Origin of the sequence: Konateibacter massiliensis (assembly GCF_900184995.1) — a bacterium.
GTDB classification, from domain to species: domain Bacteria; phylum Bacillota; class Clostridia; order Lachnospirales; family Lachnospiraceae; genus Lachnotalea; species Lachnotalea massiliensis.
In genome coordinates this window covers 1-230,686 of sequence record NZ_LT860097.1, presented here as the reverse complement: position 1 = coordinate 230,686, position 230,686 = coordinate 1, and the positions used below count along the sequence as shown (strand labels likewise).

At 41.3% G+C, this 230,686-nt stretch carries 206 protein-coding genes, 3 tRNA genes, 1 rRNA gene, 1 riboswitch and 1 other annotated feature (1 of these 212 cut by a window edge); of the genes, 36 read left to right on the top strand and 174 right to left on the bottom strand.

Translation table 11 applies throughout. The features are described 5' to 3' along the window. On the bottom strand, window positions 1-1,641 hold the 5' end (the start) of the coding sequence (locus CTY48_RS01070) for a DUF5717 family protein (protein ID WP_143452676.1). 1,914 nt of this gene lie to the left of the window's left edge; 1,641 of the gene's 3,555 nt are visible here — the first part of the coding sequence; the start codon lies at window positions 1,639-1,641; its stop codon lies off the left edge, out of view. A 139-nt stretch (window positions 1,642-1,780) separates the two neighbouring features. On the opposite strand from CTY48_RS01070, the gene CTY48_RS01065 reads away from it, so the two are divergent. Next, window positions 1,781-2,884 (top strand): pyridoxal phosphate-dependent aminotransferase, encoded by a 1,104-nt coding sequence (locus CTY48_RS01065; protein WP_099466667.1) that lies wholly within the window; start codon window positions 1,781-1,783, stop codon window positions 2,882-2,884. A 118-nt stretch (window positions 2,885-3,002) separates the two neighbouring features. Here CTY48_RS01065 and CTY48_RS01060 read toward each other — a convergent pair whose 3' ends face one another. From CTY48_RS01060 to CTY48_RS01030, 7 genes are all read right to left on the bottom strand, one after another. Further along, entirely contained in the window at window positions 3,003-4,313 is a 1,311-nt protein-coding gene (locus CTY48_RS01060) for an ABC transporter substrate-binding protein (RefSeq protein WP_180272604.1), read from the bottom strand. A gap of 24 nt (window positions 4,314-4,337) precedes the next feature. Further along, window positions 4,338-5,909 carry a response regulator gene (locus tag CTY48_RS01055; protein ID WP_236354661.1) on the bottom strand — a complete coding sequence of 524 codons (1,572 nt, stop codon included), beginning with the start codon at window positions 5,907-5,909 and terminating at the stop codon, window positions 4,338-4,340. Continuing rightward, window positions 5,887-7,647, bottom strand: a complete 1,761-nt coding sequence (locus tag CTY48_RS01050; RefSeq protein ID WP_099466665.1) for a cache domain-containing sensor histidine kinase — start codon at window positions 7,645-7,647, stop codon at window positions 5,887-5,889. The genes CTY48_RS01055 and CTY48_RS01050 overlap by 23 nt, the downstream gene beginning before the upstream one ends. Window positions 7,648-7,714: 67 nt before the next feature. After that, window positions 7,715-8,554: a carbohydrate ABC transporter permease gene (locus tag CTY48_RS01045; RefSeq protein ID WP_099466664.1), complete on the bottom strand. Its 840-nt coding sequence runs from the start codon at window positions 8,552-8,554 to the stop codon at window positions 7,715-7,717. After that, complete coding sequence (locus CTY48_RS01040) at window positions 8,551-9,474, bottom strand: carbohydrate ABC transporter permease (RefSeq protein WP_099466663.1); 924 nt, start codon at window positions 9,472-9,474, stop codon at window positions 8,551-8,553. Before CTY48_RS01040 ends, CTY48_RS01045 begins: the two co-directional genes overlap by 4 nt. A gap of 71 nt (window positions 9,475-9,545) precedes the next feature. Then, a complete protein-coding gene (locus CTY48_RS01035; protein WP_099466662.1) occupies window positions 9,546-10,880 on the bottom strand; it encodes an ABC transporter substrate-binding protein in 1,335 nt (444 codons plus the stop codon). Window positions 10,881-11,149: 269 nt separating this feature from the next. Continuing rightward, complete coding sequence (locus tag CTY48_RS01030) at window positions 11,150-11,401, bottom strand: hypothetical protein (RefSeq protein ID WP_099466661.1); 252 nt, start codon at window positions 11,399-11,401, stop codon at window positions 11,150-11,152. 477 nt (window positions 11,402-11,878) lie between these two features. Between CTY48_RS01030 and CTY48_RS01025 the strand changes: the two genes are divergently transcribed. Next, window positions 11,879-13,126, top strand: coding sequence for a multidrug effflux MFS transporter (locus CTY48_RS01025; RefSeq protein ID WP_099466660.1), 1,248 nt, complete (start codon window positions 11,879-11,881; stop codon window positions 13,124-13,126). A 13-nt stretch (window positions 13,127-13,139) separates the two neighbouring features. Here the strand turns inward: CTY48_RS01025 and pgmB are convergent, their stop codons facing one another. The 7 genes from pgmB to CTY48_RS00990 form a co-directional block, all read right to left on the bottom strand. Next, on the bottom strand, window positions 13,140-13,784 hold the full coding sequence (gene pgmB / locus CTY48_RS01020; protein WP_099466659.1) for a beta-phosphoglucomutase: 645 nt from the start codon (window positions 13,782-13,784) through the stop codon (window positions 13,140-13,142). Further along, complete coding sequence (locus tag CTY48_RS01015) at window positions 13,774-16,584, bottom strand: alpha-L-rhamnosidase (protein ID WP_099466658.1); 2,811 nt, start codon at window positions 16,582-16,584, stop codon at window positions 13,774-13,776. The genes pgmB and CTY48_RS01015 overlap by 11 nt, the downstream gene beginning before the upstream one ends. 27 nt (window positions 16,585-16,611) lie before the next feature. After that, the gene (locus CTY48_RS01010) at window positions 16,612-18,300 is read right to left on the bottom strand and encodes a glycoside hydrolase family 3 protein (protein WP_099466657.1); all 1,689 of its coding nucleotides are present in this window, start codon (window positions 18,298-18,300) and stop codon (window positions 16,612-16,614) included. Beyond that, window positions 18,297-19,313: an ABC transporter permease gene (locus CTY48_RS01005; RefSeq protein WP_099466656.1), complete on the bottom strand. Its 1,017-nt coding sequence runs from the start codon at window positions 19,311-19,313 to the stop codon at window positions 18,297-18,299. The genes CTY48_RS01010 and CTY48_RS01005 overlap by 4 nt, the downstream gene beginning before the upstream one ends. Window positions 19,314-19,334: 21 nt before the next feature. Further along, window positions 19,335-20,297 (bottom strand): ABC transporter permease, encoded by a 963-nt coding sequence (locus CTY48_RS01000; RefSeq protein WP_099466655.1) that lies wholly within the window; start codon window positions 20,295-20,297, stop codon window positions 19,335-19,337. Between the two features lie 16 nt (window positions 20,298-20,313). Then, window positions 20,314-21,825: a sugar ABC transporter ATP-binding protein gene (locus CTY48_RS00995; protein WP_099466654.1), complete on the bottom strand. Its 1,512-nt coding sequence runs from the start codon at window positions 21,823-21,825 to the stop codon at window positions 20,314-20,316. Window positions 21,826-21,905: 80 nt separating this feature from the next. Then, window positions 21,906-23,111 carry a hypothetical protein gene (locus CTY48_RS00990; protein WP_099466653.1) on the bottom strand — a complete coding sequence of 402 codons (1,206 nt, stop codon included), beginning with the start codon at window positions 23,109-23,111 and terminating at the stop codon, window positions 21,906-21,908. Window positions 23,112-23,301: 190 nt separating this feature from the next. On the opposite strand from CTY48_RS00990, the gene CTY48_RS00985 reads away from it, so the two are divergent. Next, window positions 23,302-24,447, top strand: a complete 1,146-nt coding sequence (locus CTY48_RS00985; RefSeq protein ID WP_099466652.1) for an AraC family transcriptional regulator — start codon at window positions 23,302-23,304, stop codon at window positions 24,445-24,447. Here the strand turns inward: CTY48_RS00985 and CTY48_RS00980 are convergent. The 5 genes from CTY48_RS00980 to CTY48_RS00960 are packed head-to-tail and all read right to left on the bottom strand — an operon-like array spanning window position 24,444 to window position 32,986. Next, window positions 24,444-25,394: a nucleoside hydrolase gene (locus CTY48_RS00980; RefSeq protein WP_099466651.1), complete on the bottom strand. Its 951-nt coding sequence runs from the start codon at window positions 25,392-25,394 to the stop codon at window positions 24,444-24,446. The genes CTY48_RS00985 and CTY48_RS00980 overlap by 4 nt on opposite strands. Window positions 25,395-25,431: 37 nt before the next feature. Next, complete coding sequence (locus CTY48_RS00975; RefSeq protein WP_099466650.1) at window positions 25,432-27,087, bottom strand: glycoside hydrolase family 43 protein; 1,656 nt, start codon at window positions 27,085-27,087, stop codon at window positions 25,432-25,434. 2 nt (window positions 27,088-27,089) lie between these two features. Then, window positions 27,090-29,522: a glycoside hydrolase family 2 TIM barrel-domain containing protein gene (locus CTY48_RS00970; RefSeq protein WP_099466649.1), complete on the bottom strand. Its 2,433-nt coding sequence runs from the start codon at window positions 29,520-29,522 to the stop codon at window positions 27,090-27,092. Between the two features lies 1 nt (window position 29,523). Further along, on the bottom strand, window positions 29,524-30,411 hold the full coding sequence (locus tag CTY48_RS00965) for a glycoside hydrolase family 43 protein (protein ID WP_099466648.1): 888 nt from the start codon (window positions 30,409-30,411) through the stop codon (window positions 29,524-29,526). A gap of 25 nt (window positions 30,412-30,436) precedes the next feature. After that, window positions 30,437-32,986, bottom strand: coding sequence for an alpha-L-rhamnosidase (locus CTY48_RS00960; protein WP_099466647.1), 2,550 nt, complete (start codon window positions 32,984-32,986; stop codon window positions 30,437-30,439). A 285-nt stretch (window positions 32,987-33,271) separates the two neighbouring features. On the opposite strand from CTY48_RS00960, the gene CTY48_RS00955 reads away from it, so the two are divergent. Both CTY48_RS00955 and CTY48_RS00950 read left to right on the top strand, forming a co-directional pair. Continuing rightward, complete coding sequence (locus CTY48_RS00955) at window positions 33,272-33,949, top strand: helix-turn-helix transcriptional regulator (protein ID WP_099466646.1); 678 nt, start codon at window positions 33,272-33,274, stop codon at window positions 33,947-33,949. A gap of 124 nt (window positions 33,950-34,073) precedes the next feature. Further along, window positions 34,074-34,547, top strand: coding sequence for a pyridoxamine 5-phosphate oxidase (locus tag CTY48_RS00950; RefSeq protein ID WP_099466645.1), 474 nt, complete (start codon window positions 34,074-34,076; stop codon window positions 34,545-34,547). 111 nt (window positions 34,548-34,658) lie between these two features. On the opposite strand, the gene CTY48_RS20070 is transcribed toward CTY48_RS00950, so the two are convergent. Beyond that, window positions 34,659-34,784 carry an Ig-like domain-containing protein gene (locus tag CTY48_RS20070; protein ID WP_408609829.1) on the bottom strand — a complete coding sequence of 42 codons (126 nt, stop codon included), beginning with the start codon at window positions 34,782-34,784 and terminating at the stop codon, window positions 34,659-34,661. Beyond that, on the bottom strand, window positions 34,753-35,076 hold the full coding sequence (locus CTY48_RS00945; protein WP_143452674.1) for an Ig-like domain-containing protein: 324 nt from the start codon (window positions 35,074-35,076) through the stop codon (window positions 34,753-34,755). Before CTY48_RS00945 ends, CTY48_RS20070 begins: the two co-directional genes overlap by 32 nt. Window positions 35,077-35,602: 526 nt before the next feature. On the opposite strand from CTY48_RS00945, the gene CTY48_RS00940 reads away from it, so the two are divergent. The 5 genes from CTY48_RS00940 to CTY48_RS00920 all read left to right on the top strand — a co-directional run bounded on the left by CTY48_RS00940 (window position 35,603) and on the right by CTY48_RS00920 (window position 38,459). Further along, window positions 35,603-36,424 carry a helix-turn-helix domain-containing protein gene (locus CTY48_RS00940; RefSeq protein WP_099466643.1) on the top strand — a complete coding sequence of 274 codons (822 nt, stop codon included), beginning with the start codon at window positions 35,603-35,605 and terminating at the stop codon, window positions 36,422-36,424. A gap of 3 nt (window positions 36,425-36,427) precedes the next feature. Then, a complete protein-coding gene (locus CTY48_RS00935) occupies window positions 36,428-36,898 on the top strand; it encodes a VOC family protein (RefSeq protein ID WP_099466642.1) in 471 nt (156 codons plus the stop codon). Window positions 36,899-36,963: 65 nt separating this feature from the next. Further along, a complete protein-coding gene (locus CTY48_RS00930) occupies window positions 36,964-37,170 on the top strand; it encodes a hypothetical protein (RefSeq protein WP_099466641.1) in 207 nt (68 codons plus the stop codon). A gap of 55 nt (window positions 37,171-37,225) precedes the next feature. Continuing rightward, window positions 37,226-37,948: a DUF5131 family protein gene (locus tag CTY48_RS00925; RefSeq protein ID WP_099466640.1), complete on the top strand. Its 723-nt coding sequence runs from the start codon at window positions 37,226-37,228 to the stop codon at window positions 37,946-37,948. Window positions 37,949-38,210: 262 nt separating this feature from the next. Beyond that, window positions 38,211-38,459, top strand: a complete 249-nt coding sequence (locus CTY48_RS00920; protein WP_331463133.1) for a hypothetical protein — start codon at window positions 38,211-38,213, stop codon at window positions 38,457-38,459. 63 nt (window positions 38,460-38,522) lie between these two features. On the opposite strand, the gene CTY48_RS00915 is transcribed toward CTY48_RS00920, so the two are convergent. The 9 genes from CTY48_RS00915 to CTY48_RS00875 form a co-directional block, all read right to left on the bottom strand. Continuing rightward, window positions 38,523-39,479, bottom strand: a complete 957-nt coding sequence (locus CTY48_RS00915) for an alpha/beta hydrolase (protein WP_099466639.1) — start codon at window positions 39,477-39,479, stop codon at window positions 38,523-38,525. Window positions 39,480-39,507: 28 nt separating this feature from the next. Then, on the bottom strand, window positions 39,508-40,404 hold the full coding sequence (locus CTY48_RS00910) for a LysR family transcriptional regulator (RefSeq protein WP_099466638.1): 897 nt from the start codon (window positions 40,402-40,404) through the stop codon (window positions 39,508-39,510). A 64-nt stretch (window positions 40,405-40,468) separates the two neighbouring features. Continuing rightward, window positions 40,469-41,704, bottom strand: a complete 1,236-nt coding sequence (locus CTY48_RS00905; protein ID WP_099466637.1) for an L-lactate MFS transporter — start codon at window positions 41,702-41,704, stop codon at window positions 40,469-40,471. An 81-nt stretch (window positions 41,705-41,785) separates the two neighbouring features. Further along, entirely contained in the window at window positions 41,786-42,247 is a 462-nt protein-coding gene (locus CTY48_RS00900; RefSeq protein ID WP_099466636.1) for a hypothetical protein, read from the bottom strand. Between the two features lie 34 nt (window positions 42,248-42,281). Next, on the bottom strand, window positions 42,282-43,223 hold the full coding sequence (locus tag CTY48_RS00895; protein WP_099466635.1) for a flavodoxin family protein: 942 nt from the start codon (window positions 43,221-43,223) through the stop codon (window positions 42,282-42,284). Window positions 43,224-43,439: 216 nt separating this feature from the next. Then, window positions 43,440-44,552 carry a butyrate kinase gene (gene buk, locus CTY48_RS00890; protein WP_099466634.1) on the bottom strand — a complete coding sequence of 371 codons (1,113 nt, stop codon included), beginning with the start codon at window positions 44,550-44,552 and terminating at the stop codon, window positions 43,440-43,442. A gap of 1 nt (window position 44,553) precedes the next feature. Further along, on the bottom strand, window positions 44,554-45,564 hold the full coding sequence (locus tag CTY48_RS00885; RefSeq protein ID WP_099466633.1) for a phosphate acyltransferase: 1,011 nt from the start codon (window positions 45,562-45,564) through the stop codon (window positions 44,554-44,556). Between the two features lie 8 nt (window positions 45,565-45,572). Then, a complete protein-coding gene (locus tag CTY48_RS00880; RefSeq protein ID WP_099466632.1) occupies window positions 45,573-47,333 on the bottom strand; it encodes a CocE/NonD family hydrolase in 1,761 nt (586 codons plus the stop codon). 15 nt (window positions 47,334-47,348) lie between these two features. Continuing rightward, window positions 47,349-47,600 carry an acyl carrier protein gene (locus CTY48_RS00875; RefSeq protein WP_099466631.1) on the bottom strand — a complete coding sequence of 84 codons (252 nt, stop codon included), beginning with the start codon at window positions 47,598-47,600 and terminating at the stop codon, window positions 47,349-47,351. Window positions 47,601-47,817: 217 nt separating this feature from the next. On the opposite strand from CTY48_RS00875, the gene CTY48_RS00870 reads away from it, so the two are divergent. After that, window positions 47,818-49,347 (top strand): PucR family transcriptional regulator, encoded by a 1,530-nt coding sequence (locus CTY48_RS00870; RefSeq protein WP_180272603.1) that lies wholly within the window; start codon window positions 47,818-47,820, stop codon window positions 49,345-49,347. Between the two features lie 9 nt (window positions 49,348-49,356). Here CTY48_RS00870 and CTY48_RS00865 read toward each other — a convergent pair whose 3' ends face one another. From CTY48_RS00865 to CTY48_RS00825, 9 genes are all read right to left on the bottom strand, one after another. Further along, the gene (locus CTY48_RS00865; protein ID WP_099466629.1) at window positions 49,357-50,538 is read right to left on the bottom strand and encodes an electron transfer flavoprotein subunit alpha/FixB family protein; all 1,182 of its coding nucleotides are present in this window, start codon (window positions 50,536-50,538) and stop codon (window positions 49,357-49,359) included. A 16-nt stretch (window positions 50,539-50,554) separates the two neighbouring features. Then, window positions 50,555-51,340 carry an electron transfer flavoprotein subunit beta gene (etfB, locus tag CTY48_RS00860; RefSeq protein ID WP_099466628.1) on the bottom strand — a complete coding sequence of 262 codons (786 nt, stop codon included), beginning with the start codon at window positions 51,338-51,340 and terminating at the stop codon, window positions 50,555-50,557. Window positions 51,341-51,368: 28 nt separating this feature from the next. Beyond that, window positions 51,369-52,508, bottom strand: coding sequence for an acyl-CoA dehydrogenase family protein (locus CTY48_RS00855; protein ID WP_099466627.1), 1,140 nt, complete (start codon window positions 52,506-52,508; stop codon window positions 51,369-51,371). A gap of 12 nt (window positions 52,509-52,520) precedes the next feature. Next, complete coding sequence (locus CTY48_RS00850; RefSeq protein ID WP_099466626.1) at window positions 52,521-54,107, bottom strand: class I adenylate-forming enzyme family protein; 1,587 nt, start codon at window positions 54,105-54,107, stop codon at window positions 52,521-52,523. A 26-nt stretch (window positions 54,108-54,133) separates the two neighbouring features. After that, window positions 54,134-54,907, bottom strand: a complete 774-nt coding sequence (locus CTY48_RS00845) for an acyl-CoA dehydratase activase (RefSeq protein WP_099466625.1) — start codon at window positions 54,905-54,907, stop codon at window positions 54,134-54,136. Window positions 54,908-54,922: 15 nt separating this feature from the next. Beyond that, a complete protein-coding gene (locus CTY48_RS00840; protein WP_099466624.1) occupies window positions 54,923-56,161 on the bottom strand; it encodes a CaiB/BaiF CoA transferase family protein in 1,239 nt (412 codons plus the stop codon). Between the two features lie 22 nt (window positions 56,162-56,183). After that, window positions 56,184-57,305: a 2-hydroxyacyl-CoA dehydratase subunit D gene (locus CTY48_RS00835; RefSeq protein WP_099466623.1), complete on the bottom strand. Its 1,122-nt coding sequence runs from the start codon at window positions 57,303-57,305 to the stop codon at window positions 56,184-56,186. After that, the gene (locus tag CTY48_RS00830) at window positions 57,302-58,540 is read right to left on the bottom strand and encodes a 2-hydroxyacyl-CoA dehydratase subunit D (RefSeq protein WP_099466622.1); all 1,239 of its coding nucleotides are present in this window, start codon (window positions 58,538-58,540) and stop codon (window positions 57,302-57,304) included. Before CTY48_RS00830 ends, CTY48_RS00835 begins: the two co-directional genes overlap by 4 nt. 141 nt (window positions 58,541-58,681) lie before the next feature. Beyond that, a complete protein-coding gene (locus CTY48_RS00825; protein WP_099466621.1) occupies window positions 58,682-59,359 on the bottom strand; it encodes a GntR family transcriptional regulator in 678 nt (225 codons plus the stop codon). 275 nt (window positions 59,360-59,634) lie between these two features. On the opposite strand from CTY48_RS00825, the gene CTY48_RS00820 reads away from it, so the two are divergent. Then, the gene (locus tag CTY48_RS00820; protein WP_099466620.1) at window positions 59,635-60,984 is read left to right on the top strand and encodes a 4Fe-4S dicluster domain-containing protein; all 1,350 of its coding nucleotides are present in this window, start codon (window positions 59,635-59,637) and stop codon (window positions 60,982-60,984) included. 14 nt (window positions 60,985-60,998) lie between these two features. Further along, window positions 60,999-61,538, top strand: coding sequence for a BMC domain-containing protein (locus CTY48_RS00815; RefSeq protein ID WP_099466619.1), 540 nt, complete (start codon window positions 60,999-61,001; stop codon window positions 61,536-61,538). A 147-nt stretch (window positions 61,539-61,685) separates the two neighbouring features. Here CTY48_RS00815 and CTY48_RS00810 read toward each other — a convergent pair whose 3' ends face one another. From CTY48_RS00810 to CTY48_RS00610, 43 genes are all read right to left on the bottom strand, one after another. Beyond that, window positions 61,686-62,441, bottom strand: coding sequence for an amino acid ABC transporter ATP-binding protein (locus tag CTY48_RS00810; protein ID WP_099466618.1), 756 nt, complete (start codon window positions 62,439-62,441; stop codon window positions 61,686-61,688). Further along, window positions 62,434-63,144 carry an amino acid ABC transporter permease gene (locus CTY48_RS00805; protein WP_099466617.1) on the bottom strand — a complete coding sequence of 237 codons (711 nt, stop codon included), beginning with the start codon at window positions 63,142-63,144 and terminating at the stop codon, window positions 62,434-62,436. The genes CTY48_RS00810 and CTY48_RS00805 overlap by 8 nt, the downstream gene beginning before the upstream one ends. Further along, window positions 63,134-63,844, bottom strand: coding sequence for an amino acid ABC transporter permease (locus tag CTY48_RS00800; protein WP_099466616.1), 711 nt, complete (start codon window positions 63,842-63,844; stop codon window positions 63,134-63,136). Before CTY48_RS00800 ends, CTY48_RS00805 begins: the two co-directional genes overlap by 11 nt. 5 nt (window positions 63,845-63,849) lie before the next feature. Then, on the bottom strand, window positions 63,850-64,674 hold the full coding sequence (locus tag CTY48_RS00795; protein WP_099466615.1) for a transporter substrate-binding domain-containing protein: 825 nt from the start codon (window positions 64,672-64,674) through the stop codon (window positions 63,850-63,852). A gap of 36 nt (window positions 64,675-64,710) precedes the next feature. After that, window positions 64,711-65,463: an ABC transporter ATP-binding protein gene (locus tag CTY48_RS00790; RefSeq protein WP_099466614.1), complete on the bottom strand. Its 753-nt coding sequence runs from the start codon at window positions 65,461-65,463 to the stop codon at window positions 64,711-64,713. Between the two features lie 3 nt (window positions 65,464-65,466). Next, entirely contained in the window at window positions 65,467-66,234 is a 768-nt protein-coding gene (locus tag CTY48_RS00785; protein ID WP_099466613.1) for an ABC transporter permease subunit, read from the bottom strand. A 13-nt stretch (window positions 66,235-66,247) separates the two neighbouring features. Beyond that, window positions 66,248-67,360: an ABC transporter substrate-binding protein gene (locus CTY48_RS00780; protein ID WP_099466612.1), complete on the bottom strand. Its 1,113-nt coding sequence runs from the start codon at window positions 67,358-67,360 to the stop codon at window positions 66,248-66,250. A 21-nt stretch (window positions 67,361-67,381) separates the two neighbouring features. Further along, entirely contained in the window at window positions 67,382-68,479 is a 1,098-nt protein-coding gene (gene hisC, locus CTY48_RS00775; protein WP_099466611.1) for a histidinol-phosphate transaminase, read from the bottom strand. After that, window positions 68,448-69,578: an iron-containing alcohol dehydrogenase family protein gene (locus CTY48_RS00770; RefSeq protein ID WP_099466610.1), complete on the bottom strand. Its 1,131-nt coding sequence runs from the start codon at window positions 69,576-69,578 to the stop codon at window positions 68,448-68,450. The genes hisC and CTY48_RS00770 overlap by 32 nt, the downstream gene beginning before the upstream one ends. A 13-nt stretch (window positions 69,579-69,591) precedes the next feature. Further along, window positions 69,592-70,023, bottom strand: coding sequence for a NifB/NifX family molybdenum-iron cluster-binding protein (locus CTY48_RS00765; RefSeq protein ID WP_099466609.1), 432 nt, complete (start codon window positions 70,021-70,023; stop codon window positions 69,592-69,594). Between the two features lie 41 nt (window positions 70,024-70,064). Beyond that, window positions 70,065-71,363, bottom strand: coding sequence for a nitrogenase component 1 (locus tag CTY48_RS00760; RefSeq protein WP_099466608.1), 1,299 nt, complete (start codon window positions 71,361-71,363; stop codon window positions 70,065-70,067). After that, the gene (locus CTY48_RS00755; protein ID WP_099466607.1) at window positions 71,363-72,826 is read right to left on the bottom strand and encodes a nitrogenase component 1; all 1,464 of its coding nucleotides are present in this window, start codon (window positions 72,824-72,826) and stop codon (window positions 71,363-71,365) included. The genes CTY48_RS00760 and CTY48_RS00755 overlap by 1 nt, the downstream gene beginning before the upstream one ends. A gap of 15 nt (window positions 72,827-72,841) precedes the next feature. After that, window positions 72,842-73,681, bottom strand: a complete 840-nt coding sequence (gene nifH, locus CTY48_RS00750) for a nitrogenase iron protein (protein WP_334293742.1) — start codon at window positions 73,679-73,681, stop codon at window positions 72,842-72,844. Window positions 73,682-73,769: 88 nt separating this feature from the next. After that, window positions 73,770-74,123, bottom strand: a complete 354-nt coding sequence (locus CTY48_RS00745; RefSeq protein ID WP_099466605.1) for a NifB/NifX family molybdenum-iron cluster-binding protein — start codon at window positions 74,121-74,123, stop codon at window positions 73,770-73,772. A gap of 20 nt (window positions 74,124-74,143) precedes the next feature. Then, window positions 74,144-75,016, bottom strand: a complete 873-nt coding sequence (locus CTY48_RS00740; RefSeq protein WP_099466604.1) for a radical SAM protein — start codon at window positions 75,014-75,016, stop codon at window positions 74,144-74,146. 84 nt (window positions 75,017-75,100) lie between these two features. Beyond that, entirely contained in the window at window positions 75,101-75,265 is a 165-nt protein-coding gene (locus CTY48_RS19790; RefSeq protein WP_236354660.1) for a YezD family protein, read from the bottom strand. A 389-nt stretch (window positions 75,266-75,654) separates the two neighbouring features. After that, complete coding sequence (locus CTY48_RS00730) at window positions 75,655-76,275, bottom strand: nitroreductase family protein (RefSeq protein WP_099466603.1); 621 nt, start codon at window positions 76,273-76,275, stop codon at window positions 75,655-75,657. Between the two features lie 141 nt (window positions 76,276-76,416). Continuing rightward, window positions 76,417-77,844 (bottom strand): 6-phospho-beta-glucosidase, encoded by a 1,428-nt coding sequence (locus tag CTY48_RS00725; protein ID WP_408609830.1) that lies wholly within the window; start codon window positions 77,842-77,844, stop codon window positions 76,417-76,419. Between the two features lie 27 nt (window positions 77,845-77,871). Further along, window positions 77,872-79,800 (bottom strand): beta-glucoside-specific PTS transporter subunit IIABC, encoded by a 1,929-nt coding sequence (locus CTY48_RS00720; RefSeq protein ID WP_099466601.1) that lies wholly within the window; start codon window positions 79,798-79,800, stop codon window positions 77,872-77,874. 138 nt (window positions 79,801-79,938) lie between these two features. Continuing rightward, on the bottom strand, window positions 79,939-80,790 hold the full coding sequence (locus CTY48_RS00715; protein WP_099466600.1) for a PRD domain-containing protein: 852 nt from the start codon (window positions 80,788-80,790) through the stop codon (window positions 79,939-79,941). A gap of 251 nt (window positions 80,791-81,041) precedes the next feature. Then, window positions 81,042-81,323 (bottom strand): YciI family protein, encoded by a 282-nt coding sequence (locus CTY48_RS00710; protein WP_099466599.1) that lies wholly within the window; start codon window positions 81,321-81,323, stop codon window positions 81,042-81,044. Between the two features lie 18 nt (window positions 81,324-81,341). Continuing rightward, complete coding sequence (locus CTY48_RS19940; protein ID WP_268876701.1) at window positions 81,342-81,470, bottom strand: hypothetical protein; 129 nt, start codon at window positions 81,468-81,470, stop codon at window positions 81,342-81,344. A gap of 68 nt (window positions 81,471-81,538) precedes the next feature. Next, window positions 81,539-82,051, bottom strand: a complete 513-nt coding sequence (locus CTY48_RS00705) for a hypothetical protein (protein WP_099466598.1) — start codon at window positions 82,049-82,051, stop codon at window positions 81,539-81,541. Window positions 82,052-82,152: 101 nt separating this feature from the next. Continuing rightward, window positions 82,153-82,839, bottom strand: a complete 687-nt coding sequence (locus CTY48_RS00700) for a class I SAM-dependent methyltransferase (RefSeq protein WP_099466597.1) — start codon at window positions 82,837-82,839, stop codon at window positions 82,153-82,155. 14 nt (window positions 82,840-82,853) lie between these two features. Then, on the bottom strand, window positions 82,854-83,702 hold the full coding sequence (locus tag CTY48_RS00695) for an NAD-dependent epimerase/dehydratase family protein (protein WP_099466596.1): 849 nt from the start codon (window positions 83,700-83,702) through the stop codon (window positions 82,854-82,856). Between the two features lie 40 nt (window positions 83,703-83,742). Then, window positions 83,743-84,660 (bottom strand): aldo/keto reductase, encoded by a 918-nt coding sequence (locus CTY48_RS00690; RefSeq protein ID WP_099466595.1) that lies wholly within the window; start codon window positions 84,658-84,660, stop codon window positions 83,743-83,745. Window positions 84,661-84,848: 188 nt separating this feature from the next. Then, complete coding sequence (locus tag CTY48_RS00685; protein ID WP_099466594.1) at window positions 84,849-85,352, bottom strand: GNAT family N-acetyltransferase; 504 nt, start codon at window positions 85,350-85,352, stop codon at window positions 84,849-84,851. A 44-nt stretch (window positions 85,353-85,396) separates the two neighbouring features. Then, a complete protein-coding gene (locus tag CTY48_RS00680; RefSeq protein WP_268876702.1) occupies window positions 85,397-85,717 on the bottom strand; it encodes an HAD-IIIA family hydrolase in 321 nt (106 codons plus the stop codon). Between the two features lie 65 nt (window positions 85,718-85,782). Continuing rightward, on the bottom strand, window positions 85,783-86,304 hold the full coding sequence (dcd, locus tag CTY48_RS00675) for a dCTP deaminase (RefSeq protein WP_099466592.1): 522 nt from the start codon (window positions 86,302-86,304) through the stop codon (window positions 85,783-85,785). Window positions 86,305-86,376: 72 nt separating this feature from the next. Further along, window positions 86,377-87,057 (bottom strand): HD domain-containing protein, encoded by a 681-nt coding sequence (locus CTY48_RS00670; protein WP_099466591.1) that lies wholly within the window; start codon window positions 87,055-87,057, stop codon window positions 86,377-86,379. Window positions 87,058-87,234: 177 nt separating this feature from the next. After that, entirely contained in the window at window positions 87,235-88,032 is a 798-nt protein-coding gene (locus CTY48_RS00665) for a class I SAM-dependent methyltransferase (protein WP_099466590.1), read from the bottom strand. A 231-nt stretch (window positions 88,033-88,263) separates the two neighbouring features. Then, window positions 88,264-88,398, bottom strand: coding sequence for a hypothetical protein (locus tag CTY48_RS19935; protein ID WP_268876700.1), 135 nt, complete (start codon window positions 88,396-88,398; stop codon window positions 88,264-88,266). 146 nt (window positions 88,399-88,544) lie between these two features. Then, window positions 88,545-89,249: an MBL fold metallo-hydrolase gene (locus CTY48_RS00660; RefSeq protein ID WP_099466589.1), complete on the bottom strand. Its 705-nt coding sequence runs from the start codon at window positions 89,247-89,249 to the stop codon at window positions 88,545-88,547. Window positions 89,250-89,518: 269 nt separating this feature from the next. After that, complete coding sequence (metA, locus tag CTY48_RS00655) at window positions 89,519-90,451, bottom strand: homoserine O-acetyltransferase MetA (RefSeq protein WP_099466588.1); 933 nt, start codon at window positions 90,449-90,451, stop codon at window positions 89,519-89,521. Window positions 90,452-90,701: 250 nt separating this feature from the next. After that, complete coding sequence (gene ligA, locus CTY48_RS00650) at window positions 90,702-92,657, bottom strand: NAD-dependent DNA ligase LigA (protein ID WP_099466587.1); 1,956 nt, start codon at window positions 92,655-92,657, stop codon at window positions 90,702-90,704. After that, window positions 92,605-93,426: a 23S rRNA pseudouridine(2604) synthase RluF gene (rluF, locus tag CTY48_RS00645; RefSeq protein ID WP_099466586.1), complete on the bottom strand. Its 822-nt coding sequence runs from the start codon at window positions 93,424-93,426 to the stop codon at window positions 92,605-92,607. Before rluF ends, ligA begins: the two co-directional genes overlap by 53 nt. Before the next feature lie 162 nt (window positions 93,427-93,588). Next, on the bottom strand, window positions 93,589-94,020 hold the full coding sequence (locus CTY48_RS00640; protein ID WP_099466585.1) for a hypothetical protein: 432 nt from the start codon (window positions 94,018-94,020) through the stop codon (window positions 93,589-93,591). Between the two features lie 195 nt (window positions 94,021-94,215). Then, window positions 94,216-95,409 (bottom strand): SH3 domain-containing protein, encoded by a 1,194-nt coding sequence (locus CTY48_RS00635; RefSeq protein ID WP_180272602.1) that lies wholly within the window; start codon window positions 95,407-95,409, stop codon window positions 94,216-94,218. A gap of 202 nt (window positions 95,410-95,611) precedes the next feature. After that, window positions 95,612-95,684: transfer RNA gene (locus CTY48_RS00630), tRNA-Arg, on the bottom strand. A gap of 102 nt (window positions 95,685-95,786) precedes the next feature. Beyond that, window positions 95,787-96,692: a DUF5688 family protein gene (locus CTY48_RS00625; RefSeq protein WP_099466583.1), complete on the bottom strand. Its 906-nt coding sequence runs from the start codon at window positions 96,690-96,692 to the stop codon at window positions 95,787-95,789. Window positions 96,693-97,077: 385 nt separating this feature from the next. Next, on the bottom strand, window positions 97,078-97,635 hold the full coding sequence (gene efp / locus CTY48_RS00620) for an elongation factor P (RefSeq protein ID WP_099466582.1): 558 nt from the start codon (window positions 97,633-97,635) through the stop codon (window positions 97,078-97,080). Window positions 97,636-97,759: 124 nt separating this feature from the next. Then, entirely contained in the window at window positions 97,760-98,266 is a 507-nt protein-coding gene (locus CTY48_RS00615; RefSeq protein ID WP_099466581.1) for a YqeG family HAD IIIA-type phosphatase, read from the bottom strand. Continuing rightward, complete coding sequence (locus tag CTY48_RS00610; protein WP_099466580.1) at window positions 98,259-99,173, bottom strand: DMT family transporter; 915 nt, start codon at window positions 99,171-99,173, stop codon at window positions 98,259-98,261. The genes CTY48_RS00615 and CTY48_RS00610 overlap by 8 nt, the downstream gene beginning before the upstream one ends. A gap of 154 nt (window positions 99,174-99,327) precedes the next feature. On the opposite strand from CTY48_RS00610, the gene aroE reads away from it, so the two are divergent. Further along, window positions 99,328-100,200 carry a shikimate dehydrogenase gene (gene aroE, locus CTY48_RS00605; RefSeq protein WP_180272601.1) on the top strand — a complete coding sequence of 291 codons (873 nt, stop codon included), beginning with the start codon at window positions 99,328-99,330 and terminating at the stop codon, window positions 100,198-100,200. A gap of 112 nt (window positions 100,201-100,312) precedes the next feature. Here aroE and CTY48_RS00600 read toward each other — a convergent pair whose 3' ends face one another. The 14 genes from CTY48_RS00600 to nrdR all read right to left on the bottom strand — a co-directional run bounded on the left by CTY48_RS00600 (window position 100,313) and on the right by nrdR (window position 115,852). Next, window positions 100,313-101,323 (bottom strand): TRAP transporter substrate-binding protein, encoded by a 1,011-nt coding sequence (locus tag CTY48_RS00600; RefSeq protein WP_099466731.1) that lies wholly within the window; start codon window positions 101,321-101,323, stop codon window positions 100,313-100,315. Window positions 101,324-101,417: 94 nt separating this feature from the next. Then, a complete protein-coding gene (locus CTY48_RS00595) occupies window positions 101,418-102,497 on the bottom strand; it encodes an ABC transporter substrate-binding protein (RefSeq protein ID WP_099466579.1) in 1,080 nt (359 codons plus the stop codon). A gap of 31 nt (window positions 102,498-102,528) precedes the next feature. Then, window positions 102,529-103,548 carry an ABC transporter permease gene (locus tag CTY48_RS00590; protein WP_099466578.1) on the bottom strand — a complete coding sequence of 340 codons (1,020 nt, stop codon included), beginning with the start codon at window positions 103,546-103,548 and terminating at the stop codon, window positions 102,529-102,531. Between the two features lie 19 nt (window positions 103,549-103,567). Continuing rightward, window positions 103,568-105,097 (bottom strand): sugar ABC transporter ATP-binding protein, encoded by a 1,530-nt coding sequence (locus tag CTY48_RS00585; RefSeq protein WP_099466577.1) that lies wholly within the window; start codon window positions 105,095-105,097, stop codon window positions 103,568-103,570. Window positions 105,098-105,410: 313 nt separating this feature from the next. Next, the gene (gene tnpA / locus CTY48_RS00580; protein WP_099466475.1) at window positions 105,411-105,884 is read right to left on the bottom strand and encodes an IS200/IS605 family transposase; all 474 of its coding nucleotides are present in this window, start codon (window positions 105,882-105,884) and stop codon (window positions 105,411-105,413) included. Between the two features lie 181 nt (window positions 105,885-106,065). Then, window positions 106,066-106,899, bottom strand: a complete 834-nt coding sequence (locus CTY48_RS00575) for a response regulator transcription factor (RefSeq protein ID WP_099466576.1) — start codon at window positions 106,897-106,899, stop codon at window positions 106,066-106,068. Beyond that, a complete protein-coding gene (locus tag CTY48_RS00570; protein WP_236354666.1) occupies window positions 106,899-108,347 on the bottom strand; it encodes a sensor histidine kinase in 1,449 nt (482 codons plus the stop codon). Before CTY48_RS00570 ends, CTY48_RS00575 begins: the two co-directional genes overlap by 1 nt. 68 nt (window positions 108,348-108,415) lie before the next feature. Then, window positions 108,416-109,540, bottom strand: coding sequence for a carboxynorspermidine decarboxylase (gene nspC / locus CTY48_RS00565; RefSeq protein WP_099466574.1), 1,125 nt, complete (start codon window positions 109,538-109,540; stop codon window positions 108,416-108,418). Window positions 109,541-109,553: 13 nt separating this feature from the next. Continuing rightward, window positions 109,554-110,756 (bottom strand): saccharopine dehydrogenase family protein, encoded by a 1,203-nt coding sequence (locus tag CTY48_RS00560; RefSeq protein WP_099466573.1) that lies wholly within the window; start codon window positions 110,754-110,756, stop codon window positions 109,554-109,556. Window positions 110,757-110,886: 130 nt separating this feature from the next. Further along, a complete protein-coding gene (gene speB, locus CTY48_RS00555; protein WP_099466572.1) occupies window positions 110,887-111,735 on the bottom strand; it encodes an agmatinase in 849 nt (282 codons plus the stop codon). Then, window positions 111,725-112,576, bottom strand: coding sequence for a polyamine aminopropyltransferase (speE, locus tag CTY48_RS00550; RefSeq protein WP_099466571.1), 852 nt, complete (start codon window positions 112,574-112,576; stop codon window positions 111,725-111,727). Before speE ends, speB begins: the two co-directional genes overlap by 11 nt. Window positions 112,577-112,587: 11 nt before the next feature. After that, complete coding sequence (locus CTY48_RS00545) at window positions 112,588-114,033, bottom strand: aminotransferase class I/II-fold pyridoxal phosphate-dependent enzyme (protein ID WP_099466570.1); 1,446 nt, start codon at window positions 114,031-114,033, stop codon at window positions 112,588-112,590. Window positions 114,034-114,630: 597 nt separating this feature from the next. Beyond that, complete coding sequence (truA, locus tag CTY48_RS00540) at window positions 114,631-115,383, bottom strand: tRNA pseudouridine(38-40) synthase TruA (RefSeq protein ID WP_099466569.1); 753 nt, start codon at window positions 115,381-115,383, stop codon at window positions 114,631-114,633. Between the two features lie 16 nt (window positions 115,384-115,399). After that, window positions 115,400-115,852: a transcriptional regulator NrdR gene (gene nrdR / locus CTY48_RS00535; RefSeq protein WP_099466568.1), complete on the bottom strand. Its 453-nt coding sequence runs from the start codon at window positions 115,850-115,852 to the stop codon at window positions 115,400-115,402. A 192-nt stretch (window positions 115,853-116,044) separates the two neighbouring features. Here nrdR and CTY48_RS00530 point away from each other — a divergent pair, with 192 nt between their 5' ends. The 4 genes from CTY48_RS00530 (at window position 116,045) to CTY48_RS00515 (ending at window position 118,297) form a co-directional block, all read left to right on the top strand. Further along, window positions 116,045-116,416 carry a GntR family transcriptional regulator gene (locus tag CTY48_RS00530; protein ID WP_099466567.1) on the top strand — a complete coding sequence of 124 codons (372 nt, stop codon included), beginning with the start codon at window positions 116,045-116,047 and terminating at the stop codon, window positions 116,414-116,416. Continuing rightward, window positions 116,413-117,111, top strand: a complete 699-nt coding sequence (locus CTY48_RS00525; protein WP_099466566.1) for an ABC transporter ATP-binding protein — start codon at window positions 116,413-116,415, stop codon at window positions 117,109-117,111. Before CTY48_RS00530 ends, CTY48_RS00525 begins: the two co-directional genes overlap by 4 nt. Next, window positions 117,105-117,905, top strand: coding sequence for a hypothetical protein (locus tag CTY48_RS00520; protein WP_099466565.1), 801 nt, complete (start codon window positions 117,105-117,107; stop codon window positions 117,903-117,905). The genes CTY48_RS00525 and CTY48_RS00520 overlap by 7 nt, the downstream gene beginning before the upstream one ends. Before the next feature lie 134 nt (window positions 117,906-118,039). Further along, window positions 118,040-118,297, top strand: coding sequence for a heavy-metal-associated domain-containing protein (locus CTY48_RS00515; protein ID WP_099466564.1), 258 nt, complete (start codon window positions 118,040-118,042; stop codon window positions 118,295-118,297). A gap of 90 nt (window positions 118,298-118,387) precedes the next feature. Here the strand turns inward: CTY48_RS00515 and purH are convergent, their stop codons facing one another. Further along, window positions 118,388-119,944, bottom strand: coding sequence for a bifunctional phosphoribosylaminoimidazolecarboxamide formyltransferase/IMP cyclohydrolase (purH, locus tag CTY48_RS00510; protein WP_099466563.1), 1,557 nt, complete (start codon window positions 119,942-119,944; stop codon window positions 118,388-118,390). Between the two features lie 135 nt (window positions 119,945-120,079). Then, window positions 120,080-120,158: riboswitch (ZMP/ZTP riboswitch) on the bottom strand. 235 nt (window positions 120,159-120,393) lie between these two features. On the opposite strand from purH, the gene truA (CTY48_RS00505) reads away from it, so the two are divergent. Both truA (CTY48_RS00505) and CTY48_RS00500 read left to right on the top strand, forming a co-directional pair. Next, window positions 120,394-121,134, top strand: a complete 741-nt coding sequence (truA, locus tag CTY48_RS00505) for a tRNA pseudouridine(38-40) synthase TruA (protein WP_099466562.1) — start codon at window positions 120,394-120,396, stop codon at window positions 121,132-121,134. A gap of 162 nt (window positions 121,135-121,296) precedes the next feature. Next, window positions 121,297-121,884 carry a hypothetical protein gene (locus CTY48_RS00500; RefSeq protein ID WP_099466561.1) on the top strand — a complete coding sequence of 196 codons (588 nt, stop codon included), beginning with the start codon at window positions 121,297-121,299 and terminating at the stop codon, window positions 121,882-121,884. 185 nt (window positions 121,885-122,069) lie between these two features. Here CTY48_RS00500 and CTY48_RS00495 read toward each other — a convergent pair whose 3' ends face one another. The 4 genes from CTY48_RS00495 to CTY48_RS00480 form a co-directional block, all read right to left on the bottom strand. Continuing rightward, window positions 122,070-122,783, bottom strand: coding sequence for a peptidoglycan recognition protein family protein (locus CTY48_RS00495; RefSeq protein WP_236354657.1), 714 nt, complete (start codon window positions 122,781-122,783; stop codon window positions 122,070-122,072). 16 nt (window positions 122,784-122,799) lie between these two features. After that, entirely contained in the window at window positions 122,800-123,444 is a 645-nt protein-coding gene (locus CTY48_RS00490) for a peptidoglycan recognition protein family protein (protein WP_099466560.1), read from the bottom strand. A gap of 290 nt (window positions 123,445-123,734) precedes the next feature. Further along, window positions 123,735-125,189: an IMP dehydrogenase gene (guaB, locus tag CTY48_RS00485; protein WP_099466559.1), complete on the bottom strand. Its 1,455-nt coding sequence runs from the start codon at window positions 125,187-125,189 to the stop codon at window positions 123,735-123,737. A gap of 140 nt (window positions 125,190-125,329) precedes the next feature. Next, on the bottom strand, window positions 125,330-125,821 hold the full coding sequence (locus CTY48_RS00480) for a DUF6106 family protein (RefSeq protein ID WP_099466558.1): 492 nt from the start codon (window positions 125,819-125,821) through the stop codon (window positions 125,330-125,332). 174 nt (window positions 125,822-125,995) lie between these two features. On the opposite strand from CTY48_RS00480, the gene CTY48_RS00475 reads away from it, so the two are divergent. Next, window positions 125,996-126,670, top strand: coding sequence for a hypothetical protein (locus CTY48_RS00475; protein ID WP_099466557.1), 675 nt, complete (start codon window positions 125,996-125,998; stop codon window positions 126,668-126,670). A gap of 31 nt (window positions 126,671-126,701) precedes the next feature. Here CTY48_RS00475 and CTY48_RS00470 read toward each other — a convergent pair whose 3' ends face one another. The 10 genes from CTY48_RS00470 to CTY48_RS00425 form a co-directional block, all read right to left on the bottom strand. Then, the gene (locus CTY48_RS00470) at window positions 126,702-127,478 is read right to left on the bottom strand and encodes an ABC transporter permease (protein WP_099466556.1); all 777 of its coding nucleotides are present in this window, start codon (window positions 127,476-127,478) and stop codon (window positions 126,702-126,704) included. A gap of 12 nt (window positions 127,479-127,490) precedes the next feature. Continuing rightward, a complete protein-coding gene (locus CTY48_RS00465) occupies window positions 127,491-128,294 on the bottom strand; it encodes an ABC transporter permease (RefSeq protein ID WP_099466555.1) in 804 nt (267 codons plus the stop codon). 11 nt (window positions 128,295-128,305) lie between these two features. Continuing rightward, a complete protein-coding gene (locus CTY48_RS00460; RefSeq protein WP_099466554.1) occupies window positions 128,306-129,106 on the bottom strand; it encodes an ABC transporter ATP-binding protein in 801 nt (266 codons plus the stop codon). A 186-nt stretch (window positions 129,107-129,292) separates the two neighbouring features. Next, window positions 129,293-129,502, bottom strand: coding sequence for a hypothetical protein (locus tag CTY48_RS00455; RefSeq protein WP_099466553.1), 210 nt, complete (start codon window positions 129,500-129,502; stop codon window positions 129,293-129,295). A gap of 115 nt (window positions 129,503-129,617) precedes the next feature. Next, on the bottom strand, window positions 129,618-131,240 hold the full coding sequence (gene groL / locus CTY48_RS00450; RefSeq protein ID WP_099466552.1) for a chaperonin GroEL: 1,623 nt from the start codon (window positions 131,238-131,240) through the stop codon (window positions 129,618-129,620). A gap of 37 nt (window positions 131,241-131,277) precedes the next feature. Beyond that, window positions 131,278-131,562 carry a co-chaperone GroES gene (locus CTY48_RS00445; RefSeq protein WP_099466551.1) on the bottom strand — a complete coding sequence of 95 codons (285 nt, stop codon included), beginning with the start codon at window positions 131,560-131,562 and terminating at the stop codon, window positions 131,278-131,280. Between the two features lie 342 nt (window positions 131,563-131,904). After that, complete coding sequence (locus tag CTY48_RS00440) at window positions 131,905-132,801, bottom strand: DNA-3-methyladenine glycosylase family protein (protein WP_099466550.1); 897 nt, start codon at window positions 132,799-132,801, stop codon at window positions 131,905-131,907. Window positions 132,802-132,865: 64 nt separating this feature from the next. Then, window positions 132,866-133,861 (bottom strand): DUF4349 domain-containing protein, encoded by a 996-nt coding sequence (locus tag CTY48_RS00435; protein WP_180272600.1) that lies wholly within the window; start codon window positions 133,859-133,861, stop codon window positions 132,866-132,868. A gap of 16 nt (window positions 133,862-133,877) precedes the next feature. Next, entirely contained in the window at window positions 133,878-134,612 is a 735-nt protein-coding gene (locus tag CTY48_RS00430; RefSeq protein WP_099466548.1) for a hypothetical protein, read from the bottom strand. Between the two features lies 1 nt (window position 134,613). Continuing rightward, entirely contained in the window at window positions 134,614-135,150 is a 537-nt protein-coding gene (locus tag CTY48_RS00425) for an RNA polymerase sigma factor (protein ID WP_180272599.1), read from the bottom strand. Window positions 135,151-135,378: 228 nt separating this feature from the next. Beyond that, window positions 135,379-135,650, top strand: a binding site (T-box leader). Between the two features lie 95 nt (window positions 135,651-135,745). Between CTY48_RS00425 and CTY48_RS00420 the strand changes: the two genes are divergently transcribed. Together CTY48_RS00420 and CTY48_RS00415 are read left to right on the top strand one after the other, a co-directional pair. Next, a complete protein-coding gene (locus CTY48_RS00420; RefSeq protein ID WP_099466546.1) occupies window positions 135,746-137,734 on the top strand; it encodes a 2-isopropylmalate synthase in 1,989 nt (662 codons plus the stop codon). A gap of 11 nt (window positions 137,735-137,745) precedes the next feature. After that, window positions 137,746-138,039 (top strand): putative quinol monooxygenase, encoded by a 294-nt coding sequence (locus CTY48_RS00415; RefSeq protein ID WP_099466545.1) that lies wholly within the window; start codon window positions 137,746-137,748, stop codon window positions 138,037-138,039. Window positions 138,040-138,110: 71 nt separating this feature from the next. Here the strand turns inward: CTY48_RS00415 and CTY48_RS00410 are convergent, their stop codons facing one another. From CTY48_RS00410 to CTY48_RS00380, 7 genes are all read right to left on the bottom strand, one after another. Further along, entirely contained in the window at window positions 138,111-138,542 is a 432-nt protein-coding gene (locus CTY48_RS00410) for a DUF3021 domain-containing protein (protein ID WP_099466544.1), read from the bottom strand. Window positions 138,543-138,568: 26 nt separating this feature from the next. Continuing rightward, window positions 138,569-139,012, bottom strand: coding sequence for a LytTR family DNA-binding domain-containing protein (locus tag CTY48_RS00405; RefSeq protein WP_099466543.1), 444 nt, complete (start codon window positions 139,010-139,012; stop codon window positions 138,569-138,571). Between the two features lie 22 nt (window positions 139,013-139,034). Continuing rightward, entirely contained in the window at window positions 139,035-139,949 is a 915-nt protein-coding gene (locus CTY48_RS00400; protein WP_099466542.1) for an ABC transporter permease, read from the bottom strand. Between the two features lie 12 nt (window positions 139,950-139,961). After that, window positions 139,962-140,888 (bottom strand): ABC transporter ATP-binding protein, encoded by a 927-nt coding sequence (locus CTY48_RS00395; protein WP_099466541.1) that lies wholly within the window; start codon window positions 140,886-140,888, stop codon window positions 139,962-139,964. A 213-nt stretch (window positions 140,889-141,101) separates the two neighbouring features. Further along, a complete protein-coding gene (locus CTY48_RS00390; RefSeq protein ID WP_099466540.1) occupies window positions 141,102-142,586 on the bottom strand; it encodes a glutamate synthase subunit beta in 1,485 nt (494 codons plus the stop codon). A gap of 12 nt (window positions 142,587-142,598) precedes the next feature. Beyond that, complete coding sequence (gene gltB, locus CTY48_RS00385) at window positions 142,599-147,155, bottom strand: glutamate synthase large subunit (RefSeq protein WP_099466539.1); 4,557 nt, start codon at window positions 147,153-147,155, stop codon at window positions 142,599-142,601. A 412-nt stretch (window positions 147,156-147,567) separates the two neighbouring features. After that, window positions 147,568-148,467 carry a CPBP family intramembrane glutamic endopeptidase gene (locus CTY48_RS00380; RefSeq protein WP_099466538.1) on the bottom strand — a complete coding sequence of 300 codons (900 nt, stop codon included), beginning with the start codon at window positions 148,465-148,467 and terminating at the stop codon, window positions 147,568-147,570. A 183-nt stretch (window positions 148,468-148,650) separates the two neighbouring features. On the opposite strand from CTY48_RS00380, the gene CTY48_RS00375 reads away from it, so the two are divergent. Then, a complete protein-coding gene (locus CTY48_RS00375) occupies window positions 148,651-149,955 on the top strand; it encodes an O-acetylhomoserine aminocarboxypropyltransferase/cysteine synthase family protein (protein WP_099466537.1) in 1,305 nt (434 codons plus the stop codon). A 220-nt stretch (window positions 149,956-150,175) separates the two neighbouring features. Beyond that, entirely contained in the window at window positions 150,176-151,084 is a 909-nt protein-coding gene (locus CTY48_RS00370; protein ID WP_099466536.1) for a deoxyribonuclease IV, read from the top strand. 220 nt (window positions 151,085-151,304) lie between these two features. Here the strand turns inward: CTY48_RS00370 and CTY48_RS00365 are convergent, their stop codons facing one another. From CTY48_RS00365 to thyA, 9 genes are all read right to left on the bottom strand, one after another. After that, window positions 151,305-152,768, bottom strand: coding sequence for an RNA-binding domain-containing protein (locus tag CTY48_RS00365; RefSeq protein WP_099466535.1), 1,464 nt, complete (start codon window positions 152,766-152,768; stop codon window positions 151,305-151,307). Window positions 152,769-152,810: 42 nt separating this feature from the next. Next, complete coding sequence (locus CTY48_RS00360; protein ID WP_099466534.1) at window positions 152,811-155,585, bottom strand: TrlF family AAA-like ATPase; 2,775 nt, start codon at window positions 155,583-155,585, stop codon at window positions 152,811-152,813. A gap of 309 nt (window positions 155,586-155,894) precedes the next feature. After that, on the bottom strand, window positions 155,895-159,095 hold the full coding sequence (carB, locus tag CTY48_RS00355; RefSeq protein WP_099466533.1) for a carbamoyl-phosphate synthase large subunit: 3,201 nt from the start codon (window positions 159,093-159,095) through the stop codon (window positions 155,895-155,897). Beyond that, on the bottom strand, window positions 159,088-160,167 hold the full coding sequence (locus CTY48_RS00350; RefSeq protein WP_099466532.1) for a carbamoyl phosphate synthase small subunit: 1,080 nt from the start codon (window positions 160,165-160,167) through the stop codon (window positions 159,088-159,090). Before CTY48_RS00350 ends, carB begins: the two co-directional genes overlap by 8 nt. A 312-nt stretch (window positions 160,168-160,479) precedes the next feature. Beyond that, a complete protein-coding gene (locus tag CTY48_RS00345; RefSeq protein WP_328587783.1) occupies window positions 160,480-161,745 on the bottom strand; it encodes a peptidoglycan-binding protein in 1,266 nt (421 codons plus the stop codon). 34 nt (window positions 161,746-161,779) lie between these two features. Beyond that, window positions 161,780-161,974: a hypothetical protein gene (locus CTY48_RS00340; protein ID WP_099466531.1), complete on the bottom strand. Its 195-nt coding sequence runs from the start codon at window positions 161,972-161,974 to the stop codon at window positions 161,780-161,782. 202 nt (window positions 161,975-162,176) lie between these two features. Then, on the bottom strand, window positions 162,177-163,247 hold the full coding sequence (locus CTY48_RS00335; RefSeq protein ID WP_099466530.1) for a branched-chain amino acid aminotransferase: 1,071 nt from the start codon (window positions 163,245-163,247) through the stop codon (window positions 162,177-162,179). A gap of 92 nt (window positions 163,248-163,339) precedes the next feature. Beyond that, the gene (locus CTY48_RS00330; protein WP_099466529.1) at window positions 163,340-163,834 is read right to left on the bottom strand and encodes a dihydrofolate reductase; all 495 of its coding nucleotides are present in this window, start codon (window positions 163,832-163,834) and stop codon (window positions 163,340-163,342) included. A gap of 18 nt (window positions 163,835-163,852) precedes the next feature. Then, window positions 163,853-164,701, bottom strand: coding sequence for a thymidylate synthase (gene thyA, locus CTY48_RS00325; protein WP_099466728.1), 849 nt, complete (start codon window positions 164,699-164,701; stop codon window positions 163,853-163,855). 221 nt (window positions 164,702-164,922) lie between these two features. On the opposite strand from thyA, the gene CTY48_RS00320 reads away from it, so the two are divergent. Continuing rightward, a complete protein-coding gene (locus tag CTY48_RS00320) occupies window positions 164,923-165,675 on the top strand; it encodes an Ig-like domain-containing protein (protein WP_099466528.1) in 753 nt (250 codons plus the stop codon). A gap of 42 nt (window positions 165,676-165,717) precedes the next feature. Here the strand turns inward: CTY48_RS00320 and CTY48_RS00315 are convergent, their stop codons facing one another. Then, window positions 165,718-166,593 (bottom strand): ROK family protein, encoded by an 876-nt coding sequence (locus CTY48_RS00315; protein ID WP_099466527.1) that lies wholly within the window; start codon window positions 166,591-166,593, stop codon window positions 165,718-165,720. Between the two features lie 173 nt (window positions 166,594-166,766). Here CTY48_RS00315 and CTY48_RS00310 point away from each other — a divergent pair. Together CTY48_RS00310 and CTY48_RS00305 are read left to right on the top strand one after the other, a co-directional pair. Then, window positions 166,767-166,839, top strand: a tRNA-Gly gene (locus CTY48_RS00310). Between the two features lie 153 nt (window positions 166,840-166,992). Continuing rightward, window positions 166,993-167,763, top strand: coding sequence for a prolipoprotein diacylglyceryl transferase (locus CTY48_RS00305; protein ID WP_099466526.1), 771 nt, complete (start codon window positions 166,993-166,995; stop codon window positions 167,761-167,763). 37 nt (window positions 167,764-167,800) lie between these two features. Here CTY48_RS00305 and CTY48_RS00300 read toward each other — a convergent pair whose 3' ends face one another. The 26 genes from CTY48_RS00300 to argC all read right to left on the bottom strand — a co-directional run bounded on the left by CTY48_RS00300 (window position 167,801) and on the right by argC (window position 201,284). Further along, complete coding sequence (locus tag CTY48_RS00300) at window positions 167,801-168,400, bottom strand: GNAT family N-acetyltransferase (RefSeq protein WP_099466525.1); 600 nt, start codon at window positions 168,398-168,400, stop codon at window positions 167,801-167,803. A 35-nt stretch (window positions 168,401-168,435) separates the two neighbouring features. After that, a complete protein-coding gene (locus tag CTY48_RS00295) occupies window positions 168,436-168,930 on the bottom strand; it encodes a EutP/PduV family microcompartment system protein (RefSeq protein ID WP_099466524.1) in 495 nt (164 codons plus the stop codon). A gap of 15 nt (window positions 168,931-168,945) precedes the next feature. Beyond that, on the bottom strand, window positions 168,946-169,332 hold the full coding sequence (locus tag CTY48_RS00290) for a BMC domain-containing protein (protein WP_099466523.1): 387 nt from the start codon (window positions 169,330-169,332) through the stop codon (window positions 168,946-168,948). A gap of 115 nt (window positions 169,333-169,447) precedes the next feature. Beyond that, window positions 169,448-173,149 carry a helicase-exonuclease AddAB subunit AddA gene (addA, locus tag CTY48_RS00285; RefSeq protein WP_099466522.1) on the bottom strand — a complete coding sequence of 1,234 codons (3,702 nt, stop codon included), beginning with the start codon at window positions 173,147-173,149 and terminating at the stop codon, window positions 169,448-169,450. After that, on the bottom strand, window positions 173,146-176,556 hold the full coding sequence (gene addB / locus CTY48_RS00280; RefSeq protein ID WP_099466521.1) for a helicase-exonuclease AddAB subunit AddB: 3,411 nt from the start codon (window positions 176,554-176,556) through the stop codon (window positions 173,146-173,148). Before addB ends, addA begins: the two co-directional genes overlap by 4 nt. Window positions 176,557-176,572: 16 nt before the next feature. Further along, window positions 176,573-176,869 (bottom strand): DUF3784 domain-containing protein, encoded by a 297-nt coding sequence (locus CTY48_RS00275; RefSeq protein ID WP_099466520.1) that lies wholly within the window; start codon window positions 176,867-176,869, stop codon window positions 176,573-176,575. Between the two features lie 117 nt (window positions 176,870-176,986). Further along, the gene (locus CTY48_RS00270; protein WP_099466519.1) at window positions 176,987-178,795 is read right to left on the bottom strand and encodes a beta strand repeat-containing protein; all 1,809 of its coding nucleotides are present in this window, start codon (window positions 178,793-178,795) and stop codon (window positions 176,987-176,989) included. A 223-nt stretch (window positions 178,796-179,018) separates the two neighbouring features. Then, complete coding sequence (gatB, locus tag CTY48_RS00265; protein ID WP_099466518.1) at window positions 179,019-180,449, bottom strand: Asp-tRNA(Asn)/Glu-tRNA(Gln) amidotransferase subunit GatB; 1,431 nt, start codon at window positions 180,447-180,449, stop codon at window positions 179,019-179,021. A gap of 1 nt (window position 180,450) precedes the next feature. After that, on the bottom strand, window positions 180,451-181,923 hold the full coding sequence (gene gatA / locus CTY48_RS00260) for an Asp-tRNA(Asn)/Glu-tRNA(Gln) amidotransferase subunit GatA (protein ID WP_099466517.1): 1,473 nt from the start codon (window positions 181,921-181,923) through the stop codon (window positions 180,451-180,453). A gap of 11 nt (window positions 181,924-181,934) precedes the next feature. Next, window positions 181,935-182,228, bottom strand: coding sequence for an Asp-tRNA(Asn)/Glu-tRNA(Gln) amidotransferase subunit GatC (gene gatC / locus CTY48_RS00255; RefSeq protein ID WP_099466516.1), 294 nt, complete (start codon window positions 182,226-182,228; stop codon window positions 181,935-181,937). A gap of 361 nt (window positions 182,229-182,589) precedes the next feature. Continuing rightward, the gene (gene tnpA, locus CTY48_RS00250) at window positions 182,590-183,063 is read right to left on the bottom strand and encodes an IS200/IS605 family transposase (protein ID WP_099466475.1); all 474 of its coding nucleotides are present in this window, start codon (window positions 183,061-183,063) and stop codon (window positions 182,590-182,592) included. 706 nt (window positions 183,064-183,769) lie between these two features. Next, complete coding sequence (gene recJ / locus CTY48_RS00245) at window positions 183,770-185,530, bottom strand: single-stranded-DNA-specific exonuclease RecJ (RefSeq protein ID WP_099466727.1); 1,761 nt, start codon at window positions 185,528-185,530, stop codon at window positions 183,770-183,772. Between the two features lie 282 nt (window positions 185,531-185,812). Next, entirely contained in the window at window positions 185,813-186,697 is an 885-nt protein-coding gene (locus CTY48_RS00240; protein ID WP_099466515.1) for an aldose 1-epimerase family protein, read from the bottom strand. A 74-nt stretch (window positions 186,698-186,771) separates the two neighbouring features. After that, window positions 186,772-188,949: a DNA internalization-related competence protein ComEC/Rec2 gene (locus CTY48_RS00235; protein ID WP_099466514.1), complete on the bottom strand. Its 2,178-nt coding sequence runs from the start codon at window positions 188,947-188,949 to the stop codon at window positions 186,772-186,774. Then, on the bottom strand, window positions 188,942-189,895 hold the full coding sequence (locus CTY48_RS00230; protein ID WP_180272597.1) for a GerMN domain-containing protein: 954 nt from the start codon (window positions 189,893-189,895) through the stop codon (window positions 188,942-188,944). The genes CTY48_RS00235 and CTY48_RS00230 overlap by 8 nt, the downstream gene beginning before the upstream one ends. 33 nt (window positions 189,896-189,928) lie before the next feature. Next, window positions 189,929-191,308, bottom strand: coding sequence for a sensor histidine kinase (locus CTY48_RS00225; protein WP_099466512.1), 1,380 nt, complete (start codon window positions 191,306-191,308; stop codon window positions 189,929-189,931). A gap of 139 nt (window positions 191,309-191,447) precedes the next feature. Then, entirely contained in the window at window positions 191,448-192,137 is a 690-nt protein-coding gene (locus CTY48_RS00220) for a response regulator transcription factor (protein ID WP_099466511.1), read from the bottom strand. Window positions 192,138-192,147: 10 nt separating this feature from the next. Then, window positions 192,148-192,753, bottom strand: a complete 606-nt coding sequence (locus CTY48_RS00215; protein ID WP_099466510.1) for a helix-hairpin-helix domain-containing protein — start codon at window positions 192,751-192,753, stop codon at window positions 192,148-192,150. A 103-nt stretch (window positions 192,754-192,856) separates the two neighbouring features. Next, complete coding sequence (locus CTY48_RS00210; RefSeq protein ID WP_099466509.1) at window positions 192,857-193,288, bottom strand: DMT family transporter; 432 nt, start codon at window positions 193,286-193,288, stop codon at window positions 192,857-192,859. 104 nt (window positions 193,289-193,392) lie between these two features. Beyond that, window positions 193,393-194,988, bottom strand: coding sequence for an extracellular solute-binding protein (locus tag CTY48_RS00205; RefSeq protein ID WP_180272596.1), 1,596 nt, complete (start codon window positions 194,986-194,988; stop codon window positions 193,393-193,395). A gap of 113 nt (window positions 194,989-195,101) precedes the next feature. After that, a complete protein-coding gene (locus CTY48_RS00200; RefSeq protein ID WP_099466507.1) occupies window positions 195,102-196,442 on the bottom strand; it encodes a metallophosphoesterase in 1,341 nt (446 codons plus the stop codon). Window positions 196,443-196,465: 23 nt separating this feature from the next. After that, entirely contained in the window at window positions 196,466-197,647 is a 1,182-nt protein-coding gene (locus CTY48_RS00195) for an aspartate aminotransferase family protein (protein ID WP_099466506.1), read from the bottom strand. Then, complete coding sequence (argB, locus tag CTY48_RS00190) at window positions 197,634-198,530, bottom strand: acetylglutamate kinase (RefSeq protein WP_099466505.1); 897 nt, start codon at window positions 198,528-198,530, stop codon at window positions 197,634-197,636. Before argB ends, CTY48_RS00195 begins: the two co-directional genes overlap by 14 nt. A gap of 19 nt (window positions 198,531-198,549) precedes the next feature. Then, the gene (gene argJ, locus CTY48_RS00185; RefSeq protein WP_099466504.1) at window positions 198,550-199,773 is read right to left on the bottom strand and encodes a bifunctional glutamate N-acetyltransferase/amino-acid acetyltransferase ArgJ; all 1,224 of its coding nucleotides are present in this window, start codon (window positions 199,771-199,773) and stop codon (window positions 198,550-198,552) included. Window positions 199,774-199,788: 15 nt separating this feature from the next. Next, the gene (locus CTY48_RS00180; RefSeq protein ID WP_099466503.1) at window positions 199,789-200,229 is read right to left on the bottom strand and encodes a GNAT family N-acetyltransferase; all 441 of its coding nucleotides are present in this window, start codon (window positions 200,227-200,229) and stop codon (window positions 199,789-199,791) included. Window positions 200,230-200,243: 14 nt separating this feature from the next. Further along, window positions 200,244-201,284 carry an N-acetyl-gamma-glutamyl-phosphate reductase gene (argC, locus tag CTY48_RS00175; RefSeq protein ID WP_099466502.1) on the bottom strand — a complete coding sequence of 347 codons (1,041 nt, stop codon included), beginning with the start codon at window positions 201,282-201,284 and terminating at the stop codon, window positions 200,244-200,246. Between the two features lie 413 nt (window positions 201,285-201,697). On the opposite strand from argC, the gene CTY48_RS00170 reads away from it, so the two are divergent. After that, entirely contained in the window at window positions 201,698-202,918 is a 1,221-nt protein-coding gene (locus CTY48_RS00170; protein ID WP_099466501.1) for an argininosuccinate synthase, read from the top strand. 71 nt (window positions 202,919-202,989) lie between these two features. On the opposite strand, the gene CTY48_RS00165 is transcribed toward CTY48_RS00170, so the two are convergent. The 4 genes from CTY48_RS00165 to CTY48_RS00150 all read right to left on the bottom strand — a co-directional run bounded on the left by CTY48_RS00165 (window position 202,990) and on the right by CTY48_RS00150 (window position 206,949). Beyond that, window positions 202,990-203,970 (bottom strand): DHH family phosphoesterase, encoded by a 981-nt coding sequence (locus CTY48_RS00165; RefSeq protein WP_099466500.1) that lies wholly within the window; start codon window positions 203,968-203,970, stop codon window positions 202,990-202,992. 4 nt (window positions 203,971-203,974) lie between these two features. Further along, entirely contained in the window at window positions 203,975-204,220 is a 246-nt protein-coding gene (locus tag CTY48_RS00160) for a hypothetical protein (protein ID WP_099466499.1), read from the bottom strand. Between the two features lie 244 nt (window positions 204,221-204,464). Continuing rightward, window positions 204,465-205,304, bottom strand: coding sequence for a DegV family protein (locus CTY48_RS00155; protein ID WP_099466498.1), 840 nt, complete (start codon window positions 205,302-205,304; stop codon window positions 204,465-204,467). Between the two features lie 337 nt (window positions 205,305-205,641). Next, window positions 205,642-206,949, bottom strand: a complete 1,308-nt coding sequence (locus CTY48_RS00150) for a M18 family aminopeptidase (protein ID WP_099466497.1) — start codon at window positions 206,947-206,949, stop codon at window positions 205,642-205,644. Between the two features lie 130 nt (window positions 206,950-207,079). Between CTY48_RS00150 and CTY48_RS00145 the strand changes: the two genes are divergently transcribed. Further along, a complete protein-coding gene (locus tag CTY48_RS00145; protein WP_099466496.1) occupies window positions 207,080-207,583 on the top strand; it encodes a DUF5721 family protein in 504 nt (167 codons plus the stop codon). A 205-nt stretch (window positions 207,584-207,788) separates the two neighbouring features. Continuing rightward, complete coding sequence (gene htpG / locus CTY48_RS00140; RefSeq protein ID WP_099466495.1) at window positions 207,789-209,849, top strand: molecular chaperone HtpG; 2,061 nt, start codon at window positions 207,789-207,791, stop codon at window positions 209,847-209,849. Between the two features lie 77 nt (window positions 209,850-209,926). Here the strand turns inward: htpG and CTY48_RS00135 are convergent, their stop codons facing one another. The 5 genes from CTY48_RS00135 to CTY48_RS00115 all read right to left on the bottom strand — a co-directional run bounded on the left by CTY48_RS00135 (window position 209,927) and on the right by CTY48_RS00115 (window position 215,769). Next, complete coding sequence (locus CTY48_RS00135; protein ID WP_180272595.1) at window positions 209,927-211,966, bottom strand: methyl-accepting chemotaxis protein; 2,040 nt, start codon at window positions 211,964-211,966, stop codon at window positions 209,927-209,929. Between the two features lie 245 nt (window positions 211,967-212,211). Next, window positions 212,212-212,598, bottom strand: coding sequence for a response regulator (locus CTY48_RS00130; protein WP_099466493.1), 387 nt, complete (start codon window positions 212,596-212,598; stop codon window positions 212,212-212,214). Between the two features lie 55 nt (window positions 212,599-212,653). Continuing rightward, entirely contained in the window at window positions 212,654-213,721 is a 1,068-nt protein-coding gene (locus CTY48_RS00125; protein ID WP_099466492.1) for a peptidylprolyl isomerase, read from the bottom strand. A gap of 11 nt (window positions 213,722-213,732) precedes the next feature. Beyond that, window positions 213,733-215,133 carry an NAD(P)/FAD-dependent oxidoreductase gene (locus CTY48_RS00120; protein WP_099466491.1) on the bottom strand — a complete coding sequence of 467 codons (1,401 nt, stop codon included), beginning with the start codon at window positions 215,131-215,133 and terminating at the stop codon, window positions 213,733-213,735. A gap of 213 nt (window positions 215,134-215,346) precedes the next feature. Further along, the gene (locus CTY48_RS00115) at window positions 215,347-215,769 is read right to left on the bottom strand and encodes an EamA family transporter (protein WP_099466490.1); all 423 of its coding nucleotides are present in this window, start codon (window positions 215,767-215,769) and stop codon (window positions 215,347-215,349) included. A 199-nt stretch (window positions 215,770-215,968) separates the two neighbouring features. Between CTY48_RS00115 and udk the strand changes: the two genes are divergently transcribed. After that, window positions 215,969-216,586, top strand: a complete 618-nt coding sequence (gene udk, locus CTY48_RS00110) for a uridine kinase (protein WP_099466489.1) — start codon at window positions 215,969-215,971, stop codon at window positions 216,584-216,586. A gap of 123 nt (window positions 216,587-216,709) precedes the next feature. On the opposite strand, the gene CTY48_RS00105 is transcribed toward udk, so the two are convergent. From CTY48_RS00105 to CTY48_RS00075, 7 genes are all read right to left on the bottom strand, one after another. Further along, window positions 216,710-217,375, bottom strand: a complete 666-nt coding sequence (locus tag CTY48_RS00105) for an HD domain-containing protein (protein WP_099466488.1) — start codon at window positions 217,373-217,375, stop codon at window positions 216,710-216,712. Window positions 217,376-217,689: 314 nt separating this feature from the next. After that, window positions 217,690-218,388 (bottom strand): YjjG family noncanonical pyrimidine nucleotidase, encoded by a 699-nt coding sequence (locus CTY48_RS00100; RefSeq protein ID WP_236354655.1) that lies wholly within the window; start codon window positions 218,386-218,388, stop codon window positions 217,690-217,692. Between the two features lie 15 nt (window positions 218,389-218,403). After that, window positions 218,404-219,252 (bottom strand): Mrp/NBP35 family ATP-binding protein, encoded by an 849-nt coding sequence (locus CTY48_RS00095; protein WP_099466487.1) that lies wholly within the window; start codon window positions 219,250-219,252, stop codon window positions 218,404-218,406. Between the two features lie 269 nt (window positions 219,253-219,521). Further along, entirely contained in the window at window positions 219,522-220,496 is a 975-nt protein-coding gene (locus CTY48_RS00090) for a L,D-transpeptidase family protein (RefSeq protein ID WP_180272594.1), read from the bottom strand. Between the two features lie 107 nt (window positions 220,497-220,603). After that, window positions 220,604-221,836: a cell wall hydrolase gene (locus CTY48_RS00085; protein ID WP_099466485.1), complete on the bottom strand. Its 1,233-nt coding sequence runs from the start codon at window positions 221,834-221,836 to the stop codon at window positions 220,604-220,606. Window positions 221,837-221,995: 159 nt separating this feature from the next. Beyond that, window positions 221,996-223,372 carry an RsmF rRNA methyltransferase first C-terminal domain-containing protein gene (locus tag CTY48_RS00080; protein WP_099466484.1) on the bottom strand — a complete coding sequence of 459 codons (1,377 nt, stop codon included), beginning with the start codon at window positions 223,370-223,372 and terminating at the stop codon, window positions 221,996-221,998. A 30-nt stretch (window positions 223,373-223,402) separates the two neighbouring features. Continuing rightward, a complete protein-coding gene (locus tag CTY48_RS00075) occupies window positions 223,403-224,728 on the bottom strand; it encodes an MATE family efflux transporter (protein WP_099466483.1) in 1,326 nt (441 codons plus the stop codon). 371 nt (window positions 224,729-225,099) lie between these two features. Here CTY48_RS00075 and CTY48_RS00070 point away from each other — a divergent pair, with 371 nt between their 5' ends. The 4 genes from CTY48_RS00070 to CTY48_RS00055 all read left to right on the top strand — a co-directional run bounded on the left by CTY48_RS00070 (window position 225,100) and on the right by CTY48_RS00055 (window position 228,381). Next, entirely contained in the window at window positions 225,100-226,635 is a 1,536-nt protein-coding gene (locus tag CTY48_RS00070) for a DUF6056 family protein (protein WP_099466482.1), read from the top strand. A 140-nt stretch (window positions 226,636-226,775) separates the two neighbouring features. Next, window positions 226,776-226,961 carry a hypothetical protein gene (locus tag CTY48_RS00065; RefSeq protein WP_099466481.1) on the top strand — a complete coding sequence of 62 codons (186 nt, stop codon included), beginning with the start codon at window positions 226,776-226,778 and terminating at the stop codon, window positions 226,959-226,961. A gap of 16 nt (window positions 226,962-226,977) precedes the next feature. Beyond that, the gene (locus tag CTY48_RS00060) at window positions 226,978-227,220 is read left to right on the top strand and encodes a spore coat protein (RefSeq protein WP_099466725.1); all 243 of its coding nucleotides are present in this window, start codon (window positions 226,978-226,980) and stop codon (window positions 227,218-227,220) included. Between the two features lie 195 nt (window positions 227,221-227,415). Further along, entirely contained in the window at window positions 227,416-228,381 is a 966-nt protein-coding gene (locus CTY48_RS00055; protein ID WP_099466480.1) for a helix-turn-helix transcriptional regulator, read from the top strand. A 141-nt stretch (window positions 228,382-228,522) separates the two neighbouring features. On the opposite strand, the gene CTY48_RS00050 is transcribed toward CTY48_RS00055, so the two are convergent. The 3 genes from CTY48_RS00050 to CTY48_RS00040 form a co-directional block, all read right to left on the bottom strand. After that, entirely contained in the window at window positions 228,523-229,704 is a 1,182-nt protein-coding gene (locus CTY48_RS00050) for an iron-containing alcohol dehydrogenase (protein ID WP_099466479.1), read from the bottom strand. 480 nt (window positions 229,705-230,184) lie between these two features. Continuing rightward, window positions 230,185-230,255, bottom strand: a tRNA-Trp gene (locus tag CTY48_RS00045). Between the two features lie 187 nt (window positions 230,256-230,442). Continuing rightward, window positions 230,443-230,686, bottom strand: a 23S ribosomal RNA gene (locus CTY48_RS00040); the annotation flags it as partial.

Here is a 230,686-nt window from a genome sequence, read left to right as displayed (position 1 = left end):
ATCCGTTCGGTTGCCCTGTATCAAAAGTCTGCAAATCGCGCTCAATATCGTCTTGTCGTGATACTGCCCATATCCGTAAATCAATATGTGAAGAAGAAGGGGATTGAACTCCTTTACTTTAGCCGCGAGCTCAACCGTCTGTAAGGTAACCTCTTTCGAAAGCACCTTGTTTTTCACTGCCCAGAAAAGTACCTGAAGCTCAAATTTCCCGAGCTTTTGCAAAGGAAAGACATCCGCCTTTATAATCCGATATGCCTCAACATACATAATCGGACTACCGCCGCGATGGTTATACTGTTCTTCCATCATTGCAAGCTTACGCGCTGAATCTCCCAACAATGCGCTGTCCAGATAAAGCAGTACCCACAATATCCGCCAATCCTTCTGCTTATGATATATTCCTCTTATCTCATCTGTAACCTTTTTGGTGTATTTTATATCCTTCGTCCAGTAGGTCGTCAGATAGAGATAATACGCATAAAGCCTGCTGTCCTCTCTGAACTCTTTTTTATTCTTCTCAAAGTCCTTCACCAGCTCATGAGCTTCATGGCTCTTTTTCTGCAACGTAAAGAGATGTGCACGAAGCAGGATATATTCCTTATTGTCCGGCTCTAGTGCAAGCAAGGTATTGACATATCCCATACACTCCTTAACCCATGGATTGGTATTCGTTCTCCTGCAACGATAGGAAATATAGAGCTTACACAGCTCAAATATGCTTTCTTTCCTCTCCTTGCTATTCTGGCGTCTGCGGCTTTCCTCTTCCTTCTCCTCTGAAAAAACAGTAATCTCATAGACACTTTCTTTATTGATATTGCTTATTTTAATTCTTCCGCAATTTTTGCCGGCATGAAGCTTATCCTTTCGGATAATGTACTCCAAAGAATAATTATTTCCGATAAAGTTCTCTGTCTTGATTGAACCTTTTGCCAATTCAATAAAGTCACAGTCTGTCGTGACCTTGCTGTCAATATAGCCCCATGTATTTTTTGTGAGCAATATTGCTTCCTTTTCATCAGTCTTTAAACCATATACGCTCTTATTTGTCTCATTCATCTGAAGAGAAATCGGACTTTTCTTATGAATGCCGATTAAGAACTCCTCCATACACTGCTCCGTGACCTGTTCTCCCGAGGTAAGTGCCTGATATAAGTTCTCGTATCTCTTATCGTTATTAATAAATACCGACGTAAACTCCGGCATTTTAAATACCTCAAACGCCTCCTGCCAGTTAGTCGCCGCCAGATTGGTAAAATGAAATAAGTTGCTGATTCGCCCCATCGAGGAGGTAATCTCCTGCTGATTGATATTCACAACGAAAGGTAGTCTAAATTCACCCCCGTTACTTATAATATAAAATCTTCCTTTTACCGTTTTTCCCTCGCAAAGTCCCTTTGCATGAAATCGAAACAAAATTTTTGCTTCCGTCCCTATAAACTGCGAATTCATACATTTCATACGGTCCGTAGAGGTATATATCATGCCCTTCATTTTACCAGTATTTAGGCTCTTTAAGGAAAAGTGCCCTTCAAAACACTCATCCTTGTTGATATTAATCTCAATCAACGGCGTAGACAGCTCTATTTCCGGTATATTTAGTTTAAAATTTCCTCGTCCCAGTTCCTCTACTCTTTCACGCAAATTACTCACCCACTTTTTAGTCCCTCTTTATTGTTTATTGATTTTTGCAGCAAAATAGATATAATATTCATTATAACACTATAACTATACTTCGTGCAATATCCGACTTATTTTACGGTTTCGTCAGAAAGGAGTTTTTATGATACGACATTCCGACCATTTTCACGGCAGCGATTTAGAGGCAATTGAGGCTGCCTACGGAATAAAAAAAGAAAACATTACAAGCTTTAGCGCAAATGTAAATCCGCTCGGTGTTTCTCCTCTATTGAGAAAGACTTTATCCGATAAGATTGATGCCATCACGTCTTACCCAGACAGGGAATACACCTCCCTTCGAAAATGCATCGCCGCTTATGCAGGCTGCGACTATTCACAGATTATTGTAGGAAATGGCTCGACTGAGCTGATATCCCTATTTATTCAGATAAAGCATCCTCAAAAGGCGCTTATCCTCGGACCTACCTACTCGGAATATGAGCGTGAGATTTCACTCGGAGGCGGAACCTCCCTCTATTATCCGTTAAAAGAAGAGGAAGGCTTCAAAATCAATGTGGGCGACTTTTTAACCCATCTTCATGAAGGAATTGACCTGCTCGTAATTTGTAATCCGAACAATCCAACCTCTACCTCTGTCACAAACGAACAGATGAGGTTGATTCTAGATCACTGTAAGCAGCATGATATCTTTGTGATGATTGATGAGACCTATGTAGAATTTGCCGATAATATGGAGGAAATCGAATGTGTTCCTCTCACCCTTTATTACAATAACCTGATTATTTTAAGGGGAATATCCAAGTTTTTTGCGGCACCGGGTCTTAGACTAGGCTATGCCATAAGCGGCAATATGGATTTAATAAAAGAAATTAATAAAAGAAAAAACCCGTGGACAATCAACAGTCTTGCTGAGGTTGCCGGAAGCATTATGTTTACGGATACAGAATACATTGAGCAGACCAAGCAGTTAATTTCTTCCGAGAGAGAAAGAATTTATACTCTTCTCAGCAAAAGAGAGGGCCTACATGCCTATCAGCCTACGGCTAATTTTATGCTGGTTAAGATTTTGAGAAAAAATTTGACCTCACACGACTTATTTGATGCTGCTATCCGCAAAAATCTGATGATACGCGACTGTTCTACCTTTCCGTTTTTGAGCAATAAGTTCTTCCGCTTTTGTTTTATGGAACCGGAGAAAAATGATGAATTGATTGCTTGTATATTGGCGTGTTTAGAGCAGGATTAAGAAAAAAAGAATGTGCCTTAGCACATTCTCGGGCTGAGCACGCTTGGCTCAGCCTACATTTTCCCCGCGTGGGTGCGCATATCACCAACGGTCACACGCACAATTTAGTTGCAAAATCTCAATCACTCGTGAGTTTATCTAAAACCTGATTCATCTGATTAATAAATTCTTCTGACGTATATTGTGGAATTAGCAATAGCTGTGACTGTTCTTCTATTGCTTTCTTAAAATCGGCATTGGACAGTCCCCATGTAAAGCGAGTATAACTGGCCTCCTTCGTCTCTTCCAGCAATCGTTTCGTCATATTATTAAAGGGGTTAATGGGATTATCACTAATATCCAGCGTCACAAAAGGGTTGGATTGATATATATATTTCGCTTCGCAGTATTTTTCTGCCAGAAAGGCAGCCACTTCCACTGCGAGTTCGCTGTTTGGAGAATTCGGATTTACTGCATAACCTCCGATTGTTCCGCCGCCCACCCATACATCTTTTGTACTTTCATAGGACTCCAAATCATATGACGGATAATACATCCAGTCTACATCCTCCCCCATTGCCTTATATGCAGATTCCATCTCCCATTGTCCGTTTATCATCATCGCTGCCTTTCCCGAATAAAACAGTTCGGATGCCTGATCATATGTAATGCTTGTAACATTATCGCTAAATAAGCCTGCATGCGCCATTTGAGATACAATCTCAGCCGCTTGTGCATACCCGTCACTAAGCATTCTTTCATTCCCCTTGTCCAATTTATCTATGCCTTCTCTTTCAAATCTCGTAGCAATGATATCATAAAAGGCAGTAGTAACCCACTTTTCCTTTCCAAAAAGTGCCATCGGAATAATACCGTTTTCTTTAAAAACTTTTATTACGGTTAAAAGCTCTTCGTATGTTTTTGGCACTTCGAGATTGTACTCTTCAAAAAGGGCTTTGTTATAATACCATACCACTACTTCATTTCCGGCATAAGGAAATGCATAAATATTGCCATCTGTATCATATAGGATAGATTCTGCGTTTTCTGATACTTTATCAAGAAAGCCTGTACTTTTAGCCGCATCATTTAATATCATAATATTTCCTGACGTCTTGAAGGAGTGAATTTGTTGTCTGCCGGCCTGATAAATATCAGGCAAGTTTCCTGTCACGGCATAAGTTTGAAGCTTATCTCCGTCATCTTGAGCCTGTATATCCAGTTCTAATTTTATATTCGGGTAAGCTTCTTTTAATTTTTCAACCGCGTAATCATATGGGAATTTTGTTTCATCATCCGCATATTGAGCGTAAATCCTTAATGTGACTTCTTCATTTTCTGCTATCTCTGGTTCTTTGATTACTGTTTTGTCTCTATTTCGCAAAAATAGTACCGCAACCACAGCTAATATTATTAATGCTGCAATAACATATCTTCTTCCCTTCCCCATAATCTTTGCTTCCTCCATCAACTGCTACTTACTAACCGTTTTCGGTGATATTCCGTAATACTTTTTAAAACATTTACTGAAATAACTCACATCATGATAACCGACTTTTTCGGCAATTTCAAACAATTTATAGTCCGTCTCTCTGATTAGCTTTTGAGCTTTTTCCATTCTGAATTTGGTGATATACTCACTTAACGTCATATTCATTTCACTTTTAAACATTTTTCGTAAATACGTTTGATTTACTAATAAGCTTTTTGAAATATCTGCAATTCCCATTTCCGGATTTGTATAATTTTCTTCAATATAATTTTTTGCACGATTTGCAACTTCATAGGTCTTGGATAATTTATTTTTTGCTTCGTATCGAATCACCCTATTGTAACAATTCATTACAAATTCTTTTTTCCGTTGATTGCCGATACCGCTTCTTAACAGTTCGTAATACGTGTAGTCTTTTCCGAATATATCCATCACCTCACGTCCGTTTTTAACAATATTAGATAACAATATACTGAATAAACTTATGCATGTCAGGGTATACACCTCATCGTCATGAAAACTTTCTACCCGGACTAATTCATCCTCCAAAATTTGGGTTAATGCTGCCTCGTCATTGATATCTAAATATCGATTAATATTGTCTACCACGTCCCAAGAATAAAACTCATGATTTTCTTGCAAATCCAGCCTCTTATAATCCAAAATTTTTCCTGCTGTCTGCCCGCTGTTCATACCGATTGCTCGAATGGTCTGGTAATAACCTTTTTGTATTTCCATAATTCCATCGCAATAGTCACTGACACCTATCGTGATATTCAGCCCCAAATAGTCTTTTACCATTTTAATTAAATCCTGAAACTCATATTCTTTGAATTTTTTCATCGTCTGCTGGGAATCAAAATTTAATATAGAAACAATATTGTTCTCAAAATCCGAAAAAGTCATATAAGTTCCATCAATATCTATCATTTCACCCAACATATTTACAATAATTTTTTCCCAGTTTAGCTTTGTTTCGTACTCTGCTATGTTTTGATATAAATCTATTTTGATTGTATACACCAAAAAGCAGTTAGAAATGAATTCAATTTTCCTCTTCTTTAACTGATGTAATGCTGCTGATTCTTCCATGTTTCCTTTTGAATATATAAGTCTTCGAAGAACCTCTTCCTTCTTAACAAATTCATCCTCCTGCTGAATCGTTTTTAATTCCAGTGCCCTATTTATATTATCCTGCAGCTTCAACAGGCTAAGCAGCAGCTCTTCCTTTTCAAAGGGTTTTACTATATAATCGCAAACACCGATTTTCACTGCCTTTCTGGCATATTCAAACTCATTGTTACCGGTAATTAAAATTACGGAGGTTTCCGGATAATTGGCAACTATAATCTCTGATAATTCCAGCCCGTTTGTATAAGGCATCGTTATATCCGTCAGCACAATGTCTGGATAATAGGTTGTAAAAAGCTCCAAGGCTTCTCTTCCGTCGTGAGCCTCACAGCATATCTCAAATCCATAAGCTTCCCAGTCAATACAGCCGCGCAAATATTCCAGAAAAATAGGCATATCATCAACAATCATTATTTTTATCATACATATCACCACTTGGAATGGTAACCTTAATCTGGGTACCTACCTGATACTCACTTGTTACCTCAATTCCAAATCCTTCTCCATAAAATAGTTTAAGACGATGGTCAACGCTGTACACACCGAAATGACCTTGCGGCTTGTCCTTTAACTCAAGCATTTTCTGCAATGTTTCCTCTTTCATTCCAATTCCGTTATCCTTCACGATTATTTCAACAACCGTTCCAAGATTTTGACTTATAATCGAAATATTTCCCCACTCTTCTTTGTATTTCAATCCATGATATATGGCATTTTCTATAAGAGGCTGCAATGTCATTTTAGGAATTTCCACTGTACCTGTCCCTTTCCCCACACTTATATCATAGGTAAATTTATCCTCATAACGCATTAATTGAAGTTCTAAATAATCCTGTACAATTCTTATTTCCTTCTCCAAAGGAACAATTTCCTCACTGTTTGATAAAGAATTTTTATAATAATCAGCCAGTTTTTTCGTTACCCTTTGGGCTGTTTTATTTTTATTCATCTGAAGCAGCATAATAATAATCTCTAACGTATTATATAAAAAATGTGGTTTTACCTGTTCTTGAATCAGTGCTAATTCATATTCTCTTTTTTTCTTCGCCTCTTCATCCACTCTTTGTAATAACGCGACTATTTCTCCCGTCATATAATTAAATATAGTCCCCAGCTTACCGATTTCATCTCCTGTCTTGAATTCAAAGCGAACCTGCATATTCCCGTTGGCTATTTCTTCTGCACCCTTTTTCAGAATGACCAATGGTCTTGTAATGAATTCCGTAAGGAAAAAAATAAATACAACAAGAAGAATGGCAATGATACTGCCAATCCACAAAAAGGTATATACAATATCTAAAAATTCAACATTAAACTCATCCAGATTTGTAATTCCGATGACTCTCATTTCATATTCATCACATTTTAGTGAGGTATACAAATAATTATTTCCCTGCATTTTGAAGGTCTGGCTATTTGAGTTATCTAAAAGCTTTTCACTTAAAATCAGGTTATACAGCTTCTTGTCATCTGCCTCCATTTCTTTGGTATGAACCAGGTAATCATTTGCATCTGCAAGATAATAATAACTTACTTTATTGTCAAAATATTTCTCTATCTCATCTGACATTATATTAATGAATAGATAACCTAATGTTTCTCCCGATTCCTTCTCGATAATTTTCTTTCCGAATGTAATTACATCGGAATTTTCTAATTCGTCATATAAAAATCCTTTTTCAATACTAAAAAGAATGGTTTTACCCGTCGTTTCTTTTACCTGCTCATAATAGGGGGACGCCTGAATCTCCTGTGCCGTTACAGTCATATAGGGATCTGTCGTATAAACACTCCCATTCACATTCATATACACAATGGATTCCATTTCTGTAAAAATAATGCCTGCGCTATTCAGCTCTCCTAAAATTCTTCCATCCCTTGTAACCTCAATTAATTCTTCATCCATAACAGAATTAATATTTAACGCAAGATAATTGGAACAGGTTTCGGCATTTGAAAAAACTTTTTCAATACGGTCAGACATAACAGAACTGTTTTCTTCCATATTTTGTCTGCTTCTCTCTGTGATTGCCTTGTTATACATCTGGGTCATAATAATCGCAAATAATAAAAGAGGGATAAGTGCTACCACAAGAGAAATAAAAGCAATTTTATATTTTAATGAAACATTATAAATTTGTTTTTTTAATCTTTGTAACATTTATCCCACCACCTCTATTATCTTTTTATCATTATAATAGAAACCTTCTATAAAGTACACGTTTTCTTTAGCCTTTTACTGCTCCGCCGATTGTCATTGCCTTTTCAACCTTATCACTGAATATAATATAGATCAGGATAGCCGGTAAGCTGGCAATTACCATTGTTGCTCCCATTCCGCCCCAGTCAGTCGTAAACTGTCCCTGGAAAAATAAGACGCCGAGAGGCAGAGTTTTTAATGCTGCATTACTTCCTACCAATACATTCGCCAGAATAAATTCATTCCATGCGGCAAGGAACACATAAATTGCTAAGGTTGCTGTTGCCGGTCTCACTAAAGGAGCTATAATTTTGAAAAAGGTCTGATAAATATTCGCCCCGTCTATGCAGGCTGCCTCTTCTAATTCTAAAGGTATCCCTTTTAGGAAGCCATGATATACCATCGTTGAAAACGCAAGATTAATTGCCACATAAGGCAAAATAAGCGACCATCTTGTATCCGATAATTGTAAGCCCTGCACGATTTTAACAAGTGGAATTAAAATAGCCTGCACCGGAATAAACATCCCTGTAGAAACTAAAATAGCCAGTGCTCCCCTTCCCTTAAATTCCATTCTGCACGTTGCATAGGAGAACAGCAGTGCGCATAGTAATGTGATGATAACGGTTCCTGTCGCCACCAAAATACTGTTAAAGAAGTATGTAGGTACATCATATTTGTTCCATGCATTCACATAATTTTCCCAACGAAATGTTGTCGGAATGCCATATGGATTTGTTACAAAAATTTCCTGATTATTTTTAAAAGAATAAAATATCATCCATACTAACGGATACAAAGAGAATACTGCATATGCCCATAAGAAAATAGAAAAAATGATTCTTCCTGCTTTTGACTTTGTTTTCATGCTGTTTTCTCCTTTCTTATTCTGAATTTTCTAGTTTTTACTACATCTGCTTCCGATTTTTTAAACAATGCATTGATTACTACAATTGCCATAAGGCACTCTAACACCAAAATACTGGCAGATGCCAAACCGTAACCATATTCTTTACTTCTAAATGCAGCGCTGTACATCATATATGCCAAAGTATAGGTTGAAGTTCCGGGTCCGCCTTTTGTCATAATAAACATTTCTGTAAACGCCTTTATTCCGCCTGTTATTGCAATAACCAGGCAGCTCTTATAAGTTTCTGCTAAAAGAGGAATTGTTATTTTTCGATGTGCAACGACTGTAGTTGCTCCGTCAATTTGTGCTGCCTCGTAATAATCGGTAGAAATTGATTTAATGCCTGCACAAATCAATGCAAATTGATAGCCCATCCACTGCCACGCATTCACAAATGCGATTACATATATGGATTTGTATCGATCACTTAGCCAATTCTGCCTAAAATCAATACCCATACTTTTTAAAATTTGATTGAACAGTCCGCTTTCTGTATTAAAGATTGACAGCCATAGCTGGCACACTACCGTTACCGATAAAACAACCGGAATAAAGTAGGCAACTCTGAAAAACTTTCTTGCCTTAATCTTGGTATTGGATACCGCCAGCGCAAATATAGTTGCAAGTATCATTTGATATACGGTAACTATAACTGCAAAAATAATCATATTCTTATTTGATGTATAAAAAAGATTATCTGTAAATAATCTCATATAATTTGCTAATCCGGTAAAAACTGCCCCGCTTATACCATTCCATTTTGTAAAGCTATAAATAAATACTTGAATAATCGGAATAAATACAAAAGTCACAAAAATGATTAATGCCGGCAATGTAAAACATGCAATTGCCAATTTATTACTCCTAAATTTTTTCATTGACTCTTCCTTTCTACTATTACAAATATAAGGGGCATTCCTTCCTCAAAAGAAATGCCCGCTTTCTTTAGCTAATCATTCATTCGTTTGATTACAGAGTCCATTTCTTCTACAAATTCATCTGCTGTATATTGGGTAGATAATAAAAACTTTGTCTGATCCATAATACCTGTATTAAAGATTGAATTTGTTAATCCCCATGTAAATTTAGTCGTTGATGTTATCGTCGGAATAACATCTGATAATTCCTGCATCATTGGTGTCAATTCCGTTTCAGCCGTTACACCTGTGTCTACCGCAACAAGTGGATTCGAGCGATAAAGAACTTTTGCTTCACAATACTTTTCTGAAATAAAAGCTGCTACTTCGGCTGCCAATTCAGCATTTTCGGAATCCGGATTTACCGCATAGCCGCTCGTAGAACCACCGCCTGCAAATACTGTTTTACCGGCTTCATAGGACGCTTCATCCGGTGCCGGGTAATACATCCAACCCACATCTTCACCAAGTGCCTTTGTAGCATCTTCAATGTACCACTGTCCGTTTAAGAACATTGCCGCTCCTCTTTCTAAGAACAACGCGGAAGCCTGGTCATAGTTTGTATTTGATACATCCGCTGAGAACATGCCGGCATTTACTAGCTGGCTCATCGTGTTTGCTGCATCTACATATGCCTGATCTGTAATCTGAGCTTTTCCTTCATCTAAATCTTTAATTCCGCCTGCCGTATATCTGGTCGCAATTGCATCATACATTGCAGTTGTAACCCAGCCTTCCTGGCCAAACATAGACATAGGGGTAATACCGCTGCTGTTAAAAACCTCAATGCATTTTAATAATTCTTCATAAGTCTTTGGTACTTCTAAACCACAAGCTTTAAATATTGCCTTATTATAATACCATAATACATATTCCTGACCTGCATAAGGGAAAGCGTAGATATTTCCATCATCCGCGTATAATAATTCTTTACAGCTATCATATACTTTATCTTCGAAGCCCGTTTCTTTTGCTACATCATTTAAAATCATAACCTGATTTGTCTCTCTTAATGAGTTAATAATTTCTGTTCCTGCCTGAAAGATATCCGGCAGATTATTGGAAGCTGCCAAGGTAGAAAGTGTCATACCATCATCTTGTGATTGCACAATTAATTCTAATTCAACATTTGGATATTCTTTTGCCAATTGCTCTACTGCATAATCATATGGAATTCTGGTGTCATCATCTGCATACTGTGCATAGATTGACAACTTCACTTTATCGCCCGATTCCTTTGTACTTTCAGTTTCTGCCACCCCAGCAGCCGAAGTATCCGTCGTTGTTGTTGTTTGACTGCCGCAGCCTGCCATAAGTGACGCAGCCATTGTTGCAGCTAGTAACACACTTAGTAGTCTCTTTTTCATTCTTCCATCTCCTATAATCTTAAACTTGTAAAACATTTTGTATATTTTAACGAAACGCTTTACTGTTGTTTGTTACACTTTCGATTATAGTTGTACACCCTGTATATATCTATGTAATTTCCGATGTGTTTTTTGTAATTTTCAACATATTTTCTTATGGGGGCAAGATTTTCTATCATGCTTAAGTTACAATTTCCTTTTATATAAAAAAATCCCCCTATTCCTTGTCTCAATCTGACAACAGGATAGGGGGAGATTTAAATTTGCTATTAAAACCAATGCGTAATTCCGGTAATCGCCTTTGCCTTTTGCATAATATCATCTTTGTTCATTTTCAGATAAATTTCCAATTGCTGTACTTCGTCCTCTGAAAATCCTTGCTGCTTTTCAATCTTTCCATCCGGAACAATTCCCTCCGCATAAGCATGATCGTCCTCAAAAGTCACACGCACAATTCTTTCTTTTCCTCTGGATAACACACAGGAATGTGTCATTCTCAGCTCACTTTTTCCTCTTTCCATAACAGCATTCCTCCTATTAAATCAAGGTGATAGGTTGCTTTTGTTTTTTCTGCTGTTTTTATTATACTATTCCTCTCCTCATATCGCAAATTAAATTCATTCATATTTTATTCATCATTATTCTTTTAACGTTAACAATTCATTCAATTTATCATCACGATTTCTACACATTTTATGGTTATACTAAGTTCATAGATTAAGCCAATCACTTATTTATATAGATAATCTTTTTCATATTTATTTAAGGAATTTAATTCCTTAAACTCCCTCCCCCCTAAAAGTAACCGAAAGGTTACTTTTTTTTGTAAAATAATAAGGAATTGCAATGTAATTTCTTATCAACTTGCCATTGACATTCACTTTTCTTTCTGCTATGCTAGGGAAACAATGGAGGGTACACCTCGTGTGCTGGATAAGTTGCCAACAGAAATGTTTGGTCACTTATCCTTTTTTTATTGCAAATTAGGAGGAATTAAAATGAATACCAAAAATCAACCATCAAAAAAAGGTACTATCTTATTAGCGCCTCAAAAATATTTAGGGGCAAAGGGACTTATTCTGTATATCTCCCTTATGTCAATGTTTATCCCGCTGTCCATTGACATGTATCTCCCCGCCATGCCTGCCATGACACAATATTTTAATACGACCGCTACAATGGTAAATCTGACCCTAATCGCTTTTTATTTCTTTTTTGCAGCCGGCATTATTTTATTCGGACCGCTGAGCGACAAGTACGGCAGAAAAACCATTCTTATTCTCAGTTTAAGTTTATATACTGCCGGAAGTATCGCATCTGCCTTATCCGGCTCAATTGAACAGTTAATTCTATTCCGTGTGGCTCAGTCTTTAGGAGCTGGCGGCGTTGTCGCTGTGTCAACCGCCTTGGTAAAGGACTGCTTTTCCGGGAAATTAAAGAGCAAGGTGCTCGCCGTTGTCCAGGCCATGGCTGTACTAGCACCTATGATAGCACCAATTGCGGGAGCTGCCATTCTGCGTGTCGCAGAGTGGCGAGAAACCTTTTGGGTTTTGGCTGTCATCGGCTTAATCACACTGTGCATAACGTTTCTCTTTCAAGAAACCTTGTCCGTACATGAGCGTTATAAAGGAAGTATCGGCGGTTCACTGGTAAGGCTGGTCAGTGTAGGAAGGAATGCAGGCTTTACTACTTTCCTTTTCATCGCATCCGTTCTTGCCGCCCCTTACATGGCTTATGTGACGATGTCTTCCTATATTTATCAAAATTATTTTACATTGAACGCACAAACATACAGCTATTTTTTTGCTGTCAATTCGGGGCTTGCCATTTTAGGCCCTGTCATCTACATACGCACAATCGGAAAAATGTCAGCCCGCACCTTTTCATGGCTCTGCCTTGGCGTAGCGCTGGCAAGCGGCATCGGAGTTCTTGTATTTGGTAATCTTTCTCCGGTTGCGTTCCTGCTCACCTACCTGCCGTTTACTCTTATAGAGGGTGCCGTACGTCCTTTCAGCACGAACATTTTGCTGGACCAGCAGAGTGGGGATATCGGCTCTGCCTCCTCGCTGATTAATGCCATTCACACGATACTCGGAAGTGCCGGCATGGCGCTTGGCTCCTTGGCTTGGAGCAATATGGTACATGGTTTGGGAATCATTATGATTTCCTCATCTGTCATCGCCATTGCCGTATGGGTAATCTTTTTGAAGAGTAAGCTTGTGGTAAAAGGGCTGAAAGAATCATAAAGTGTGAGCTTACTTAGACACTTTCTGCAATTTCCTTCAACTCTTCAAAGGAGGAAATCTTAAAATCTGCCTTCTCATATCCCGTGGCGTCGCCTATACCTATTGCCGTCATTCCCCCACTTTTTGCGGCATCAATTCCGGCGTAGGCGTCCTCCACCACAATGCAATTCTTTGGCTCTTTTCCCAAAAGCTCAGCCGCCTTCAAAAACACTTCCGGGTCCGGCTTACTCTTGGAAATATTATTTCCGTCGGACAGCGCGTCAAAATAGTCTTTCAAGCCGACCTTTTCCAGAATAAACCCTGCATTCTTACTAGAAGAGCCGATTGCCAGTAAAAATCCTTTGTTTCTGAGGTAATCGAGGGTCTCTCTTACCTGTGCTGTCACATCCTTCTCCGTCATCTGTTTTAACAGTTCCTTATAGATGTTGTTTTTTTCCTCCATCATCACTGCTTTTTCAGACTCCGTAAGCATCCCGTCATATCGCTCCAATATGATTTCCAAGCTTTCTGCTCTGCTTACCCCACGAAGTCTGTTATTGATAATTTCATCGAAATAAATTCCCTTGTCATCTGCCACCTTTTTCCATGCCTCGTAGTGATAGCGGTCAGTAAATACAAGAACACCGTCTAAATCAAAAATAAATGCTTTATCGTTCATCTGCATCCTCCGTTTTCTGCAATGCACACAGCTCCTCTATTGCCTTTTTAAGCTTGTCCGGCTCAAAAGGCAGGTATTCCATATGAGTAATCTGCTCTAAGGTCTTTGCGCCCATCTCCGGCTCCTTTGAAGCCGCAATACCGCCGATGGCAGGCACGTACCGAAATAGAATCCCCATCGCCTTCTCATCGTTGGAGAGGCGGGACAGAGTCGTTTTCTCGTGATACGGCTTTCTAAAATCTCTTTTTGGCATATAATCAAAATCATAGCTTCCCCCGCTCAGATGCTTCGTCTCACCGCCATACTCCGGCAGCTCCACCACTGCCTCACAGGCAAACGGAATCTCGATATGAATGCAGATATTTCCTTCTTTTTGAATACTCCAATTACACACATAGGTTCCCCATGCTGAATTGTAGCTTCCCTTCACATAAGGCAAGCGAATATCTGGTTTTGGTGCAATGACTGCCTTTTGGAAGCCTTTCTCAAGCGGGCGGATTCCAGCCAGATATGCATAGGCAAACTCCATAACTGAGCCATAAGCATAGTGATTCAAGGAGTTCATACCCGTATCACTAATTGTTCCATCCTCCGCAACAGAATTCCACCTCTCCCAAATAGTTGTAGCCCCCAGATTGACACTGTACAGCCAGCTCGGGAAGTCTTCCTTCAATAAAAAGTCATATGCCAGTTCGTATTCTCCGATTTCTCCAAGTACCGTACAAAGCAGAGGCGCCCCGACAAAGCCGCATTTAATCTGGTTGCAGTCGCTTTGAAGCCGCCTTTTAAACTGTTCCTTCAGTTCTTCCTTGTCGTGATAAATGCCAAATTTAAGCGCTATAATATACGCTGCCTGTGTGTCGATAGCAAGCCTGCCGCTTGGCGTGAAAAATTCATGAAAGATTGCCTCTTTGATTTTGCTTTCAAGCTCACCGTAATGTGCTGCATCCTCTGTCTTTTGAAGCTTTTCTGCTGTTTCTCGTACCAGCTGTACAGAGCGGTAATAGTAGACCGAAGAAATATAGGCATCATCCGTACTTCCCTTAAAGCTTGTAGGAGTCGGTCCGTCAAGTGCAAGCCAGTCGCCAAAGGTAAAGCCCGTATTGTATAAATATTGACGGCCTCTTGCAGCATCCTGTCTGTCAATGTAGTCCACCCAATCCTTCATAATCGGATAGCAGTACTCCATTTCCTCCACAGAATTGTAATACGTAAACAACGTATTCGGAAGAAGCGTTGCAATATCGCCCCACACGCTTGAGGCATCCTTTTTATGTCCGATGTTTGGCAAAAAGTTAGGTATACCACCGTCTAACAGCCTTTGTTCATCCCGAAGGTCCTTTAAAAATTTATGAAAAAACGCTCTTGTATCCATATGATAGCTTGCAGTCGGGGCAAAAACTTGCGCATCCCCCGTCCAGCCAAGCCTCTCACTTCGCTGCGGGCAATCCGTCGGCATATCTAGGAAATTTGACTTTAAGCCCCACAAAGTATTCTCATAAAGACGGTTCACCTTTTGATTTGCAGTCTCCAAATAACCTGTCCTTTGAATATCCGAATACAACGCCCAGCCTGTAAAATCCTCTTTTTTCAGCTCGCCAACCCAGCCTTCCACTCTCACATAGCGAAAACCAAAAAAGGTAAAATGAGGGCGCACCACCTCTTTTTCTCCGCCAGAAATATAGACAAACTGAGATTTTGCATCGCGATAATTTTTATTGTAAAAATTGCCCTGCTGTAAAATCTCTCCAAAACTCAAAATCACCCTTGTATTTTTAGGCAAATCAACCGTAAACTCCATAAATCCCGCAAAATTTTGTCCCATATCAAGCACAGTTTCGCCAGCCGGAGTCGTTATAATCTCCTTTACCTCCATGCTTTCCTTTGCAAGCACAGGAAGGCTCAGCCGATCCATAAGGTGATGTTTCGCCAGATTTTTCGTTCCGTCTGAACGTTCCGGCTGCCAAAGCACCTCCACAGGTTTTTCCTTATTGTCTTTATCGCTCCACAGCAGGCGGTTTTGTATCTCCCCGTCATAAATGCCGGAATCCTCAATATCTGAGCCGCAATAGCTCCATGTATCATCGGTACAAATACACTCCGTGGTGCCGTCCTTATATTCCAGATAAAGTTCCCCGATAGCTGCCATTCTGTCACCATAGTTTTCTTTTTTTAATTCCAGTCCAAAAGCAGCCATGTACCAGCCCTTTCCAAGCAAGATTTTAATATCATTATCCTCGCCTGTCAAAAGCTCTTCTTCCATCGGAAAGGTCATAACCTGAATGTTTGTCTCATAATGATTGATATAAGGTGCCAAATATTCCTCGCCAAGTTTTTTTCCATTTAAATAAGCCTCAAAAAGCCCGACGCAGGACGCATAAAGTCTTGCCCGCTTAACCGGCTTTTCCACAAAAAAGCTCTTCTTTAAAACAGGGTGAATCTCCTCCTGTTTTGGAGCTGCAATCCACTCAGCGTTCCATTCTTCACTCATCTTTCCTGTCTCAAAGAAACAAGTTTCACTGACTGCGCTGTCTCCGCCATCGCCCCATACCGATACGCGGTAGTAGTAAGTGGTGCGAGGCTTTATCCCCATTTCGATTGCCTCACCGCCCTGCTTTAAATCCTCTCCTTCTTTTTGAAACAGAATTTGTACAAAGCTATCACTGTCACTCACTTCAATTCGTGCTTTTTTCTGTTTTTTGCTCTCTGTATCTGTCACATTCCATGAGCAGACAAGATATTCATAGTGAAACCCGACCGGATTTGTTATTCCGTTTATCTGCAAGTTAGTAATCTTCATACGTTCCTCCATTTATAGGTTTTCACCCTAATATTTCAAATCGTCCCTGCCGCAAAATGCGTCAACCGGGGATTTTCCCACAAATTTGCTTCTTCCCATTATCTTTTCCACAACAGCCTCAATTACATATTCGGAATTGCAATAGCCGTTTACAAAGGTTTTAATCATCGGCGCGTCTAAGAGATGATACGGATTTCCCACACTGATGAACATAACAGGCATCTCGTTTGCCATCCAAGGCATATTATTTCCCAGTCCGAACATGGTATGCCAGTTTAAGCGGGATACTGTTTTATTGGAAGCCGTCTCGATATTTCCAATGTAGAGAATTAAATCGTATTTTTCCTTAAAAGAAGTCACACTATCATTCATCACCTCGAAGCCTTCTTTTTCGTACTTTGTCACCGCAAAGCCTTCTTTGGTAAGCCTCTCGATGAAGGATGCTGCAACACTTTCATTTGATTCGAATTCTCCCATCATCTCCAAAAGAATCCTCTTATGGCTCTTTACATTTAACGGAAGCAAACTCTGCGTATCTTTCACAAGTGTAATGCCTTGGTCTGCACATTCTCTTGCCCATTTTTCATGCTCTTTGATGCGAAGAAGGCTAAGTGCCTTTTCATCCGGTACAAGCTTCTCCTCTTTTTGCTTTTCATGCAGCTTTAGTGCTGCCTTTGTCGCCAGAATTCTCTTAATTGCCTCTTCCAGCCTGTTTTCGGAAAGAATACCTTTTTCATAGCCTTCCTTCATAAAGCGGTAGTCTTCCTCCATATTTCGGTTGAACAAAAACATGTCGCAGCCGTTCTCAATGCTGAGCGGCACCGCGCTTGCCCTATCCATTGCGGCACAAAAACCTACCATTGGCGTGGCATCCGTCACAATCAGCCCGTTAAAGCCAAGCTTTTCACGGAGCAGATGGACAAGCAGATTTTTTGACAGCGTTGCAGGTATTACCTTGGAAACCGTTTTGTTATCAAAATACTCCTCATATGCCGGCATTGCAATGTGACCTGCCATGACTGTCAAAGTGCCTGCCTCTATCATCTCTGTGTAGATTTTCCCGTAGGTTTCATCCCATTCCTTGCAGGAGAGGGAATTTACACTTGTGAGGAGATGCTGATCTCTCTCATCTACGCCATCACCCGGAAAATGCTTTACTGCCGTGGCAACCTCCGCCTCTTTTGCACCTTCTATATAGGCTTTTCCCATCTTTATGACACGCTCGACAGAGCTTCCAAACGTTCTCACATTTGTGATAGGATTTCGGTAGTTGTAATCCAAATCCACAACAGGCGCAAACGACCAGTTTACACCGACTGCCGCACCTTCCGTGCAGCTCACTTTTCCAAGCTGGTATGCTTTCTCTTCACTGTCAGTCGCCGCCACAAGCATCTCCCGTCCAAAATAGGTTCCCTCTATGGCAGAGCCAACCCCGCCGTATTCCAAGTTAGACGAGACTAATAAAGGGATTTTTGAAGCCTTCTGTAATATTCTGTGAGCCTCCTGAAGCTCTTTTCCCTCACCCTCACGGTAGAGCACCCCGCCCACATGCATCGTATCAATAAAGCCTTTTAGTTCTTCTTCGTCTTTTGTAAATACAATCGGGCAAAACAACTGTCCGATTTTTTCTTCCAGTGTCATTGTTTTATACGTATCATCAACCCACTTTATCTGATCCTTCGTCAAATAAAACGGTTTTTCATTTAATCTCATCATAATGCACTCCTTTTGTTCATTGCTGCCTCTGCCTTAGCCTTTTTCTCCTTGAACATTTTAAATTCCACAATCTTATACGCGTTAAAGGAATATGCGAAAAATACCAGTACGATGATTCCGGTAATAACCGACTGCCACGCGGACGGAACCCCAAGCTTTCCAATTCCCGCAAAGATAACAGACTGCGTCAGCGCTCCCATGATAACACCTGTGTTTCGATCAAAGTATTTCGCCAAGATATTACCGATGAACATAGGTAAAAAGGCATTTTGCATATAGGAGGCGCTTCCAAGTCCAAGCTCCGGTGTCACCGTTCCGAGCACAGATAAGTTGACCACACCTGCTGCCGCCATGCACAGCCCCCCGATTGAAAAACAGATGATTGCATTTTTCTTCTCATTTATTCCTGTATTTACGGCAATTTCCTGCCCGCTTCGAAGGGAAAATGTATCAAAGCCAAATTTTGTTTTATTTAATGCAATATATAAAATTGCAACAATTGCAATACTTAGAATATAAACATAGGGCTGCTGGCTCCAGATTAACAGCTCATTTTTTCCAATCAGCTTTACTCCGGCACCTGCTGTGATTTTAAAACCTATCGCCTCATAAATCATAGCAAGACCAAGTGTTACAACCATTGGCGGCAGTCCAAGCAGCGTATATACGGTTCCGCTGATTGCCCCGATTACAGCGCCAAAGAACAGGCTCAAAAGCAAAAGTGCCACAGGTCCCAGATTAAATTGCAGAGTGATAAGGGAGCCAAGTATCGTCGATAAAATCAATGTGCTTCCGATACTGAAATCAAAACGACCGGAAGTCAAATTGTAGGATACCGCCAGCGCGATAAAGCCGGTGTACACGGTATTTCTCAGAATAACGCGAAGATCCGTTCCGACACCGAAATTGGTGACGCCCTTTGCCCTGCAAAGTAGCCAGAATATGATATAAACGGTGAGGGGAATGATAATCACCATCATTAAATTCTTAAGAATTTTCTTTGTTTTATCCATTTCAATCTCCTTCTGCCTGTCTTAGCGCGGCAATAGCTTCGTTCTATATGTCATAGAGGTAATAAATACAACCAAGATAAAGATAATGCCTCGCACAATCTGAATCATATCGTTGGAGACATTGCAAAGGCTCAATCCGTTGTTTAAAATCGTAATCGTAGCCGCTCCAACCAGTGCTGCGCTTATTTTACTCTTTGGTCCGCCCGTAAGAGGCATACCGCCCAGTACGATTGCCACCAGCACATCATTTCCGATTGTGCCGCCTGAGGCTGCCGTTACCGTCTTTGTTTTCAAAATTGTGATAATTGCTGCCAGTGCAATGCCCACACCGCTTATCAAAAAAGAGATAATAATTGTTTTCTTCGCATCAATGCCTGACTGACCGGAAGCCAGTGGATTTCCGCCTTGCAGCTTACATGATTTTCCAATTTTTGTATAATTAAAAACAATCATAGCTATTAGAAAAAATCCAACAATAAAGACAATATTCACTATCGTTAAATCCTTCATTTTCACAATATCCCTGACAGACAATATCGTCTGGTCACCCAAAAGCACCAGTCCGATTGCCGATAAGAGGCTTCCGAAAATAATTGTGACAATAAATACCGGCAGAGTTAAGTAGGCTGCCACTACTCCTTTTAACAATGCAATAAGCATTGCCACCACAACGGTTACAACCATCATTAGGGCGAAGCTTCCGCTCTTAACACCTGCGAGTGCCCCCACGATTGCAGACAGGCAAAGACTTCCTCCTGCCGACATATCAAGTGCTCCGCACGCAAAGCAATATACCATTCCGATTGCAACCAATGCCGTCATAATAAACTGATTGGTCAAAACCTTTAAATTTACTGCACTGACACTTTTTCCGCCCGTTAAAACCGCAAAGACAAGAATGACCAGCAGCATGCCGAGAATAGGCACCGCATTTATTAACTTTTCTTTGCTTATGATGAACTGTTTACTTTTTTCACCTGTCATTGTTTTGCCTCCTATCCTAAATCATATTTTCTATGACAGATTTTTCATCTAAGCTGTCACTTCTTTGTAATTCGCCTGAAATAATTCCGTCCTTCATAATCAAAAGCCTGTCACACATTCCAATCAGCTCCGTCATTTCCTCCGAAATCATCAGAATTGATTTTCCTTCTGCCTTCATTTTCTCCATCATCTCATACATCGCCGCCTTGACACCGATGTCAACGCCTCTTGTCGGGCAGTCCAACAAGAGAATTTTGGTGTCTCTGCCAATCCATTTGCCAAATACAACCTTTTGCTTGTTACCGCCTGATAAAAACTTCACAGGCTGATCAATGTCCCTGCATTTGATGCTAAGTGCTTCCACCTGCTTTTCCACATAGGCTTCCTCTGCCCTCGGCGTTATGATACCTAATTTGGAAACTTGGTCAAAGCCGGCACCGATAATGTTATCCCGTATACTTGCGGTAAGTACCAAAGCCTCAATATCGCGGTTTTTGGACACATATCCCATCTCATGCTTCATCGCTACTCTGGCATTTTCAATTACCTCGCCAGTCGGTGCATATACGACCCTTCCGGTCACAATCGGCTCTTCTCCAAATACAGCACGTCCAAGCTCATGCATACCACAGTGAGACAATCCTCCTATTCCAAGGATTTCACCCTTATGTAATTTAAAGCTCACATTTTCGGTAAGCCCTCTTCCGGTTGTAACATTTTCCACCCGGATCACAACCTCTTCGTCATAGGAGCAGACTTTGTCTTCGCGGTAGTAATGCTCGCCTATCTCACGCCCTACCATACAAGACTTTACCTTTCCCGCTTCAAATTCGCTCTTGTCCAAGGTCGTGACAAGCTCACCGTCTCGAAGCACGGTCAGTGTATCACAGTGCTCCATCGTCTCCTCCAAGTCATGGGATATAAACAATACGGCTTTCTTTTCTGCCTTCATTTTCTTCATCAGCTTGTAAATAATCTCCCTGCCCTTTTGGGAAAGCGCCGTTGTCGTCTCGTCCACTACGAGCACCTCCGGGTTATTCCACATCACCTTTGCGATTTCTACCAGCTTTCTGTCCTGCATATTCAGCTCATCTATATACATGTCCGGTCTGCATTCGGTAAAGCCGATTGCATCCAATGCTTTTTTTGCCTCCCGGTTCATCTCCTTCATGCTGATCAAACCGTAACGCTTAAACAGCTTTTCATTTCCCAGAAAGATATTCTGAGCAACCGTGATTCCCGATATCGTTCCCATCTCCTGCACAATCATTCCAAAGCCTGCCTTTGCTCCTTCTATCATTGTAGAAGGATTATGAAGCTGCCCTTTGAAATACATCTCTCCGCTTGTCGGCGGCTGCATACCCGCCGCAATTGAGGATATGGTAGATTTCCCGGAGCCGTTTTCTCCGATCAGGCCTCTTACTTCCCCGCGGTATACTGTCAAATTAACGTGCTTGAGTGCGGCGGTGGAACCGAAATTCTTACATATATCCTTTGCCTCAAATAAAACTTCTCTGTTTTTCTCCATATTGTTTGTTCTCCATATACCTGAAATGTAGTGTAACCGGCAAGTTTGCAATTTGCCGGTTACAAGCGTTGATTTACGAATTATTTTGCTAATACATTCTCTAAACTTCCTGTTGCCAAAATCTCTTCCAACGTAGAAACGGAAGCGCTTGGATTTTGTTTTACACTTAGCTGCATTAACTGCTCTGCTGTAAAAATTCCCTCTCCTGTCAATATCGTATATAGCTTCTTGCAATCCTCTGAATTATCAATCAGCCAGAAATCTGTGCTCAACTCAAATGCTTTTCCATCCACCAGATAGGCATCATTGTTGCCGTCCACTGCATTACAAATCATCGGAATGGCAATTCCGTAAGCATTGATGTTATTTGACACAAGTAAAGAACAGGTATTATTATCAAACGCGTTCAGATAAGTGTCATTCAAGGAACCGATCGTTGCCAAAGCTACCGTATCTGTCAAACCTGCGGAAGCAATCGGCTGTGCCCAAAAGTCAATTCCGTTAAAGGAAGCAACTACCGCCTCCAAGCCCTCTGTGGAAAGTGCCGCTGCCTGATCCGCAAAGAACTGGTCTCCCGGGAAGCCGCTCACTACTGTCACCTTTACATCGGAGCCGACAGCATCCATAAAACCATTTTGTCTGTCCACAAATTGTCCTACACCAAAATCTGCACCGCCGTTGGCATACACGACATTTTTGTATCCTTTTTCAACAACCCATTCTCCCAGTGCCTTACCCTTGTCATACTCATCTCCGCCTGCCAATACATAGCCAAGGTAGTAAGGATCACTTGCAAACTCTTCATAGGAAGCCTCATCATACATTCCGTAATAATACATTCCATAGTCGATTACGCTCTGAATCTGCTGCGCTCCGGTTACACTATAGTAAGCGAAAAATCCTTGGCAGCCTGCCATTGCACAATCTTCAATAAATTTCATCTCTGAATCCGCATCCGTAATTGCCTCTGAATATTTGAATTCTACGTTATAGGTATTTGCAAGCTGTCTGAAATAAACCTGCATTGCCAAAGTTTCAGACTCGGTCGGATCATAAAGCTCCACGCCGATTAAAACCTTTTCCTCCGGATAGGTGGCAGTTGTCTCAGTGTCCGCCGTATCTGTGCCTGCTGCATCTGTAGTTGACGTATCCGTACTGCTCTCCTGGGTCGTCTCCGCTGCATCGCTTGTACTCTCCGAGCCAGTCTGCGTACTTCCACTTCCACAGCCCATCAATGTACCCACCATCGTAAGGCCAAGAAGCATAGCTAATAATTTCTTCTTCATTTTTTTATCCTCCTAGAATTTGTTTGACCTTTAGTTCTGACTTTATTTTATCTGCCTCTGCATTAAAACTCCATGTAGTATTTTCATAACAATCCGATATATTTTCAGATAGTATTCCTTGTGTAACTTGCCGGTACTTGTTATACTGGAATATAACCAAAGAAAAACAAGCACAAGTTAGGAGGTAACTATGCCGTACTATATCACATATGGAGAGTTTCAGCAGCATTTAAAGGATTATTACATGCGGACGGGCAATCGCCTTCAGTTCGTAGAGATGAGCGACTACCTATATAGAAAAGGACTTCTGCGGGAAACCTGCACACTTCCCAATTCAGAGGTTTTTTATGACGATATGACAGACGCAGAGTTCGAACATGTCATTAATTCCTTGACACTTACCCTGTATCCTAATTGGCTTGAGCCGGTTAAATCTACAGTTCCGGAAAATGACATCATTCCCTCTGCAAGAGATGTCTTTGTCATCAGGCATCCCCGTTACACAAGACCCCAGCCGCACTATCACAATTATTTTGAGATCAATTATGTAACACAGGGAAAATGCCATTTTACGTTTGAGAATACAACCAGGATTATGCAGGAGGGAGAGCTTTGCATTATTGCGCCCTCCTCCGAGCACGATATTATCCTTGATGACGATTCCACCGTGTTTACCATTATGCTTCGGAAAAGTACGTTTGAGACGACATTTTTTTCTCTGTTGTCCGGTAAGGATTTGCTTTCCTATTTTTTCCGTACCATTTTGCAGGGCGAATCTCATCCAAACTATCTACTTTTTTTCACCCGGGACAATCTGTGGCTGAAAAAGATATTGCGCAACTTGATGGGAGAATGCAGCCGTACGGATGCTTACAGCAATAACTGCTGCATCAACTGGGTCAACCTTTTCTTTTCCTCCCTGCTTCGCAATTACAGTCAGACACTTCAATTTTATAATTATCAGATGGGCGCTGACTTTTCGCTTGTATTGCAATATATCCAGCACAACTATCAGACACTCACCCTGTCTACGCTCGCAGAGCTTTTTCACTACAGCGAGCCTCATTTGAGCACGCTTATCCGGCAAAACACAGGCCACACCTACACTGACCTGATTAAAAAGCTGCGTCTGTCCGATGCTTTGGATTATTTGGCAAATACGGAACTAAAAATAGGAGAAATCGCAGAGCGAATCGGCTATCACTCCTCCGATCACTTTTCCAGAGTGTTTCGGGCAGAATATGATATGTCACCTCAGCAATACCGTAAGCTGCATATCAACGACACTAAATTTCTTCCGTTTTCTTCTTATCAGAAGGAAAGCACAACACATTAACCGAAATGATATTTCAACTTGGCAAACATATCCTCCAGAATCACTCTGCTGTCAATGCCTTGGTAAACCCGTATAACACGATTCTCCCTAAAGTAATCACCGTAGGTACCATCCAAATTAATTCTCTGGGCTTTTCTGTATTCCATGTCATGATCCTGCATTGTAACGAGCACTCCGACAGCAGGGCTGTCTCCCAAGGACCAGCCCTCTCCGGAGCGGATCATCATGGTCTTTGCACCTCTGCTCAGTTCTTTTGTAAATGGTAAGTCGTCCAAATTAAGGGCACAGCCAATCTCATTGACACGCATCAGATTTTCTACCAGATAAGAGCCAATTTTGCCATATGGCTGAACCTTGTCAAACAATTCATGGAATGATACTTCCATCATCGTGTATGCATTCAGCGGTATCTGCCACAATTCCATTTCCGAACCAAGCACTGCATTGGCTGCCTCAATATCATTTCCTGCATTAAAATCCGTAAATTGTTTTTCATACGGACCTCCGCCAATCCATACCGCTGTAATATTTGCGGCAATTTCAGGTTTCATCAGATATGCAGATGCCAGATTGGTAATTGCCGCCATATTTAGCACAAATAGCGGGCGGTCATCGTCCTTCAGCGCCTCCTCTGCAATAAATTTTGCCCCCTCAGATGTCCCTGCCGTCTTCTCATCCTTTAAGGCAGCCGTCTCACCTCTGTATACCGGAACATCATGAATATCCATCAGCTCCAGAATCCGCCCGATTTCTTCATAGCTCTTTTCCATGCTGTCTGAATATTCCTGTGTTCCAAAATGTGCCGCCACAATCCCGACAACATCAAATTTCGGTGTCAGCAGCGCATGCGCAATTGCATACTGGTCGTCACCCTCCGCATAAGCGTCTGTGTCAATGATGACTCTTATCTGCTTGTTTCTTGGTACTTGATACAGTGCTTTCTTCATCTCAATTTTCCTCCATCTAATTATGCCATTTTGACGCTTACTTCTTACCGTCATACCGAAAATATCCAAACCGTGCATAACGACTCTTTGTCGCCTCTCCTCTCTCTGCAAACATACCGATATAGGCACCCACAAAACCTCCTGCGGTTTCAGATCCAAGAAATCCACAGTCAACTTCTTCTGCTATCATCATCCTGCTTCCAGATTGATTCTTCCTATAAAAACTATACTTTGTACCCTTTCCTATCATTCCCAGCGTAAAGGCTTCCGTTTCTTCCACTGTTTCTTTCACTGCTTCTTCCCCTAATACCTCTTCCTTAAAATGCTGAACACCTTCTCCGTCAATATGAGAAATCACCTTCACACAGCGGATTACCATTTTCTGCTCTTCATCTCTTGCCACCTCAAGGCGCACCTGATTGGCATCGTTTTGCAATATGACGATTCCGGCTTTCTCTTCCTCCACAGGTGTGAAATGCAATGCGGTCTCCGCCTCAAACTGCATGTGCTGCTGCCGTCTTCCAACGAATGCCGCACACTCCTTTTCCTCAATGCCTGCTTGAATCCTTTTAAACACATCTGCTTTTGTATTGTGATATTCCCAAGGCACTAAGCTGTTTTTTATAAGTTTTAGCTTTAAAAAGCCTCCTTCGAGCTTTACAATCTCCTCATAAGGCGTTCCAAGATAATTCCACTCAGCTCCCAAGTTCTCTTTATCAAAATTGTCCAGCCGGCAATCCTCAAAAATTTGACATCCCTCTCCTGTCATTTTGTATTCTGAAAGCTTCGGCTTTGGATATTCGCCCTCCACCTTTCCTCCTGCAATGACCGGCCAGCCATCCTCCCATGTGACAGGAACAAGAAAGGTCTCTCTTCCCAAAATCTTATGGTAGCCGTCCATCAATCTGGAGCCAAGCAGAACCATATACCAGCTATTATCCTTCAACTCAACCAAATCCCCATGCCCTACATTACAGATTGGGTAATTTTTTCCCAAATGCCTATGTGTCAGAATCGGGTTGCCCTGATAGTTTTCATAAGGACCGAAGATTTCTTTGCTGCGGCTTATCGTCACGGCATGATAATGCTCTGTTCCCCCCTCTGCAATCATCAGATAATACCAGCCGTCTTTTTTATAAATATGCGGCCCCTCCGGTGAATGAGCATCTATCTGTGCGCCTGCGCCGATGATTTTTCTCTCTCCTACCAATTTGAAACTCCCTATGTCAATCCTGGAACACCAGATTCCCTGTTTTGACTCACCATTCTCCTCAAACCGAGTCGTTCCTGTATAATAGCAGCTTCCATCCTCATCAAAGAAAAGAGATGGGTCTATCCCGTCTGCCCCTTCTATGATGTGCATTTCGGACCAAGGTCCTGCCGGGTTATCAGCTGTGACGACAAAGTTGACACAGCCCATCGACATATTGGTTGTAATCACATAGTAAATACCTTGGTGATAGCGGATTGTCGGTGCGAAAATTCCGCCGGAAATCATTTTGTAGTTCAGCGGAAGCTGGCTTTTTCTATCCAGCACATGTCCAAGCTGCCTCCAATTGACGAGATCCCTGCTGTGAAAAATCGGAATCCCCGGAAAATAGCTAAAGCTGGAATTTACAATATAAAAGTCATCCTCCACTCTACAGATGGAAGGGTCCGGATAAAATCCTGATATAATGGGGTTTTTGAACATATCTACTCTCCTTTCAGTTCAAGCTCTACCGTTTCATATCCCTCTCCGCTTACTTTTATCTTAATCTTTTTTGATGCGCTCTTCTTCAAAATCGCAAGCGCCGTTCCCTGGAAGGTTTCTGTCACGTTTTCCTTATAGTGATAAGAAGGTTTCGGATTGCCACTTCCAAAGCCGGCAAGCCTTGCACCGCCCTCCACTGTAATTTCAATTTTGCTCTCACAGCTTCTGTCTAAAATTCCATTTTCATCACGGATTTCAATCGGAACATAGATAAGCTCTGCACCTGTCTCTTCCGGTAAAACCGCAATTTTTCTCTTGCCCTTTGCTGTCTCCAGTTTCATCTCTCCGATTTTTTGAGCTCCGTCATAGGAAACTGCCCTTAAAATCCCTTCCTCATAGATAAGCTCAAAAAGTGCCTGAAAACCTGCTTCTTCTCCCGCCTTTTTCCTGCCCATAGAAACATCGTTACAAAACAACTCCACCTCTGTTCCAGCAGAATAAATTTCTACTGTAACCGGCTTTCCTTCACAGCCCTCCCAGTTCCAGCTTGACACACTGTCACTGATAATCCAAGGCGTCTTGATAAGCGGCTCGCCATAGTGGTGTGGGTTTTGAACTGTAATATACGGCGCTTTTCGAAGACCGAATACGATTTCTCTGTAAAAAGAAGCAGGGCGTCTGTTTCCAATTAGGTCAAAGTCACCGCAGTAGGCGAGCTGGCAAGGGAATTTTGCCCCGAAGCCTCCTTCTCCCCACTGATAGCATGGAATACCGACTCCGGCTTCCCCGATATAGTCCCATCCTGTCCAGGTAAAATCTCCGATTAAATGGCTGTGTTTTTCCACAAGTGTCCAATTTCTTGCAATATCCGGCGGATAGGTTTCACTTCCTACAATAATGCGGTTGGGATATGTCTCTTTATCCATTTCATATCTTGCCGTCATATAGTTATATCCTGCAATATCTGTAGCCGCACATGCCTTGTCAAGCTTTTCTGCTATGGCAGGATGCACCACAATCTTATCCATATGTTTATCCATCAGTGCCATAAAATTGTTTACATTGCCTTCAATTTTTCCTTCTTTGCTAAGCTCTGAAACAACATCGGCAACAATCTCGTCAATCCGGTCGCCTGCCGCAAACACACCGTTAATCGATGCTAATGTATATCTGGTCGAGTCAATGCTCTTAATTTTTCGGCAAATTTGGTCTGCAAGCTCTGCACCGTGATTGGTCCCGATTTCCGGTATTTCATTTCCGATGGAATACAAAAGAACGCAAGGATGATTGTAATCCTTTCGCACCATGGCTTCCACATCTCTCTCCCACCATTCCTGAAAATACAAACCGTAGTCATAATCAGACTTACTGCGGTTCCACATATCAAACGTTTCATCCATCACATACATACCCAGCCTGTCGCAGGCACGAAGCATCGCCGGTGCCATCGGCTGATGAGACATGCGGATTGCGTTAAATCCTGCCTCTTTCAAAAGCCTTACTTGACGCAGCTGTGCCTCCTCGTAAGTAGCTGCTCCTAACAGTCCGCTATCATGATGAATACAAGCACCCCGAAGCTTTACAGACTTTCCGTTGACACGAAGTCCTTTTTTGGCATCTAATTGGAGCTGTCGAACTCCAAAGCTTGTGCTGCTCTCATCAATCAGCTTATTCCCCTCATAGAGCCTGCTCTGGCAGGTGTATAGAACGGGGCTCTCCTCCGACCAAAGCTTTGGAAAGTCCAGCGTTATGCGCTGTCTCATTCTCCTCTTCTCCTGCGAAAACAAGACAACCGGTATTTTGTCACAAGATACAACTGCACCGCTTTCATCGATAATCGCGGTTTCCAGCGTCAATTCCTCATTGGCATGACTTCTGTTTTTTATTTCTGTCTGCACCTGAAGCACAGCGTATTCTTCCTCAATTGCCTCCGTATGCACAAAGGTTCCTTCCGGCACGAGATAGGTCAGACCCGAGCTTAGCAGGTAGACATCACGGTAAATACCGCTTCCCGAATACCATCTGCTGTTTGTCATTGCTCCGTTTTTCACAATCACACGTATTTCATTGTCTGCTCCATATTTTAGAAATTCATTCATATGTACCCAAAAGGTCGTGTATCCAAATGGACTCTTTGCCGCTAACTCTCCGTTTATATACACAAACGCATTCATATATACACCCTCAAATTTTAAGAGCAGTGTTTTGTTCTTATCCTCTTTTTTTGCATGAATGGTTTTTACATAATGGTAGTTTGCCCCATCTCGAAATCCGGTATTTCCTTGATTTTTGCTCCCCTCATATGCCCCTCTCTCCATCATGGCATCGTGCGGCAGAGTGATTTGTTCTGCACTGTCTGGTACATTCCAAACAAGTGCAAACGCATCTTTATCCTCCCAGTATTTCCATTTATCATTAAACTTTTGTTCCAGCATTTTATTTCTCCACCTTTTCCTTTAATTCTATTTTGTTATTCTTCACTACGATGTCTTGAAACAATGGTCTTTCTTTGTACTTGTCATTTGGGAAATGAAGGGCATATTTTAAATTTCCCTCCTTATCCTCAAACATCATTCCATGTCCTCCGTTTTCCGCAAACAGAGGCTCTTCCACCTGCTTCCAAGGTCCCATAACAGAATCGCTTTCCGAATAGGCGCCTCCGACTGCATAGCCGTTTGTTCCCCAGCTTGACCATGTCATGCAAAGGCTGTCACCTAGCCGTTTCACACACGGTCCGTCTGTAAAATAGACATCTCCGTCCATTCCAAATTCCTGCTTTGCAAACGGAACAGGATTTGCCCACTTCGCCTCCACTGCCGAAAATAATGTAACCGGCTCTCCTGCTGCCTCCTGTAAATCCGGTTTGAGTGCAAGCAGGCACATATCGCCATCGGGAGTGTCCTCAAAGGAGTGAGAAAAAATCAGATACGGAATTTCACCTTCCCAATAAATGCTTCCGTCAATGCAAGACCACTCTCTTGGTGTGATACATCCGCTGTAAGGGCGAAACGGTCCTTTGGGGCTTTCTGACTTTAATATGTAGATTCCTTTCTTTCTATCCTCAGCACCAAAGGTCGTTACAAGATAAAAAGAATTTTGATAATAATAGCACTCCGGCGCCCAATAGCTTCTATCTCCGAAAAAGCCTTCTGGCCTTTTAAAAATTTCTATCGGCCCTTCCCAGTCGTTCAAATCTTCACTGACATAGCAGTCAAAACCTTCGGCAGGTCCCCAGCAGGTCGCACTTCGTGTTCCGTACATATAATATCTTTCCTCGTGCAGCAAAACAAAAGGGTCTCTTATATTAATCTGATCTGTTTTCATATTCAATCCTCCTTGTTATAATTTCCTATAATTCCTTTATGATATAAGTGCCGCAATCCACATGAAATGTACACCCTTCTGCATCCTTCTCATTAATCTGGTATTTTCCCTCTTTCAAGCTGATAACAGCCTTTGCATCAAAGGGTATCTCAAAGTGATAAACCACCTTGCCGTCTTCCTTGTAATTCCACTCACTCACATAGCGTCCGGCGGACGTATCTAAGCTTGTTCTTGCAAAGCCCAGCCGCACATCGGTATGCGGTGCAATACTCACCTGTTTATAGCCCGGTGCATCCTCGCAAGGATTGATTCCTGCCACATAGCGGTACATCCACCCCACTATGCTTCCATAGCTGTAGTGGTTTAAGCTGTTCATGCCCTCGGGATTCATGCTGCCGTCTTGCATAACAGAATTCCATCTCTCCCATATGGTGGTAGCCCCTAGGTTTACCGCATACAACCAGCCCGGATATTCCTCATTTAAAAGTAAATCGACTGCCAGCTTGTGATTTCCTGTGTCGGAAAGTGCCGGGCAGAGAAGCGGAGTTCCCACAAATCCCGTATTTAAATGCCCTTCGTTTTCCAGAATTCTCTTCTCCAGCTCCTTTCCTTCTTCCTTACTCTTTTCCCTCCATAGCCCAAACTCCAAGGTCAATGCCGCGGCTGTTTGTGTTTTACAAGTACAAATCCCGTTTTCGTCAAAATAGGTGTCTCGTATGGCACTTAAAATTTGGCTGGAAAGCTTTTCATAGTATATCGCTTCCTCTGTTTTCCCTATGATGTTTGCTGCCTTTGCCACAATCTCACTGCATTTATAGTAGTAAGCACTTGCAATAAACAAAGGATCTGTCGCACCAAACGGTCCGGGCATCTCATTGTCAAGGGCAAGCCAGTCTGCAAAATGAAAGCCGTCTTTAACCAGATGCGATCCTCCCAGCGCTTCCTCCCTCTTTTTCTGATAATCCACCCAAGCCTTCATACCCGGATAGGTTTCACAAAGAAGTGCCTTATTTCCGTAGTGGAGATAAACATTCCAAGGGATGATGACACCCGCGTCAGCCCAAGGACACGCTCCATGCTCGCCAATCATCTCTTTTTTCAGCCTTGGCACCACATTCGGCACTGAACCATCCAAAATACTCTGCTCCGCCCGCATATCCCACAGATATTTGCGATAAAAAGCTGGCATATACATATTAAAACACGCCGTATCTGAAAAGATTTGGGCATCGCCCGTCCAACCGAGCCTTTCATCCCTTTGCGGGCAATCGGTCGGCACATCCAAAAAGTTATCCTTTTGGCTCCACAAAGCATTGGTGAAAAGTTGGTTCACCTTTGGAACTCCTGTCACAATCTCTCCAATTTGGTCAAAGTCACTGCGAAGATGGTATGCCGTAAAATCTTCTTTATTGATAGGATATTGGCAATCCACCTTCATATAGCGAAAACCAAAAAAGGTAAAGTGCGGACGCACATGTGCCTTTTCTCCGTTTGATATATAAGTAAACTCTGTCTTTGCAGTTCGAAGATTGTCATGGTAAAAACAGTTATCCTGCATAATTTCAGCCGCGGTCAGCACGATTTTCTCCCCTCTCGGAAGCGAAACATCAAACTCTACCCAGCCTGTCAGATTTTGTCCGAAATCAAGTACCAGCTCTTTCTTCTTTGTCTCAATAAGGGCAATCGGCAAAAATGCCTCCTTCTTTACAACCGGTAGACTGTAGCGATCCGTCAATGCTCCGCAGCCAATCGGCTCCTTCACAATAACTGCCTCATATGTCTCCTGCTCATTTCTCGCATCATAGAGCTCACCGTCGTAAATGCTGCTGTTTATAATCGGCGACGGCTTACATTTCCAGCGTTCATCTGTACCGATAAACGTCTCTGTTTCGTCCTCATGCTGAATATAAAGTTCTTGTATCAGGTAAAAGCTGTCTCCGTATATATCCTCGTAGCCACCCTCAAAGCCAAGTCTTCCCTTAAACCAGCCGTCTCCAAGCCAAACCTCAAGCTCATTCTTTCCCTCTTTCAAATCATCTGTGACATCATATGTCTGCACCTGAAGGTGAAAATCATAGGAATGATAGCCCGGAGCCAAATATTCCTCCCCTACCTTTTTTCCGTTTAGGTAACATTCATATATGCCAAGCCCTGTCATATATATTCTTGCCTTTTCCACCTTTTTCTCAATGAAAAATTCTTTTTGAAAGCAAGGCGATATTTTTTTGTCCAAAGAGGACGCTATCCATTTTGCCCTCCACTTTTCCCCTGCCTTACCCGTCTCAAACCAGCTCTCCTCATATGCTTTGTCTCTATTTTCGGCAGTCACCTCGACGCTCCACTCATAATAGGTCCTTGGTTCAAGCCTGATATCGACTCTGTAATCTAAGCTGTTAGCATTTTTGTCCCATCCACTGTCGAATATGATTTGAGACTCTTTCTTTATCATAATGCGGGCACATTCTTGCCGTTTTGCCTCCCCTGCTTCTTCTATCTTCCATGAAAAGCTGAGCCACTCCATCTCATAACCCATCGGCTTTTCTATCTGGTTTACTCTTAATTCTGTTATTCTCATAGCTTCACCCGTTCCTTCTATAATTATAATGCTCCACTATTTGTGCTTTAAGCTTATTTTATCGGGATTTCAACCTTATTACTACGTTTTATCTTTATATGAATCCGACGTTTTATAATATTGAACGCTATAAATAATGCTTATTCTTACGCTTTGGATTGACTTGTTAGATTATTATGCTGCATGATACCGCAACTTAAAAGCGCGAATACTTGATAAATGCAACTTAAAATTGGTTGATATGCTGGAAGATAAAGGTATAATAGAGTATAAAGGGGTGATGACATGAATTTTGGGACAAATATACAATACCTAAGAATGATCCATAAAAACATGACTCAAGAAGAACTTGCTAATCAACTAGGAGTTTCCAGACAGACAATATCAAAATGGGAGCTTAATCAAGGGAATCCTGAGCTAAGTAAAATTAAGGAAATATGCACATTATTTAATTGCAATTCTGATGAATTATTATTTGGAAATATTAAAATAACAAATAAAGCTTACTCTGAGATTGAGATAGAAACTCTTGAGTCATTTGAATACATTAAATATACAGTTATTTCTACTGAGCCAGAGGACGATGCCACAAATAGAAGCGCGCAGCTAGCAAAGGAGCTGAACATTGATAATCCCAAAATAATCGGCTGGGACTTTCCATATCTTTCTCAAGAACAAATCAATGTATATCATATGCACGGTTACACATCCGCTCTGGTATTACCAAATGATGTAAAAATCAAAGATAATTCACTTGTTGTAGAGGAGAGAAAGTCTCAAAACTATGTGACGATTACAATTAAAAATCCAATGGATAATCCGTTTCATTTGATTTCAAATGCGTTTAAATCAGTTTTTCAATATATTAATGTCAATCGATATACCTATGATCATTTTGCTTTTGAAAGCCTGTTTCAAAAAGATAACACAGAATACATGAAAATATATGTTGCAATCAAATAAAAGAGGGGGGAGATTATGGAGGTTCAAAACAGAACACAAATGTAATTCATCGATTCGCTAATGACAATAGAGGTGGGGTTCGCCCAGCTCTTTGGATAAAAAAGTGGCAAAAGGAGGCCCAGAAATGAATAAATATGAAGAGGGAATGAAGATACTTAACGAAAGATTTGGCAATAGCAAAGACAATGTAATTGCCCTTGCTACAATTTCACTGGAACTTAGTGAAGGTGGCAATCCACGACCTTGCGTTCGTGATGTAGATGCATTTTATGAAGATGGAGCATTTTACATTGTTACATACGCGCAGTCTAACAAGATAAAACAAATAAGTGCCAACCCGGAAGTATCCATATCAGTCAATATGGAAGATTTTTTTAGTAGCGGAACAGGAAAAAATTTAGGATGGGTGTTGGACCCAAACAATGCTGAAATAAGAAACAAACTACGTAATGCCTTTATAGACTGGTATGATTTTGCTAACAATGAAAATGATGAGAATTGTTGTATTTTAGCTATCTATCTGACAAAAGGCACACTTAGAATTGATCATGGGGCTATGTTTTATCACTTTGATTTTGAAAATAAGACAGCAACGTGAATGCCGGTGTTTAAGTAAGTTTAAACATATAACAACTGTATAATAACACGAAAGGGCTGTTGCAAAATGACTGATTTTTAGTCATTGAGCAGCAGCCCTTCTAAGTTTTATTTAGTTTCGTACTCGAATATATATCTTACCAACTTCATTACCTTGGTCGTCTTGCACTGTAATATATGTAGTCCCTGCCGCAACAGCCGTAACTTTACCCCTGTTGTCTACCGTTAATTGCTTCATCATTTGAAGTCCATATGGCATTAACTGTGTCAGTTAAATCATCTATTGTCAGCCGCCGCGTATCCCCAACATTAAGGTCAATTGCTAATTGTGGTTCACTTTCAATTACTAAAATATTTATGGTTTCTGTATATGTTCCATCAGCATTTGTTACTGTAATAACTGCATTGCCTGGCGCAACTCCGGTTACAATTCCCTGATCGTCAACGGTTGCAATGGCGCTATCACTTGATGACCAGTTCATGTTTGATTTTGAGCTTAACTTGTTGTAAGGCTCCTTGAAAACATCCACACTTTCAACTTCAATACTGAACGAATTTCTGTCGCCCCCTTGAGAATTTCGATTTGCTCCCCGGGCTTTAGTTTTACTTTTTCCATTTTTGTTTCCTTTCTGCTTTTTAGCATAAAAAGCACCCCGAATGGCAGTCCTGCATAAGACAGTATAAGAGAACTATATTGTTTAAGGGCGACTGCCAAGTGAAATGTCTAAAACAAGCGTATCGTTCAAGTGAGCACTACGCTTGTTTTTTTACTTGCTTCGTCTTAATAATCAAAGAAAATATATCATCAAACGCTGTTAAATTTTAAACTTATATTCGACTTCGGGCCAACTTGGACCGAAGCGAAACAAGGAATGAGCGACAGCGAAATGACGCAACATCAGCCGGATTTGGGGCAGAGTGCCCGAAAAACTGCTTGTAAGGATATTTTTAAAATGTTTCAATATTGAAAACGGCAGTAGGCTAAAAAGGAAATATATGATATAATAAAAAATTATTATATTAGTGCAATTTTACTGCAAAAAGCAAGGGGACAATATGATTATCAAAAATGACAAGCAATTCAATATGTTTCCCTCACATGTAGGGCTGAGAAAATATATTCTATATTACAATATCGTGTTTCCAGAAAATGATACGTTCATGGCACAATATACGCTTATGCCTAACGCTTGCGGAACATTGTCGCTTGCCTTTGATGGAGCCGCTGTAATCGCTGAACTATGGGGAGCATCCCTAACACCTGTTTTATTAGGGATGGAACCAAATAGTTACCATGTCCTGCTGCTTATTCAGCTTTCGCCCTATGGTTTATATCAAATCACACATCAAAGCCAAGCGGAGTTTGCTGACAAACGCCTTTCACTTGAGGACATCGACAACGAGCTTTTCAATTCACTACATCAAGCCTTTATAATGTCAAAGACCACAATAGAGTTAGTCAATACTTGTGAAAAAACATTATATAGTCGCATGGAAAAAAACCTTATTTCGGACGCTTTGTTATTAGCTACTACATTAATTTCTGATAGTTATGGACAAGTACAAGTGAAAGAAGTCGCCCGACAATCCGGTTATAGCGAGCGACAGCTAAACCGTTTGTTTCTTACACAAATCGGAATGAATATTAAAAACTATGCTCGTTTAACCCGCTTTAACTACGTGTTAAAACACATTCAAACATCGCCTTGCTTTTTTGCGGCATTATCACAACAAGCTGGCTATTTCGACCAAGCCCATTTTGATAAGGATTTCAAGGCTATCAGTGGTGTTTCGCCTCAAGACTATCTGAAAACAATGTCCGATTTTTACTATGACGGCACGGAGATATACGATACAATATCCTCAAAGGAGGATTGAAAAATGAAATATCAAGGTTGTCTTTTGGCGGTTAAGGATATAGCCGCATCCAAACACTTTTATGAAAAGGTACTTCACCAAAATGCGGTCATGGATATTGGCGTACATGTGACTTTTGAGGGCTTTTCGCTGCAACAAGGATATGCTGAACTCGTTGGCTTGGCAGATGATAGTGTGAAAGAGCAGTCACACAACTTTCAAGTTTATTTTGAAGTAGAAGATTTAGACAAAGTGTATGTCGAAATGAAAAGCATATCCGGTTTGCAATGGGTACACGAAATCAAAGAATACCCGTGGGGACAGCGTGATATTCGGGTATATGACCCCGACAAGCACATTGTAGAAATTGCAGAGGATATGACCACGGTTATCAAACGCTTTTTTAATCAAGGCATGTCGGCAGAAGAAGTTGCTACACGCACAATGTTCCCTCTTGAGGTTGTAAAACAGCATGCGTTAGGCTTTGGTATGTGATACACGGCGGCTTTGGTAAATCAAAGCCGCTATTTTATTCTAAACAAGATCGGAGGAGACGGACAATGAGTAAATATGAGCCACTTTGGAAGGCGATAGGTCAACGCACGGAGAACAGCTTCGCGCTGACCTATGCCGAAATTGAACAGATTCTGAGCTTTCCCATCGATCACGCCTTTTTAACCTTCAAGAAGGAGCTGCTCGCCTACGGCTACGAGGTGGGTAAGATTTCCATGAAGGCACAGACGGTGACGTTCAAACGCTGCGTTTGACAAGCGGCTGCGTTTCTGCCATCATCGGCTTCACCCATCCAAGAGGAGGAACACTATGAACTGGGAGCCATGGACAGGCTGTTACAAAATAAGTGATGGCTGCACAAATTGTTATTTTTACGGGCCATATGCGAAACGCTATGGTCAAAACACCATACAAAAAACAGATAAATTTGATTGGCCTATAAGGAAAACTGCAAAAGGCGAATACAACATTAAAGGAAACAAAATTCTTGCGACCTGTTTTGCAACTGACTTTTTTCTTCCCGAAGCAGATGAATGGCGTAAAGAAGTTTGGTCTATCATCAAGGAAAGAACTGACATAGATTTTCTGATTTTAACAAAACGAATTGACCGTTTTCTCATATCGCTTCCATCAGATTGGGGCGCAGGATATGACAATGTGAATATTGGGTGTACTGTTGAAAATCAAAAATTAGCAGACGAAAGGCTTCCGTTATTTTTGTCCTATCCGATGAAGCGGCGTTTTATAGCTTGTGCCCCACTTTTAGAAGCCATAGATTTGACACCGTATCTTCATGGAGTAGATCATGTCACCGTTGGTGGCGAAACGGGGCGAGACGCTCGTGAATGTGACTATGATTGGGTGCTTAATATTCGTGAACAATGCGTAAAAGCAAACGTAACATTTTGGTTCAAAAATACAGGCTCATTTTTTAAGCGTGACAGTGTAGTGGGAAAAATAAATCCATTTAAGCAGACCAGTATAGCGAAAGAGCTTGATATAAATATTTTAGATGGGAAAAGATTGTTTTAATAAAACCTCGGGCCAACTGAACTTGAGGTAAATGAAAAAATACCCACTGCACGAGCGGAAAAGAAAAAAAACGTTGCTCGGTGGGTAAATAGTTATGCCATAATAGTTACATTGTCAATGAACAGCGGTTTTGAGCAAAAATCAAATCAATTTATGAGCGGGCATTCCGCTCATTTTTCACTCGACACCTTTCTGGGATTTTTACCTGTTTTATAATACTGACCTTTTTATTGAGGTACCTGATGAAGTGGAAGCCGCCCTTTTGGAAGCGGAGCGACTGGAACGGAACTTTATTCGCCGCCGCTTTTACAATAAGGCTCACGACTCTCTGGACGCAGGCGATGGAATTGAAAATGATATTTTGTTCGTCTCACTTACTCCCTGCGAACTCTACGAGCGCAAAATGACAGCCGAACAATTATGGGCTGCTATGACTTCTTTGCCGGACAAGCAGAGAAAAAGGATTTACGCCCACTACATACTTGGCATGAGCAAATTCCTTAGAATATAAAAAATACACCGTTAAATACCGGCATTCTACTCCGGTATCTAACAGTGTATTCTACATTTACCTCTAAGCCATCTCAAGACTTTCCTCAAACTCTGTCTTCTCGGGTAAGGGCAGCTCCATTCTCTTTAATAACCAAGTATCCGCCAAGCCGACCCATTTTGCGGCATCGGCGTTAATCTGTGCCTTTGAACCGGCTGATGCCTGCGTCGCGATGCTGAGTCCGTGTGCACCTTCCTCAAAAACATGTATCTCAAACGGCACCTTCTGATCGGCAAGCGCATGTGCCATACGAATAGAATGCTGTACCGGCACTAAGCTATCCGCCGCAGTTGCCCACAGAAAGGTCGGCGGGTTATGCTTCGATACATGTAATGCAGGACTTACTGCATTTAGCTGTTCCTCACTTGGGTTAGATGTTCCAAGTAAAGCAGTGTTGGAAAGCTCAAACAGCATTTTGTCCATCGCATTCATAGCTCCCTTTGTCTCCTTCATAAAGAGATAGTCGCTCAAGGTATAACCCAAAATTGCTGCCGCCGGTCTGAAAACCTCCGGCTTTTCTCCGTAAACTTCCGCGAATATAGGGGTATGCCAAAAGGTGGAATACATTGCACAATTATGTGCCCCTGCCGAAAAGCCGCAAACTGCAATCCGATCAACGTCCACAAGCCATTCCTTCGCATGCTGACGTATCGTCAAAAAGGCTTTTCCGATATCCAGCATCGGTTTTGGATGCTGACACAGCTCGTTTGGCAAAATCTCCTTCGATAAATCAGGAAAGCCAAACGCTCCCTTTGTATATGTACTGTAACGCAACACAAAGGCATGGTAACCCATGGATGCAAATCTTAATGCCACTGGCTCTCCTTCTCTGTCTGAGCAATTGATATAGGCTCCTCCCGGGCAGATTAAAACCGCCGGTCTCTTCACACCGTTTGTCATTTCCGGTGAATCGGAAACCACATAAGCCGTCAGCGTCACATCATCTCTTCCCTCGTACAATCTTATTACTTCCGTATGCATGAAAATCCTCCTTTAAATCAATATAATGTTATATCCGTTCCTTCAAAAATTCCAGCAAATCCTGAAGCTGTTCTTCCTTCTTTTCTTCCCACGCCATCACAATATAGTGCTTTCCAATCTCCTCTTTAATAGGAAAAAACTTAAGCCTGTCCCCCATATCGCTAAAAAACACACGATATCCTATCGTAACCCCTGTCCCCGAGGTGAGAGCAATTGCAAGGGACGTAATATTCGGAAAAAACTTTATTTTTGCCGGATAAAAGCCGTCCTTCTGACAGTGTGACACAATGCTGTTTTTTGCTTCATCCGAATAAGCGTTTGAAAAAATATAAAAAGTCTCATCCTTTAACTCTTTTACCTCCAGCGTTTCTCTGCCATAAAACCGATTCTTCTTTGATACAATAATGTTCAAATCCATATCCTTTAAAATACGAAAGGATATCCCCGCATTTTGAGCCGGTATCTCGGATGAAAAGGAGAAAATAATGTCAAGCTCCCGCTTTTTCAGCTTCTCTTTAAGCTGTGTAAAACCATAGGTGGCATACTCGATTTCAAATTCTTCTTGGCTGTCGGCATATTTTTCAAGCAAGGGCATAAGAGTATCAATCACGCCGCCAAACTCCAACAATCCGATACGAAGCTTCTTTTTGCTTTTCGCGTTCGCCTCATGCGCCTGCACCAGTGCATCATTAATCTGGCCGATTGCCTGTGACCACGCATTAAACATAATTTTTCCGCCTTCTGTAAGCTCCACCTGCTTTGTATTACGCTTTAGCAGCTGTACCCCCACGGACAGCTCCAGCTGGCGGATTTGCTTACTAAGTGCCGGTTGGGAGACATAGAGCTCCTTTGCAGCTTCCGTAAAATTAAGCGTCTCTGCAACCTTCAAAAAATAATGGATACTTTGCAAGTTAATTTTTAACATATTGCTTCCCTCTCCTTAATAAGCTCACTGCCCTGATACTCTTAGTATAGCCTATCTCGCTATGTTATTCCACCTTTTTGTTCATAGCCCGAAATACAAAAGTCAGCAAAAGCCCAACCGCAGAAATGCCGATTGCCGCGAGGAAAGCATTCTGATAAGCCGCGTCCCTCGTATAAATCTGCTTCATAAGCGTCGGTCCGAAAAAGCCTGCAAAGGCAAAACCAATAAACATAATTCCATAATTTACACTGTTATTTCTTGTTCCAAACTGGTCCGCTGTAAAGCCTGGAAATATTCCCATAAAAGAGCCAAAGCAAAAACCAACTGCCGAAATTCCAACATAGAATTTTGCTACATCACCGTTTCCTGTCATATACAAAGTTCCAAGTCCCGCCAGTGCGATAACAAACGCAATCGCCAACATATTGATTCTTCCAATCCTGTCAGAAATATAACCTGATGCAATACGTCCCGTCGCGTTAAACAATGCCAGTACGGAAACTGCTGTGGTCGCCGCCGTAACCGACATGCCAACCATATTCTGCCCAATCGCAGAAGCCTGTGAAGTAAACATAAGACCGCAAAATGCACCGCACGTCAAGATAACAAGCATCACATAAAACTGTTTGTCCGCAAGCATTTCCCTCCAATTTTTGTCGGCAGAGGACTTTTTTGTCTCGCTTGCCTGCTTCGGCGTCCAGCCCTCCGGCACATAGTCCGCCGGACATTTCTCAATAAAGAATGCACCTGCACAGATTACAACTAAAAAGACTACGCCGATGATTTTAAACGTCATCGTAATTCCGACATTCTGAATAAGAGCATTTGCAATAAACGGCATGATAACAGAGCTTAATCCATAGGTAGCGGTTGCAATTCCTCCGATAAGCCCTCTTTTATCAGGGAAAAACTTAACGGAATTGTTAATCGTACAGCCATATACCAGTCCCATTCCAAGCCCCATAAAAATTCCGTAGGTCAGTATCAAAAAGCCCACACTTTGAGCAAAGCCGGACAAAAGCATGCCTCCTCCAAACAGGATACCTCCTGCAAAGATAACAAACTTCGGTCCGAATCTGTCATTGATGCTGCCGCCCGAAATCATGGTAATAGGGCCGACAGAGTTTGCAATGGTAAATACAATTGCCATACTGCCCGCATTTAAACTAAGTCCCTTGATTCCGTTGATATAGTCAGCCATCGGTGAAGCAAATACGCTCCACGCGTAGAGTGAGCCGATACATAGATTAATCAGACAGCTTATCACTAAAATAAGCCATCTCTTTTGCTTTAATTTCACACTTTTTCCTCCAATTAGTCAATTTATTTACAATATAATAGAGTGTGAGCTTAACTCACACTCCATTTATAGTTGTTATCCTTATAACGCTGTGTTCACTTTTTTGTCCGCAGCCATTCCAGCCTTCATTGCAATCGGAAGGAATATCATTGATACGATAAAACACACAACATAGATCGGAATAAAGGTTCCGATAAAGGCAAACAGAAATGCCGGTACCTGTCTCACATTATAAGCGGTTAAGATAAATCCGATAATAAGTACAAATATCAGGCAAACCGGTATGTTACCCACAAAGCGTCCCGCAAAGCTTTCAGGGTTTATTTTAAACAGAGACGGAAATCCCATGCTAATCTTTTGAATCGGCAGCAGCATATTAATCATACATGCTAAAATAAAGCCAATCAAAACATTTACGACAAGATTCAAGGTGAATACCTCCTGTCCCATAAGAATCGGAGCTGTTACTGACAGTGCAAATGCCATGGGAAAATTCAAAACTAAGTTAAATACGATTATAAATCTAGGACCTGGTTTGTTCATTTTATTTCTCCTTTTCTTCCCTCAATATGTAGTTTTAGTTTGCTGCAACAGGCACCGATGACTGAATAAAGTCCTTATAAGACTTTACACGCGCCTTGTATGCTTCTGTTTTCTGGGTTTCCATAAGCTTTCCTTCATTCTCTTTGATATCGTCTCCGTGGATAAACTTGCCGGATAAGGTATCATGTGCATGCTTAATCTGCTCTTCCGGGAATTCAAAGCTTACTTTTCCATCCTTAATTACCACATCACCCTCAATACCGCATAGGCAGCAGATTGCATGAGTTGATTCCGAATCTAAATAGAAGTTTCTGCTGTGGCAGTGAGGACATACGCCGTCTTCTCCCTGGTACTCTGCCTTTTCAAAATCCTCTGCGGCTTTTGCAATGTTGATTCCGATTTGATGCGCTCTCGCCATCTTATCATCCTCCATGATGATGCCCTTTGACCATTTAAAGAAATCATTGTCTATTACCTTCCACATCGGAGTCAATGCATGCATTGCATGATCACACTGTACTCTCGTTGTCCAGTCAGATCCGCCGATTCCCATGTAGGAAATTACTTTGTCCTTCAAAATTCGAGGGTCCGGAGCTTTTCCGCCTGTAGCCTCTGCAATCTTACAGCTAATCAAATTGTTTCCTCTGTCCATTCTAGGTCCGAAGCGGTCTGTCATCGTGTGAAACATTCCTGTTCCGCCTTTTTCAAAAATCGGATCGGCAACAACGATACCATCTGCATCTAACATTTTATCAAGCAGCCAGTCAAAATCGTCCTTTATCGCACACATATTACCTCTTCCCGTCATAAGGGATTTTACGCATGCAATACAGCCCGTACAGTGCTTAATGTTAAGCTTGAACACATTAATAAACTCAATTTCTGCCCCCGCCTCCTGAGCTCCTTTTAATGCCTCCTTGCACACTGCATCGTTGTTTCCGTTTTGCGTTCCAAAAGAAATACCTAAAATCTTCATAAAACGACTTCCTCCTTATCTATTCGTTATTTTTTTAACATGTAATGATAATTTAATTATAACCGCAACGAATACATTTGTGAAATACATATAAAAACTTTCATTTATATCCATTTGGTTATAACTAAATTACAATTATTCTTTTGTTGTTGCCCCACTATTTTTATCAAAATGCATAATTATTTTTAAATATAAATAATATTTTTGTACTTTTTACTATTTCACAAAATCAAAACCACTCCAAACAGGATCTCCCGTGTAATTCTTTGGCTCTTCCTCCTTGTTTAAGACGCGAAGTGCGCCTGCTGCCAAGGCTTCCATCTCGAAATCACCGCCGTAAATCTTAACAGGGGCAATCCATGCACATCTCTTTGTAATCTGGTCTGTGAAATAACAGCTGTTACTCACTCCGCCTGTCAAAATAATGCCGTCTACCTTTCCTTCCAGTACAACTGAATAGGAGCCGATATATTTGGACAATTGGTATGCCATTCCGTCAAAAATGAGCTTTGCGTACAAGTCACCCTCATCGATTCTCTTTGTAATCTCTAAGGTGTTGTCTGTACCAAGGTGTCCCAAAAGACCTCCGGTTTTGCTCACCTTTGCTATCATTTCCTTCTCGTTAAACTCACCCGAGAAGCACATCTTGATAAGCGGAACAGCCGGAAGTTCACCGGTGCGGTTTGGCGCCATCGGTCCGTCGCCGTTTAGCACATCATTTCCGTCCACCATAAGTCCCTGCTTGTGTGCCGTAACGGAAAGTCCGCCTCCGACATGGCATACGACGAAGTTACATTCCTCGTAGCGCTTTCCAAGCTCCTTCGCATAGCGCATCGCCACTTCCTTCTGATTCAATACATGGACACGGCTTTCCCGGTAAATGCCCTTCATTCCCGTCACACGTGCCAAATCCTCAAATTCATCCACATCAGGCGGATTCACAAGAAAGGACGGCGCACCATATTCCTTGGAAAATGCATCGATAAGCTGTGCTCCCAAAATAGCGGGGTGCTTTACCGTTCTTCCCTCGCGGGAGTGCTTTAAAATCATGTCATTGACAGGGTATACGCCTCCGACCATGCTTTCCAAGCCACCGCTGTATGCAGCAAAGGCGTTCATTTCGCTCAGGGAAATTCCTGCTTTTTCAAGCTCCTCCAGAATGGTCTCCTTACGATAGGAAAGCTGGTCGCTGATTTCCGCAAAGCCTTTTAATTTTTCCGGATCGTGAGACACGTTTGCCTTAAATATCAGCTTATCATTCTCAAACACCGCAAGCTTTGTGGAGGTAGAGCCCGGACTTAATGTAAAAATCTTATAACAATCTGCCATTTTAGTTTCCTCCGTCTTCCTGTGCACGAATGATAAGCATAATGATATTTCCCATCATCTCTGACAGCGGCGCACTTCTCGAAAAATCACAAACCGGTAGCGCAAAGCCTTGCAATACAGGACCGTAGGCATCTGCTTTTCCAAAGGTCTGTATCAGCTTAACTCCGATGTTTCCCGCATGTAAGTTAGGGAAAATCAATACATTTGCAATGCCGGCTACGTCGCTCTCGCGTTTTACCTTATTGGCTGCCGTCTTTGGATTAATCGCGGAATCAAGCTGGAATTCACCGTCAATTTTAAGGTCCGGTCTTCTTATCTTTACAATTTCAATTCCTTTTCTGATCACATCGATACTCTCATGCTCTGAGCTTCCGCAAGTCGAAAAGGAAAGCATAGCAACACGCGGTTCCCAGCCCAGCAGTGTTTTTACTGTATCTGCGGATGAGATGGCGATATCTGCAAGGTCATCAGAATCTGGCTGAGCATTTACTGCGCAATCTGCGATTGCAAGCATCTGTCCTTCCGGTCCTTCAAAGCCCGGTACATTTAAAATTCCAAGACTTGAGATGGAGTTAAAGCCTTCTTTCAGTCCCACGATAGTCTGTGCCGAGATAATAACATCCGCGGTCGTATACTCTCTTCCCGCTGCCACGCCGTCTGCCTTTTTGAGCTTTAACAAGAACATGGCAAAATTCACGCTGTCCTTTGCTTTTCGCATAACTGCCTTTTCGCTGAAATCATCGAATTTCGCAATATATTCCTTCGCAAGTTTTTCTCTCGCTTCCTCACTTGTGTTGTCGTAGTAGGAAAAGCCCTCCGTACTCACCTGATGCTCCTTTGCAAACGCTTCAATCACGTCCTGATTGCCCACCATGACCGGATACCCGATTTTTCTTTTCACAACCTCCTCGGCTGCTTTTAATATCATTTCATTTCCCGTCTCGGGAAAAGCAATTTTTTGCGGTTTCTGTTTCGCCTTTTCTTCCAAGCTTTGAATTAAATTATTTTCCATACTTCCTCCTAGCGGTATACATAGCTTCCCGCAACATATCTTGGCGGTATAACCGGAACCTGAATAAAGGATTCATATTCTCCGCCTGTGTGGATAATATGCTTACCCTTGTTTTCCGCATCCCATGCAAGCGGCTCAAACCAACCCTCACGGATGTATCTTCCTGCAACCTGAATGCGAAGCTTTTGTCCTTTATGCCAGATACGGGCACTTGGAACAATTGCGATATCAACCGGCACAATTTCACCTGTCTTTAATTTCTCAACGCTTTTTCCGCTTCTCACCGGATTAAAGCTTGTGGACAATTTTTCATCCAATTCGCGGCAGGATACACGGATTTTTCCCCATGCTCCCGGATGAGGCTCATCCAAGGTATTCCAAGGAAGGAATTCACCCTTTTCATCTGCCTTCTGTATGTTGACAAACATATCCATGTCGTCATGACCGTCTGCCTCCACATAGAGACGAAGGAACATATAACCGGTCAATTCAGTATCTTCCGTAAATTCCATATCAAATACGGCTTCCTCTGTGTTTGCATCATAAGATACTTTGGACACTGTTGAAACAGGAGCATCCTGCATCGTCATTTTGGCGGCATCTAAATAGTATCTCTTATATTCGGTTCTGCTCAGAGGGAATGCATCCTCCGCTCTTCTCACCTGATAATCACAATCGTAAGCATCCATAATGTCCACTCTTACCTTTGGAGTCATTTCCCAGCCATTGTGAATTTCCTTTAAATATCTGTCGTAGAATCTTTTTAAATCTTCCAGATTTTCAGGCATATAGGTATCTGGCCACTCAAAATCTCTGTGCATACGAAGCCATTTTCTGCGTGATTTACATTTGCGGAATGCCTTTACAGACCCCATCAAATGGAAGTGTGAGAAACCTGCTGTCTGATAAACCGGAATACGAACCTTTGAAAAATCAGGGATTTTATCTTCCCAGTATCCGTTCATCAAAGGATATTTACGTGCCATCGCAACCTGATCATCCACACCGTTTGGTCCGGTTACCTGTGCCGCGATAAACTCGTTAAAGCTGAGTGCCGGAATTCCGCCCTCAAACAATGACTCTCTGTAAAGGTCTGTCGTACACTCCCAAGGTGCGATACAAGCTAAATGAGGAGGCTGCTCTGCCGCAATTCCCCACTGATGCATGGCAACGCCTGAGTTTCCAGACATACCAACCTTGCCGTTACACCACTCCTGTGTTGCAATCCACTCTACAAAATCATAGCCGTCCTCTCTGTCTTGATGGGTAAACATATGTACATTTCCCTCTGAATGTCCTGCACCTCTGACATCCACGTTTGCCACAGCGTAGCCCTGGTGGCACCAATATGCCGGATCCGGTGATTCAAATTTAGCCATTTTTGATACGGTATGAGGCGGAACACCCATAATCTGCCACTCTGACATGCCATCACCCGGACGTTTTCCGAACCAGCTCCAAGAAACGATAACCGGAATTTTTGTCGTCACATCTGCCGGACGATAAATATCACAATAGATTTTTACACCGTCACGCATCACAACCTCAGTATCCTGCTCACATATAATTCCCGGTGCCGCCTCATAGGTTCTCTGGTTAAATGCAGGGCAAAAACCCTGCCCCATTCTTGCCATCGGGTCGTCACTTGCTGATAAATCGATTTCACCCTGTTCTGCTACCGGCTTTCTTGCCACACGATAGATAGCCTCTATCTCTTCTCCTTTGAAAACTTCCTTCTGTGTGAAAAATTCACCTTTTAAGTCTGCCATTTTTCTTCCTCCCGCTTATTCGTTTTCTACTAAATCAAGTACATAGTCAACAGCTTCTCCGATTGTAGCTTTTCTTCTGAAATTCATATAAGGAATTTCCACATCAAACTCATCCTCTAAATATGTGGTAATCTGGGAATAGTGTACGGATTTTGCATTCAAATCCTCCACAAATCTCATATCCTCTGTTACTTCCTCCGGCTTCTTGCCAAAAAGAGGTGCTCCTCTCTCGATTAATTTTTCTTTAATGCTATCTCTTAATTCCATTTCAAAACCTCCTATTTAAATTAAAACACAATTATAAAATTTATTAGCTGCAAGCATTCAATCTGCTAATTTGTGAACTTTTTTAGTATATTTTACAGATTTATTGCTTTTTACATTTCTATTATATATAATTTAACTAATCGAAACAATGTACCCAAAACCAAAATTAGTGATTTTCAAACACGTATATTGTGTTACAACACAACAGGAGAATACTATGAACCTTTCAAAGCTGATCCATAAATTGAAAAACAGCTCTTTTACATGGGCTTCCAACACCAATTCCAATGAGGAAATTTATAACTGCCTGATTTTAGACGAAAACAATGTGCCAAAACCGAACTATCTCTATCTCTGTACCCCAAAAACCTTATCAAAGGATTTTGACAGCATGGGCTATAATTTCCTGTGCCTGATTTCTGCTCCCGACGAGCAGCTTTCCTACCGTTTTCACAATGCAAACCTAATCTACGTGACCGCCCCCGGCACCCTGATGGCATTGAAGGAGCAGGTGGATTTTATCATTTCCGATTACAATGTCCTTTCCGGCAATATGTACAAGCTGATGCAGGTCATTCACTCCAATTTCGGAATTCAAGCGTTGATTGACACTGCCTATGAGATACTGCAAAATCCTATTCTGCTGGTGGATTCCAGCTATAAGATTTTGGCTTCTTGTCAAAACGTAGTTTACAACCGACCTGATTTGGAGACGCAAAAAGAGCTGGGCTATATCGTTGAAAGCAATATTTTGGCGATGAAGCAGGCAAAACTGTACGAGCGGGCAAGAGAGAAACGCTATCCTTATTACAACAAGGAAAAGGATGCCAAGGAGGGCTGGATTACGGCACTCGTCTATATTTACGGCATTGAGTCCGCGCACATTGCAGTCAATGACAGCAATCGCCCCTTCACAGACAATGATTTTGAATTTGTAGATTTCCTTTGCAAACTTGTCTCGCTGGAGCTTCAAAAAAGCGATTTTTACAGAACAAACGAATCCTTGATGCACAGCTTTTTTCTCTCTGAGCTTTTGGACAACCATATGCGGGATATGCCCACCATTTTACGGCGTGCTCAGAGCCTGAACTGGAATTTGACGGAATATCTTAGAGTTTTGACCATCACAGAGCAGACAATGAACATTTTTGATAAAAAGGCACAGCTTATCGCAAACCAGCTTCATAAAATATTGCCAAACAGCCATTGGATCATTTATGAGGGGCATATCGTGTTCCTCGTATGCCTCGCAGACCCTTCTGCTGCCGCTCTTGTCAAAGAGAATACCCTTGTCGACTTTTTAAAAATCAACAAGCTGGCAGGCTCGGTAAGCCGCTGCTTTCACAGCCTGATTGATACGAGGCGTTTTTATCAGGAATCGCTTGCTGCTTACCAGTTCGGGCAGCGGTTTCATCCGGAAGATTCTCTGCATTTTTACACTGACTATCTCTGCCAGCATATCGGCGGCATCCTGGCGGAACAGTATCCGCTAAGCAGCTTCTATCATCCGGGTGTTATAAAAATGAAGGAATACGATGCTTTGCATAATACAAATCTTCTTATAACATTAAAGGAATATTTGACCTACCCTGACACCCCAGCCGTGGCTGCCCAAAATCTATTTATCCATAAAAATACCCTGTTTTACCGTATGGCTAAAATAAAAGAGCTCTTCACCTTGGATTTATCCGACGGTGAAGAGCGGTTAAAAATTCATTTAACTCTAAAATTTATGGAGCTGGAATAAAGGAGCACATCAGCTCTCCAGTTCCTCCAATATAGCCGGAATAACTTTATACAGGTCGCCCACAATACCGTAATCGGCACACTCAAAAATAGGTGCCGCCTCGTTTTTATTGATGGCGATAATATAATCGGAATCCTGCATACCGGATAAGTGCTGAATCGCGCCTGAAATGCCACAAGCAAAATAAATTCTTGGCTTTACGGTTGTTCCGGTCTGTCCTATCTGGTAGGAGTGCTCAATCCATCCTGCATCTACACAAGCTCTGGAAGCCGCAATGCTTCCTTCAAGCTTATCTGCAAGCTTTTGAAGAAGTGAAAACCCTTCTGCTCCGCCAAGTCCCATACCGCCTGCCACAATGATTTCCGCATCGGTAAGTCTCACAGCCTCTCCTGCCGTTTTCACAATTTCAAGCACCTTTGTTCTGATATCCCCTTCCTGAAACGCTACGGTAAGTTCTATCGTCTCTCCTGCACGGTTCGCATCATATACGGCTTTGTCCATAACGCCCGGTCTCACGGTGGACATCTGCGGGCGGTGGTTCGGACATACAATCGTTGCCATCAGATTTCCGCCGAATGCAGGTCTTGTCTGCTTTATCTTTTTATCTTCCGAATCTATTTCAAGCCTTGTGCAGTCTGCGGTCAGACCTGTTCCGCATTTTACCGCAAGACAAGGTCCAAGGTCACGCCCGATATGGGTTGCCCCAAGAAGAAGTATCTCCGGCTTATACTGCATGATTGCCTCATAAATCACCTTTGTATAGGCATCGGTTCGATAGTTTTTAAGCTCAATGTCGTCTGCCACATATACCGTATCTGCACCATAAGCAATCAGCTCCTTGGAAAGCTCAGAAATCTCATGTCCGCAAAGTACGGCGCACAGCTTTGTTCCAATCTCGTCGGCAAGCTTTCTTCCTTCTCCCAAAAGCTCAAGTGCCACGGGCATAATACTTCCTTCTCTTTGCTCCGCAAATACCCAGACACCCTTGTAAGCGCTTAAATCTGCTGCATTCTTCTCTTCTTCGTCCTTCTCAATCGCATGAAACGGGCAGGCTTCCACACAAGCACCGCAGCTTGTACAGGCATCACCGATTACCGCACATCTTCCTTCCATTGTAATTGCACTGAAAGGGCAGGTTTTTACACACTTGGTACAACCCTTACATTTATCTTTTATAATTCTGACTGCCATCCTTCTACCCTTCTTTCTATAAAATGTGCTTTTCTTTTAATTTTGTCACAAGTGTTTTTGCCATTTCCTTCGTATCTCCGGCAAGCATTTCGCCCTTTCCCTTCGGTTCCGGCGTAAAGGAGCGGAAAACCTGCGTAGGGGAGGCATTTAATCCGCAATCTGCCGGATCAAGCTCCACGTCCTCGTGGTTCCATACCGTTATGTTCTTCTCAAAGGCTTCCATTATCTGATAAATACTCATATAGCGCGGCTTATTCAGCTCTTTCACCGCAGTCAGCAGACACGGTGTCTGTACCTCAATCACCTCATAGCCATCCTCAAGCTGTCTTTGTACCTTTACCTTACCATTTTCAAGCTGAATATCCTGCACATAGGTGACAACAGGCAAGTCAAGTCTTTGCGCTACCTGCGGTCCCACCTGAGCGGTGTCACCGTCAATCGCCTGACGTCCTGCCAGTATGAGATCGATGTTTCCTACTTTTTTAATCCCTGCCGCAATCGTCGTGGAGGTTGCACATGTATCCGCACCGCCAAATGCTCTGTCGCTCAGCAGATATGCATGGTCAGCTCCCATCGAAAGACATTCGCGCAGCATTTCATCCGCCTGCGGCGGTCCCATCGTGATAACTGAAATCTGCGTGTCCGGATTTTTATTCTTGATGGAAAGCGCCGCTTCCAGCGCATTGGCATCATCCGGGTTCAATATACTTGGTACACCATCACGAATCAACGTACCTTTTACCGGATCAATTTTTACTTCTGTCGTATCCGGCACCTGTTTTACACAAACTAATATGTTCATCTCGTTATTTCCTCTCTTCCTTCTTCCCCTACTTCTTCAAAAGCTGTCCTGCAATGACCATCTGCTGTACCTGTGAGGTTCCTTCATATATGGTAAATACCCTGCAATCCCTGTACAGACGCTCAATGCGGTATTCCTTCGTGTAGCCGTAGCCGCCATGAATCTGCAAGGATTTTGCACAAATCTCATTGCACACCTCGGAGGCATAGTATTTTGCCATGGAAGCCGCCATGGAGGCATTCTGGTTTGTATCCTTTAAATATGCCGCATCATAGACAAGATGCTTTGCCGCCTTCAGCTTTGTCGCCATCTCTGCAATCATAAAGCTGATTGCCTGAAAATCTGCTATTTTTCTTCCAAACTGCTTCCTGTCCTTGGCATATTTTATCGCCTCGTCCAGTGCTGCCTGCGCCACGCCGATGGACTGTGCCGCTACTCCGATACGCCCTACATCCAAGGTTTTCATCGCATTTGTAAAGCCCTTGTTTATCTCACCGAGCATATCGCTCTTATGTACGCGGACATTTTCGAGGATAATATCACTTGTTGCACAGCCGATGAGTCCCATCTTATGCTCTGCCTTGCCGCAGGATACTCCCTCCTGCTTCATATCCACGATAAATGCAGAGATTCCTCTTGAGCCCTTGCTCATATCCGTCTTTGCATAAACCACCGCAAAATCAGCGAGAGGTGCCATTGTGATAAAAGTTTTACGTCCGTTTAACACATAGTAGTCGCCATCCTCCACCGCAGTGCTTGTCATACCGCCCGCATCGGAGCCTGCTCCCGGCTCTGTCAGCGCGAATGCCAGTATTTTTTCTCCTGTCACAACAGGTCTTAGATATTTTTCAAGCTGCTCCGGTGTGCCGGACAATTGAAGCGGTCCGCCTGATAAGGAGTTTGGTGAAGACACATAGAGACTTGCCACAGCGCTTACTCTCGCAATCTCCTCCATCACAATAACGTATGCAACCGTATCCGCCCCGGCGCCTCCAAGTTCTTTTGGTATCTTGATGCCGAAAAACCCTGCCGCCGCCATCTTATCTAAAATTTCCTTTGGAAATTCAGCCGTCTCCTCCACTTTATCCAAAATCTCCGGTGTCAGTTCTGCCTCGGCAAATTCCCTTGCCAATTTTCGTATCAGCTCATGCTGCCTTGTAAAATTCATGCTTTTTCCTCCCTAAAGGCTTAATATTGTCTTTTCTTTTTCCTTTATTGCGTGTTCCTTCATCTTCCCTATATCTAACTTCCCATTTGCCTGCAACGGAAATTCCTTGCATTCATATATGTATTTGGGCAATTTATAATCCGGCAGTCGCCGTCTTAAATAGCCTTTCAAATCCTCCAGCAAAAGCACCTGCTCTGCAACAATACAGGCGACAATCTCCTCCTGCACAATTTCAGCCGGTATCCCAAATACTTTTACGTCTTTAATCCCGCTGTATTCCGATATGACTTCCTCAATCTCCTTCGGCGATATGTTTTCTCCGCAGCGAATGATAATATCCTTTATCCGCCCTGTGATAAAAAGATTTCCATCCTCGTCCAGGTGTCCGATATCTCCCGTTTTCAGCCACCCATCCTTACTAAACGCCAAAGCAGTCTCTTCATCTTTCTTATAATAGCCATGCTGCATTACATTGTAGCCTTTAATCTGAACCTCACCGTCCACAAAAGCTGACACAACTTTGCCGCATTTATCCGTAATCCGAAGCTCCATATGCTCCATAACACGCCCGACAGAAACCGCCTTTATCTCTCTGCTGTCCTCACAGAGAGAAAATGTAATACTTGGTGACGCCTCGGTCTGCCCATAGGACTGGTGCAGGCATGGTATCTTCAAAGAACTTGTTATCCTGACATAATCCTGGCTGCGAACTCCCGAGCCTGCAATAATACCGGATTTTAAGCTGCTCAAATCATATTTTTCATAATCCGCATGCTCCAAAAGAGCCAGAAACATGGACGGAACGCCATTTATCACCGTGCATTTGTATGTTTCAATTGCTTCCAATACCTGCGTGGAGCGAAAACCGGGCAGCAGACAGACAGAAGCTCCGCTGCAAAGCCCCGCCAAAAGTCCGGTAGACAGCCCAAAACAGTGAAAGAGGGCGAGTGCCAGACAGATTTTATCAGACTTGCTCCATTTCATAATAGATGCTGCCTGTGCTGCTATATTTAGCATTTGATACTGCGTCAGAAGAACGCCCTTGGGCTGCGCCGTCGTGCCTGATGTAAAAATCATACTTAGGAAATCCGAAGATTTCACTTCGCTTTTATAAACAGCCAGTTTCTGATATTCCTGCTCCTCATATCCCTTTTCTTTCCATAAACCGCAGCTTTTTTCGCCGATTGGTATGTACTTAATATGTGCATGCTCCTTCTGGCACCGCAATTCGTCCGCCATCTCGTTAAAATCCTGCTCTTTATAGCCATCTCCATAGCACAAATACGCAATGTCGGCGTAATTTAACATCTGACAAATCTGCTCTTTTTTGTTGTTAAAGTTAATCAATACACTGACTGCCCCAATTTTTGCGAGTGCGAGATAAGTACAGACCCAGTTTAGACTGTTTGTGCCAAAAAGTCCTACGTGTGTCCCCTTTTTGATTCCCTTCTCAATAAGAGCAATGGCAATACAATCGGTCTGTTCATTTAGTTTCTTCCAGTTCAGCCTGTAAGCTCCAAATTCCAATGCCAAATCATTTGGATTTTGTCTTACATGGTCCGCCATTTTTTTATCTACGGTAATATTTTCTAACTGCATAATGAAGCTCCATTCCCTTCACTGTTCTACACCTTCTCACTTGCAAAAATCGCAGCGCCGTATGCACCCATATACTGGGCATCCTCCGAATAAAAAATCTCTGTTCCAAGCTCCCTTTCAAGCGAGCCTCTCACTCCGCCATTTTTTGCCACGCCGCCGCTCATGCATACCTGATTCTGTATCCCGATTCGTTTTGCAAGACCTGCGACACGGCTTGCAACGCTGCCGCAAATTCCTGCAATCAAATCGGATACATCCACATTTTTTGAGAGTTGAGAAATGACTTCAGATTCCGCAAACACCGTACACGTACTGGATATTTTGACTGGCTCCTTGGCCCTTAGCGCATAACTCTCCAACTCTTTGACCTCAAGCTGAAGGATATTTGCCATGACCTCCAAAAAGCGCCCCGTCCCTGCCGCACACTTATCATTCATAACAAAATTGCTAATGCTTCCCTTATCGTTCAATCGGATTACTTTGGCATCCTGCCCTCCGATATCAATAATCGTCCGGATATCCGGCATCGTCCGGTAAACACCCTTCGCATGGCAGCTTAGCTCGCTCATATTTGCATCTGCCTCTTCAAAGGAGGCTCTTCCATAGCCGGTTGACATAATATAAGCAATGTCCTCCCGCTTTAAGCCTGCCTCCTTTAATACCTTCCCATATGCCCTTGCAGGTCCGTCCGTCCCTGTTCCTGCCTGCACAAGAGCCTTGGCAACAATAATCCGCTGGCTGTCCAGCAATATGCATTTTGACGTTGTAGAGCCAATATCAATTCCTATTGTATAACTCATGACTGCCTCCTACTCCTATCCGATTCTCTTACAGCCTGTCGCTTCTCCCGCCGCAATCATCGCTGTAATCTGCTCCTTGGAATATCCAAGTTTTGCAAGCACTTCTTCCGTATTTTCACCGAGGAAGCCTCCCCTTTCATACGCCGGCAATCCGGTTTCTGCAAACATAACAGGCGTGCGCACCATTGTCCGCTCTTTTCCGTTTGGAAATGTCACCTTGGCAAGAGCGTCAGATCCCCATGCCTGCGGGTCTTCAAGCACTTGATTCCATGTCTGACACACCGCGTAAGGAAGGTCGGCTTCATTCATGATCTTTACAAGTTCATCCAGTGTATAGCTTCTAATCGCATCATCTAAAATATGATAAAATTCTTCCAAATGCTCCTGAAGATTTGTCTGCGGATAAAAACGGCTGTCCTCCGCAAGCTCATTTTTTCCCAGCGCCTTCATAAAGATTGGATAGTGAAAATCATAGCGCGGCATGGAAATTTGTATCCACTGGTTATCCTTTGTCTTATGTGCCACGTTCAATGGATTTGCAATTAATTTACGGCTGATTGGATACTGGGTTGAACTGTCGCCGTACTGATTGCACTGTAAATACAGAGAAATATCCCAAATAGCCGTGTGAAACAAGCTCACGGTAACCTGATCGCCCTGTCCGGTCTCTCTCGCACGGTAAAGCGCCGCCAAAACACCGCTTGCCAGATATATTCCTACCTGATGATCTCCAAAGCCTGCAACCGGAAGCATCGGTGCAGAATCTACGTCATACATCGTTCCCATAATACCTCCGCGCGCAAAATAGGCGGTAAAATCAAATCCCGGAAGGTCCTTATCCGGTCCTTTTTCACCATAGCCGCTCACATAGCCCATAACAAGCTTCGGATATTTCTGCTTCAAAGACTCATAATCAAGCTCTGCTCTCTTCAACGCCGGCTGACGCCAGTTTGTTATAAAAATATCACTCTCGGCGATAAGTTCCTCAAGCACTTTTCTACCTACCTCGGTCTTTGTATTCAGTGTGACACATTTCTTTCCTGTATTTTCTAAAGAAAAACTTGTATCCTCCGCATCACCGTACGGTCTTCCTTCATTTACTGCTGTATAGCGCAAAGGGTCGCCGCTTGGCGCCTCCACCTTGATTACATCAGCTCCTAAATCAGCTAAATATCTGGCGCAGCAAGGTCCTGCGATAAACGTTGCCAGCTCAATTACTTTTACACCCTCCAACGGGCGTTTTATTTCACTCATCTCTTACATCCTCCTGTCAAACTTATCCCGCCATCATTGCGGAAAATGTCTCTATCATCGTTTCTGCCTGCGCATAATCCACCATCTGTCTGTCCACCTCCACTAATAAAAGCGGAATTTCTGCCTGCTCACAGGCTTTTTTCATAAGAGGATAGTCAAACTCTTCCGGGTCACAAAACTTTGTCAGCACAAGAATAATACCCTTTACGTCATATTCCTTTGCTCTCTGAACAATTCTTGCAATCCGCTTCTTATCTGCATCGTACAGCACGGAGCAATGCCCCATCTCTCCAAATTTTTCTGCAAGCCTCAAAAGAGGTGCTTCACCCTGCTTTGTATCAATCCGGTACTGTCTGCTCTCTGCCGCTATGTCATCATCCACAATATGCATGCCATTCTTATCTAGAATTTGTAAGAAGGAGGCGCTGTCCGCAAGAATACCCGTTGTCATAATCCTTGTCTTTTCTTTTGCCGGTGTTTCCTGCTTTAAGGCTTCCACAAGCTTCTTTACAAGCGCTGTGTGCTCCTCCTTTAGCATAAAGTAAGCACTTTTAAATACTGCACTTCTGTCTGTCGCACTTACCTCGGGGTGGTCCGCGAGGGCACTTGATAACTCTCGCATTACACGGTTATGCTCGTTGTATATCGCTATCGTTTTTACGAGCTTTTCCTCGCTAAACGTATTTCCTGTAGTGCGCTCCAAATCCGCAATCACTCTTTCATAGCCCGCACATGTGTAGGCAATGCCGTAGGACTCCCTTCTGTTTTGCGGATAGGTCATCGGAATAAAAGGAATGGAAGGCACCGCGTATTTCCAGTTTTCTCCGAGCACCTTCAGACTGTCACAAAGACTTGGCACCACGATTGCACTGACTCCTTCATAGGTTCCTTTGATACCAAGCTCTACAATGCTTTGCACAATGGAACAGATGAAAGCCGGAAAATAAACCTTTGATTCCTTTAACTCTAAATCAGCTCCCCACGCTCCCATCGGAACAAGATCCATGGCATGAATGATTTCCTCCGGTGTATAAACAGGGGCTGTGAGCACAATTTTCTTTCCCTCTGCCAGATAGCGCTCTTTCTGCTTTTTGGGATTTAACGCAATCTCTTTTAATGTTGTCAATATTTCCTTTGAACTCATTTCGCTGCCCCCTTTCTCTCCTCCATAATTTCTGCAAGCCCCTGCACTCTTGTCTCAAACTGGGCTTCGGAGAAGTTTCTAGGGTCTGCCTGATCCCCGTCAAAGCTCACAACAGGAATATCACAGGCTTCTCCAATTTGGCGGCTCATCTCATACATAAAACCGCTCCACAGCTTGCAGGAACGGTTTGTATGAACCAAAAGCCCTTCCACTGCATTATCCTTGCAAAGCTTAACTCTCTTATCTCTTGCCATCTCCAAATTAATCGCATTCGGAACCTTCGCGTAGGCGCGGCACATATCATCAAAATCCTTGTAAACAAAGCCGAATGCATCTGCGTAAATGGTAGTCACCATATTAATGCCCCTGCTTTTCAATGCGGTCGAGGTGACACGAAGCCATGGCCAACAGGCAATTCCCTCAAACATAATGCGATGCTTCTCTTCCTCTCGGAAGGTAGAAACACCATTTTTATGATTTTCTTCATACTCCTTAAGTAGCGTTTCCATTGCCTCTGCAGCCTCTGCCTTTCCCCTTGCCGTAACCATAACCGCCATATGGTTCAGCAAATCAAAGCCGTTAAAGGGTGATGGCTTATACTTTGCACAAGCTGTTGCCGCAAGCCATGCGCGGCTTGTGCGTCCTGAGTATTCCATAACCTCTTTGTAACGCTCTTCCTTCCATTTCTTTCCAGTTATTTTCTCCAACTGTCTGATTGCAGCAAGAAATTGCTCTCTTATGTAAACCACTTCCGCCTCTGACACCTCGTAGTCAGGGTTAAACGGAATATCAATCATAATCATCGGGATGCTCAATTCCTTTGCCAGATTTTCATACCATTTAATCATACAGTTGCAAATATTGTTGCAACAGAGAAGAAAGTCCGGCTGAGGCATGTTCTGCTCCGGCGCATCCTTTATCTTTGCATAGGCAAGACTGATGCGGGCATAGGCACAAATATCATTTGAGTAGCCGTCGGCTTCACTCACCTCGCACATTCTCTCTCCTGCTCCTCTTGCCGCAATCGCTGCCGCCTGGTTTTCCGGATAACAGACTGCCAGCCCTAATGTCTCAGGAATCTCAACCGGAAAATTGCTGGAACACCAGCCTACCATCTCTCCGGCTTCTTTTGCTGCCTGCGCATCTGCATACGCCTTTGCCGCAATGGCATTCAGCTTATATTTTGCGGAATTCGGATCCGGCGGTGTCCGGTGTTTTTTTACTTCTTCTGCCATAATAAATACCAACCCTTCTTTTTTTCGATTTGGTCGACTTGTATACTTGTCGACAAGTCCTTGTTAAAATAATACCAAACTTTCTTCCCTTTGTAAAGAAGAACCTTTGGTATGGGTATTGGCATTTTTGTCCTTTTCCGATTAAAAGAAATAATATTTTTCTATCTCCTTGAAGCTCTCCCCGTAACGCTTGACGGTATCCAGATGTGTGTGCATGGCAGCCCTCGCCTGTACTGCATCCTTCGCCTTAATTGCGTCCACAATGCTCTCATGCTCGTTGATAAGTTGGTACATTCTATCCGCAGAACGGATTTCAAAATTTCTCCAGCGGCGAATATGAATGTATGGCTCTTCAATTAAGTTGTTGACATTTGCACGCTTTATCTCCTGTAAAATAAAGCCATGGAATTCCGTATCGAGCTGATAAAAGTCGTCACTGTAGCCGCCCTCACAGGAACATTCCTTTTGCAGTGCTATATTTGCCTCAAGTCTTTCACATAAATCCGAGACGTCCTCCAGCTGTACCACTCTTTGAAGTGCCTCCTGCTCGATGGCTTCTCTTAAATAGAGGATATCGGAAATATAATCCATGTCAATCAAACTGACAAAAGTTCCTTTTTGCGGGTAAACATCGATAAGCCTTCTCTGTTTTAATCTGGTCAAAGCCCCTCGAACCATATGTCTGGAAACATTGTATTGCTTGCAGAGCTCGTTTTCACTGATTCCTTGTCCCGGCATATATTCGAGCTTCTCTATTTTTTTGCACATATCTTCGTAAATATCTTCGCTTGTTATTTGCATGCTGCGATGTAAATCCATTTGTTTCCTCCTACGCGTAAATTCGTAAACTTTCTATATTAAATAGGTAAGAATTTTCTTTTTATTTCCTATAATAATGCTATCATATGTTTTTTAGAAAGGCAATGTTTTTTCTACTAATAAAATGTGTGAAAGTCTTGACAAATGGCTCATTTTACGATAACGTATACTTAAATAACAGAAGAAGCAACATCTTTTCTTGTAAGTTTTTCATTGTTTCATTTGGTTTTAGTTGTATTTTCAAAGAAAATAGCACAGGAGAAATGGAGATCACTATGAATTTGATTGAGATAATTAAGGATGCAGGTATTGTCGGCGCAGGTGGTGCCGGATTCCCTACACATATTAAGCTGAATACAAAGGCAGAATATTTCATTGTAAACGCCGCTGAATGTGAGCCTTTGATCGAAACAGATAAATTTTTGTGCAGAACCTTTGCGGATGAACTCGTCAAGGGTATTTTGTATGTTTCAAAGCATTTGGAGGCAAAAAAATCTGTCATTGCTTTAAAAGGAAAATATAAAGCTGAGATAGCTGCACTCAAAGATGCCATTGAAAAAAATAATGCCGACATCGAAATTTTTGAGATGAGAACCTTCTATCCGGCAGGTGATGAGCAGATTATCGTTCAGCAGGTAACCGGAAAAAGTATTCCGGAACGTGGTATCCCGATTGAGGTCGGCGCTGTTGTTGATAATGTCGGAACCGTCATCAATATTTACGAGGCTGTGGAGCGTCAGAAAAAAGTGACAAACAAATATCTCTCTGTCGTGGGTGAAGTAAAAGAACCGATTATGCTCGAGGTTCCGATTGGAACACCGATACGGGAATGTATTCAGGCAGCAAACCCTGTCATTTCTGATTATGCTATTATTCTCGGCGGTCCGATGATGGGACGTGTTGTCTCTGATAATGCTCTAATCGATGAGCAATATGTGACAAAGACAACCGGTAATATCATTGTTTTGCCAAAGGACCATTACTTAATTGAACGTACAAAGGTGACAATTGATCGAATTAAGCACCAGACAAGAAGTGCCTGTATCCAGTGCCGCATGTGTACGGACCTATGTCCAAGATTTCAGATTGGACACCGGATTAAGCCGCATCTTGTTATGAGAAATGTCTGGAGAGAAAGCACCATCACCTCCGACGAGGAATTTGAAAAATGCTACGGAGATGCAGTAAATTGCTGTGACTGCGGACTTTGTGAACTGTTTTCCTGTCCGATGAGCTTATCTCCTCGAAGAGTAAACCAGTACATGAAGGGCAAGTTCCGTGAAAAAGGTATCATGGTAGAAAAAAACATGAATCCGGTAGCAAGGTCTTCTGTTGAGGTCAGCAAGGTTCCGACCGACCGTTTAATCGCCAGATTAAATCTGGGAAAATATAACGGCCTGCATGCGCATGTCTGTCTTAGCTTAACTCCAAAAGAAGTATTTATTCCTCTTGCGCAGCATATCGGCAAACCTGCTGTTGCGACAAAGGCAGCCGGCGACAAAGTATACGAGGGTGAACTAATCGGAAGTGCCGATGAAACGGGACTATCCGCAAATATACATGCAAGCGTAAACGGTACGGTAAGCAGTGTGACACCTGCCGGCATCAGAATAAGTCTTAACTAATGGAGGAATAAAAAATGGCAAATTCAGTTGGTATGATAGAGCTATCCAGCATAGCAAAGGGTATTGAAACATGTGATTCCATGATAAAGGCGGCAGACGTTGAACTTCTTCGTTCTTCCACTATCTGTCCTGGAAAATATATGGTTATTATCGGCGGTGACACGGGAAGCGTCGATGCAGCCATGAAGGTCGGCGAGGAAACTGCCGCACAATTTCTTGTAGATAAATTATTAATTGCCAACATAAGCGACCAGCTTATGCCTGCACTCAGCGGCACCTCACAGGTTCCTACCGAAGGAGCAGTCGGGGTCATCGAATTTTATTCCGTTGCCTCCGCAATTTTAGCCGCCGATGCCGCAGCAAAAGCAGCAGCCATCAACCTGATTGAAATCCGTACCGGCTTTGCAGTCGGCGGCAAGGGATTTGTAACAATGAGCGGCGATGTCAGTGCCGTGACAGAGGCATTGAAGGCTGCCGAGTCTGTCAGTGAGTTGATGATTCACAGCGTTGTTATTCCGAGACCGATGGATAAATTGTATGAGGCGTTGATGTAGAAATATATCAACTGTGACGTCCTAAACCGTTACAAAATATATTAAAAAGAGGAGTCTGTTACTTTCCGAAAGGATTAACAACGGACTCCTCTTTCATGTTTGAAATCACTTTAAAGGAAACTGCACACAGCAGCTCCTAATACGTTTCTATATGACATAACTAGGCTCAATCGAGATAATTCTCGATAAAAATTGCTTCGTTCTCTCCTCCTTTGGTCTGGAAAAAATTTCTTCCGGTTTCCCCTCCTCTACGACATAGCCCTCATCCATAAAAATCACTTTGTCTGCCACGTCCTGTGCAAACGACATCTCATGTGTCACGACAATCATCGTGATGCCCTTTCCCGCCACTCTTTTGATAATATCAAGCGTCTCACCGACTAATTCCGGGTCAAGTGCAGATGTCGGCTCATCAAACAAAATCACCTCAGGATTCAGTACAAACGCTCTTGCAATGCCAACTCGCTGCTGCTGCCCACCTGAAAGCTGGCAAGGGTAATGGTCGTATTTATCAGACAGACCAACCCAGTCAAGTGCTTCTTTCGCCTTCTCTCTTGCGGTTTCCTTTGGAATCCTCCTTGCCGTTACAAGCCCTTCCATCACATTTTCAAGTGCCGTTTTATTGGCAAAGAGATTGTAATTTTGAAAAACAAATGCTGTTTTTCTCCTTATATCTAAAATCTGCTGCTTGGATGCCTTTTTAAAGTTTACCGAGGTATCTCCGATTGTGAGGCTGCCGCTATCCGCATTTTCAAGAAAGTTGATGCAGCGAAGAAGCGTTGTCTTTCCGGAGCCGCTCGGTCCGAGAATAACGACTACCTCACCGTCCTCCACCTTCACCGAGACATCCTTTAAGACCTGCAGCTTTCCAAACGCCTTTTTTACATTTTTCACCTCAATCATATGCATTCCCCCTAAATTTTCCTGTATGCTTTCTCAATATACCTGCCAGATTTTCAATTATAATCGTAAGTCCCCAATATAGGACTGCCGCTGCCACATAGCCTTCATAGAAGGAATAGGTTCTGGAACTTGGAATGGTCGCTCCGGCAACAAGCTCCGTAATTCCGATTGCCATTACGACCGAAGAAGCCTTTATCAAGCCAACCACATTGTTAATCAAAGTAGGAATCACAACAGGAATCATTTGCGGGATAATAATGCGCCGTATCGTTTGCACCTTGGTAAGTCCCACCGAATAGCCTGCCTCATTCTGCCCATGGTCGATTGATAAAAGAGCTCCTCTGATTGCCTCCGACATGGAACAGACTGCCATAAGCGTCAGTGCAAAAATGCCGACCCATATATTATCCACATCCGCAACACTTGACTGTATATGCAGCAGCTTTGCCAAATCATTGAATTTCAGCATAAAGAGCAGATTATATATCATAAGGGCTACTACAATGGGAACTCCTTGATAAATGGTCACCACCCCTGCTAAAAGCTTAGCAAAAACCGGCACCTTATAAGCTCTGACGAGCGCCACTGCAGTTCCCAAAATAAGCCCCATAACCAGCGGAATGAAAACCAGCTTCAAGGTATTTGGCAGATATTTTATTCCATAGATAAGGCTCTCATTGAAATGAGCGATATTAAAATTCACCCGCCACACCTCCTCTTCCATAGGAAAGCTTCTTATTCAGCCAGTAAAAGCTAAGTCTGATCAGCAGACTGATGCTGATATACACGATAACAACAAACACATAGGCTTCCAATACATGCTTTGTGGCACTCCCGATTGTCTTTGCCCTCCCCATAATATCTGTGACACCAACCAAAAATACAAGTGAGGAATTCTGAAACAGACCAACCAAATCTGAACCAAAAGGAGGCAGAGCTGTTCTTATCATCTGCGGCACAACTATCCGACGAAAAGTCTGAAATCCGGTAAGACCAACGCTTAATCCCGCTTCTGTCTGTCCATATGGAACTGCTGTAATCGCACCATAAAAAATAGCGGAGAGAAAGGCTCCCTGATTTAAAATAAATGTGATATAAGCAAATGTGACTGCACTCCACTCCCGGTTGATATTCGTCCCAAAAATCGGATCAATCCATGCCGGAATGCCATAATAAACAATCATAAGCTGTACCAGCATTGGTGTACCTCTCATAAAAGAGACGTACACCTTGGAAATCGGATACAGCACGGGAAGCTTTTTCATGTTGATTAGCACAATGCCAATTCCCAGAATAACTCCAAACAGCGTGCCAAATACTACAATGGACAGTGTTATGGATAAATACGGAGCGATTTTGGGGATGTTATCTAAAAATCTTCCCCAGTCAAACAGTCTATCCATACCGTCTACTCACTTTCCGTATAATCTCCGCCGATTACCTGTGTTGAAATTTCTGCAAGTCTGCCGTTTTCTCTAAGCTCCTTCACTGCACCGTCAACAGCTTCTTTCAGTGTCGTGTTTTCTTTGTCGAACAGAAAATAGGTAGAGGAGGACTGCACCGCCTCGCCGACTGTCTTTAAAACATCTGCTCCGTCCCCGTATCCTTTGTTTAACTTCTCTACATCTCGCTTTGTCGCGATGGTTGCGTCCCAGACACCGTTTAAAATTCCGGTTACCGTCTCCTCATCGGTCGAGTTATTTACATAGTCAATCTGAATCGGATTGTCGGCATGCTCCTGATTATAATTTTCAAGAATATAGCTTGCATTTGAGCCGGATGAGCTTTTTACCTTCAACCCTTGCAAATCATCAAGGGAGGTAATATCCGTCCTATCTCCCGCTACCACAAGATAGGTTACATAAGTAGTATATGCCTCTTCTCCAAACAGATATTTTTCATCGCGCTCCTCATTATATTCATATTGATGAGCCGCAATATCGATTTTTCCCGCATCTAACGAGATAAGTACATTGGCAAAATCGGAAGTTTGAAATTCAAACTCATACTGAGGAAGCAGTTCATCCACTACCTTTAGCACCTCATATTCATAGCCTGCCAAATTTCCGCTGTCATCCAAATAGCAGTAAGGCTCGTAGGCATTTCCGGTTCCTACAATTATCTTCTCCACATCCGCATTCGCAAGTGCCTCTTTTCTTCCACAACCTGTGAAAGTCGCCGCCAATGCTGTAATTAGTACTGCTGCTATAAGCTGTTTTCCTATTTTTTTCATAAAATTCCTTCTTTCTTATTTGTCTCCTATCACAGATTAGATTGTATAATCCTTTGCTGCCTCCTGCTGCTTCATAATATGTGATAAAATAATCTTTTCATAATAGCTGCTGTCATTTCCTGTTATTCTTGGTCTTGGAAGCTGGATTTTAATATCCAGTTTGACCTTGTTCTCCTCAATCACAATAACCCGGTCAGCCAACTTTACCGCCTCACTCACATCATGCGTGACAATAATAGCGGTAAATCCAAGCTCCTTCCAGAGATTTTCAATCAATTCCTGCATATCTAGCCTTGTGAGCGCATCCAGCGCCCCAAGAGGCTCATCGAGCAAAAGAACCTTCGGTCTGCCCGCCAATGCCCTTGCAAGAGAAACTCTCTGCCTCTGCCCTCCACTCAGCAGATGCGGATAAACATTCCTCTTTTCATATAGTCCCACACTTTCTAATGCCTGCAGCGCAATGCTCTCATCATGATTGATGGCACCAAGGCGCACATTTTGATATACCTTTTTCCATGGAAGAAGGCGCGGCTCCTGAAAAACAAAGCGGATATTGCTGTCTACCCCTGATTTTTTAACCCCATTTACACTTATCTGCCCCACAGTAGGTGTATCCAAGCCTTCAATCAACCGAAGCAGCGTGCTTTTTCCGCAGCCGCTCTTTCCTACGATTGCCACAAATTCGCCTGCCTGAATATTTAAATTCAGTTCCTCCAAAACATTTAGGCTGCCAAATTTTTTTTCAAGATTTTCTATTTGTATCTCATATCCATTCTGTTCATTTTCCATCTTTTATGCCTCCCTCCATCGGATTAATACCCGTTCCAAAAAGGTCGCAATCACATCTGAAAGCTTCCCCAATATAGCATACAAGAGGATTGCCAGAACAATTTTATCCATCTGTAGAAGCTCTCTGGCTGACATCGCCATATAGCCGATTCCTGCATCTGTCGCAATCTGCTCCGAGGCAATGAGTAAAAGCCACATCGTGCCAAGCGACAGCTTTACTCCAACTAGGATAGAGGGCAGAGCACCAGGCAAAATAATTTCCCAAAAGATTTTAAATCTGCTCAATCCGTATACTCTTCCCATCTCCAAAAGTCCCCTATCCACCGTTTTGATTCCATGATAAGTGTTGATGTAGATTGGAAAAAACACCCCAAAAGCAACGATATAAACCTTAACCTGTTCCCCGATTCCAAACCAGATAATCATAAGCGAGATTGCCGCAAGCACCGGTATTGTGCGAAGCATTTGTATTGTTGTGTTAAAGGTCAAATCAAGATTTTTATTCAAGCCAGTAAAAAAGGCGAGCACAAGACCTATGAAGCCGCCAAGCAGCAACCCTTTTCCGGCGCGAAGAGCACTGATTGAAATATATTGCCAGAGCTGCCCGCTCTTCGTCATTTCGATTGTCCTGCTGATAACCTTATCCGGTGACGGAAAGAGGGTATTGTTCTTTCCCGGAAGAGTCGTGTAATACCATACAAGCAGTATCAACATCGGCACCAGCCATGGAAGAAACCACTTCATTAATTTCTCAGTCTTTTTCCAAGCCATTTTTTCCTCCCTTCTAGTTCAGGTTTTCAAGTGCCTTTTGATATTTTTCATAGAAGGAAGTGTCATAGAAGGTAGAAACATCTGTCTTGTCATCTAATACCTTCAGCTCATAGAGCGCATCTGCAACACTTTGTTCGGAGGCAATTACATTGTCATCAATTCCGATCAGATTATAGTAGTATCCCCTGTCATTATAGGTTCTCTGTAACAAATCAAGCGACTCCTCCTCGGTATTACCGGTCGGTTCTGCCTGAATTTTTGCCCATTCCTCCAGATTATTTCCTGCCCATTCATATGCCTTTTGAACCCTTGCAAAATAATCAGCGATTGCCTCCGTTTTTGCCTCATCCTGCAATGCCGTTTCCGATATTTCAAGCGGGAAGTTTCCGGATAAAATGTTAACCGCTGTTTCAATCGTTATCGCTCCATTTGCTTTTGCCGCATTGATGGAATTGCCATAGCTTGCAAACGCAGCAATCTCTCCTCCGATTAATGCAGTCACACCGTCGGCGGTTGTAATTTCAACTGGTTCAATATCGTTCCATGAAAGCCCCTCTTTTTTAAGCATTTCATTTAAGAAATAATGAGCGGTTGTATTCTTGATATATCCAACCTTTTTTCCTTTTAAATCTGCAATCGTCTTAATACCTGAGGTCTCAAGCGCCACAACCTCCTGATTTTGCGGACTGCTGCTTCCGATTAAAACTATTTTAAAATTACCCCCTCCTGCTGACTTAGATGCCGCAATCGGAGGAATTTCACTCGTTGTTGTAAAATCAATCTGATCGGCTGCAAGTGCCTCCAGGCAAAGATTTCCTCCCTGAAATACAAAGTATTCCACCTCATATCCTTCAAAGTCATCAAGCCCTGCCGCCTGCAGCAGCGACTCATAGAGCTTCCAGCCCGTTGCCCCAAAGCGCAGATGAATTGTTTCATTTGCCTCTGTTGTAGCATCCGTGTTATTCTCTTCTTTTGTGCTGTCTACCTGCTCTGACAAAACATTATCTTCTGTCACAACCTCCGTACTTCCTGACGATGCGGTCTCTCCTTTTGCGCAGCCTGCGGCACCTACCGTAAGTACTCCTATTACCAAGCTCGCTACAACTTTTTTCCATAATTTTTTCATAATTTGATACAACTCCTCTTTTTATTTATTTTTGTTAACAATCTCCTTTAGCACCCTGATTACTCTTTTGTTTTCCTCAAATGTTCCGATGGATACTCTTATCCAGCCATCCAGGCCAAATTCTGCGGCATTACGAATCAGGATTTGGTTTTGCAGAAAAATATCTTCCACTACTTTTCCGTCTATCTTTGTCTCAATCAATATAAAGTTTCCATTTGACCTGACAAACTTTAGCTTCAAAGCATTCAGCTCCTTATAATACAGCTCCAGACTCTTTTTGTTATTGTTTAGCACAAGCTTTGCAAATGCTTCATCCTCCAAACTCGCTGCGGCTGCCTTTTGCGCCGTAAGGCTTACATTAATCGGACTTCTTATTTTGTTCAGATTTTCGATTATCGTCTCCTCTGCGATACCATAGCCAACCCGAAAGGAGGCAAGCCCATAAAGCTTTGAAAAGGTTCGAAGAAGAATTACATTTTTATGCTGTCGAATTAGAGATACGGTATCAAAATACTCCTCCTCAACAAAATCGATATAAGCCTCATCGACAGCTATCAGTATATGATCCGGAACCTGACGGATAAACGCTCTAAGCTCTTCTTCCTTCAATACCGTTCCGGTCGGATTATTCGGATTGCAAATCCAAATCAGTTTTGTCTTTGGTGTAATCGCCTTTAATACGGCATTTGTGTCAATGGCAAAGTCTTCTAGAGGAACTAAAACAGGCTTTGCATTCATCTGCAACGTCACATTTTTATACCAGCCAAAGGAAGGCTCGGGTATGATTGCCTCCTCGTCTTCTCCTAAATAAGCATGAGCCAAAAGAGCAATCAGTTCAAAAGAGCCGTTTCCAATTATCAGGTTAGATGGGTCTACCTTATGTAAGGAACCTAATTTTTCCTTCAAAAGCGTGCAATTGGTGTCCGGATAAAAGGAAAATTCCTTCTCCTCCGCTAAAATTGCGTCCAGCACCTTCACAGAGCAGCCTATCCGGTTTTCGTTTCCCGCCAATTTTATAATTTCTGTGAGGTTCAACTCTCGTTTTAATGCCTCCAAAGACTTGGCTGCCTGATACGGGGCGATTTCGTTAAGCCCTTCTCTTTCCTTCACTGTCGCCATAATTTTGCTCCCTTCGAAATCTTTTTACATACTCATCTGCCTTGTATGCCGCATTGATAATTGTCCCATCTCCCCTATTGTTCTCCAATAGGATAAGTCCCGGAAATGCATTATAAATCCGCTCTTCGATAGTTTGAAGCTTTTCCTCTGCCTTCTCTGCTATTCCGATTTCCTCCAAAGTAAATGCCACATCAAGCTCACTAAACTTCTCGATAATCGAGTAGAGCTCTTCCTCACTCTTTTTCTCCAGCACCGCCTGTACAAGCAAGCCAAAAGCAACAATTTCACCGTGCAGGGTATCTCTTGTCTCCGGTACAATGCGAGAGGAATGATAAAATGGATGTGCAAATCCTGAATATGCCTTTTCCCCCACATAGCTTCCTACATTCCCCGCCAGAAAGATAATGGTATCGATGGTTTTCACCGTATTATCATCGATGATATTTCTTCTTGCATTGTCAACGACAGCCGCTGCATGTTCTTCCAGAAAATCATATGCCAGAAGTGCTCCGTTTACAGAATTGATATAGGAAAAATCGCTTTTTAAAGCCTCGTAACCGACTGAGGTTTCATACCATTTGGCAAGTGTATCCACAATTCCCGCCTTTAAATATCTCTCCGGTGCTCCTGCAAGAATCACGGTATCGGCTACGACCACTTGCGGTGAATGCTCATTATGTCTGAAATGGTCAAAGTTTCCTTCCGCGGTATAGATGACCGAAAGAGCTGCCCATGCGGCACAGGTCGCGGCAATCGTTGGAACGGAAGCGACAGGTATCTTGGCGATATCCCCTGCTGCCTTTGAGGTGTCCAGCACTCTTCCTCCTCCGACTGCAATGATGATTTCTATTTCACTCTCTTTTGCTTCTCTCGCAATATCATAGGCGGTTTCAAGCGTCGGATAACCGCTAAACAGATACTCCTGATAAAAAATCTTCTGAATACCCAAGCTTTCTATAATTGCATCCTCAGTCACCTTCTTGGCTGTCGTGGACCAGACAATCAATGCTCTCTTTCCATATTTTTTAACAAATAAGCCAAGTGACTTGATTGCATTTGGTTCACTTACATATATTTCTGGTGTTTTTATTTGTATCATATCAAATCTCCTCTCAAACTTGGTTGGCAATTCCTCTCAGTGTCTGGTGACGGTCCACACGATTAAAATAAAAGGTAACTTTTTGCAATGCCTCCTCAATGCTTCCCTCCACATCAAAGGTTGTTATTGCTCGTTTTTCCAGTTGCTTTTGAATATGGAAGCCTACCTTTTTACAAATAACGCAGCGACAGTCTGCAATAAGAAGGACCTTCGGATTATCGGACTGTGAGCTCTTGCCGCAGCCACCCTTTTTCTCGCCACTCTCACAGCCGTTGTTACAGACTTCCTGACAGCTTTCCGCAGTGCCCTCTGCTTCTCCCCTAATTTCCAAAAGGCTATATGTTCCACTCTCCCCTACCTCATAAATCAAAAATTCCTGCGCACCTCCAAAATGCAAATTAATATTAATTTGGTCAGAGGAAGCTATTGCAATCTTATATGACATGGTTCACCTCCTTGCTTTGATATTTTCTCATTTAAACTTTCTTAGTTAAATCTCGTCCTTGCCACAGAATAGATATCCTCAATCAGCTTCAGCCCTCCGTCGTAGCCGACATAATAGCTGTTCATCACCAATCTTTCATTTACCGGCCAGGATACGTTGATAAAATGAGCGTCAGTTTCCTTTGCCACCTGCTTTTCCCAATGTCCTCCAAGGATAAGCGGATAGCCGTGATAATCGTGTTCCTTGATTTCACTGTGTATTTTGAATCCGTCTGTCTCAAAACTGATATCAGCCTCAATCCCGTAGTTTAACTCCTTGAAATATGTTTTGATGGAGTCACGAAATTCCTTTGGCGTATCATCGACAACGAACTGCTTTGCCGGATAAAGCCCTAAGTCATTTACCAGAAATTTCGTAATACCAAGCGCATATTGGGCATCGGACACCACCGTAAACTGCTTTGACATAACTCGTGTCTCCAAAAATAAATCTGCATATCGCTCAATGTAGTAATAGTAATATTCCTCTTTTTCGGATATGATTTTTTCCACCTTCTCCTTTGGCACTTTGGCATACTCCCCAACTGCTCTTAAAAATTTGCTCGTCTCAAAGGCACCGATTGGAAGCGTTGGATAATGAAGATACGGTATTCCTAATTTCTTCTCCATTTTCTTCATATTATGTAAACCTACCCATGGAGAAATCAAAAGATTAAAATCAGCCGTCGGTATTTTTTTAATGTTGTCAAGTCCTCTCTTGAAACCAAATATCGTATTCGGAGTCAAGCCAAGCTCCCTAACCAGCTTTTCAAGCTCTCTCAGATTGCCATGCCAAAATTCATCCTGATAAGGTACATCTGCCCATATATTTACGAGCCCCTTTACCCGTATATCTGATTTTTCCAGTAGATTGTCAACAATAGACTCCACCACCTGCTCATGTCCCTTGTAATTATTCCCTTTAAACCCGGCTGTGGAAGCATAGATAACCGGCTTTTTCGCATCCTTAAATCCTTCCACAACCTCCTCTGTATTATCTCCGACAATTTCCGGAATACAGCCCGTTAAAACCACATATAAATCTGCATCAATGACATTCAGCGAATGTTCAATTGTCGATTGCAGTTTCTGCACACCGCCGAACACAACGTCCTTCTCGTTGATGCTCGTACACGGATAGATATTCGGCGAAAAATATCCTGAGCTTCCCGATGAACTGGACAGCTTTTGTGCACAGCCCGGACCGGAGTGAAGAACCGGAATCGCCCTCTCAATCGCCTGAACAGTCTGCATGGCACTCATCGCACACTTATATCTTTGTTTATCTAATATTTTAGCCATTAACCAATTGCCTCCTCTAAGAAATTTCCAACCTCCTGCTTATACCACCAATCCGTATACGGGAGCTTCACACGCTTTGCCAGATTTTGCTCAAAGCTTCTGTTTCGTATCGTGTCAAGCACGGCGTGAGCAAATTCCAGTGTATGCTTATAGCCAAATATCATATATTCATCTGCCACATAAACTGCCGGTGTTCCCTGCTTAATTGCCCATACGGTGGAACCGGGATGTCTGGATAAATAAAGGTCAGGGCGATATTTATTTAAAATATTCATAACCTCATAGTTTTGCTGGTCTGCCACACTCGCCTCAAAATTAATGTCATTTTCCAAGAGATAGCTCATGGCAGGCGGTACCTCTCCATTTTCATACTTTTTGTCGTAGTGCCATGCAAGTGCCCATACCACCTCAATACCAAGCTCATTTAAAACTCTCGAAACCTCAAAGGTGTAGCCCGGTCCCATGCCCAGAACGGCTTTTAAACCTTTTAGCTCTTTTTTTACCTCTTCGATTTTTGGAATATATATTTTCCGCTGCTCTTCTATATAGTTTTCCACCTCTAACGTCTTATTTGCCACTTTTCCAATTTCTCGAAGCCACGCTTCAAATCCTGCAATTCCAAGCGGATTAATCGTTCTGATATAAGGCACATTGTACTTTTCCTCCAAACCGTTTCCAAGGTAATTTCCCAATGTTCCGCAGATACACGTCGTCGCAACGGATTCGGATAATCTCTCTAGCTCTTCAACTGTGGCATTCGCATATAGAAAAATTGGGTCAAGATCAAAGTTTTTAAAAATATCAATAATCTCTTCTCTGGCACTCTCAAAAAAGTTTTTAAAATTAATTGTATTTCGTTTCTGCTTTGGCGGTTTTACAATACCGCTTAACACTGCGTGATCGGAAATATCAAAGCCGGTCGCCCAAATACGGGATTTAAATCCCTCACAGTGCACTGCTATAACCGGTACTTCAATCTCATCCTTCACGTCATCAACCACACTGTCGATATCCTCCCCAATTATTCCCGATGCACAAGAGCTGCTCACAAATATAGCTTTTGGCTTATAACGTCTGTTTACCTCCAAAATAATATCTGCCAAGGCGTCCGCTGAGCCAAATATCGTATCATTCTCATTCATATCTGTTCCGATGTAAACGGAATTGTTGACAACGCCACGTTTTGCTGCAACCTGATTGGTTACAATATACTGGGAGCTTGCCGTCGCCGAACAGCCGGACGGTCCGTGATGAATTACAGCGATATCTCTGATGCCTCCAAGCTGCCCCAGTGCACAGCCGGATAGACAGGTGCTTGACTGTGAAAAACAGCGTCCGCAGCCCTTTAAGGTTCCGCACTTGCTCTGGCCTGCAAGGTCCTGTAAATCTCCAACATATCCGGTAATCGAACCGAGTCGGTTCTCTCTCGTTGCCAGATTAGAATTTGATAAATTAATTGCCATGTCTCTCCTCCATTTTTATATCTTATAATCGTCGCTAATATCCATCAGTCCGAATTCCATCAAGATTTCTTCCAGCCTCTCCTGCGTCATTGGCGTAGGAATTGAAAAATCGGTGTTATCAATAACTGCCTGTGCCAAACTTCGGTATTCATCTGCCTGATTGGAATCAGACTTATATTCAATTACCGTCTTACGATTAATCTCTGCATGCTGTACGATATTATCCCGCGGTACAAAGTAAAGAAGTTTGGTTCCCAGTTCCTTGGAAAATGCCCGAAGTAAATCCATCTCTCGGTCAACATTTCTACTGTTGCAGATAATACCTCCAAGTCTTACTCCACCTGACTTTGCATATCGCTTAACTCCCTTTGCTATGTTGTTTGCCGCATATAGCGCCATCATCTCGCCGCTTGCGACAATGTAAATTTCTTTTGCTTTTCCTTCTCGAATCGGCATTGCAAAGCCTCCGCAGACAACATCTCCAAGCACATCGTAGAACACATAATCCAAATCCTCTGTGTAAGCTCCAAGGTTCTCAAGCAAACCGATAGAAGTGATAATTCCTCTTCCTGCACAGCCAACTCCCGGCTCCGGGCCACCTGATTCCACGCATCTTGTTCCCTTGTACCCCTCCTTCATAATACGGTCAAGCTCAACGCCGTCACCTTCCTCACGAAGTGTATCCAAAACAGTTTTTTGTGCCAAGCCTCCAAGTAACAATCTAGTCGAATCTGCTTTGGGATCGCACCCCACAACCATAACCTTCTTGCCATGCTCTACAAGCCCTGCTGTCAAATTTTGTGTTGTTGTTGATTTTCCGATTCCTCCTTTTCCATAGATTGCTATCTGTCTAATTTCTGCCATTTTTTCATATCCTCTCTTTTTATAAATTGTCACATAAATCCTTTATTGGGATTCGGTCATCTTTTTCCTTTCGCTCCTTTTACTCCAACAGCTTGGAAACCTCTACATAGGAAAGCAGTTTTTTTATAGAATCCTCAATAAATCCCGGTATCTCGAACACTTTAATTTTTTCCTGCTCTAAGGCATATCTAGCCCCTTCCCCGATTTGACTCACCAGCACATAATTGCAATCTTTCAACAACCCTGCTGCCTCTCTTAGTTTTCCCTCGTCATGCTCCTTTCCCTGACATACCGGCGTCACCTGCCTACTTTCCAGATAGGTATATTTCCTGCCCTCGCTGTCGGCATTCACAATATAGAAAACACTTGCCCTTCCAAAGTGCTGGTTTACAACCTTTCCGTCCGTTGTAGCGATTGCTATTTTATAGCTCATGTCTGCTCCTCCTTCCTGTCTTAGCCGTGCGAAAAGGTATCAGCTTTGGCGATTCGTCTCTCGTATATCATGTCGCCGTAATCCTTTCCGCCAAGCATTCCCACCGCATCTGCCCGGCAATGCTGACAGTGACGAAAGACGTCAATGTGCTTTGATGCCTGCGTTCTTGCCGCATCAATTTCGTTACAGACAGGCGCTTTTTCCCCTGATAAATCGGACTGAGGGATTAGAGGTATCAGATTATAAATGCTTGCCCCCACCGCCTTCACAGTCCTTGCAATCTCTTCAATGTGATCGCCGTTGATATTTGGAACAAGCACGGTATTTACCTTGACTGTAATGCCGGTTTCTGCAATTTTTTGAATTCCCTTTAGCTGGTTTTCAATGAGGATTGCAGCCGCCTCCTCTCCTTTGTATGCCTTGCCGTGATATACAATTCCTCTGTTTAGCTTTGCCTCTATTTCAGGGTCGACCGCATTTACCGTGACAGTAACGGATTCTACTCCGATTTCAATAATTTCCTCGGCTCGCTCATCAAGAAGAAGACCGTTTGTGCTCATGCACTTGATGAGTTTTGGATAATGCTCCTTTACAAGGCGGAAGGTATCCAAGGCGTAATCAGTTGCCAGTGTATCACCTGGTCCTGCAATGCCTGCGACTGTAATCTCAGGACATAGGGCAAGAGCTTTGCCAAGTATCTCAATTGCTTCCGTTGGGGACAATACCTTGGAGGTTACCCCCGGTCTTTCTTCCGTGTCATTAATTTTTCTGTCGCAGAATTTACACGATATGTTACATCCCGGACTGACCGGAAGATGAATACGCCCGACATTATTTTTGTGTCCGCCAAAACATGGGTGCGATTGCTGCAAGTTTTGATATGTGTTCGGCATTTCTTTACCTTCTTTCCTAAAATACAAAAAGGACAACCAAAGTCTGATTCGCATTTCCTGCTATCAGAACCTCCAGTTGTCCAGTCAGTTCTTTAATCTTATTTTTTCAATTTTTTCAATCTGCACTATCTTTCCATCTTGGATTGCTATGGTTACAGAACCAAACTTCATATTCTTAACCATCTCATAAATTAACTTAACATACTCCTTATCTGCATCTGGAACATTTGAATTAGGTATTGGAATCACCCCTTCCTTTTCCGTTTACAAAAATTTCTTATGCTACAAAAATAGCAGGCACCGTATGGTACCTGCTATCCCACAGCACTCAGCTTTAGGCAGCGTAACACATACAAAAATAAACCGTATTTTTATCCTCGTATACAGTGTTACAGCAACAGCCTAACTTGTTTTCTGAATAACTATTCCTGTTTTTCATATGTATTACACCCCTTTCTGTTAATTCATATTATTCTAGTATGTTTTGTATGAAATGATTATAATCTCTATTTTTTTATCTGTCAATCTTTTTTTATAATTTTTTTAGTATTTTTATTCTCCTATCACTATGTACAACGCAAAAAACCTGCCCAATGGCAGGTCTTTCACACTTCACTATATGTTTAAAATTCTTAATCTTATTTGTATTTTACATACTCTTCCTGCGGCTTACGATACCCTCTTACTCTAAAGCTCATCGGGTCCATCTTGCCCATTGTAAGCATCAGAACCGGCACTTCATTTTCCGGTATTTCAAAAATTTCTTTTACCTTTTCACTGTCAAAGTAAATCATCGGGCAGGTATCCCAGCCTCGATTCTTTGCCAACAGCATAAAGAGCATTGCTGTAATGGACGCATTTCGGATTGCCTCATCATGCTGGAAAGCAGCTCCGCCGCCTTCATATAGCCCGTTAATTGCCTTGAGCATTGCCTCGTATTCCTCTTCATCAATGATTTTAAGGAACTTGGATGCCTCATAAATCTGCGCAGCATTCTTATATGCGTCTTTATCTCCTGTCACAATGATGGTTGCAGAGGAAGTCAATACTTTGTATTGGTTATAAGAAGCCTTGTAAAGCTCGTTTATTGTCTCTTCCGTCTCTCCGATATAGTAGTGAGCATGCTGAAGATTAAAGCAGGTCGGTGCCTGTGTTAAGTCCTCAAATATAGAATCAAAATCCTCTCTTGGTACTTTAATTCCTTTTAAAAATTTATTTGCTGAGCGTCTCTCTCGCACTATAGTTAAAAAATCTTCCATTCTCTTTTGTCTCCTTTCATTCGCGTCTTTTGTTTTGGTTCACGTAATCCCATTATACCATAAACATTACGCCAATAAAAGTCTCTCCAAACAGGAGCAAAGTTCTGCTTATTTTCTATATTACTTGTCTTTAGAAATTTGCTACAGTATCTCTCCATTGCTTTCGATTACTTTTTTATACCAGTAAAATGAAGCTTTTCTTATCCGTTTTAGCGATCCGTTCCCATCATTGTCCTTATCCACATAAATATATCCATACCGTTTCTTCATCTCGCCGCTGCTGGCACTGATTAAATCAATACATCCCCATGATGTATATCCAATCAGTTCCACTCCATCCTGCTCAATGGCATCTTTCATCGCTTTGATATGCTCTCTTAGATAACCAATCCGGTAATCATCATAAATCATTCCGTCTTCTTCCACCTGGTCCACCGCTCCCAGACCATTTTCCACAATAAACAATGGCTTTTGGTAACGGTCATATAAAGAATTCAAGGTTATTCGTAATCCCAGCGGATCAATCTGCCATCCCCAATCGCTGGTTTCCAAATATGGATTCTCAATGCTAGGGAACACATTTCCTACTGCCGTTGCCTGCATCTTGGGATCTCCGCTTGCCACACTGCTATTATAGTATGACAGAGAAATGAAGTCTGTGGTTCCATCCAGCAGAATCTGATCGTCTTCTGGCTCTTTCTGAAGCTGAATTCCCATTCTTTCAAACATTTTAAGTCCATAGGATGGATAGTATCCCTTAGACTGTACATCAATGAACAGATAATTTTCCCTGTCCTTTACAATGGACTCCCACACATCTGCCGGCTGACAGGAATATGGGTACATATTCCCAGCAGCAAGCATACATCCTACCTGGAATGAGGGATCTATCTCATGCGCCATCATCACTGCCTTTGCACTTGCAATCAGTTCATGATGCGCGGCCTGATACTTGGTTTGTATGATATTTTCTCCCGGCTCAAAATTCACTCCGGAAGATACATATGGCATATGGAGCACCATATTAATCTCGTTAAAAGTAATCCAATATTTGACCTTACCTTTAAAGCGTTGAAACAATACCTGGCACAGCTTCAAATAGCAGCCAATCATCTCTCTGCTCTTCCATGCACCGATAGTCTCAATCAGATGCACAGGCACATCAAAATGACAGATTGTTACCAGTGGCTCAATGCCATAACTTAGGCATTCATCAATTACATCCTCATAGAAACGAAGTCCTGCTTCATTCGGCTCTGCCTCGCTTCCACTTGGAAATATGCGGGTCCATGAGATAGAAAATCGGAATACTTTAAATCCCATCTCCGCAAATAATTTAATATCCTCTTTATAGCGATGATAGTAATCAATTGCAATTCTTGCCGGAAATACCGCATTTTCGTCTAATTTTTCCGGCTTCAGCTTACCAGAGCAAACATCGAAGCGACGCTCTCCATAAGGCACCATATCCAGATTAGATGGTCCTCTTCCATTCTCCTGCCAAGCTCCTTCACATTGATTAGCAGCAACCGCACCACCCCATAAAAAATTCTTTGGAAACATTTTTATCCTCCTCTATCCGCATCGATATTCCCACTATTTCACAACAGTAAGCAACTGCTTATCATCCTTCAGACCCGTTTCCAGAACATCCAGATAATCAGAACTATTTGTAACAATGACAGGGGTAATCAATGAATATCCTGCACCGCAAATACCATCCATATCAAATTCCAACAGCTTCTGTCCAACCGTCACCCTGTCACCTGTCTCAATAAACGGTTTGAAAAATTTACCTTCCAACTGTACGGTATCCATACCAACATGAATTAAAACCTCAACACCATCATCTGTCGTGATCCCAATTGCATGATAAGTTGGAAACAATGCAGAAATCACTCCATTGACCGGCGACACCACCTCTCCTTTGTCCGGCAAAATAGCAAGTCCTTGTCCCATGGTTCCCCGAGAGAAAGCTTCATCCTCTACTTCAGACAGCGGATACACTTTTCCTTCTAATGGCTTATAAATAATTGCCTTATTATCATTTTCCTTTGGCAAAGCAGCATTACTACTTGCTTCAACAGTTCCTTCTTCTGTCGCAGTAACAGTCTTTTCATCTTTGAAAAACATCATGGTCAAAGCAAATCCGACTACTATTGCGATAACTGCACCGACAGCACCTACAACTACACTTTCCATACTGTTATCGGCAGGGTTAATCATCGCCGGAAATTCAAAGATTCCTAATCCGCCCATCACATATTCTCTCAGGTTAAAGGCACCTAGATATCCACCCGCGATAGCACCTGCAATACAACTGATTACAAATGGTTTCTTTCTCGGTAAAGTAATACCGTAAATCGCAGGTTCTGTAATACCAAAAATACCGGAAACAACCGCCGGAGCGCACAAACTCTTAAGATTCTTGTCTCTTGTCTTAACAAACATAGCCGCTACAACTGCTGTCTGTGCAAAAGTTGCACCAAAGAATGGCATCATAACATTATCAAATCCTAAAGTTGCAATATTGTTGATATAAATCGGAATAAATCCCCAATGCAAACCGAAAATCACAAGTATCTGCCATGAACCGCCAACTAATGCACCGGCAATTAGCGGTGAAAAATTACGCACTTCCATAATTCCCTGTGCAATTGCAGTAGCTCCAAATGTTGCAACTGGACCAATCACCATGAATCCCATAATTAAAGACACTACCAATGTCATCATAGGGGTTACGAAGAAACGAACCATCTCTGGAACAAACTTATTAAACAGCTTCTCACATTTTGACGCAAAATAACAAATCAAAATAACCGGTATAACCGTGGATGTATAATCTGTTGCCAGAATCGGAATTCCAAACATCGTCATATACACATCTGTTGCAAACATGGTTCCTTTAAACACCGTATACAGAGCAGTTCCGCTTGCAGACAATGTACTTAACTGAATCGTCGGATAGCAGAGTGCCATACCAATGACCAAACCAACAAACGGCTTCATGCCAAACTTCTTTGCGGAAGTATAACCAAGCATTACCGGAAGATACATAAACATTGCATCTCCGATTGTATTCATTATCAGCGCAATTCCGTCCGTACCCGTATACAAACCAAGTGCGATAAACAGTGCATGGAAACCTTTAATCATACCTGCGGCAGTCATAATACCAAGTATCGGCTGAAAAATACCTGAGATAGTGTCTACCAGCATATTCACCGGATTTCCATTTTTCTTCTCCTGCTGCGGTTCTTCTGCTGCAGTATCACTGATACCTGCCAATTTGCATACATCCGGATATACCTCAGCCACATGACTGCCAATAACCACCTGATACTGTCCTCCGGATTTCATAACCGTAACAACTCCATCCATCTGCTTTAGGATATCATCATTTGCTTTTGTTTCATCGCGTAACTGGAAGCGAAGCCTAGTATAGCAGTGCTTCACTGAAATAATATTGTCTTTTCCTCCTAAATTCTTGACAACATCTTTTGCCAATTGTTCATATTTACCCATTATGAGTACCTCCATTTTTTCTTATTTGTAGAACAAATCTGCTGTTAACAGTTGTAATTCTATAAATAAAAAGGAGTATTGCCCAGTCATCGCGCACCTGACCAGTTACAAGCTGCCATTTTTATTCCCTTAGTTTTATTAAGACTGTCTGCTGCAGTCTCTCAGTAATTTCTCTACATAGATGGCAAGATACGCCTTCTCTTCTGTAGAAACATCTTTCTTATATTTCAACTGAATAAAGTGTACAATCTTTTCCACACAAGCCGTAGCTTTCGGATATGCCTTAGACACCGACTCAAACAGCTCCGGATCATCATGGTATACATCCCCGGAATAGATGCGTTTACACAAGAATTTTAAATGTGTTACAAATCGATAGTAGGAAAAGGAATTTTCCTGTATCTCAATTTTAAAATACTGCTCTACCAGTTGAATCACGTCTGACACAAATCGTAACGTTGTCTTCACTTCCTGTCCATCCGCATGGGCATCCATCTGATTATTCACAAATTGAAGAGCAATAAATGCCGCCTCATCCCGTATCAATGATGTCCCAATCTTTTCCTGAATTACCTGGTTGGCAAATAGTCCGATATCAAATTCATTGGGATAAATTCTCCCAATCTCCATTGTCAGTTGATTGGTAAGATTAATCCCCTCTTTGAGTCTCTTAATCATGCCGTTCACATGATCTGCTAATGTAATATGGATAATGTCGTTCAACTTCATCTTATACTTGTCCATTGCATAAGAAATGATATTTTCGGCGATCTCAATACTGATTGGGTCTACATTCTCCAGCAGTTCATTATATTTCCCCTTAACTTCTTCGTCTTTAAGGACAAATATCTTCTGTGCCTCCTCCCTCGGGAAATCCTCACCTTTTTTCCGTTTAAAACCGATACCCAGACTCATGACCACCACTTCGTTCTTGCCGTCATCGTCCAATGCCAGAACCATATTGTTGTTTAAAATTTTGTTAATCTTCATCCGCTTCAGCCCTTTCCCATTACGAATTTAATAAATTTTAAAAACAAAAAAAGCAACATCAATAACTGTATTCACATATCATACAGATTATTAATCTTGCCCAATCATCAAAAATCAGTTACAAGTCAATTTTATTTATCTATTGCACATTATATAAAAATCACATAAGGAATACAATAGCCATTATGCACAATGTTTATTCTTGAAATTTGGTAGTATTTTTGAAACTGACACTAATGAAAACTCCTCTTTTATTCTTCCAATAAGTAATTGTTTTCTTCATTGGCAGGCTCCAGTGTTCTGATTTCAAAAGATTTATATCCTGAAGCAATGAAAGGATCTGACTTTGCAATATTCGTTGCTTCCTCCAAGCTTTCAGCCAAAAAGATGACCATTCCTCCGGGATAATCTGTAAAAGGTCCGCAAAATACAAGTTTCCCTTGTTTCTTTAATTCTTTTAAGTGGCCTACATGGCTCTTTATTAGTTCCTCATTTAATGGTTTTTCATTGTTCATCAAATATACATACGTCATTGTTTCTCCTCCTCTTATTTATTGTATGGCATAATACATCCAATCGTAGATTTCTTGCTTTTTTTGATGCTGAATAGGGGTAAATACAGCAACCGCAATAAATAATACTATAGCCATTTTCAGCATAATTCTTTTTGTTTTTTCCATACTATATCTTCAAAATTCTTATCTATTCTATTTGCGCCTTCTCAACCCCAATAATTGGTTTGATATGTTCATGAGCCTTCCGGTTCATTATAGGCATACCAATCCGATTCCGGCAACCCTAACTCGCGCAAAATGCCATTTAAGTAGCCAATGTTATACATGATATGTCTTATTTGCCCAATAATCACATCCGCATATGTATATTGTGGATTATCACCACAAACAGAAACACTCAATTTTTCATCATTCAGATTATTAAACATCGACGTAGTTTTTATTTGAATTGCGTCAAGGTACTCTAGCATTTTGCCTTGTGGTATAAATAACCCTTCGTAGCTGTCTGCATATAAGTCAGTTGTATAGGTATCATCAAAAATCATTGTACGCCATTCACTATCATCATACTTCTCGCGCATCCAGAAATCAATAAAATAGACGAAATGAAAAACCTGCTGCCAAAAGGGCACTTCGTTATAAGATGCAGCCCAGATTTTTTCCGGACAAACCTTTACAAGTATACGTGCCATATGAAATGTGGAGTCAAACTGGTTTCGCAAAGCCTCTGTAATTAGTCTGTTCATCATAACCTCCTGTATTATGTAAATAATTTGTCTTCTTGCTATTTTTAATGAACCAAGCCCTAGGGTATGGGGCTTGGTTCATTACTTGTATATTTTGTTTATTATGGTCTTTTACCTCCGGAGGTATATACCGTCGTCATGAGATCTAACTTAATCAAACCTTCTACGTTATTGCGATCGAAATCCCCGTTTACTTCAGCGATGTAAGCCTTAAACCTCTCTTCACCCGGTTTCGGGTCGTGCGAATGCGACAACCGATAGGCAATCCAATTCTCGCGAGTGTAATAGACAGGATTTGAAAACTCACGTATTACGGGATGATTATCAAAAAACTTATCGGTGGACGTTTTGCTGTGGACAGGACCTTCGCTTTTCGGATCAGTGTTATAAACCGCAACGACAAATCCCTCCGGTCTAAGTACACGCAGACATTCCTTTAAGAAAGTCGCCGGTTCAAACCAATGAAGCGCCTGTGCCACGGTTATCACGTCCACGCCCGCAGTTGGCAAATTAGTATTTTCGGCAGTACCATTCAAAACACGGGCATTGTGATATGGCTCAAGCGTTTTTTCAAGCTGCAAGCGCATATCGTCGTTTGGCTCAACCGCATACAATATGTTTCCGCATCTGGCCAAAAGCTCTGAAAGCTTGCCGGTACCCGCTCCAATATCAGCAAATACGGCATCCTGCGGTGCAAGCGAGCAAATATAGTCAATTGCTTCGGCTGCATAGCTCGGGCGGGCCTGTGCATAAACTTCAGCTTTTCCGGTAAACAGATTGGTATTCATAGTCACCTCATATTTTATTTTGGTACATTATCACGCCAGTAATGTACAGGCTGCCAATTTAATACCTTTTTAGCCTTTTCATTACTAAGCAATGTATGGTAATTGTCAATCGGAATACGGATATCCTTTACCTCAGGGAATTCAGCTTTCATCAGCTCACTGCTTTTTATATCCATACTCGTATCATCCGCCGAGAGATTAAGCGCTATGGAGCCAAGACCCTCTGCTTCAATAGCTAATCTACATGCCACAGCGATATCACGCGCATCAATATAGCTCCATAAAATCGTTCGGCGCATCTTCGGTTCATGAATAAATTCCGGGAACTTCTTATAGTTTTCAGGCGTAATAACATTGCCAATACGGAAAGACACCACCTGCATACCGCATCGGCGGTTAATCATATCTGCAGTTTTTTCTGCTACGATTTTGGATAACCCATAGCAGTCTTCCGGCAACTGCGGATGCTCTTCATCCATCGGAACATATTGAGGCGCCAGATTTTGCTTGGAGAACACTATACCATAGGAAGATTCACTGGATGCAATCACTGCCTTCTTAATACCGAGACCAGCCGCAGCTTCCAGAATATTATAGGTGCTCATCACATTATTCTGAAAAGTCACCTCATTTGGATGGCTGTATGCCACCGGAATGGCTGCAAGATGCACAACAGCATCCGCTCCCTCCAATGCACCATAACATTCACCCAGCTTCATAAGATCAACCTTTAAAAATCTTGCAGAGCTTTTTTCTGGTTTCGTAATATCTACATTCAGAACATCATAACCCATTTCTACAAAATGATCTACGACATAAGGACCTAACAGTCCGTTTCCGCCGGTTATTACTACTTTCTTCATATCTATTACACTCCTTTTTCCAAATTTATTTTGACCTGTCCTACGGCAGGATATTCCCAGCTGCACGATAGATTTCGTACCACTCCTCGCGGGTCAAATAAATATCTGCTGCCTTAATGCAATCCTTTAAGCGTTCTGCATTCATAGTTCCTGTTACAGGCTGCATGTGTGCAGGATGGCGAAGAATCCAGGCCAACGCAATCGTAGTATTAGTAACTCCATATTTGGAAGCAATCTCGTCAATCTTGGCATTTAGCTCTGGAAACTTTTCATTATTCAAAAAGATGCCTTCAAAAAAACCATGTTGGAAAGGTGACCACGGCTGTATCGTAATATCGTTCAAACGACAGAAATCCAACACGCTGCCATCACGGTTGACAGCAGCTTCATCCAGCATGTTGACATGGATGCCTGCCGAAATCATAGTGGAATTAGTAATACTCAACTGCAGTTGGTTTGCCACAATCGGCTGCTTCAACGATTTTTGAAGCAACTGTATCTGCATGGGATTCTGATTCGATACACCAAAGTTACGAACCTTTCCGCTGCTATAGAGCTTATCGAATGCCTCGGCAACCTCATCCGGTTCAACCAATGCATCCGGGCGGTGCAGAAGCAGAACATCCAGATAATCCGTTTTTAGGCGTTTCAGGCTGCCATCTACCGATTCTAAAATATGTTCTTTAGAGAAGTCAAACATGCCCTTTCTAATTCCGCATTTCGATTGCAGGATAATCTTTTCACGTATTGCGTCATTCATATGAATCGCATCTGCAAATATTTCTTCACAAGTCCCACCACCATAAATATCGGCGTGATCAAAGAAAGTAGCACCATTATCCAAAGCTGTTTGTACAAAATGCTCCGCATCCGGTTTACTTAATCCGTTAATACGCATACAGCCAACTGCAATGACCGGTACCTGCAAGGTTGATTGTCCTAATTTCATAGTTTTCATAATAGTTTTTCTCCTTTTACATTGAAATTTTTTATCCCACTTATGCATTTAACAGCACTTTGCAAGGATAGCCTTATGCTCATAATAAGATTATAAACCTTAGCGTTTACTCTAGGTCAATAGTAAACTATAAAGAAACTAGAATTAATCGGTTCATCAAACATAATTTTCCTCCGGCAGTTCTCTTTCTATACATGATAATGTAGTTTTATTTGAACTTTTGACTTATCTTCCTTGTCTTCATCAATATGAATTATTTTACCGCCCATTGAAACATAAAAATTAAGAGCATCTATATTATATTTATTGACTGATATGAAAAACTCATCATTGCCATTGCTTTTAATTATATCTTTGCCTATAGTAAAAAGCGTTCGTCCTATTCCTTTTCTTTGATACTCTTTCAGTAGATAGAGTAATCCAATTTCCTGCTTAAAATTGCGAAATGGTCTGCATGGTTCACCACAACTCATGTAACCAACAATTTGTTCGTTGTCAGCAGCAACATATAAATTAATATTTGGATTATTAATTATCTCTTCAAATTTTAAAGAATTCCTCAATATGTCATAACTATTTATTTTTTCGTCTGGATAGATACCCCTATATGTAGTATTCCACACTTCCTTCTTTAGCATAGCCAGCAAATAGCGATCATCACGTTTTGCCAATCGGTATGTTATTTGCCCCATATATTCTCCTCCCTAAGTGATTAGATATCTCCTAAGTATCTTTCTTATAAATAGTCACTCAAATCTGCTAATGATTCAATTTTTATATAATCAAACAGGTCTGATTTTATATTAATCCCATATGTTCTGATTCCTACTCTATTACCAAGTTCAATATCACATAGAGAATCCCCTACTAGTAAAGATTCTTCTAAATCAATAGCTGGATATTTTAATAAAGCTTGTTCATAAAGTCCTGTCTTTGGTTTAAAGCATTTGCAATTCTCTTCTTTGGTATGAGGACAAAAGAAAATATCCTTTATCACTATTCCATTGTCTGATAAAACATTTAAAAATAGCCTTGTAAATTCATGATATCGTTCTATGCTGATAATACCTTGATTAATAATATACTGATTTTTATTATTTCACCCCATTTAAAACTCATCCCTTATTTTTCAAAATCCCGATACAATAAACTTGGTTGAATTCCCCTGTTGTTCTGGTATTTGCCGCTGTCATACAAATCATATTCCCCCATAATATTGTGATAATAAATTTGACATATCTCAACATCTGGATAGATTCTAACCGGCTGTATACAATGAATTTCTAATGTCCAGTATCCGGCAAAACCAACGTCACCAAAACCGGCAGTCACATGAATATAAAGTCCCAACCTTCCTATGGATGAGCGCCCTTCCAGCATAGGAACGAATTTAGTGGTTTTAGTAAACTCATTTGTACGTCCGAGATATAAAATATTAGGCTGTAGTAAAAGCCCCTCTTCTGGAATTACAATCTGCTTCGTTTTGTTTGGAACCTTCATATCAAGTTCCTCGGCTTCATAAATAAGTAACTCATTGGCCAAGGTAAGATTATAACTGTTAGGGTTTACTTTATTTGTGTCAAATGGTGAAATAATAATTTCTTTTCCCATATGTTTTATGATTTCTTTTCCTGATAATATCATTCAGTTTCTCCTTTCTATAATTCGATGTTTTTATTTATTTTGAAATAGACCGTTCATTTTTAGTATAGAAAATTAAAAATCCAATACCTTATCTAATTGCCCTTTCCCCAGAGAATAGGCCGACTGCACTTCTCGCAGCATATTATTATAAAAATCTACAGCCGCTTTCTGCCTCTCCATCGCTAATGCTTGTCCTCTTTTCGTATAAAATTTATCATACAGCCTTTCCAGCTTAAATTTATATTCTTGAAAAAATGATGGAGCATTATCTTTACTTCCGTCCAAAATTTCACCTTCTACATTCGTTGAATATAATGGCTCTGAAACATATCCTTTATAAAATAACGTTCTTGCGATTCCTAACGTCCCTGTAACATCTAATTTGTCTGCATCAAATAATATTTTAGCTTCCATTATTTGCGGTAAATGATGCGTCCTGTACCGATGAGATATGATACATTCTTTGACTGCCTGAGCGTCAGACGGCTCCCAGCCACACTCTAATAAATATTGATTTGCCTTATCACCTCCAACTATTGCATGGCACAGATTAGGATTTTGAAATTGTTCTTCTCTTCCAATGTCATGCAGCAAACAGGCTGTAATCAATATATCATAATTTATATTTTCTTCATATTTTGCTATGTCTAATGCAGTATATAAAACCCTATATACATGCTCCCTATCATGTGCACTGTCATTCATACATTCACACATGTAACTTTCTATTTCTTGAAATTTCTCTTTAAGCATTCTTATCCTCCATGAAGCTAAAAAAGCAGATTCTCACTAGAGAATCTGCATAAAAGTAGTCTTATAAATTTATTTCTTTATCCCCTTTCAACATCTCCCTTTTACCATTTTATTACTTTCTGTATTATAATACAAGAAAAGAAAAAAAATCAGGGGACTTGGGTATTTATAAATAGGTTAAATTTTCTTATAAGTATATACACCTAGTCTGTTATTCGTAATATACATAATAGGTGTCAGCAACTTTTTTGCACCAGGAAGCAGGTACTTTAATTCATCCGTAAAATTAATCAGTCCTTTTTGTTTCATAACGGGGCAAAGATTAACAACTTCACTACCGTCTTTCACTCCCCAGCTAAATTGTGCGTTCGTCTTTTTTATCGTGTCATGCATACCTGCCTTGTTGACCAGTCCTTTATACAGCAAGTCAAACTGTGCCTCAAAACTTTCAAAGCCATTTGTCAGTATTTCAAGAAACTCTCTGACATCACTTTCTTTCAGATACATTAGCACACCTTCTGAAAGAACCAATAATTTTTTCCCGTTTATTTCGATATCTTGTGGCCATGTAGGGTCTAAAGCTGATTTCGCAATGTTTTTTACACGGTCGTGAGCTTCAAAAAACAGCTCCCTCTGAGCTATGACTTCTGGAAAATCCAGATTATACCATTCTATTTTACCATTATCCACCCGTGAAAATCGGGTGTCGAGACCGCAGCCTACCGAAACAATAACACAGTCTGGATTTTTACTGATAAATTTTCTTACCTGCTCATCCATAATTTTTGTTCTTGCCAAAACCCCGTAATAAGACATCACACCGCTGTCAAATTTTTCAAAATCATAATCAATTTTTTTAATCATTTCAGCAGCTTTTTTATCGTTGATTACGGGAGTACTGCTCATTGCATCTTTTGCCCTGATATAAAGCGTAACCAGCAGCGTCTCCATAACCCCATTCAATTCTACAGACATATATAATCCTCCTCTTAATAAATTTAATCCCAATGGTTAGTTTTGACTAACCATATATTGCTAACTATACGCCTTACATTACATATTGTCAAGCAATCATAAAAAATCAGAGGTATTGTACTTCTTCCATTTACACAAATAATAAATGCGAATTCCTTAGAATTCGCATTTATATGATAATCATCGTTATTTTAAATATTTATCAACTAATTTTAATTAATGAGCAATCACCTACACATCATTATTCTCAATGGAGTGACGTTTTGCATTTTTATTCTTGTTTTGGTTTTCTCTTGTGATTGGTGTTTGTCCATTGCATTTTTCCATTCTTGCCTCTTTGTTATCTGGTTGACTATCTTTTGGCATGATATTCCTCCTTTTATAATTATAAGTAGGAGTTATTCTGAATTCTCTCTACTGCTTGCTTTGTAACATTTAATATGCGCAGTTTTAAGCATTCTATGTATGTAAGTTGCCTTTCCGCCCTGGAAGAAAGGTATATAAGGATTATATTACTTAGTTATTATTCTTACTAATTTTCCTCCATGATAACAATAATAATTATCTGCATTCATAGACTTAATTTTTTCTAGTGAGTTTTCAGCTAGAACTAAATCAAGTGTAAATTGCGGATTTGCAATTACTAATTCACCATCCTCTATAACTGCTGCATCACCTGTCACAATAGAATTAGTCTCTGTTAAAAATAGAGAAATATGACCTGGCATATGACCAGGAGTAGATATCACCTGACATCCTCCGGCCCATTCATAATAATCACCATCTTTAACCGTTATATCTACATTGACAGGTTTTACTTTCCTTAAGGCTTCACAGAATTCAATTCCAAATTGTTTCTGTTCTTCTGGCATAAAAGTTAACATTTCCTCCGCTTGTAACAGTCTAAGTGATTTTCTTTTGCCAGAAATATACTCACTCTCTATTTCACTTGAGACTACCTTTATATGTGGATACTTTTCTTTAATTTCATATAAAGCTCCCATATGGTCATCATCATGATGAGTAATCAATACTTTCGTCAATGAACTAGGCTCTATACCCTTTGCCTTCATTTCAGCTTCTAGTAAAGATAAAAAATCAGAATATCCACAATCAACTAAAATAATGTCATTATTATCTATTAATAAAATAGGGTTAATGTTCTTTATTTCATTTTTATATTCAAACTTAATATCTAACATTACTATTTCTTTCATTTAAATTTACTCCTTTCAATCCCAACGTTTTCATTAACAATCCTAGTGTTAAACCTAATTTTTGCTCTCGTAAATTACGAATATGATTCCCTATGTCTATATATTAATAATTCTTTGAATACGCTAATTAATCCTTTTCCCTTTACTCCGCCCTACCAAGTTTACACCATTCAAACCAAAATCCATGAAAATGTATGAAATAATATAAACAAAAACCGCCCCTCTACGAGACGGTTCTCAAACCCTTGCAAAACACAAGGAATTTCCTGCTATATCATATACTCCGGCTCACTAGCCTCCAAATCATAAGGAGTTACCTGATAAACATAATAATTCAACCAATTCGTATACAAATTATTGCAATGTGACCGCCACTGAAGCAATGGTCTTCCGGTATCGTCATCACCTGCATAATAATTTTTCGGTATCTCAATCTCCAGTCCTTTTTCCTTATCCCGCGTATATTCATTATGCAGTGTCACTCTGTCATACTCCGGATGTCCCATGACAAAGATCTGCTTGCCTTCGTTTGCCATTACGATGTATACTCCGGCTTCCTCGGATTCTGCAAGAATCGTAAGCTTCGGGTTGTTCGCAATCGCTTCCCTTGACACCGTTGTGTGTCTGGAATGAGGCGCATAGAACTCGTCATCAAAACCTCTTACCAGCGCAACCTTGCGATTAAGGACGGAATGCTTAAATAAGCCGAACATTTTCTGGTCAAGCGGTTCCTTGTTAATTCCAAAATGATAGTATAAGCCTGCCTGAGCACCCCAGCAAATATGAAAGGTTGAGGTCACGTTTGTTTTGGACCACTCCATAATCTGGGTTAATTCATTCCAATAATTTACATCCTTAAATTCCATCTGCTCAACCGGTGCACCGGTGATAATGAGTCCGTCCATTCTTCTGTGCTTAATTTCATCAAAAGTACTGTAAAACTTATTTAAATGACTTGCCGATGTATTCTTTGATACATGACTGGACACATTTAGAAAGGTCAAATCTACCTGCAAGGGTGTGTTGGAAAGTGCCCGCATAAGCTGGATTTCCGTATCCTGCTTTACCGGCATTAGATTTAAAATTCCAATCTCAATCGGACGAATGTCCTGATGCATCGCACGACCTTCGTCCATCACAAATATATTTTCTGTTTCTAGTATTCCCTTAGCGGGTAAATCGCTCTGTACCTTAATTGGCATAATATCACCGTCTCATTCTATAATTTTATGGTAACTGTTCAGAGCCAATCTCGAAAACACTACGTGTTTCCTCGATGTGGCGTATCCGCCAAATAAATTTGATAAAGAGTATGCTTAAGAATGCGAGCATTCTACGCATATCTTCATCTAATTTGCTTGGCTCTGAACCGTTACATTTTATGTTAAGTTTTACGCTGCGTTTTTCTCTTTCAACAGTATAGCACATTTTGTCGATATAGGAAATAGGAGGCTACATCATCTGCATAAAATCTTCCTCAGAAATAATAGCTACACCAAGCTCCTTTGCCTTCTTGTTCTTGGAGGACATGGAGGTCGTATCATTATTAATCAGATAATTTGTCTTGGAGGTAACGCTTCCCGTCACCTTACCGCCTTTTTCCTCAATTAGCTCCTTTAAGGCATTTCGATTTTCAAACTGCTCAAGGCTTCCTGTAATGACAAATACTTTACCCTTTAATATCTGTTCCTCCTCGTTGATTTCAATTTTCTCTAAGGTCAATTCCTCCAACAAATGAGAAAGCTTATCCAAATTATCTTGATTGTCAAAATAAGATGCAATGCTGTCTGCAATTACCCCGCCGATTCCTGCTATCTGAGACAACTCCTCACGTGAAGCATGTATAATATGTTCTATCTCATAGCCATATTCCTTGCAAATCATCTTGGCATTTGACACACCGATGTTTAATATTCCCAAGCTGTAAATAAGCCTTGGAAGAGTTGTCTCTCTTGACCTCTCTATACTTGCCATCAGGTTATCAAAGGATTTCCTTCCAAAGCCCTCCATTTCTACAATAGTCTCCTCGAACTGTGCAAGCTTAAAAATATCAGCAAACTCCTTGATAAAGCCTTTTGCAATAAACTTCTCCAGTGTTGCTTCCGATAAGCCTTCAATATTTAGGGCATCCCTGCTCACAAATAACGTAAATGCTTTTATCTTTTTAGCAAGACATTCCGGATTTTCGCAGTAAAGAGCTTCCACATCATTCATTTTGCGTATCGCCGTGTTTCCACCGCACACCGGACAGGCTGTAGGTATCGGACAGACGCCGCTTCTTGTCAGGTTTTTTGCGATTTGCGGTATAATCATGTTTGCCTTGTATACCTCGATTGTATCTCCATATCCAAGCTCAAGACTCTTTAAAATACTGATATTGTGGACGCTTGCCCTGCTCACTGACGTTCCCTCAAGCTCAACCGGCTCAAAAATGGCAACTGGATTAATCAGCCCTGTTCTGGACGGACTCCATTCGATTTCTAAAAGCGTTGTCTCCTTAATCTCATCTGCCCATTTAAACGCTATCGAATCCCTTGGAAACTTTGATGTGGCACCAAGTCTCTGTCCATAGGCGATATCATCATAGAGAACAACAAGTCCGTCCGACGGAAAATCATTGCTCTTTATTTTTTCTGAAAAATACTCAATTGCCTCCTCCAAGGTATCTTTGGTCACCATTTTGTATTCTACAACCTCAAAACCTTGTTCCCTCAGCCACTCAAATTGATTTTTTCTGGAATTTTGAAACTCAACTCCCTCCGCCCTCACAAGGGAAAACGCAAAGAAATTTACATTTCGATTCGCTGTAATTTCATTGTTTAACTGTCTTACCGAACCGCTGCAAAGGTTTCTTGGATTCTTGTACTTCGCCTCGACGTCCTCAATCTGATTGTTGATTTTTTCAAAATCAGAATAGCGGATTACCGCCTCACCACGCAAAATAAGCTCACCCTGATAGCTGATTTTCAGCGGAATATTTTTAAAAACTCTGGCATTATTCGTAATAACCTCGCCTACTTCGCCGTTTCCACGCGTAACTGCCTTTTGAAGCTCACCGTTTCTATAGGTCAAAACAATTGTAAGACCGTCAAGTTTCCACGAAATTATGGCTTCCTGCTCCCCCATCCATTCGCCAAGCTCTTCCCTTGATTTTGTTTTGTTCAGGGAGAGCATCGCCCTCTCGTGAGGTTCCTTTGGAAGTTCACTAAGTACTTCATATCCTACATTTATCGTTGGACTGTTGCCAAGTACAACACCGGTCTCCTGTTCCAGTGCCAGCAATTCATCATACAGCGCATCATATTCATAGTTGCTCATTATCTCTGACGCTTCCTGATAATAAGCCCTGCCTGCCTTATTTAAAATTTCGATTAGTTCCTTGATTCGGTTTAGTTTGTTTTCGCTCATTTTGCTCTCCATATATTGTAGTATTCGAGGAATTTTTTATAAGCCTTTGAAGTTCTTTTAATTCTCCGGGCGTGATATCTCTATATTTCCCCTGCGGTAAATTTCCCAGCTTAATATTCATGATTCTTATTCTTTCCAGCTTACATACTTTGTAGCCGAAATATTCACACATTCGTCTGATCTGCCGATTCAGCCCCTGCGTTATAATAATGCGAAAGGTTCGCTTTCCCGTTTTTTCAATTTTACATGGTCTTGTCACGGTTTCCAAGATAGGAACACCTTTTGCCATTCCACGCAAAAATTGCTCCGTGACGACCTTGTCTACCTCCACAAGGTATTCCTTTTCATGCTCGTTTCCGGAACGCATCATTTTATTAACCATATCACCTTGGTTGGTCATCAAAATCAAGCCCTGTGAATCCTTGTCGAGCCTGCCAACCGGATAAATTCGCTGCGGATAGTTAATATAATCCACGATATTATTCTTTTCCTTCTTCTGGGTGGTGCATACCACCCCGACTGGTTTATGAAAGGCAAGAAGTACCATCTTCTCCTTATGTTGCACTTCTTTCCCATCCACACAAATTTTTTGGCTGTCATCCACCTTCGTTCCCATAACTGCCTTTACGCCGTCAACGGTCACTTTACCTGCCTCTATCAGCCTGTCTGCCTCTCTCCTCGAGCAAATTCCTGCTTCACTCAAATATTTATTAATCCGAACCGGTTCTTCCGTTTTTCTCTCAAAATTCTTTTTCATCTGATCACTCATAAAGCTCCTCCAGCATTGACTGCTGCCATATTTTCTGCCGTATGTATAGTTTAACTGCCTCCTCTCCAATAGTCAAGCTTTCTGTAAAGGAATATGCAAAGCACATTTTTCGCACTCGAGCGGGTTGCGCATTGACATTAAAAAGCTATTTATAGCTTTTAACTATAAATAGCTTTTTAATTTTCGAATACTTTCCTCTTCAAATGCCAGCAGCTCATTTGCTAACTCCACACAATGCCTGGATGCGTGGTCATTCTCTCTCATGGTTGACATAATTCCTGTCATTCCCTCCGAATTTTCGCGGATTACCATATTGGCAATATGCTCTGTACTTGTATTAAAAATAGTATTCGCCTGAATTGCAGACCACATTTTAAACTTATTCAAAGGATTGTTCTCTAGCATAACCCCCGATTCAATCAGTCTGTCCGATGCCTTCGAGTTAATCTCCCGATACCGCTGAAGCTGTTCGTTCATTTCATAATTCAAATCGTTATCATAGACCTTGTTCAACAGCATGCTGATTGTATCAATTCCCTTTCTGCTGCTTTGATATGTCTCCTTCAAAAGCTGCCTGTCCGAGCTGGCAATCATAAAATTCACCTCCATATTCATTAGGTAGCACCTTGATTTCCTTTTAGTAAGGTTAGGATATGGATATTTATGAACTTTTATGTAAAATTTTATCGCAAAACATTGGAATGTTTTGACACCTTAATCCTCATAGGAATTTCCTATGATACAATTCAAAAAGGTGCTGCAAAACTGCAGCACCTTCATTATCTCTTTTTAGTTATAAGTATCCGCGAGATACTCTGATTTTACATAGCCGACAACACCGTCACTGTTGATTCTGCTCCAACCATTGTCTAATACCGCTGTTCTCGTAACTTTAGCACCTAAGTATGCCGTTCCGACTCTGGATGAACTCTCATCTGCCTCAGCTCTGATATTAACAGTTGAGGTTAAATATTTTACTTCCTGCAATGCACCGGTGTCTGTCAAATATTCCGTCAATACATATCCGGTCTGTCCATTGTATTCAATCTGGCTCCAGCCATTTGAGTAGATGGCAGTTCTCTTTGCACTGTCTCCCATATAAAGCTGTCCAATTCTTGCAGAATCCTGATTATCTGATTCTCTTATATTGATTGTCTCAGCCGCATATACGGTCTCATCTACAACTTGCATCCCGTCAGCATTTGTTTCCTCTGCTGCCGGCTCTTCCTCAACAGCTGGTTCTTCTGCCGGTTGCTCCTCCTCAGTTGTCTCTTCTTCTGCTGCTTCCTCCGTTGTACCGGAAAGCTTCTGAATAAACGCCTTTAAATCAGGATCTGCTTCCTGCGCCTCTGCAAACTTTGTCTCAATCGAATTAATTAAATCCAATACATCCTGCCCTGACGTAATATCAGAAAGATAAGTAGACTCCTCCGGTGAAAGTTCGCCATTGTAAATATAAAGGCTTCCGTCGTCATTTGTGCAGACATAAAGCGGAGTCTCTCCCGGAACTAACGTATCAATGTTAATAAATTTAATTTCGTAATATGCAAATACAATATAGGAGTTCTCTGTCGGTCCGATTTTAGTATAAACAGTAATGTTGTTATATCCCTCGATATATTCCATTTTCTGTAAAACCTGTGCCTGTTCTTCCTCACTCAGCGGATTCTGTATCTGCAGAAGTGTATCAATGTCTCCGCTTGCCATTGCCGTGAAGTACCTGTTAATCAGGTCATTGACCTCTGGATAGGCATCGGTAAGCAAGTCATTTGTGGCTGCTTCCTCTGTTTCTGCCGGCTCCTGCGCTGTTGTCTCATCCACCTTGATCACTTCCTCTGATTTTGCTTCCTCCGCTTCCTTTGAAGCATTTCCCGAGGATACTCTAACCAGAGTAAATACCATTACAATAAAAATAGCTCCTATCAATACATATTTTTTGTTTTTTATCAAAAATGTTTTAATATTCTCGAAATTAAGTTTCATATAAACCTCCTGATTTTCCGAATTACGTTTCATTATATAATGAAACAGTGAACATTTGATGTATTTTATCTTTCGATTTTTCAAACGTAAATAGTATACTCTGCAAAATTGGAATATCTTACCCGACATAATCCAATTTACAATATATTCAGATATACTAACAAATTTTAGGCTCAAATTCAACTGGAAATATCTTACGCTATGCACCCGGAGGGAATCGAACCCCCGACACATGGTACCGGAAACCATTGCTCTATCCCCTGAGCTACGAGTGCATACTAATTGGTGGTGGTTCACACCACAACTAGTATTGTACCTCATTCAGCCCAAAGAATCAATTGGAAGTTTATAGTTTCTTAATAATTTTGCAAACTTTACTATAATATCTGTATAAAATCCTGCTGTCTCGAGTACTGATATACACTGTAGGATAATATTTCCTCCGCTTCCACATGATTGTCATTTGTATCCCTCACTAATTCCCTTAATTCTTCCGGCTTTGCACCGCATCTTTGTGGGATTACAATCAGTTCATGTATACTGCTCGGCAGCAAAAATAAGTCACTCTCCATTTTATCCGAAAAATCCTTCAATACATCCGGATACAGCATACACGCTGCGCCGTTTAGCTTACTTTGGTTACTCAGCACATACATCGGAATACTTGCTTCTGATTTTTCCTCCGGGAATTCTTCTCCAAATTCTTCTCGCAAAATATCTTCTATGTGATTAATCCGAAATTCCAATATCTTCTGTGCATTCTGTTTTGCAATTGCAAGCAGCTCCGATACTTCCTTTTTCCAAAGCTCCATATGGGAGTTGTGAAGCAATATGGATGCATGATGCAGCTCATCACTGCAAACAAGATAATAAAATACAATCGCCATATCCAGAAATCTGACATGCGGTATCTGAAGTAAAAGCTGCTTATTTTTTTCATAGTGGACAAGCTTAAATACGATTCTGTCTTTTATTTTTTCAAAGCTCGAAAAAAATTCAACATCAACATCAATGCCTGCGTTATTACTCTCATAAAGCGCCATTATCTCTTCTGTAATCTGCTCTATGCTAGCTCCCCGCATATATTCTCCATAATATCCGTTTAAATAGATGGTAGGCGATACTCGTTCCTCTCCCCTTCGAATTACAATTCCATCCAAAATAACACTGTTATTTTTTGTGACAGTTCTCAACTCAACCTCAAAGCCATCCCCTAGCATAACAGCCACCTGTCCCTTAACTTCCCTTAAAAATAAATGATACTCCATACATTTCCTTTCCAAAATAGCCTTCCTATTTTTCCATTTGCTTTATTCCTTATTTACGTGTACCCTCACTTCTTGTCTCTCTTACAATTTTCTCATGTAATCCCCCCTGAACGCGCAAAAATACACTCTCTGATTATTTTGCGGCAAATTATTTATATAAACCCCAAATTTATATCTGATATGCCCTTCTGATTTGTCACAAAAAAACACCTAACAATATTAAGAATCAAACTGTAACATTTTAGATATTCAAAATTATTTAATTATTTAAAAAAGGAAGTTATGCACGAAAGTGCAAAATGAATGTGATCTTTTCACATAGAAAAATATATTTTTACTATAACAAATAGTATATAGAAACATTCTCTATTCCTATATACTATTTATTTCATTCTGATAATTACGCTCTTGAGAGATAGTCACCTGTTCTGGTATCGATTTTAATCTTATCTCCCTGGTTTACAAATAAAGGAACATATACGGTTGCACCTGTTTCAACAACAGCAGGCTTTGTTGCACCTGTAGCCGTATCACCCTTAACGCCCGGTTCTGTATCTGTAATCTCAAGCTCAACAAATAAAGGCGGCTCTACTGCGAACACACTTCCGTTGTGAGCACAAATTTTAACCATTTCATTTTCTTTTACAAATTTTAATGCATCGCCGATTTCGTCTGCATTCAATGCAATCTGCTCAAATGTCTCTACGTCCATGAAGTTATATAAATCCCCATCTGAATATAAATACTGCATATCATTTCTATCAATACGAGCCTGTGGAAATTTCTCGGTAGGTCTGAATGTCTTTTCAACAACGCCGCCACTCTTGATATTTTTTAATTTAGTTCTAACGAAAGCTGCACCTTTTCCCGGTTTTACATGCTGAAAGTCAATAATCTGGAATACATTTCCATCTACTTCAATTGTAATACCATTTCTAAAATCACCTGCTGATATCATGTCTGATATTCCTCCTTAAAATAATGCCGATGGTAATCGCTTTTATTACCACACTCTTTTATATTTTATATTAACTGATTAACTTTTTCAACTATTTTTTTGTATAAGCCCCACTATAATCCATTTAAGGCTTTTTCTTCTGTCCTTTCATGTAGAAAAACAAAACTATCTTCTCCAAATATCGCTTCAATACGATTTGAATCTCCTCTTTCGGATGGATTGGTTTTACAAGTATCGTCTTTAGACCGGCGCGGTTAGCACCGAACACATCCGTAAAAATCTGATCCCCTATAAAAATAGTATTGTCCTTGTTCGTTCCTATTGTATCCATTGCCTTGTGATAGCCACTTCTTGACGGCTTATGCGCATTATAAATATATTTTACATGAACCTCATCATTAAAGGTTCTGACTCTTTCTTCCTTATTATTAGATATCAAACAGACCCGAAATCCGATGTTTTTTAGGCAAGTAATAAGCTCTATCGCCTTATCGTCTGCCTTCGCACCGTGCGAAACCAGCGTATTGTCAATGTCAAATAAAATGCCACGATAACCTGCCTGATACAGCTCTTCATAATTAATCACATAGGAGGAATTGACATATTCACTCGGATAAAATCGTTTAAGCATTCTTCTCACTCCTTTTCTTAACCGCGAATTTCGCAAAATCAAATTTCGTCTCTGCCATAATAACCGCTGTAAAAATCAGAGCACAGCCAACCAGCATTTTTGTCGTTAAAACCTCCCCCAAGAGGGTGACCGAAAATATTACTCCGAATACAGATTCCATCGATAAGAGTACGGCTGCCGTGGACGGCTCGACATATTTCTGCCCGATATTTTGCAGCAAAAACGTTATCATTGTAGCCCCTATTCCCAAATAAAGAATTGCAATCACAGGGTCGGTATCCACAATATGGCTTGGAAAGCCTCCGTCTATAAACGGAGCCGTTATCCAGGAAAGAACTGCTGCCGTAAATATTTGCAATAAAGTCAGTATAATCGGGTCCTGACCTTTGGAATACTTACTGATATAAATCAAATGCAGTGCAAAACCAATGCCGCATAAAAAGGTCAAGACATCTCCAATATTTACCGTTAAATCGCTTGTTAATGACAAAAGCCCTATTCCTGCAATTGCCATAAAAGCCGACACAACACAGTAAATATCCGGCTTCTTCTTACTCATTGCCCAATATAAAAACGGAACAATCACGACATAAATTGTCGTGATAAAAGCATTTTTTCCTGCTGTCGTATACTGACAACCAATCGTTTGCAGCAAGTAGCTTATATAAAGTAATATACCCAGTATCAAACCGGATTTTACATTTTTCTTGTTAATTTTAAAAATCCTTTTGTGAAATACAATTCCAAGACCTGCGCTTGCCAATGTAAATCGAAATGCAAGCATATAGACCGGCGGTATAAAATCAAGAGAATCTTTTACGACGATAAATCCAAATCCCCACATTACTGCCGCTGCAATTAAGCCGATGCTCGCCAGTAGTTTTATCTTATTTTTGTTTAATTCCATTTTTCTGCCAATTTCCTTTTATTTTCCTTATTTTATTATATCCGACATCCGCCTCTGGTTCAAGTTAATTTATTGCGAATTACATTTGACATACAAATTTTTTTCCTTTATCATATAACTAGTTTTACTTAAACGTAGAAAAGGCGGGATGAAAATGATAGAACGAATTACCGGTCACACGGTTCTCACAGGTTTGCTCGGAAGCCCTGTTGCGCACAGTATTTCACCGATGATGCACAATGAGGCATTTCGACTTTTGAATCTTGATTATGCTTATTTGGCTTTTGATGTGGGAACAGATAACTTAAAAACAGCCGTAGACGGCTTCAAGGTGCTCGGCGTACGTGGCTTTAACTGCACGATGCCGGATAAAAACCTTATTTGTGAATATGTTGACAAGCTTTCCCCCGCGGCGACGCTGATTGGTGCCGTAAATACTGTTGTAAATGACAACGGAGTCTTGACAGGACACAATACGGACGGTGTGGGTTATATGCTTGCTGTAAAAGACGCAGGATATGATATTATCGGCAAAAAAATGACACTTCTTGGGGCTGGCGGTGCTGCAACTGCCATCTGTGCACAGGCTGCACTTGACGGTGTATCCGAGATTGACGTCTACAGCATTAAGGATCAATTTTTTGACCGTGCTATGCAGATGGTTGACAATATCACCAAGACGACAGGCTGCAAGGCTGCCCTATATGAGCTACCGGATGACACTTCCCTTCGGAAAAGTATTTCCGAAAGCTACATCTTAACAAACGGAACCTCCGTTGGAATGTCACCAAACGTTGACAGCAGCATCATTAACGACAGCACGATGTTTCATGAAAATTTGATTGTATCAGACGTTATCTACAATCCACAGAAGACAAAGCTCTTAAAATTAGCAGAAGCTGCCGGATTAAACACCTTCAACGGCATGTACATGCTTCTCTATCAGGGAGCGGAAGCGTTTAAAATCTGGACCGATCAGGAGATGCCGACCGATCTTATCAAGGAGAAATTCTTTACAACAAAATAAGTTGATAAAACAAAAAAATGTGCTTTGCACATTTTTTTTTTGCGCCTTCGCGGATTGTGAAGCAACTACTTACACTCCGCGAGATGCGCATTTTGGCACGAAGTGCCTTTTTCTATTTTTCAGCAGCGATAATCCTCTTTATCAATTCCCCATATTCTGGTGAAAGCTCTTCATATATCGGTATCACAGCTTCTCGAAACCGTTGTCTCTCCTGACTTGTCAAGGTTGTCACAACGGTTCCCTGCTCAACGGCTTTTTTCTTTGATGCTTCAACCTGCTCTTTCCATAGCTGTTGTTCATACACAGAGGATGCCTCGGCGCAATCTTTTATTATTTTTCTATCCTCTTCCGACAGCTTATTCCATGTAATTTGAGAAATCAACTGCAATTCTGGAATCCGATTATGTTCATCCAACAGCATATACTTTGCTACCTTATAATGCTCTGTGAATTCATAAGAAGGCCAATTGTTCTCGGCACCGTCGATTTGCCCCAGCTCCAAAGCTGAGTACACCTCAGAATAATCCATTGCCACAGGTGTCGCTCCAAGTGCTGCTACCATCTTCTCCATAAATTCCGATTTTGCCACACGGATTCGCTTTCCTTTTAACTCCTCCAAATTTGTTATTTTTTGTGTTGTATAAAAGTCTCTTGTCCCTGCATCATACCAAGACAATGCAATCAGACTGTGCTCCTCCATGCTCTCCATGAACTCCTGTCCAATATCTCCTTCCAATACATCCCACATATGATCCGAATCATTATATAAATACGGAAGCTGTAAAACATTAATTTTGGGTATAAATTCTCCCATCGTCATAATAGAGGCTCTTGCAAAATCCAGCCCTCCGTACTGAAGCTGCTCAATAATAGCCACTTCATCACCAAGTGAGCCTGCCGAGTGGACATCTATTTTTATCCGCCCGCCGGAACGCTCATATACCAAATCAGAAAAATAATGTGCTGCCTCTGTCGTCGGATACCCCTCCGCCTGATTCTCTGCATAAGTAAACACATATTCCGGTACCCCCTCGGCTTTTGCGTCTCCTCCTACATAGTCACACCCCGCCTGCATTAAAACAGCTAATGCAAGCAGCCCAATAACAAAACTGTTTTTTTTCATATCACCCATTCTGACTCCTTTTGAAAATCACTAATACGCCTTCCGGATTCCCGAAAAGCGTATTAAGCATTTTATTATTCCTGTATTTATGAATTTACGGATTAATAATACTCTGTACTTCTTTTGAATCTACATTAGTATTATCTACCAAAACTACTCCAGTATCAACCTTCTTTTCACTTACAGTTCCACCCTGTGCCAGTTTAAGTGCTGTTTCCACTCCGTCATATCCCATGAAGTACTGACGCTGTACAACAGAAGCCACATCAAAGTTTCCAGTTCTGATCATTGTTTCCATTTCAGAAGAGAAGTCAAAGCCTACCATAGAAATATCTGTTCTCTGTGCCTCTGTAAGTCCTGTTACAAATCCTACTGTAGAGCCGTTGTTTGGTCCAAATACGCCCTTTAAGTTTGGATAAGTAGTTAAGAAGTCCTGACAGAAACCAACTGCCTTGCTGATATCACCTTCATTTACTTTAATATCATCATTTAATACGGTCCAGCTTTCTGGTGCATTTGCAGCCCAATACTCATTGAAGCCGTTTACACGGTCATTGATTGTCTGGGAACCGGTAGATCCAACCTGAATAGCAACCTGTGCCTCTTCTGTCTCTGATACGCCTGATGCTTTCATTCTTCTGATTAATTCCTCTGCTGCAGTTTTTCCAGCTGCAACATTATCTGTCATCAATGCAGCACTGTAGTTCTCGCTCTTAACCAAAGTATCTACTAAAACAACCGGTGTTCCGGAATTATAAGCTTCTGTAATCGGTGCATCCAAAGATACACTGTCTAATGGTGCAATTACGATAGCATCTGCCTGAGCGGATACCGCATTTTGTAATAATGTAAGCTGACCTTCAATATCTGATTCCAAAGCAGTTCCAATTACAACTACGTTACATCCCAATTCCTTGCCTGCCTGCTCTGCTCCTGCCTGCAATACGCTCCAATACTGGTTTCCTAATACTTTAACGATTACATAAATGGTCTTTTTCTCTGCAGATGTTGTTGCTGCTGCATCTGTTGCCTCTTTATCCGCAGCCTCTGTTTCTGTGGTGCTTTGTGTTACTTCTGCTGCTGCCTCTTTTTTGCTTGATGTTGCAGAACCGCAGCCTGCAAGAGATGATACTGCTAATATCCCCGCAAATAGTAATGCTGTTACTCTTTTCATACTAAAATATCCTCCTTCATTTATGCATTATTTATGCATTTTGTTTTTTATAAAAGAATCGTTTGATGCTATCCAAATTTCCTGCCTTATTTGCTGTCTGTGATGCTACTGCAATCAATAGGATAAGACCAACGATTACCTGCTGCCAGAATGAATTGACACCGTTTAGGTTCAATCCGTTTCGGATAACACCCATCATAAGCGCTCCGATAATCGTATTCAGAATAGTTCCTTCTCCACCTAAAATGGATATACCTCCAAGAACGGATGCTGCAATCGCCTCCATCTCATATCCCACACCGGCTGTCGGCTGTGCACTTGATAATCTGGAAGCTACTAAAATACCACAGATAGCTGCTGATAAACCAGATACACAATATGCAAACATACGTGTTTTTACTGCATTGATACCGGATAATTTTGCTGCTTCCAAGTTAGAACCACAAGCATAAATCTGACGTCCGATACGGCTTTTTGCCAGTACAATTCCGATAATAATCGCATATACAAGGGTGATGATAACACTGTAAGGCAGTCCGTCTCCTCCGATACGTCCTCCTCCAAGCAGATAAAACTGTGCCTGAACCTTCTCAGAAGGTATAGTAGTTGTATATACCGGGGCACCGTTTACAATTACGTTGGCAAGCCCTCGATAGACCCATTGGGTCGCAAGCGTTGCAACAAATGGAACAACACCGAGTATTTCAATAAAAAATCCGTTCATTACACCAGTCATAATTCCCATAAACAGACATAATACAATGCATATCCATAACGGAATTCCTTTTGCCAGAAGACTTACTACTATAATACCTGACAATGCCATGGATGCACCTGCTGAAAGATCGTTTCCGCCGCAGACAAGACAAACGGTCAGACCGCAGCCGATAATGCTGTATGTAACAATTTGCTGCAAAAGGTTCTGCAGGTTTGTAGGTGCCAAAAACTTATCAAAAGATAAAATAGAAAATAGTGCAAACAGTGCAACTAAAATTCCGAAAGAATAAATTGCTCGTTTAGTAGCAACATTTAACTTATTAAATGAATTCATTATTTCTTTTTCCTTTCCGTCAGCTTCCTGCTGATAATTTAGGGGCTGCTTTTTTCTCTAATTTGTTATAGCCTGCCGCCAGATATAAGATTTCTTCCTGCGTCGTCTTTTTGGCATCCAGCTCTCCGTTGATTTTTCCTTCATGAATTACGAGAACCCTGTCGCTCATACCTAATATTTCAGGAAGCTCGGAAGAAATCATGATAATTGCCACACCCTGTTCACTTAACTGATTGAACAATTCGTATACCTCATACTTTGCTCCTACATCAATTCCTCTTGTAGGCTCGTCCACAATGAGTACCTTTACATCGTTGCACAACCATTTTGCCAAAACTACCTTTTGCTGGTTTCCACCGGATAAATTTTGGCATAGCTGGTGGATACTTGGTGTCTTTGTGCGAAGCAGCTTTACATATTTTTCTGCATTTTCTGCTCCCGCCTTATCATTGAGGAAGCCAAACTTTGAAAGCTGTGACAAATGGGCCATGTTGGTATTGTATTTGATATCCAATCCAAGTGCCAATCCGTCTCTCTTTCTATCCTCTGTCGCATAGCCAATTCCATGCTTGATTGCCTCGATTACAGAGTTTACCTTAATCGGCTTTCCTTCTAGGGTCAGCTCCATGCTATCCGCCATATCTGCTCCGAACACACATCGCATCAGCTCTGTTCGTCCGGCACCTACCAAGCCTGCTATACCAAGGATTTCACCTTTTCTTACATGAAAATGGTCAACATTTACTTTCGTTCCTCTGCGGATATTTTTACCCTCTAGCGCAATATCACCTATTTTTCTCTTATACTTCGGATATTTATCCTCCAAAGACCTGCCTACAATCATATTCACCAATTCATCCATTGAAATTTCACTTAGATGTCTTGTTCCGATGTATTGACCATCTCGGATTACGGTTACTCGCTCACAAATCTGATTCAGCTCCGCCATACGGTGTGAAATATACACCATTCCTACACCTCTTTGCTGCAAACGGCGGATAATTCCAAACAACTGCTCTATCTCACGCTCCGTCAAGGTTGCTGTAGGTTCGTCCAATACAAGTATTTTAGAGTGAAAACTGATTGCCTTTGCAATCTCTACCATCTGCTGCTTCGCAACGCTGAGAGTGCTTACCTGTGTATAAGTAGACAGCTCAATCCCCAAATCATCCAATATTTTTTGGGCTTCCTCATGCATTTTCTTGTCATCTATAAACAATCCCTTTTTGTGCGCTCTTCCGATAAAAATATTATCTGCCACACTTAAGTGACCGCACATATTCAGCTCCTGCATAATAATACTTATTCCCAGGTCATGAGCCTTGCTGACAGAGTCAATTACTACCTTTTCACCTTCTATATAGATATCTCCCTCGTCAGCTCGATGAACTCCTGACAGTATTTTCATTAGTGTAGACTTGCCTGCTCCATTCTCACCAACGAGTCCAAGCACTTCACCCTTACATACATTCATGGATACTTTATCCAAGGCTTTTACACCCGGAAAACTTTTGCTTATTCCTTCCATGCGAAATAATTCTTCCACTATCTCCCATCCTCCTTTCGTGGCTTCTTGCTTACAACTAGATTATAGGTGACATCACCAGAAAAAAATATCGGATATTTTTATTATTCAAAGGACAATTTTAATCTTTTATAAGTCAAGACCACCGGCTTAGCCGGTGGCTTGCTCTGACCCTGTAAGGGTCTATTCCCTGCTTGCGCCCGGAGGCGCCTGATGGTTTTGCCAACCGCACTTCCTTCTCAGGCAGCCCTAAAGGGCCTTTTTTATTGCCTCCTTACTCCTGCAAGCTCCTTGAGCCTTTCATTATAGCTTTATTCCCTAGCTTCCCTTTCAGGGACTACTTCTTGCTTTTTTGTACTGGCTCACCCGTGAACGGGTCTATATATTCATTCAATGTCATTTGATCCGATTCATGATCTTCTTTCAATTGATTTGCAATATATTCTTGTATCTTCTTTGTATTTTTTCCTACCGTATCTACATAATATCCTCTACACCAAAAATGGCGATTTCCATACTTATATTTTAGATTAGCATGTCTTTCAAATATCATCAGTGAACTTTTTCCTTTTAGATATCCCATTATTTCAGACACACTATATTTGGGTGGTATTCTAACTAACATGTGAATATGATCCACACAACATTCTGCTTCCATTATCTCTATTCCTTTACGCTTACATAATGTACTTAATATTTGAGCAATATCTGCTTTAATTTTTCCATATACTATCTGTCTTCTGTATTTTGGTGCAAATACCAAATGATACTTGCATTCCCATTTAGTATGGGCTAAACTATTCATATCCATTTTGGATACCTCCTATGTCTTTTTTGTGGTTGGCTAAACCCGCAATTATTATAACATAGGAGGTTTTTTGCTTGAAGCTAAAGCAAAACCGTGGGACCACCGGCATAGCCGGAGGTTTATTTTTTCTGTTTATACAAAAAAAGTGCTGCCATTTTTTCAAACGGCAGCACCATCTTTATTCCTATTCTGAAAATTCCTTTAATTTTTGTACCTGATATTCGGAAGGGCTGATTCCTATAATTCTTTTAAATACTCTGGCAAAATAGCTAGAGTCAGGATATCCCACCTTAACCCCCACTTCCTTAACACTTATATTCGGCTGCTTCAGCAGCTTTTTTGCCTCATTCATACGATACTCCGTCAAATACGTCGTAAAGTTCAGTCCGAATTGCTGTTTAAACATTTTACAGAAATAAGGCTCTGAGTAGCTGATTGCCCTTGCCGCTTCCTGCATCGAAATGTCATTCATATAATTCCCTCTGACATATTCCTCCATCATGGATACGAGCACATTAAACCGGCTTACATTCTCTTCTTCACTGGCCAATACCTCCGGTACACTATCCTTTTTTGTTCCCTCACTTTTCATAAGCTCCATGACACGTGAAGTATAATTATCATTCCACTTTCTTTCTCCATACTCCTCCGCCAGATGAAGCGCCTCTTCCACCACAAAAACCAGTTCTTTTTCTGAATAAGGCTTTAATAAATATTCCAGCGCATGTACGCTGATTGCCTTTTTGGCGTACTCAAATTTATCATATGCCGTGAGAAAAATAATGCAAAACCCCTCTTTTTCCCGCCGCATAATTTCAGCTGCTTCAATCCCCTTTATACCAGGCATTTCAATGTCCAAAATCACAATATCAATATCAGTGCTTCGAAAAATCTCCAATGCTTTTTTTCCGTTCTCTGCCTCTAAAATCTCACAGGTTTCCATAAATTTTTTCTGTAAGGTTTTTTTTAGCATCATTCTCTCAATCAATTCATCTTCTGCAATTAAAATCCGATACATTACTGTTTTCTCCTTCCCAACGTAATCTGGATACGGGTTCCCTCATTTTCCCGGCTATCTACCGAAACTTCCCCCTGCTCATAATAAGCCGAAATCCTTCGATAAATATTTCCCATTCCGATACCGACACCAGTTCCACGTTGTTTAATTGCATTTCGGATTTGCTCCAGTTTCTCGCTTGTCATACCCAGTCCGGTATCCTCAACCACAATAAAAAGCTGGTCTTCCTCCTGCCTGATACAAACCAAAATGCTGCCCCCCTCCTCCTTCATAGAAATTCCATGAATAACTGCATTCTCAACCAACGGCTGAAGTAAAAAGACCGGCAATTCAATCATTTGAGACTGTACCTGACAGTCTATTTTCCAGCTAATTCTATCGCCAAACCGCTTCTCTTGAATGTACATGTAGTCTTCCACAACCTTCAATTCCTGATTGAGAGGAGCAAAAGGAGCTGTCGTTCTCAGACTATATCTCAATAGATTACTCAAAACAATAAGCATTTCATGCGATATTGGTGCTTCCTCCATCTGCGCCATCCTTGAAATCATATTTAAGGTATTAAAAAGAAAATGAGGGTTTAACTGGCTCTTGAGCAATTGAAGCTGGGCTTCCGAAAAGCGCTGCTCCAATTCGGCTCTCTCTAAATCCTGTTCATAAAGCCTTTCCTCCACCTCACGTTTTTCCTCCAAGGTCTGGACATAATCCTGCGTTGAATGCTTCATTTTATTAAAAGCATACACAAGCTGTCCGACCTCATCCTTTCCTTCCCAGATTACATCCGGTATCGAAAAGTCGTTTTTTTCAATTCCTTTTGATGCCACAACCAAATCTGAAAGCACTGTGATCATATTTTTCGTCAGCATTCTTGTCAAATAAAAAAACAAAGCCAGTGCCATAATTGCACTGCCAAACACTACATAAGGAAGCTGCTTTAAAAAAGCCACGCGCTCCTCATAATAAATATTTCCCCCATCCAGCACCTCTTTCATCAGACGCGCGGTGTAGTCCTGCAAATACTCCTGCATTTGATACGCCTTATATACCTCTGTGATATAGCCGGTCTCATTAGAGCGCATTTCTAATACTTTATCTCTTTGTTTTTTGTATTCTCCATAACTGTTTCGAATATTCCATGTAATCGCATATCTCGCTTCCCCTATCTGGGTATAATCATAGGGGAGGCTAAGCAATGTTTTCTCCGTCCCACTGCAAGCCTCCGAAAACAGCTTTTCATTTTCCGATGTATTGTTTCGTATCAGCTTTGCAAAGCTGTCCACTTCATTCCCCAACGCCTCTTGAAATTTATAACTGGTTAAATTATCGTCCATGAGTACCCTCACATCATCAATAAATACATAGATTATCCTCGTATTTACCAGAATAACCAATGCCATGAGCACTCCGACACTTAACATAATGGAATATAATTTGTTTTTCAAAGACATCTCTTTCCAAAAAGGCATAAACATTCCTATTCTCATTCCTTCACCCCGGCTGGCCTTCTATCTCCCCGTTATGATAATCTCATCTTAAAATCCTCATAACCGAATTCTTTTACAATTTCAATCTCACCATTTCGGCTCAATGCAATCGCAGGCAGCTTCATCCCGTTAAACGTATTGTTTTTCACCATCGAATAAATTGCCATGTCACAGAGCAGCAGCCTTGAACCGATCTCCAGCGATTTTTCGAAGGAATAATCCCCTATCACATCTCCAGCCAGACAGGTAGGACCTCCAAGCCGATAGGTGTACGGCTTTTCTCCCGGCTCTCCTGCATCTACAATATTGGGACGATAAGGCATTTCCAACACGTCCGGCATATGACAGGCGGCGGAGGTATCCAAAATCGCAATCGGCATTCCGTTGTGTATCACATCAAGCACTGTCGTGACAAGATAGCCTGCATTCAACGCAACTGCCTCCCCCGGCTCCAGATAAATTTCCAAATCATATTTTTCTTTCATATGATTGATACAGCTAACAAGAGTTTGAATATCATAATCCTCTCTCGTGATATGGTGTCCGCCCCCAAAATTCAGCCATTTCATCTGATAGAGGAGATGTCCGAACTGCTCCTCCACCGCCTGAAGTGTTGTGAGTAAATCATCTGAATTTTGCTCACAAAGCGTATGAAAATGAAGTCCCGAAATTCCCTCCAGCAAATCCTCTCGAAAGTTTTCCTTCGTGACGCCCATTCTAGAAAATGGGGCGCAGGGATCATAGATTGCATGTCCCTCCTGCGTAGAGTATTCCGGATTGATGCGGATGCCGCATTCTTTTTTATATTTTGCCGCCAAGTGTCTGTATTTTTCCCATTGCCCGAAGGAGTTAAACACGATGTGGTCGCAAATGGTAAAAATTTCTTCCATCTCCTCCTCGCGGTAAGCCGCCGCATAAATATGGTTTTCCCCCTCCATATATTCATGCGCAAGCCTTGCCTCATACAGGCCGCTTGACGTCGTTCCGTTTAAATATTTGCCAATCAGAGGATAGGTCGCATACATCGAAAAACACTTCTGTGCAAGCAAAATATGACAGCCAGTTTCCTCTCTGACTCTTTTTAAAATCTCCAGATTTTGAATTAATTTTTCTTCCTCCACCACATAGCAGGGCGTTTGGATTTCCTCATAATTCATAAAATTCCTCCAACTAGTCCACTAAAACCGGATTAAAGTCTTCCTCCCAAGGAAGTCCCCATTTGTTCAATGCCTCCATAAATGGGTCCGGATCAAACTCTTCTATATTAAAGACACCCTTACCGGTCCATGTGTCATTCATAACAAGCATGGCTCCAATCATCGCCGGTACTCCGGTTGTATAGCTGATTGCCTGTGAACCTACCTCCTTGTAACATTCCTGATGATCGCAGATGTTGTACAGATAATAGGTTTTGTCTTTTCCGTCTTTTTTTCCTCTGAAAATGCAGCCGATATTTGTCTTTCCGACCGTTCGAGGTCCCAAGCTTGCAGGGTCAGGAAGCACCGCCTTTAAAAACTGCAGCGGAACAATCTGTTTTCCCTCAAACTCAATCGGCTCAATGGAGGTCATTCCAACATTTTCTAAACATTTTAGATGGGTCAGATAGCTCTGTCCAAACGTCATAAAAAAACGAATTCTCTTGATACCCGGCATGTTGATTGCAAGAGATTCCAACTCCTCATGGTGCAGCAAATACATATCCTTCACTCCAACACCCTTGAAATCATATTCTCTCTTGATTTCCATCGGCTCTGTTTCTACCCATTCTCCGTTTTCCCAGTAGCTTCCGTTTGCGGAAACCTCGCGGATATTAATTTCCGGATTGAAGTTTGTCGCGAAAGGATAACCATGGTCACCGCCGTTGCAGTCCAAAATATCAATATAATTGATTTCATCAAACTCATGCTTTAAGGCATAGGCTGAAAAAACACTGGTCACGCCCGGGTCAAAACCGCTTCCAAGAAGTGCCATGATACCTGCCTTCTCAAATCTTTCCTTGTATTCCCACTGCCATTTGTACTCAAATTTTGCCGTATCTAACGGCTCATAATTTGCCGTGTCAATATAGTGTGTCTTTGTCTCCAGACACGCATCCATTATGGTAAGGTCCTGATAAGGCAGTGCAAGATTGAGCACCACTTTCGGCTGGAACAACTTAATCAATGCCACCAGTTCCTCCACATTGTCCGCATCTACCTGTGCCGTGTGGATAATCGTCTTTGTCTTTCCTTCCAGCTCTGCCTTTAATTTATCACATTTACTTTTCGTGCGGCTCGCTATCATAATTTCCTCAAATACCTCACTATTTTGACAGCACTTGTGGATTGCCACCTGTGCAACTCCGCCGCAGCCGATAATTAACGCTCTTTTCAATTGTAATTCCTCCTTAGGATAATAATTTACTCTATTTTGTATTTTATTTTATTTTATTTTTTTATTCTATTTGTTCTTTATGCACACTTCATTTTATTTCCCGCATATCTTTCCACATACTTCTTCCCCGTTATCCAACGAGCAAAAGCAATTCTCTCAATATCTTGCAGGCAACCGCCGTAGACATCCCGCTCTGGTCATAGACCGGTGACAGTTCATTGACATCCATGCCTACAATTGAAAGCCCGCTTACCTTCTTCATCGCATCTAACAGCTCCAGAAATGTAACTCCTCCGGCTTCCGGCGTTCCTGTCCCCGGAAACACAGAAGGATCGAGCACGTCCAAGTCAATCGTAAAATAAACCGGATAGCCCTCGCATTCCTGAACTGCTTCTTCCAAGCCTTCAAAAGAAAATTTGTGGAGGTTCGTATGGGTCTTTGCCCATGTAAACTCTGCCTTTTCTCCGCTTCGAATTCCGAATTGATGAATTTTTCCGTCTCCGACGATATCCCAGACTCTTCGGATCACGCTTGCGTGGGACAGCTTTTCGCCTAAGTAGTCCTCTCGCAAATCGGTGTGCGCATCAAAATGTATCACGCGTAAATCCTTATATTTTTCGGCAACGGCTTCCACTGCTCCAAGCGTCACCAGATGTTCTCCGCCTATCATGCAGGGAATTTTATTATCCTTTAGGATTGTTGATGCCGTCTCCTTGATGTCATCCAGTGCCCGCCTTGTATTTCCGAAGGCTAACTCCAAGTCACCGCCGTCAAACACCTTGATTTCCTCCATGTCCTTATCCTGATAAGGACTGTATGTCTCCAGCCCAAAGGATTCGCTTCTCATCGTCTTGCTTGCAAATCTCGTTCCCGGACGATAGGAGGTTGTGGAGTCAAAGGGTGCTCCGAACAACACAATATCCGCCTCTGCATATTCGGCATCACAGCCGATAAATGTCTCTATATTTTTATTCCACATCTCGTAACAGCTCCTCTATATAGTTTGGCAGTGCAAACGCACCTACATGCAGCTGGGTGTTATAATATTTTGTTCCAAGCCCTCTCGCATTCCACCTCGTGCTGCTGAAATCCTTAATCGGATGATATTTCTTCGAGGCAAAGCCAAACAGCCAGTAGCCCGAATGGTAGGTCGGAATATGTGCCTGATAAACCCGGCTAATTGGAAAGCTCTCCACAATTCTCTTGTGAATCCGCTGCATCATAATCGCATCATCATTGTAGAAGGCACTCTCATGCTGGTTTACCATAATGCCGTCCTCTTTCAATGCCTTGGAGCAGTTCCCATAAAATTCTTTTGTAAACAAGCCCTCTGCCGGACCAAACGGATCGGTGGAATCGACAATAATCAAATCGTACTCGTTGTGGCAGTTGCGCACAAATTTCAGCTCATCCTGATAAATGATATCCACCCTCTTATCATCAAGGCAGCAAGCCGTAACGGGCAGATATTTTTTACAGACCTCCACGACCAGCTCGTCCTGCTCCACCATATCGATATGCTCAATCGTCTCATAACGGGCAAGCTCACGAATCACTCCGCCGTCGCCTGCTCCGATTACCAATACCTTTTTTACATTCGGGTGAACCGCCATCGGAACATGAACAATCATCTCATGATAGATAAATTCATCCTTTTCGGTCAGCATCATATTTCCGTCCATCGCCAAAAAACGTCCAAAATCCTTCGATTCGAAAATATCAATCCGCTGAATTTCACTCTGTGCGCTAAATAGTTGTCTATCTACTTTAATTGAAAAGTTTACACCCGGTGTGTGATGCTCGGTAAACCAAAATTCCATTTTTTCTCCTCCTACTTTAGTACGTTTAATCTCTCTATTGTCAAATCTTCAGGACCCGTCATAAAACAGCCCTTCTCTTTCGCATACAAAATATAGTCCAAAATATCCTTTGTAATCCGCTCTCCGGGTGCTAAAATCGGAATTCCCGGCGGATAACACATCACAAACTCACTACATACCTTTCCTATTGTTTCCTTAATCGGCATAGAATATTTTTCTCCGTAAAATGCCTGCTGCGGCGTTACCGTCACAATCGGGCTGATATATTCATGATCAAGCATTCCCGCTCTGTCCTTCTTAAATCTTCTCCTTATTTCTGCAAGCGCACTCACAAGCCTCTCAATGTCTCGCTCTCTGTCTCCAACTGAGATGTAAGCCAAAATATTTCCGATATCTCCGAATTCGATCTGGATGCCGTACTCATCGCGCAGTAAATCATACACCTCAATTCCTGCCAAGCCAATATCCAGTGTGTTAATCGAAAGCTTTGTCACATCATAGTCAAAAATAGTGTCGTTGTTCACCAGTTCCTTGCTGTATGCATAGTAATCCCCAATTTGGTTGATTTCCTCTCTCGCATAGGCTGCAAGGCTTCTCACGCGCTCAAAGATGTCTCTTCCATGGAGTGCCAGATTTTTTCTTGAAATATCAAGACTTGACATTAACAGATAGGAGCCGCTTGTCGTCTGGGTCAGGTTGATAATCTGCCTTACATAGCCCTCATTCACATTTGGTCCGAGCAGCAAAAGTGAACTTTGTGTCAGGCTTCCTCCTGACTTATGCATACTGATTGCCGCCATATCAGCACCTGCCTCCATTGCCGAGATTGGAAGATTCTCATCAAAATAAAAATGCGTTCCATGTGCTTCGTCGGCGAGCACCAGCATACCATGCTTATGTGCAAGCTCTGTTATCCCTTTCATATCTGAGCAAATCCCGTAATAGGTCGGATTGTTCACTAAAATCGCCTTTGCATCGGGATGTTCCTTAATTACCTTCTCTAATTCTTTTAGAGACATGCCAAGTGCAATTCCAAGCCTGTTGTCAACTCCGGGATTTACATAAACCGGGGTAGCTCCGCTTAAAATAAGTGCATTGATGGCACTTCTGTGCACATTTCGCGGCATAATAATTTTATCCCCTGTCTTACATGCCGCCAAAACCATGCTTTGAACTGCAGAGGTGGTTCCGCCCACCATCAAAAAGCCGTGTGCAGCGCCGAACGCATCTGCAACCAGCTCCTCCGCCTCGCGTATGACTGACATCGGGTGACACAGGTTATCTAGAGGCTTCATGGAATTTACGTCAACTGCCAGACATTTTTCTCCCAGGAAGCTCGTAAGCTCTTCATTTCCCTTTCCCCTCTTATGACCGGGAACATCAAAGGGAACAACTCTTTCCTTCTTAAAATTGTTTAGTGCCTCATAGATGGGCATACGATTTTGATTTAACTGCATACTTACCTCCATTTGTGCTATTTTTGCACATAATAATATATGGAGAGCGGCACCCGCACTCACTTTTCGTTTGCGCATTCACGCAGCCCTTGTAACGCAAAAAATTCAAGTACAAAGGCAGTCTGCTACTACTTTACACTTGAATTCATTCACTAATTTGTATTATTTATATTTGAATTTACATTCTCATTTTATTTATCCAATATTAGCATATAGAGTCTATATAGCAAGAATTTACTTTTACCACTCTTATTGATTTTTCACAAGTGTGATGTGCATCTTCATGCACACGGTTGTGTAGTCACTAACTCAATGTTTTAATTCACATATTAAATATAAAACATCAACTTATAAAATTTGAGTAAAAACTCAATCAATAAGGCAACCAAGTTGCCAGTTCGGCATTTGACCCAGCTGTCCGTATGGCCTTAATTCCCGACAAAATTCTATCAGAAATGGTCAAAAAAATTCCTGCAAAAACTTTTCTAAATGCTTTTGCTGTAAGCTGAATTATATACTATTTCCTCTCCCAAAGTCAACTGTTTTTTAGAAAAACTTTATTTTTTTCTAAACTTAAAGTTTAGTTTTGGTAAACAATTATTTCCAGTTACCATTCTCATAAAACACCTGCTTAAGTACTAAGCCGCAGGCAGGCAATATTCCTTTTGCAAACTCACGCTCTCCGGTATGCAGGGCTGCTTCTATTTCTTCCAGTTTAAGCTCACCCGTCCCAACCTTTAACAGCACTCCCGACAAAATTCTTACCATATTATACAGAAATCCGTTTCCGTAAAAAGAGAGGACGATCTCGCCTCTCTCCTCTGTCACCGTGATTTCATATATGGTTCTGCTACAGCCTTTTTCCGGATTTTTTTCGGAGGAAAAGCTCCTAAAATCATGCATTCCGGTAAAAAGCCGGGCAGCCTGTCTCATCGCCTCCATGTCCGGCTTCTTTTCGATATGGTACACATACTTTCGTCTAAATACGCTCGGTCTGTCTTCACAGCATATGTAATACTCATATTGCTTTGCCACAGCCGAAAATCTGCTGTGAAATTCTATCGGCACCTCCGACAGGCTTGTCACCTTAATGTCCGGCGGCAATCCTTCATTCAAATTTTGCAAAAAGTCGGACGGTAAAAAAGCCTTACATTTAAAATTAGCCGCCTGCCCCAGTGCATGAACACCGCTGTCTGTTCTTCCTGAGCCATGAAGCTCAATTTTCTCTCCAAGCAAATTTCCGATTGTATGTTCCAGCACTTCCTGTATGGTATTTGCAGTGTTTTTCTGTTTTTGCCAGCCGTGATAAGCACTTCCGTCATATTGAATGATTAATAAATAATTTTTCATGCCGCATTCCTTATCCTTACTGGTTCAAAAGCTTGGTCAACTCCTCCATAAAGGTGTTGACATCCTTAAACTCCCGATAAACAGACGCAAACCTCACATAGGCAACCGCCTCCAAATCCTTCAGTTTGTCCATAACAATCTCACCGATTTGATTGCTCTCTATTTCTCTTTCTTCCCTGTTAAAAATCTCATTTTCCACATCGTCAATCAACTTATTGATATCGTTTGCAGATACGGGTCTTTTATGACACGCACGCAGAACACCAGCCTCAATCTTGGAGCGGTCGTACTGCTCTCTGTTATTATCTTTCTTAATTACGATAAGCGGGATTGTCTCAACCTTTTCATAGGTTGTAAAACGCTTTCCGCACTCGTCGCATAAACGTCTTCTTCGAATTGAACTATTATCATCCGCGGGTCTCGAATCAATTACCCTCGTATTCTCATTACTACAAAATGGACACTTCATAGGTTCCTCCTAGTTGAATAGAAATCAATCAGTATTTTTCATTCATTATAAGCATTTCCAATAACGATGTCAAATGCGGGATAAAAAATATTTTTCTACTTGACATTTTTCTTTTTCACACGTATTATTGTATTAAGCATTTAGTACAATAATACAAAATGATTATTTTAAGAAAGAAACGAGGTGAGATTCTTGACATGGAATCTGAATTCTGACAGACCAATCTATTCACAGTTGGTGGATAAGATAAAAATGGATATTATTGCCGGCGTCTACAAAGCAGGCGACAAGATCCCTTCCGTGCGGGAGCTGGCGGCAGACGCTTCAGTCAACCCGAATACAATGCAGAAAGCTCTAACAGAACTGGAACGCGAAGGACTTGTCTATTCACAGCGCACCAGCGGCAGATTTATAACGGAGGATCAAGATATGATTAAAAATGTTAAAAATCAACTGGCAATTGACCAGATTACGGAATTTTTTGAAAAAATGAAGCAGTTAGGCTATAAAAAAGAAGAAACCATGCAGCTTATTGAACATGCATTAGGGGAGGAAAAGGAATGAGCAATATATTAGAGTGTCAGTCTTTAGTCAAAAAATACGGTCTAAAAACTGCCCTTTCAGATATTAATTTAACGATAGAGCCGGGGCATATCACAGGACTGCTCGGTCCGAACGGCAGCGGAAAGAGCACTTTAATCAAGCTAATCAACGGACTTTTGGTTCCTGATAAGGGCAGCATCAAAATAAACGGCCTTGTTCCGGGCGTTGAGACAAAGAAAATAGTTTCCTATCTGCCGGAGCGTACCTATCTGGACAACGCTTCCCGCGTAAGGGACCTTATTAACTTTTTTGAGGATTTTTATGATAACTTTAACAAGGAAAAGGCATACGACATGCTAAGCCACTTAAACATCAACCCAGAGGACCGCCTGCGCACTATGTCAAAGGGAACAAAGGAAAAGGTTCAGCTTATTTTAGTTATGAGCCGTGACGCAGAGCTTTACTGTCTGGATGAGCCGATTGCCGGCGTCGATCCTGCGGCAAGAGATTATATTTTAAATACGATTATATCTAATTACAATGAAAATGCATCCATCATTATATCCACTCATTTGATCTCCGACATTGAGAATATTTTGGATGATGTGGTGTTTATCAAGGACGGGGAATTAAAATTGCAATCTACCGTGGACAACATTCGTTTTGAACAAGGTAAATCAGTAGATGCACTGTTTCGGGAGGTATTCAAATGTTAGGAAAATTAATTAAATACGAATTTAAAGCTGTTTCCAAAATACTTGGTATTCTCCACATTGCGTTATTTTTGGTGACGCTTGCCGGTGTCATTGCAATCAGTTTGAGCAAAAACACACGCTTTGATTATATCACGACTTTGACACTTGCTCTGTATATTGTCATTTTAATTGCTGTTGCGGCTGCCGTAACCATCTACATCGTCGTGAGGTTTTACCGAAACCTTTTCACAGATGAAGGCTATCTGATGAATACTTTGCCGGTTAAATCCTATGAGCTTATTTGTTCCAAGCTGGTTGTCGGCTTTACATGGGTGATTATCAATGCAATTTGTACCTTGATTTCCATCTTTGTATTGGTTTGCAGTCAGATATCTTCCGTTCCTGACTTTGCGGAAGGACTGGGTTATTTTAAGGAAATCATGTTAACTGAATTCGGTCTCTCCTTACCGGGCTTGATTTTGTTTATCGTCATCGGCAGCATTATTTCTGTATTTTACATGCTTATTATGTTTTATACTTCCATTGCCATCGGGCAGACTATGCGAAATCACAAGGTACTGTTTTCCCTTGGTGCGTATGTGGCTCTTTATATTATTTCCCAGATAATATCCAGCGTTTCCATGGTACCGTTTGGCTTTATAACAATTTTACAAGCAGAAACTGACAATGCTAGCAGCATAACATCAGCCTTCGGACCTATGATGATTTTATCCTACGTGGTATCATTTGCTTTGGCGATGGTGTATTTCTTTATCACAAATCATATCATCGGCAAGAAACTTAATTTAGAGTAGGTTGTCGTATCTGATCCATCTTATCTTTTTCTTGACTGAAAAGTTACATTTTGATATGATTTAGTTAGCCTTTACTAACTCCTCTTGCATAGATGCAATCATAGCTAGCAAAGAGCCGAAAGGAGCGTTTTGAAATGTTTGAAACAAAGGTAAAGATTGATGGAATGGCATGCGGCATGTGTGAATCTCATATCAATGACGCCATCCGTAAGGCGTTTGATATTAAGAAGGTCACTTCCTCTCACAGCAAGGGAGAGTCCATCATATTATCAGAGCAAACCCTTGACGAGGCAACTCTGAAAAACGTCATTGGCGATACCGGCTATGCAGTGAAACTCGTCACCAGTAGCCCCTATGAAAAAAAGGGACTGTTTGGGTTTTTGAAGAAATAACCGTATCAAAAAAGCAACCAAGTCACCTCACTTATGGAGTGACTTGGTTGCTTTTTTAATATAATAGGAAAGGCACATTCCTTGTTCTAATTAATGCTTAAAATGTCTCATATCTGTAAATATCATAGCAATTCCATATTCATCACATTTCTTGATGGAATCTTCATCGCGAACAGAACCGCCCGGTTGTATAATCGCTGTAATTCCTGCCTGATGTGCCACCTCCACACAGTCATCAAACGGGAAAAATGCATCGGAAGCAAGTACTGCTCCTTTTGTAGCATCCTCTCCGATTAGTTCGATTGCGTGCTCCACGGACTGCTTTGCTGCCCATACGCGGTTTACCTGTCCCGGTCCGATACCGATGGACTGCTTATTCTTTGCCATTGCAATTCCGTTTGACTTAACAAACTTAACCATCTTCCATGCAAAGAGTAAATCCTCCATCTGCTCTTTGGTCGGCGCTTTCTTCGTCACTACCTGTACTTCCTTATCCTCCGGCAGTAATTTACTGTCAATTGTCTGAACAATCAATCCGCCGTTTACCTTCTTTAGGTCATACGCAGTTGCAGGCTGAGGAACAGAGATATCCGCAAGCTGAAGTACACGAACATTTTTCTTTGTCTGAAGAATTTCCAACGCTTCCTTTTCATAGGAAGGTGCCACAATCACTTCCAAGAAAATCTGCTTCATTTCCTCTGCCAATTCTTTTGTCACTTCTCTGTTGATTACGACAATTCCGCCAAAAATAGAAGTTTTATCTGCTGTATAAGCCTTTGTCCAAGCCTCCATAATATTGTCTGCTGAACCGACACCGCAAGGATTTCCATGCTTACACGCAACAACAGTAGGCTCTGTATATTCCTTCAGCAGCTCAAGTGCACCGTTTGTATCGTTAATGTTATTAAAGGAAAGCTCTTTTCCGTTTAACTGCACCGCATCTACAATAGAGCCTTTGAGTTTTCCGACTTCTCTGTAAAATGCAGCAGACTGATGAGGATTTTCCCCATATCTCATATCCTGCACCTTCTCAAAGGTCATCGTCAACGTCTCCGGCAGAGACTCGTCTTTTCTTTCTTTTTTCAGATAGTCCGCTATCATGGTGTCATAGTTAGAAGTATGCATAAACACTTTCTGCATCAAATAAAACTTGCTGTCCAGAGAAACCTGCTTGTCTTTTTTCAGTTCGGAAAGTACCATCTCATAATCTCTCGGATCTACAACCACCGCTACATCCTGATAATTCTTTGCCGCTGAGCGAAGCATAGTCGGACCGCCGATATCGATGTTTTCCACCGCTTCGTCTCTTGTCACGCCATCCTTTAATATGGTTGCCTTAAACGGGTATAAATTTACGATAACAATATCAATCGTCTCAATGTTTAAATCCTCAATCTGCTTCATATGCTCCGGCTTAGAACGCATTGCCAGCAATCCAGCGTGAACAACCGGATGAAGCGTCTTTACTCTTCCGTCCAGACATTCCGGGAAGCCTGTGAGTTCGGAGATTTCGATTGCCTTTACTCCCTCCTCCTTCAGCTTGTTGTAAGTTCCTCCGGTAGAGATGATTTCAATTCCCAGCTTGTCAAATTCCTTTGCTAATTCAACAATACCTGTTTTGTCTGATACACTGATTAATGCTCTCATGTTTTGACCTCCATTTAATTTTTATGAGACTGATATTGGATTTCCCCTCCGTGAGGTGTGCATAATAGTTTTTTATATTTCGAAAAATTCTTCTGCATTTCCCGGAATATAAAAAAGACCCTCTGAGAAACCAAATCAGGTTGCCCAGGCGGTCGGCATGTTCCGCTGTACTCCCTGTGAGTGCTCTCACTTTCCGCCAGTTATACAGCTTATATTGACATTCTACACTAGAGCCATTCTTTTTTCAAGGCTTATGGCTTTAAATTTTCTAACGCCCATTGATAAGTTTGTCTAATATATATTGTTTTTTCATCATTTCCCCTTATATTTTATCCATGAGACGTCACCATTTAGCCTTCCGTTTTACGAAAATATCGCTTGTTATCTCCTTATAATTCACATATAATAGGAAAAGCAGAAGAAACCGTGAAGAAAGGCTGGTATAAGCAATGAGAAATATCAAATTAACAATAGAATACGACGGAGGACGCTACAGCGGATGGCAGCGTCTCGGAAAGGGTGAGTCCACAAACACAGTTGAAAATAAGCTGTTGGAAATCATTGAGAAAATGACAGGAGCAAAAGGCGAGCTGTTTTGCGGTGCCCGCACGGAGGTAGGGGTACATGCCTATGCACAAATTGTCAATTTTAAAACAGAGAGTCATCTAAAGACATATGAGATAAAAAATTATTTTAACCGCTATCTCCCGATGGATATCGCAATAAAAAACGTGGAGGATATGCCGGAGCGCTTTCACAGCAGCTTAAATGCAAAAAGTAAAAAATATTTATACCGCATTTCAAACGGAGAATTCCCAAGTGTTTTTGATCGCAAATATATGTATCATTCCTTTGCAAGGCTTGATGTCAAACTGATGCAGGAGGCTTCTAAGGCATTCATTGGAAAGCATGATTTTAAAGAGTTTTCCACGGTTAAGAAAAGCAAGTCCACGGAAAAAGAAATTTACTCCATCGATATCATAAGCAAGGAGAATGAGCTTCAGATTGTCATACATGCAAACGATTTCCTTCACAACATGGCACGTATGATGGTTGCCATTATGATGGAAATCGGTGCCGGACGTATGAGAACTTCAGAAGTAAGCGCTCTTTTATCCGGAAAAGAAGCCCCGGAGGCGCTTCTTCCAGCCGATGCACAAGGATTGTTTTTGTTGGAAGTGGAATATTAATTATCTTTAGTCAGCCTCTGTCATCCAAACGACATACAATAATGAATCATTCTCTCTATTAATAAAATGTAAATTTCTTCCGATATTAACTGTATAGATTATTGGTATATTACGTTATTAAGCTTAAGGTATGACACCTTAAGCTTATTGGGAGAATGAGTTATGATTTTAGATATTGACATTCGCGTTTCGAATGACAGTGGTGTTCAAGTCCATCAATTCACAAAACATTTTGACAGTAGATTTGAGGGCACGCGAATTGAGGGTGGCAAAGGCACTATCACCAAAAGCTTTGAAGATTTTCTCTCTGAATTTCTTTCGGGCAGCGGTCGTGTTATTCGAGACAGCTTAATTACAAGGCAGGACAACTCTGCTTCCATAAGTACCCCGCAAACCGGCACGGATGCCTATGGTAATATTGAATATACTTTAAAGCTTGGTGATACACAATCCGTCAGCGGCAAAATCCCTCTGGATAAGCTGTTTCGGCTCAGTGAAATTGCAAGGCTTACAACCGATGCCAAACCGCTCTATTTACCGGAAAGCGTTGAAACAGATTGGGATAGCGCAGAATTTGCGGCTGAAAATAGGGATGATTCTTTGATATTAAAAAGGCTCCCTTTTCAAACAGTGGATTTGGCTGAGGTCGATAGAATGTTTCAGCAGTTTATTACAAATGCTGTATCAAAATATGAGGACAGCTTCTTTGTAAATGATTGCGATACCACCAGCTTTATCAAAAGTTCTTAATATAATAAGAATAAAGCTGCCACGTAGTGCGTATAAGAAAGTGTGAGCATTGCTCACACTTCGCGCCCGAGCGGGTTGCAAAGCAACAACTTCTGCTCCGCGAGGTGCGCATAAATATTTTTAATACCATAGGGAATCGGAGAACTTTCCTATGGTATTAAAAATTAGTGTGAGCGTTGCTCACACTAATTTTGTTTCCAGCTATCCATTTCCATGCTTTCCATTACATCTTTTTTTAACTGTTTCCATTTATCCTCATGCTCTACATAGTAGAGCGGGCATTTCTTGCCGGTCACATCATAGTGGCGGATAATCTGATCTTCTTTGAGATCAAATTCCTCACAAAGATATGCTGTCAGCTTTATAACACTTTCATAACTTGCATCTGTAAACTTACCGCTTTTATCCTTGTGGCACACCTCTATCGAAAGAGTGTCCGAGTTGCGGTCATTCGAGGCATAGGCAACCTCATCGGACGGAACACACTGGATGACCTCGCCCTCAATTCCAACCACAAAGTTACTGCTCACCGAGGCTTCCTTGGTCGTTGCAAGCTCGCCATAGTAATTTCTGTTTTGTGCTGCCGTCGTTCCAGGATTTCCTGTATAATGAATGACTACCGCATTCACCGCCTCCAATTTTTTCCCAGGTCTGGAATATTCATTGATTGGCACATAATCCTCCGTGATCCAATCCGGCTTTTCAATTTTTTCCTTCTCCTCATCAGGCTGACCGTTGGCGGATACTGTTTCCATCTTTACCGGCTCCTTGCTCGGAAGCATCCTGATTTCTTTTTTTAATATTCCATAATAGCTTAAGCACACTAATACGATTGTGCTGAATATTGCGACTGTCATAACCGCGCTGCTTCTTTTTCTTCTTCGACGCCTTTTTTGCATTTCATCCCCCGGTAAGTTACTTTATACCATATGTATCAATATATTCTTTTACATCATCTATAAACTGTTCCCATGCATCCTCATGCTCCACATAGTAGAGCGGACACAGTTTTCCTGTCACATCATAATGCCGTATCACATCGGACGGCTTTAAATCAAATTTACCGCACAGCCATGCCGTCAGGTGTACAAGCGATTCATAAGTCTCTTCATTAAATTTGCCTGTCTCGTCCGCGTGACAGCATTCAATCGAAATGGTATCATAATTTCTGTCGTTGGAGGCATAAGCGATTTCATTCGTAGGAATACACTGAATGATCTCTCCCTCCAGCCCTATGATAAAATGGCTGCTTGCCTTCGTCAGCTGGCTGTCCTTCAGTCCCTCAAAATAGTTTCTGTTCTGTGCCGCCGTTGTTCCCGGATTCGCAGTATAATGAATGACAATCCCATTTATTTTCCGATTCGCCTCACCGGATCTGGAATATTCATTCATTGTAAGAAGATTCACCTCAAATTCCGGCGCATCCTGCACCACCTTTGGTTTTATCACCCAGCTCACCACTGCAAGAATGCAGGAGATAACGAGCATAGCAATTGCTCCGAGCAAAAACCATCTAATCATTATTTTTCGTCTTCTGTTTTTTCCTTTATTTTTTCCCATAAGCTCTTCCCTTTTTACATTGAATATACTCCATTATATACTATCTTTCGCCATAAATATTTAATATTTTATTAATATTTTGAAAAGGTTTTAAACAGAGTAATTTTCCTATAATGATTAAGGTGTCAAAAGCACCGAAGGTGCAATTCTGACACAAGATATTGACGGGAAAGCTTGCTTGCCCGGCAGTATCCTGTGTCAGAATACGTGCGTAGCACCTTTTGACACCCTAATCCTATAACAAAAAAACCGCTGCTCTGGTTTAAAGCCAAAGTAACGGTTCGTTATTCTTATTGATCTACACTATAGTTTGGAGCTTCCTTTGTGATATGGATATCATGTGGGTGGCTTTCCTTTAAGGAAGCGGCTGATATCTTGACAAAGCTGCCCTTTTCTTTTAATTCTTCGATGCTTGGTGTTCCGCAATATCCCATTCCGGAGCGTAAACCGCCCATTAACTGGAATACGGTATCTTCTACGGTCCCCTTATAGGCAACACGTCCTTCCACACCTTCCGGTACAAGCTTCTTCGCATCACTTTGGAAATAGCGGTCCTTGCTTCCGTTCTCCATCGCTGAAATAGAGCCCATTCCGCGGTATACCTTGTATTTTCTTCCCTGATACAGCTCAAAGGTTCCCGGACTTTCATCACAGCCTGCAAAAATACTTCCAAGCATACAAATGTTGGCACCTGCTGCAATCGCCTTTGTCATATCACCGGAGTATTTGATACCGCCGTCAGCGATAATCGGAACGCCATATTCCTTTGCCGCCTCGTAGCAGTCCATAACAGCGGTAATCTGAGGTACACCGATACCTGCAACAACACGTGTTGTACAGATAGAACCCGGTCCGATACCTACCTTTACTGCATCAGCTCCTGCCTCAATCAGTGCCCTTGTCGCTGCTCCCGTCGCAACGTTTCCGGCAATCACCTGTAATTTGGGGAATTTTGCCTTTATCTCTTTTACTGCCTTGATGATATTTAAGGAATGTCCGTGAGCAGAATCCACTACGATGGCATCTACTTTAGCATTTACCAACGCCTCCACGCGTTCCAATACGTTGTTTGTGATGCCTACTGCGGCACCGCAAAGCAATCTACCCTGCTCGTCCTTTGCAGAAAGCGGATATTTAATCTGCTTTTCAATATCCTTGATTGTGATAAGACCTTTTAGGTTAAAATCCTTGTCCACAATCGGAAGCTTTTCTTTTCTTGCTGCCCCCAAAATCTTCTTTGCCTCATCCAGAGTGATTCCTTCCTGTGCGGTAATCAGCCCTTCTGAAGTCATAGATTCTTTAATTTTCTTCGTATAATCCTCTTCGAATTTTAAATCACGGTTTGTGATAATACCTACCAGTTTTTTACCTTCTGTAATCGGTACTCCGGAAATTCTGAATTTTGCCATAAGGTTGTTAGCATCCTCCAACGTGTGCTCCGGTGATAAATAAAATGGGTCTGTGATAACACCATTCTCAGAACGTTTTACCTTGTCTACTTCCTCGGCCTGCTTTTCAACGGACATATTTTTGTGAATGATTCCGATACCACCCTGTCTCGCCATTGCAATTGCCATTCTGTGCTCTGTTACGGTGTCCATTCCTGCGCTCATCATAGGAATGTTCAGTTTAACTGACTTTGTTAAGTAAGTTGATAAATCCACTTGATTAGGAATGACCTCTGAATATGCCGGCACCAAAAGGACGTCATCAAACGTAATTCCTTCACCAATAATCTTACCCATTCTTTTATCCTCTCTTTCTTATCTCATTATAATATTGTAGCTGCAAAGGATAGTTTTATCCTCTGCAGCTTCTCATTGTTCTAGTTTCTCTAGTCTAACAAAAATATTAATTTATGTCAATTACAATTTTTATCTCCTGATTAGATATTTATTTTTCTCGGATGTGCATCGCGCATCGCGCTTAAAATCTCAGAGTTTGGCTCAAATAAAACCTTATCATAGCCGCTGTTTCCGTGTAAAATCAAAGCATAAACCGTATGTCCTTCCTCCATAGAGGAAAAATCATATGTCTTGTTGCTGTTTTTAAACGAATCAAGCAGATAAGAATCAGCAGGCGCTACAATCTCTAACTTAGATAAATCAAAAGATGCTGCCTTCTTACGTCTTTCTTTTCCCATAATCTTATCAACTGCAAGCTCACCTCTTACATAGGTGTACTCAAACTCCAGGTCAAACATTTTAAACAGATAAACATCCAGCATTACCATCAGGATACCTAACACTAAGCCAAACGGAATAATCAAAGATGAGGCAAATATAATAATCGTGACACCGATTAGGGCTGCCTTTAATGCTATACTCTTTGCTGTCGTCTTTCTTTTAACCAGTTGTTCTATAAATACTTCATTCATTCTTTTATCCTCCTGAAATCACTTTACTTATTAAAATTTAAAAGAAGTCTATTCTATTATAGCCGATATCTATCTTTTTTGAAAGAAAAAAAAGATTTTTCACAAAATTTATACAACTTTATGTTAGAATAGCTTTATTGAAAATAATTGCAATTATCATAACTGGAGGCAAGCATGAATTTTAAAGAAAAATTTCAGATTGAAAAAGAAAAGTTAAGTAAGATGAAGTTCAAAGATAAGGTTGGTTATATATGGGAGTATTATAAATATTGGATTATCGGAACGATAGCCGGAATTATTTTGATATACGGCATTGTAGATGCTCAAATTGAAAATTCCAAGCCTACTTATCTGTATCTCACCCTTGTCAATACGAATTTGATGAGTTCAAATGAAACTACTCTCATGGATGATTTTGCGGCGTACGCTCAGCTTGATTTGTCCGACACAAGACTGAACATGGACACTTCCATCCAGATGGATCCCGAGGTATCCGATGAATACAGCATGAATTCCTCTGCGAAAATGTTTGCCCAATTTGCATCAAAGACTATTGACGCAACTATTATGGACAAGGATATGGTTAACTTCTTCGCTGATGTCGATGCGTTTGCCGATTTGTCAGAAGTGCTTCCTGCTGATTTTTATGAGGCACACAAGGATAACTTTATAACCGGAACAGATTCCGAAGGCAATAAGTTTATCTGTGCCATTGATATCAGTGACAGCGTTATTTTCCAGAGGACAAATGCTTATCAGGTGACACCATATTACAGCATTGTCGCCAACACGGAAAATCTGGATAACACCATCGAGTTTCTTCAATATTTGTACTCGGAAAACAAGTGAAGCTGATACTTCATTCTATAAATCCACAGGCTCATGAGCCTGTGGATTTATAATGTCTGACGCCTAATCTCCAAAGCAGATAGCAGGGCAGCAAAAAGAAACAGCCTGCTAACGGGAGCAATGCCAGATAATGTGCCTCGCTTTTCCCCGTCAGATACAAAAACGGATAATACTGAAACAGCGCAAACGGAACAATATAGGTACATACTTTCAAAACATTTTTCCCATATATATTCACCGGATATTTCCCGTATTCTCTTGCCCCGTCCGTAAAAACATTCATAAACTCAAGCCCCTCCAGCGTAAAAAAGCAAAGAGCGGCATACAAAATAAATAAAGCCGCAAAGACAATCGTTCCTCCAAAAATCATAAGAAAAACTGTCGCAATTTTTTCAAAATTCCAGTTTATTCCGCTTCTTGGAACTGCATATACAAACATAACAATAGCCTGCAACATTCTTCCGATTCGACTAAGCTCTATCTTACTGCTTATCACCTGAAAAATAAGCCCCTTCGGGCGCACCAGTATCCGGTCAAATTCGCCATTTCCTATCATCCCTGCAAATCCATCAAACCCGCGAAAGAAGCACTCTGCAAGGGAAAATGCCAAAAGCACGATGGCAAAACACATCAGACACTCACTATAAGTAAAGCCCTCCACATTGGAAAAACGCTGAAACATAAACATCATCCCCAAGAATACATTGAAGGATACGAGAAACTGTCCGATTGTAGTAAGCAGAAAGGACGTCTTATACTGCATGATACTTTTTACATGGATTCCCAAATATTTCACATATAATCTCATCTCTTCCTCCTATCAGCCGCCCTGCACGGTCAAGCCGCCAAGTGCCTTGTCCATAATTGTCTTGCCTATTGCCACCAAAACAATCAGCCAGAAAATCTGTAGCAAAACGGTCTGATATACAGCAGCACCGCTTATATCCTGACTGTAAATTCGAAACGGTGCATTTTGCATAGAGGCAAATGGCAAAAGCTCCACTATACTTCTTATCTTGTTTGGTAAAAAAGGCAATGGAATCACCGCACCTGCAAGGAATTCTGCCAGAGACTGGCTCACCATACGAATCCCCATCGGATTTACCGTATAAAATGTAATGCTGTAAATGACCATGCCAAATGCCACCACAACCAAGAAGCCGAGCAGCATGGACAAAAGAAACCACGCAAATACCTTGCTGTCTGACGGCAATACCAGTCCGTAAGGCTTTGGTAGAATAAAGGCAAGCAAAAGAATCGGCATACACCGAAGTACCGCTTTCGCCGCTCTGTTTGCCATTCCCCTCACAAACCACATCGTATAAATATCCGCTGGTCTGCACATCTCATATGCCACGTTTCCGGTCTGTATCGCGTCAAACAGCTCTTTTTCCCAAAACCATGTCATAAACAGTGCCAGAAATGCCTGTTGCATCCAGACATAAGAGCTGAGTGCAGAAAGCTCCATCGGAAAAGCTTCGGGGCTTGCCTTATAAAAGGCATGAAACAAAAGTATCTCCATCGTTCCCCACACAAACTGAGTTACAATTCCTGCCGCTGCCGCAGTCCGGTACTGAAAGCCGTTCAAAAAACGCATGCGAAAAAAAGATATGTACTTTCCCATTTCCATACCTCCTAAATCTGAAACTGCTTATAAAGCTGTGCGACAACCTCGTCGAGAGACGCTTCATTGTGATTCGATTTTTCCTTTAAGTCTGACAGGCTTCCGTCTAATAAGATTTTACCTTTTCCAATCAGGAGAATTCTTGAGGTAAGTGCCTCAATATCCTGCATATCGTGAGTCGTCAATATCACCGTTGTCTTATGTTTCTGGTTTAAATTCAATATAAATTCTCTCACCGCCAGCTTGGATACCGCATCCAAACCGATTGTCGGCTCATCCAAAAAGAGAATTTTAGGGCTATGTAGCAATGCTGCCGCAATCTCGCACCGCATTCGCTGCCCAAGCGATAATTGTCTTACGGGGGTTTTTACAATTTGATCGAGGGACAATAATGTGACCAGCTCCTCCAGATTTCTTTTGTACACTTCCTTCGGAATACTGTAGATATCCCGAAGCAGTTCAAAGGAATCCAAAACCGGCACGTCCCACCATAGCTGTGAACGTTGTCCAAATACAACACCGATATCACGGACATGGGCTTTTCTGTCCTTCCACGGAACTCTTCCGTTTATGACACATTGCCCGGAATCCGGGGTTAAAATACCGCTTAGCACCTTGATGGTGCTGCTTTTTCCGGCTCCGTTCGGACCGATATAGCCGACCATCTCTCCCTCACCAATATCAAAGGAGATATAATCCAGAGCCTTAATTTCTTCATACTCCCTGCTGTAAAGCGACTTGACCGCCTCCTTAAAGCCAGAGCTTCTTCTTGCGACCCGATAGGTCTTGCTTAATTGTTCTACCTTAATCATCTTTTTTCCCTCCTGGTAGTAATATTTTTAAGATAAAAATATCTTGCCAAGCGACAGAATACCTTCGTATTCATTTTCCTTTGAGATTGACAAAGGAACCCGTGTGGTAGGTATTTCCCTTTTTGTGAACATTACAAAAAGGATTTTAATTATACTACCGAAAGGTTCCTTTTTCAAGTACTCTTTTTATTCTTTTCCACTGCTGTTTATCTTAGTCTGATTCTCGGCAATGGGAACTTCAAAGTTGTATATCTCCTTATAAGACTCCACCTCTTCCTCCGATGCCGGATTAGAAGGAATTAAGCCGGTACAGTCTGTCGTCGATACCGCATTGATGTATTCGTCACTTAAATATTTATCGATACTGTCCTTTGGTTTTGAATTTCTGTTCTCCATAATATCTCCTTTTCTTTTTTCATAGTATTTGCGATTATAAAAAAAATATCCGTATCTTACATTTTGTGTAAAATACGGATATTTTTTATTTTAAATAGCTGATTTGCCTAAATGATTACATCATTCCCATTCCAGGTGCGCCGCCTGGCATAGCTGGCATATCTTCTTTGATTACTGCCACAACAGACTCGGTTGTCAGTAAGGTAGAAGCTACGCTTGTAGCATTTTGTAATGCACTCCTTGTAACCTTTGCAGGGTCAAGAATACCTGCTTCAACCATGTCTACATACTCATCCTTCAATGCGTCATAGCCGATACCAGCCTTCTGCTCTTTTACCTTGCTGATGATAACGGAGCCTTCCAGACCTGCATTTGCTGCAATGTGGAACAATGGAGATTCAAGTGCCTTTAAGATAACATTTACACCTGTTCTCTCGTCTCCTTCAAGTGTTTCCACTAATTTAGCAACTTCCTTTGTAGCATGGATGTAAGCAGAACCGCCGCCTGCGATGATTCCTTCCTCCACTGCTGCCTTTGTCGCTGCAAGTGCATCTTCCATACGAAGCTTCTTTTCCTTCATCTCTGTTTCAGTAGCAGCACCTACACGGATTACTGCAACACCACCGGATAACTTCGCAAGTCTCTCCTGTAATTTTTCTTTATCAAACTCAGAGGTTGTTTCCTCTATCTGTGATCTAATCTGGTTGATTCTAAAGGAAATATCCTCTTTCTTTCCTTCTCCGTCAACGATAACGGTGTTTTCTTTCTGAACCTTAACAGATTTTGCACGTCCAAGCTGCTCCATTGTGGTCTCTTTCAAATCAAGTCCCATATCATCTGTGATAACCTGACCGCCTGTTAAAATAGCGATATCCTCAAGCATAGCTTTTCTTCTGTCGCCATAACCCGGTGCCTTTACTGCAACAACCTGGAAAGTTCCTCTTAATTTGTTTACGATTAATGTTGTCAGCGCTTCACCTTCTACATCCTCTGCGATAATTAATAACTTTGAACCGGACTGAACAATCTGCTCAAGAAGCGGTAAAATATCCTGAATATTGGAAATTTTCTTGTCTGTGATTAAAATGTATGGATTATCTAAAACAGCTTCCATTTTCTCCATGTCAGTTGACATGTAAGCTGAGATATATCCTCTGTCAAACTGCATACCTTCCACTAAATCAAGCTCGGTAAGCATTGTCTTTGATTCCTCGATTGTGATAACGCCGTTGTTGGAAACCTTCTCCATTGCATCCGCTACCATGTTACCAACTTCAACATCACCTGCTGAAATTGCAGCAACCTTAGCAATGTGGTCTTTTCCGTTTACCTTCTGGCTCATTCCGGCAATTGCTTCCACTGCAACGTCAGTTGCTTTCTTCATACCTTTTCTCAAGATAATCGGATTTGCTCCTGCTGCAAGGTTTTTCATTCCCTCGTTGATCATAGCCTGCGCTAAAACAGTAGCGGTTGTTGTTCCGTCACCTGCCACATCGTTTGTCTTTGTTGCAACTTCTTTTACAAGCTGTGCGCCCATGTTCTCAAAGGAGTCTTCCAATTCAATTTCCTTTGCAATTGTAACACCGTCATTTGTGATAAGCGGAGTTCCGAATGATTTATCCAATACAACATTTCTTCCCTTTGGTCCCAATGTTACTCTAACTGTATTTGCTAACTGGTTTACACCTGACTCTAATGCTGCTCTGGCTTCTGCGCCGTATTTAATCTCTTTTGCCATGTCTTAATTCCTCCTAGAAATTTTATAGTTCCATTATTTATTCAATCACTGCTAAAATATCACTCTGTTTTACAATGATAAACTCTTCATCCTCAATTTCAACCTCTGTGCCGGAATATTTGGAGTAGATTACTTTATCTCCAACCTTTACCTGCATTTCCACTTCTTTGCCGTCTACGACTCCGCCCGGTCCTACTGCGATTACCTCTGCCTGCTGCGGTTTTTCTTTATTTTGTCCCGGTAAAACAATACCTGACTTTGTAGTCTCTTCTGCGATTAACTGTTTAATTACAACTCTGTCTCCTAATGGTGCTAATTTCATTTTAACTCCTTTCCTGACGTTTCTTTCACGCCAATTCAGCTATTTTTTATTATTTTTCATTTTATTAGCACTCGCTTTGGTCGAGTGCTAACCGATAGTCCTATATTAGTTAATTTATTACATTTATGCAACTGTTTTGACACTTTAATTTCTTATTCTTTTCTCTGTATACCTCATTTTATCTCTTGTTTTCTCTCGTTTTCTCACTTTTGAATATTTTGACGGCACTTTTATTAATCATACTCCGCAAAAAGTCAAATTATTCATGCTGGGCTGAACTGTTACCATTATTTTTCCATTCAGCCTTCCGCTTTATAACAACATCTCACAGCAGTATAAAAGCTAAATTTTTACACGGTTCTCCCTTGCATAATAAAACAAATATTGCTGGGCATAGCCCCCGTAGGAGCCGTATAACTCCAAAGCCAAGGAAATAATTTCACTTTTTTGCGCCTCTCTGTCAAAATAGATTTTTTCCATTATTCTTTGAATCCATACATCAACCGGAAAAGCATCGCACTTTGACAGGGAAAAAAGAGCGACACAGCTTGCAACCTTGCTGCCCACTCCCTTAATCTGCATCAACTCATCCAACACTTCCTTCGAGGAAGCCTTTTTAAGCCTCTCCTCAAGCTCGGCATCCTGAACAAGCTTTTCGCACGCCGCTACAATATAAGGTGCACGAAAACCCGTTTTACACAACCTAAGCTCATTTTCACTCACCTTGCAAAGCTGCTCCAATGTTGGGAAATGATGGTAGGTGTTGCCGCACACCTCACCCGCAGGGTCTCCATATTTGACAGATAGTGTGTTTACAATCTGCTTGATATGTGGAATTTGCTTGTTTTGTGAAATAATGAAAGAAATAAGCGTCTCAAAAAAATCCTGATTTAAAATCCTGATACCTGAATAAGCTGTAACTGCCTCCTTTAATACGCCATCCTTCTTTAAAATCGAATGTTCATTCTGTACCAGCCATTTTTTTATTTTTGCATAGTCGCAGTCTAAATCAAAATAAGGCTTCCACACAGTATCAAATGTTTTCTTATCGGTGTCATAAAAAATAACCTTATCCTCTGTCTGCTCAATATGTAACAGGTGCCTTCTCGCAACCACGACATAATCCTTATCTTTTAGCTTTTCATAATGAAAGCACTGTCCGCATTCCAAAATCTGTTCAATATCAAAGGAAGATGCCTCCTCCATTATGATATTATTGTCCTCCACTGTTATTTTCATCGTTTCTCCTTATTTATTTTATATGCAGCAGTTCAGCCATACGACTGAACTGCTGCATATAAATCTATTTCGGCTCTTTCTCCTCTGGCTTACTATCTGGTTCACTGTTACTGCTTCTTGCCATTTCTTTCTTCCTGTATACTTTGTATATCTTTTTGCCTCCAATAAATAAGGCAAATAGAATAACACCCCATATTATAATATAAGGAAGTGCTGCGATAAAGTCAATCAAAAAGCTTCTAAAACCTTCTTTAATCGCATAAAGATTGTCAGACAGTTTCATCTTAATTTCTCCTGCAAAGGATTTCTCATCCGCCTGTGTCTCTCTTTCCACCTCAGAAACATTGATTCTCACTGTGCTGTAATTGACCAAATTGTCATAAGTACGAATTTGGGATTCGTTTGATTCTATTTCATAGCGCACCTGCGTAAGCTGACTTTGAATTGCAATGACATCCTCCATTTTGGTTGCATTTTCCAGCAGATTTAACAATGTCTCCTGCTCAATCTTCAATGCCTTCAAATGGCTTTCGATATCCACATATTGAAGTGTCACATCTGTTGTCTGCTCACTTGTCTGTGTCACATTTCCTCTTTCCTTTATAACTGCCACAAAACCATTTAGCTTTTCTGCCGGAATTCTGGCTGTCACATAGGCATATCGATAGTTCTCATATTGATAGCTTCCACCGGTTATATCTGAGCTTTCTACATACCCGCCTAAGCTTGTAATCTGGTTTGTCAGCTCATTCATAAAGTCATCAAACGTTCTCGTCTCAACGGACATGCTGACGTCTTTGATAAGCTTCTGCCCCGAAATCTGGCTTGTATCGCTGATTACCTCTGACTGGCTCTCAATGCCTGATGCATTTTCTGACGCCGTATCCGACATATACGCTCCGCTATCCATAGCCACCGACTCTGTTGTCGTGGCAGTGTCCATGCTCATCTCCTCCGTTGCCTTTGATCCCGACTGATTTGCGCTGCCGCATGCCGCAAGCACCAGCATATTTGCCGCTATTACCAATCCAATTATTCCCTGTCTCATTTTTCTTTTCATAATCATATCCTCCTTTTTATGGTATCTCTATGTCTACTGTTACTTCTTCCTCATTTATATAGCGGTATAATCGGTATATGCCGGCTTCCTTCATATTGTAGTCCGATGCCTTTATCCGCTCCTCCACCGTATCCATTCCCAAAATCGAATATTCCTCCAAATCCTCCTTTGTATAAACGGATATCCATTTGCCCTCCTCTGCTTTTTCAACCAAGCTGATATCAGAGTAAAATCCTTCCTCTGCTTTTGAGTTTGTAAGGGAAAACGTCACTTCCCCATCCAAAACCTGACTCACACTCCATTGGGAATACAATACCTCTATGTCGGTTGCTTCAGCCTCTCCGTTTGATGTTTCAGCGTTAATAGACGCTTCTCCTGCTGCCGTATCTGCCATCGAAGATGCCATTCCTGTCTCCTCATCCGTTGCCGTTGCCATCTCCTCCGTCGTCTGTGTAGACATATCTGCCTCATAAGGCGAGCTTTTTCCCATATACATAAAATTTGTTCCTACCTGCACTCCAAGAAACAGCAAAATCACTGCCGCGGCATAATAAAATTTCTTCTTGCCGCCAAGGATAGTCTTCCACTTCTCCTTATACTGCTCTGTCCTGATTATCCCCTGCATTCTCTTTTCAAACTGCTTCGACGGAGTGTGAAGCTTTTTGATATCCTGCGCAGGCGGAACAAAAGCCAATTCTCTCTCCAGACAGTCCCTCAATGCCTCACGTAGCTTTTCATCACTGCTTTGCATCTTATATGCCCTCCTTTGCGAGTATTTCCCTTAGCTTCTTTTTTCCCCGAAACAGTCGGACATTCACAACCTTTGGCGTCACCTCAAGAATTTGTGCAATTTCCCTGTCGGAAAACTCGTGAAGATACTTATATTCAAAAACCACACGATACAGCTCATCCAATTGATAAATCGCCTCTACTAAACTCTCATGATCTTCCTTTTGTATGTAATTGTCCAATATATCTTCCCGGCTTTCACCCACAATACCCTCTTCATATTCTTCTGTCTGTCCTTTTTTCTTTCGAAGAATATCAATTGCTTTACTTTTTACAATGGTCGCAATAAAATTTTTCGTCTTCGTACTCTTGACCTCCTCCACCTTATCCAAATGTCTAGTCAGTGCTAAAAAAGCATCCTGGACTGCGTCCTCTGCCAGATATTTGTCCTGTAAAACCTCATTTGCCACATACCACATAAAATACTGATAGTTCTCGTATATCTGTACAAATTTGCACTTTTCCTCCTCGGTCTCTATCATCGAAAGATATAGGAACATTCTTTGCCCTCCACTCATTTGTTATATTAATAATAACGTAGGTTATTTTTGATTTACTACAACATTCTTGAAAAAATATTTTTTCTTCTATAATATTATTATAAACAATAATAAAACAGTTAGGAAGATTAAATTTTATCAACCAAATTGATTAATTTTAGTACTGGACCAAATTTTTTTTCTGTGATATGATTGTTTCAACGTAAGCAAACTTGATTTGTATATATTTAAAAGGTAATGAAGAGGAGTATTACTTATTGCCCCGATTGCAGAGAGCCGCTGGCTGGTGAAAAGCGGCAGAAGGAATATAAGGAACTAGCCTTGGAACCGCTATTCGAAATTACAAATATGTAAGTGTAGTGTTAGCCGCATTTCCTCCGTTAAAGGGAACAGATATAAGCCGACAGGCCGTATCGACAGAGTGCATATGCCAATGTGAATATCGCAGAAGGCTATGAATTAGAGTGGTACCGCGAAGACATAACAGCTTCGTCTCTATGATGAGTAATCAGATGAGACGAAGCTATTTTTGTATCATAGGGGGAATGTACCAAGGCCATTCTTTCGTATAAGCTAAAAAAGAGGAGGATTTAAAATGAAAAATTTTACAAAGTATGAGAAAATTTATTTTATGCCTGAAAAAACTACTTATGACTGGGTGAAAAAGGATTCAATCGAAAAAGCACCTATCTGGTGCAGCGTTGATTTGCGAGACGGAAATCAGGCATTAATTGAGCCGATGAGCTTAGAGGAAAAATTAGAATTTTTTAAACTGCTCGTAAAAATCGGTTTTAAGGAAATTGAGGTAGGCTTCCCTGCTGCTTCCGAGACAGAGTTTGAGTTCGTGAGAGCGTTAATCGACCGTAATATGATACCAAATGATGTCACAATTCAGGTTTTAACACAGGCAAGAGAACATATCATCAAGAAAACCTTTGAGGCATTAAAGGGTGCACCAAGTGCCATCGTACATGTATATAATTCTGTTTCTGTCGCACAGAGAGAACAGGTATTTAAAAAATCCAAGGCGGAGGTTAAGGAAATCGCCGTCAAAGGTGCTGAATTGTTAAAGAAACTTGCTGACGAAACCGACGGTAACTTCCAGTTTGAGTATAGCCCTGAGAGCTTCCCGGGTGCCGAGGTTGACTATGCGCTTGACGTTTGCAACGCAGTGCTTGACGTTTGGAAGCCGACCGCTGAGAAAAAAGCAATTATCAACATTCCTACTACCGTTGAAAATGCTATGCCTCATGTTTTTGCAAGTCAGGTCGAGTATATACACAAAAACCTTAACTACCGTGAAAATGTTATTTTATCCCTTCACCCGCACAACGACAGAGGCTGTGGAATCAGCGATGCCGAGTTTGGATTATTGGCTGGTGCAGACCGCTTAGAGGGTACTTTATTCGGAAACGGGGAGAGAACCGGTAACTTAGACGTTATTACCGTGGCAATGAATATGTTCTCTCACGGCGTGGACCCAGAGCTTGATTTTGGCAATCTTCCTGCAATTGCAGAGGTATACGAGAGATTGACTCGCATGCATGTCTATGAAAGACAGCCTTACTCCGGTGAGTTAGTCTTTACCGCTTTTTCCGGCTCCCATCAGGATGCGATTGCAAAAGGTATGGCATGTCACGAGGAGCAGGAGGGCAATATTTGGAATGTTCCATATCTGCCAATCGATCCGAAGGATATCGGCCGTGCTTACGATTCTGATGTCATCCGCTTCAACAGCCAGTCCGGCAAGGGCGGCGTCGGATACATTCTGAAAAATAATTACGGCATCACTATGCCGGATAAGATGAAAGAAGAGATGAGCTATCTTGCGAAGAGCGTTTCTGACAGAGAGCACAAGGAGTTAACACCGCAGTGGATTTATGATATTTTCAAAGAGGAGTATGTGGATGTTCCTTCTACCTTCGCGGTAGATGAGTGCCACTTTACACAGAAAAATGGAATTCAGACTGAGGTTACGGTTTTCCATAAAGGTAAAAAAACGATTATCAACGGCACCGGAAACGGACGTTTAGACGCGGTGAGTAACGCGTTAAAGGATTACTTTGGCTTTGAATATGACTTAGCAGACTATTCTGAGCACTCTCTGACCCGAGGCTCTTCCTCCAAAGCGATTGCTTATGTGAGTATAACAGAAAAGGATAAGACCTATTGGGGTGTCGGAATTGACGATGATATCATCAAGGCATCCATTCAGGCTTTAACCACTGCAATCAACAGACTTGGTGAGGTTACAGGAAATAACGGCTTTCAGGATGAGCGTGCCAAAGAAATGCATGAATACATCAAGGAACACTACCGTGACGTCACCTTACAGTCTATGGCTGCACACTTTCATTTAACGGAACCATACTTATCTAAGTTCATCAAAGATAAGACCGGGGAAACCTTCGGCAATTTAGTGAAGGAGTGCCGTTTAAACAAGGCATGTCACATTTTAAAAACAAGTAATATGCTTGTCGAGGATATTTCCAATATGGTCGGCTATGAGAATCCGGAACATTTTATCCGAGTATTTAAGTCGCAGATTGGATTGACACCGATTCAGTATAGGAAAAGCAAATAGGAGAAAATTAGATGATTATAGTGATTGCTAACGTACAAGTAAAAGAAGGAAACGGGGAGAAATTTGTTTCTGCCGCTCAAAACTGTATCAATGAAACACGAAAGGAAAACGGCAATATTTCCTACAACCTTCTTTCAAACACAGAGGACAAATGTAACTATACATTTGTGGAGGAATGGGAATCCAAGGAAAGCTTAGATACTCATATGAAAACAGAGCATTTCGGCTCATTTGGAGCAGCAATACAGGATTTATTAGCGCAGCCATTAGATATCGCTGTCTATGAAGGAAATAAATTAGCTTAAATAAATTTATAAGGTTAAAGAGAAGTACAGGGAAAACATCCTGATTTTACGGATTTTTCCCTGTACTTTTATTATTCTTTTTGATAATATCCCCTCAGCTTCTCATTGAGCCGCTCCGCAAGCCTCTTATCCTTCTGATAGCTTACCGTCCAAATCACCACAAAGATAACTAATATGACCGCAACAATCGCCGCCATCATATCCAGGCGATACCAGTAAAACCATTCAAAGAGCAATCCGCAGCCGATTACAACTCCGTTGATATAGAGGTAATGCAACGATACTCGTAAGAGAAACTGCCATTTTTCAGACTTTTCCCTGCCTCCGTTGTAGTAAAGTAAATTGCCTAAGCTGCACAAAAAACCTACCGCTAAAATCTGCCAGAGAATCCCCATCGACACCTCGAAATTTTTCCAGAACAGCTCTGTGTAGACTGCTGCTCCAAGCAAGGTTCCTGTTGTTGTATATGCAAATGTATTTAATATACTCTTTATCCATGACATGACAACACGTTTCCTTTCCTTTTCTTTTATAATCCAAACCGCTTCTTTAAATCTGCCACATACTGCCTTGAAATAATGACCCGCTCTTGATTTTTTAAGACAGCCTCGAATCTGCCGTTAAAAATAGAATGAATACTTTTTATTTTGGATAGATTGACAATTGTGGATTTGGATGCCCGAAAAAAATCTGTCTGTTCAAATTCCTTTTCTATCTCATACAATTTAAGCTTTGTCTCATAAACCTCATGTTCGCAGTAGAAAAACACCTTATTATCCACCGCTTCAAAATAATAAATACTGTCCGGCTCAACCATGAAGGCTTTTTGATCCTTTATTCCGGCAATCCGTTCCTTACCCATTTTTAAATTGTAGATTAGTTTTAAAAGTGATTCGTCTAAGTCCTTGCAGCGAATGAGAATCGTATCCTCCTCGTCCGGATTCCTGTCCTCTATGATGATTTTCACCTGCATTCTCCTCCCTCAGTTTATCAGCCTAGCGCTCCTTCAGCGCCCTTCTTTTCATCAAGATGCTGGATAAAATTAATGCTATTATACCACACATCAATAGAAAAATAAGTGAAAATCCGCTCGAAACCAGTTCATCCTTATATTCTACTGTAATTCCCATATAGCTTTGATAACCCTTGCTCAGCTCGCCCGGCAATCCCGAAAATGTGTTTTCCAGCGCAAACTCCGTGCATACTTTTCTCATAAGCGAAATACCGTGAAGGATCGGAAGGCATTTTAAGACTGATTGAACCGAATCCGGGAGCATTCCCATCGGAAGGTAAATTGCCCCCACAAAGCCTACCAAGGTTCCCATAATCGTCTCCAATGCCGCCCATGCACTTGTGCTATGAACAAACAAAGCCACTAAAAATAACAGACTTGTATAGGTGAAAGAATTGGCTAGGATAATGCCTGCTATTTTTACAAGCTGTACCCCCGTGAACAGAGACGAACCCATAAAAAATAAATACAGCTGTGAGATTCCAAGTGTAATAAAGCATATAAAGCTCGCTACAAGCATTGCTGCTACTACATAACCTCCCGCCATGCTGCTGCGCCTTATCGGTGCCACATAAAAGCTTGCAAGCCTGCCTTTTGCCTCGTCCTCCACCTTCGTTCCAATCATCGTCAGACTGACGGTCAACGCATTCACTACCAGAAGTCCTGCAATTGTCCACACCTGAATTAACACCTCGGCATTCTTAGCATCTAAATCTGCATCTCTCTGGCTTCCATACTGCCCCAGCAGATTTACCACCTCGTTCTTATTCATATTTCCCAAGAACAAAATCATAAGCCCTATCACAATAATCATGGACAGCAGCGAAAAAAATACTGCCGTTCGGTCTCGCAAATAGATTAATATATTTCGTTTAATTAAGCTAACTAACGTATTCATTGTAAACTCCCCCTATTCATTCTCGCAGTCTTCGAGTGTTCTGCCTGTCACATTTAAAAATACATCGTCCATGGAGCCCTGTACCACCTCAAAGCCACCTATATGGGGTCTCACCATATCAAGAACCGGAAGAGCTTCCATGGTATCAGAGAGGGAAACCCAAAAGCTCTCCTCCCGTATTCGAAATGTCACATTATTTTGTCTTAACACTTCCTCAAGCGCAACTCCCGGTTTTGCAATCAGCCTTAGCTGATCTTTTGCAAACTCTTCTTTCAGGGAAAACGGTGTACCATATTCCTTTATCTTTCCCTCATCTATAATTGCGATATGGCTGGCTTTTGCCGCCTCCTCCATATAATGGGTGGTCAAAAACACCGTCATATTTCTCTCGCTTCTAAGTTTTTCAATGATTTCCCATACACTCTTTCTGGTGGATGGGTCTAGTCCCGTAGTCGGCTCATCCAGAAACAAAATTTCCGGTGCATGCATCAATGCCCTTGCAATCTCACATCTTCGCTTCTGTCCACCGGACAGCTTTGCAAAGGGGCGCTCCAAAATACTGTCAAGTGACAAGAAGGAGCTGACCTCCCTAAGCTCTTCCTTTACTTTCCTGCTTCTCTTCTCATACAAACCACCCCGCAACAGCAGATTTTCGCGCACGGTGAGCATATCATCGAGACAATTATTCTGATATACCACTCCGATTTTCTTTCTTATCTTCTCATCCTCTTTTCCAAGGTCATAGCCGCATATTTTTGCTTTACCGCTCGTAGGCGGGTATATGGTACAGAGCATATTGATAGTCGTTGATTTTCCCGCGCCGTTCACTCCCAAAAAACCGAACAGTTCCCCCGGCTCTATTACAAGGCTGATATCATCCACCGCTTTTACGCTCTGAAAATGCTTCGTTATACCGTTTACTTCTATTATACTTCCCATTTAAAATGCCTCCCTTATTTATCCATTTTGAAGTTTCTTTGAGTATACACCGCAATCACGCATATCACAATGGCTTACACGGCAAGTTGCAAAAAGACGAGGGTAAGATACACAAAACTGCTTTGACAGTTTCTGTATCTTACCCTCGTCTGTAAGCTGACTACTCAGCCATATTTCTTCCGAATTGCTCTGTGATCTTTTTCACTTCTGATTCTACAGGTTCGTATATCCCATCAAATCACGGTCAACTTCCTGTGCAGCCTCTCTGCCTTCCCTGATTGCCCATACAACCAAGGACTGTCCTCTGTGCATATCACCTGCTGTAAATACGTTATCCACATTCGTCTTGTATTTACCAGACTCTGTACTCACATTCGTTCTCTCGTTGAGCTCCACGCCAAATGCTTTCGCCACATAGTCCTGACTTCCAAGAAATCCTGCCGCGATGAGAACAAGGTCCACATCGATTGTCTGCTCGCTGCCTTCTACCTCTGCCATCTTCATGCGGCCTGTCGCCTCATCCTTCTGCCATGCTAATTTTACCAGCTTTGCTTTGCATACATTGCCCGCTTCATCTGCTACAAATTCTTTTACCGTTGTCTCGTAAGTACGAGGGTCGTGGCCAAATACAGCGATTGCCTCCTCCTGACCGTAGTCAGTTTTGCAAACCTTCGGCCACTGCGGCCAAGGATTATCCTCGCTTCTGGAATCCGGCAGCTTCGGCATCATTTCAAGCTGAACGACACTTGCAGCACCGTGGCGGATAGAAGTTCCCACGCAATCATTTCCCGTATCACCGCCACCGATGACAAGCACCTTTTTGTCCTTTGCAGTAATGTAGCTGCCATCTGAAAGCCCGGAGTCCAAAAGGCTCTTTGTCGTTGCCTTTAAGAAGTCAACGGCGAAATAAATTCCCTTTGCCTCTCTCTGCGGCACCTTGATATCTCTTGGATTGGACGCTCCACATGCCAATATAACACGGTCAAATTCCTTTAGGATTTTGTTCGCCTTGTAACTGCCGCCTACGTCGGCATTTGTCACAAACTCGATGCCCTCTTCCTTCATAATATCTATTTTGCGGTCAATAATGTGTTTTTCAAGCTTCATATTCGGAATACCATACATCAAAAGTCCGCCGATACGGTCACTTCTCTCAAACACAGTGACATGGTGCCCTCTCTTGTTTAGCTGGTCGGCAGCCGCAAGCCCCGCAGGACCTGAGCCGATAACCGCTATTTTTTTATCCGTTCTGACTCTTGGCGGATTCGCCTTCGCATAGCCTGCATCGTAAGCATTCTCAACAATTCCGTACTCATTTTCCTTAATGGCAACCGCATCCCCATTCAAGCTGCAGGTACATGCCGCCTCACACGGAGCCGGACACACCCTTGCCGTAAATTCAGGGAAATTATTTGTCTTGGTCAAACGATTATACGCCTGTCTCAGGTTATCATTGTAAACCAAATCATTCCACTCCGGTATCAAGTTGTTGAGCGGACAGCCCGTTGTCATACCCATCAGCATTATACCTGATTGGCAGAACGGCACGCCGCATTCCATACATCTTGCACCTTGAAGCTGCTGCTTTTCCTTGGACAGAGGAATATGGAATTCATCAAAATTCTTAATTCTCGCCTTTGGCTTTATTGTTTCACTTGTCTCTCTTTTATAATCTAAAAATCCGGTTGGCTTTCCCATTTTTCTCTCCTCCTATCCTCTCGTATTTGCATAAAACGCTTCAATTTGTGCCTGTTCACTGCTAAGACCCTTTTCCTCCATCTGCACAATCGTCATAAGCATACGGTTGTAGTCATGTGGAATAATCTTCTTAAACTTCGGCAGATACTTGCCAAAATTATCTAATATCAACTTGCCCTTTTCAGAATTGGTATAGGCTACATGTTCTTTAATCATGTCTTTTAATTCAAGTACATCATATTTTGATGTGATTTCACTGATTGAAACCATCTCTTTGTTCAGCTTCATATATAAGTCACTGTCCTCATCAAGCACATAAGCGATACCGCCGCTCATGCCCGCCGCAAAGTTTTTCCCGGTCTTGCCAAGAACAACCACTCGTCCGCCTGTCATATATTCACAGCCATGGTCACCCACACCTTCCACGACAGCATTGGCACCGGAATTACGAACACAGAAACGCTCTCCCGCAACGCCGTTGATAAATGCCTTACCGCTTGTTGCACCGTACAGCGCAACGTTTCCGATGATAATGTTTTCGTCCGGTTTAAATTTCACGCCTCTTGGAGGGTATACGACCAATTTTCCGCCCGACAAGCCCTTGCCGAAATAGTCATTGCTATCTCCGGTTAGTTCCAACGTAAGTCCCTTCGGAATAAAGGCACCAAAGCTCTGTCCTCCTGCTCCGTGACATTTGATTGTGTAAGTGTCTTCCTCCAGCGTATCATGATAGAGCTTTGTGATTTCTGAACCGAAAATAGTACCAAAGGAGCGGTCTGTATTTTTTACATCAAGGTCCAGACTTCTTTTTTGCTTATTTGCCAAAGCTGGTTTTAGCTTCTTCAAAAGTACCTTTTCATCCAACGTCTTTTCCAGTTCAAAATCATATACCTGTGCTGCATCAAAGGTAACCTTTTCTCCTGCTGCACCGTACGGATTATTTAAAATTCTGGAAAGGTCAACCTTTCTTGCTCTCTCGTTTGTCACCTTGTCATTTACTTTCAGCAAATCCGTTCTTCCGACAAGCTCATCCACAGTGCGAATACCTAGCTTTGCCATATATTCTCTTAATTCCTGCGCAATAAACTGCATAAAGTGAACGACATATTCCGGTTTTCCTCTGAAACGCTTTCTAAGCTCCGGATTTTGCGTTGCAACGCCGACCGGACAGGTATCCAGATGACACACTCTCATCATCACACAGCCCATCGTTACAAGCGGTGCGGTGGCAAAACCGAATTCCTCTGCTCCAAGCAATGCTGCCACGGCAACATCACGTCCGCTCATAAGCTTTCCGTCTGTCTCCACTGTAACCTTGTTTCGCAGTCCGTTGAGCAGTAAGGTCTGATGTGCCTCCGCCAAGCCAAGCTCCCAAGGAAGTCCTGCATTGTGAATAGAGCTGGACGGTGCTGCACCCGTACCTCCGTCGTAGCCGGAAATCAGGATAACCTGCGCTCCCGCCTTTGCAACACCTGCTGCAATCGTGCCGACACCAGCCTCCGAAACAAGCTTGACAGATATTCTGGCATCTGTGTTTGCATTTTTACAATCATAAATGAGCTGCGCCAAATCCTCAATGGAATAAATATCATGGTGAGGAGGCGGTGAAATAAGCCCTACACCCGGCGTTGAATGTCTTGTCTTGGCAATCCAAGGATATACCTTTCCGGAAGGAAGATGACCACCCTCACCCGGCTTTGCTCCCTGTGCCATCTTTATCTGAATTTCTTTTGCACTGACTAAATATCTGGAGGTTACGCCAAAACGACCGGACGCCACCTGCTTAATCGCAGAGCATTTATTTAAACCGTCAGATCCGATGCTGAGACGTTCTAATCCTTCTCCACCTTCACCGCTGTTTGATTTTCCTTGCAGCTTGTTCATCGCAATTGCCAATGTCTCATGGGCTTCCTGTGAAATAGAACCGTAGGACATCGCACCTGTTTTGAATCGCTTTACAATGGATGCAACGCTTTCTACCTCTTCAATCGGAATACCTTTCTTTGGATAGTCAAAGTCGACAAGTCCTCTCAAATTAGCCGGCTCTGTCTCTTTATTGATGAGAGAGGTATATTCTTTGAACAGATTATAATCTCCTCTTCTGGTTGCCTCCTGAAGCAGATGAATCGTCTGCGGATTGTACATATGCTCTTCCCCGCCGCTTCTCATCTTATGAGTACCGATGCTGTCTAAGGTCAGGTCAACCTCCAGCCCTAGCGGATCAAACGCTTTTGAATGTCTGTCATCTAAATCCTGCTCAATATCCTCCAAGGTGATGCCGCCGATACGGCTTACCGTGTCTGTAAAATATTTTTCTACTACATCGCTGCTGATACCGATTGCCTCAAATATCTGTGAACCTTGGTAAGACTGAATTGTCGAGATACCCATCTTGGAAGCAATCTTGATAATACCGTGAAGAACCGCATTGTTATAGTCCTCGACTGCCGCATAATAGTCCTTATCAAGCATATGTGTATCAATCATCTGCTTAATTGTTTCCTGTGCAAGATATGGATTGATTGCACAAGCGCCGTATCCAAGCAAGGTTGCAAAATGATGTACCTCTCTTGGCTCACCACTCTCCAAAATCATTGCCACTGAGGTTCTCTTCTTTGTTTTAACCAAATGCTGCTGAAGTGCAGACACCGCAAGTAAAGAAGGAATTGCAACATGGTTTTCGTCAACGCCTCTATCGGAAAGAATTAAGATATTAACACCCTCACGATGTGCTCTGTCCACCTCAACAAAAAGCCGTTCAATCGCGCGCTCCAACTTCGTATTCTTGTAATAGGAGATTGGGATTACCTCAACCTTCATGCCGTCTACCTTCATGTTTTTAATCTTTAGAAGATCGGTGTTGGTCAGAATCGGGTTATTTACCTGAAGTACATGGCAGTTTGAAGCCTTTTCCTCCAGCAGGTTGCCGTCTTCTCCGACATAAACCGTCGTGGATGTTACGATTTCCTCACGGATTGCATCGATCGGCGGGTTTGTAACCTGAGCAAATAACTGCTTAAAGTAGTTAAAAAGAGGCTGGTGCTTATTGGATAAAACTGAAATAGGTGTATCAATTCCCATCGCCGCAATCGCCTCGGCGCCATCCCTTGCCATCGGCATAATAGAATTTTTAAACTCCTCATAGGTGTATCCAAACGCCTTCTGCATTCTGGAACGCTCTTCCTTTGTAAATTCCAGTACTCTCTGGTTCGGAATTTTTAAGGACTTTAATGCAATGAGATTTCGATCCAGCCATTCACCGTAAGGCTGTCTGTGAGAATACTGCTCTTTCAAATCGTCATCGTCAATAACAACACCTTTTACCGTATCAACGAGAAGCATTTTGCCCGGACGAAGTCTCTCTTTTACAACAATCTTAGTTGGATCGATATCAAGTACGCCTACCTCAGAGGAAAGCACCAAGTAATCGTCGTCTGTGATAAAATATCTGGACGGTCTCAATCCATTTCGGTCAAGCACCGCTCCCATTATGTCACCGTCTGAAAAAAGAATAGATGCCGGTCCGTCCCATGGCTCCATCATCGTCGCATAATATTGGTAGAAATCTTTTTTCGACTGTGTCATGTTCCGGTTGTTCGCCCAAGGCTCCGGAATCGTAATCATAACAGCAAGCTGCAAATCCATGCCGCTCATCACGAGAAATTCCAGCGCATTGTCAAGCATGGCAGAGTCAGACCCAGAACGGCTGATAACCGGAAGCACCTTGTGAAGCTCTCCCTTTAGGTAACCCGTCTCCATCGTCTCCTCACGCGCCGTCATCTTGTCGACATTGCCGATAATCGTATTGATTTCTCCGTTATGTACAATAAAGCGGTTTGGATGCGCTCTCTCCCAGCTTGGATTCGTGTTTGTGCTGAAACGGGAGTGAACCGTGGCAATCGCAGATTCATAATCACGATTCTGCAAATCCTCGAAAAACAATCTGAGCTGTCCTACGAGAAACATTCCCTTATAAACAATAGTACGGCTTGAAAAGGATACCACATAAGTATCATCATTGCTCTGCTCAAAAATACGGCGCACAATGTAAAGTCTTCTGTCAAAGTCAAGTCCCTGTGCCGTCTCCTTCGGTCTCTTGACAAAGCCCTGCGCAATGTACGGCATACATTCCAGTGCCTTATGTCCCAAAATATCCTTTTGGATTGGCACCTCTCTCCAGCCTAAGAATTCCAGCCCTTCCTTCTCAACGATAATCTCAAACATTTTCTTCGCCTGATTTTTCTTAAGCTCATCCTGCGGAAAGAAAAACATGCCGACACCATAGTCTCTCTCATCACCGAGATTGATACCCAAAGGCTTCACTGCCTTCGAAAAGAACTTATGGGAAATCTGTAACAGGATACCGACACCATCACCTGTCTTGCCCTCTGCATCCTTTCCTGCTCTATGCTCCAGATTTTCTACTATTTTCAATGCATTTTCAACAGTTTCATGGGTTTTGAGTCCTTTAATATTAACAACTGCTCCGATACCGCAATTGTCATGTTCAAATCTTGAGTCATACAATCCGGTATTTTGATTGCTAGGACACGCTCTTTCATTATCCATTGTCATACCTCTTCTCTTTTTCAACTAAAAACGGCTGTTTTCATTAGTGTTTCTTGTTGTTACTACTATACTATATTTTCTTTTCGTTGTAAATAATTATTTTTCTTTAATAGTCTGATAATTTGTATATTTTTATTTCAAAATACAATTATCTGTTTATTTTATGTTTTTGTAGATTTTAACTTTATTTTTATGTTCAATTTATTTTTATTTGTTTATGTTCAAAATACTTCTTAACCACTCTATTTTACTGAACATTCTATTTAAGAATCAAAAAAATCAAGGTCGAAACCCTGATTTTTATTTTTTTACTTTTATACACTTTCTTTTAAGTATTTTTGAAATTGTATTAAAATTCTTTATGTAATTTTCTCCATATATGCCAATGCATTACAAAGTAATTTCGTATAGTTTAGCCTTGCACGTCGTAAGCTTCCGCTTCTTCCACTTTTTTAATCTCCTCGGCGTGAACCCATTTGCTAATCAATATAACACTTCCGATACAAATAGCAGTCACAACCACCGTCAGCACATAAAAATAAATCACTACATTTTTTTCATAACTATTATAAATAAAATCAAATATCGGTGTCTCCGAGGATATAACAGAAGTTAAATTCGCAATCATATGTGCCAATATCGGTGCAGCTATCGTTTTATATTTATCATACACAAAAGCAAATAGCAGCCCTATTCCAAAGGCATATACCCCTTGCACGACATTTCCATGGTAAACGCCAAAGAACAGGCTGGAAATGATAAGCGCCGGCATTCTGCCATAATACCCATACAGTCTCTTAAATACCATCCCCCGAAACAAAAGTTCCTCGACAATCGGTGCCAATATCACTACCGCGGCCACCTCCAGAACAATTCCACCGCCGTAAATCACTTCTTGAAGTTGGTTAAAGCCCGGAAATATCTTGTCAAGCTGACTGATTGTCAAAAGTTGATTTCCTGTCATGCAAGCACTGATTGCCGCTATAACAACCAATCCGTAAAGCCCGGGGCTTACGCTTTTATATTCCCTCGTCTCTCTTCTCCTATCACTTCGCATCAACAGTGCCGCTATCGGAATTGTAATTGCCGCTGCAATTGCCGTGAGAAGTAAAGAGTATTGATACACGATAGAAATCAGCTCTTCCTGCAAGGCGATTGGGTCAAGTTCTTTCTGACCGCTTATCAATGGCATCATCACAGAAAATGCAGCCAGCACAGCAAAAATCACACTGATTATATTGGTAATCATGAAGTATATTCCCACCGGATATACAATCCGCCAGATTTTCATAAAAATATTATCTCGTTTCACTTATATTCCTCCATCTTTTTTATTTTTCTCCGCATCATATTCTATTATATACTATTTGTTCTCCTTTCCAAAGTTTTATTTAAAATTTCTATTGACACATGATTCGATTCTATGTATAATTCTCTCAAACACAAAAACATACTAAACAAATAGGAATAGTATAGAAAGAAAGAGGAGAGCCATATGAGTAAAAAAACAAGAGCAGACAGAAATTTAAAATTTGAAACCTTACAGTTGCACGTCGGACAGGAAAATCCAGATCCGGTTACCGATGCGAGAGCCGTTCCGATTTATCAGACGTCTTCTTATGTGTTTCACAACAGCGATCACGCAGCCGCTCGTTTCGGACTTGCCGATGCCGGAAATATCTACGGCAGATTGACCAACCCGACCCAGGATGTATTTGAGCAGCGTATTGCAGCTTTAGAGGGCGGCGTGGCAGCGCTTGCAGTTGCTTCCGGTGCCGCAGCAGTAACCTACACCATTCAGAATTTGGCACAAAACGGTGACCATATCGTAGCTGCAAAAAATATCTACGGCGGAACCTATAACCTTTTGGCACACACACTTCCTCAGTACGGAATCACAACCACCTTCACGGAGCCGAATCCTACATCACTTGAGGCGGCAATTCAGGAAAACACAAAAGCTTTATTCATTGAGACTCTTGGCAATCCGCACTCCGATGTGTCAGATATCGAAGAAATCGCAAAAGTAGCACACGCGCACAAGATTCCGTTAGTTGTAGACAGCACCTTTGCAACTCCGTATCTGGTTCGCCCCATTGAATACGGCGCAGACATTGTCGTTCATTCTGCAACCAAATTCATCGGAGGACACGGAACTACCATCGGAGGAATCATCGTAGACAGCGGAAAATTCGACTGGGAAGCAAGCGGAAAATTCGCATCTCTGACCGAACCAAACCCAAGCTACCACGGCATCAGCTTTACAAAAGCAGTTGGCCCGGCTGCATTTGTGACAAAAATTCGTGCAATCTTGTTGCGTGATACCGGTTCAACTCTTTCTCCGTTCCACGCATTCCTGTTTTTGCAGGGTCTGGAAACCTTATCCTTAAGAGTGGAACGCCATGTTTCAAATGCCTTAAAGGTAGTTGAATATCTGAACAATCACCCGCAGGTAGAAAAGGTTCACCATCCGGCCGTGACAACAGATCCAAATCAGACTGCATTGTATCAGAAATACTTCCCGAACGGCGGCGGCTCTATCTTTACCTTTGAGATTAAGGGCGATGACAGGAAAGCAAAAGATTTTATCGACAACCTTGAGATTTTCTCCCTGCTTGCCAATGTCGCAGATGTAAAATCACTCGTTATTCATCCTGCGTCTACAACACATTCTCAGTTGAATACAGAGGAGCTTGCAGAACAAGGAATTAAACCAAATACAATCCGCTTATCCATCGGTACGGAAAATATCGACGATATCATTGAAGATTTGGAAGAAGCATTTAATGCGGTAAAATAAGAAAACATATCCGAAAAAGAAATCTTGTCATCATATTCGTGGCAAGGTTTCTTTTTTTATATCATAGAAAAATTACAAACGCAAGTCAAAGTGGATATTCGTAATCCGCTACGCTACTTACTCATAACCTTATTACCCTTGCATATTTGTACTATTTTTTGTATCATTGGAGGAAGCAGTCAACACTGATTCACCGCAACAGCAAACAAAGGAGATTAACATGTTAAAAATAGGTTCACACGTCAGTATGAGCGGCAAGGAGATGTTCCTCGCCTCCGCGAAGGAAGCTGCCTCTTACGCAGCGAACACGTTTATGGTTTATACCGGTGCCCCGCAAAATACAAGACGAAAAGACATCGCAGATTTAAATATTGAGGCGGCAAGGGCATTTATGGTGGAACATGAAATCAAGGATTTCGTTGTACATTCTCCCTACATTATCAATCTTGCCAACAGCATCAACCCGGACACCTTTGAGATTGCAGTCCGTTTCTTGGGGATTGAGATGGAGCGCACAGCAGCAATGGGAAGCAATCTTCTGATTCTTCATCCCGGCTCTCATGTAGGTGCCGGTGTGGAGGTGGGTATCCGCAAAATTGCAGAAGGCTTGAATGAAGTTCTCGCAGCAAACAAAGACTGTTGCATCGCACTGGAAACAATGTCCGGCAAAGGAAATGAGATTGGACGCTCCTTCGAGGAGCTTGCTCAGATTTATGATAGTGTCGTACACAATGACAGGCTTCGCGTGTGCTTTGATACCTGCCATGTCCATGATGCAGGCTATGACATCGTTCATGATTTGGATGGCGTGCTGCATCAGTTCGACCGTCTAATCGGCAAAGACCAGATTGCAGTTTTCCATATCAATGACAGCAAAAATCCCTGCGGTGCCTCCAAGGACCGCCATGAGAACGCAGGTTTCGGCTATATTGGCTTTGACGCACTTTCCGCCGTTGTCCACCACTCGGACTATGCCAACATTCCCAAAATACTGGAAACGCCTTATATACCGCTTCCTGAGAATCCAAAGAAGTCTTTTGCACCATATAAGTATGAAATCAAGATGTTTCGTGAGAATAAATTTAATCCGAACCTGAAGGAAGAAATTTTAGTGATGGGACGATTATGAAACTTTTAGACTCTTATTTTTTATGTAATTCATTTTTAGTTAATTTTTATTTAGTAGAATTAATGATGTAGCTCAAATCGCAGAGTTGTCTGTTAAACAGAGGGCACACCTCTGTTTAACAACTTTTACAATCTCAAGTTTCATTTTTAAATCAAAATTATAAAAAATTTGGCATTTGAACTTTTAACTTCTTAAAAAGCACTTGTATATTTCATTTTTTCTATAAAAGTTTCTTCAAATATTTACGATTTCTATTCGCGCCAACTGCCTCAATCTTATCCTCATTAACGAGCATTTTTAAAAGTTCCCGTGTTCTGGCCGTTTTTAATCCTACCATATCTGCGATTTCTTCTGTATTATATTCAATATTTTTTTGCATACTTGTTAATATGGTTTGCAACCTTTCTTCTGTTATCGCTGATTTTTTATCGCTGATTTTTATCGCTGATTTTTTATCGCTGATTTTTATCGCTGATTTTTTATTCTTGCCTACCTGGACATCTGCAGAATATTCCTCATTCAACGGAACAATAATTCTAAAAACATCACCTTCAATAAACTCTGGTTCTTGTCCCGAATAGTACCTTGAGTACTTAAACAGATTTCTCACTCCAGATCCCAATCTATCAGACCATCCTATATTTCTAAAGAATGAAGCAATTATTGGATTCTTCGGATTAGGTTCCATATTCTCAGGAGTAATCACTCCGTCTCCTGCGGAACGACTTGCATTTTCCGTATACATTCTATTTTTCTCAATAACAAATTTAGCTGTATACACACTGGTAAATTCTCTATGAATTAATGTATTTCCAATCATTTCTCTTGTAATAATATTTCTTAGATTCTTACGTTCCGTTCCTTCCAAGAAAAATTTATCTGGCAGATGTTTTCTTGCAAAATCCATTAATTGATCGTAACTTTCAATTAAATTAGTTCTCACTGTTTCTCTGTCATCATATCTATCTACATTAATCTTTCTTACAAGTGCATCTGTCTCATATGCCGGACAGATATCCCTAATCACATCATCTTTTCCAAGAAGCATAACTGCGGCAAGATTGTATCCCTTTTCTCCAGTAACCCGATCAGTGCCATAGAGACCTGCACTTCTTAAAAGTTCCTCATCATTCATTGCTTCCCAACCATGTGTACCTTCAATGTTGTTTGTAGCCATTTTTCTAATACGGGGCAATAAATCCAATCTTAAATCATCTGTTGATACATATGGGAAAATCCGCTTTTCAGTAAATATACTCTGTTTACGAATGTACATGGATGCAAGCTGTGCTGTAGCGGTTACCTTTACATCCGCATCATCCACTCGATCATAGACTTCCTTTTTAAAGCTGTGAACTTCTGCACTTACAGGTACGTGCACATAAATGATTGTTTTTCCCTCATGCTGAATGATTTCAGGAACAAGATAAATTGTAGGTGTAAACATTGCAGGATTGCTAATGACTTTAATAAAATTCTTAATCATATCTCCTGCTGCTTTCTCTGGCACTCCTCTAACTGTGCCATCGTTTAGGACACCCATAAAAATATCCCCACCAAACCTATTCAAAAAGGAGCAGACACTTTCATAGACATCATTTTCTATACCATTTCCACAACGCTTAAACTCTACGGCAATTGTTTCTCCGATTTTCAAAATCGACTCAAATTTTTGCTTATCCATAATCTTAACTCACCTCCACAATCATTTTTACTAACCCTAAGATCATTCAACAATATTCAAGTGATATTTCTTAGCTCTCATTCCAAATGCATATTCTGTACCTTCCATTACATCACAGATTTCTTTTCGTATCACTTCATTATCTAATGTTCCTTCTGCCTTAATCTTAACATAACGGCTATCCGAATCCATTGATGTAATATATTCAGCATCTCCATTCACAGGTATATTGGCATTATGCGTTACAACAATTATTTGGCGATTCTGCTTTGCACTTTTCAAACGTTTGACTACTAAATCATACACTAATCGATTATCTAAATCATCTTCTGGCTGATCTAACAATAATGGCCGATTACCATATGCAAGGATAAAAGTTAAAATTGCTGTTGTCTTTTGTCCTGCCGAAGCTGAAGATAAGGGAATAAAACTTCTTCCTCCCTCCGGTTTATAGCTTACTTTTAATTCATCTTTAGGAAGAAAGGTTATCATTTTATCAAATTGTACATCATCCAATCCCCTTATTGCTTTTCTAAAATAACCGGAAACTTCTTTTTCATCAATACCATCTTTTATTCTTGTTATTAGTTCTCTAAAATAATTTATATCTTTTTTTCCAAACACTGTACTTTTTAAAGTTGATATATCCTCATTTATATTTGAACTTTCCCTTTTTTGAGTAATATTTTTTATTGTCTCTTCAAACGAATCAGTATTTCCATGGTTCAGAAGTTCTATCTTTACATTATCTTGATTACCAATGACCGTTTCAATGAAATTCACTCTCAATGTACGTATTGTGGTAAAATATGAGTCATATTCAATATGAATTTCTTGTTTCTCACTCCGTAATTTTTTTAGTCCTTCTTTTGCTTTTTCGACAGTATCTAGTTCTTCTTGTTTTTTCTTTTTCAATTCGAGTAGTTCATCAAGTTTGTTGATTTGTATTCCTGATTCATGTAATTTAGCACATGCTTCATCATAGGCTAAATCAGTAGCCATTTTCTTAGCATTCCAGTCACTCTTATCAACTTCGACTAATATTTTTTCTTTCTGTTCTCTGATATCTGAAATACTATTTTTTATAAGTTCTATATTCTTAATTACATTTTCTTTTCCCTGTTTAATTAGTTCAAACAACTCTGTTGCATTTTCTAATTCAGTTGCATCCACTTCTGGAATCTTTGCACTCAAAGTTGCACTGTCTAACTCCTCAGCAACTATTGAAATTTTCGACAAGAAATTATTTAACGTTTTCTCTTCCTGCAAATATTGTTGTTTATGATTGACAATCTCTGCAATCCCACTCTTTTTATATTGACTGATTTGCTCATCATAATCACTCAATTCTGTACGTAATTTTCCCTCTTTATCTATTATCGCCTGCGTTGTCCTTATTTCTGCCATTTTAGCCAAAAGATTATCATACACAATCTGTTGTTTATTTAAAACACTCTCCATTTCTGGAATATCTGCATCTATGATTTTTAATAAGGCATCTGGCTCTTTTGCAATTTCAAATATTTGTTTCTGAGTATATACTTGTACTCTAAAAAAGTCCAAATAATTCGAATCTACTATTTCTTCCCATGTATTTGTATTTTCATCATATTTGTAAATACTCTGAATTTGATCGCTCATATCTTTTATGGAATTTACATTTACTTTGTATAACAATTCATTTCTAACAATAATAATCTCAACATTTGATTTTGATTCAAAAATGCCTGTATCATCTTTATTGTTATGTACTTTATAAAATTTATCCTGTTCTTTTTTTATTTCGTCTAATGCATATGTATTAAGAGAAGAGAGACCACCCGCCATTATTCTTATAATTGAAGATTTTCCACTTCCTCTTCCTCCAATTATTGCATTTAATTGTGGATTAAATTCCACATTCAATTCTTTGTATGGATTGATAGTTGCATTTTCCACTTTAATAGACTTAATCCACATATCTGGTTTTGCTTCTGGAATCAGTTCTGTCTGTTCTTTTAATTTAAGTCTCATATCTTCTGATAACAAAGCTTGTCTAACGCTTTCTAAATCAGGCTTCTTGTCCATTTTTATCCAAGTATACGTTTTCCCAATTCCCCATAACCCATGTTTTGACTCTACATTTGAACATGGATTATCAGAAAACGAAAGTATTGGTATCTTAGCCTTGATTGCACGATTATATGTTTTTTTCCAATTTTCTGCAGTATCAGTTGATATTTCACTTCCATATTTATTATTTAAAGAAACAAGCATCTCTTCTTTATTTTTATTAACATTATATTCTTCCCAGATTTGTTGATTAACGACTTGAACCGCATCAATATATTTTCTGTCCAATATTTTTTCAACATTTGCTACACTCATAGAATTAATACCTGCAAACTCATCAATATGTGCTGCAATAACAAGTGCTCCTCTTTCTTTTGCTATTGTGCATGCTTCAAAAATACCTGTTGAGGTTCCAACACTCTTTCCAACAACTTCCGAATCAATATCTATTTTGCTCAAATAATCCCTTACCACATCTGATGTTTTATTCGAATCAAAGATTACAAGTATATGAATTTTGGTTGAATCGCATGTTACCTCTACTCCCGGAAATACCACAATTCCATTCTTTTCTCCTAACTCTTTCATCTTATCTATAGCCCGGTAATCATTATGATCTGTAACTGCTATGCAATTTAATCCATTAAGTTTTACCTGTTCAATCCATTGCTCCTCACTATCTGTTTTCTCTTTATAACAATCGCTTTTCATTGTATGTAAATGAAAATCACATTTATACCATCGTGTTCCTACAAAATCTATCATACTCGCCGCCCCTTTCAACTAAATAATTATACATATCAAAAAATATCATCATCTATTAATAAATTAAATCTTCCACAACTTTATTGCTTCATCACATAACCATTTTGTTCGACTTTTGATTTCATCTTCATTCCAATCATCTTTATCTAATATTCCATTTTTCAGACATTTCAATCGTTGTTAAATGTTCATATCAGAAACCTCCAATCTATCTTCCATTATATTCTTTTATCAGAATAATGACAATAAAAAATAAGCTGATTTCTTTTATTTAAAATCAGCTTATTTCTAACTTTATCAACTTTTTTCTTAAATACTTGCAATATCAATCAAGGTAAGCTCCTGATCATTTGCATGTTCTAAGCTTGTCAGAAGGGCATTTGCGGTGTCTAACGAGGTTAGGCAGTGTACACCTGTCTCAATCGCATTTCTTCTGATTAGGAAGCCATCGTTGCTCTTTGCCGCACCCTGAGAAGGGGTATCGATAACAAGGTCAATCTTATGCTCCAGTATTAAATCCAGAAGGTTTGGAGATTCCTGCTCAATCTTGCTGATTTTGACAGCTCCGACTCCATTCTCATTTAGCGCCTGACAGGTGCCTCTTGTCGCATATATCTTGTAGCCGAGTGCTTCAAAGCGGCGTCCTACCTCGACAGCCTCAATCTTATCCGCATCGTTGACCGTCATAATAATCTGCTTGTGCTTCGGAAGAATGATGCCCGCTCCGATAAAAGCTTTATACAGTGCCTCATTGAAGGTTTTGGCAATGCCAAGCACCTCACCGGTAGACTTCATTTCAGGTCCGAGGCTGATTTCTGCTCCGCGGATTTTCTCAAAGGAGAATACCGGCATTTTTATCGCAAAGTAATCTGCCTCCGGCTGTAAACCGGACTCATAGCCCAGACTCTTGATTGTATTGCCGACGATAACCTTTGTCGCAAGCTTTACAATCGGAATTCCCGTCACCTTGCTGATATAAGGTACGGTACGGCTGGAACGAGGATTTACCTCAATTACATACACTTCCTCATTGCTCACGATAAACTGGATATTAATCAAACCGCGCACATGAAGGGAGCGTGCCAGACGTCTTGTGTATTCCTCGATTACTTTTTTAATCTTAGAGCTGAGACTCTGCGCCGGATATACGGAAATACTGTCACCTGAGTGGATACCCGCTCTCTCAATATGCTCCATAATTCCCGGAATAATGATATCTTCGCCGTCGCAAACCGCGTCAACTTCGATTTCTTTTCCGACCATATATTTATCAACGAGTACAGGGTGCTCCTGAACCGTTCTGTTTACGATTGTCATAAACTCTCTGACATCGTCATCATTGATGGCAATCTGCATGCCCTGACCGCCCAATACATAAGAAGGTCTAATCAGCACCGGATAGCCTAATTCATTCGCCGCCAAAAGCGCCTCTTCAATCGTAAATACTGTTTTTCCTGCCGGTCTTGGAATATGGCATTCCTCTAGTATTTTATCAAATAATTCTCTGTCCTCTGCCGCATCTACATCCTCTGCGGAGGTTCCAAGAATTGGGACTCCCATTTTCATAAGGGCTTCCGTCAGCTTGATTGCGGTCTGTCCGCCAAACTGCACAACCGCGCCGTCAGGCTTCTCTAAGTTTACAATGCTTTCCACATCTTCCGGTGTCAGCGGCTCAAAATAAAGCTTATCGGCAATATCAAAGTCTGTACTTACGGTCTCAGGATTGTTGTTTACGATAATTGTCTCGTAGCCCTCTTCCTTGAATGCCCATGTACAGTGTACGGAGCAGAAGTCAAACTCGATACCTTGACCGATACGGATCGGACCGGAGCCAAGTACCAATACTTTTTTCTTCTTTTCCTTATCCTCTTCCACCTCGTTTTCACTTCCGAATACGGAGTAGTAGTAAGGTGTGGAAGCTTCGAACTCTGCGGCGCAAGTGTCAACCATTTTAAATGCTGCCACAATGCCGTTTTCATATCTCATATTCTTGATTTCAAGCGCTGTTTTGCCTGTCAGTCTGGCAATTACCGTATCAGGGAACTCCAAACGTTTTGCTTCCTTCAGCGTCTCTACGGTAAGCTCATCCTTTTGAAGCTTCTGCTCCATCTCCACAAGAATTGCAATCTTATCAATAAACCAATGGTCAAATTTTGTAATCTGATTAATTGTCTCATAGGTGAAGCCACGTCTGATTGCCTCGGCTATCAAGAAAATTCTCTTATCATCCACAATCGCTAGCATTTCTTCAATCTTATCATTGTCAAGCTCTGCATATTCATCGCTTAACAGGCTGTCCACATGCTGCTCTAAGGAGCGGATTGCCTTCATCAAAGCACCCTCGAAGTTGTCACAGATACTCATAACCTCGCCGGTCGCCTTCATCTGTGTGGTCAGGGTTCTCTTTGCATGAATAAATTTATCAAACGGAAGTCTCGGTATTTTTACAACACAGTAATCAAGTGTTGGTTCAAAGCTTGCATAGGTTTTTCCGGTAATTGCGTTTTTGATTTCATCCAAGCTGTAACCAAGCGCAATTTTTGCCGCAACCTTTGCAATCGGATAGCCTGTAGCCTTTGAAGCAAGCGCTGAGGAACGGCTTACACGCGGATTAACCTCAATTACACAGTATTCAAAGGAGTCCGGGTTAAGTGCGTATTGCACGTTACAGCCTCCTGTGATTTTCAACTCGCTGATAATATTCAATGCAGAGGTACGAAGCATCTGATACTCTTTGTCTCCCAAAGTCTGAGAAGGTGCCACTACGATACTGTCTCCGGTGTGAACTCCTACCGGGTCAATGTTTTCCATGTTACATACCGTGATGCAGTTTCCGTTACCGTCACGCATTACCTCGTATTCGATTTCCTTCCAGCCAGAGATACAGCGCTCTACCAAAACCTGACCGACACGGCTCAAACGAAGTCCGTTTGTGAGAATATCAACCAACTCTTCTTCATTGTATGCAATTCCGCCGCCGCTTCCGCCAAGCGTATACGCAGGACGAAGTACGATTGGATATCCGATGGTGTTTGTGAATGCAATACCGTCCTCGACATTGTTTACAACCATAGAAGCCGCGCAAGGCTCTCCTATTTTCTCCATCGTCTCCTTAAACTCTTCTCTGTCCTCTGCCTTCTTGATTGTCTCAGGCGTTGTTCCGATGAGCTTTACATTATGTTTTTCCAAAAAGCCTGACTCTGCAAGCTCCATCGCAAGGTTAAGAGCTGCCTGGCCGCCGAGTGTCGGCAATACGCTATCCGGTCTTTCCTTTAAAATAATTCCCTCTACCACATCTAAGGTCAACGGCTCAATATAAACCATATCCGCAATATCCTTGTCCGTCATGATGGTCGCAGGGTTTGAGTTTACCAAAACTACGCTTACGCCCTCTTCTCTTAAGGAGCGGCAAGCCTGCGTGCCGGCATAGTCAAATTCTGCTGCCTGACCGATTATGATTGGTCCTGAGCCGATTACTAATACTTTTTTAATATCTGGATTCTTAGGCATCTTTTTTAACCTCCATCATCTCAATAAACTTATCGAACAAAAACGCTGAGTCCTGCGGCCCCGGGCAAGCTTCCGGATGGAACTGTACCGTAAAAATCTTTTTATTTACATAGTCAAGCCCTTCTACCGTCTTGTCATTTACGTTGATAAAGCTTACGTTTGCAATGCCGTCCGGCATCTTATCTACATCTACCACATAGCCGTGATTTTGTGAGGAAATATAAACTCTTCCTGTACTCAAATCCTTCACCGGGTGATTTCCGCCTCTGTGACCGTATTTCATTTTGTGAGTGTCACCGCCTGTCGCCAGTGCCATAAGCTGATGTCCTAAGCAGATTGCAAAAATAGGAATTTCGGTATCATAGAGCTTTTTAATCTCTTCGATGATGCTCGCACAGTCCTTCGGGTCTCCGGGACCGTTTGACAGCATAATACCGTCTGGGTTTGCCTCAATAATCTCCTTAGCACTCGTGAGTGCCGGATAAATTGTAACCTCACAGCCTCTTTCATTCAAAGAAGCCGCGATGTTATCCTTCGCACCTAAGTCAAGAAGCGCTACCTTTTTTCCTTCGCCCTTTAAAACAGACTTGGAGGCACAGGTCACTTTCTCTACCACTTTTCCGGTTGTATAATTTTTTAATCGCTCTACGATTTCGTCTATCTTATAATTCTCATTGGTGGTAATACAGCCGTTCATTGTACCCTTTTCTCTCAAAATCTTAGTGAGAGCTCTTGTATCAATCCCTGCAATACCAGGAATATCCTGCTCTTTCAAAAAATTCTGGATACTGTCTTCGCTTCTGAAATTGCTCGGCAATCTCGACAGCTCTCGCACAATATAACCATCCGGCCAAGCCTTTCTCGACTCCATGTCCTCTCGGCATATTCCATAATTTCCAATCAGAGGGTAGGTCATAACCACTGCTTGTCCTGCGTAGGACGGGTCCGTTAACACTTCTAAATATCCTGTCATTGATGTGTTAAAAACAATCTCACTTATCACTTCTTTTTCAGCTCCGATAGACTGTCCCTCAAACACGGTTTTGTCTTCTAGTATTAGAAAAGCTTTCATTGTACCACCTTTATTCCTTTCTTTTTTACAAGCATATTTATGCATTTTATTGCATATTATGCATTTATACAAAAAAAAAATACCATACATCTCTAAGCATTTCTTTTTCATATTTTTACTAGCTATACAATTGTGGCTTTACAATTGTTGCTTTTGCAAAACCTCAAATTTTTAAAATTTTATCATATTATCAAACATTTTTCAACCTTTTTTTATAAATATTTATATTTTCTTTTTACAGTTCCAAAAAAAGAGTATCCCACTGCCGGGATACTCTGCAAAAACACCTTTTAAAAATGTAAATTTATGCGTTTATACTAATTCCGCAATTCTGGATACTCCGACATAGATTTCTGATATCTTATACCAAGTAGGGTAATCTACGATACCATTTGCCGGAAGTCCAAACACAGACTGAAAAATTCTTACTGCATTTTCCGTTGCCGGACCAAATACACCATCTGCCGTAATTCTCGGAATTGCAGGATAGGAGCCTGCAATGGTATTTAACTGCTCCTGCATCTGCCGCACGCTATCACCGCTTGAACCCACCTGCAAATTACTGCCGGGCCACGAAGCCGGAACGCCGGATACCTCCTCCGCGCTGTTGATAAACATATTACTGCCGTAATAATGCCGGATAATATCTATCGCAGAATATCCCTGATCTCCCAAATCCTTTGACCCCCACTGGGACAGCCAGTTCGGGCAGGTCACCCGGTTTCCGTCGCAATACTGGGTTAAAATCGGCTGCTTCACATTCGGTCTCGATAAATAACTGGCAAACAAATTATCCACCACAATGGATATTTCGCTGAATATGTTTCTGCCATACATCCATTTATGATCAAATGCAGTTGAGGAGGTGATGGTAAAGTTGAATCCCTTGTTTCTATACCATTCGGTAAAGACACGATTCAGCGTAAACGACATAATTGCCAACACATTTGCCTCAATTGCGGATGTAGGCCATGTTGCATAAATCTCACTGCTCGCCACATTTTTAATATAATCCTTATATCTTACATAGTAGTTGGAAGCCGTCGTATCGGTAGGAACGCCGTCATGTACAATGACAAATTCCGGGATTACAACTCTGCTCAATACTATCTCACCGCTTTCATCGACAGGTTTGATTTCTGCCTCTGCAATTTTAGGCGGATATTCCCCATAAAGGGTATGTGCCGGAATCACCACATTATCCTCCACCTGATTTGGCTCAAGCGGGCGAAGACGTATCTCCTGCAAAGCATTTACCTCCGGAAGTATTTGAGATCCCGATATCACAATCGGTTCAAAGCCCTCTGCTTCTACCTGAAGCGTATATTCGGAATAAGGCTGGATTTCTGAAGGGGCTAGGCTGTATTCAAGCGGAGGCGTGTCAAGTGCCACCGTTTCAGTCTGTCCCGATTCATTTGTACTTAATTCTTCTACCTGGCTGGTAGGGTCGCCTGTATAGGATATTTTAATGGTAGCCCCCTGAATTGGCTTTAAATTGTTCTGTGAGGTCACGCTCACCTTCAAATTTCCTTTATCAACAGCCGTATCTTGTGTCATTACTAAAGCTTGTTGTCGCATATTTTCTCCATCTGCGAAATACCGTTTGGTACTATTATATGTTTCCCTCCTCATTTTGATAATAGTCTGTCGTCGTTTTATGATAAGCATTTAAGCTCGCTGCCTCGTCATTCAACTTAACGGCATATACAACACCTGTGATAATAACAGCTAAAATAGCAACAACGAGTATCAAAATATTTATTTTATTCTTTGGATTTTCAATTTCTCCGAATTCATTTCTCTTCATAATACACCTCTGATTTAATACGCAAATGTCTTGTTCCTTTTGAAGTTTATCAAAGAAATGTGAAAATTGTTTTAAAACCATTCTAGGATTTTATTACGATTTACTTAAGATTTGCTGTTGAAAATCCAACATTTACCATCCTAATACAAAAACTGCAATAACAGAATCCTTAAAATCCTGTTATTGCAGTCTTTTACAATTTTTATTTCACTTCTACAATCCAATTCAGCTCATCTTCGATTTTTCCAAGCTGGATACCTGTAACGGTATCATACAGCTTCTGGCTCAATTCGCCGATGCCGCCATCCTGTATCGGCATAATGTGGTCTTTCCATCTAAGCTGCCCTACCGGTGAGATAACCGCTGCTGTACCGGTGCCCCATACTTCCTCCAGGCTTCCGTCCTTCGCTGCTTCATATATTTCATCAATGGATACTTTTCTCTCCTCCACAGGTATTCCCCACTGCTTACAGAGGGCGATGCAAGAATCTCTTGTAACACCCGGCAAAATACTTCCGTTTAGCATCGGGGTTACCACGGTTCCGTTAATCTTGAAGAAGATATTCATCGCTCCAACCTCTTCAATGTACTTGCGATCTACACCGTCCAGCCAAAGCACCTGTGAATAGCCCTCGTCATGTGCTTTTACTTGGGATGCCAGACTTGCAACATAGTTTCCGCCTGTTTTTGCCTCGCCTATTCCACCCTTTACAGCTCTTACATATTCATCCTCAATCCAGATTTTAACAGGGTCCAAGCCCTCTTTATAATATGGTCCTACAGGGGATAAAATAATAATAAATTTATACGTATTTGATGGTCTCACACCTAAATACGGGTCGGTTGCAATAACAAACGGTCTGATATAGAGGGATGTGCCTTGCTTTGTTGGAATCCAGTCTCTATCTGCTGATACAATTGCCTTGATTGCCTGTAAAAAATCTTCCTCCGGTATTTGCGGAATACAAATCCTCTTGTTTGTGTTGTTGGCTCTTTCGATATTTTTGTCCGGGCGAAATAATAAAATCTTTCCTTCCTCCGACTTGTATGCTTTTAATCCCTCAAACATTTCCTGTCCATAATGGAAAACCATCGCAGAAGGTTCGAGAACGATAGGTGCATACTCTGTCACTCTCGGGTTGTGCCATCCCTTCCCCATCTCATAATCCATGACAAACATGTGATTTGTAAAAATTGTTCCAAATACCAACGGATCATTCTCGTCCGGTATCGGCTTTGGATTTTTGGTTGCTTCAAATTTAATATCCAACATGACATTTCATCCTTCCGTTTATTCAATAAATTTATTATTATACTTTTTCAAGTTAATGTCAAGAAGTATTACAGGTGAATCTGCTAGCAGCTTTACTCTTTCATTCTCTCGTATTTTACAAAAGCATATTCTAAATCAAAGTAAGTGAGTTCATCACTTTCCGCCGTAATCTTCCATTCCTTATCCTCGTCCAAATTCGGAAAATAGGCATCCGCTTCATATTTGTGCTCAATTTTCGTGACATGTGCCGTATCACAGTACGGAAGCAGTTCACGGTAAATACTCTGCCCGCCGATGATATATACATCTTCACTCTTATATTTCTTTATTTCTTCTAAAAATTCTTCTATAGAGTGAACAATATCTGCGTCCTTCACCGTATAATCAGGATTTGTGGAAAAAATAATATTTTTTCTGTTTTGCAGCGGCTGCTTATTCGGAAAAGTCTCAAGCGTCTTTCTTCCAAGCACTACAATCTTTCCGGTCGTCTCCTCCCGAAACATTTTATGGTCATTTGGTATGCGGACAAGTAACTGGTCCTTGTTTCCAATCGCCCAGTTACTGTCAACTGCCACTATTAAGTTCATATCTTTGCTTTCCTTTCCTTATACCGCAATCGGTATGTTTTTTATTTGCGGTCCTGTCACATAATTTTCTAATTTTACATCATCCGGTGTAAAATCATAGAAATCCTTAACCTCCGGATTCAACCAGAAGGTTGGCGCATCATAAACAGGGCGGCTTATGAGCTCCTCGATAATCGGAATATGACGGTCATAGATGTGGGCGTCTGCAATGACATGCACAAGCTCTCCCACCTGCATACCGCACACTTGCGCCAGCATATGCACCAAAATCGCATATTGGCACACATTCCAATTGTTTGCCGCCAAAATATCCTGAGAACGCTGATTTAAAATTGCATTTAATTTCAGCCTGTCGCTGCCCGGTTCCTTTGTCGTATTGAAGGTCATGCTGTAAGCACAAGGGTATAGGTGCATCTCGTGTAAATCCTGATGCACATATATATTTGTCATGATTCTTCTGCTGTATGGGTTGTTCTTCAAATCATAGATAACGCGGTCCACCTGGTCCATCATGCCCTCTTTGTACTGGTGCTTTACGCCGAGCTGGTAGCCGTAAGCTTTTCCGATAGAGCCTTCCTCATCTGCCCAGCTATCCCATATATGGCTATTCAATTCATTGATATTATTGGATTTTTTCTGCCAAATCCAGAGTATTTCATCAGTACAGCTCTTTATCGCTGTTTTTCGAAGTGTCAGCGCCGGAAATTCCTTGGACAAATCATAACGGTTCACCACTCCAAAGCGTTTCACGGTGTAAGCCGATGTTCCATCCTCCCATTTTGGACGAACCTTTTCACCCTCGGTGCTGACACCGTTTTCCAATATATCCTTGCACATATTTATAAATAAATGATCTGCTAAACTCAATTTACGCCCTCCTTTATATTCATAATCAACTATATCTTTTTCATTATAATTTAACCATTCCAAAATGTCCACCCATTCCTATTCATCCTATTGGCTTTAGAACAGCATTTTATGCGCAGAAATACTACGCCGTAAGAGCAAAGTACCATTGCTATATCTGGAATATTATGCTAAAATTTTATACAGGCGAAGCCTAAATAAAACACAAAGGGGATTGAGTTATGTTCAAATTTTCATTTAAGAAAATGGCTACTGCCGTGGCTCTTAGTATGTCACTGGCATTAACCGTACCGGCTATTTTACCGGCTGTTTCGACTGTTACCACTGTTGAAGCTGCTGCCAAGCCGACACTCAGCATCACTTCAAAATCAGTGCGTGCAGGAGAAACATTTAAACTTACTGTCAAAAATAAGGGCGGTAAAAAAGTTACATGGTCAACAAGCAACAAAAAAGCGGCAACTGTAAAAAACGGCTTAGTTACAGCTACCGGCAAAGGTAAGGCTACCATTACGGCTAAAGTAGGATCCAAAAAGTTAAAGTGCGTTGTTAAAGTATCTAGTAATTCTTATTCTTTTGATGTAAAGTCTGTTTCTGAGTTCATAGGCTATGGCTTTTATGTTATTCCAACTCAGGTTTACTACAAGAATGGAAAGCTTATCTGTAAGTCTCAATTTATCAATCACAAATACTATTCCAAGGTAAAAAAGGTTACAGATACAAAAGGAAAAATGTCTAAAATTAATGTGACTCTGACCGGTACCATTTTGGGAAAAACACTGGGTGCTCCTGATACTGACGTAGTACTTGCAAAAGGTAAAGTTGCAAACACCTATCCAAAAAATATTTCATATGGTACTACCGGAAAATCTTTTACAATCGAATTTAGCGCAAGTCAGATTAAGAAAAAAGGATATGATTTAAGTCAGTTTGATCTCATTGACATAGATCTTCCTACATTCCGGGTTTACTTCTAAATCATATAAAAAAGAACCTCTTTGCGAGGTTCTTCTTTTATGCTATTTTCCTTCCAATGCCAGCTTCGCAAGCTGTATACAGCCCATAATGCCCTGGTTATCATTCAAGCTTGCCGGAACAATGTAATGTTCGATATCCTGCATTTCTTTTGTATTGATATAGCCGTTCATCAATCTCTTTACCTCTTTGCGTATCATAGGAAATAACTGCATCTGGTGCATAACCCCGCCGCCAAGAATAATTTTTCTCGGTGACAGTGTCAAAATATAGGCCATGATTGCCTGCGCAATATAATACGCCTCAATCTCCCACACCTTGTCATTATCCTTTAATTCAACAGCCTTTTTCCCCCATCTCTTCTCAATCGCAGGTCCTGCTGCAAGTCCCTCCAGACATGTGCCGTGATATGGGCAGCATCCCTCAAAGGTATCCTCCTCATGCTTTTCTAAAAGAATATGTCCTGCCTCTGGGTGAAGCATACCGTGAAGCAGCTGTCCGCCTACTGCGGCTCCCACGCCTACACCGGTTCCTATTGTGATGTAAACCACAGAATCAAGGCCTTTTGCATCGCCAAACGTCATTTCGCCCAGGCAAGAACCATTTACATCGGTATCCAGTTCAATCGGAACATTCAATGCCTTCTGTAACTCTCCTAGCAAATCATAATACTTCCAAGGAGTCTTCGGGGTGTCCAAAATATGTCCGTAAGTATCCGAATCCTTATTTACATCCACCGGTCCAAAAGAACCAATTCCAAGTGATACAATCCCTTTTTCCTTAAAATAGTCTATAATTAACGGAATTGTCTCCTCCGGAGTCGTTGTCGGAATCGACACCTGCTCCAATATTGTACCATCTTCCTGCCCCAATGCACATACCATCTTTGTTCCGCCTGCCTCTAAAGCACCAAAAATCATACCAATTACCTCCACCATTCATTTCTGACATTTTTCTATCAAACCTGCTTCCTATTTTAACTAGTAACGCTAAAAATATCAAGTAAAAATACTAAGATTTCATTCTTGACAAACATAAATTTTTATAGTATAGTATCTAACGTAGCAGTTTTCAAACAGAATATATTGGTTATGCGATAGTAGTACAGTTGGTAGTACGCCACCTTGCCAAGGTGGAGGTCGCGAGTTCGAGTCTCGTCTATCGCTCTTCTTAAGACTTTATGATTATCATAGAGTCTTATTTGTTTTATAACATAGGAAATTACTACGAGTTTCCTATGTTATAAAAACTATTTATAGCTGGTATAACTTCATACCGACTCTCATTTTACAAAATTTCACACCAGAAAGGATACCTCTATGTATAACGATTTATTCAGTATTGGTCCCATTACCGTACATAGCTATGGTTTATTAATCGGAATTGGCTTTATTGCAGCACTTCTTTCTGCTGATTACCGTGCAAAAAAAAGAGGCCTTGACCGAGATTTTCTCTTTAATCTCGCCTTTGTCTGCATTATTTTCGGACTGTTGGGAGCTAAGCTTTTGTATTTCATTACGAAATGGAAAACTATTCTCGAGAATCCAGCCAGTTTGTTGGAGCTGATGGACGGCTTTGTTGTGTACGGCGGTATTATCGGCGGAATTTTAGCTGCTTATCTCTACTGCCGATATAAGAAAAAGAACTTTTTAACATATTTTGATTTACTTGTGCCTTCCTTGGCTATCGCACAAGGCTTTGGGCGTGTCGGCTGCTTTTTTGCAGGCTGCTGCTATGGCTTGGAAACGACTTCGGGCTTTAGCATTGTATTTCAAAACTCTGAGTACGCGCCAAACCACATTCACTTAGTGCCAACACAGCTAATGTCCAGCCTTGGTGATTTTGCTATCGCTCTTGTTCTCATCCTGTTTGCAAGAAAGAATTCAAAATCAGGGCTTGTCGCAAGCGCCTATTTAGTTTTATACGGCATCGGACGCTTTATCATTGAGTTCTTTAGAGGTGATTTGGTACGCGGAAGCATCGGAGCGCTTTCCACCTCACAGTTTATCTCTATCTTTATCGTACTTGCCGGCCTTGTTATGGGCTATGTATTGAATAAAAGAGAGGATAAATCCGATATCGAAGAATGATTTTCCTATCATATAAAAAGACATCTTGAAATTTTATTCAAGATGTCTTTTTTATCGTCTCTCTATCATAAATCTTCTCCAGAGTGCGCACAGCTTCCTCATAATCCTTTTGATGATAGCCGATAAACTCATCCTTTATCAACCGAAACCCCATTGTAAGATACATGCGAATTGCAACATGGCTCCATGTCTGGGTATGGAGATAAATGTCCTCATTTGGTTCATAAACCGGAAAAAGAGTCAGTATCTTTTGAAATACTGCCTTTCCAATGCCTAACCCCTGATAGTCCGGTCTCACCGCAACATAGTGGACATGTGCCTGATGCTTTCCCTTGTAATCAGCATACCAGGCACAGGCATTGGCAACAGCTGTCCCCTCTTTATTCACCACAAAAATCATTCTTTTTTTCAGATTTTCCTTATACGGAAGCAGATTTTTCTTAAAATAAGCAAGAGCCTTTTCCTTCGTGTCAAATTCCAAAACCTCTGCCTCTGTCTCTGCCCATTCCTCCTCCATTCCTTCCTCATACATTTGAAAGGAATATCCTTCGGGCAGTATTATATTTGCCGTGCTATGATTTTTCTCATAATCCAGCTTCATAATAATACGCTTATATGGTACTGCCTTATCTAACATAAAACACCTCACGATATTGTGAACTGTAACAAAATTTAATTCTTTGTTGAAAGAACCGTCCTTGGCTGTTCTGCTGTATCTTCTTTCCACGGCAGAACGTCTCCGTCTTCCTTTAGGTAATCGATAATCTGCCAGATTCCCTCACCGGTGTAAGAGCTCACAAAAAAGACTGTCTCACAGCCTGCAAGACGAAGCCATTCTTCCGCCTGCTCGGGATTTCCGTTTTCCTCATCAATCTGCGTTACGATACCGATAACCGGTCTTGTAGATACGGCTGTCACGCAGGGCGGAAACAAAGAATAGCTTTCCGTAGCGCTGATTAAAAGCCCTACCACATCAGCTTCATAGGAATACAGAGCAAGTGCCCGCCCTAATGTATGATTTTCGGCATATTCTCCCGGTGTATCAATAACCACATCATAGTGATTTACATATTGTGTCTTATGGTAGTGAAGGGTATCTCCTTTCAATGCCTGGCGCAATGTCGTTTTACCACATTCACTTCGTCCCATCAAAATAATTTTCTTCATGTCAAATCCTGTACATCAGGTTCTGGTAATTTCACAAATCGCAAAACCAAGATTCTCTCTCAAATACTTACATATTGTTTCAATCGCAGCTTCCACCTCTGCCACCCTGCCCGTAAAAATCAGCGTGCCGCTGAAACGGTCAATAAATCCCAAATCAACATTTGCCGATTTAATTGCCAAATCACCGGCAATAACGGATATTTCCGCAGGGCTCATACTGAGTATACCGATTGCCGCTCTCACATAATCCTCGCTTGGGTTAAGTCCTAATTTTTTATATACGATTGGGTCCGGACTTGCTATCACATGAGCCAGCGTAACCTGCTTACCCGGAACCAGCTCCTGTACAATTCGAAGCTTACCGGAAGCATCATTATTCTTTAATAATTGTTCAAATTCCACGTTTCTTGCTCCTTTCAGAGAGTGCTTCTGCCTTCTATATCATGATGTTAGGATTAAAAGGTATTTTGCTTTTCACTTTACTATATAATACAACAAAATCCAACACAATACAATATCAAACCAGAATTTCTTTTCCAAGCATAACGGAATAAATAATCCGCTCCTTAACCTCCTGCCCGGTTATTTTCTCCAATGCCTCCGCATAATACTCAAGCTGAACCTTATATCTGGAAATCAGCTCCTGCTCTGATTTCACATAATCCGTCTTGTAATCCACGAGAATAATTTTACCGTCCTCCTCAAAAAATGCGTCAATGATACCTTGTATCAAAACCATCTCGTCACTTTGCAGAGAGGTTTTTATCCTTTTTGCTTTAATACCCATTACAAACGGTTTCTCTCTTTTTAGCGTTCCCTGCTCGCTGGCTATTTTGACCCTTTGCCCAATATTGGATTTGAAAAATTTCTCCAGCAGATGCGGACGGATACTCTCCTTGGCTTCCTTTGAAATTTTATGCTCCTCCACCATTTTGGCAAGCTGGGCTTCTACCTCTTCTTTTCCGCCTATTTTAGCATAGTCCAAAAGCTGGAATACCCTGTGGTACGCAGTTCCTCGATCTGCGCCGGCAAGCTCGCCTTCCTCTGCCATAAACTTCGGCAAAAGCGGTACTGGTATCTCCTCCCTAATGAGAGGGGTACCAAGCTCTTCATCATCCAGTACCTGTCCCAGCTTTTTAATTTCCGAGACCGTCATCTTTGTATGAATATTTTTCAGTTCCTGATACGGATAGGAAAAATTCAACTTTTCCTCAAGCACTGAAATGTATTCCATATCGCCTTCTTCCTGAGGCAGCCCATTTTTTAATTCATTTTTAAAATTGTCCTCCCATATCTGGGTCAGTATTTCTTCCCTCACCAAATCAGAAAGCCCGATTACCTTGAGGAAATACTTTGCCTCCGACGAAAACGGCAGGTCGTAGGAAGGAACTCCGATTTCATATTTTTCCAAAAATTCTCTGCTGTCCTTATGCCGCATCAAAGCCTGAAGCACCCATTCCATATAGTTTCCGGCTTCACTGACAAAGCGATAGCCCAATTTCTCCTTGCGGTTTAGGGTTTGGCTGTAGCTTGCAAGCTTATCCTCCAGCTTTGCGATTGCACCCGTCAAAATCAGTTTCTCCTTCGCCCTTGTGAGTGCCACATAGAGAACTCTTAGCTCCTCCGCAAGGTTTTCCATCTGTATCTGTTTTTGCATCGCCTTCTTAATCAGCGTAGGGGCTTTTACGCGGTGCTCATAATCAATGTAGTCTGCGCCCACACCAAGGTCCGGATGCATAACCAGCTTTGCTCTTGCGTCCTGATTGTTGAAGCTTTTTCCCATACCGCTCACAAACACAACCGGAAATTCCAGTCCCTTGCTCTTATGGATACTCATAATGCGAACCGTATCGTCACTTTCATTGACAACCTCCGCCTCACCAAAATCCACATCATATTTTTGCAGGTTTTCAATATAGCGTACAAAATTAAACAATCCCTTGTAGCTCGTGCTTTCAAACACAATTGCTTTCTCAATGAGCATATCCAGATTTCCCTTTCTCTGCTCACCTCCCGGCATGGCGGCGGCAAATCTGCCGTAGTTCGTCTCCTCCAAAATATGCCAGATTAAATCATGTATCGGTGTATATACCGCAATTTTTCTAAATCTTTCAATTAATTCAAATAGTTTGTTTAACTTATTCTTTAATACTTTGTTTTCACCCTCAAACGCATACCGCCTGCTGCCCTCATAGATGCCAAGCTCCTTATAGGACGACTTGATGATGCCAAGCTCTTCTCCCATGATATCTGCAATCGGAGAGGTCATAACCGAGGCAAACGGAATGTCCTGTAACGGATTGTCAATCACACGCAGAAGATTTAACAAGGTTGTCACCTCAATCGTAGAAAAATATCCCGTCTGTGAGCCGGTATGTGCCGGTATTCCCTCAGACATCAAAATAGAGGTAAACGTATCTGCCCAACCCGCCATTGTGCGGAGTAATATCACGATATCACTGTAACGCACACTTCTATACTCACCTGTCGCCTTATCGATAATTTTAAGCCCTCTCTCCTCGTTCACAAGCTCTTTAATTCGAGCTGCAATCGCTTTTGCCTCAAGCTCCTTCGGCGTATACTCCTTATCTTCCAATAGAGAGCTTTTCTTGTTTCCCTCATCCTCCGCCAGCGCTGAATCCAAATCAACAAGTAAAACCTCTGCCTCAAAATCTCTCTCACTCCGTGGCTCTTTGTAGTCACCACCCAGATAGAGTGCACATTCTTTGTTGTAATCGATGCCGCCGATTGACTCCATCATAATCTGATGAAAGATAAAATTAGCCGCAGACAGCACTTCCCCTCTGCTTCTGAAATTCTTATCCAAATCAATCCGCTGCTTGTCACAGTCTGAGAGGGAATAGGTATTGTATTTTTCCATAAACAGCTCCGGCCTTGCCAGTCTGAACTTATAAATGCTCTGCTTGACGTCACCTACCATAAATACATTGTTTTTCTGGACGCTCTCGCGTGATACCGCCCGCAGAAGCATTTCCTGAACAAGATTGCTGTCCTGATACTCGTCAATCATAATTTCCTCGAAAATATCCTCATATTCACGCGCTGCCTCGCTTGGCTTCCAGCCATTCTCCTCTTTTTCCACAAGTATATTTAAAGCATAATGCTCCAAATCGTTGTAATCAACCAGATTTTTATCAAGCTTTGCGCTTTGGTATTCCTCCATAAATTCAATCGTTAGGTTGGCAAGCACCTCCACGCTTTTTTTACAATTTTGTATATCGAAAAGAACCTGCTCCGGCAGGGCATAAAAATACCGCTCCGCTAACGAATTCAGCGTCTTTTTTATACCGTCTCTCTGCTTTTTTACCGTTTCGCGCAAGAATACGGAAACGTTCTCATCCTTCTTAGAAGAGAGCCGCCCAAAAGACAAGCTGTTAAACTGCTCGTAATATTCCTCATAGCCTCTTGTCCTTAAAAGCCTCTCCAGCATTTCCTTTTCCGCTTGCAGAGTGCTTTCATACATATAAGGACCGTCAGCACTTAAGGAGATTTCTATGAGTTGTTCCACCTGCTCTGCCATCTCCCGCACCATAATCTGAATATTGTCTGCAATGCTCTTATACCAGTTTGTCTCCTCTAACTCTGCAATGCTTCCTATCTCATAGCCTTGGACACACGCACGAAGCCACTCCTTTGGCCATGGATAACTCATCGCAAACTGGTAGAGCTGCAGCACCATATCTTCTAATTCCTTGTCGGTTTTTCCGGTGGAATAGCTCTCCACAAAGTCAAAAAAGTCCTCACTCTTTTCCTCATAATGCTTTTCCAGAATTTTTTCCAGAACATCTCCCTTCAAAAGCTTTAGCTCGCCTTCATCTCCAATTCGAAAGGAAGGGTCCAGATTAATCTGGTTAAAATGGTTTCGGATTACCCTTAGGCAAAAGCTGTGAATGGTTGTGATATAAGCATTATGAACCAAAGATACCTGCTTTTGCAGATGTTCGTTTTTCGGGTTTTCCTCAAGCTTTGCCTCAATCGCTTCGCCGATTCTCTCTCGCATCTGGGAGGCTGCCGCATTTGTGAATGTCACAATCAAAAGCTTGTCTATGTCAATCGGAGAACTGCCCTCTGTAATCATGGAAATAATGCGCTCCACGAGCACGGCTGTTTTTCCGGAACCTGCTGCCGCGGATACTAAAATATTCCGGTTTCTCAAGTCAATTACTTTCTGCTGCTCCTTCGTCCATGTTACCTTCATTCTCCTTCTCCTTTCACGATTTTTTCCCAGATTTCATCATCTGAAAACTGTTTTAGTCTCCTAAACTCAAAACCGGGGCTTTTTAAATCAAAACCGCAGATTCCTTTGTAGGTACAATAGTCGCACGCCGTCCTGTTTCCTGATTCATAAGGGGCAATCTCAATATTTCCCTCCAAAATCTCAGTCCCAAGCTCCTTAATTTTTTCGTCTACAAAGCGGGAAAGCGCATGAAAATGCTCTGTGGAAGCGGCGGAGGAATAGCGTGACAAACTTCCGTCCTTATTAAAGGAAACAGGGAGTACGGAGGATTTGTTTTCCATCTCGTCATCCATCATACGGATAATCTCACGATCGCTGTTGACCAGCCCATTCATTTTCAACTTTTCCAGTATTCTCTGTCGGATGTTCTCCTCACTGTCCTCCTCTTCCCTGTCCACAACAGGATCGCTGATGTTATAATATAGGATTCCCGCAGGGATAACCGCTTTGTCCGGTTTTAATTTCTGCTCCATCTCAACCGCAGCATTTAAATATACGACAAGCTGCAATTGCAGACCATAGTACAGTGCAACCATATCAAAGGAGGTGCTTCCTGATTTATAATCAATGATTTTTACATAGACATTTTCATCATCCTCATATAAGTCCATACGGTCAATGCGGCCCTTCAGCTTAAGCCTTTCGTCCTCAGACAGGCGGATATTGATGCTGTCAAGACTGTCCGCCATAGAAAACGAAATCTCATAGCTGCTTGGAGAAAATTTTCCTTTCACCATCTGATTTTGCAATGCCCACAACGTCCTTCTCACAATTCTCTTGATGCGGGCTATCACATATTCATTTCGCGCCGAACTGTAAAGTACCGTATTTCCATAATCAATAATACACTCCTCCACGCAGAGGTCCGCGAGATTGTTTCTCTCCTCCTCCGGTATACTCGACCAGTCATAGCCGCTTTGCAAGAGCCGCTTTGCAAACAATTCAAGCACCTGATGAAAAATATTTCCCATGTCCATCGCCTGAAAATGGTATTCTCGTCTCTCCTTCAACTCCAAGCCATAGGTCAAAAAGTGCGCAAAGGCACAGGCTGCATATTTTTCAAGTCTTGTCACACTGTTTTCAAGCACACTGCCATAGAGCGCTTTTGCAACCGCCTTGCTGATTTTACTCTCATGGTTATGAAAATACGCTGCCTCTCCAAGCGATTTGATAATCGTCTCATAATCCGTTTGCCTGTTGTACCAGTGATACAACTCCAAAAAGCCCTCCGGCTTATTGCCAAGCATAACTTGTCTCAGACAATAGGTGAGGTAGTCAAGACCGTTGCTTTCACACACCACACCCTCAAAGCTTGTGAGCACCTCATCCTTGTCCTCAATAGCGATACGCGGAAATAGTTTTCTCACCGTTCCGATCAGATAGGAGGCACGCAGTGTCCCTCCCTGGGAATCTGTTTTGCTGTAGGACAGATAGAGCTTCTCGCTCGGCTTTGTCATATTTAGATATAAATAAAACTTTTGTGTGTATACGTCCTGCCTGTTAGTGGGTGCTAACTCAATATCATACTGTAACAGCGCTTCCCTCTCAATCTGGGAAATAATACCTCCCTTGTTCGAGTTTTTCGGGATAATCCCCTCATTTACTCCGGCAAAAAACAGTACTTTAATCTTATCAAGTCTCGTTCTCTCAATATCGCCGAACACAACGCGGTCAATGCTTGGCGGAATAATGCCGACCTTCGCCTCCTCAAAACCTGCGTCCAGTATTTCACGAAATTCCTTCGCTGTAAGTTTTTCGTCTCCGAGCAAATCCACAACCCGGTCAAACAACTCCAAGACGATTTTATAAATCTGAGCATATTCCTTTGCAAGAGAAAGCTCCCCTGCTGCCTCAAATTCCCGCTCCATCTCGCCAAGCTTCTGCTGCAAATTGAGCTTTGCGACAAAATCATAGAGAGAGCGTATCATCTCCTTTGCCGTCGTATCCTTCGCTTTCAGTACTTCATAGAGGGGAAGAACTGTTTCCATCAGACTTTCACGCAGTGCATTGATTTCCAGCAGCTTTTCTTCCTGTATAAGGTCATAGGTGCGCACCCACTTCTGCTCCCATTTTTTCCTGCCGCGAATGCCAAAGGCAAGACAATAGTTTTCAAGCTCATCGACGTCCTCTCGCTCCATCGGGTGCATATCACATCGCAGATAGCGGAAGACTCCGTCATAGCTGAAATCCTCCTCTATCATTTTAAGCGTCGCACGGATAAACTCCACGAAGGAATTCATCAAAATGCTTCGCTTATCATCAATAAATGCCGGTATATCATACTGCTTAAAGACCTTTGCGGCATAGCTTGAATAGGCGGCAATATCACCGGAAACAACCGCAATTTCCTGAAAACGATAGCCCTCCTCGCGCACAAGACGCAAAACCTCCCCTGCAATTGCCTTTATCTCTGCAAGAGGATTTTTAGCCGTAAAAATTTTGATTTCCTCCTGCTCCTCCTCATACTTTTTCACCGGATACCGAAAAATACGTTTTTCCAACGCTCCCAGCGCGGTTTTCCCGCTGTGACGGCAGGTCACCTGTTCCTTCATAAAAATAGGCTCCTCCATCTCTACTTTGGTCTCAGCGGCTATTTTTTGCAGGGATAAAATCATCTTTTTACTCATATAAAAAAGTTCATGTTCATTCTTTAAATTCAGTTCCTCCCGGCTGTCTATCGTAACGCTCACCATAAGCTTTTTACAATGCTTGATAAGCTCTTCCAAAAGTACGAATTGAACCGGCGTAAAGCCTGTAAAACCGTCAATTGCAATCACACTGTTTTGAATGATGGCAGAATCTTTTACCACTCTAGACAGCACGAGTAAAAGCTCCTCCGCCGTGATAAATTTATCCGCCAAATATTCCTTAAAGCCCTTATACAGCACATGGATATCCTGCAATTTGTAATTGAGTGACGGTTTATTCTTCGTCTCCTCAATCAATTGCTCCAACTGGTTCGGCTCCACATTATACTGGGTCAGCTCCGAGATAACAGACTTAATTTCACTGATGTAACCGAGTTTTTTTAGATTGGCGCCAAGCATCCTAAGCTCGGGCTGCTTCTGGGATGCTATCTTTCGGATAATCAAATTTTTACCTGTATCGTCCAAGGAGGCAAGACTATTTCCGCCGGTCTCCTCAAAAATACGGTATGCCAGTCGCTGAAAACTCACAATATCGATATTCATAACGCCGTGACGCGGGTGCATACTCACAATGTCCTTCTGCGTCTGCAGTGTAAACTGCTCGGGAACAATAATGATATAGTTGGTATCCGGATTCGCCATAGACTGCTCGATGAGATATTGATTGAGCTGATACGATTTTCCTGAACCTGAATTTCCAAGTAATAATTGTAATGACATTGTTCTCTCCTCTGGTCTATTTCTTGTTGCAGAACTTATTTGCGTAAACCATTTCCACTCCGACTGCAATCAATATCGGAGCAATCATCTTCATCGCAAATTCATCTGTATTTACATAAGCTGTCAGGCATATAATCACGGCAATAACGAGCATGAGAACTCCCATACTGCGGCATAGCTTTTTTTCATCATATTTTTCCTTCTCTTCCTTGCTCGCGGTATTGTATCCGGCAATCAGCCAGCCTCCCCTGCCTGTCAGAAGATAAATGCCAAGCACTGTAAAAATGATTGCCATTATATATACGATTGTCATACTCTTACCTCCCTTGCACTTCGTATCGTCTTTTTTCTAGTAATAGCATAACATAAAATATCAAAAAATAAAAGAAGCGCAGCCGGCTTGGCTACACTCCTTTTACTATACTTTCCATTACCTTTTTTTCTTATAAAAAACAAATCCGCCTCCGATTACAGCACACACCGCTACTGCTATAATTGCATATTGCATGACATTGGATTCTGTAGCCTCCGCTGTATCAATCTCTTCGCTAACTACTTCATCCTCGATATCCGAAGCATTCTCTGTATCGCCTTCCACACTTGTGTCTTCCGCCTCAGAAACGGTTGTGCTATCTGTTGTTGTACTGCTTCCAAATGCCGTAGAGACATTGTAGTAAGCATCAAAATCTGAACGATCAATATAATCCGTACTTAGCTGGTTTGTACTGTCTGTTGTAATGCTGTCTGAATAAGCTCCCGTCACTGTAATGGTATATTCACTTGTACCGCCTACAATGGTCTCACCGTTTGCAACGATTGTAACTGTTTTTCCGCTTTCATCTACAATGGCAGCACCGCTTTCTGCATTTAAATTGCTGATTGTGGTATCCGCTGTCACAATCCACTTGGAGGTGCTATCCAGATTAATTGTAATAGGTGAATCGGTCTGACTTGTATTCACTTCATTGGTTGATATCGTCGCTGCTCCTGTATAGGTGGTTCCTTCTAACAGATACAAATCAAGGATGCTTATCGTATCAACATCAATATCACCACTGAGTGTCTCTCCGATTGCCGTGAATTTAGCCTGCGCTCCATTGCTTCCTGCTGTTCCCCAGCTATTTGAATCATTGCCTTGTATGGTAAGTAAATTTACATTGTCACTGTCAAAATCAAGTACTGTATTGCTTAACACGATATTTGCTTCCGTATTTGTAAGATAAAACATCGCTCCGCTTGTAATCGCACTTGTAAGTGTTGAATCTGCCGCCTCAAAGGTTGCGGTACTGCCTGTCGTACTTTCCGCATCACCTGATGTGGACTGATAAATAATAATTCCGTTTGCAATCGGGTCACTAGCCGTTTTGTCGGTAATGGTACTTGTCAGGTTTGAATTGTGTATTAAAATGGTATTATATCCTTCCATTCCTGCAATCTGGCTTCCGCTTGCGGTTCCCGTAATATTATTTACCTGTATATCTCCTGTTGAATAGAGAAGAGGTGAGCCGGAGCCTTCCGTTGAAAGTGTACTGTTTGTCGCTGAAATAGTTCCGCCTCCACGGTCCGTTGCGATAGTAGCACTGTGATCTCCCTTTGTTGAGATTGTCATATCATTGGCAATGATAGTACCGGAGTATGTGGCATCCAATCCTCTTGAACTATTTGATGTCGTTGATATGGTATTGTTATTGGCATACACCGTAGCACTGTCTGTGGCAAAAATTGCATTGCTGCCTTCACTGTCTGCAGTCAGAGCGGTGTCTGAAATATAAGCCATAGAACCGCTGTTTATTGCAAGAAGAATGGCATTGACACCATAAAAGTTGCAATTATCTGCATTTTCAGAGTCACCTGATTTTTGCAATGTTCCGTTTGTGATTGTCAGCGTCCCGCCATTTTGTACCAATGCAGCATTTTGTTCTGCCGTTGACGCCGTGGTCGTTTCACCATCTGAGGTCACGGAAGTGCCATCTGCCGTCAATGCTCCCGAAAGAGTGCCGGAATAGTCATACGTCATGGTATTCGCACCTCCCATACCACCGGAAGGCGGGTCTCCCGGCGGGTTCCCATCCGGCGCTTCCCCGCCTGGCATATCGCCTGACGGCGGCTGTTGCCCCTCCTCTGCCGTATTTGAGTTAGCCGAGGCTGCCTTTACTATACTTGTTGCTGAAAATGTAGAAACAACCAAAGATGCAGCCATGATACATGCCATTGTCCTTTTTAGTTTTTTCTTATACATATGATACCTCCTATTCTTTATCTTGTTTTCCCTATCATAAATTATGGAGCTTAAATTTGTCTTAAATTTAAACATGTTTTTGCACGAAGAACAAAGCAGCCAAGTCCCTCACTCATGAGGGACTTGGCTGCTTTATCGCGCCGAATGCAGTCACGTAGTAACATCTTCCACTTGCATTCGTGCGCTTATATAATTTTTATACTTATTCAAACAAACTCGATTGTTACAACAATTCCTTCAATATTTTATTAATCATGCCCGGATCTGCTTTTCCCTGCATTGCCTTCATCGTCTGTCCAACCAAGAAGCCAATTGCTTTTTCCTTACCGCTTCTGTAATCCTCAACGGACTGCGGATTTGCTGCGATAACACCCTCGATTGTGCTGCGAAGAGCACCTTCGTCATTGACGGATTTCAAGCCCTTTTCTTCCACATACTGCTCAGGATTGATATCCTCCTTGAACATCACTTCAAATACTTCCTTGGCAACGCTGCTGTTAATCGTTCCGTCATCCGCTAAATCAATTAGCTTTGCCAGATTTTTCGGAGAAAATGTAATGTCCTGCGGTTCCATGTCATGCTCTTTTAACAATCTCATGGTCTCAACCATCAGCCAGTTGGATACCTTCTTCGGCTTGTTACAGATTGCTATCGTCTCCTCGAAAATATCTGCCATTCTCTTGGAAGCTGTTATGATATCAATGTCATATTCCGGAATATCAAATTCCTTTTTGTATCTCGCTTTCTTCTCATCGCGAAGCTCCGGCTGCTTGTCTCTGATTTCTCTCAGCCACTCGTCGCTGATGATAATCGGAACCAAATCCGGCTCCGGGAAATAGCGGTAATCCTGTGCATCTTCTTTGGAACGCATTGCATAGGAGCATTCCTTCGTATCGTCCCAGCGTCTTGTCTCCTGAACAACTTCCTTGCCCTCTTCGAGCAATTCTATCTGACGTTCCCGCTCTCCCTCGATTGCTCTTGCAATTGCCTTGAAGGAGTTTAAGTTTTTCATTTCCGTTCTCGTTCCAAATTCCTTCGCTCCTACCTCGCGAAGAGAAAGGTTTACATCAGCTCTCATGGAGCCCTCCTGAAGCTTACAATCAGAAGCACCCAAATACTGGATAATAAGTCTCAGCTTATCCAAATAAGCGATTACCTCTTCTGCACTTCGCATATCCGGCTCTGATACAATTTCAATCAAAGGTACGCCGCTTCGGTTAAAATCTACTAAGGAGCAGTCGTCCCACTCATCGTGAATCAGCTTTCCTGCATCCTCCTCCATATGAATCTCATGAAGACGAATTGTCTTTTTTCCGTTCTCTGTCTCAATCTCAATTCCGCCGTCCCGGCAAATCGGATAATAGAGCTGGGAAATCTGATAGTTCTGCGGATTGTCCGGATAAAAATAATTCTTTCTGTCAAATTTACAGTTTTGTGTAATGGTACAGCCGGTTGCAAGTCCAACCGCTGCCGCATATTCTACCACCTGCTTATTCAACACCGGAAGGGAACCCGGCATACCTGTACATACCGGGCAGGTATGTGTATTCGGCGCCCCGCCAAACTGGGTGCTGCAGGAACAAAATATTTTTGTCTTTGTTGCCAATTCAACATGCACTTCAAGTCCAATGACTGTTTCATATTGTTTGCTCATCTTATTTGTCCCCTTTCTTTGCAATCTCACAACGCTCATAGGCACGTGTACACTCGTAAGCATATGCCGCCTGAATAATTTTCTTTTCCATAAAGCAATCGCCAATCAATTGCAAGCCGATTGGAAGTCCCTTAGAATCAACACCGCATGGAAGGCTGATGCCCGGAAGTCCTGCTAAATTCACGGAAATCGTATAGATATCACCCAAATACATCTTAATCGGGTCACTCAAACTGTCTCCAAGCTTTGGTGCCGTAGTCGGCGCCGCAGGTCCTAAAATTACATCATATTTTTCAAACGCCTTATCAAATGCTTTTTTAATCAGCGCTTTTGTTCTCAGTGCCTTAATATAATAAGCGTCATAATAGCCGCTGCTAAGAACGAAGGAGCCAAGCATAATTCTTCGTTTTACCTCTGCTCCGAAGCCCTCACTTCTCGTCTTTTTGTACATATTGTGAAGTCCGTCAAAATTCTCTGTGCGGTAGCCATATTTTACTCCGTCAAAACGTGCCAGATTCGAACTTGCCTCTGCGGAAGCGATAATATAGTAAGCAGGGATTGCATATTCTACAAGACTTAAATCAAACTCTTCCACAATTGCGCCCTTTGCCTTCAACTCCTCTGCTGCCTTCAGCACTGCCGCCTTTACCTCCGGGTCTAGACCTTCACCCAAATAATCTCTTGGAATACCAATTCTCATACCCTTTACATTATCCACAAGTGCTGCGGTAAAGTCATAGTCTTCTCTCTCAATGGATGTACTGTCCTTAGCATCGTGAGAAGCGATTGTCTCAAGCACTGTCGCACAGTCTGTCACATCCTTTGCAACCGGTCCGATTTGATCCAAGGAAGAACCATAGGCAATGAGACCGTAACGAGATACTGTTCCGTAGGTTGGTTTAATTCCGGTCACACCGCAGAAAGAGCTAGGCTGTCTGATGGAGCCGCCCGTATCAGAGCCGAGTGCAAAGGAGCATTCCTCTGCCGCAACCGCAGCACAGGAGCCGCCTGAGGAGCCGCCCGGCACATGTGACAAATCCCAAGGATTTTTCGTCTCACCAAAAGCAGATGTTTCTGTTGTACTTCCCATCGCAAACTCGTCCATATTTGTCTTACCGATTACAACAGCTCCCGCCTTTTCCAAGTTCAAAACTGCTTCCGCCGTATAGGTCGGCTTAAAGTTTCCTAAAATCTTGGAGCTGCATGTTGTGAGAAGCCCCTCGGTACACATATTATCCTTAATCGCAACCGGCACACCTGCCAAAGGTCCGGTAAGCTCGCCGCTGTCAATCAGCTTTTGCACCTCTGCTGCTCTTTTTAACGCGCCTTCTTCATCTACGGTCACATAGCTGTTCACGCTGTCTTCCACTTCTTTAATCTGTGCCAGTGCTGCTTTTACTGCTTCTTCCACTGTCACTTCTTTTGCTTTTATTTTTTTGCCGAGTTCCACGGCAGTTAAACTCATCAGGTTCATCGTAATTCCTCCTATTCTACGGTTTTCGGTACTTGGAAGCTTCCGTCTTTTTTCTGCGGAGCATTTGCAAGTATTTTTTCTCTGTCATCGCCGTTTACAATAACATCCTCGCGGAACACGTTGTGTACCGGAAATACATGTGACATCGGCTCTACGCCCTCTGTGTTCAGTTCATTTAACATATCAATATAATTAAGCATGTTCGTCATATCTTTTTTTGCCTGCTCCTTTTCCTCTTCAGAAAGTTCAAGCTTTGCCAATATACCTACATATTCAATTGTTTCATCTGTAATTACATTTGCCATAATCATTCTCCTTTATCTTTTTAATAGAATACAAGAAAGTGTGAGCTCTGCTCACGCTTCGCGCCCGAGCGGGTTGCGAAGCAACTACTTCCCCTCCGCGAGGTGCGCATAATATTTTTTAATGTCATAGGAAATTTGCAAGAATTTCCTATGATACAAGTCAAGACCACCGGCTTAGCCGGTGGCTTGCTCTGACCCTGTAAGGGTCTATTCCCTGCTTGCGCCCGGAGGCGCCTGATGGTTTTGCCAACCGCACTTCCTTCTCAGGCAGCCCTAAAGGGCCTTTTTTATTGCCTCCTTACTCCTGCAAGCTCCTTGAGCCTTTCATTATAGCTTTATTCCCTAGCTTCCCTTTCAGGGACTACTTCTTGCTTTTTTGTACTGGCTCACCCGTGAACGGGTCTATATATTCATTCAATGTCATTTGATCCGATTCATGATCTTCTTTCAATTGATTTGCAATATATTCTTGTATCTTCTTTGTATTTTTTCCTACCGTATCTACATAATATCCTCTACACCAAAAATGGCGATTTCCATACTTATATTTTAGATTAGCATGTCTTTCAAATATCATCAGTGAACTTTTTCCTTTTAGATATCCCATTATTTCAGACACACTATATTTGGGTGGTATTCTAACTAACATGTGAATATGATCCACACAACATTCTGCTTCCATTATCTCTATTCCTTTACGCTTACATAATGTACTTAATATTTGAGCAATATCTGCTTTAATTTTTCCATATACTATCTGTCTTCTGTATTTTGGTGCAAATACCAAATGATACTTGCATTCCCATTTAGTATGGGCTAAACTATTCATATCCATTTTGGATACCTCCTATGTCTTTTTTGTGGTTGGCTAAACCCGCAATTATTATAACATAGGAGGTTTTTTGCTTGAATCTAAAGCAAAACCGTGGGACCACCGGCATAGCCGGAGGTTTATTTTTTCTGTTTATACAAAAAAGTCCCAGAATACTTCGTATTCTGGGACGGGATTACAATAATTCCCGCGGTACCACCCGCATTGAGACAGAAGCTTCCTTCTCTCTCCACTCACACATTTAACGCATGTCACGTACAAGCCTACTAAGATACCGTTTCGACAAGTCTGCTCCAGAGTGTTCCCTTTTATCCGTTTCCCCTAAGAGGCGTTCTCAGTCGGTGACGCTTCCTTCCTGTCGGTTATCTCAAGCCAATTTTAAAATTGGCTGCTCCAATATCGGCTTCTGCCAATGTTGATGCGGATTAGAGTCTCTTTCATTGCATTTGATATTTAACTAAAATCTTATCACATCTTTCAGGGCATTGCAACCTTATTTTGTAAACAGTTCAGCCATGCAGAAATAATTATATAAAATGACCGTGAGTGCTTGCACGCTAAGGACATTTTATATAATTATTTCTATAGGGCGGACGCCCGACATGAATAATGTGCCAATCATCTCATAAAATACTTGGAATAACGGTATATTTGGCACATTATGAATGGCATGGCTGAATAGTAGCCATAAGATACTTAATTTTACTGCCTAACAAAAGTTTTTTATCACAATCTGTATCGTCCTATTGCCGTTATACTCATTGATGCTTGGATAATAAGTAAGTGAGAGACGTACTTCACTTGCCCTTCCCGCATACAGTCTATCCTTTTCCTCTTCTCCATATTTTTCAATCAAGAAGTCATTAAACTTATCAATATTGCCAAAATAGAGGGCATCAAGCTTTGTTCCCGTTTCATTCTGCACTGACAGCTTTAAGACATTTTGGTTCTTCCCCAGTATTCTGGCACTTAGTACCTTTATGTTCTTCTCGGCAAAGGTCGGCTTTTCATTTCCCTTTCCGAAAGGCTCTAAAAGCTCCAACTGCTCAATCAGTTCTTCCGTAATATAATGAAGCGGCATCGGAACATCAATCATGACCTTTGCGATAAAATCCTCCTCAGTGAGAACGGTCTCCTCATTCAGCTTTTTTCTCAATATATCAATGTTTTCGGTAGGCAGGGAAAGTCCGGCTGCCATCGGATGTCCTCCAAACTTTAAATAAAGCTCTTTAAATTTGGATAGCTCCTCAAACATATTGTAAGCCTCAATCGAGCGGCCTGAGCCTTTTGCACAGCCTTCTGCATCAGTGAATACAATAACAGGCTTATTATAGTTTTCCCGAATACGTCCCGCAATAATCCCCGCAAGACTTTCATGACATTCTCCAAGATAGACGATTAAAACCTTATCTTTCTTAAGTTCTGTTGTCTCTATGATATGTAAGGCTTCCTCTAAACCTTTTAAGGTCAATGCTTTTCTGCTGTCATTTAAATTTTTTAAGTCTCCCGCAAGCCTTCCTGCCTCTTCTGTTGTCTCGCTGTTTAGAAGCTCCAAGGCACGCTTTGCGGTGTCCAATCTTCCGCCTGCGTTGATGCACGGTCCAAGCACAAAACCGATATGATAGGAGCTGATTGCCCCTTCCTTCAAGCCGTTCAACGAAATCAGAGAGGAAAGTCCCTTACTCGAGGTATGATTCATGCGTTTTAAGCCCTCTTTTACTATGATTCTGTTTTCATCGGACAAATCCATCACATCCCCAACCGTTGCAAGTGCCGCATTTTCCAAAAGCGGTTCACATTCCTCCTGAGCTATGCCATATGTCTCATACAACGCCTGCACAAGCTTAAACGCCACCACAGCGCCGCATATTTTATCAAAGGGATAGGTGCACTCGCTTTGTTTTGGATTGACAATCGAATCCGCCGGCGGATAAATCTCTGTTTTGACACCATCCTTCTCCTCAAATGGAATATCATGGTGGTCCGTTACAATCACGGTCATTCCAAGCTCCTTTGCGTAAGCAATCTGGCTTGTGGCTGCAATTCCGTTGTCGCAGGTAATAATGGTGTCAATCTCTGCTTCTTTTGCAGAATCAATCAGATTTTCATTAATTCCGTATCCATCCTTCATTCGATCGGGGATATCCGTGTCAACGGCAGCACCGCACCGCTTTAAGCCCTTTAGCAGAATGTAGGTGGCATTCACTCCGTCAATATCATAGTCGCCTATCACTCTTATTTTTTTCTGCTCTGAAATTTTTGTCTGTATCAAGCCAACCGCCTTGTCCATATCCTTCATAAGCCACGGACTGTGAAGGTCCTTTAACGTTCCTTCTAAATACATTTTGATTTCTTCGTCTGTGATAACTTCCCTGTTGCGGATAATTCGTGCTATGACAGGATCTATATGAAAGGTTTTTCCAATCTGCTCAAAATCTGCTTTTTTCGTCTGTATAAACCATTTTTCCAACTTTAACACCATTCCTTTATTTGCTTAATCTTATTTTAAATAAAGAATGTGCTTTGCACATTCTTCGTGCCCGAATTTCTCATAATGTAATAAAATCTCTCAAAATAGTTCTTACTATTTTAAGAAAATAAACACAAAATGGACATACTTTATTTTTATAATAAACTTGATAGTTGAAATACAAACAAACTATCTCCCCCCTCATAAGTAATAGCCCGTATGCAAATACGGGCTATTTCCCTTTTCAGGCTCAGCGGTAATTCAGTAACCTCTTCCCGCCTCTTAGTGGATAACAATTTTATGGGATACGTTAAACTCCTCTTTTGCCTCTAGTTTTTGAACTCCCATTTTATTTTCCAGTTCTCCCGCAAAACCGTAATTATCACAGCGTCCATACCAAGGCTCCAGACAGATAAACGACGCTCCTGGCTTCTTCCATACGCCCACATACGGAAAACCTTCACATTGTACCGTCACATAAGGTGTTTTATCGGGAAAAGCAATTCCAACCTCAGACAATTGGCGGTTTTCAAAAATCAAAGTACTGCCATCAAACATATGCTCTCCGATTTTATATTTACCATCTGTAAGTTTTAACGTATGTACGGTATCGTACATTGCTGTCGGATACTCCTTATCAATATGAATATAGCCAAGTGTCTCCTTATCACCAAAGCTCAGATAATAATCCTTCTGCTCCTCATTTTCCCTTGCCGGCACATTAAATGCAGGATGCGCGCCAATGCCAAACAGCATCTCTTTATCTCCTGTATTTACTAGCTTCCACTCAACTAAAACCTCGTTTTCCACAATGCTGTGGCTCACTTCCAATTTAAAATCAAAAGGATATACCTTTTTTGTCTTTGCATTACTTTTCATACTGTGGACAATTTTATTTTCTTTTATTCCGTCAAAAGTAAATTCCGTATCCCTGGCAAAACCATGTGCAGTCATCGGATAAATTACATTTTCATAGCGGTATTCTTTGTTAAACAGCTCTCCCACAAATGGAAACAGTATCGGTGCGTGTCTATTCCAAACCGCCGGGTCCCCACACCAGATTAATTCTCTGGAGTTTTTCTTATCATAAATCCCAGCCAATTCGCCGCCGTAATCATTTACCTTCAAAAGAAGTCTTTCATTTTCAATTTGTCTTGTCTGTGGCATAATAACTCCTCCAATCTTGCTTCACTATTTCTAGTATACCATTCTGATGAATGGGTGGCAATATTCTTATGAACTTATTTTCGATAACTGCTGTAGAAAAATGAGTTTTTTTCAACCATAATCGTAATTGCCCCCTTATCCATTGTTGTCATAATATTCATTTTTTCGGTTGACAGCCGTTCCAAAAGCTCCTTATGCGGATGCCCATAGCTGTTTTTTTCTCCGCAGGATATCACGGCGTATTCTGCTCCAAGACGACTTAAAAATTGTGCCGATGTGGAATTTTTAGAGCCGTGGTGCGCCACCTTTAGAATATCGTAATCTTTTGTAAGCAGCTTTGTCACCTCCTCTTCCCCCTTTGCTTCCAAATCTCCCGTAAACAGCATGTCAAGTTCTTCCCATTTGAGGCTTAACACCGTTGAATAGTCATTTACCGACTCAGGAACATACTCCTTGTAGGGGTGAAGGCAGGTTAGCTTCAGATTACCTTCCTGTAAAATATCTCCTTTTTTTATATATAATACAGAAATTCCAGATTGTTTTGCCAATTCCTCCAATTCAAGGTATGCCTCGTCCTTCTCGCCGATTTGCGGCAGAATAAGATTTTCAATTTTGTAATCGGACTGCATAATCTCCATCAAGCCGGAAATATGGTCGCTGTCTGGGTGCGTAACAATACAATAATTTAGCTTTCGTATCCCCTTTGACTTTAGAAAAGGAAGAATTCTATATTTCCCTACCTCTTTCACGCTGCTGCTTCCTCCATCTATCATAAAAGTCGTATTTTTCTCTGAATGGATGACAATGCCATCCCCCTGCCCCACATCCAAGAAGGTCACCCAGAAGCCCTGTGGCAGCCTAATTGTCATAACAAGCAGCATTGCAGCAAAAAGAAGAACAGCTTCTTTCTTTTTCCAGTTACTCATCACATACAATATTATGGCAAGAAGTAGATAATAAACTATCATTTGCAACGGTGACGGCTTTCCAAAAACCATACTGGAATAAGGAAGCTGCAAGGAAAATTCACAAAGCCCCTCATAAACTTTCAAAATATAGCTCCCCATGCCAAGCATAAAACCGCCAAGCAGCATACTGATTTCCACGCAAAGACAGCCTAATATTCCCGACACCAAAACAAGACTTGAAATCGGTATGACAATCATATTTAAAAATATAGAATAGATAGGAAATTCATAATAGGAATATAAGATAATCGGAAATGTCACAATAGACACGCCAAGCGTTGAAATGAAATCTCTTGCAAATCTGAATTTAATGGAAAAAGTTTGACAAATGACAGGGGATACCGCACCAATGCCGATAACTGCACCAAAGGACAGCAGAAAGCCGATGTTGATAATATAGAGGGGATTGTCCATCAGAATGAGGATGGATGCAAGAGAAAGAGAGGATAAAATATCGTAAGTTCGCCCAAGCATTTTTGCAATCATTGCAATCGTAAACATAATGACTGCCCGGTAGGCGGACAGACCAAAACCTGTCATAATACCATAACAGATGACAACAGCGATACAGATGCCACCTGAGATTTTGTAATTAAGACCAAACCTTCTAAGCATATGGAATAGAAACATTCCGATAATCTCGATATGGGAGCCGCTGATGCATATGATATGCAAAATCCCTCCACGCTGATACAAATCCTTAATGCTTCCGGTAAATTCTGAGGTATCTCCAAGCACCATCGCTTTAAAGGTTCCGTTTTCAGTATCTCCCTTTGTTATTTGGTCAAAATTGCCGCTCAAACGGGTTCTGATTTTTTGCAGCGTGTTTCGGACAAGGTTTTCCTTCTCTTCTTCCACTATAATTTCTTTTGCCGTGACGCTAAAATCAATGTTCAGACTTTTGTAATACAGATAAGAATTAAACTGACCGGGATTTGCTGCCTGCTGAAACTTCCTTGCCGTACCTGTTACGTTAATTTTGTATCCAATGGGAATTTGTTTGTCGATATCGGTGTAGACGATAATTTGATTGGCTCGGACTGAGCCTGAATTTTGATAAAGAACTGTTTGATTTAAATAGAGTGCCAATTGTTCATTTTTTAGTTCCTGCTTATATACCCTGCCGCTTACGGCTACCTGACTTTTGTCCGTAATGGCTTGAACCGCCGCTGATTCTCGAAAATTCAGCGGCATGCTTGCCAGTCCCGACGTATCAATCAAAAGTAATAGTGCGACGGCGAGAATATACACAAGAGCAACGACACAAAGCGGGCGTTTACTCATCGATAATATCTTCCTTTCCTTCTGTTACAATTGAATTGTTTTCTATAATATCTAGGTTTCGCTCAAATAAAGTGTTAAAATTGATTGCTTCCCGATAAGTGATATCGGTTTCGCCATTGATGAGTATTTGAACCCTGGTTATGCCGCTAAGCTCCAGCAGTGAGTTGACAACGGAATAAACCGGCACCGACTCTGTCAGCTCGTAGCTATGATTTAAAAAGCTCTCATCAAAATTCACATAACATACTCCATCCGATGTCGAGACACTTAAAAGCTTCGTCTCCGGCGGAAGGGTTGGATATACCTGATCCGAGGTCGGCCCTTGGATAAGCTGTTCTATCACAAGCTTCTCCGTTGAAATGTTCGTACTGTACACCACATCAACAGAAGTCTCAATCAACTTATTACCTGCCTCATTTGCATAGTACAAGGTGAGATTGGTTCTCTCATACGAGTTAATCTCATCTCCTGTATTTTCAATAAAATTTGCCGCTGTCATAATACCCACAACATTATCGTTGGCATCCGTGAGAGGCTGATCATTGATGTAGAAGGAGACGAACTCAATGCCAGGTATTTGCGTCAGCATACGGACCATTGCCGTGCGAAACAATATTTCTGCCACACTTGACATTTTGTAATATCCCTCATTAAAAGTAAGGTATACCTGACTTGCCTCTATCGAATAACCCTGCAGCTTCACCTCATCTGGTTTTGCCTTCTTATAATCTGTATTTTCAGGATTTTCCTCAAGTTTTGAAAGAAATTCTTCCACCAAATCACTTGCTTCGGCGCTTTTTGGAGTATACCCCTCCGATACAACCTTTGTCTCTTCCTTGTTGATATAATACATATGGTATGTTGACTCTTCTACCTCTTCTTTCTCACACCCTACCATAATCAGAGCGAGAACAGCACAAAGAATTCCTATTTTTAGTTTTGTCATAATCTCCTCCATTCCTGCGTCGTCACGGAATTTCTACTGTGAAATATAGTTGAGAGGCACCCTCACCGTAAAGGTAGTTCCTTCTTCTTCCTTGCTGTATACCTTAATTGCACCACGATGCATTAAAATTGCATTCCTTGTGATGGATAGCCCCAGACCTGTACCGCCGATTTCTCTGGAATGTGACTTGTCCACCCTGTAAAATCTCTCATAAATATGCTCAAGGGAATCCTCCGGAATTCCGATACCAGAATCCGCCACCTTGATATAAAAATATTTGTGGTCGGCATTCAAAGAGACATGTACCCAGCCGTTTTCTGTATTATATTTGATTGCATTCTCAACCAGATTGGATATCGCAAGACTAATTTTAACCTCATCCACCTCCGCCGTAACCGGCCGGAAGCTCTCGAAAAGCAGTTCAATATTTTGTTTTGCCGCAATCGGCTTAAGCCTTTTTAAAATTTGCTCTAACAATCCGTTGACGTCAACCGATGTAATATTTAAGTCCGCTGATGTCTTGTCCAATTTAACGAGAGACAGCAAATCATTGATAATCTTATTTTCCCTGTCAATTTCCTCTGCTATATCGACCATGAACTCCTTATAAAGCTCAATCGGAACTTCCTCCTGTGCAATCAGAGAATCTGCCAAAACCTTCATCGAGGTAAGCGGTGTTTTCAACTCATGCGAGACATTTGAAACAAACTCCTGTCTAGAATCATCAAGCACTTTCATTCTGACCATCATTTTATTAAAGGCCTCCGATATCAACTGTGTCTCCGTATAATCGGAAACGGATATTTTCTCATCGACATAACCTTCATCCAGCGCCTCGATCGAGTTGCTGACACTTGCAAGGGGCTTTACCAAGACTCCTGCAAGGTAAAACGCCAGCATCAAAATAACCATTCCCATTCCGAGCTGTAATACGGTCGCTTTCTGGTTTAAAACAGAAATACTGTCGGTTATGCTGTCGGTAGAAACGCTCGCAAGAATAACACCGACCGCTTCCTTTGTGATTGTGTCAATAACCGGAACCGTCAGTTGAATATAGTTTCCTTTTTTTATATAGTTGGAGGTATTCGTACCCTTAAAGCATTTGATTACCTCCTCGGACACGATAATTTTCCCTTCCTCCAGCACATAAGTATCCTTTACAATTTTAAAGGTATTATCAATAACCATCAGTCTTCCGTCAAGCATTCCTGCCAATTGCTCTACCGAAGCACCGATTGTCTCTGAAGAAGGGTCCATCAAATAGCCATATGTATAGATCTGATTTGACAGCATTTTGCACTGATTCGATACATCTATGCTTCTCTGCAAAACCGCTCTGTCCTCATAGCTGTCTATAATTCCGTTTTTCAGCATAAAGCTCGGAACAATGCCAACAACCGCCAACACAAGCATAAGCCTGAATTTTAAGCTTCTAATAAATTTTCCTCTTTTTTTAAGTCGTACAAAAATAACACACACCTACTTTTCGTCTTGTCGCTATCGCAATTTAAAATCACAGGTAAATAATAGCCCCATATGGGGCTATCAAAAACTACTCTTGAAAATAATACCCAACGCCCCACTTTGTATGTACATACTTTGGTTCGCTCGGATTCGTTTCAATTTTTTCACGCAGGCGCCTGATATGTACATCAACGGTACGCACATCTCCCGGATATTCATAGCCCCATACGATGTTAAGAAGGTTTTCCCTGCTGTAAACCTTGTTCGGATTAAATACCAAAAGCTCCAATACGTCAAATTCCTTTGCCGTCAAATTGATTTCCTTGCCGGAAATATATACTCTTCTTCCTTCACAATCAAGCTTTAAATCACCGACCTGGACAATTTTCTTATTCTCTGCCTGCTCAGCCTTCTTGCTTGTACGGCGCATAATCGCTTTGATTCTCGCCTTAACCTCTAAGATGTTAAACGGCTTTGTTATGTAATCGTCTGCGCCATATTCCAAGCCCAATATTTTATCCATATCGTCGCCCTTTGCCGTCAGCATGACAATCGGCATACTGGAAAACTCTCTGATTTGCTGGCACACCTCAAAGCCGTTAAGCTTCGGAAGCATAATGTCAAGCAGCACGATATCGTACTCCTTCTCCTTTGCCAGATTCAAAGCCTCCTCACCGTCATAGGCACAATCAACCTCCATGCCGTCCTGTTCTAAGCTGAAACGTATTCCTTTTACAATCAATTTTTCATCATCTACAACAAGTACTTTTTTTCCCACGATCGTCACCTCATTTTACTGTAATCAAGTCCTTAACCTTGTTAAAAACACCTTCTTTAATTCCTTCAATCTCCATTAGCTCTTCAATAGATTGAAATCCACCCTTAGACTCCCTGTAGGCGATAATGCTTTTTGCCTTTGCTGCTCCAATTCCCGGCAATGTGGTAAGACCTTCCTCATTTGCCGTATTGATGTTTACTAAGCCGGAAGCGGCTTCCTCCTTGGCAGTCTCTAACTGCTCTGCCTCTTCTTCTGTGGGAACCATGACTTTCTGACCATCGGTCACACACTCTGCAAGATTAAGATAGTTTCGTGAGGCAGTGTCTAAAATTCCTCCCGCCAGTTCAACTACCTGATATAGTCTCGCTCCCTCTTCCACCTCGTATACACCGGGATTTTGAACCTCCCCACAAATATATACACAAATTACTGTGGTTTTCTCATTTTTGTCCTGCTCTTCTTCTGAAGCTGTCTCAACCGCTGTCCCGCCTGTATCCGCTGTTTCCTCTGTCAGGGATACCGCTGTCTTACTGTTGTCCTTACAGCTATACAGAAAGCCGCACAATACAAAAATTGCTGCTATAATACTAAATTTTAAAATTTTGTCCTTTCGCATATTTCCTCCATAATAAAATTATGGATTTCCCTCTATACCAGACTATTTAATTGTAACTAAAATATGCAATTATTACAAGGTCCTTTTTTCCTAACTTTTCATTCTAATCCCACTTAAATATTACAACACCCGCAATTGCCAATGCCATTCCGAGCAGCTTTTTCCACTCAAATTCCACCTTATCAACCCCAAATATTCCAAATACCTCAATAATATAAGCCACCAAAAGCTGTGAGATTACAATAATCATAACTGCCTTGGCTGGTCCGAGTGTTCCCATGCTCTTGATAACCGTGTAAGTGATGAAGGCTCCGATTACACCGCCAAGCAGCATATATCTAGGCTGCGTCTGTGCAAGTCCGGTAATGCTCTCCCGACCGGTGAAAAACCATGCAAAAATACAGACAATAAATGCACTAAGCTGCACCCATCCCGTAGACACCCATATGCTTGTATTTTTTGTAACCTCAGTATTAAATACTCCCTGAACACTCATAAGCGCTCCCGAAATCAAGGCAAGAATAATTCCAATCATAGTTTGATAACCTCCATAATTTTGTACTATGATTAGAATGTCAAAAGCACCCTAATCATACTATACAAATTATCCCCTATGATTGGAATTATATTCTTTGATATTTATTTTTCAATCTCAGCAATGCTCTCTTCCACGCTTTCGCCCTTCCATATGTTGGCGAATGATATCTCCAGCTTAAGCCAGAAATCTCCATTCTCCATAATCTTCGGGGCATTGGTATCCGTCTCATACTGCTTTAAAATATTGGCAATATTCTCATTTTGATAATCAATATCACTTCTTGCGGAAAGTTTTCCGGCTTCCTGATATAAATAGCTTCCCTTGTCATAAGTCAGGTATTTTGCAAATGCCTTTGCTGCTTCCTCTTTTGTTGTGTAGCCATTTACAAATACACCATAATTTACTGCAATACCTCTGCTCGCAAGTTCTGTTGTAAGATTTGGAAGCGGGACAATTTTAAAGCTGCTGTTTTTATCTATGATTGCCGGAGTTGACACTGTTGTTTCAGATGGGGCTGGTGTTTCAGCAGCTTCTGTCGTTTCACTTTCGCTCACTGTTTCTGAAGTACTGTCTTTTTCATTTTCCTTCAAAACTTCTGTTGTCTCGGGCTTAAATATTCGCTCGACACCGGCTGCGTAGCTCGTCAAGCCATCAATGTTCTCTTTATTTTGTTCTGATTCTTCCTCAATACCTTCACCGTTTGCTTCGCTGTCTTTGGAAGCCTGCTCATCGCTTTGCCCAGCACTCTTCTCATTTTCTGCTTCCGAATTCTGATTTTCTTCTGCTTCTGCAGCTCCCGCTTCGTCTGCTTCAGAAGCTTCCATATCTTCTGCGGTTTGCTCATTTTGTACATCCTCACTTATATCACCTTCTATCAATTCTATTTCTGGTAGTTTGTCCGTTTTTGCAATGGTAAATACGCTTTTTCCGTCTACAAAATTCTGGAATGAAGTCTCATAATCCACCGTTTGCGCATCTATGGCAAAATACTGGTTTAAGTTTTGATAATATTGGAATGCTTCCCTTAATTTTTCTCTGTCCGCAATATAATTTTCGTTGTCGATCTCATCGTTGTTCAAATATTTTCCAATAAAAAAATAATTACATAAAATATCCGTTACATCCCAGTTAAATATGGCTTCCACACCCTCCGGTGCATCAAATTCCTCAGAAAAACTCAAAATGTCATCAATGGTGCTCGGGGCATTCTCCACATAATCCTGGTTGTAGAGCAGATAACTTGTCTCAAAGTAGAGCGGATAGGCAAGAAGCTTGTCATTATAAGTAAATGCATTTCTCGCTGTCTCATAATAATTCTCTTTTGACACTTCCTCTGTATGTTCAAGTGCCAGCCCTGCCAGATATATTTTTTCCAAATTGCTGCTCTCCGCGATAAACAAATCGGGAGCACTATCCTCCTCTAGGACTGCCTGGTTAATTGTTTCAATATAGTCAATGGACGATACCAGCTTTGTCTTAACCTTGACAGCATTATCTGCTTCATACTCTTTTGCTGCCTTATCAATATATTCGCTTAATTCTTCATTCGTATACCACAATACAATCTGGGTAGTTTCTTCCACCGCTGCTGTGGAAACCTCTTCCTTCTCCTGCACTTTTAAATTGCAGCCTGCCATTACGCCAATCAATACAAAACATAACCCCACACTTAGTACTCTCTTTATCATCCGCTTCATTTTTGTCTCCTGTAAATTTGCACTTATCATAACTGTTTGGTTCCTTCACAGTTACCACTTCATCCACTAAGTATACACTCATGTCCTCCCCATTTTCAACTATATTTTTCCCATTACTTCACATTAATCTGATTATTATCGAGCCCGCTGTCATAAAGCATGCTCTGCACATATCTTGTAAGCATCTCTGGCACCTCTGCATTTCTCCAAAGCTTATACCCCTCAGAAGCCATTATCTCCTCGCGCACATCACTGACCGTTCCGGCAAAATAATTCGAATTCAAAACACTCATGATCTCTGCCATCAGCTTCATCTCATCCTCTGAATACAAATTGGTTTCCATCAACTTTTCATATGTGCTTTGATAGGACCTGCCCGCAAAAAACTCCCTGCCGTACTTCTTGAAGTTGAGAAGATTTTCATCTTCTATGCCATTCTTCTTTGCCCAGTTTTCCACATCAACCTGCCTTGTGCTGTAAGAGAATCCGGTTTTCGGTATATAATGGAGTGTACCATACTGCACCGGATATACGCCAAGTGCGCTTGTAACAATGTCATAGACCGGATTTGTCTCCTCTTTATCAGATTTGATATCCTGTATATGAATGTGTCCGCTTAGAACCAAATTTAGGTTACATTCCTGAAATAATTTAAGCACTTCATCATTGTTGTCAAGAGTGAAACCGTAACTTAAGACGGTGCTATGTTTGAATAAATTGTGGTGCATTACCGTGATAATACGGGCATTGTTATCCTCTGCCAGCTTACTGCACTCACATATCCACTCGAGCGTCTCCGGCTTTATCTTACCGTAAGTTGCCGGTGAACCGTATTTATAATTATTCTGATATACGTTTGTATCAAGCATGAGAAGCCAGACATCGTCCGACGGTACCGCCAGATAGCTCAAGCTTGACGCATCTCTTGAAACAGCCTCCTGATAGCCGAAATCCTTATATATTTCTTCAAAATCAGATGCTGTAATGCTGTCTGTCACATACTGCTTTTCCCCTTGGAAGCCGCGTGCCCATGGATTTTCTATGTCATGGTTTCCGGGAATAACATAAACACGGGTTTCCGTATTTTCTTCCAAGTTTTTTAGCTTTTCTGCCAGCTCCAGATGACTGTCTTTTTCACCGTTATTTGTCAAATCTCCGCTGATAATAAGGATATCCGGGTTTTCCTCTTCTGTCTCATCTAAAAAAGCATCCACAATCTCTTCGGTGTAATGAAGCAGACGACCGTCTCCCGATGAAATATATTTCTGAAACGCCGCACCATTATCATTCAGGCTTTCCGCCAGATAATGAACGTCGGTCGTCACAAAAATATCAAGATTTTCACCCGATACGATTGTCTGCTCTCTTGATACTTCATTCTTTTGATTGCAGCCTGCCAACAGCAACATAAAACTAAAGCACACTATCATCAAACATTTCCTGTTATTAAACATACAAAACCTCCTGAAAGCTAGTTTTAACTCAAACTAGCTTCCAGTTTTTCTATCATTTCATCAACATGTTCTTTTTCAATCACAAGCGGCGGAACCATACGAAGCACATTCGTGCCTGCCGTTATCACAATCAATCCCTGCTCCAACGCCTTTAATACAACCGGATTGGCTGGCTGTTTCAAAACAAGCCCCTGCATCAAGCCTTTTCCTCGACGTGTCTCAATACAGTCATATTTATCCACAAGCGTATCCAATTTCTCAGTCAGATATCCACCGATTTCCTTTGCATGCTCCACAAGGTTCTCTTTTTCGAAAATGTCAAACACCTTGCTCACAGCCGCACATACAAGTGGATTTCCGCCGTAGGTTGTTCCGTGGTCACCCGGTACAAGGGAAGCTGCCTTTTCTGTCATAGCAAAGGCTCCTACCGGCACTCCGCAGCCCAGTGCCTTCGCACTCGTCATAATGTCCGGCTTTACTCCATATCCCTGCCACGCAAACATGGAACCTGTTCTTCCCATGCCGCACTGGATTTCGTCAAAGATAAGCAAAATATCTTTCTCGTCACAGATTGCTCGCAAGCCTTCTAAAAATGCAGGCTCCGCCGGATAAATTCCTCCTTCACCCTGAATCGGCTCTAAAATAATCGCGCAAGTCTTTTCGTTTATCAGCGCTTTCACGCTCTCCAAGTCATTAAAATCTGCGAATTTAATTCCGCCAATCAACGGCTTAAATGCCTCCTGATAATGAGGATTGCCCGTCACAGACAAGGCTCCCATACTTCTTCCGTGAAAAGAATGATTCATCGCAATGATTTCATGGTCGGTTTTACCGTCCTTGTCATAGGCATATTTCCTCGCTGCCTTAATGGCTCCTTCAATTGCCTCTGTACCGCTGTTTGTAAAAAACACCTTGTCAAGCCCAGAAGCTTTGATAAGCTTCTCTCCTGCCTCTGCAAGCGGTGCATTGTAATAGAGATTTGAGACATGCATCAGCTTGTCAATCTGCTCTTTCAGCGCTGTCTTATATTCCTCATTGCTATATCCCAAAGAATTTACCGCGATTCCCGCAGCAAAATCCAAATATTTTTTTCCATTTGTATCAAAAAGATAAACGCTCTCGCCCTTATCCCACACAATCTGATAACGATTATAAGTATGAAGCAGATTTTTCTCTGCCTGTTCCATATAATTATTCGTGCTCATCATAATACCTGCTTTCTGATTCGCTTAAAATTGCCGTTCCGATACCCTTATTGGTAAAGAATTCAAGCAACAAGCAATGTTCAATTCGTCCGTCCAAAATATGCACTCTGGACACACCGCTCTCAATTGCATCAATACAGTTTTGAAGCTTCGGAAGCATTCCTCCGCCTACATTACCGCTCTTTAAAAATTCCTTTGCCTCCGGGATAGTCAGCTCTGAAATAAGCGTCTCGGAGCGAAGCGGATCTCTGTAAACACCTTCAATATCGGTCAGGAAAGCAAGCTTCTCTGCCTTTACACTTCTTGCGATAGCACATGCCGCATCATCTGCGTTGATATTATATGTCTGATAATCATCATCAATACCAATCGGGCAAATAACCGGAATAAAGTCATTGGCAAGCAGTGTGTCGATTAAGTCGGTCTTTACCTCTTTTACCTCACCCACAAAACCGATGTCCTTGCCACCGGAAAGTTTCTTATCCACACGTATCGTGGAACCGTCTTTACCGCTTATTCCGACAGCCTTTACGCCAAGACTCTCCATCATCTGGACTAAGCTCTTATTCACTTTATTTAATACCATCTCTGCGATTTCCATCGTAGGTTCATCCGTCACGCGAAGTCCGTTGATGAAATTTGGCTCCATACCTGATTTTTTAATCCATCTGCTGATTTCCTTGCCGCCTCCGTGCACGATAATCGGCTTAAAGCCTACTAATTTAAGAAGTGCCACATCCTTTATGACATTTTTCTTTAACTCATCGTCCACCATGGCACTACCGCCATATTTTACAACAATTGTCTTTCCGTTAAATCTCTGTATATAAGGCAATGCCTCAATTAAAACCTGCGCTTTTTGAAGCCATAATTCCATTTCCATCTTTTATTTCCTCTTTCTCTTATGAACGATAGTCCGCATTTATTTTAACATAATCGTAGGTCAAATCGCAGCCCCATGCTGTGGCTGTCGCGTCACCCATTTTGATATCGGCAATTGCCGTTACTTCCGGCTCGGATAAAATCTTGGTCGCTTCTTCCTCGCTGTAATCAAGTGCCACGCCATTTTCGATAATCTGAAGCTTTCCTGCCTTGCTCTCAAAATACAAATCTACTTTGTTCGGATCAAACTGCGCTCCTGAATACCCCATCGCACACAGAATACGTCCCCAGTTTGCGTCATGCCCAAAAATAGCCGCCTTGGTAAGACTTGACGTGATAACCGATTTGCTGAGTGTAACTGCCTGTTCCTTCGTCTCGGCACCTACTATCTTCACCTCAAACAGCGCGGTCGCACCTTCCCCGTCGCCTGCAATCTTTTTTGACAGACTGGTATTTACATAATTCAATGCCTCCAAAAATTTGGCATAGTCTTCATTTTTCTCTGTGATTTCTGCGTTTCCTGCCATGCCGTTTGCCATGAGTAAAACAGTATCATTTGTTGAGGTGTCGCCATCCACGGATATCATGTTGTAGGTATCCTTCACGTCCTCGCTCAGTGCCTCCTGCAGAAGCTCCTTTGAGATGGCCGCATCTGTCGTGATAAAGGAAAGCATCGTACACATATTCGGATGAATCATGCCGGAGCCCTTACACATACCGCCTATCACTACCGGCTTACCGCCAAGAGTAACCTCAACCGCAATCTCCTTCGGACAGGTATCCGTCGTCATAATCGCTCTTGCCGCCTTGTGACCGTCCTCTGTTGCCGCACCAAGGCTTGGTGCCATCGCCTGAATTCCCGCTGTAATTTTATCTATCGGGAGCTGTTTTCCGATTACACCCGTGGATGCCACCAAAACGCTGTGCTCCGGAATATTCAATGCCTTGGAAGCCACTTCTGCTGTCTCCTTACAGTAACGATAACCCTCTTCTCCTGTACAGGCATTTGCGATTCCTGCATTGATTACAACTGCCTGTGTGTACGGTGCATGGTCCGTCAAATCCTTATCCCATAAAACCGGTGCCGCCTTCACAATATTTGTCGTGTATGTTCCCGCTGCCTTACATGGTACCTCACTGTAAAGCAAAGCCATATCTTGTCTGTCCTTATATTTAATTCCTGCTGCCGTACACGTAGCGAAAAATCCTTTTGCCTGCGTCACTCCACCTTCTATTATCTTCATCCTGCTGTTTCCTTCCTAATTAATGTTTACTATATTATCTTCATTCAAAGTCAATTCATAATAATTTAAATCTTCTCTCATGGTCCAGCCAAGTCCCTGCCAGAAATTATTTCCGACCGCATTGCTCTTAAATGCAATCAGGGAAACCTTGCTTATTTTCTCCACTTTTAATGCCTGCAATGCAGCCTGTGCCATCTCGTTTCCGATTCCTGACTGGCGTTTGTCCTCCCGGACACACACGTGATAAAAACAACCTCTTCTCCCATCATGCCCGCATAGGATACTGCCTACAATCTCTCCGTTTTCCTCCGCCACAATGCTCGTAGTCGGATTTCTCCTTAGAAACCGTTCAATCCCTTCTTGGGAATCGTCTATACTTCGGATTGCAAAGCCTCTGATACTGTCCCAAAGCCCGCGCACCTTCTCGTAATCTTCTATTTTCATTGTTCTGATCATCTATCTACCTCTGTTTACGGAAACATTGGCACTAGGTCAAGTCCCATATTCTCTTCGAAGCCAAACATCAGATTCATGTTCTGGACTGCCTGCCCTGCGGCACCTTTTACCAGATTGTCCATAGCGCCCATCATGATAATCCGGTTTGTTCTCGGGTCAATTTTAAAATTCACATCAACATAGTTACTGCCTTCCACCCATTTTGTCTCAGGCGTCTGGTCCTTATCGAGTACTCTCACGAATTTTTCGTTCGCATAATACTTGTCATAGACCGCCTTTACCTCTTCATAGCTCACTTCTTTTTTCAGTGTAGCATAGGCAGTTACTAAAATCCCTCGGTTCATCGGAACAAGGTGCGGTGTAAAGTTCAGTATGATTTCCTCGCCCGCTACATAGGATAGCTGTTCCTCAATCTCCGGTGTATGTCTGTGGTTTGTTACAGCGTAAGCTTTTATATTCTCATTTACTTCGCAGAACAAATTGTCAACTTTGGCTCCTCTTCCTGCGCCTGACGTTCCTGATTTTGCATCAATAATAATTGTATTGGTATCAATCAGTCCTTCCTTTATCAAAGGATAGATAGACAGGGTGGAACAGGTCGGATAGCAGCCCGGATTCGCAACCAATCTCGCCTTTTTTACAGCCTCTCTGTTAATTTCACACAGACCATAAACAGCCTCTTTGATAAATTCCGGTGATTTATGCTCTATTTTATACCATTCCTGATAAGTTTTTACATCCTTAATGCGGTAGTCCGCACTTAAGTCAATAATCTTTACGTTCGATAAAATTTCTTCATTTACAAGGGAAGCACAAAAGCCCTGCGGTGTAGCCGTAAAAATTACATCCACCTGTTTTGCAAGCTCCTCCATATTATCGTCCATGCACACGTCATCTACAATTTGAAACATGTTGCGATAAACTTCTGCATACTTTTTATCTATATAGCTTCTGGAGCCATACCACACTATTTTTACTTCTCTATGTCCTGCAAGAATTCGAACCAATTCTCCTCCTGCGTATCCTGTTGAACCGATAATTCCTACTTTTACCATTATCATCTCTCCTATCTCTGACGCCCATACAAGATGAAGCTGCAAACAGATTCTCTTGTCACGAATTAATTATTGCATAATTATACACCCTCTTCGTATAATATGCAACTACATTTTAGATTTATTTTTATTCTCTGCAAAGCTTCTTTTATTATATATGAAATTATTTTGGTTTTCAATGTCTATCCTTTTATTCATAAAGGGTTTGGACATTTATTTTTCAGTTATAGTTTTCTCTTTTCTCGCCATGTATTTAAATTTATACAAAACAATGCATAATATTTACATAACAGTGTATAAATTTACACTTGCATTTATAATTGCAATGTTGTATATTAATTTAAAGAAGCAGAGGAAGTGGATATCCCTTCCTATTATAAATCATTCATACAAAGTTTAGGAGGCATTATTTTATGAAAGAAAAAGTTATTTTAGCCTACTCCGGTGGACTCGATACAACCGCCATTATCCCGTGGTTAAAAGAGAATTATGACTATGATGTAGTTTGTGTATGCATAGATGTTGGACAGGGCAACGAATTGGACGGTTTGGAAGAGAGAGCCAAATTATCCGGCGCTACAAAGCTATACATTGAGAACGTGGTAGATGAATTCGTAGATGAATATGTGATTCCATGTGTGCAGGCAAATGCCGTTTACGAGAACAAATATCTCTTAGGCACTTCCATGGCTAGACCGGTTATTGCAAAAAAATTAGTGGAAATCGCAAGACTTGAGGGCGCTGTTGCTATCTGCCACGGCGCTACCGGAAAAGGAAACGATCAGGTTCGTTTTGAATTAGGAATCAAGGCTCTTGCTCCTGACTTAAAGATTATCGCTCCTTGGAGATGCAACGATACCTGGAAAATGCAGTCCCGTGAAGATGAAATCCAGTATTGTAAGGACCATGGCATTGACCTTCCATTCTCCGCAGATTCCAGCTACAGCCGTGACAGAAATCTCTGGCACATCAGCCATGAAGGCTTGGAGCTTGAAGATCCTGCAAATGAACCAAATTATGACCATCTTCTTGTTCTTGGCGTAACACCTGAGAAAGCTCCAGAAGAAGGTGAATATGTGACAATGACCTTTGAAAAAGGTATTCCTGTGAGCTTAAACGGCGAGAAATTAAAGGCTTCCGCTATTATTGAAAAATTAAATGCACTTGGCGGAAAGCACGGCATCGGTATCATCGATATCGTGGAAAACCGTGTTGTAGGAATGAAGTCCCGCGGTGTTTACGAGACTCCGGGCGGAACAATCCTGATGGAAGCACATACCCAGTTGGAGGAATTGATTTTAGACCGCGCTACCCTTTCTCTTAAGAAAGAGATGGCAAACCGTTATGCAGATATCGTATATGAAGGAAAATGGTTTACTCCTCTTCGTGAAGCTGTTCAGGCTTTCGTAGAGTCCACACAGCAGTATGTGACCGGCGAAGTAAAGTTCAAACTTTACAAAGGAAACATCATCAAAGCCGGAACCACCTCTCCATATTCCTTGTACAGTGAGTCTTTGGCAAGCTTTACAACCGGTGAATTATATGATCATCACGACGCAGAAGGCTTTATCAATTTATTCGGACTTTCCCTGAAGGTTCGTGCTATGAAGATGGCCGAAGCGGATAAGAAATAAAAAAAAGAAAAAGCAGATTTACTTATCATAAACAAGCAATGGCTGTACACAAATTCGTGCACAGCCATTATTTATTCCTTCTTGCATGTCTTCACACAAGTTAAAAATCTCTCTTTTATCAAATCGGTGAGCTTCTTTTCTTCCTCGTCATCTCCGGAAAAAGGTACATAGCCTCCCGCCATATGGGCATGTCCACCGCCGTTTCCCAAACCCTCCAAAGCTAGTTTACATAACTCTCCTGCATCACAAGTACTGTATTTGCTGCGGACAGACAACTTAAGCCCTTCCGTTTTTCTTGCATATACCACAGACAAATATACATTCGCAATTGACATCATAAAATCCGATATATTTGCAATCAAAGCCTCCGGGCAATCCATGCCGGTATCGGCAAAGCTGATTCCCTCCACAATGTCTATATTATTGATTGCATTGGCATAAGCATGCAGATCATCAATCTGCAATACACTGTGCTCTAACCCCTGCACAATATCCATATCACATTTGGTATACAGATAATAAAATAAATCCAAGTCCACCTGTGAAACGCCCCGGCTTAAATTCGCCGTATCAATCTTGATTCCATAAATAAGGGCGGTCGCCGTTTTCTTATCTACCGGGATATTATTTTCCACAAAATATTCTCCTACGATAGACGCGCAGGCACCAATCTCTTTTCTGATATCGGCATATTTATAATCACTCACATGATTAGACGGATGATGGTCAATGCAGATAATGATGTTTCCCACCATATCCTCCACATTAATATTTCCCTTTTGGGAATCCACGAGAATAATCTCATCCTCCTCCGTCATATGAGGAATCTCCTCCATCTGGTATAAGGTAATACCAAGCTTTTCAATCATGTGCAGCGTACTGAGCCTGTCAATTCTCCCATTATAGCAGATAGTAGACGAAATATGCTTCGCCTCCAAAAGCTTCTGCAATCCGTATGCACTTGCAATCGCATCTGGATCCGGGAAATTATGTGTTTGGATAAACACATGGTTCTTACTGATGTGAGATAGTAATTGTTCAAATCTCGTCATTTTATTATTCTGTAACCGCTGACACACCGGCTAAGTAACCTGTAACGGAATCAAGATTTACGGATACTACCTTCTCCGCCTGATTAGACTGAATAACATCATAAGCAGAATAACTAAGCCAACACACAATTGCCAAACCAACAACCGCTGCTGCCGCTTTTATTGCAAGAGATTTTCTCTTCTCTTTTTTCATAATCTCTTTTCTGTTTGCTTTTTCTTTTTTATAACGTTCTACTTTTTCCTGACTCATCTCTATTCTCCTTTTCCATTTCGCCTGTTATCCCCAACAGAGTGTGAGCAAAGCTCACACTTCACGCCCAAGCAAGGTGCGCATAATATTTTTATATCATAGGAAATTCAAAGGATTTTTCTATGTTATAAAATAAAATGTCCACAAATACAAGCATTCTATATAAACATCGCATCGCGCTTGTTTCTGTCATATATTATACACTATATTTGTGAACATTTGTAGTCAATTCAAAATTATTTTATTACACTACCACGATTATGCCGCCGTCGTTTGCATAGAGGCTGCTGACACCTGCTGTATCGCACACAATAACATCTCTAAACTTACACCGGTTCATCAGCTCTTCCTTCACTTTTAACGCTCTTTCCAGACAATTGCAGTGAGAAATGGCAAGAATTTTATTCTCGGTATCCTTTGCCTGCTCCACAATCACTGTAATCATTTTATCAAGTGCCTTGTTAATACCGCGCGCCTGCCCAATCTGATATATGGTTCCTTCCTTTGTGGCACCCATAACCGGTTTAATATTCAATGCGCCCGCAACCAATGCTTTTAAGTTGCTGAGTCTTCCATTTTTACGAAGCGTCTCAAGCGTCTCCAAAACAAAATAAGTATTCATTCCTTCAATATACTCTTCCACCGTCTTCACGACCTCGGCAAAAGGCATACCCGCCTTTTCACATTCCTCTGCCTTCAGGGCAATCAACGTCTGGCCGATGGAGGCTGATTTGGAGTCAAATACGTGAATATTCTTCTCGCCTTTTTCCTCGTGATACAAGTTTTTTCCCAAAACAGCACTGTTATAGGAGCCGCTCAGCTGGCTTGACAGCGTTACCGCGTATACATCCTCTGCCTCGCAGGTATATTCCTTCATGTATCTCTCAGGAGACGGACAGGAGGACTTCGGGCAATTCGGGCTCGCCGCAACCAATTTTAAAAACTCAGCCTGATTAAAAGTCTCATCATCCACAATAATATGGTCGTCTACCTGAAGCTCCAACGGCACATTTACAAAATGCTCATCACCTTTTAATCTTTCAGTAAATTCTCCACAACTATCCACAACAATTTTATAGCTCATCGTTACCTCCTATTTATGAGAACCACTACTGCGTATGCTATAGTAGTTTTAACTTTCTTTTTCTTAACTACATAATATAGTTTTCATTACTACTAATAATAGCATACATATAAAATAATGAAAAGCATTTTTCTGAATTTTTTTTATTTTGTGTAACAGTTCAGCCATGCAGAAATGATTCTATAAAATGACCGTGAGTGTTCACACTCTAAGGACATTTTATAGAATTATTTCTATAGGGCGGACGCCCTACATGAATAATGTGCCAATCATGAAGTAAAATACTTGGAATATTTGTATATTCGGGCACATTATGAATGGCATGGCTGAACTGTTACTACGAAACCGAAGAAGAAACCGTAAAAAATGTTTCCAGCAAGTCTGTAAGAGCGGTCTGGTCAGCTACCCCCATAACCTCCCTTGCGGAGTGCATTGCCAAAATCGGAATTCCGACATCCACAATTTTCATCGGAAGGTGAGCAGCCGCAATGGCTCCAATCGTGCTTCCTCCGACGATATCGGAGCGATTTATATATTTCTGATAAGGAATGTCCTTGGACAGACATAGCAGCTCTGTGACGGCAACCGCCTCACTGTCCGTCGCGTAGCTTTGAGAGCACGCCTCCTTGATGCATAAGCCTTTTCCCAAAATCGGCTGATTTGTAATATCGTGCTTTCCTACCTTGTTCGGATGCAGTCCGTGTGCCACGTCTACTGAGAGCATAAAGCTGTCCGAGAGAGCTGATAAAAATTTCGCTCTGTCTCTTCCGAAAGAAAGCATAATCTTTTCCAGAATAAAGGACAAAATAGCGGAGCCTGCTCCCTGTTTTGTTCTGCTTCCAATTTCCTCATGGTCAAACAGGGCTATTACATTGATGCCCTTTTCTCCCTTTCCGCCAATAAGCGCTGTCAGCGCTGCGCTCACACTTGTCAGGTTATCAATTCTAGGTGCCGATAAAAATTCCTCGTTCAGCCCGAGCAGACAAGGCTCATCTAAATTATACAGATTAAGCTCATAATCTAAGATTTGCTCTTTCTCCACCGAAAGCTCCCGTGCCAAAAAACTGAGGAAGTTTTCTCCGCCAAGCTCCTCGTTTACAATCGCTGCAATCGGAAGCATATCAGTCTGCTTATTTAATTCCACGCCTTTATTTACATCGCGGTTTAAATGAATGGCAAGGTTTGGTATTGTAAACAGCGGCTTTTTTAAATCAATCAGCCGTATTTCAGGCTTAAACGGATTATCACTTTTCAGCGTAACACGTCCTGAAGCGGACAGCGGACGGTCAAGCCATGTATTTAAAATCGGACCTCCGTATACCTCCACATTAATCTGTCTGTATTGATTTGTCGTGATGTCTGGATTTGGCTTAACCCGAAAGCACGGAAAGTCAGTATGTGCCGTTGCTATTTTAAAACCCTGCCGAAAGCCAAACTTTTCTCCGACTGTAAAGGCAAAAAGACTAGAGCCGCAATGCTCCACATAATATTTTCCCCCATTTTTAAGACCCCAATCCTGATTGAGAAAAAGCGGTTCAAAATCCGCCTCCTTCAGTTTTTTCACTCCCTCCTGCACTACCATGTAGGGAGAGGTTCCTGCCACTATTATATTTGTTAAATATTTCACATTCTCTTGATTGTTCATTATCTTTCCTCCAAATGCTTTGGTTTTTATCTATACTTTTCATTGCTAAAAAGAATTTACATAGTATAATAGAATTATAGTTGTTAGTATACGACAGATTACCATTTTAGTAAAGACTTGGGGGATAACATTGATTTCACTGCAAATTATTGACGTAAAGGACTTTATGTCCAAATTATTAATCTCAGACACCTTTAACAAATTCCTGCTATCCGAGGCAACGATAACGACATACAATACCTTCACGATTGACGGACATATCAACAAGGACTTTTACAGCACGGAAGAATTGGAAGAAAAGGATTTAACCGGTCAGGAAATGTCCTATTGGGAGATTCTAAAGCCTGTCTGCTTTGAGCTTATTAAGGGCAAGAAAACGCCGCTTGGATTTAAAATTGTATTTCTGCTCTCACCTGCCAATGTAGAAAAGCTGTTAAGCCAGAGCAACATTTCTCTCTCTCCAAATGACGTGAACGGACTGTTTTTGAACATTAAATACAGCAACAACTCCTTAAGCTGCATTACCGGCACCTCCATCAAGGTATTCAGCCTTGATAAGACGCTGGAATATGAATGGGATTCGATGGTGCAAAAGTTTTTTAAGGCACATGAGATTGCTTTTGAGGTTAATTAAATTTATATAGCACGAAATACTGCAAAGCAGTATTTCTGTACCTAATACAAATAACATATGGGGAGCTTTCGGCTTCTCATTTGTTATTTGTTAGCACTCATTATAAATGAGTGCTAATTTTGTCTTGACATTTGAAAAGACGGGTATTATGATAGTAAATATTATGTAACACTATTATCATAATCAAACAAAAGGAGTGTATAAAATGAGTAAGCAACATGGAAGTTTATCAATCGATAGCGAAAATATTTTTCCCATTATTAAAAAATGGCTGTATTCCGACCATGACATTTTCTTTCGTGAGTTAATCTCAAATGGCTGTGACGCCATCACCAAACTAAAAAAACTGGAAATCATGGGTGAGTACACAATCCCAGAAAACCATGAGTTCAAAATACAAGTTATTGCAAATCCAACGGAGAAAACTCTGAAATTCATCGACAACGGTCTTGGAATGACGGCTGATGAAGTAAATGAATATATCAATCAGATTGCTTTTTCCGGCGCAACTGACTTTTTAGAAAAATACAAGGACAAGACAAATGAGGACCAGATTATTGGACATTTCGGACTTGGTTTTTATTCTGCCTTTATGGTAGCAGATGAGGTTCATATTGATTCCCTCTCCTTCAAGGAAGGTGCGACACCTGTTCACTGGGAATGTGACGGCGGTACAGAATTTGACATGGAGGAAGGTCATAAGGATACAGTAGGTACCGAAATCACTTTATTCTTAAATGAGGACTGCCTTGAATTTGCAAATGAATACCGTGCAAGGGAAATCATTGAAAAATACTGTTCCTTTATGCCAACTGAAATCTTTTTATCCAATGCAACCGCAGAGCCGGAATATGAGACAATTTTATCTGAGGAAAAAACCGAGAAGGATACTGTAATCGAGACTATCATCGAGGAGGCAAAAACCGAGGAGAAAGAAAATGAAAATGGCGAGAAAGAAATCGTAGAGGTCTCTCCGCGAACTGAAAAACTCAAAATTTTAAAACGCCCGGTTCCACTGAATGATACGCAGCCTCTCTGGACAAAGCATCCGAATGACTGCACTGACGAGGACTACAAGGCATTTTACCGCAAGGTATTTATGGATTACAAGGAGCCTTTATTCTGGATCCATCTGAATATGGACTATCCGTTTAATTTAAAAGGAATTCTGTACTTCCCTAAGATTAATACAGAATACGACACAATGGAAGGTACCATTAAGTTGTACAACAATCAGGTATTTATCGCAGACAACATCAAGGAGGTTATTCCTGAATTCCTTCTGCTCTTAAAGGGCGTTATCGACTGTCCTGATTTACCGCTTAACGTATCCAGAAGTGCCCTTCAAAATGATGGCTTTGTAAAGAAGATATCTGACTACATTTCAAAGAAGGTAGCAGATAAGCTGTCCGGTATGTGTAAGGTTGACAGAGAAGCCTATGAGAAATACTGGGATGATATCAGCCCATTCATCAAATTTGGCTGCTTAAAGGACGAGAAGTTCTGCGAAAAGATGACCGACTATATCCTATTTAAGGACTTAAATGATAAATACTTAACTCTTTCCGAATACAAGGAAAGTAACCTTCCTGCGACTGAGGACAATACTGAAGAAGTTACAGACGAGAGTGCTGAAAATGATACGGAAGAGGCAAAGGAAAAAGATCGCAAAACCATCTACTATGTAAGTGACGCTCAGCAGCAAAGCCAGTACATCCATATGTTTAAGGAGGAAAACTTAAATGCGGTCATGCTGACTCACAACATTGACTCTCCATTTATTACACAGCTTGAGCAGAAAAATGAGGATATTAAGTTCCAAAGAATCGATGCAGATTTGACAGAGAACTTCAAGGAAGACAATAGCGATGTTGATATGACAGCAGAAATTGATACCTTGACTGAGGTATTCAGAAAAGCCTTAAGCAACGATAAATTGGACGTTAAAGTCGAGAAGCTGAAGAACGAATCCATCTCCTCCATGATTACACTTTCCGAGGAAAGCAGACGTATGCAGGATATGATGAAAATGTACAACATGTATGGTATGGACCCAAGTATGTTCGGCTCCAACGAAACACTTGTATTAAATGCTAACCACACACTTGTAAAATATATTCTGGAAAATAAGGATTCTGAAAATGTTCCGATGATTTGTGAACAGCTTTATGATTTGGCACTGATTTGCCATAAACCATTAGCCGCTGATGCGATGACAAAGTTTATTGCAAGAAGCAATGAAATCATGATGCTGCTGACAAAATAACAAAATAACAAAATAATAAAGCAAGAGCAGTTACAAGATTTTAAATCCTGTAACTGCTCTTTTATGTATCTATATATTTATAGCTTAAACTTACTTACAAGTTCATTCATACCGCCAGCCGTGCCTTCCTGCTCTGCAGATTTTTCCTCTACGTTATCCACCACACCCGATACGATTGAGATTGCATTTGCAACATCTGAACCATTTTGTGCTGTATTTTGTGCGGACTCTGTAATATTTTGTATTGCACTTGTAATTTCCGTAACCGTCTGCTCAATGCTTGCCGCCATATCCGAAACCTTATGTGACAATGCCTTAAAGCTTCTTGCATCCTCACCATACTGCTCCGATACACTTACAAAGCTATTGTAATCTGGGGTTACCGTATCCGTTATAAATCCTAAAATAGATTTGGAATTGTCTGTCAGCACACTGAATGCATCTGTTACCTGGTCAATTGTATTTTTAATTTCCTCTACTGCTTTTGTCGTGTCAGAGGCAAGTTTTCCGATTTCCCCGGCAACTACTGCGAAGCCTCTTCCTTGTTCTCCTGCTCTTGCCGCTTCAATGGAGGCATTTAAGGAAAGCAGGTTAATCTGCTCGGCAATACTTGAAATTACATTTGCCAAAGCACCGATATTCGTCACCACATTTGCATTTTCAATACTGATATTCAAACTCGTTTCGTATTCCTTTACAAGCTCGTTTGCCTTTTCGAAGGAATGTCTGCTGCTCTTCTCGATTTCTGCCGCTCTGTCCTCAATCTCAACTGCCATATCGGCACTATTTTCTGTCTCTACCGCCAGAACGTTTACAGAAGCATTTACCTCCTCAACCGAGGCATTCAGTTCCTCTGTCGCCGCACTTGTGGACATCATATCATTGTTAACATTCTGCATAATGTGTGTAATATCATTAAACTGATTTGCCAAATCATTTGACGCCTGCTTTAACTCCGTACTGGACTGATTCATAACCGCGGCACTGTCAGCAATTCTTTTCAAAACAAGTTTATTCTTCTCATACATGATACCGAGATTCTCGCCCATTCTTCCCAGCTCATCCTTTGATTTCAGTTTCACCGGCTCCTCTGTAAAATCACCCGCCGCAAGCTTCGTAATAGAATTATTTATTTTCTTAATTCCCTTGGTCACAGAGTTTATCACAAGTACAATAACCACAATGCACACAATGATAGCCAAAACTCCAATTATAATCATATTAATTGTCATTGTACGGATTGTTGCAAACAGCTCACTTTCCGGAATTTCAATACCAAGCTTCCAGCCATAATTTTCAAGTGTACTATAGTAAAGATCATGTTTTTCGCCGTTCTTTGTATAAACTCCGTTACCTTCCTGCTGCCCAAGAACTGTATTTCCAAGCTCTGCAAGTGTACTCTCTTCCTCGTCCTTAATATTTTTATTCATGACCTTTTCTGTATCACTGTTTGCCAGATAAGAGCCTTCTCCATTTAGAAGTACCGCTTTTCCGATATCAATCTTATTGACAATATTTTGTATCGTCGTCAAGTCAATATCCACGGTAACAATACCGATGATTGTTCCATCGCTTGCCAAAATCGGCGATGAGCAGGAAGACATGACAGTTCCGCTCACTTCATCTAAATAAGGATCTGTGATTTCTGTTTTCCCTGATGTCACCGATTGGGTATACCATTCATAGGCAAAATAATTATAATCTTTTGTATTATATTCATATGTCGTCTTGGCATCGGTTCCATCCTTATATACATATAAACTCATATATTCCGCGCTGCTATCATAGATATATGGCTCAAACCAAATACCGCTTCCGGATACGATATCGTTATTAAAAATAATTTTCTGAAGCATAGTTTCATATTGGCTCATTGTTTCAACCTGATAGGTCGCACTTACCATATCAGCTATGCTATCGGCAATTTGCGTTACACCCTTCAACTCATTGTTAATATTATCCATCTGCCCACTCAGTTCGCTCTCCATTGTGGCCTTAATCTGGCTGCGCACTCTGTTTTCGCTTGATTGAATGCTATAGATAATTAAAATAGCAAAGGAAACAACAATGATTGGAATAATAAAAACTAATAATTTTGTCCTAATCGATTTAAACATAATTCTCCTCCTTGAGCGCCACCATGAGCCTCTTCTAACGCTTTTCATTATATCATTCTTTGTTCGCATTATTTTACATTTAATACTTTTTTTATACAATTTTATTGATAATTAATAAGCGGTTACACGCGTATAACCGAAAAAGCATGAGAGCCGTTTCTTCTCTGGAATGAACGCATAAATAGTTTTTATATGATACAAAAAAGAAGCCCCCATTACGACGGCTTCCCTCACCATTTTCCTCTTTAAACTTTTTCTTTCTCTTCTTTCAGCCTTGATGCGATTACCTTTAAGACCATATCCGGCATAAACGGCTTCAAAATAAAATCGGTTGCTCCCAATTGAAACCCTTTCATTCTACTGTCAATATCCTCCTGAGATGTCAAAAACAATACCGGTATTTCCCTGTTCTTAGGATTTTCCTTGATTTTTTGGATTGTTTCAAAGCCGTCCATGCCTGGCATCTGAATATCCAAAAGAATTAAATTCGGATTATTTTTCTCCATAAATTTAAGTGCCTGTTCACCAGACTTTACAAGTGAAACTTTATAATAGGGCTTTAAAAAACTCTCTACAATTTTTAGGTTGGTCAGCATATCATCAATTACCAAAATATGTTCCTGCTCCTGCATATACAGTTCCCCCCTCGTCCATCATTAAACTACTTTATCAGATTTATCATTCTCTCTAGTTTTCAAAATGTTGATTATAAGTGTCAAAGAAATTGACAGTATTCACCTCAGTGCCATTGTCTCCCAACGCAACTGAATTCCAACACTCTTCATTAAATTCCGATACTAGTCCTTCCACGAAAACTTCGTATACCTCATCAAATGCCTTGGCTTTTCTCTGTTCAATAATAACCTCTTTGTTGGCATCTGTCGCTTCAATGTCATAGCTGTTGATACATCTGAATATGTAGTAACTGTCCTCAGTCTCTATTATATCACTTATTTCATCATTTTCCAAATCAAATACGACTTTTTCCACTGTTTCTTCCAGCTTCCCGCGGCTCAAAGACAGCTCGGTTGTCTCGTTATCGCTGTAGTTCTCTGCAAGATTAGTAAAATCCTCGCCGTTTTGTGCTTTTTCCAGTACCCCGGCGGCTTTGTTATATGCCTCTTGCTTTTCCGCATCCGAAAAAGCTACCTTATTTCCTGAAGCATCCAACGTATATTTGTTGATAACAATCTGCTGTACCGTAATAATTCTTGCCTCATCATCACTTACCTCAGTGTTTGTTTCTGTTGTGAGGGAGGAATACACTTTGCTTGCCAGTAAATAGTCTGTATAGGCATTGGAAATATCTTGTTTTGTAACGCCCATATATTCGATTTCTGCCTCACTTAAGCTACCATAATACTCCTCAGCCGCCTGATTAACCGTATTTTTTTCCTCATCCGTCAGTTCAATGCTATATTCCTTGGAAAACAATGCCATGCTCTTAATCTGTGCCATTTGGGCAATAACCGTTTTTTTCAGATAATCCTCAATTGTCATATCACCGCATTTTGTCTGCCACATATCACTGCCGTAAATATCCTCATATTGGTCCTGCAAGTTGGTGAGATAAATTTTTGCTTCCGCAAGTGTGCACACACTGTCATTGATACGAAATACATCGTCATCCCCTAGCCTATTCACTAAAATAACAGATGTAACACTTTGAGCACAGCCAATTCCAATCCCGCCGACAAACAGGCATGCCAATATGATTAATACAACCCTGACTCTCCTCATTTTTCTCTTTCTCATTCTCTATATCCTCAGCTTATCTTTTTCAAAATACTTCTCGCTACACTGATTCCATTTGCAGATGCCTGCTGCAGACCTCTTGTCACGGAAGCTCCATCGCCGATTGCTCTAAGACCTTCGATACTTGTCTCAAAATCCTTGTTTACCACTACCTTGTTGGAATAGAATTTTACCTCCACACCGTAGAGCAGTGTTTCATCGCTGGCAATTCCCGGTGTTACCTTATCAAGCGCCAAAATCATCTCCTCGATATCCACCATAATACGATGAGGGAATACTAAGGATAAATCTCCAGGTACTGCATCCTTTAATGTCGGAATCAGATTGTTACGGCAAAGTCTCTCCTCCGTTGTTCGTCTTCCCCTCTGGAAATCGCCGAAGGTTTGCACCAATATTCTTCCGTCGCAAAGCATGTTACTAAGCTGTGCAATCTGTTTTCCATATTCAATCGGAGTATGGAACGGCTCCGTAAAATTCTTGGATACAAGAAGAGCAAAATTCGTATTATTCGTCTTGTATTCCTTAGATTTGTATGCATGTCCGTTTACAACAGCAAGACCATTCTCATAGTACTCGGTTGCCACTTCTCCTGAAGGGTTTGTACAAAATGTTCTCACCTTGTCGTCAAAGGTCGGTGTATAATAAACAAGCTTCGCTTCATAGAGGTTCTTGTTTAAAAATTCCATGACCTCATCACGCACCTCAACCCTTACACCGATATCCACGGTTCCTACCTGTGTTGCTATCTTATATTTTTCACAAATATGGCTAAACCACTCAGAGCCCTCACGTCCGATTGCTGATACAAGCTCTCCGGCATAGATGCTTTCGCCCTTGTCCGTGATAACACCAACTGCCTTGTTATCCTCTATGATAAGATCGTCCACCATCGTGTTAAACATCATCTCCACGCCTTCATCCAACAGATGATTTTGGAGCTTATTGTAAATCTTATAGCCCTCTTCCGTTCCGAGATGCCTGATTGGACATTCAATTAATTTCAGATTTGCATTGATTGCTTTTCTTCTGATTTCCTGAATTTCCTTTGCCTTATCTATACCATAAATATTTGTATCCGCACCAAATTTCAAATAAATGCTGTCTGACTCATTGATTAACTCCAGCGCCTTATCATAGCCAAGCATTTCCGGCAAATGTCCGCCCACATCAGGAGAGAGGGACAGCTTACCGTCGGAAAAAGCTCCCGCACCTGCAAAACCTGTCGTTATAGAACAGGGTTTACAGCCGACACATACCTTCGTCTGTCTCTTCGGACATTTTCTGCTCTCAATCCGTCTTCCTTTTTCTATCATTAAAATACGTAAATCTTTTTGTTTTTCTTTTAATTCATAAGCACAAAAAATTCCTGAAGGTCCCGCACCTATTATAATTACATCATATTGTTTTTGCATAAATTGCCTCCAAACCGTCTAACTAAATTTTATTTGAATTACTTCGTAATTCGTGGATCCCCATCTGGGATGCTATAATTGTCCAACGACAATTATAGCATAAACGTCGAAATGTGTCTATCATAAGCGCAAAAATGGAGGATAGTGAAATTATGATTCTCTATCCTTATCGCTTTATTATTCCTGTTTTTTGTTACTTTAAGTATTTTATTATCACAAAACGAGTATTAACGTCCCCGCCGTAATAACAAGGCACCCAATTATAGTCTTTGCGCTCACTGCTTCTCCTAAGATAAGAAATGCCAAAACCATCGTAATTACAATACTGAACTTATCCACCGGGACAACCTTTGAAGCATCACCGATTTGAAGTGCTTTATAAAAGAAAAGCCATGACAGTCCTGTTGCAATGCCGGACAGCCCTAAAAACACCCAGCTTTTCTGTGTTATGTTGCTGATTTCATGCTGCTTACCGGTTATAAAGACAATGCCCCATGCCATGATCAAAACAACGACCGTTCGTATGGCTGTTGCAAGATTCGAATTGATATTTTCAATTCCTATTTTTGCAAATATTGATGTCAGGGCCGCAAAGACAGCGCCAAGACACGCATATAAAATCCATAGTTCACCCATGCCTCATCCCCCTTGTTCCGCATATTTTTACAATACCGTCCCAGTTTTGTTTCATTATATACTCAATCTATTCTAAAAGCAACCTGCGGCTCTGAAACAACTTTTTTCGACATGTTCCTGAATAAAACCTTTTTTTCCACTTGCAGGAGCTTTTCTTATACACTATAATATCATTGAATAACTAAATCGGAGGATTACCATGAATCGTGTTTATGTAATCGGTGTAGCCGGCGGCTCCGCTTCCGGCAAGACAACCATCGTGAATAACCTGAAGGAATTTTTTAAAAATGACATAGAGCTTATCAGCCATGACTACTACTATAAAGCTCATTATGATATGCCCTTTGAAGAGCGTGAAAAATTGAACTATGACCATCCAAACTCATTCGATACGGACCTGCTTATTTCAAATTTAAACGACTTAAAAAACGGGAAAAAAGCCTATCGCCCCGTCTATTCTTACTCCATACACAATCGTACCGAGGATACCGTAATACTTTATCCCAAGAAGGTAATCATTGTAGAGGGTATTCTCATACTGGAAAATGAAGAGCTTCGCAATATGATGGATACCAAAATTTATGTGGATGCGGACGCAGATGAGCGCCTAATGAGACGAATTCTTCGCGACATCAAAGAGCGCGGCAGAAGCATCGATTCTGTAATTGCCCAATATTCCAACACGGTAAAACCGATGCATGAACAGTTTATTGAGCCTTCTAAGAAATATGCAGATATTATCATTCCGCGCGGCGGAGAAAATTTAACCGCGCTTAATATCCTAAAAGAACACTTAAATATTGTATTGAATCAGTAATTTGGAACAACGAATGTGCAAAGCACATTCTCCGCGCCCGAGCAGATTGCATAGCAACAACTTCCATTCGGTGAGATGCGCATTAATAGTTTTAATATCATAGGAAATTCCTATGATATTAAATCAGGCAACCTTGTTGCCATTTGCCGTAAATTTAAACTTTGCATTTAATATTTCCGCCGCCCGCTTACACATCAACATGCGGTTTAGGAAAATTTCAAAATAATCCAAGATAGAGGAGATCGATTCATCTAATTTTATATCCAGATGGATTACTCCTTTTTCTTTATCAATCATCACCTTCGACTTGATGGCAGCGTAATTCACCCTGTCGTGATTGTCAAAGTTGGCTTTTTCCTTATTTCTCACACGATTTCTTCTTACATCTGTCTTATCTGCCAAAATGACTGCCGCAGATATCGGTGTCACCGCTGTTCCTGTCTTTTCATCGTGATTTCCGATTGCCGTTACAACTGCTGCAATGTCCTCGCAGTCCATTCCAAGCTCCTTCAAAATCTGAAATGCCATCAAAGCTCCATTGTGGGCGTGGTCATTTCGATTAACCGAATTTCCGATATCATGCATGAAGCCCGCTATTTTTGCCAGCTCAATTTCCTTTTTGGAATAACCAAGCTCTCTTAATATTTTTCCCGCCGTCTCGGCTACCTTTATCGCGTGAATCTTAGAATGGTCCGTATAGCCCAGCACACCAAGAACCTCATTTCCGACCTGAATATAAGTATTAATCTCTTTATTTTCTCTTATCTGCTCATACGTTATTTTACTCATGCACAACTCCTATTTTACTTTCTATTTTCTTTTATTTTTACAATTTAACTTTACCACGCTTCTGTAAAATTATACGAATGCGGTTTGTAAAATTTCAGTTAAAAAGAATGAGCTTGGCAATTTTCTATTATAAAAAAGTGTGAGCGTTGCTCACACTTCGCGCCCGAGCGGGTTGCAAAGCAACAACTTCTACTCCGCGAGGTTCGCATAATCGTTTTATATAATAGGAAATTCGTAAGAATTTTCTATTATATAAAAAAGCAAGACATCTATGTGCCTTGCTCTTTTAATCAAACTACTCTAACATTATTTTCTTACTTTACAATCTCATCCAGTTCATCCAGGGCTTTTATCTCATAATCAATCGTTACATCCATACTTGCCTTGATACCTTCCGGATTAAACCAGCAAGTCGCAATGTTCGCGTTGTTACCCCCTAAAATATCAGAAGACAGGGTGTCTCCCACTATAATCGTCTTCTCCAAGTCTATCCCCGGTATTCTTACAAAACAATAGTCAAAATACTCTTTCATCGGCTTTTGGAAGCCTGTTGCCTCCGAAACAAAAATATCCTTCATATAGACATCCAGACCGGAAGCCTTCAGACGGCTGAACTGGGTTTTAGTGACTCCGTTTGTCACAATATATAAATCGTGAGTCTTATAAAGTCTCTCTATCAGCTCCACCGCACCATCAATCAAATCATGTCCCTGACCGAGCAGCTCCTGATATTCATCCTCAAATGCAACTCCGTCTCCCTCTATTTGGAGAGTCTCAAAGAGCTTTACAAATCTGGTATAAATTACTTCTTCTCTCGTAATTTCCCCCTGCTCATACTGCTTCCAAAGTCCATGGTTAATCTCATTGTAAATTGCTTTTACGTTATCATCTAATAAATAATTATGATTTTCAAAAACTTTTTTCATCGCATTTCTCTCTGCCGAATTGAAATCAAGCAGAGTGCCATCTACATCAAACAAAATGGTATTGTATCTTCCCAATTTCTTATCCACCTTTCAAGCCTTCTCTTATGCAAGCATACCTGTAAGCTTATCTGCCGCCTTTTGTATATAATCATTATTCACCTTATAAAATTCTCCTGCGTCCGCTGCACTTGCGTATTCAGAGCGAATCGGCACCTTACCTAACACTTCTAACTCTAAATCAGCGGCAATCTCATCAATATGGCTTTCACCAAATACCTGAATCTTCTTGCCGCAATCAGGACATTCGATATAGCTGTAATTCTCAACAATACCGATAATCGGAATGTTCATCGTCTTTGCCATATGATAAGCCTTCTTCACAATCATGCTGACCAAATCCTGCGGGGAGGTCACCACAACAATTCCGTCAACCGGCAGAGACTGAAATACCGTAAGCGGTACATCACCTGTACCAGGAGGCATATCCACGAATAAATAATCCAGCTCGCCCCACATAACGTCACTCCAAAACTGCTTTACCATGTTGGCGATAACAGGTCCTCTCCATATTACCGGAGCTTCCTCATCCTCCATCAAAAGGTTGATGGACATCACCTTCGTTCCGTTTTGCGCTTCCTCCGGGAAAATTCCTTCCTCAGTTCCCTGAGCCGGACCTTTTAAGCCAAACATTTTCGGAATGGACGGTCCGGTGATATCTGCATCAAGAATTCCTACGCGATAACCCTGCTGCTTCATCTGATTGGCAAGGGATGCCGTAATCATAGATTTTCCGACGCCTCCCTTTCCGCTCACAATTCCGATTACTTTCTTAACATTTGTATAAATATTCGGTTCTACCAGAAAGCTCTGCGGGGTGCTCTTATCTGCGCTTGCGCAGCCCTCACAGCTGTCCTTTGAACACGATGTACTATTGCAATCTCTTTCTGCCATCTCTATCTCTCCTTATTATTTTTTAACATTTTTATCCTTGTATATGATACTAAGTATACCACGTTGCCATTATAATTGTGTATTCTTTCTATTTATTTTTGTAAAAAATTGTAACCGTTCAGCCATGCCATTCATAATGTGCCAGAATATACGGATACACCAATATCGTACTAAATAATTGGCACATTATGAATGTAGGGCGTCTGCCCTATAGAAATGATTATGCAAAATATCCTTAGAGTGCAAGCACTCACGGTCATTTTGTATAATCATTTCTGCATGACCGAACTGTCATAAAAAATTATAACCGGGGTACCAACCTCTATATTTTCAAATATGGTTTTCACATTATCATACGGTGTATTGATGCAGCCGTGAGAGCCATTTGTCGTGTAAATATTTCCTCCAAATTTACTTCTCCATGAAGCGTCATGTATTCCGATGGAGCCATATACCTTCATCCAATAACGCACAAACGCCACATATCCGGTTCCGACCAAATTAATATTTCTCACTTTATTATAAATATAGCCGACTACAGTGGGCGTGTTATGCCCCTTTGCCATATTTCCCGTGACGATATCCGTGGCCACAATCAATTCACCATCCTTGTAAAACCACATCTTCTGCTCATTCATATTGACCTCTACATAAGTGTTTCCGATATCATTTATACCTCTTACAAAGCCCTTCTGCTTGTAAACCGGCTCTCTCCCTTCTATGCTCTGGCCTTCCTTGATAAGACCGATAAGCTCCTTTGTCTCTGCCCCGCAGTCCATCGCCCAGCCATAAGGTCCTCCGGACACCGTCACCGTTTCTCCGTGAGAATTGACAAATTGCCTTTCACTTCCCACTGTATCATATTTTTTTGCAAGCGCCGCTACATACTCCGAAACCTTATCTTCATCCAGCACTACCGCATCATTTTCAATTGTAATCCAGCTTTTAATCAGTTCGGTATCAACTGTCTCTGTCTCTTCTCCGAACTTATACTGAATTTTAGCGGTTGCAAAATCATTGACTAGCTTCTCTTCTCTGCTTAACCGTGGCTCTATTTTGCTTATCGGACTGCTTTTCTCTGTCAAAACACCAGCGCTGAATACGGGTGTCACCTTTGCCGCCTCATAAGTTACCCTCTGCTCATTTGCCTTAATTATATACTTGGTCGTTCCAATTGCCACCACAACCAAAGCCACTCCTGTTATAGCCATTAAAGTAAGCAACGCCCCTCTTCTCTTCCCCATTGCTGCCATTGTTTCCTTTCTGTTCCTCGTCTATACTTATTCTTTGGTAGTTCTAATTAGAATATAGGAAAGGTACTGACTTTGCCAGTACCCAGCTTTTATTCTTTTTAGAAAAATACATGATTGCCGATTATCGTTCCGCTAATACCGGAACTTACGGTTCTAAACTGCAGCCAACTGCCGGAGGAATGTCCGTTTAATACCTGCTGCGCAGCGGATACACAACTGCTGTTTGCTCCTTGTGCCAAAACAAGGGCAAATCGCCCGCTTGCCACCGGTGTAAACTGACCGCTCTGGTAAATAACTCCTACTATTGTATTCGGATAGCCTGCACTGTTGACACGATTCATAACAACAGAGCCAACTGCTAGCTTTCCTTCCGCACTCTCACCGCCTGCTTCACATTGAATAATTGCCGCAAGCATCGCCAGATCTCCTGCGGAACTGCTTGTACTTCCCGATGAACCACTCGTGCCTCCTGACGAACCACTCTGAGAAGAGCCGGAGCCTGCACTCTGCGATTTCGCCGCTTCTGCTGCCGCCTTTTCTTTCGCGGCTTTTTCCTTCGCTGCCTTTTCCGCTGCCGCCTTTGCCTCTTTTAGCTTCTCCAGCGTATTATTCTGATCCGCTAATTTCGCTTCATATTCCTTTGCCTTCTTCTCTGTTGCTGCAATTTCATTGGAATAGGAGGAAATCTTCGTTGATGTGGAGGCTACAATCTCTCCTACCTGCTGCTGCTTACTTTCCACATCAGCCTGTAAGACATACAGCTCTTCCTGCTCCTGAATAAGCAGTTCTTCCTTCACTTCAATTTCTTCCTTTGTCTCCTTATACTCATTCAGCATGTCTCTGTCATAATCATATATCTTGACAATATATTCCGCCCTGTTCAACGCATCAGACAGACTTTCCGCCTCCAGAAACATTTCCAGATATGCCGTATCTCCATTCTCATACATAAACTTAATACGCTTTTTCATATCCTCATACTGCTGTTCTTCTTTTGCCTTAGCATCGTCAAGCTCCTGCTGCGTCGTTGTAATCTCTTCTTCCTTCGTAGTAATCTGATTTCCCAAATCCTCCAACTGCTCACTTAAATTCATAAGCTGTGTATTTAAGTCATCTAAATAAATCTCTAACTTATTTTTTTGTGTTTCAAGATTATCTACTTTATTTTTTGCATCATTAATATTTGCCTCAGTGTTCTTCTTCTGCTCTGTGATATCTGTAATCTGATTCGATATATTGCTCTTTGAGGAAGCCTCCGCCGTTGTCACAAGGACAAGAGACAGACAGATTGCAACCATTGTCTTTAGCAAACTATTTTGAAATATCTTCATAAAACAATCCCCTTTTGTAAAATCGTTGTATTATCTCTAGTCTGAACTATCCCCTTAATACTACTATATTTTATTCATTATTACAACTGTTCCCTAAAAGATGCATATTTGTTAGATTTAGCCTGCAATGCCATGAGGTTAAACCGTAAAATTTAGAAATTACTGCCACCGCCATGAGGCACTATACTTATTTTTCAGCATTCCGTTGTTCAGCTTTCCCCAGCCAAGCGGGTAGCCGGACACACAGACTAACTGCCAGCCGGATTTTCTTTTTACCTCTACATCGCTTATATCAAGTGTTTCTCCCTTTAAATACTTAATTACTCTCCCGTCATCTTCCTGAAGGTTTACAACAGAGTCAAACTCCTCTGCCCTCAGTGCCATCGCAAATGCCTGACTAGGCTCAAATCTGTTTTTCTTCATCTCACCGAGTAAAAGTCCTGACCGTAAAAATCGCATCCCTTTTAAATTTTTCATGTATTGGGATACATAAAATACTCGTTCCCCTTTGATATCAATATAATTTCTGTCAATATCCATCGAAACATTTTGGAGAAACTCCTCGAGCACCTCGGAATCTGATTTTGCAATCTTATATTTTTCACCGCTGACCATTCCTTGAATAGGCTCTCCCTTTTTGTGAAGCAATGCAATAAAATGCCCTTCTGCCTCCATTTTATGAGGCCAAATACGCACTGTTTTTGCAAGCTCCTCACTGCCGCCGATAAGTTCCGGTCTTCCCTTTGAAAAGCCTTCATAATCTTCAACCTCAAGCAGTTCAAAGCTGTCGTTTGTGTCAAGGAGATACTGTATCGTTCCCTCATTCTCAACAGGCGAAAATGTACAGGTAGAATAAAGCATAAGTCCGCCCGGCTTTAACATCTTAGCTGCCTGTATAATAATATCCCTTTGTATTTTTGCATAAAACTCAGGGCCGTTTCTCTCCCAACTGCTTATGATTCCCGGATCTTTTCGAAACATTCCCTCACCGGAGCAAGGCGCATCAATCAAAATTTTATCAAAATACTCTTCGTAATAATTCAACAGTTTATCCGGTGTCTCATTTACAACAAATACATTCGATATTCCGAAAAGCTCAATGTTTTTCAAAAGTGCCTTTGCTCTTGAATTGCTGATGTCGTTCGCAACCAAAAGTCCTTTGCCTCTGAGCTTTGTTCCAAGCTCCGTGGCTTTTCCGCCCGGGGCCGCACACATATCAAGCACGACATCCCCCGGCTCCACCGCAAGGCGGGATGCAGGTGTCATGGCGCTTGGTTCCTGTAAATAATATAATCCGGCATAGTAATACGGATGCTTTGCCGGATGCTCCTTCCCGTTATAATAGTAACCGTTTGGTATCCACGGAATTTTCTCTATCTCAAAGGGGCATATTCTTTCAAACTCCTCTAGCGAAATCTTATTTGTATTGACTCTGAGCCCATACATTCTCTCATTGTCATAGCTTTTAATATAATCCTCGTATTCTCCCTGCAGGATTTCCTTCATTTTATTTACAAATGCTTCTGGTAGCCTCATTCTCTATCCTCTATTCTTTCTATATGAAATCTAAATCTTTTGCAGCTTCCACTTGCCGCCTATAAATCTGCTCACAAAGCAGATGACACGAAACAGCCAATCCACAACCATAGCAATCCATACTCCGATTGCTCCCATTCCCATATGTTTGCCCAAAATATAGCTCAATACAACCCGGAAAGCACACATGGAAAAGATGGAAACGACCATCGTAAATTTTACATCATTAGATGCCCTCAGTGCATTCGGTAGGGTAAAGGATGCCGGCCACAGCACCATTGCAAGTCCATCATGGATAAATACCAATGTCATCGCTAATTTAAGCGTCTCCGGCGATAAATCGTAAATACTTAAAATCCATGGCATCGTCGTCAAAATAACGATATTTACGGCTATCGTAATGAAATAGGTTATTTTCAATATCTTTTTTGTGTAGTAGGTCGCCTGCTTGTAATCACCGGCACCGACACAGCGCCCCACAACGGTGATAATTGCAAGGTTCATTGCCTGTCCCGCTATACAACCCATGCTGTCCAAATTATTTGCCACCGCATTTGCCGCAATCTGAACCGTTCCAAAGCCTGATATAATACTGACCACAACGACACGTCCAAGCTGAAATACACTATTTTCAAAACCATTCGGAATTCCGATATTCAAAATCTTTTTCACCATAAGGGAATTAAATTCTATCTTAAAAATTTGCTTTACATAGACATCATTTTGCTTATTGCTAATCAAAGCCAGCATCACAATCGCTGCAAGCATACGTGCAATTAAAGAGGAGGTTCCTGCTCCGGCAACTCCCATATCAAGCTTAAATATAAAAAGCACATTTCCAAGTATATGAATTACATTCATTCCGAGTGACACATTCATGGAGACCCTAGAATTTCCCATCGCACGAAACAGCGCTGCACAGGAATTATATAAGGCAAGAAAAGGATAGGATATCGCCGTAATTGTCAGATAAATAATGGCATTCCTCATTACATCCTCATCGATTGCTCCAAATAAAAGAGAGAGTAACGGTCTTCGAAGGAGAAGCGTCATCGTCATAATCACAAGAGAGAGGATACCGGTTATGTAGATAAGCTGTTTAGCCGAAACGCAAGCCATATCCCTTCGCTTTTTGCCGATATATTGTGCCGTTACGACAGCTCCGCCCGTCGCGATAGCTGCAAAAATATTTATAAGAAGGGTGTTAATCATATCCACAAGGGATACGCCTGATACGGCTGCTTCGCCCGCCCTTGATATCATCATGGTATCTGCCATTCCAACTGTAATCGCCAGAATCTGTTCGATAATCAGAGGAATGATTAGTCTTCTTAATGCCTTATTATCAAATAGCATTTTTGCCTCCCGTAATATGACACTATAATGTCTACCGACATTATATGAATTACTTCGTAACTCATAATTGTATCCCCATCCGGGATGATATAATGTCTACCGACATTATATGAATTACTCCGTAACTCATAATTGGATCCCCATTCGGGATGATATAATGTCTACCGACATTATATGAATTACTCCGTAACTCATAATTGGATCCCCATTCGGGATGATATAATGTCTATCGACATTATATCATAGTTCTTTTCATTAATAAAAGATTACATTTTACTTAATTTATTGTGCCAGCTATTGCCATATTCTATAAATCTGCTAAAATCAAAAGGGATTTTATAAAATGTATGCTATTATAAGGAGGCAATTTTGTGACTTGGTTATTTGATATGTGTAAATTTTTTTGGGAAAAATACTTTGGTAAATTACTTTCCAGAAAAAGTTTTGCCCTGTTTTCCGTAATTGGATTATTCCTATCCACTCTTCCACTGCTAATTCTTGGTTTTTATAATCATCCGAGCGCTGATGATTTTAATTATACAATTTTGACTGGAGCGGCTTTGCGAAACAACAGCGGTATTGCAGCATTTTTTGCTGTTATCGGCGCAGCGATTGAGCGCGCCACAAGCTATTGGGGCGTATGGCAGGGAACCTATGCGATGAGCTTTTTTGCAGCTCTTCGTCCTTCCCTATTTTCAGAGCAGCTCACCTTTTTACACTCCGTTATACTGATTGGAATTTTAATTATATCTATTTTCTATCTCTATCACGTATTGCTCTGTAAAATATTAGGTATGGACAAGTATATTTATATGATTTTGGCAAGTGCGACTGCATTTTTATCCATACAATATCTCCCGAATGCGGTAGAAGGTTTCTTTTGGTATACAGGCGGCGTAGGATATACATTCTTTTTGTACCTTGCATTTATTTTACTTGGAAAATCACTGCTGGCTTTCCATTATAAAAAGCTTAGTATTCCGAATACGATTGCGCTGTGTATCCTGTCTTTTTGTGTGGCGGGCGGACATTTTGCCATCACTCTTCTCGGATTTGTATGCACAGTTATCCTGTTTATTGGCTCCATTTTGGACAAGAGTCTGTCAAAATCTTTTAAAATCAGATACTGGATTAACACTGTTATCTATCTGGTTGGATTTGCACTTTGCGTCGGAGCTCCCGGAAATTTAAGAAGGCAGGCATCCTTCACGGAAAAACAGACTGTGATTGAAACGATAATAAAATCTTATTTGCACGGATTAGGTTACGCAAAGCTTTATACTAATACGGTTGTGTTCCTCGGAATCCTTTTTATCGGAATAATCGCTTTTATAGGACTAAAAAAAGTAACTTTCCAATTTAAATATCCGGTTATTTTTACACTGATTACCTTCAGCATGTATGCGGTTTTGCTTATGCCGGGATATTACTCCACAAACGGAATTCCTGCTCCCCGCTATCTGGATATCATTTATTTCGGAGTAATTTTGTTCTTTTCTGCAAATATTATTTACTATGCAGGCTGGCTTCAAAAAAAACTTGCAAAGCTTGAGGACAATGAGAATTTTGGAAGCCTTCTTGTCTGTCTGAGGCCCATTGCCGGTAATGTAGTTATTTTTCTTTTTATTTTATATGGTCTGGTTCATCTGACTACATTGGAAATCAGTCTGTCCACCGGTGTAAGGGCAATCAAATCAATTACAAGCGGAGAAGCAGCAGAATTTGATGCTCAGATGGACGCGCGCGAGGTTTTATATAATGACGACACTGTGAAAGAGGTTTCTATTCCTGCCCTGACCGTATATCCTGAATTAATTTATTTTGACGATATTACCGATGACAAGGACAATTATGCAAACTATAAAATAGCAGAATACTATGACAAAGACTTTATTGTAATTGAATAAAAGCTTTTAACCTAAAGATATTCCGGTATCTTTAGGTTTTTTTATTTTTTATAATTTTTTTTACTTTGCTGGGTATACTAACTCTGTCTAAGTAACTTATCAAGTTATTTTAATTATTTATAATAAAAGGAGGTAATACCATGCAAAACATTTCAGAACTTGATTTACAGAATTTGAGACATTTAATCGGCGGTCATGACACATCCCACTGCAAAATGTCTTCCTATGCAGAGCAAGCAAATGACGGTGAAGTAAAACAGTTTTTCCAAAAGTCTGCACAGGCTGCAGAACAGACCAAACAACAATTATTACAATTTTTACAATAAGGAGGTACGAATTATGATGATGGAAAAAACAATGGTAAGTGATGCTCTCGTTGGCATAAACGGAGAACTTACCAGATATGCAGAGATGATTACACAGACAGAAAATCCGCAGCTAAAGCAGACTTTAAAACAGCTTCGCAACCAATGCGAAACCTCTCAGGAAGAATTATACCAGATTGCCAGAAGCAAGTCCTACTACATTCCGGCAGCACCTGCAACCCCTGAAGAAATTGCACATGTGAGATCACTTTTCAAATAATATAGAATTGTTTTGAGGAAACGGTATAGCTTCGGCTATGCCGTTTCTTCTTTTGCAGATTTATGTGATATAATATTGTAATACAGATACCAAAACTTAAAATAAAAAATGAAATAACAGCAAGTAAAATCAAGCAGCAATCTTTCTAATCCTCTATAATGGATTTAGGGTGGTTGAAACGGGGTGAACAGACGAATGTACGAATGGCAGAAGCAAATTCAGATAATTGTTGACGAAATTGACAAATGTATTAAAGGTTATAACGATGAAGCCTTGACACTACGCTTTCTTTCTAGCAGGTTGGGTTATTCCGAATTCTATACAACAAAGAAATTTAAAGAAATATCGGGTATGCAGTTTAGGGATTACCTGCGAAACAGAAAATTAGCCTTTGCACTAAAAGAGGTTCGGGATAGTGAAAGAAGCCTTTTAGATATTGCTTTTGATTATGGTTTTTCATCACATGAAGCTTTTACCAGAGCTTTTAAAGGAACCTATGGTATAACTCCAAGTGAATATAGGAAAAAAACTGTGCCTGTCGTTCTTCGTACGAAAATAAACCCTTTTGACCGCTACTTTTTAGGATTAGGAGAGATTGGCATGATGAAATCTACAGATGATGTTAAAATTTATTTTGTGACCATTCCCGCACACAAATTTTTGCACATTAAAAATTATGAAAGTAATGGGTATTGGGATTTTTGGCAAAAGCAAAGTCTTATTCCGGGACAGGACTGTGAAACAATTTGCGGCTTGCTCGACAGTATTAAGGGTAAATTGGATGACGATGGCGGTAACGAATGCAACAGCGGCAGCGGTCAGATTATGGCGTACATTAATGATCCGGATGGCAGACTCTGCGATTGGGGTATTCCGCGTACAGAGTGTTATGGTGTACGACTTCCTTTTGATTATAAAGGCGAAGTACCACCACAAATGCTTATGATTGATGTTCCAGAAGCCGAGTATATTGTTTTTGAACATGGAGCATTCGATTATGAGCAGGAAAATCGTAGTGTAGAAGAAAAACTTGAAAAGGCAATGGCAACTTTTGATTTTGCAGACACCGGTTACTGCTTTGATACGTCTCCCGGTAGAATCATCTACATGTATCATGATCCGGAGCGTTTTTTTAAATATATCAGACCAGTACGAAAGTAAAAAAATCGACCGCCTAACACTATACAGATGCTAATCAAAAACTATTGCAATGTATATGTTTAGGCTTTTTAGATGAAGAACGGACGTATCACTGTTCAAGTGATACGTCCGTTTTATTGTTTCTTCTATTTTCAGTTGTTTTTAAAAATCTACTTCTGTTCCGTAGTAAGTACAGGTTAATAATTTTTCCATTAAATCCGGTGTGATTTCTCTTGGATTAGAGCCTGTACAGGCATCGCCAACTGCAAGTTCTGCAATTCTTGCTACCTTCTCCTTGAATTCAGCCTCATTGATGCCAAAGTCCTTCAAGTTCTTAGGAATATCCAATTTCACATTGTACTCATCAATCTTGGCACAAAGCTTGCTCACTAACTCGTCCTCTGAGCTGCCCTCAATACCAACAAATTTTGCTATGTATGCATAACGGCTCTTTGCAACTTCATTCTTTGCATTAAACTTAATTACATATGGCAAATAGATTGCGTTTGCACATCCGTGAGGAATATGTCCTGTTGAGAATGCTGCTCCTGTCTTATGAGCCATCGAGTGAACAATTCCAAGTAATGCATTGCTAAATGCCATACCAGCCAAACACTGTGCATAATGCATCTGCTCTCTGGCTTTGGTGTCACCCTTAAAGGAATCCGGTAATTCTTCAAACACCATCTGAATTGCTTTGAGTGCCAGCGGATCGGTAAATGGTGAGTTCAGAGTCGATACATATGCTTCGATTGCATGTGTCAGTGCGTCCATTCCTGTATGTGCAGTCAATGTAGGAGGCATTGTCTCTGCTAATTCCGGATCAACTACTGCCACATCCGGTGTAATGTTAAAGTCAGCTAACGGATATTTAATTCCCGTTGAATAGTCTGTTATAACGGAAAAAGCGGTAACCTCTGTAGCCGTTCCTGATGTAGACGGAATAGCAAGGAATCTTGCTTTTTGTCTCAACTCAGGGAAATTAAACGGTGTAATCAAATCTTCAAATGTTGTTTCCGGGTATTCATAAAATGCCCACATAGCCTTTGCCGCATCAATCGGCGAACCTCCACCAATAGATACAATCCAATCAGGCTCAAACTTTCTCATCGCTTCTGCTCCGCGCATAACGGTTTCTACCGATGGGTCTGGCTCAACCTTTTCAAACAGCTCTGTCTCAATTCCTGCTTCCTTTAGATAATCCAGTACCTTGTCCAAAAATCCAAAACGCTTCATGGAACCGCCACCAACTACAATGATAGCTTTTTTTCCTTTTAGCGTCTTAAGTACTTCTAAGCTTCCTTTTCCATAATATAAGTCTCTTGGTAATGTGAATCTTGCCATAATGAAATACCTCCTAGATTTGTTTAAATTTGTTTAAATTACTTTACTAATCCAGTATAGCACACCTATTTCATTATTACAATTATGATTGTGAATTTTTAAACGATTTTTCCTATAGATTTCAGAGATATAATTTTGTATTTTTAAATATCTTTGTTTTTTTCTTCCTTATTTTCTTTGTTTTGATTATTATATTAAGTTATTTCTTCTTATTATTCTGATTTTTTTGATGTTATATAAAACAATTTTTAAATTTTATCGATTTTGTTTTAACACTCCTGTGTTAATTTTAACAATATAGAAAGCGGACAAATCCGCATCAACTTCTGCATCTCTCACTCATGAGGGACTTGGCTGCTTTGTTGCGCCGAATGCAGTCACGTAGTAACATCTTCTATTTGCATTTGTGCACATAATATTTCCTATAAAATAAAAAACATTCAAGTCACTTTTAACAGTGTTTGAATGTTTCTTTAAAAGCAGGGGAAGAGGGATTCGAACCCCCGTGAACAGTTTTGGAGACTGTCATCCTACCACTGGATGATTCCCCTCTGCTAATATATATGAGTATATAACATAAGTGACTATTGCTAGTCACTGTATTATACCTTCAAAACTGTATATAGAATTCGAATAATTCAATAAGAGACACTAAGGAAGTTCGATTTCGTTTCACTCTATCGAACGACCAACGCACTAAGCTCTGCCTTCGCTTCGCTCGTCAATTGCTAAGTGCTTATGGTCATGCCCTCGACCGATTAGTAACAGTCAGCTCCATACATTGCTGCACTTCCACCTCTGTCCTATCTACCTTGTACTCTTCAAGGGGTCTTACTAGCTTGCGCTATGGGATATCTCATCTTGAGGGGGGCTTCACGCTTAGATGCCTTCAGCGTTTATCCCTTCCAAACTTGGCTACTCTGCCCTGCCTTTGGTAGACAACAGATACACCAGCGGTTCGTCCAACCCGGTCCTCTCGTAC

Excerpts from the sequence above, each read along its gene's own strand:
- CTY48_RS00180 (WP_099466503.1), bottom strand. The coding sequence starts at position 200,229 with ATGATCAGAACAATGAAAATAGAAGATTACGAGAAGGTGCGCGGGCTT.
- CTY48_RS00445 (WP_099466551.1), bottom strand. The coding sequence starts at position 131,562 with ATGAAATTAGCACCATTAGGAGACAGAGTTGTAATTAAACAGTTAATC.
- CTY48_RS00970 (WP_099466649.1), bottom strand. The coding sequence starts at position 29,522 with ATGCTGGAACAAAAGTTTAATGATAAATGGAAATACTGGGAGGATAAA.
- CTY48_RS00195 (WP_099466506.1), bottom strand. The coding sequence starts at position 197,647 with ATGAGCACGAATAATTATATGGAACAGGCAGAGAAAAATCTGCTTCAT.
- CTY48_RS00690 (WP_099466595.1), bottom strand. The coding sequence starts at position 84,660 with ATGAAAACTATGAAATTAGGACAATCAACCTTGCAGGTACCGGTCATT.
- CTY48_RS00795 (WP_099466615.1), bottom strand. The coding sequence starts at position 64,674 with ATGAAAAAAATAGGAAAACAGCTTATAGCAGCAGTACTAATTACAGCA.
- CTY48_RS01010 (WP_099466657.1), bottom strand. The coding sequence starts at position 18,300 with ATGATGAGATTAAATGAAAAACCGTTTTATTTGACGAAGGATCAGATA.
- CTY48_RS00440 (WP_099466550.1), bottom strand. The coding sequence starts at position 132,801 with ATGAAAATAACAGTGGAGGACAATAATATCATAATGGAGGAGGCATCT.
- CTY48_RS00590 (WP_099466578.1), bottom strand. The coding sequence starts at position 103,548 with ATGAATTCATTTAATAAGTTAAATGTTGCTACTAAACGAGCAATTTAT.
- CTY48_RS00700 (WP_099466597.1), bottom strand. The coding sequence starts at position 82,839 with ATGAATACCAATCTGTTTACCGGAAAAGCTGAAGTTTATGCACAGGCC.
- CTY48_RS00995 (WP_099466654.1), bottom strand. The coding sequence starts at position 21,825 with ATGGAGAAAAACAGAGAAGTTTTATTTGAGGCAAAGGATATATGTAAG.
- guaB (WP_099466559.1), bottom strand. The coding sequence starts at position 125,189 with ATGGGTAAGATTATTGGTGAAGGAATTACGTTTGATGACGTCCTTTTG.
- htpG (WP_099466495.1), top strand. The coding sequence starts at position 207,789 with ATGAGTAAGCAACATGGAAGTTTATCAATCGATAGCGAAAATATTTTT.
- hisC (WP_099466611.1), bottom strand. The coding sequence starts at position 68,479 with ATGGCGACAGTGAAGGAAAGAGAAGGGCTTAACGAAATCGCCCCGTAT.
- CTY48_RS00400 (WP_099466542.1), bottom strand. The coding sequence starts at position 139,949 with ATGAATACGTTAGTTAGCTTAATTAAACGAAATATATTAATCTATTTG.
- CTY48_RS00660 (WP_099466589.1), bottom strand. The coding sequence starts at position 89,249 with ATGAAAGAAATAGTAATGTTAGATATTAAGTTTGAATATAAAAATGAA.
- CTY48_RS00710 (WP_099466599.1), bottom strand. The coding sequence starts at position 81,323 with ATGACGTATGTATATTTGATGAACAATGAAAAACCATTAAATGAGGAA.
- CTY48_RS00320 (WP_099466528.1), top strand. The coding sequence starts at position 164,923 with ATGTTCAAATTTTCATTTAAGAAAATGGCTACTGCCGTGGCTCTTAGT.
- CTY48_RS00915 (WP_099466639.1), bottom strand. The coding sequence starts at position 39,479 with ATGCATACGGAAGTAATAAGATTGTACGAGGGAAGAGATGATGTGACG.
- CTY48_RS00370 (WP_099466536.1), top strand. The coding sequence starts at position 150,176 with ATGTTAAAAATAGGTTCACACGTCAGTATGAGCGGCAAGGAGATGTTC.
- CTY48_RS00300 (WP_099466525.1), bottom strand. The coding sequence starts at position 168,400 with ATGTTAGATAAGGCAGTACCATATAAGCGTATTATTATGAAGCTGGAT.
- CTY48_RS00665 (WP_099466590.1), bottom strand. The coding sequence starts at position 88,032 with ATGTCTGTAGAATTGAATGGGGTTATGGAGACGCTGCTGGTTACGCTT.
- tnpA (WP_099466475.1), bottom strand. The coding sequence starts at position 183,063 with ATGGATATGAATAGTTTAGCCCATACTAAATGGGAATGCAAGTATCAT.
- CTY48_RS00885 (WP_099466633.1), bottom strand. The coding sequence starts at position 45,564 with ATGGAAAATAATTTAATTCAAAGCTTGGAAGAAAAGGCGAAACAGAAA.
- CTY48_RS00235 (WP_099466514.1), bottom strand. The coding sequence starts at position 188,949 with ATGAGTAAACGCCCGCTTTGTGTCGTTGCTCTTGTGTATATTCTCGCC.
- truA (WP_099466562.1), top strand. The coding sequence starts at position 120,394 with ATGAGAAATATCAAATTAACAATAGAATACGACGGAGGACGCTACAGC.
- CTY48_RS00930 (WP_099466641.1), top strand. The coding sequence starts at position 36,964 with ATGAGTAAATATGAGCCACTTTGGAAGGCGATAGGTCAACGCACGGAG.
- CTY48_RS00755 (WP_099466607.1), bottom strand. The coding sequence starts at position 72,826 with ATGGCAATTAATTTATCAAATTCTAATCTGGCAACGAGAGAGAACCGA.
- CTY48_RS00470 (WP_099466556.1), bottom strand. The coding sequence starts at position 127,478 with ATGAGATTATATGTGAAATATTTGGGAATCCATGTAAAAAGTATCATG.
- gatA (WP_099466517.1), bottom strand. The coding sequence starts at position 181,923 with ATGAACCTGATGAGTTTAACTGCCGTGGAACTCGGCAAAAAAATAAAA.
- groL (WP_099466552.1), bottom strand. The coding sequence starts at position 131,240 with ATGGCAAAAGAGATTAAATACGGCGCAGAAGCCAGAGCAGCATTAGAG.
- CTY48_RS00390 (WP_099466540.1), bottom strand. The coding sequence starts at position 142,586 with ATGGGAAAGCCAACCGGATTTTTAGATTATAAAAGAGAGACAAGTGAA.
- argJ (WP_099466504.1), bottom strand. The coding sequence starts at position 199,773 with ATGAAGATAATAGAAGGTGGAGTGACGCAGGCAAAAGGATTTTTCGCT.
- purH (WP_099466563.1), bottom strand. The coding sequence starts at position 119,944 with ATGAGAGCATTAATCAGTGTATCAGACAAAACAGGTATTGTTGAATTA.
- CTY48_RS00085 (WP_099466485.1), bottom strand. The coding sequence starts at position 221,836 with ATGAAGATATTTCAAAATAGTTTGCTAAAGACAATGGTTGCAATCTGT.
- gltB (WP_099466539.1), bottom strand. The coding sequence starts at position 147,155 with ATGGATAATGAAAGAGCGTGTCCTAGCAATCAAAATACCGGATTGTAT.
- CTY48_RS00230 (WP_180272597.1), bottom strand. The coding sequence starts at position 189,895 with ATGACAAAACTAAAAATAGGAATTCTTTGTGCTGTTCTCGCTCTGATT.
- CTY48_RS00940 (WP_099466643.1), top strand. The coding sequence starts at position 35,603 with ATGATTATCAAAAATGACAAGCAATTCAATATGTTTCCCTCACATGTA.
- CTY48_RS00360 (WP_099466534.1), bottom strand. The coding sequence starts at position 155,585 with ATGATAGATTTTGTAGGAACACGATGGTATAAATGTGATTTTCATTTA.
- CTY48_RS00850 (WP_099466626.1), bottom strand. The coding sequence starts at position 54,107 with ATGCAGTTAGAAAATATTACCGTAGATAAAAAAATGGCGGACCATGTA.
- CTY48_RS00065 (WP_099466481.1), top strand. The coding sequence starts at position 226,776 with ATGCAAAACATTTCAGAACTTGATTTACAGAATTTGAGACATTTAATC.
- CTY48_RS00105 (WP_099466488.1), bottom strand. The coding sequence starts at position 217,375 with ATGAGTAAAATAACGTATGAGCAGATAAGAGAAAATAAAGAGATTAAT.
- CTY48_RS00340 (WP_099466531.1), bottom strand. The coding sequence starts at position 161,974 with ATGAAGAGAAATGAATTCGGAGAAATTGAAAATCCAAAGAATAAAATA.
- CTY48_RS00410 (WP_099466544.1), bottom strand. The coding sequence starts at position 138,542 with ATGTCATGGATAAAGAGTATATTAAATACATTTGCATATACAACAACA.
- CTY48_RS00420 (WP_099466546.1), top strand. The coding sequence starts at position 135,746 with ATGAAAAATTTTACAAAGTATGAGAAAATTTATTTTATGCCTGAAAAA.
- CTY48_RS00430 (WP_099466548.1), bottom strand. The coding sequence starts at position 134,612 with ATGCAAAGCAGTGATGAAAAGCTACGTGAGGCATTGAGGGACTGTCTG.
- CTY48_RS00880 (WP_099466632.1), bottom strand. The coding sequence starts at position 47,333 with ATGGCAGACTTAAAAGGTGAATTTTTCACACAGAAGGAAGTTTTCAAA.
- CTY48_RS00980 (WP_099466651.1), bottom strand. The coding sequence starts at position 25,394 with ATGAAGAAAGCACTGTATCAAGTACCAAGAAACAAGCAGATAAGAGTC.
- efp (WP_099466582.1), bottom strand. The coding sequence starts at position 97,635 with ATGATATCAGCAGGTGATTTTAGAAATGGTATTACAATTGAAGTAGAT.
- CTY48_RS00095 (WP_099466487.1), bottom strand. The coding sequence starts at position 219,252 with ATGGCAGAAAGAGATTGCAATAGTACATCGTGTTCAAAGGACAGCTGT.
- CTY48_RS00705 (WP_099466598.1), bottom strand. The coding sequence starts at position 82,051 with ATGAACAGACTAATTACAGAGGCTTTGCGAAACCAGTTTGACTCCACA.
- CTY48_RS01050 (WP_099466665.1), bottom strand. The coding sequence starts at position 7,647 with ATGTTACAAAGATTAAAAAAACAAATTTATAATGTTTCATTAAAATAT.
- CTY48_RS00785 (WP_099466613.1), bottom strand. The coding sequence starts at position 66,234 with ATGGCTTGGAAAAAGACTGAGAAATTAATGAAGTGGTTTCTTCCATGG.
- CTY48_RS00465 (WP_099466555.1), bottom strand. The coding sequence starts at position 128,294 with ATGGGAAAGTACATATCTTTTTTTCGCATGCGTTTTTTGAACGGCTTT.
- CTY48_RS00670 (WP_099466591.1), bottom strand. The coding sequence starts at position 87,057 with ATGCTTAAAGAGAAATTTCAAGAAATAGAAAGTTACATGTGTGAATGT.
- CTY48_RS00305 (WP_099466526.1), top strand. The coding sequence starts at position 166,993 with ATGTATAACGATTTATTCAGTATTGGTCCCATTACCGTACATAGCTAT.
- CTY48_RS00575 (WP_099466576.1), bottom strand. The coding sequence starts at position 106,899 with ATGTATCGGATTTTAATTGCAGAAGATGAATTGATTGAGAGAATGATG.
- CTY48_RS00900 (WP_099466636.1), bottom strand. The coding sequence starts at position 42,247 with ATGAACAAACCAGGTCCTAGATTTATAATCGTATTTAACTTAGTTTTG.
- CTY48_RS00525 (WP_099466566.1), top strand. The coding sequence starts at position 116,413 with ATGAGCAATATATTAGAGTGTCAGTCTTTAGTCAAAAAATACGGTCTA.
- CTY48_RS01065 (WP_099466667.1), top strand. The coding sequence starts at position 1,781 with ATGATACGACATTCCGACCATTTTCACGGCAGCGATTTAGAGGCAATT.
- CTY48_RS00200 (WP_099466507.1), bottom strand. The coding sequence starts at position 196,442 with ATGTTTAATAACAGGAAATGTTTGATGATAGTGTGCTTTAGTTTTATG.
- CTY48_RS00895 (WP_099466635.1), bottom strand. The coding sequence starts at position 43,223 with ATGAAGATTTTAGGTATTTCTTTTGGAACGCAAAACGGAAACAACGAT.
- CTY48_RS19940 (WP_268876701.1), bottom strand. The coding sequence starts at position 81,470 with ATGGAAAAAACAAAAAGAATTATGCTGAAAATGGCTATAGTATTATTT.
- CTY48_RS00600 (WP_099466731.1), bottom strand. The coding sequence starts at position 101,323 with ATGAAAAAAAACAGTTTTGTTATTGGGCTGCTTGCATTAGCTGTTTTA.
- CTY48_RS00745 (WP_099466605.1), bottom strand. The coding sequence starts at position 74,123 with ATGAGCTATAAAATAGCAATCGCTACAACGGACGGAAAGGTTGTAAAC.
- CTY48_RS00610 (WP_099466580.1), bottom strand. The coding sequence starts at position 99,173 with ATGGAATTAAACAAAAATAAGATAAAACTACTGGCGAGCATCGGCTTA.
- CTY48_RS20070 (WP_408609829.1), bottom strand. The coding sequence starts at position 34,784 with ATGAAGCAATTAACGGTAGACAACAGGGGTAAAGTTACGGCTGTTGCG.
- CTY48_RS00210 (WP_099466509.1), bottom strand. The coding sequence starts at position 193,288 with ATGATTGGAATTATTCTTGCCTTGATTTCGGGAGCGCTTATGAGTGTT.
- CTY48_RS00315 (WP_099466527.1), bottom strand. The coding sequence starts at position 166,593 with ATGATTTTTGGTGCTTTAGAGGCAGGCGGAACAAAGATGGTATGTGCA.
- CTY48_RS00425 (WP_180272599.1), bottom strand. The coding sequence starts at position 135,150 with ATGTTCCTATATCTTTCGATGATAGAGACCGAGGAGGAAAAGTGCAAA.
- CTY48_RS01045 (WP_099466664.1), bottom strand. The coding sequence starts at position 8,554 with ATGAAAACAAAGTCAAAAGCAGGAAGAATCATTTTTTCTATTTTCTTA.
- CTY48_RS00520 (WP_099466565.1), top strand. The coding sequence starts at position 117,105 with ATGTTAGGAAAATTAATTAAATACGAATTTAAAGCTGTTTCCAAAATA.
- CTY48_RS00130 (WP_099466493.1), bottom strand. The coding sequence starts at position 212,598 with ATGCAGGAGCAGGAACATATTTTGGTAATTGATGATATGCTGACCAAC.
- CTY48_RS01015 (WP_099466658.1), bottom strand. The coding sequence starts at position 16,584 with ATGAAGATTACTAACTTGCAGATAAACGGAATAACAAATCCGGTCGGG.
- CTY48_RS00730 (WP_099466603.1), bottom strand. The coding sequence starts at position 76,275 with ATGGAAGATTTTTTAACTATAGTGCGAGAGAGACGCTCAGCAAATAAA.
- CTY48_RS00925 (WP_099466640.1), top strand. The coding sequence starts at position 37,226 with ATGAACTGGGAGCCATGGACAGGCTGTTACAAAATAAGTGATGGCTGC.
- addA (WP_099466522.1), bottom strand. The coding sequence starts at position 173,149 with ATGAAGGTAACATGGACGAAGGAGCAGCAGAAAGTAATTGACTTGAGA.
- CTY48_RS00950 (WP_099466645.1), top strand. The coding sequence starts at position 34,074 with ATGAATAAATATGAAGAGGGAATGAAGATACTTAACGAAAGATTTGGC.
- CTY48_RS00760 (WP_099466608.1), bottom strand. The coding sequence starts at position 71,363 with ATGGCTAAAATATTAGATAAACAAAGATATAAGTGTGCGATGAGTGCC.
- CTY48_RS00835 (WP_099466623.1), bottom strand. The coding sequence starts at position 57,305 with ATGAGTTCAAAGGAAATATTGACAACATTAAAAGAGATTGCGTTAAAT.
- CTY48_RS00820 (WP_099466620.1), top strand. The coding sequence starts at position 59,635 with ATGAATTTGATTGAGATAATTAAGGATGCAGGTATTGTCGGCGCAGGT.
- CTY48_RS00810 (WP_099466618.1), bottom strand. The coding sequence starts at position 62,441 with ATGATTGAGGTGAAAAATGTAAAAAAGGCGTTTGGAAAGCTGCAGGTC.
- CTY48_RS00975 (WP_099466650.1), bottom strand. The coding sequence starts at position 27,087 with ATGTTCAAAAACCCCATTATATCAGGATTTTATCCGGACCCTTCCATC.
- CTY48_RS00240 (WP_099466515.1), bottom strand. The coding sequence starts at position 186,697 with ATGCCACAGACAAGACAAATTGAAAATGAAAGACTTCTTTTGAAGGTA.
- argC (WP_099466502.1), bottom strand. The coding sequence starts at position 201,284 with ATGGTAAAAGTAGGAATTATCGGTTCAACAGGATACGCAGGAGGAGAA.
- udk (WP_099466489.1), top strand. The coding sequence starts at position 215,969 with ATGAATCGTGTTTATGTAATCGGTGTAGCCGGCGGCTCCGCTTCCGGC.
- CTY48_RS00055 (WP_099466480.1), top strand. The coding sequence starts at position 227,416 with ATGTACGAATGGCAGAAGCAAATTCAGATAATTGTTGACGAAATTGAC.
- nspC (WP_099466574.1), bottom strand. The coding sequence starts at position 109,540 with ATGAATTATGAGGAAATCCAAACGCCCTGCTATGTGGTGGAGGAAGAA.
- CTY48_RS00780 (WP_099466612.1), bottom strand. The coding sequence starts at position 67,360 with ATGAAAAAATTATGGAAAAAAGTTGTAGCGAGCTTGGTAATAGGAGTA.
- CTY48_RS00825 (WP_099466621.1), bottom strand. The coding sequence starts at position 59,359 with ATGGATTTACATCGCAGCATGCAAATAACAAGCGAAGATATTTACGAA.
- CTY48_RS00500 (WP_099466561.1), top strand. The coding sequence starts at position 121,297 with ATGATTTTAGATATTGACATTCGCGTTTCGAATGACAGTGGTGTTCAA.
- CTY48_RS00840 (WP_099466624.1), bottom strand. The coding sequence starts at position 56,161 with ATGAGTGAAATAAAACGCCCGTTGGAGGGTGTAAAAGTAATTGAGCTG.
- CTY48_RS00960 (WP_099466647.1), bottom strand. The coding sequence starts at position 32,986 with ATGAGAATAACAGAATTAAGAGTAAACCAGATAGAAAAGCCGATGGGT.
- CTY48_RS00150 (WP_099466497.1), bottom strand. The coding sequence starts at position 206,949 with ATGAACAATCAAGAGAATGTGAAATATTTAACAAATATAATAGTGGCA.
- CTY48_RS00455 (WP_099466553.1), bottom strand. The coding sequence starts at position 129,502 with ATGGAGAACAGAAATTCAAAACCAAAGGACAGTATCGATAAATATTTA.
- CTY48_RS00695 (WP_099466596.1), bottom strand. The coding sequence starts at position 83,702 with ATGAAGAAAGTAGTAATAACCGGCGGAAACGGACTGTTAGGTCCTTAT.
- CTY48_RS00350 (WP_099466532.1), bottom strand. The coding sequence starts at position 160,167 with ATGAAAGCTTTTCTAATACTAGAAGACAAAACCGTGTTTGAGGGACAG.
- CTY48_RS00275 (WP_099466520.1), bottom strand. The coding sequence starts at position 176,869 with ATGACAATCGTATATATAATGGCAATCATTTTTACAGTGCTTGGCATT.
- CTY48_RS00375 (WP_099466537.1), top strand. The coding sequence starts at position 148,651 with ATGAGTAAAAAAACAAGAGCAGACAGAAATTTAAAATTTGAAACCTTA.
- CTY48_RS00875 (WP_099466631.1), bottom strand. The coding sequence starts at position 47,600 with ATGGAATTAAGAGATAGCATTAAAGAAAAATTAATCGAGAGAGGAGCA.
- speB (WP_099466572.1), bottom strand. The coding sequence starts at position 111,735 with ATGTGGAATAAAAATATAGAGACATTTATCGGCTGTGATGCCGAATAT.
- CTY48_RS00570 (WP_236354666.1), bottom strand. The coding sequence starts at position 108,347 with ATGTCTTTGAAAAACAAATTATATTCCATTATGTTAAGTGTCGGAGTG.
- CTY48_RS00740 (WP_099466604.1), bottom strand. The coding sequence starts at position 75,016 with ATGCCGAACACATATCAAAACTTGCAGCAATCGCACCCATGTTTTGGC.
- CTY48_RS00060 (WP_099466725.1), top strand. The coding sequence starts at position 226,978 with ATGATGGAAAAAACAATGGTAAGTGATGCTCTCGTTGGCATAAACGGA.
- buk (WP_099466634.1), bottom strand. The coding sequence starts at position 44,552 with ATGGCAGATTGTTATAAGATTTTTACATTAAGTCCGGGCTCTACCTCC.
- CTY48_RS00345 (WP_328587783.1), bottom strand. The coding sequence starts at position 161,745 with ATGCGACAACAAGCTTTAGTAATGACACAAGATACGGCTGTTGATAAA.
- CTY48_RS00330 (WP_099466529.1), bottom strand. The coding sequence starts at position 163,834 with ATGAACTTAATAGTGGCAGTTGACAGTAACTGGGCGATTGGAAACAAG.
- CTY48_RS00640 (WP_099466585.1), bottom strand. The coding sequence starts at position 94,020 with ATGATTGCCAGCTCGGACAGGCAGCTTTTGAAGGAGACATATCAAAGC.
- CTY48_RS00205 (WP_180272596.1), bottom strand. The coding sequence starts at position 194,988 with ATGAAGCGGATGATAAAGAGAGTACTAAGTGTGGGGTTATGTTTTGTA.
- CTY48_RS01005 (WP_099466656.1), bottom strand. The coding sequence starts at position 19,313 with ATGGATAAAACAAAGAAAATTCTTAAGAATTTAATGATGGTGATTATC.
- CTY48_RS00845 (WP_099466625.1), bottom strand. The coding sequence starts at position 54,907 with ATGAGTTATACAATAGGAATTGATATTGGCTCTACAACGTCAAAATGC.
- CTY48_RS00335 (WP_099466530.1), bottom strand. The coding sequence starts at position 163,247 with ATGTTGGATATTAAATTTGAAGCAACCAAAAATCCAAAGCCGATACCG.
- addB (WP_099466521.1), bottom strand. The coding sequence starts at position 176,556 with ATGTCATTACAATTATTACTTGGAAATTCAGGTTCAGGAAAATCGTAT.
- CTY48_RS00855 (WP_099466627.1), bottom strand. The coding sequence starts at position 52,508 with ATGAATTTTACAAGGCAGCATGAGCTGATACGAAAATTGGCAAGGGAA.
- CTY48_RS00405 (WP_099466543.1), bottom strand. The coding sequence starts at position 139,012 with ATGCAGGTGAAAATCATCATAGAGGACAGGAATCCGGACGAGGAGGAT.
- CTY48_RS01060 (WP_180272604.1), bottom strand. The coding sequence starts at position 4,313 with ATGGGGAAGGGAAGAAGATATGTTATTGCAGCATTAATAATATTAGCT.
- CTY48_RS00595 (WP_099466579.1), bottom strand. The coding sequence starts at position 102,497 with ATGAAAAGAGTAACAGCATTACTATTTGCGGGGATATTAGCAGTATCA.
- CTY48_RS00270 (WP_099466519.1), bottom strand. The coding sequence starts at position 178,795 with ATGTATAAGAAAAAACTAAAAAGGACAATGGCATGTATCATGGCTGCA.
- CTY48_RS00460 (WP_099466554.1), bottom strand. The coding sequence starts at position 129,106 with ATGATTAAGGTAGAACAATTAAGCAAGACCTATCGGGTCGCAAGAAGA.
- CTY48_RS00965 (WP_099466648.1), bottom strand. The coding sequence starts at position 30,411 with ATGAAAACAGATCAGATTAATATAAGAGACCCTTTTGTTTTGCTGCAC.
- CTY48_RS00120 (WP_099466491.1), bottom strand. The coding sequence starts at position 215,133 with ATGCAAAAACAATATGATGTAATTATAATAGGTGCGGGACCTTCAGGA.
- CTY48_RS00715 (WP_099466600.1), bottom strand. The coding sequence starts at position 80,790 with ATGAAGATTAACAAAATTTTAAACAACAATATGGTTCTGGCATTGGAC.
- CTY48_RS00815 (WP_099466619.1), top strand. The coding sequence starts at position 60,999 with ATGGCAAATTCAGTTGGTATGATAGAGCTATCCAGCATAGCAAAGGGT.
- CTY48_RS00075 (WP_099466483.1), bottom strand. The coding sequence starts at position 224,728 with ATGCTATTTGATAATAAGGCATTAAGAAGACTAATCATTCCTCTGATT.
- CTY48_RS00790 (WP_099466614.1), bottom strand. The coding sequence starts at position 65,463 with ATGGAAAATGAACAGAATGGATATGAGATACAAATAGAAAATCTTGAA.
- CTY48_RS00115 (WP_099466490.1), bottom strand. The coding sequence starts at position 215,769 with ATGGGTGAACTATGGATTTTATATGCGTGTCTTGGCGCTGTCTTTGCG.
- CTY48_RS00415 (WP_099466545.1), top strand. The coding sequence starts at position 137,746 with ATGATTATAGTGATTGCTAACGTACAAGTAAAAGAAGGAAACGGGGAG.
- CTY48_RS00910 (WP_099466638.1), bottom strand. The coding sequence starts at position 40,404 with ATGTTAAAAATTAACTTGCAAAGTATCCATTATTTTTTGAAGGTTGCA.
- CTY48_RS00495 (WP_236354657.1), bottom strand. The coding sequence starts at position 122,783 with ATGCAAAAAAGGCGTCGAAGAAGAAAAAGAAGCAGCGCGGTTATGACA.
- CTY48_RS00830 (WP_099466622.1), bottom strand. The coding sequence starts at position 58,540 with ATGGCAGAAGAAGTAAAAAAACACCGGACACCGCCGGATCCGAATTCC.
- CTY48_RS00615 (WP_099466581.1), bottom strand. The coding sequence starts at position 98,266 with ATGCTTAAACGATTTTATCCGAGTGAATATGTCAATTCCTCCTATGTG.
- CTY48_RS00365 (WP_099466535.1), bottom strand. The coding sequence starts at position 152,768 with ATGGATAAGCAAAAATTTGAGTCGATTTTGAAAATCGGAGAAACAATT.
- CTY48_RS00870 (WP_180272603.1), top strand. The coding sequence starts at position 47,818 with ATGAACCTTTCAAAGCTGATCCATAAATTGAAAAACAGCTCTTTTACA.
- CTY48_RS00800 (WP_099466616.1), bottom strand. The coding sequence starts at position 63,844 with ATGGATAGACTGTTTGACTGGGGAAGATTTTTAGATAACATCCCCAAA.
- CTY48_RS00135 (WP_180272595.1), bottom strand. The coding sequence starts at position 211,966 with ATGTTTAAATCGATTAGGACAAAATTATTAGTTTTTATTATTCCAATC.
- CTY48_RS00865 (WP_099466629.1), bottom strand. The coding sequence starts at position 50,538 with ATGGCAGTCAGAATTATAAAAGATAAATGTAAGGGTTGTACCAAGTGT.
- CTY48_RS00990 (WP_099466653.1), bottom strand. The coding sequence starts at position 23,111 with ATGAAGAAGAAATTATTAGCTATGCTTCTTGGCCTTACGATGGTGGGT.
- dcd (WP_099466592.1), bottom strand. The coding sequence starts at position 86,304 with ATGATATTATCAGGAAAAGAAATCATAAAACATATGGGAAAAGAAATT.
- CTY48_RS00225 (WP_099466512.1), bottom strand. The coding sequence starts at position 191,308 with ATGCTTGTGTTGGCGGTTGTTGGCATTGTTCCGAGCTTTATGCTGAAA.
- CTY48_RS01030 (WP_099466661.1), bottom strand. The coding sequence starts at position 11,401 with ATGGAAAGAGGAAAAAGTGAGCTGAGAATGACACATTCCTGTGTGTTA.
- CTY48_RS00765 (WP_099466609.1), bottom strand. The coding sequence starts at position 70,023 with ATGTCATATAAGATTGCAATAGCTTCCTCTGACCAAATTAATATTAAT.
- CTY48_RS00480 (WP_099466558.1), bottom strand. The coding sequence starts at position 125,821 with ATGAATGAAGTATTTATAGAACAACTGGTTAAAAGAAAGACGACAGCA.
- CTY48_RS00395 (WP_099466541.1), bottom strand. The coding sequence starts at position 140,888 with ATGGGAAGTATAATAGAAGTAAACGGTATAACGAAGCATTTTCAGAGC.
- speE (WP_099466571.1), bottom strand. The coding sequence starts at position 112,576 with ATGGAATTTTGGTTTACCGAGCATCACACACCGGGTGTAAACTTTTCA.
- CTY48_RS00720 (WP_099466601.1), bottom strand. The coding sequence starts at position 79,800 with ATGGGTAAATATGAACAATTGGCAAAAGATGTTGTCAAGAATTTAGGA.
- gatC (WP_099466516.1), bottom strand. The coding sequence starts at position 182,228 with ATGGCAAATGTAATTACAGATGAAACAATTGAATATGTAGGTATATTG.
- rluF (WP_099466586.1), bottom strand. The coding sequence starts at position 93,426 with ATGAGTGATCAGATGAAAAAGAATTTTGAGAGAAAAACGGAAGAACCG.
- ligA (WP_099466587.1), bottom strand. The coding sequence starts at position 92,657 with ATGAGCGAAAACAAACTAAACCGAATCAAGGAACTAATCGAAATTTTA.
- aroE (WP_180272601.1), top strand. The coding sequence starts at position 99,328 with ATGATAGAACGAATTACCGGTCACACGGTTCTCACAGGTTTGCTCGGA.
- CTY48_RS00770 (WP_099466610.1), bottom strand. The coding sequence starts at position 69,578 with ATGATACAAATAAAAACACCAGAAATATATGTAAGTGAACCAAATGCA.
- CTY48_RS19935 (WP_268876700.1), bottom strand. The coding sequence starts at position 88,398 with ATGCCAAAAGATAGTCAACCAGATAACAAAGAGGCAAGAATGGAAAAA.
- tnpA (WP_099466475.1), bottom strand. The coding sequence starts at position 105,884 with ATGGATATGAATAGTTTAGCCCATACTAAATGGGAATGCAAGTATCAT.
- CTY48_RS00435 (WP_180272600.1), bottom strand. The coding sequence starts at position 133,861 with ATGAAAAGAAAAATGAGACAGGGAATAATTGGATTGGTAATAGCGGCA.
- CTY48_RS01040 (WP_099466663.1), bottom strand. The coding sequence starts at position 9,474 with ATGAAAAAATTTAGGAGTAATAAATTGGCAATTGCATGTTTTACATTG.
- pgmB (WP_099466659.1), bottom strand. The coding sequence starts at position 13,784 with ATGAACGATAAAGCATTTATTTTTGATTTAGACGGTGTTCTTGTATTT.
- CTY48_RS00160 (WP_099466499.1), bottom strand. The coding sequence starts at position 204,220 with ATGAGTCAGGAAAAAGTAGAACGTTATAAAAAAGAAAAAGCAAACAGA.
- CTY48_RS00635 (WP_180272602.1), bottom strand. The coding sequence starts at position 95,409 with ATGAAACTTAATTTCGAGAATATTAAAACATTTTTGATAAAAAACAAA.
- CTY48_RS00685 (WP_099466594.1), bottom strand. The coding sequence starts at position 85,352 with ATGGGGCAAATAACATACCGATTGGCAAAACGTGATGATCGCTATTTG.
- CTY48_RS00475 (WP_099466557.1), top strand. The coding sequence starts at position 125,996 with ATGAATTTTAAAGAAAAATTTCAGATTGAAAAAGAAAAGTTAAGTAAG.
- CTY48_RS01025 (WP_099466660.1), top strand. The coding sequence starts at position 11,879 with ATGAATACCAAAAATCAACCATCAAAAAAAGGTACTATCTTATTAGCG.
- CTY48_RS00090 (WP_180272594.1), bottom strand. The coding sequence starts at position 220,496 with ATGGGGAAGAGAAGAGGGGCGTTGCTTACTTTAATGGCTATAACAGGA.
- CTY48_RS01000 (WP_099466655.1), bottom strand. The coding sequence starts at position 20,297 with ATGACAGGTGAAAAAAGTAAACAGTTCATCATAAGCAAAGAAAAGTTA.
- CTY48_RS00050 (WP_099466479.1), bottom strand. The coding sequence starts at position 229,704 with ATGGCAAGATTCACATTACCAAGAGACTTATATTATGGAAAAGGAAGC.
- CTY48_RS00165 (WP_099466500.1), bottom strand. The coding sequence starts at position 203,970 with ATGACGAGATTTGAACAATTACTATCTCACATCAGTAAGAACCATGTG.
- nrdR (WP_099466568.1), bottom strand. The coding sequence starts at position 115,852 with ATGAAGTGTCCATTTTGTAGTAATGAGAATACGAGGGTAATTGATTCG.
- CTY48_RS00515 (WP_099466564.1), top strand. The coding sequence starts at position 118,040 with ATGTTTGAAACAAAGGTAAAGATTGATGGAATGGCATGCGGCATGTGT.
- etfB (WP_099466628.1), bottom strand. The coding sequence starts at position 51,340 with ATGAACATATTAGTTTGTGTAAAACAGGTGCCGGATACGACAGAAGTA.
- CTY48_RS00155 (WP_099466498.1), bottom strand. The coding sequence starts at position 205,304 with ATGAGCTATAAAATTGTTGTGGATAGTTGTGGAGAATTTACTGAAAGA.
- CTY48_RS00955 (WP_099466646.1), top strand. The coding sequence starts at position 33,272 with ATGAATTTTGGGACAAATATACAATACCTAAGAATGATCCATAAAAAC.
- CTY48_RS00125 (WP_099466492.1), bottom strand. The coding sequence starts at position 213,721 with ATGAGAAAGAGAAAAATGAGGAGAGTCAGGGTTGTATTAATCATATTG.
- CTY48_RS00295 (WP_099466524.1), bottom strand. The coding sequence starts at position 168,930 with ATGAAGAAAATTATTTTGATGGGACGAAGTGAATGTGGTAAAACGACA.
- argB (WP_099466505.1), bottom strand. The coding sequence starts at position 198,530 with ATGGAAATGGAATTATGGCTTCAAAAAGCGCAGGTTTTAATTGAGGCA.
- CTY48_RS01055 (WP_236354661.1), bottom strand. The coding sequence starts at position 5,909 with ATGATAAAAATAATGATTGTTGATGATATGCCTATTTTTCTGGAATAT.
- CTY48_RS00080 (WP_099466484.1), bottom strand. The coding sequence starts at position 223,372 with ATGAGGCTACCAGAAGCATTTGTAAATAAAATGAAGGAAATCCTGCAG.
- CTY48_RS01035 (WP_099466662.1), bottom strand. The coding sequence starts at position 10,880 with ATGAAAAAGAGACTACTAAGTGTGTTACTAGCTGCAACAATGGCTGCG.
- CTY48_RS00985 (WP_099466652.1), top strand. The coding sequence starts at position 23,302 with ATGCCGTACTATATCACATATGGAGAGTTTCAGCAGCATTTAAAGGAT.
- gatB (WP_099466518.1), bottom strand. The coding sequence starts at position 180,449 with ATGAGCAAACAATATGAAACAGTCATTGGACTTGAAGTGCATGTTGAA.
- CTY48_RS00545 (WP_099466570.1), bottom strand. The coding sequence starts at position 114,033 with ATGCAGTTAAATCAAAATCGTATGCCCATCTATGAGGCACTAAACAAT.
- metA (WP_099466588.1), bottom strand. The coding sequence starts at position 90,451 with ATGCCAATTAAGGTACAGAGCGATTTACCCGCTAAGGGAATACTAGAA.
- CTY48_RS00170 (WP_099466501.1), top strand. The coding sequence starts at position 201,698 with ATGAAAGAAAAAGTTATTTTAGCCTACTCCGGTGGACTCGATACAACC.
- truA (WP_099466569.1), bottom strand. The coding sequence starts at position 115,383 with ATGAAAAATTATTTATTAATCATTCAATATGACGGAAGTGCTTATCAC.
- CTY48_RS00215 (WP_099466510.1), bottom strand. The coding sequence starts at position 192,753 with ATGCGAAAGGACAAAATTTTAAAATTTAGTATTATAGCAGCAATTTTT.
- CTY48_RS00935 (WP_099466642.1), top strand. The coding sequence starts at position 36,428 with ATGAAATATCAAGGTTGTCTTTTGGCGGTTAAGGATATAGCCGCATCC.
- CTY48_RS00490 (WP_099466560.1), bottom strand. The coding sequence starts at position 123,444 with ATGGGAAAAAATAAAGGAAAAAACAGAAGACGAAAAATAATGATTAGA.
- carB (WP_099466533.1), bottom strand. The coding sequence starts at position 159,095 with ATGCCTAAGAATCCAGATATTAAAAAAGTATTAGTAATCGGCTCAGGA.